Annotated in this window: 151 protein-coding genes, 2 tRNA genes, 1 rRNA gene, 1 riboswitch and 1 other annotated feature; of the genes, 35 read left to right on the top strand and 119 right to left on the bottom strand. The window is 54.9% G+C overall.

What is annotated here, in order from left to right; genetic code table 11:
* On the bottom strand, positions 1-1,848 hold a 1,848-nt coding region (locus tag GT003_RS23270), incomplete at its 3' end, for an S-layer homology domain-containing protein (RefSeq protein ID WP_161702375.1).
* Between the two features lie 272 nt (positions 1,849-2,120).
* A complete protein-coding gene (locus GT003_RS23265; RefSeq protein WP_161702373.1) occupies positions 2,121-2,972 on the bottom strand; it encodes a phytanoyl-CoA dioxygenase family protein in 852 nt (283 codons plus the stop codon).
* Between the two features lie 329 nt (positions 2,973-3,301).
* On the opposite strand from GT003_RS23265, the gene GT003_RS23260 reads away from it, so the two are divergent.
* Together GT003_RS23260 and GT003_RS23255 are read left to right on the top strand one after the other, a co-directional pair.
* Positions 3,302-4,489, top strand: coding sequence for an NAD(P)/FAD-dependent oxidoreductase (locus GT003_RS23260; protein WP_161702371.1), 1,188 nt, complete (start codon positions 3,302-3,304; stop codon positions 4,487-4,489).
* A gap of 538 nt (positions 4,490-5,027) precedes the next feature.
* Positions 5,028-6,050, top strand: coding sequence for an ROK family transcriptional regulator (locus GT003_RS23255; RefSeq protein ID WP_161702369.1), 1,023 nt, complete (start codon positions 5,028-5,030; stop codon positions 6,048-6,050).
* A gap of 108 nt (positions 6,051-6,158) precedes the next feature.
* Here the strand turns inward: GT003_RS23255 and GT003_RS23250 are convergent, their stop codons facing one another.
* Positions 6,159-7,154, bottom strand: coding sequence for a Gfo/Idh/MocA family protein (locus GT003_RS23250; protein ID WP_161702367.1), 996 nt, complete (start codon positions 7,152-7,154; stop codon positions 6,159-6,161).
* A gap of 162 nt (positions 7,155-7,316) precedes the next feature.
* On the opposite strand from GT003_RS23250, the gene GT003_RS23245 reads away from it, so the two are divergent.
* The 3 genes from GT003_RS23245 (at position 7,317) to GT003_RS23235 (ending at position 8,856) form a co-directional block, all read left to right on the top strand.
* A complete protein-coding gene (locus GT003_RS23245; RefSeq protein ID WP_161702365.1) occupies positions 7,317-7,760 on the top strand; it encodes a MarR family winged helix-turn-helix transcriptional regulator in 444 nt (147 codons plus the stop codon).
* Between the two features lie 83 nt (positions 7,761-7,843).
* Positions 7,844-8,143, top strand: a complete 300-nt coding sequence (locus GT003_RS23240) for a winged helix-turn-helix transcriptional regulator (protein WP_161702363.1) — start codon at positions 7,844-7,846, stop codon at positions 8,141-8,143.
* Positions 8,144-8,259: 116 nt separating this feature from the next.
* The gene (locus tag GT003_RS23235) at positions 8,260-8,856 is read left to right on the top strand and encodes a nitroreductase family protein (RefSeq protein ID WP_161702361.1); all 597 of its coding nucleotides are present in this window, start codon (positions 8,260-8,262) and stop codon (positions 8,854-8,856) included.
* Positions 8,857-9,004: 148 nt separating this feature from the next.
* Here the strand turns inward: GT003_RS23235 and GT003_RS23230 are convergent, their stop codons facing one another.
* Both GT003_RS23230 and GT003_RS23225 read right to left on the bottom strand, forming a co-directional pair.
* Complete coding sequence (locus GT003_RS23230; RefSeq protein WP_161702359.1) at positions 9,005-10,003, bottom strand: cation diffusion facilitator family transporter; 999 nt, start codon at positions 10,001-10,003, stop codon at positions 9,005-9,007.
* Positions 10,004-10,226: 223 nt separating this feature from the next.
* Positions 10,227-11,126 carry a putative RNA methyltransferase gene (locus tag GT003_RS23225; RefSeq protein WP_161702357.1) on the bottom strand — a complete coding sequence of 300 codons (900 nt, stop codon included), beginning with the start codon at positions 11,124-11,126 and terminating at the stop codon, positions 10,227-10,229.
* A 409-nt stretch (positions 11,127-11,535) separates the two neighbouring features.
* On the opposite strand from GT003_RS23225, the gene GT003_RS23220 reads away from it, so the two are divergent.
* Complete coding sequence (locus GT003_RS23220) at positions 11,536-11,748, top strand: hypothetical protein (RefSeq protein ID WP_161702355.1); 213 nt, start codon at positions 11,536-11,538, stop codon at positions 11,746-11,748.
* Here GT003_RS23220 and GT003_RS23215 read toward each other — a convergent pair.
* The gene (locus GT003_RS23215) at positions 11,729-11,989 is read right to left on the bottom strand and encodes a CBM96 family carbohydrate-binding protein (RefSeq protein WP_161702353.1); all 261 of its coding nucleotides are present in this window, start codon (positions 11,987-11,989) and stop codon (positions 11,729-11,731) included. The two genes, GT003_RS23220 and GT003_RS23215, sit on opposite strands and share 20 nt — an antisense overlap.
* On the opposite strand from GT003_RS23215, the gene GT003_RS23210 reads away from it, so the two are divergent.
* Complete coding sequence (locus GT003_RS23210; RefSeq protein ID WP_161702351.1) at positions 11,970-13,652, top strand: CBM96 family carbohydrate-binding protein; 1,683 nt, start codon at positions 11,970-11,972, stop codon at positions 13,650-13,652. The two genes, GT003_RS23215 and GT003_RS23210, sit on opposite strands and share 20 nt — an antisense overlap.
* A 128-nt stretch (positions 13,653-13,780) precedes the next feature.
* On the opposite strand, the gene GT003_RS32890 is transcribed toward GT003_RS23210, so the two are convergent.
* Together GT003_RS32890 and GT003_RS32885 are read right to left on the bottom strand one after the other, a co-directional pair.
* Positions 13,781-14,278, bottom strand: a complete 498-nt coding sequence (locus tag GT003_RS32890) for an aldo/keto reductase (protein WP_161702349.1) — start codon at positions 14,276-14,278, stop codon at positions 13,781-13,783.
* A complete protein-coding gene (locus GT003_RS32885) occupies positions 14,220-14,660 on the bottom strand; it encodes an aldo/keto reductase (RefSeq protein WP_161702347.1) in 441 nt (146 codons plus the stop codon). The genes GT003_RS32890 and GT003_RS32885 overlap by 59 nt, the downstream gene beginning before the upstream one ends.
* A 178-nt stretch (positions 14,661-14,838) precedes the next feature.
* Between GT003_RS32885 and GT003_RS23195 the strand changes: the two genes are divergently transcribed.
* The 3 genes from GT003_RS23195 (at position 14,839) to hisC (ending at position 17,537) form a co-directional block, all read left to right on the top strand.
* A complete protein-coding gene (locus tag GT003_RS23195) occupies positions 14,839-15,291 on the top strand; it encodes a MarR family winged helix-turn-helix transcriptional regulator (RefSeq protein ID WP_161702345.1) in 453 nt (150 codons plus the stop codon).
* 131 nt (positions 15,292-15,422) lie between these two features.
* On the top strand, positions 15,423-16,247 hold the full coding sequence (locus GT003_RS23190) for an NAD(P)H-binding protein (protein ID WP_161702342.1): 825 nt from the start codon (positions 15,423-15,425) through the stop codon (positions 16,245-16,247).
* 165 nt (positions 16,248-16,412) lie between these two features.
* Positions 16,413-17,537 (top strand): histidinol-phosphate transaminase, encoded by a 1,125-nt coding sequence (gene hisC / locus GT003_RS23185; protein WP_161702340.1) that lies wholly within the window; start codon positions 16,413-16,415, stop codon positions 17,535-17,537.
* 98 nt (positions 17,538-17,635) lie between these two features.
* On the opposite strand, the gene GT003_RS23180 is transcribed toward hisC, so the two are convergent.
* Entirely contained in the window at positions 17,636-18,205 is a 570-nt protein-coding gene (locus GT003_RS23180) for a dihydrofolate reductase family protein (protein WP_161702339.1), read from the bottom strand.
* A gap of 300 nt (positions 18,206-18,505) precedes the next feature.
* Between GT003_RS23180 and GT003_RS23175 the strand changes: the two genes are divergently transcribed.
* Entirely contained in the window at positions 18,506-18,910 is a 405-nt protein-coding gene (locus GT003_RS23175; RefSeq protein WP_161702336.1) for a CBS domain-containing protein, read from the top strand.
* A 79-nt stretch (positions 18,911-18,989) separates the two neighbouring features.
* On the opposite strand, the gene GT003_RS23170 is transcribed toward GT003_RS23175, so the two are convergent.
* The 4 genes from GT003_RS23170 to GT003_RS23155 all read right to left on the bottom strand — a co-directional run bounded on the left by GT003_RS23170 (position 18,990) and on the right by GT003_RS23155 (position 21,692).
* Positions 18,990-19,598: a chloramphenicol phosphotransferase CPT family protein gene (locus tag GT003_RS23170; protein ID WP_161702334.1), complete on the bottom strand. Its 609-nt coding sequence runs from the start codon at positions 19,596-19,598 to the stop codon at positions 18,990-18,992.
* A gap of 71 nt (positions 19,599-19,669) precedes the next feature.
* Entirely contained in the window at positions 19,670-20,101 is a 432-nt protein-coding gene (locus GT003_RS32600; protein WP_338046046.1) for a dihydrofolate reductase family protein, read from the bottom strand.
* 424 nt (positions 20,102-20,525) lie between these two features.
* The gene (locus GT003_RS33160; RefSeq protein ID WP_428842604.1) at positions 20,526-20,708 is read right to left on the bottom strand and encodes a S41 family peptidase; all 183 of its coding nucleotides are present in this window, start codon (positions 20,706-20,708) and stop codon (positions 20,526-20,528) included.
* Positions 20,709-21,149: 441 nt separating this feature from the next.
* Positions 21,150-21,692 (bottom strand): dihydrofolate reductase family protein, encoded by a 543-nt coding sequence (locus tag GT003_RS23155; RefSeq protein WP_161702332.1) that lies wholly within the window; start codon positions 21,690-21,692, stop codon positions 21,150-21,152.
* Positions 21,693-21,783: 91 nt separating this feature from the next.
* Here GT003_RS23155 and GT003_RS33210 point away from each other — a divergent pair, with 91 nt between their 5' ends.
* Entirely contained in the window at positions 21,784-22,323 is a 540-nt protein-coding gene (locus GT003_RS33210; protein ID WP_476703932.1) for a DUF6199 family natural product biosynthesis protein, read from the top strand.
* 72 nt (positions 22,324-22,395) lie between these two features.
* On the opposite strand, the gene GT003_RS23150 is transcribed toward GT003_RS33210, so the two are convergent.
* From GT003_RS23150 to GT003_RS23070, 17 genes are all read right to left on the bottom strand, one after another.
* Positions 22,396-22,800 (bottom strand): DUF4267 domain-containing protein, encoded by a 405-nt coding sequence (locus GT003_RS23150; protein ID WP_161702330.1) that lies wholly within the window; start codon positions 22,798-22,800, stop codon positions 22,396-22,398.
* A gap of 93 nt (positions 22,801-22,893) precedes the next feature.
* The gene (locus GT003_RS23145; protein ID WP_161702328.1) at positions 22,894-23,481 is read right to left on the bottom strand and encodes a TetR/AcrR family transcriptional regulator; all 588 of its coding nucleotides are present in this window, start codon (positions 23,479-23,481) and stop codon (positions 22,894-22,896) included.
* A gap of 46 nt (positions 23,482-23,527) precedes the next feature.
* Positions 23,528-24,427 carry an SDR family oxidoreductase gene (locus tag GT003_RS23140; RefSeq protein ID WP_161702326.1) on the bottom strand — a complete coding sequence of 300 codons (900 nt, stop codon included), beginning with the start codon at positions 24,425-24,427 and terminating at the stop codon, positions 23,528-23,530.
* A 333-nt stretch (positions 24,428-24,760) separates the two neighbouring features.
* Positions 24,761-25,894, bottom strand: a complete 1,134-nt coding sequence (locus GT003_RS23135; protein ID WP_161702324.1) for a hypothetical protein — start codon at positions 25,892-25,894, stop codon at positions 24,761-24,763.
* Between the two features lie 524 nt (positions 25,895-26,418).
* Positions 26,419-29,016 carry an InlB B-repeat-containing protein gene (locus GT003_RS23130; protein ID WP_161702322.1) on the bottom strand — a complete coding sequence of 866 codons (2,598 nt, stop codon included), beginning with the start codon at positions 29,014-29,016 and terminating at the stop codon, positions 26,419-26,421.
* Positions 29,017-29,994: 978 nt separating this feature from the next.
* A complete protein-coding gene (locus GT003_RS23125; RefSeq protein WP_161702320.1) occupies positions 29,995-32,904 on the bottom strand; it encodes a winged helix-turn-helix domain-containing protein in 2,910 nt (969 codons plus the stop codon).
* Entirely contained in the window at positions 32,859-34,667 is a 1,809-nt protein-coding gene (locus GT003_RS23120) for a cache domain-containing sensor histidine kinase (RefSeq protein ID WP_161702318.1), read from the bottom strand. Before GT003_RS23120 ends, GT003_RS23125 begins: the two co-directional genes overlap by 46 nt.
* Positions 34,668-34,694: 27 nt before the next feature.
* Positions 34,695-36,131 carry a response regulator gene (locus GT003_RS23115; RefSeq protein ID WP_161702316.1) on the bottom strand — a complete coding sequence of 479 codons (1,437 nt, stop codon included), beginning with the start codon at positions 36,129-36,131 and terminating at the stop codon, positions 34,695-34,697.
* 114 nt (positions 36,132-36,245) lie between these two features.
* Complete coding sequence (locus tag GT003_RS23110; protein WP_161702314.1) at positions 36,246-37,832, bottom strand: extracellular solute-binding protein; 1,587 nt, start codon at positions 37,830-37,832, stop codon at positions 36,246-36,248.
* Between the two features lie 44 nt (positions 37,833-37,876).
* The gene (locus tag GT003_RS23105) at positions 37,877-38,755 is read right to left on the bottom strand and encodes a carbohydrate ABC transporter permease (RefSeq protein ID WP_420831473.1); all 879 of its coding nucleotides are present in this window, start codon (positions 38,753-38,755) and stop codon (positions 37,877-37,879) included.
* 5 nt (positions 38,756-38,760) lie between these two features.
* Entirely contained in the window at positions 38,761-39,711 is a 951-nt protein-coding gene (locus GT003_RS23100; protein ID WP_420831474.1) for an ABC transporter permease, read from the bottom strand.
* A gap of 288 nt (positions 39,712-39,999) precedes the next feature.
* On the bottom strand, positions 40,000-41,427 hold the full coding sequence (gene glgA / locus GT003_RS23095; protein WP_161702312.1) for a glycogen synthase GlgA: 1,428 nt from the start codon (positions 41,425-41,427) through the stop codon (positions 40,000-40,002).
* Positions 41,428-41,454: 27 nt separating this feature from the next.
* Complete coding sequence (gene glgD, locus GT003_RS23090) at positions 41,455-42,567, bottom strand: glucose-1-phosphate adenylyltransferase subunit GlgD (RefSeq protein WP_161702310.1); 1,113 nt, start codon at positions 42,565-42,567, stop codon at positions 41,455-41,457.
* Positions 42,564-43,736, bottom strand: a complete 1,173-nt coding sequence (locus tag GT003_RS23085) for a glucose-1-phosphate adenylyltransferase (RefSeq protein ID WP_275589193.1) — start codon at positions 43,734-43,736, stop codon at positions 42,564-42,566. The genes glgD and GT003_RS23085 overlap by 4 nt, the downstream gene beginning before the upstream one ends.
* A 74-nt stretch (positions 43,737-43,810) precedes the next feature.
* Complete coding sequence (glgB, locus tag GT003_RS23080) at positions 43,811-45,694, bottom strand: 1,4-alpha-glucan branching protein GlgB (protein WP_161702306.1); 1,884 nt, start codon at positions 45,692-45,694, stop codon at positions 43,811-43,813.
* 640 nt (positions 45,695-46,334) lie between these two features.
* A complete protein-coding gene (locus tag GT003_RS23075; protein ID WP_161702304.1) occupies positions 46,335-46,535 on the bottom strand; it encodes a cold-shock protein in 201 nt (66 codons plus the stop codon).
* A 506-nt stretch (positions 46,536-47,041) separates the two neighbouring features.
* Entirely contained in the window at positions 47,042-47,761 is a 720-nt protein-coding gene (locus GT003_RS23070) for a YwaF family protein (RefSeq protein WP_161702302.1), read from the bottom strand.
* Between the two features lie 360 nt (positions 47,762-48,121).
* Between GT003_RS23070 and GT003_RS23065 the strand changes: the two genes are divergently transcribed.
* Positions 48,122-48,832 (top strand): imm11 family protein, encoded by a 711-nt coding sequence (locus tag GT003_RS23065; RefSeq protein WP_338046010.1) that lies wholly within the window; start codon positions 48,122-48,124, stop codon positions 48,830-48,832.
* Between the two features lie 133 nt (positions 48,833-48,965).
* A complete protein-coding gene (locus tag GT003_RS23060) occupies positions 48,966-49,382 on the top strand; it encodes a VOC family protein (RefSeq protein ID WP_161702298.1) in 417 nt (138 codons plus the stop codon).
* A 78-nt stretch (positions 49,383-49,460) separates the two neighbouring features.
* On the opposite strand, the gene GT003_RS23055 is transcribed toward GT003_RS23060, so the two are convergent.
* The 11 genes from GT003_RS23055 to GT003_RS23005 all read right to left on the bottom strand — a co-directional run bounded on the left by GT003_RS23055 (position 49,461) and on the right by GT003_RS23005 (position 62,745).
* Entirely contained in the window at positions 49,461-49,886 is a 426-nt protein-coding gene (locus tag GT003_RS23055) for an SRPBCC family protein (protein WP_161702296.1), read from the bottom strand.
* 73 nt (positions 49,887-49,959) lie between these two features.
* Positions 49,960-50,961, bottom strand: a complete 1,002-nt coding sequence (locus tag GT003_RS23050) for a sigma-70 family RNA polymerase sigma factor (RefSeq protein WP_420831475.1) — start codon at positions 50,959-50,961, stop codon at positions 49,960-49,962.
* A gap of 83 nt (positions 50,962-51,044) precedes the next feature.
* The gene (locus GT003_RS23045) at positions 51,045-52,022 is read right to left on the bottom strand and encodes a phosphotransferase enzyme family protein (protein WP_161702291.1); all 978 of its coding nucleotides are present in this window, start codon (positions 52,020-52,022) and stop codon (positions 51,045-51,047) included.
* Between the two features lie 161 nt (positions 52,023-52,183).
* Positions 52,184-52,696, bottom strand: coding sequence for an AAA family ATPase (locus GT003_RS23040; protein WP_161702289.1), 513 nt, complete (start codon positions 52,694-52,696; stop codon positions 52,184-52,186).
* Between the two features lie 89 nt (positions 52,697-52,785).
* Positions 52,786-55,011 (bottom strand): FtsX-like permease family protein, encoded by a 2,226-nt coding sequence (locus GT003_RS33060; protein WP_161702287.1) that lies wholly within the window; start codon positions 55,009-55,011, stop codon positions 52,786-52,788.
* A gap of 14 nt (positions 55,012-55,025) precedes the next feature.
* Complete coding sequence (locus tag GT003_RS23030; protein ID WP_161702285.1) at positions 55,026-56,798, bottom strand: hypothetical protein; 1,773 nt, start codon at positions 56,796-56,798, stop codon at positions 55,026-55,028.
* A complete protein-coding gene (locus tag GT003_RS23025) occupies positions 56,792-57,499 on the bottom strand; it encodes an ABC transporter ATP-binding protein (RefSeq protein ID WP_161702283.1) in 708 nt (235 codons plus the stop codon). Before GT003_RS23025 ends, GT003_RS23030 begins: the two co-directional genes overlap by 7 nt.
* 226 nt (positions 57,500-57,725) lie before the next feature.
* Complete coding sequence (locus tag GT003_RS23020) at positions 57,726-58,814, bottom strand: ATP-binding protein (protein WP_161702281.1); 1,089 nt, start codon at positions 58,812-58,814, stop codon at positions 57,726-57,728.
* A gap of 375 nt (positions 58,815-59,189) precedes the next feature.
* Positions 59,190-60,113 (bottom strand): helix-turn-helix transcriptional regulator, encoded by a 924-nt coding sequence (locus GT003_RS23015; protein WP_161702279.1) that lies wholly within the window; start codon positions 60,111-60,113, stop codon positions 59,190-59,192.
* Positions 60,114-60,442: 329 nt separating this feature from the next.
* Positions 60,443-60,589, bottom strand: a complete 147-nt coding sequence (locus GT003_RS23010) for a hypothetical protein (protein ID WP_161702277.1) — start codon at positions 60,587-60,589, stop codon at positions 60,443-60,445.
* A gap of 146 nt (positions 60,590-60,735) precedes the next feature.
* Positions 60,736-62,745 (bottom strand): alpha-L-arabinofuranosidase C-terminal domain-containing protein, encoded by a 2,010-nt coding sequence (locus tag GT003_RS23005; RefSeq protein WP_161702275.1) that lies wholly within the window; start codon positions 62,743-62,745, stop codon positions 60,736-60,738.
* Positions 62,746-62,864: 119 nt separating this feature from the next.
* Here GT003_RS23005 and GT003_RS23000 point away from each other — a divergent pair, with 119 nt between their 5' ends.
* Positions 62,865-63,761, top strand: a complete 897-nt coding sequence (locus GT003_RS23000; protein ID WP_346266596.1) for an AraC family transcriptional regulator — start codon at positions 62,865-62,867, stop codon at positions 63,759-63,761.
* A gap of 141 nt (positions 63,762-63,902) precedes the next feature.
* Here the strand turns inward: GT003_RS23000 and GT003_RS22995 are convergent, their stop codons facing one another.
* The 11 genes from GT003_RS22995 to GT003_RS22945 all read right to left on the bottom strand — a co-directional run bounded on the left by GT003_RS22995 (position 63,903) and on the right by GT003_RS22945 (position 74,917).
* Entirely contained in the window at positions 63,903-64,637 is a 735-nt protein-coding gene (locus tag GT003_RS22995; RefSeq protein ID WP_161702271.1) for an SDR family NAD(P)-dependent oxidoreductase, read from the bottom strand.
* 68 nt (positions 64,638-64,705) lie between these two features.
* Positions 64,706-65,338, bottom strand: coding sequence for a DsbA family oxidoreductase (locus tag GT003_RS22990; protein WP_161702269.1), 633 nt, complete (start codon positions 65,336-65,338; stop codon positions 64,706-64,708).
* Complete coding sequence (locus tag GT003_RS22985; protein WP_161702267.1) at positions 65,335-65,877, bottom strand: NAD(P)H-dependent oxidoreductase; 543 nt, start codon at positions 65,875-65,877, stop codon at positions 65,335-65,337. The genes GT003_RS22990 and GT003_RS22985 overlap by 4 nt, the downstream gene beginning before the upstream one ends.
* Positions 65,878-65,923: 46 nt before the next feature.
* The gene (locus tag GT003_RS22980) at positions 65,924-66,247 is read right to left on the bottom strand and encodes an NIPSNAP family protein (RefSeq protein WP_161702265.1); all 324 of its coding nucleotides are present in this window, start codon (positions 66,245-66,247) and stop codon (positions 65,924-65,926) included.
* A 663-nt stretch (positions 66,248-66,910) separates the two neighbouring features.
* Positions 66,911-68,245 (bottom strand): alpha-galactosidase, encoded by a 1,335-nt coding sequence (gene melA / locus GT003_RS22975; RefSeq protein WP_161702263.1) that lies wholly within the window; start codon positions 68,243-68,245, stop codon positions 66,911-66,913.
* A 298-nt stretch (positions 68,246-68,543) separates the two neighbouring features.
* A complete protein-coding gene (locus GT003_RS22970; protein WP_161702261.1) occupies positions 68,544-69,779 on the bottom strand; it encodes a serine hydrolase domain-containing protein in 1,236 nt (411 codons plus the stop codon).
* 51 nt (positions 69,780-69,830) lie between these two features.
* Positions 69,831-70,511, bottom strand: a complete 681-nt coding sequence (locus tag GT003_RS22965) for a pentapeptide repeat-containing protein (protein WP_161702259.1) — start codon at positions 70,509-70,511, stop codon at positions 69,831-69,833.
* Between the two features lie 118 nt (positions 70,512-70,629).
* Positions 70,630-71,295 carry a TetR/AcrR family transcriptional regulator gene (locus tag GT003_RS22960; protein WP_161702257.1) on the bottom strand — a complete coding sequence of 222 codons (666 nt, stop codon included), beginning with the start codon at positions 71,293-71,295 and terminating at the stop codon, positions 70,630-70,632.
* A gap of 272 nt (positions 71,296-71,567) precedes the next feature.
* Entirely contained in the window at positions 71,568-72,689 is a 1,122-nt protein-coding gene (locus tag GT003_RS22955; protein ID WP_161702255.1) for a TolB-like translocation protein, read from the bottom strand.
* Between the two features lie 79 nt (positions 72,690-72,768).
* On the bottom strand, positions 72,769-74,232 hold the full coding sequence (locus tag GT003_RS22950; RefSeq protein ID WP_161702253.1) for an ATP-binding protein: 1,464 nt from the start codon (positions 74,230-74,232) through the stop codon (positions 72,769-72,771).
* Positions 74,222-74,917, bottom strand: coding sequence for a response regulator transcription factor (locus tag GT003_RS22945; RefSeq protein WP_161702250.1), 696 nt, complete (start codon positions 74,915-74,917; stop codon positions 74,222-74,224). The genes GT003_RS22950 and GT003_RS22945 overlap by 11 nt, the downstream gene beginning before the upstream one ends.
* Between GT003_RS22945 and GT003_RS22940 the strand changes: the two genes are divergently transcribed.
* Entirely contained in the window at positions 74,916-75,434 is a 519-nt protein-coding gene (locus GT003_RS22940; protein WP_239566059.1) for a carbohydrate ABC transporter permease, read from the top strand. The two genes, GT003_RS22945 and GT003_RS22940, sit on opposite strands and share 2 nt — an antisense overlap.
* Positions 75,435-76,024: 590 nt before the next feature.
* On the opposite strand, the gene GT003_RS22935 is transcribed toward GT003_RS22940, so the two are convergent.
* Genes GT003_RS22935 through GT003_RS22925 form a run of 3 tightly spaced genes read right to left on the bottom strand, consistent with a single transcriptional unit; the run spans position 76,025 to position 79,624 of the window.
* A complete protein-coding gene (locus GT003_RS22935) occupies positions 76,025-77,164 on the bottom strand; it encodes a toxic anion resistance protein (RefSeq protein ID WP_161702246.1) in 1,140 nt (379 codons plus the stop codon).
* A gap of 21 nt (positions 77,165-77,185) precedes the next feature.
* Positions 77,186-78,874, bottom strand: a complete 1,689-nt coding sequence (locus GT003_RS22930; protein ID WP_161702244.1) for a vWA domain-containing protein — start codon at positions 78,872-78,874, stop codon at positions 77,186-77,188.
* Positions 78,875-78,886: 12 nt separating this feature from the next.
* Entirely contained in the window at positions 78,887-79,624 is a 738-nt protein-coding gene (locus tag GT003_RS22925; protein ID WP_161702241.1) for a hypothetical protein, read from the bottom strand.
* Between the two features lie 340 nt (positions 79,625-79,964).
* Between GT003_RS22925 and GT003_RS22920 the strand changes: the two genes are divergently transcribed.
* Positions 79,965-81,554 carry a phytoene desaturase family protein gene (locus GT003_RS22920; protein ID WP_161702239.1) on the top strand — a complete coding sequence of 530 codons (1,590 nt, stop codon included), beginning with the start codon at positions 79,965-79,967 and terminating at the stop codon, positions 81,552-81,554.
* 69 nt (positions 81,555-81,623) lie between these two features.
* Here the strand turns inward: GT003_RS22920 and GT003_RS22915 are convergent, their stop codons facing one another.
* Entirely contained in the window at positions 81,624-82,538 is a 915-nt protein-coding gene (locus tag GT003_RS22915) for an oxidoreductase (RefSeq protein ID WP_161702237.1), read from the bottom strand.
* Positions 82,539-82,675: 137 nt separating this feature from the next.
* Positions 82,676-83,803, bottom strand: a complete 1,128-nt coding sequence (locus GT003_RS22910) for a family 43 glycosylhydrolase (protein ID WP_239566060.1) — start codon at positions 83,801-83,803, stop codon at positions 82,676-82,678.
* Between the two features lie 289 nt (positions 83,804-84,092).
* On the opposite strand from GT003_RS22910, the gene GT003_RS22905 reads away from it, so the two are divergent.
* Positions 84,093-85,067 (top strand): tRNA dihydrouridine synthase, encoded by a 975-nt coding sequence (locus GT003_RS22905; protein ID WP_161702235.1) that lies wholly within the window; start codon positions 84,093-84,095, stop codon positions 85,065-85,067.
* A 146-nt stretch (positions 85,068-85,213) separates the two neighbouring features.
* On the opposite strand, the gene GT003_RS22900 is transcribed toward GT003_RS22905, so the two are convergent.
* Complete coding sequence (locus GT003_RS22900; protein ID WP_161702233.1) at positions 85,214-86,062, bottom strand: alpha/beta fold hydrolase; 849 nt, start codon at positions 86,060-86,062, stop codon at positions 85,214-85,216.
* A 192-nt stretch (positions 86,063-86,254) separates the two neighbouring features.
* Between GT003_RS22900 and GT003_RS22895 the strand changes: the two genes are divergently transcribed.
* Both GT003_RS22895 and GT003_RS22890 read left to right on the top strand, forming a co-directional pair.
* Positions 86,255-87,127 (top strand): SPFH domain-containing protein, encoded by an 873-nt coding sequence (locus tag GT003_RS22895; protein ID WP_161702231.1) that lies wholly within the window; start codon positions 86,255-86,257, stop codon positions 87,125-87,127.
* Between the two features lie 7 nt (positions 87,128-87,134).
* Positions 87,135-87,338, top strand: a complete 204-nt coding sequence (locus GT003_RS22890; protein ID WP_161702229.1) for a type II toxin-antitoxin system antitoxin — start codon at positions 87,135-87,137, stop codon at positions 87,336-87,338.
* 134 nt (positions 87,339-87,472) lie between these two features.
* Here the strand turns inward: GT003_RS22890 and GT003_RS22885 are convergent, their stop codons facing one another.
* From GT003_RS22885 to GT003_RS22860, 6 genes are all read right to left on the bottom strand, one after another.
* Positions 87,473-88,249: a squalene/phytoene synthase family protein gene (locus GT003_RS22885; RefSeq protein WP_204798957.1), complete on the bottom strand. Its 777-nt coding sequence runs from the start codon at positions 88,247-88,249 to the stop codon at positions 87,473-87,475.
* A 255-nt stretch (positions 88,250-88,504) separates the two neighbouring features.
* The gene (locus GT003_RS22880; RefSeq protein ID WP_161702225.1) at positions 88,505-88,852 is read right to left on the bottom strand and encodes a VOC family protein; all 348 of its coding nucleotides are present in this window, start codon (positions 88,850-88,852) and stop codon (positions 88,505-88,507) included.
* Positions 88,853-89,338: 486 nt separating this feature from the next.
* Positions 89,339-90,403 (bottom strand): DUF4037 domain-containing protein, encoded by a 1,065-nt coding sequence (locus tag GT003_RS22875; protein ID WP_161702223.1) that lies wholly within the window; start codon positions 90,401-90,403, stop codon positions 89,339-89,341.
* Positions 90,404-90,406: 3 nt separating this feature from the next.
* Positions 90,407-91,525, bottom strand: coding sequence for a phosphotransferase family protein (locus tag GT003_RS22870; protein ID WP_161702221.1), 1,119 nt, complete (start codon positions 91,523-91,525; stop codon positions 90,407-90,409).
* Between the two features lie 481 nt (positions 91,526-92,006).
* Positions 92,007-92,858, bottom strand: a complete 852-nt coding sequence (locus GT003_RS22865; RefSeq protein ID WP_161702219.1) for a DMT family transporter — start codon at positions 92,856-92,858, stop codon at positions 92,007-92,009.
* Positions 92,859-93,311: 453 nt separating this feature from the next.
* Positions 93,312-95,684: a glycoside hydrolase family 95 protein gene (locus GT003_RS22860; RefSeq protein ID WP_161702217.1), complete on the bottom strand. Its 2,373-nt coding sequence runs from the start codon at positions 95,682-95,684 to the stop codon at positions 93,312-93,314.
* A 204-nt stretch (positions 95,685-95,888) separates the two neighbouring features.
* Between GT003_RS22860 and GT003_RS22855 the strand changes: the two genes are divergently transcribed.
* Positions 95,889-96,452, top strand: a complete 564-nt coding sequence (locus GT003_RS22855) for a DMP19 family protein (protein WP_161702215.1) — start codon at positions 95,889-95,891, stop codon at positions 96,450-96,452.
* 149 nt (positions 96,453-96,601) lie between these two features.
* Positions 96,602-97,021, top strand: coding sequence for a DUF6526 family protein (locus tag GT003_RS22850; RefSeq protein WP_161702213.1), 420 nt, complete (start codon positions 96,602-96,604; stop codon positions 97,019-97,021).
* 86 nt (positions 97,022-97,107) lie between these two features.
* Here GT003_RS22850 and GT003_RS22845 read toward each other — a convergent pair whose 3' ends face one another.
* The 5 genes from GT003_RS22845 to GT003_RS22825 form a co-directional block, all read right to left on the bottom strand.
* On the bottom strand, positions 97,108-111,033 hold the full coding sequence (locus GT003_RS22845) for an S-layer homology domain-containing protein (RefSeq protein ID WP_161702211.1): 13,926 nt from the start codon (positions 111,031-111,033) through the stop codon (positions 97,108-97,110).
* Positions 111,034-111,424: 391 nt separating this feature from the next.
* The gene (locus tag GT003_RS22840; protein WP_161702209.1) at positions 111,425-112,576 is read right to left on the bottom strand and encodes a response regulator; all 1,152 of its coding nucleotides are present in this window, start codon (positions 112,574-112,576) and stop codon (positions 111,425-111,427) included.
* Positions 112,557-114,350, bottom strand: coding sequence for a sensor histidine kinase (locus GT003_RS22835; protein ID WP_161702208.1), 1,794 nt, complete (start codon positions 114,348-114,350; stop codon positions 112,557-112,559). Before GT003_RS22835 ends, GT003_RS22840 begins: the two co-directional genes overlap by 20 nt.
* A 139-nt stretch (positions 114,351-114,489) precedes the next feature.
* The gene (locus GT003_RS22830; RefSeq protein WP_338046011.1) at positions 114,490-115,029 is read right to left on the bottom strand and encodes a chromate transporter; all 540 of its coding nucleotides are present in this window, start codon (positions 115,027-115,029) and stop codon (positions 114,490-114,492) included.
* Positions 115,030-115,047: 18 nt separating this feature from the next.
* Positions 115,048-115,683: a chromate transporter gene (locus GT003_RS22825; protein WP_161702206.1), complete on the bottom strand. Its 636-nt coding sequence runs from the start codon at positions 115,681-115,683 to the stop codon at positions 115,048-115,050.
* 293 nt (positions 115,684-115,976) lie between these two features.
* On the opposite strand from GT003_RS22825, the gene GT003_RS22820 reads away from it, so the two are divergent.
* Positions 115,977-117,179, top strand: a complete 1,203-nt coding sequence (locus GT003_RS22820; protein WP_161702204.1) for an ROK family protein — start codon at positions 115,977-115,979, stop codon at positions 117,177-117,179.
* Between the two features lie 178 nt (positions 117,180-117,357).
* On the opposite strand, the gene GT003_RS22815 is transcribed toward GT003_RS22820, so the two are convergent.
* The 3 genes from GT003_RS22815 to GT003_RS22805 form a co-directional block, all read right to left on the bottom strand.
* The gene (locus GT003_RS22815) at positions 117,358-119,058 is read right to left on the bottom strand and encodes a glycerol-3-phosphate dehydrogenase/oxidase (protein WP_161702202.1); all 1,701 of its coding nucleotides are present in this window, start codon (positions 119,056-119,058) and stop codon (positions 117,358-117,360) included.
* Positions 119,059-119,229: 171 nt separating this feature from the next.
* Positions 119,230-119,427 carry a hypothetical protein gene (locus GT003_RS22810; RefSeq protein WP_161702200.1) on the bottom strand — a complete coding sequence of 66 codons (198 nt, stop codon included), beginning with the start codon at positions 119,425-119,427 and terminating at the stop codon, positions 119,230-119,232.
* The gene (locus tag GT003_RS22805; protein ID WP_161702198.1) at positions 119,427-119,969 is read right to left on the bottom strand and encodes a glycerol-3-phosphate responsive antiterminator; all 543 of its coding nucleotides are present in this window, start codon (positions 119,967-119,969) and stop codon (positions 119,427-119,429) included. The genes GT003_RS22810 and GT003_RS22805 overlap by 1 nt, the downstream gene beginning before the upstream one ends.
* 229 nt (positions 119,970-120,198) lie before the next feature.
* Here GT003_RS22805 and GT003_RS22800 point away from each other — a divergent pair, with 229 nt between their 5' ends.
* Positions 120,199-121,116 (top strand): S-layer homology domain-containing protein, encoded by a 918-nt coding sequence (locus GT003_RS22800; protein ID WP_161702196.1) that lies wholly within the window; start codon positions 120,199-120,201, stop codon positions 121,114-121,116.
* A 240-nt stretch (positions 121,117-121,356) separates the two neighbouring features.
* Here the strand turns inward: GT003_RS22800 and GT003_RS22795 are convergent, their stop codons facing one another.
* The 6 genes from GT003_RS22795 to GT003_RS22770 form a co-directional block, all read right to left on the bottom strand.
* Positions 121,357-122,109 (bottom strand): SDR family oxidoreductase, encoded by a 753-nt coding sequence (locus tag GT003_RS22795; RefSeq protein ID WP_161702194.1) that lies wholly within the window; start codon positions 122,107-122,109, stop codon positions 121,357-121,359.
* 103 nt (positions 122,110-122,212) lie between these two features.
* Positions 122,213-123,289: a Ger(x)C family spore germination protein gene (locus GT003_RS22790; protein WP_161702192.1), complete on the bottom strand. Its 1,077-nt coding sequence runs from the start codon at positions 123,287-123,289 to the stop codon at positions 122,213-122,215.
* Complete coding sequence (locus GT003_RS22785; protein ID WP_161702190.1) at positions 123,286-124,380, bottom strand: GerAB/ArcD/ProY family transporter; 1,095 nt, start codon at positions 124,378-124,380, stop codon at positions 123,286-123,288. Before GT003_RS22785 ends, GT003_RS22790 begins: the two co-directional genes overlap by 4 nt.
* Before the next feature lie 24 nt (positions 124,381-124,404).
* Positions 124,405-125,856: a spore germination protein gene (locus GT003_RS22780; protein WP_161702188.1), complete on the bottom strand. Its 1,452-nt coding sequence runs from the start codon at positions 125,854-125,856 to the stop codon at positions 124,405-124,407.
* A 215-nt stretch (positions 125,857-126,071) separates the two neighbouring features.
* Entirely contained in the window at positions 126,072-126,500 is a 429-nt protein-coding gene (locus GT003_RS22775; RefSeq protein WP_161702186.1) for an organic hydroperoxide resistance protein, read from the bottom strand.
* Between the two features lie 716 nt (positions 126,501-127,216).
* Positions 127,217-128,593 (bottom strand): sulfatase family protein, encoded by a 1,377-nt coding sequence (locus GT003_RS22770; RefSeq protein ID WP_161702184.1) that lies wholly within the window; start codon positions 128,591-128,593, stop codon positions 127,217-127,219.
* Between the two features lie 140 nt (positions 128,594-128,733).
* On the opposite strand from GT003_RS22770, the gene GT003_RS22765 reads away from it, so the two are divergent.
* The 6 genes from GT003_RS22765 to GT003_RS32165 all read left to right on the top strand — a co-directional run bounded on the left by GT003_RS22765 (position 128,734) and on the right by GT003_RS32165 (position 132,898).
* On the top strand, positions 128,734-129,621 hold the full coding sequence (locus GT003_RS22765) for an AraC family transcriptional regulator (RefSeq protein ID WP_161702182.1): 888 nt from the start codon (positions 128,734-128,736) through the stop codon (positions 129,619-129,621).
* 283 nt (positions 129,622-129,904) lie between these two features.
* Positions 129,905-130,039, top strand: coding sequence for a hypothetical protein (locus GT003_RS32880; RefSeq protein WP_275589194.1), 135 nt, complete (start codon positions 129,905-129,907; stop codon positions 130,037-130,039).
* A 55-nt stretch (positions 130,040-130,094) separates the two neighbouring features.
* Positions 130,095-131,450, top strand: coding sequence for a cytochrome ubiquinol oxidase subunit I (locus GT003_RS22760; protein WP_161702180.1), 1,356 nt, complete (start codon positions 130,095-130,097; stop codon positions 131,448-131,450).
* A complete protein-coding gene (locus GT003_RS22755; RefSeq protein WP_161702178.1) occupies positions 131,447-132,472 on the top strand; it encodes a cytochrome d ubiquinol oxidase subunit II in 1,026 nt (341 codons plus the stop codon). The genes GT003_RS22760 and GT003_RS22755 overlap by 4 nt, the downstream gene beginning before the upstream one ends.
* Positions 132,473-132,535: 63 nt before the next feature.
* On the top strand, positions 132,536-132,643 hold the full coding sequence (gene cydS / locus GT003_RS33150; RefSeq protein ID WP_420831476.1) for a cytochrome bd oxidase small subunit CydS family protein: 108 nt from the start codon (positions 132,536-132,538) through the stop codon (positions 132,641-132,643).
* A gap of 102 nt (positions 132,644-132,745) precedes the next feature.
* Positions 132,746-132,898, top strand: a complete 153-nt coding sequence (locus tag GT003_RS32165; protein ID WP_170312313.1) for a DUF6254 family protein — start codon at positions 132,746-132,748, stop codon at positions 132,896-132,898.
* 336 nt (positions 132,899-133,234) lie between these two features.
* On the opposite strand, the gene thiO is transcribed toward GT003_RS32165, so the two are convergent.
* The 18 genes from thiO to GT003_RS22665 all read right to left on the bottom strand — a co-directional run bounded on the left by thiO (position 133,235) and on the right by GT003_RS22665 (position 153,506).
* Positions 133,235-134,350 carry a glycine oxidase ThiO gene (thiO, locus tag GT003_RS22750; RefSeq protein ID WP_161702176.1) on the bottom strand — a complete coding sequence of 372 codons (1,116 nt, stop codon included), beginning with the start codon at positions 134,348-134,350 and terminating at the stop codon, positions 133,235-133,237.
* Positions 134,351-134,419: 69 nt separating this feature from the next.
* Positions 134,420-135,196 carry a thiazole synthase gene (locus GT003_RS22745; RefSeq protein ID WP_161702174.1) on the bottom strand — a complete coding sequence of 259 codons (777 nt, stop codon included), beginning with the start codon at positions 135,194-135,196 and terminating at the stop codon, positions 134,420-134,422.
* A gap of 5 nt (positions 135,197-135,201) precedes the next feature.
* The gene (thiS, locus tag GT003_RS22740) at positions 135,202-135,399 is read right to left on the bottom strand and encodes a sulfur carrier protein ThiS (protein ID WP_161702172.1); all 198 of its coding nucleotides are present in this window, start codon (positions 135,397-135,399) and stop codon (positions 135,202-135,204) included.
* A 4-nt stretch (positions 135,400-135,403) separates the two neighbouring features.
* Positions 135,404-136,027, bottom strand: a complete 624-nt coding sequence (gene thiE, locus GT003_RS22735) for a thiamine phosphate synthase (protein WP_161702170.1) — start codon at positions 136,025-136,027, stop codon at positions 135,404-135,406.
* Between the two features lie 60 nt (positions 136,028-136,087).
* Positions 136,088-137,101 (bottom strand): ThiF family adenylyltransferase, encoded by a 1,014-nt coding sequence (locus tag GT003_RS22730; RefSeq protein ID WP_338046012.1) that lies wholly within the window; start codon positions 137,099-137,101, stop codon positions 136,088-136,090.
* A 19-nt stretch (positions 137,102-137,120) separates the two neighbouring features.
* Positions 137,121-138,089 (bottom strand): ABC transporter substrate-binding protein, encoded by a 969-nt coding sequence (locus GT003_RS22725; protein ID WP_161702387.1) that lies wholly within the window; start codon positions 138,087-138,089, stop codon positions 137,121-137,123.
* Positions 138,090-138,159: 70 nt separating this feature from the next.
* Complete coding sequence (locus GT003_RS22720; RefSeq protein ID WP_204798958.1) at positions 138,160-138,936, bottom strand: ABC transporter permease; 777 nt, start codon at positions 138,934-138,936, stop codon at positions 138,160-138,162.
* The gene (locus GT003_RS22715) at positions 138,933-139,673 is read right to left on the bottom strand and encodes an ABC transporter ATP-binding protein (RefSeq protein WP_239566062.1); all 741 of its coding nucleotides are present in this window, start codon (positions 139,671-139,673) and stop codon (positions 138,933-138,935) included. Before GT003_RS22715 ends, GT003_RS22720 begins: the two co-directional genes overlap by 4 nt.
* A 182-nt stretch (positions 139,674-139,855) precedes the next feature.
* Positions 139,856-140,527, bottom strand: coding sequence for a thiaminase II (tenA, locus tag GT003_RS22710; RefSeq protein WP_161702166.1), 672 nt, complete (start codon positions 140,525-140,527; stop codon positions 139,856-139,858).
* Entirely contained in the window at positions 140,524-141,858 is a 1,335-nt protein-coding gene (locus tag GT003_RS22705) for an acetylornithine deacetylase (RefSeq protein WP_161702164.1), read from the bottom strand. Before GT003_RS22705 ends, tenA begins: the two co-directional genes overlap by 4 nt.
* A 68-nt stretch (positions 141,859-141,926) precedes the next feature.
* Positions 141,927-142,037, bottom strand: a riboswitch (TPP riboswitch).
* Positions 142,038-142,159: 122 nt separating this feature from the next.
* Entirely contained in the window at positions 142,160-144,421 is a 2,262-nt protein-coding gene (locus tag GT003_RS22700; protein ID WP_161702161.1) for a glycoside hydrolase family 3 N-terminal domain-containing protein, read from the bottom strand.
* Positions 144,422-144,705: 284 nt separating this feature from the next.
* The gene (locus GT003_RS22695) at positions 144,706-144,972 is read right to left on the bottom strand and encodes a hypothetical protein (RefSeq protein WP_161702159.1); all 267 of its coding nucleotides are present in this window, start codon (positions 144,970-144,972) and stop codon (positions 144,706-144,708) included.
* Positions 144,972-146,399, bottom strand: a complete 1,428-nt coding sequence (gene hydA / locus GT003_RS22690) for a dihydropyrimidinase (RefSeq protein ID WP_161702157.1) — start codon at positions 146,397-146,399, stop codon at positions 144,972-144,974. Before hydA ends, GT003_RS22695 begins: the two co-directional genes overlap by 1 nt.
* Before the next feature lie 3 nt (positions 146,400-146,402).
* Positions 146,403-147,707, bottom strand: coding sequence for an NAD-dependent dihydropyrimidine dehydrogenase subunit PreA (gene preA / locus GT003_RS22685; protein ID WP_161702155.1), 1,305 nt, complete (start codon positions 147,705-147,707; stop codon positions 146,403-146,405).
* 106 nt (positions 147,708-147,813) lie between these two features.
* Positions 147,814-149,196, bottom strand: coding sequence for an NAD(P)-dependent oxidoreductase (locus tag GT003_RS22680; RefSeq protein WP_239566063.1), 1,383 nt, complete (start codon positions 149,194-149,196; stop codon positions 147,814-147,816).
* Positions 149,186-150,508 carry a M20 family metallo-hydrolase gene (locus GT003_RS22675; protein WP_161702153.1) on the bottom strand — a complete coding sequence of 441 codons (1,323 nt, stop codon included), beginning with the start codon at positions 150,506-150,508 and terminating at the stop codon, positions 149,186-149,188. The genes GT003_RS22680 and GT003_RS22675 overlap by 11 nt, the downstream gene beginning before the upstream one ends.
* Before the next feature lie 40 nt (positions 150,509-150,548).
* Positions 150,549-151,859, bottom strand: coding sequence for an aspartate aminotransferase family protein (locus tag GT003_RS22670; protein ID WP_239566071.1), 1,311 nt, complete (start codon positions 151,857-151,859; stop codon positions 150,549-150,551).
* 567 nt (positions 151,860-152,426) lie between these two features.
* The gene (locus tag GT003_RS22665; RefSeq protein ID WP_161702151.1) at positions 152,427-153,506 is read right to left on the bottom strand and encodes a Gfo/Idh/MocA family protein; all 1,080 of its coding nucleotides are present in this window, start codon (positions 153,504-153,506) and stop codon (positions 152,427-152,429) included.
* Between the two features lie 278 nt (positions 153,507-153,784).
* Between GT003_RS22665 and GT003_RS22660 the strand changes: the two genes are divergently transcribed.
* Positions 153,785-154,588, top strand: a complete 804-nt coding sequence (locus GT003_RS22660) for an AraC family transcriptional regulator (RefSeq protein WP_170312312.1) — start codon at positions 153,785-153,787, stop codon at positions 154,586-154,588.
* Positions 154,589-154,679: 91 nt separating this feature from the next.
* Here the strand turns inward: GT003_RS22660 and GT003_RS22655 are convergent, their stop codons facing one another.
* From GT003_RS22655 to GT003_RS22635, 5 genes are all read right to left on the bottom strand, one after another.
* Positions 154,680-155,444, bottom strand: a complete 765-nt coding sequence (locus tag GT003_RS22655; protein ID WP_161702147.1) for a sugar phosphate isomerase/epimerase family protein — start codon at positions 155,442-155,444, stop codon at positions 154,680-154,682.
* Positions 155,445-155,526: 82 nt separating this feature from the next.
* A complete protein-coding gene (locus GT003_RS22650; RefSeq protein ID WP_161702145.1) occupies positions 155,527-156,249 on the bottom strand; it encodes a response regulator transcription factor in 723 nt (240 codons plus the stop codon).
* Positions 156,250-156,393: 144 nt separating this feature from the next.
* Complete coding sequence (gene pnpS / locus GT003_RS22645; protein ID WP_161702143.1) at positions 156,394-158,205, bottom strand: two-component system histidine kinase PnpS; 1,812 nt, start codon at positions 158,203-158,205, stop codon at positions 156,394-156,396.
* A 51-nt stretch (positions 158,206-158,256) separates the two neighbouring features.
* Positions 158,257-159,219: a bile acid:sodium symporter family protein gene (locus GT003_RS22640; protein WP_161702141.1), complete on the bottom strand. Its 963-nt coding sequence runs from the start codon at positions 159,217-159,219 to the stop codon at positions 158,257-158,259.
* Between the two features lie 33 nt (positions 159,220-159,252).
* The gene (locus tag GT003_RS22635; RefSeq protein WP_161702139.1) at positions 159,253-160,797 is read right to left on the bottom strand and encodes a fumarate hydratase; all 1,545 of its coding nucleotides are present in this window, start codon (positions 160,795-160,797) and stop codon (positions 159,253-159,255) included.
* 164 nt (positions 160,798-160,961) lie between these two features.
* Between GT003_RS22635 and yfbR the strand changes: the two genes are divergently transcribed.
* A complete protein-coding gene (yfbR, locus tag GT003_RS22630; RefSeq protein ID WP_161702137.1) occupies positions 160,962-161,555 on the top strand; it encodes a 5'-deoxynucleotidase in 594 nt (197 codons plus the stop codon).
* A gap of 749 nt (positions 161,556-162,304) precedes the next feature.
* On the opposite strand, the gene GT003_RS22625 is transcribed toward yfbR, so the two are convergent.
* Positions 162,305-162,832, bottom strand: coding sequence for a YfiT family bacillithiol transferase (locus tag GT003_RS22625; protein ID WP_161702379.1), 528 nt, complete (start codon positions 162,830-162,832; stop codon positions 162,305-162,307).
* Between the two features lie 182 nt (positions 162,833-163,014).
* On the opposite strand from GT003_RS22625, the gene GT003_RS22620 reads away from it, so the two are divergent.
* Positions 163,015-163,746, top strand: coding sequence for an alpha/beta hydrolase (locus tag GT003_RS22620; protein ID WP_161702135.1), 732 nt, complete (start codon positions 163,015-163,017; stop codon positions 163,744-163,746).
* Here GT003_RS22620 and GT003_RS22615 read toward each other — a convergent pair.
* Positions 163,743-165,572 (bottom strand): ABC transporter substrate-binding protein, encoded by a 1,830-nt coding sequence (locus GT003_RS22615; protein WP_161702133.1) that lies wholly within the window; start codon positions 165,570-165,572, stop codon positions 163,743-163,745. The genes GT003_RS22620 and GT003_RS22615 overlap by 4 nt on opposite strands.
* A gap of 127 nt (positions 165,573-165,699) precedes the next feature.
* Between GT003_RS22615 and GT003_RS22610 the strand changes: the two genes are divergently transcribed.
* A complete protein-coding gene (locus GT003_RS22610) occupies positions 165,700-165,912 on the top strand; it encodes a hypothetical protein (RefSeq protein ID WP_161702131.1) in 213 nt (70 codons plus the stop codon).
* Between the two features lie 273 nt (positions 165,913-166,185).
* Here GT003_RS22610 and GT003_RS22605 read toward each other — a convergent pair whose 3' ends face one another.
* A complete protein-coding gene (locus GT003_RS22605) occupies positions 166,186-167,232 on the bottom strand; it encodes a Leu/Phe/Val dehydrogenase (RefSeq protein WP_161702129.1) in 1,047 nt (348 codons plus the stop codon).
* 101 nt (positions 167,233-167,333) lie between these two features.
* A complete protein-coding gene (locus GT003_RS22600; protein ID WP_161702127.1) occupies positions 167,334-168,563 on the bottom strand; it encodes an MFS transporter in 1,230 nt (409 codons plus the stop codon).
* A 319-nt stretch (positions 168,564-168,882) separates the two neighbouring features.
* Between GT003_RS22600 and GT003_RS22595 the strand changes: the two genes are divergently transcribed.
* Entirely contained in the window at positions 168,883-171,798 is a 2,916-nt protein-coding gene (locus GT003_RS22595; RefSeq protein ID WP_239566064.1) for a family 78 glycoside hydrolase catalytic domain, read from the top strand.
* A 108-nt stretch (positions 171,799-171,906) separates the two neighbouring features.
* Here the strand turns inward: GT003_RS22595 and asd are convergent, their stop codons facing one another.
* The 14 genes from asd to GT003_RS22525 all read right to left on the bottom strand — a co-directional run.
* Entirely contained in the window at positions 171,907-172,992 is a 1,086-nt protein-coding gene (asd, locus tag GT003_RS22590; protein WP_161702123.1) for an aspartate-semialdehyde dehydrogenase, read from the bottom strand.
* Positions 172,993-173,141: 149 nt separating this feature from the next.
* Positions 173,142-173,399: a binding site (T-box leader), on the bottom strand.
* Positions 173,400-173,766: 367 nt separating this feature from the next.
* Complete coding sequence (locus tag GT003_RS22585; protein WP_161702121.1) at positions 173,767-174,603, bottom strand: carbohydrate ABC transporter permease; 837 nt, start codon at positions 174,601-174,603, stop codon at positions 173,767-173,769.
* 12 nt (positions 174,604-174,615) lie between these two features.
* Positions 174,616-175,500: a carbohydrate ABC transporter permease gene (locus GT003_RS22580; protein ID WP_161702119.1), complete on the bottom strand. Its 885-nt coding sequence runs from the start codon at positions 175,498-175,500 to the stop codon at positions 174,616-174,618.
* Between the two features lie 61 nt (positions 175,501-175,561).
* The gene (locus GT003_RS22575) at positions 175,562-176,935 is read right to left on the bottom strand and encodes an ABC transporter substrate-binding protein (RefSeq protein ID WP_161702117.1); all 1,374 of its coding nucleotides are present in this window, start codon (positions 176,933-176,935) and stop codon (positions 175,562-175,564) included.
* A gap of 273 nt (positions 176,936-177,208) precedes the next feature.
* Entirely contained in the window at positions 177,209-179,695 is a 2,487-nt protein-coding gene (locus tag GT003_RS22570) for an alpha-mannosidase (RefSeq protein WP_161702115.1), read from the bottom strand.
* On the bottom strand, positions 179,692-180,687 hold the full coding sequence (locus GT003_RS22565) for an ROK family protein (protein ID WP_239566065.1): 996 nt from the start codon (positions 180,685-180,687) through the stop codon (positions 179,692-179,694). Before GT003_RS22565 ends, GT003_RS22570 begins: the two co-directional genes overlap by 4 nt.
* Positions 180,684-181,319, bottom strand: coding sequence for a D-sedoheptulose-7-phosphate isomerase (locus GT003_RS22560; protein WP_161702113.1), 636 nt, complete (start codon positions 181,317-181,319; stop codon positions 180,684-180,686). Before GT003_RS22560 ends, GT003_RS22565 begins: the two co-directional genes overlap by 4 nt.
* A 98-nt stretch (positions 181,320-181,417) precedes the next feature.
* Positions 181,418-182,308, bottom strand: coding sequence for a helix-turn-helix transcriptional regulator (locus GT003_RS22555; protein ID WP_161702111.1), 891 nt, complete (start codon positions 182,306-182,308; stop codon positions 181,418-181,420).
* A gap of 107 nt (positions 182,309-182,415) precedes the next feature.
* Positions 182,416-183,750, bottom strand: a complete 1,335-nt coding sequence (locus tag GT003_RS22550) for an ABC transporter substrate-binding protein (RefSeq protein WP_161702109.1) — start codon at positions 183,748-183,750, stop codon at positions 182,416-182,418.
* 25 nt (positions 183,751-183,775) lie between these two features.
* A complete protein-coding gene (locus GT003_RS22545) occupies positions 183,776-185,566 on the bottom strand; it encodes a histidine kinase (RefSeq protein ID WP_161702107.1) in 1,791 nt (596 codons plus the stop codon).
* 60 nt (positions 185,567-185,626) lie between these two features.
* Positions 185,627-187,252 (bottom strand): response regulator transcription factor, encoded by a 1,626-nt coding sequence (locus GT003_RS22540; protein WP_161702105.1) that lies wholly within the window; start codon positions 187,250-187,252, stop codon positions 185,627-185,629.
* Positions 187,253-187,416: 164 nt separating this feature from the next.
* Positions 187,417-187,491 (bottom strand) — tRNA-Gly (locus GT003_RS22535).
* 23 nt (positions 187,492-187,514) lie between these two features.
* Positions 187,515-187,590, bottom strand: a tRNA-His gene (locus GT003_RS22530).
* 105 nt (positions 187,591-187,695) lie between these two features.
* Positions 187,696-187,781, bottom strand: a 23S ribosomal RNA gene (locus tag GT003_RS22525); the annotation flags it as partial.

The raw sequence follows: 187,781 nt of genomic DNA, 5'->3' as shown, positions 1-187,781 counted from the left end.
TTCAACTGTGAATCCGTCTACGCTGAAGGAAGCGTTCGTTACGGAAGTCTCATCGATATTGGCATCGAATTTCAGACGAACGGTCTCGACCTTGCCGTCCGTGGAGCTTACTCCGTCCTTGCCGTCCAGCGCGACCGCTTCGACCAGTCGGCTGGCTGCCACAGTTACCGCCGTTGCTAAACTGGCCGGTATATTACCGTTCGGAGCGATGCGCACTTCATAGCTTCCGGGTGCCAAACCCGTAATGGCCGTCGATTCGACAGGTACATCCGTCCATGTTGTTGCTGTCGCCTGTTTGTACTGATAGACTTTCGCTTCGTCCAAGCCCGTGATTTGCCCATCGGCCGTCGTGGATAACGATGGCGCAACGCCCTGCACGCCCGTCGGGGCTGACGGAGCCTGAGGTACATTCGACCCGCTGTTGTTGGAAACCGGCGTCGTATCCGGGTTTTTGGAGCCGTTAACGAGTTCGATGTTGCCTTTGACAGCCTCATAGTTCACGATGACATCGGACGGCTTCGTTCCGGCCGGAAGGACCAAATCGCCTATTTTCATTCCGGCTCCGAGCGTGATTTTGACGCCTGCATGCGTAATTTGCAAGGTCCCTACTTGAGAGATGCCGGTTGAATCCGAGAGGAAAATAACATCTGCTTCCTTATCGATACTTACATGGCCCAGTTGGAATTTACTGAATACGACTCTTCCTCGAACCGATTCTTGATTGGCGTCCGCTTGCAAATAAGGAGCGCCCGCAGTCCTGTAAGCAAATGTTCGGTAAGCCCGACGTTTCGTATCCGCGCCGGACAAGGAATCGTCGATCGTCGTTTTCCCTTCTACCTTTGTCGCTTCCGAGAAGAAGGAGTGTTCAACGTTCTTCCCAACATGGAGATCGCCGGCAATCGTCATGTTCTTCAAGGTGACATAGTCGCCGTTCACCGTAATATCGGCTTCTACTTTCGCGCCATGCCCGTCGATTACCACATGATTCGCATACGGATTGGAAGAATCCGCGCTCGCCGAACCCTTGGCCGTCAATTCGATTCGATCCATCTTTTCAATTCGATTCCCTGTTGCGGTTAAGATAATCACGGCGCCTTGCAATGCCGCAAGATTGCTTGGATTGATCCATTTCTTCTGTTCATCCGTCAAGCTATAGGTCCCTTCGGAGGTCACCAGGGCATCGTCGGTAATCGTCGAAATGGTTGTCGTGCGGGACTCGGTTCTCTCTTCGCTGCGGAAGACGAGCGCCGCCATCTGTCCGCGCGTAATGCTGTCGTTCGGAGAGAAGGCAGTCGGCGTTGTGCCGGTCGTTATATCATTCTCGGTCAATGCGCCTACGTATTTCGCAAACCAATCGCCCTGCTTCACGTCCGCGAACGACGGTTGCTGCGTATCGGACTGCTGAAGCTTATAAGCCAAGGCAATGACTTTCGCCATTTGCGCGCGGGTCAGCGTATCATTCGGGCTGAATTTATTGCCGAAGCCTTCGATGATTCCTCGATTGGCCAGTGCGCTGATGTACTTATAATAGAAATTCCCCTTCGATACATCTTTGAAGCCCGGGTCCGTGATTTTCTCGGTATCCAAACCTAACGCAGAGACGATGATCTTGGCCGCTTGCGCTCGGGTCAGCTTGTCGTACGGCTTGAATGTTCCGTCCGAATAGCCCTCGATGACATGCCTGGCTTGTAAACTCGTCACGGCTTCGTAAAAGTAATCGCTTGGCGATACATCCTTAAAGCCGGATTGCGCCGCGCCTGCACTAGGGGAAAGAATCAGTAACGAGCTTGTTGCCACGGCTGTAGCGGTTGCTACGATTTTGTAACGCTTCTTGTACGTTTTAGACAATTGCATAACCTCTTATCTAGGTGTATTTGCAAAATCCCAGTTGAACTTGTACGACTTCCAGCTGCGAATCGGAATTTATGCTAGATAGATTATCGGTTTTCTAGTCAAAAAGGATTAGTGCTTATGATGCATGTTTTGCAATAAACCGCCCTATTCAACAAAAAACCCACGCCTATTGATGGAGTGGGATCTTGAACAGAGTCTATGATATTCGATGGCTCCACGGCCTCTGACGCTTGCGCGCTCTGGTTCGTACCAGAGAAAGCCGCCTATTAAGGAGATACCGTATAGGAGCCGTCATCGTTCATGAGCAGCACGTTCCGCCCCCCGTTGCCGCCGTGATTGTCCCATGGCCATACGTCGCGGAAATACCAACGCGCTTCGGGTCCCAACGATTCGACCACCTCGGGCGAAACGTTGTTGTACCGGTGCCACCGCATGCCAAGGCTGCAGAAAGCGAACAAAATGGCGACTCGCGGATGGTTCGGATTGGTCCAAACCGGTCCTGCATGACAGGTGTTCTCGCTAAAGAACACGACCGACCCCGGTGTCGCCTCGTAGCCTTCGAACGGTTCGGCATAGGTGTCGTGTTTGGTCAGCAGATTCGGCGGCACCGGCAAATTCGCTTTGTGGCTTCCCGGCAGGAATACGGTTCCCCCGTCGTTCTTGCCGACCGGATTCAGCTCGATGACCATCCGTGTCAAACCTGCATAGCTTTGCCCCTGCGAAAAATAATAGTGAAAATGCGGGTTGCGCATCGGCCCGCCATGATGCGGCGGAAGATAATCCCCCTGTCCGAGCTCGCGCCAAACGGAGAAGACGTGATCGAGCCGGAACTCGCTGCCGATCAGATGCTTCAATGTCCCCTTCACGACGGGACTGCGCAGAATGTCTTCCGCGGCGCCGCCCGGCAGGGAAGAGCCTTGAACGATGCCGGCTTTGATTTCGTTTTCGCTGCGCGCCTGCTTGGCTTCGGTAATCAAGCGGACTTGTTCTTTAATGGCCGCAACCTGCCGTTCGTCGAAGACATCCTTGATGACAAGATAACCTTTCAGATCAAACATAAACTTCTGTTCATCCGACAACTCAAACTGCGAGAAATCCATTTTGAATTCGGTCGCCATCTCTTTGCACGCTCCTTTGTGTAATCGCTTCCAAGTGTGCGAATGTTGGAAACAATCCCTTCGGAAGATATTCGGGAGACGATGAACCTTTCCTCCCGCCGGCGTAAAAAAATAGAGAGAATGTCATCTATCTCTTGCTGCTTGCTCCTGCCTCTCGCAGCTAACAAAAAAGAACGACCCGAATCTCCTTCGGATCAACCTTCATGCAGCCGTCCGATGAACGCGCGCGTCGTATCGAGAGGATATTTTTGTTGATTGCCGGATCTGCGTCACAGCCTGCGTCTCTATCTCGTCTTGTTAACAAGAAGAAACAGGAAGGATGAACCTATATGAATACGAAGACTTGCGTCGTCATCGGCGCCGGATACGCGGGCATTCACGCCGTGAAGGAAATTCGCAGCCTGTTCGGGAATCATGCGGGCAGCCATCCCATGCGTCTCGTCCTGATTGACCGAAACCCCTACCATCTGCGCAAGGTGCTTCTATTTCGGCCGGCCGTCACCGACGAGGACATCCGCATCCCCTTGACTACGCTCTTTCCCGACGGGGTGAAATTGGTGCAGGCGACCGTCACGCGGATCCGTTCGGAGGAGCGGAAGCTTGTGTACGAGGATGCTTCGGGGGCGGAGCGGGAGATCGATTACGACCTGCTCGTCGTGGCGGCGGGCAGCGTCGTCCGGGAACCGGCTCCCGCGCAGGGCGGCATCGCACTCGCTTCCCTGGCGCATGCGCGTCAAATTCGGAGCGCATGGCTGGCTAATCTGGAGCGCGCCGCAACGGAAAACGACCCGAACGAACGCGCGCGTCTGATGCGCGTGGCGATCGCGGGGGCGGGCATCAGCGGCATCGAGACCGCGGCGGAATTGGCGCATCATGGCCGCAAAGACGCAGAACGGCTCGGTCTCGATCCGAGCTCCGTCTCGGTCGAGCTGTACAATGCGCACTGGCGGCTGTTTCTGGACGGTCCGGCCAAAGTCGGTCATAAACTGGAACATTACCTTCGGGAGCTGGGGGTCGACGTGAAGCATGAGAAACGCGTCGTCAAGGAGATCGACGGCGCGTTGACGCTGTCGGATGGCGAAGAACGCTGCGTCGGCCTCTGCATCTGGACCCTCGGGCTGAAGCCCAATCCGATGCTGCGCGCAATCGGCATGCCGGTCACGGCGGAAGGCGCCGCTATCGTGGATGCGAGCTACCGGGTCAAGGATATGCCGGGCGTCTACGCCATCGGCGACTGCGCCCGAATCGTAGCTCCCGGCAGCGGGCAGGCCGACGGCATGACGTGCAAGGAGGCGATTCCCCAAGCGGCCAGAATCGCCAAAGTGCTGCTTGCGGATCTCGAAGACCGCCAAGCGCCGGTGCACGAAAGCTACATGAAAACGTTCTGCATCGGGCTCGGTCCCGACAAGGGACTGGCTTGGGTGAACAAATGGGGACTCGATCTCGTAATTACGGGTAAATTGGGCTGGAAAATCAAAACCTATACGTGGCAAATGGCAAGCATGCTCCCCCAATGATAAACGGCATGAACAGGGACGGAGTTGACTCGCACGGAGGAACCGTTCAAGGCGTATAACGGACTGCTGCTCACGTTGGCTTACCAGATGACCGGCTCGTGGTCCGACGCGGAGGATGCGGTGCAGGCATTCGTTTCGAATTCGGCGGCGTCAACGGCCAGACCGGGATTGTCGTCTATTTGGGGGCGCGTCGTGCTGATGCATGCTGAGGGTCCTCGGTGCAAAGCATTTATATCATCCGCAATCCCGATAAACTGACACTCTTCCACCCTCGTCCCGTATCAAATTCGACGTCGTCGCGACCGCTCTGACGAGTAATTGATTCCAACCCCGCCAGTTGTATGAACGACATGCAAAATGCCTTCGGTTCCGCTCTTCTGGAATCGAAGGCATTTTTCGTTCCCTGCCGCTTTCAGTGACCGATTCATGTACGCCTCATTCAATGTTGTGCTTTACAACGATTTTTGTTACGATAGTCGCAACTTATTAAACTGAATTAATAAGTCGCATGTAACCGTGAATGAAAGGTTGAATTCCAATGACGAACGTCTTCAAAATTCCGGAAGAGAAACGAGAGCCGATAATTCACCGTATACGTGCCGGACTTATCTTATTGGGAAGCGCCACCAAAGCGGAGCTTTCCCAACGGTTGGGGCTTAGCTTTCCGACGATCAGCAAATTCATCGCCCAGATGGAGAAGGATGGAGAAATCCGCTATTCCAGCGAGGACGATTCCAGCGGAGGCCGAAGAGCGAAACGGTACGCCTACGATCCGGAGTATATGCTGGGTCTCGCCGTATTTGTCGAGAAGGACGAAACGAACTATTCCGTGTTCAACTGCATGGGCGACGTCAAAGAGCAGGGGACCCGGCCAAGCGTGCTGCAGCGCGACATCCACGCGCTCGCGGATCTGATTGAATCGTTGATCGAGAAGTATCCGAAATTACGTTCCATCGCGATCGGAGTTCCCGGTGCGGTCGACAACGGGAAAATTATTTTGATCCCGCCTTATCCGCAATTTCTCGACTATGACCTCAAGGGCGAATTCGAATCCAAATTTCTAATTCCGGTCGTGGTTGAAAACGATATGAATGCATCCGTGCTCGGTTTCGCATCCAACTTCCAGATCGAGAACGAATCCTTGGCGTACCTGTATTTCGGCCAGAACGGTCCGGGTTCCGGCATATTGATCAATGGCGACGTCGTTCGGGGCAGCACGTTCTTCACGGGCGAGATCTCGTTCGTGCCTCAGTACGACGATCAATCGTTCGTGCAGGCGCTGCGGTATGAACAGTCCACCGGAGGCAAATTATTAGCCCGTTCCAGCCAAATCGACGCCGTCGCACGGCTAATCGCCACCTTCGCCGCGATCATCAATCCAAAGGCGATCATCTTCAACGAGGATGAAGCGGACGAACAACTGTTGGCTGCGATCGCCGATCGAAGTGCGGCTTACATCCCCAAGCAACATGTTCCACAGCTATTGATGAGCAACTGGAGACAAGATTACCTATTCGGTTTGCAGCATTTGGCCCTGACTCTCATGATCTCGGAACGTTAATCCAACCCAAGGACTCGATTAAATTCGCTTCAATTTGAGTATAAAAAAGACGACGAGAGAGGCCGCCCTCCGCTCATCGTCTTTACCTGTACTAATTAGTCCAACCGATCACGCCTCGCTCGGATACTTGAGTCCCCAAGGCTCCCGGATCCGGTCCAGCGTCTCCATGATGCGCACCGTCTCGTCCACGGTCAAGACGTCGCTTTGCTTGCGACCCTCTCGAAGGCACTCCATCGCTTCGATCGCCTGGTAGAAGTGCCCGGACGGTTCGAGCTCTTGCTTGAAGGCGACCGGCTCCTCTCCGTTCACGTGCAGCGTCGCGGCCTTGGCGAACAGGAATGCCGGCACCTCGATTCGCCCCTTCGTGCCGTAGATGACGGCCTCGTTGGTCATGGATAGCCGCACGGAACTGTGCAGGGAGGCCGTGCGGCCGCCGCCGTATTCAAACAGCAGCGAGAACTGCTCGTCCACGCCTGTTTCGCCGATCCGGACGGAGCTTGCGATCTTCGCAGGCTGCTCTCCGCCGTAGACCATCGATGCGAACGACACCGGGTAGATCCCGGCGTCGAGCAGCGTGCCGCCGCCCTTTTCCTTGTTCAACAGCCGGCCTTCGGGATTCCAGCCTGCGTCGAAGCCGAACTCGGCCTTCACGATGCGGACGTCTCCGATCGCGCCGCTGTCCAGCCACTCCCTTACCTTGACGATCGCGGGGAGGTAGCGCGTCCACATCGCTTCCATCAGGAACAACCCCTTCTCCTCGGCCAGTTCCGCGATCTCCCTGGCCTCGGCAGCGTTGATCGTGAACGGCTTCTCGCAGAGCACGGACTTGCCGCCGCGCAGCAGCGTCAGCGCGTTCTCCTTGTGGATCGGATGCAGCGTGCCGATGTACACGATCTCGACGTCCGGATCGGCCGCGAGCTCCTCGCAGCTGCCATAAGCGCGCGGGATGCCGAATTTCTCGGCAAAAGCCTTCGCTTTATCGATCGAGCGTCCCGCGACGGCGACGAGCTCCGCGCCCGGCGCGTGCGGCAGCTCCGTCGCGAAGTTGTCCGAGATGCCTCCCGGTCCCATAATGCCCCATTTTACGATGCGTTGTTCCGCCATGATCTATTCTCCTTTAGCCCTCGGATAGCTTTACCTTAACCGATTTGAAGACGTTTGCAAAGCGAAAACGCGCGGATGAATGGCAGCAGACCGATCGTCGTTGACAGGATCGTTCTCAAGTCCTATAATAAAGTCAACTTCTTGACTATCGGAGTTGATTCCATGACGGAGAACAAAAATGAACGTCTCGACATTATCGATAACGTCTTCCGGGCCAACGTGTTATTAGAGCGTATCGGCCATAACTTGTCCTCGCAAGCCGGCTTGAGCAGCCTGCACCAATGGTTTATTCTTATCGCTCTTGCGCGAGTCGGCGATCAATCCTTCAAGGATCTCGGGAACAACATGCTCGTCACCAAACAAAATATGACAGGCATGGTGCAGCGTTTGAAACAAAACGGATTCGTCGCGACGTACGAGTCCCCGCATGACAGACGCGTTACCAAAGTCAGCATTACCGCAGAAGGACAAGAAGCGCTGGCCAATGTCAATGCGTATTCCGTGGCGAAGATCGAACGTGCATTTGAAGGATTTTCCTCAGATGAAGTGGCATCGTTCGGGGGTTATCTTGAACGAATGATCGAAAACATGAAAAAAGAGGAGTAGAAAAATTTTAAGCAATTAGTCAATATATTGACTGTCAATACATTTATTAATAAGGGAATTCCCGCGATAAACGGAGAGCCGACATGGACCCATTCAAATTCCAAGCCGATAACCGGCTGCTATTCGGAAGATGGAATTACATCATTATGAAGGAATTATTAAGCGGTCCGAAACGTTATTCGGATATCAAGAGAACCTTGCCCATTACCGGCACGGCCTTGACGGATCGTCTGCGTTTATTTGAAGCCGAGAACTTGATCATGCGGCGTCTATACCCCGAGATGCCGATTCGCGTGGAATATGCATTGACGGATAAAGGGGAAGCGCTGCGGCCAATCGTCGAAGCATTCGAACGGTGGATAAGTCACTATAATGAAGGTTAGCGGGTGAACGATATAACGCCACTCGGCGGACTATTTACCCGGTTGACATGTATCTCAAAGTAATGTATCTTAAATTTAAGATTCACTATATTAAATTTTCCGAAGGAGTGTACAGCATGAGCAAATCGTTTTTGGACGCCGTCAAAGCTAGACGCACATTTTACGGGCTGAGCAAAGAAATCGTCGTATCCGCAGACAAGGTCAAGGAAATCGTAGGCGAAGCCGTCAACCATACCCCTTCCGCATTCAATTCCCAGAGCTCGCGCGTAGTCGTTCTTTTCGGAGAACAATCGGACAAACTGTGGAGCATTACGAAAGAAGCGCTCAGAAAAATCGTTCCGGCCGAGAACTTCGCGGCAACCGAAGAAAGAATCAACGGCTTTGCGAACGGCTACGGCACGATCTTGTTCTTCGAAGACCAAACGGTCGTGAAAGGCCTGCAAGAGAAATTCACGTCGTATGCCGACAATTTCCCGATCTGGTCGAACCAGTCCTCGGGCATGCTGCAGCATGTCATTTGGACGGCGCTTGTCGAACAAGGTCTCGGCGCTTCCCTGCAGCATTACAACGAGCTCATCGAGGCCGAAGTCGCGCAAACATGGCAGCTTTCGGGCGACTGGAAGCTGATTGCACAAATGCCGTTCGGAAAACCGACATTCGCTCCGGGCGAGAAGGAATTCATGCCGCTGTCGGATCGCGTGAAATTTTTCTAAATCGAGGCATCGGTTTTAAACGGATTTAATAAAAACAGCGGCTGACTAGGACGCAAGATCATGTCCTAGATTGGCCGCTGTTTTTATTTCACCTGCAGCTGTCGCGCCCCGTTCAATGATCGGACAGGCTCCCTAATGAGCATCCCGATTATTTGATTTCCGCGGTCGGCTTGACCGGCTTCCAGTTCGTAACGCCGTTATCTTCAATGATGCCCAGCGTCACGTCCGTAATATCGGCATCGTCCAATAGGCTGCTTCTGACTTTGAATTTAATGTCATCCGCGTCGGCGAGAGATAAACCAGGTGTTAGCTCAATCAGTCCTTCAACGTGATAATACCGGCCTTCTTGCAGGATGCGCATCTGATAAATATCCGTCACGTAGCGATTCGAGAAGATAATCCGAGCCACTTTCTCCTCTACTTCAGGCGGGGCGGCTACGCCGATGAGGCCCACCATATTGTCATAACCGACTCGAAACGCTACCCCCACCATAAGCAGCCCGATGAGGATCGTCGAAATGCCATCCAGCAGCGTAAAGCTCGTTAACGAAGTGACCACGACGGCGATTAAAGCAAGGAAGGCTCCTGTCGTCCCGACCAAATCCTCGTAAAAAACCAATCGGGTCGGCGGCGCTGCTCGCCCCACATTGCGGAAAGCCGCTTTCGCTATTTTCAGTCCTTTGGCCTCGACGCGTGCTTCATGGACGATTTCTTTCATGGCTTTTATCAGAACATAACCGTCAACGGCTATCGATACGAACAGAACGACGAGATTCAGCCAGAACCCGTGCGACTCCGAAGGATGGGATAAAAAATGGAATCCTTCCCTGATGGTCTCATAGGCCATCACGGTAACGACGATCACCGCCACCATGCAAAAAAGGTTGATGACGCGGCCGAATCCGGATGGAAATCGCGGCGTGGGTTTCTTCTCCGCAAGCACGCTTCCGGCAAATACGAACGCTTGGTTAATGGTGTCGGCAACGGAATGCATCGTAGAGGCAAACATTGCGCCGCTGCCGGTTAAACCCGCCGCGACTCCCTTGATGATCGCGATCCCCGCATTGCCGATGGCCGCGCTTGCCGATGAGGTATTGCCTTTTTTCAATAGTTTCCAAAAGCTGTTTTGACTGTCGCCTTCTTGCATTTCAAGTGTTTCCTCCTATGGGTTACGGTATGTATAGTGGCTTGCATAAAAATGTATACGATCTTTACGCAACAATGTTTCACCGCGAAGAAAAAGCCAGCGATGCTCTGGCAGCGGCGAGCGCGTAACCTGGCCGTCAGCAAACTAAAAAAAATGAAGCAGCCGCCGCCGGCAAGCTGCTCCAAGCAGGCATCGGAGGATCGGTTCCCTTCAGCCCGACGAATTAATCCCAGCGTTCATCTCTTGCCGATCCGATCAGAATGTCGAAGTCCATCGTGACTTTGTTCAGACCCGGCCGAAGAACTTGTTCGATGCGCTCCCGGGAAGTCCCCCACGATAATGGCGTCATACCGAGCAATGGTTCGATTAAGCCTTCACGCAAATCAACTTGATAGCGAAGGCTTACGACGTCCAAAGGATGGAATTGCTTATTGAAGCGGCTTCTGGTACGAGAATTGGAATACGTCTGTTTGCCGGACCCTTGATACAGGATTTCTCTTATTTCTTGCAGATAGCCCTGACCGGGGACGACTTTGATCACCAAGCCTTTATCGGCTGCTAATCTCCCGAACTCCGAATAATTGGCTGGCGAAAGAATATTCAAAATGAATTGGAATTGCCGACTTGAAAAAGGGCAATTCGCAATGTCGGCCACGCACCAGATCGCATCGGAATATCCTGCTGCAGCATAGCTTATGGCCTCCTTTGAAATATCGACTCCAACAGCCACTACCGCCTGCGGTTTTATTCGATTTATTCGGTTTTGCAGGTTCGATAAGTGCGATCCTTCTCCGCAACCAGCATCCAGTATGCGTATAGGTTCGTCATGCGGGTGCCGACTCCATATGATCCCACTTATCGCCGCATACAGGGGATCAAACAATCCGCTTTTGCAGATTAATCTTCTGTGCGCAAAGATGGTTTGATCGTATTTCGTACGGCTGCCATTGGATAATAAATGTACATAACCGTGCTTTGCGATATCGAAGCAGTGCCCGTTGCCGCAGACTAAACTTTGAAAATGGATGATTGCCATCGTTTTGTAACACAACGGGCATCTAAACATCGCTTGATGTTTCTCGAAGAACTCCGCGCTCACTGCTCTTTTACTTTTCCGAAACACAAATAGCACCCTCTCATTCGTAATAAGTGAATGAAAAAAGGCACAGTCAAATAAACCCCGGCCATGATAAAAAAATGCAGGGTTACGTGAGCTGTACCTATCATTACCTATAGCGAATGAATTGGATGATCATGATCGAACTCTCCTTCATGAATATATGAACGCCCTGTTAGTTTAACATGTTTGGCTGGCATGACCAAGAATTGCGCAGCAGCTCGCGTCTTAGGCAGACGTCGTTACAGAATTCACTCAAGTCATTACGCTTTCCCCTTGGTCCGTCGTTACGGAATGTAATACAGTAGGAGCGGAGGTGATGCGAGTGGGTACAACCTAAATTGGAAGCGTTATCAAATCAGAGCTTGCCGCATGGAAAGAAGGCTAGAACTACCATCCCAAGGAGGCTGAATTGATGAAAAAGCTCTTCTCCCTCATTCTCGTCATTGCGCTTGCGAGCGGAATATTCGGATTGCTGCAGCCGAAGCCCGTCTCCGCGGCGACGACGGTACTGAATCCGGTCGCCGATACCGACACGCAAAGCGACGTGGCAGCGGGAACGAACGCTACGGTGAACGTAAGCCAATGGAACAACCTGTTCACGAAATTCAGCTTGTCCGGCATGTGAACGACGATTGTCCCCCGCTGATTTTGGCTTGAACCGCAGCCGTCACGTCGATTTCCACGTATCCGTTGGCGGAGACCGAAGCGCTGCCGAGCTGCGAACCGAGCGTCGGCTTGACTCCGCCCTCGTTCCAATTTTCCGTCGAAGCGCTGTTCGCGATTAAGGTGTGCGCGTTCGCATGTGCCGTGTGGTAAATACGCACTTTGGCGTTCGTGACGTTCGCGGTGGGCTTTAGTACGAACATAGGCAGCTGGGAAGCGTATTTTGCCCGGGAAAACGCCACGAACAAACCCGAGCTGGTCATCACGACGTCCGGCGGAAGCACCGGCGGCACGCTGCAGCCGATCGCGGACACGGACACGCAGAGCGACGTTGCGGCGGGAACGAACGCTACGCTGTACGCGAGCCAATGGAGCACCATTTTCGCTAAATTCAGTTTGTCCGGCGTTTCCGGCGTTACGGGCGCCAAGGTCCGAATCTACCACTCCGCGCACGTGACGAACCACACGTTGACGGTTAGCGGCGCATCGACGGAGAGCTGGAGCGAGGGCGGAGCCAAGCCGACGCTCGGCACCGCCATTGCGAGCAAAGCCGTCAGCGCGGCCGGCTACGTCGAACTGGACGTCACCTCGGCCGTACAGAGCAAGCTGAGCGGCGGACAAAGCTCCATCACGCTCGGCTTCTCAACGAACGTCGGCGGCTGGGAAGCCTATCTGTCCCGCGAAAGCGCGACGAACAAGCCGGAGCTCATCCTGACGACCGGAGGAGGATCGACGAATCCGCCGCCAAGCGGCACGATGAAGATGGGAACGAACTTCTGGTTCCTCGCGCCTTCCTGGTCCGGCGAAACTCCGTTCGTCTCCGGCATCAATTGGGCGACGGCCTATAGTACAGGAACGAACATTTGGAACCCAACGTTCATCGCGGAGCTCTCGCCTTACACGACGCTGCGATTTATGGACTGGGGCTTAACCAACAACTCCAAAATCCAAACCTGGTCGCAGCGCAGGCTGCCGGCCGACGCAGGCAACGCCGAGGTCGGTTTGATCGATTCCGGTTCCCCGGTGACGGCGGGACTCGCCTACGAATGGATGATCGACCTTTGCAACCGAACGAACAAGGACTTGTGGATCAACCTGCCCCATATGGCCGACGATAATTACGCGAATCAGCTGGCCGCGCTTATCAAGTCCAAGCTGAACGGCAATTTGAAGGTGTACGTGGAATACTCGAACGAGACGTGGAACGGCGGCTTCGCGCAGTTCCAGTATACGCTGGACCAGGGAATCGCCCTCGGCTTGCCGGGTTCTAACCAGTGGTACCAAGGCGGCGCCTTCAGCCTGTACAAATCGGTACGCATCTGGAACCAATTCGCGACCGTGTTCGGCACGCAAATGTCCTCGCGCGTCGTACGCGTAGGCGCGTTCAGCGGCAACTATGATATTTTCGACCAAGGGTACAACGCCGTCATCAACAGCTCGACTTGGAATCCGACCGGTCAAAAGGCGGACCTGTTCGCAATCGCTCCGTACGTGGGCGCCGAACTTGACGGCTCCAGCGCCACGATTCAAAGCCAATTCCATGCCGCCATCGATCAGGTATTCACGGACCGCGTCTTGACCGCCTATGCGATCGCGCAAAAATACAACGTGAAGCTCGGGACGTACGAAGGCGGACAGCATCTGCTGACGAACGCTCAAGCGTGGAGCGGCAATCAGCAGATTTATACCGAATACATCTACATGCTAAACAAGTTCGCTCCTTATTTCACCTTATTCAATCATTACACGAACGCAGGCTCTTGGGGCTCGGGTGGAGCTTGGGGCGCCAAGGCCTTCACGGGACAATCGAATGCCGCCGCTCCGAAATACCGGGCGCTGCTCGATTGGGTCGCTGCTCATCCGTAACCAAACGAAAGCGGCTGTTCGGAATCAACTTCCGAACAGCCGCTTTTTTCATTTCCGAGCTTGTCTTCAACCCTTCTCTCGTTCATACGAAACCGATCAGCTTGCAAGACGCTTCCGGCACCAAGCGATTATTCGCCCGGACTTGTCCGATCGACCGGGAAGTTCGCTTCGATCTGCGCGATATCATCGCTGTCGAGCTCCCAGCCCAAAGACCGAATATTAGCCTCGATGTGCGCCAGGCTGGCGGCTTTCGGAATCGTGATCAAATTGTCCTGCCTCAACACCCAGTTTAACGCGACTTGGAAGGCATTTTTCCCGTACTTGGCGCCGATGTCGTCCAAGACCTGGCGCTGCTCCGAACCGGCGGCGGGAAAGCCCCTATCCCCGAATACCTGCGGCGCATAACCAAAAGGCGAATACCCCATGACGGTGATGCCCGCTTCCGCGCAGTATGGCACATTGTCCCGTTCGATGCGCCGATCGTTCAAATGATAGGGCACCTGGTTGCAGACAAGCGGAATATCGCCGAGACAGCGCTGCGCTTCCCGCAAGAGCGCGATCGAGAAATTACTCACGCCGACATGCTTGATCATCCCACGCTTGACCAACTCGGCCATGCCCGCCATCGTTTCCCGCTACCTCGTGCTGCTCGCTCGGCCAGTGCTGCAGATACAAGTCGATGTGATCGGTTTTCAATCGCGCCAGGCTCGCTTCCGCTGCATCCAGAACGCCTTGGTACGAACAATTGCGCGCCGCTACCTTCGTGACGAGGAACACGTCATCGCGCATGCCTGCGATCGCTTGGCCGACGACCCGTTCGGAACCGCCGGCGGCGTAATCCTCGGCTGTATCGATCAGCGTAAGCCCTTGCTCGATTCCGAAAAGCAGCGCCTCGATCTCTTGTTTCGCGTTCCGTTCCTCTTCACCAAACTTCCATGTCCCCTGTCCGATTGCCGGGACGCGGACATCCGTGCTGCCTAATTTACGCTGGAGCATTTGGTTATTCATGACTGCTGCCACCTCGTTCTATCGTTATCGTAGGCTTACGTATTCGATATTTCCGAAGGAAATCCCTGTTCTTGCATAAAATATCCATTAAACCTGAGACGGTATGGATTGACAGATTGGCACGATTCCCGTATTTTAAAATTAGTTAAGCATTTAACTAGATGAGGTGACTGCACCGATGACGGATATACAGGACTATGTAAAGGAGCAGCCGCTTGAAGTACGGACGTTCTTCGCGCTCGTGGAGACGACGGCCGCGCTTGTTGGCGCTTCGGAGAAATACTGGTCCGCCAACGGAACGAACGGTGCGCGCATCCGCATTCTCGTTGAAATCGCCAAAGCGGGAGGTTCGATTCTTCCATCGGAGCTTGCCGCCCGGATCGGCGTGACGAAGGCGAATATCAGCGTCATGCTCATCCCGCTGGAGGAGCTCGGTTATGTTCGCAGCTCGAGCCATCCCGAGGACGGCCGGAAGAGGACGGTTGCACTGTCTCCGGACGGCGAGCGGCTCCTGTCGGACCTCCTGCCCGGGAATCGGGCGACGATCGTCAGCCGCATGAAAGGGTTAGAGGAAGCGGAGATGATACAGTTCCTGGCTCTCCTCACCAAGCTGCAACGATACGAAGAATGATTACGTCCCGACAGCGCAGTCGCACATAGGCGCAGCCATACGGCCGTTGAACCGCGTCGTTCAATGAAGCCGTTTTTATTCGCGCAACTAGTTAAATATTTAACTAATTCGAGTGAAAGGATGAAACAATCATGAAAATCGTGCTCACTGGAGCAACCGGGCATTTAGGCGGACTTGTTCTCCGGCAGCTGCTTTATCGGGTACCCGCATCAACCTTGGCCGTCAGCATTCGGAACCCGGAGTCGGCACCGGAATGGGAGCGCCAAGGCATTGAAGCCCGATACGGCGACTACGACGTTCCCGATTCTCTGGACGCTGCATTCCAAGGCGCGACGAATCTGTTGTTCGTCTCGTCGCCTCATCCCGACGATGCCGTCCGTCTCCGCCAACATGCGGCAGTCGTCGAGGCCGCCAAGAGATCCGGCGTTCGGCGCCTGGTTTACACGAGCATCGTCCGGCCGGAACGGGGCCGGCTGCCGCTGCATGCGCTTCACTTGCAAACCGAACGGCTGATTCGGGAATCGAACATTCCGTATACGATCTTGCGGAACGCCTATTACATGGATATCGTAAAATTTCTTGGCGTCCGTGAAGCGGCGGCGAGCGGGGAATTATGGAGCCCGCCGGGAGACTGGACGTTCAACGCCGCCGCGAGGGAAGATTTGGCTGCAGCCGCCGCGGAGGTGCTGACGGAGGAGAGCCATGCCGGGCAGACCTACGAGTTGACCGCATCGCGCGTTTGGAATCCGGACGATCTGGCGCGGGCAATCGCGGAGTCGGCCGGACGCCGGGTCGTGCACCGCACGAATCCGGATATGGCGCATCCAATCTACCGCATGCTGGCGCTCGCGGATATGCGTTACACGTCCAAAGACTTGGAGCGCCTAGTCGGGCGGCCATTACGCACCATGCAGGATGAGGTTCGAGCGATGTTCGATCCGAATGTCAGGCCGTAAGCGTAACTAAAACATGTGCGGCTGCCGGCGGGTATCCTCAGCCAGGGATGTAATTATGGGCTGCGAAAAAACACTTTACTATATTAACGCGTTATTGTATTATTGCGTTAATGCAACAGATGTTTGCGATGCAAAAATCAACCGTAAAGCGAAGGTGAACCCATCATGTCCTTAACGACGCCTGACATTCGATCACGCAATGTACTGAAACGCATGAAGCCTTATTCCCCGGGCAAACCGATCTGGGAGGTGCAGCGGGAACTGGGACTGGAACGCGTAGTGAAGCTTGCCTCCAACGAGAATCCACTCGGTCCTTCACCGAAAGCGGTGGAGGCGATAAGCGAGCTGCTCATGGATATCCATCGCTATCCTGACGCGCAGGCCGTGGATTTACGTGCGGCCATTGCCGGGAGATATGAACTTGAATCCGAGCAAATTATCATCACCAATGGCGGGGATGAATTAATCACGCTCGTCTCCGAGGCCTTCATCGAAGCGGGGGACGAGATCATCGTGCCGAGCCCGTCATTCAGTGAATACGAGTTCGGAGGCCAGTTGATGGGAGCGGCCATCCGGACAATCGCTTTGACGGAAGACTACCAATATGATGTTTCCGCTATCCTTGAGGCCGTCAGCGAACGCACGAAGATTCTCTATTTATGCTCCCCTAATAATCCGACCGGCACGATCCTGACCCAATCGGCCCTGACGGAGTTGTTGAATGCATTGCCTCCAACCGTGTTGGTTATGCTCGATTCCGCCTACTGCCATTATGTAACGGAAGACGATTATTCAGACGGTATCGAGTTTGTGAAAGCAGGTTATCCCGTCATCGTGCTGCAAACCTTCTCCAAGGTTTATGGTCTGGCGGGCCTCCGAGTGGGCTTCGGGGCTGCTTCGCAATCGATTATTAGAGCGATTCTTCAGGTGAAGGAGCCATTCAACGTGAATGCCCTTGCCCTGGCGGCAGCTGCGGCAGCGATTGCGGATGTTGATCACGTCCAGAGGTCCAGCCAGCTGGTGAAGGAAGAACGTCTGCGATTGTACCTGGAATTCGAAGAACTCGGCCTGCCTTATACGCCGAGCATGAGCAACTTTATTCTCGTCGAGCTTGATGAGGATGCGGAACATCATTACGTGGAGCTCATGCGGAAAGGGGTTATCGTTCGCTATGGAGCCGCGTGGGGGCTGCCGCGCCATGTACGAATCTCCATCGGCACGCCGGAGGAGAATACGACGCTGCTTCATGCGCTCCGGGCGATTCTGCAGGAAAACCCCGAACTATCCTAATCATCGTTTGAATGACAACGGCAGCCGATCGTGTGACCGGCTGCCGCTGCGTCTTCTACACCCTATCGTTCTCCGTTAGAGCGGCAGCTCCTGTCGGACTATTTCTCCACCTCGTAGCGTGCCGCGATTATGCCAGAGTTAAACGTTCGGCTGGACAGCAGCTTGAGCCTGATTTTCTCGCCGCCGCCGTCGAATACCGATTTCCCCCCGCCCAGGACGACTGGGCAAATCGTCAGCAGGAATTCGTCGATCAGGCCAAGCTCGAGCAGCGTCTTCGCGGCTCCCGGGCTTCCGAAGATCACGAGGTTTTTGCCAGGCTGTTCTTTGAGCGCCTTGATTTCCTCTGCGATATTGTCCTTGATCAGCATCGTATTGTTCCATTCCGCCTTGTCCATCGTACTGGAAATGACGATCTTCTTCACATCCTGTATCCACTTCGCATGCTCGATACTGTGTTTCGATTCATTCGGATCATCGAGCACCGTCGGCCAGTAGCTCTCCATTAACTGGTACGTCGTACGTCCGTATACGGGAGAGCCGACTTCCGCCACGACCTCCTCGGCGTATTTCTCTAATTCCTCGTTGTACGGAATCCAGCCCAAACCTCCGTTCGAATCCGACGCATACCCATCCAGCGATACATGCATGAACAATACGAGTTTTCTCATGTTCGTTTCTCCTCCGATTTTTCGCATTTCATCTTATTTGATTTCTCGAACCGTTACCAATGTTTTGTCCTGCGGCTACGTTTACTATAAATCATTACGTTACGTAAGGTTCAAGAGGGAATCCGAATTATTTCGTCGATTTAATTAACTGAAGCTTATCGAATGCTTGTTCGGCTTGTCCCTTTGTTTAAATACATCCTAATGCCGTATGCGACCTGTATGAATGATCGCCCCGCAATATCTACCAGCATGCATTCCGCCGGAAAATATGTTTAAATAGACCAAAGGAGCGTGAATACTGTGGACATCCAGTCGTTTCTCTTCCCCAAGCAAGAAGTTTCGTACCTCACGACATCTGCCACCATGAAGGACGCCTTAGATAAACTTGAAGTTTGCCATTATACGGCCATTCCGATTCTAAACGAAGAAGGCCTCTATTACGGAACGCTGTCCGAAGGCGATCTATTATGGAAGATGCGCGCCACACCGGGTCTCGGCTTCGATACCATGCACGAAATTCCCATCGTCTCCATCAAGAAACGTATGAAAGTCGAATGCGTAGCGATCGGTGCCGAACTGGACGATATGCTGGCTCTCGCTGCCGATCAGAACTTCGTGCCGGTCGTGGACGACGATCGCGTCTTCCTCGGCATTATTCGCCGCAAAGATATTATCGAATATTATACCCGGAACATTACCGACTAGCGGAAAGTCCCTTCGAATTCCGACAGCCTGCCCTCGCCGGCAGGCTATCACCCGTTAGAATCCCCACGGGATACGGCTCCTATGAAACGCCAACGCTTCTATGGCTTAGCTTCTGAAATGCAGTGTATTCGCGATTGGATCTCAGAAAATCCACGATCAAATTCGCGCATTCGTCCGATCTCAAGGTTTCGGTATTGAGCTCCAGGTCATATTCATGTAGACGATACACGTTATCATACTGCGAGATTGCCAAGCCGATCTCTCGATCTCCCCTTAGCTTCTCTCTCCTCATAAGCTCCTCTTTCGAGCAAGTTACGCCTACGAACAGTACCGGATGATCGCTTAATAAACGGAGACAGGCATTCAAGCGCTCGTCGCTGTCATTTACGGTATCGACAACGACATTCATCCCCTTTGCCGACATGAATTTAACGGTTGAAAAAAACAACTCGACCAAGGGATCAATAAGTATATCGTTCGGCACCTGCTCCGCTTTTCGATCGGCCGATTCGGCGCTTGCGCATGTCGTGTTAATAAAATCAATGTAGTCGCCAAACAATCGTTTAAAAAAATCATCAATGGATACATGATGGAACGCGAATTCATTGTGATTCAACAGCTCATTCGAGATGGAAGTCTTTCCGGAACTTGAAGTGCCATTTAAAAATACGATTGTCCCCTGCTTCAATTTGAATCCCCCTTCAAAAATAATCATGACGCAATAAGGTCTGTCTCTAAACATCGTAAAATCCGTCGTTTCTAAACTATTCGTGCAGGGAATAGGCAATCCTGCCAGTTACTGCCTCCGTCGATCAGAACGATGGCCCGCACCTCTTCCGGATGTCGCTGAGTGCGACGATAAGCGCGATGGCAAGTGACAAGAGCTTGCTTCCAGAAAGTAAAAAAGCCGCGATTTACGCGACTTCTAAGGAGACTGACATCGGTTTCAGGCCAACCAGTCAACGAACGGGCGTGTAGCGCTGCGACGCCAGAACCGAAGACATGGCTCCCGCTCAGCTTCAGATTCAATCGATCACGAACTCCCCCCAATAATTGCGGGCCATGTCCGGCAACGATTGGCTGTATCAGGATGTGATACTCATCCGCCAAGCCGAGTTGTGCCAAGGTGGAACCAAGGCCGGGACCCCCGTTAACGAGCAGGGTCTTCCCTGCTGTCGCAAGTCTCTGCACCTCCTCGGAAACTGGCCCCTTCAGCAAGAAAGAGTTCTGCCACGACAGATGATTCAACGTCCGCGAGAAGACGTACTTGGGTTTATACGTTCATCATCAGGATTATGCGTCCCATATGCAGCCTCCTTCTATCTATGTTTTAACATCCAAATCCGGCCCGTTCTCTTGCTGCTAGGAGGATTTCCTCGTTAGACCTCGTACTTGGCCCTCATTTTTCGATTCCATATAGGTTGGTACTTCGGGGTATCCTAAGATCCTAAGTGTGCCATCAGTTCTTGTTTGAGTAATTCTAGCGCTTTCTCTAGTACGACATCTCGTTGTCGGTAGAAATCCTCTCTCTTCATTTTCACTTCAACGTGCGGCACAATGCCGATCCCTTCAAACAAAGCTCCGCTAGGTAAAAAAGAACGAATAGCACCAACCATCACAATGATATTGTTGTCATCAAAGTTTCGAAACACTGGTTGGCCCTACGTTCTCCGATAATCACTGCCCTGGCGTTATCCATGAAAGGCAGGACGAAGTCCTCAGCAGCTGATCCAGTAAAAGAATCCACTAGTATAGTGACTTTTCCTGCATATGGTATGTTCTCGCCAGTGGGATCGATGTAATCACTTTTATATTCCGCATAACTGCAATCCGCTGGGAATCGTATCTCCGCTTGCTGATGCCGTTGACTTAAGAATTCAGGATGGCAGCAACTAAATATCGATATTCATAAGTAACAGTCTCATTGGATGCCATGAATTTGTAGAAACGAATGAATTGAGTACCGTTCGCTTCAATGGCCACGCCGCTCCCCACTTGTTTTTGTACAATAGTCAGAGCCGACCGTACATCGAACACTTTTTCACTTAAAGCACACTGCGCCGGAAGAACTGATTGAAGCCATTCGGGCAGCAAGCTGCCCGCTCGTTGAAAAAAGGCAGCTCAACATGTTTGAGCTGCCGTGCTTTCTTTTTTGAGCTAAAGTTTCAAGGCCCCTCGGAATAGGAGGCTCCTACTTATAGGATCTAGGCACTTGAATATATTTTCCGAATCAATCTTATCATTCCGGATGATAAGTCAGAATAACGACACCTGAACCGAATGTCTTTGTTTCCGCCAGTTTCAGCACTTTCTTATCGACCCCTTCTCCAAAGAGACGTTTTCCGTTTCCAAGCACGACTGGGAAAACCATGAGCCGAAATTCGTCGATGAGGTCATTCTGCATCAGCGTTTGAACGAGCGAGCAGCTGCCAAATACCAAAATATCCTTACCAGGCTGCTGCTTCAGCTTGGATATTTCCTCCATGATATTGCCCTTGATCAGCGATGAATTGTTCCATTCCACTTTTTCCAGGGATGTTGAAATCACGTGCTTGGGGTAACCATTCATCATCTGGCCATATTCCCCTTCTTGCTCGATCATATTAGGCCAAGCCGCTGCAAAATTAACATACGTTTCACGTCCAAGCAGAAGAGCGTCGCTTGCTTTTAGTTCATTGAACTTGAATTGCTTTGTTTCCTCACTACGAAATTGAACTGTCCACTGCGGATTCTCCATAACTCCATCCAGCGATACAAACTCGGAGACGACTATTTTCCTCATTTTCGTTCTCCTCGTATAGTTTCCATTTTACATGACCTCACTCGATTATTATTTTTTATTCACATTTGTTTAGACGAAACTCGATTGCAAAATTCATCGTTATACTTGCTCAGGACGTGGCGGCAAGGTTAGCACGAGCGAAGCGTATGCGTGGTATCGATCGCCCGGTTGGGGCATCAAGGTTGCCGAACCGAATGAAGCGGCTCTCTTTACGAACCGCGCGGTCGGCGTTATCGCGGCCATTGTCGGGCTCATCATCCTGATTTCGAGTTTTTCGCTTGGAGGCGGTTGGAGCTCAGGCAATGTATCTGCGCTTCTGAAACGGCTGCTCGCCGGAGAGGTACAAGATTTTAAGGTAGCCGAGCAATGGACAAGAAAAAGAGACGTCCCGGAAGCCGTGCTCCATTCGGATCAAGGTTTCCTATACACGTCTCAGGCGTACAACACACGATTAGAAGCATTCGGCGTTAAAGGCAGCCAATCTCGCAAATCAACCTGCATGCATCGAAACCTTCTTCTCGCATCTCAGATCAGAGAAGCTGTACCTCATTCTGGAGCGGAATTTCAGCAAGCGGTGGAGGCGTATATTTATTACTACAACCACCACCGCTTTCAAGCCAAACTAAAATAACGTAACGAAAACCGGGGTAGTTACCTCCGCAATCGCTGGGACACGATCGCACGAATTTCGTTATGAATTCCTTCATGTATGAGCTCGATGTTCTTCTCGGTATAATAGACAACCAACAACTACTCCATATACAGCGGAGACAATATGGATCCAAGAAGGCGTTTTATCTGTTGCATTTGTAATGACCAATATAGCATCAACGGTTGGCATTAGAATGGAAGTAAACATCGCAACAAGTAATGCTTTTCGCATACGAAGTATCATCAAGACGAGTAGAAAGAACCCAATAAAAAGGTCACGATTTGCTTTGATGTAAACGAGATCGTTATCCGCGGCGTCGTGAAGCGGTAAACCGTACTCTCGTATCGCAGCTTCTGGCTGGACAAAACCTCTTATTCCTAAATACAGCATTAACAACGTGACAACGCCAACGAGCCAAAATGTGACTGACTTGGGTCCCCAATAAAGTTTACTCATTCTCTACCTCCATTAATTCATTGTCGATATCGGTTCAGGGCTCAGAGTTAATATCGGGAGATGAAGTGCGGACATCATGAACAGGCGCGATCTTCATGTCGTCAAAATGCCCAGCAGACGGTCAACCTCCTGTGTCCAGTCGATTCCGATTGCCTTTGCATCTTGAAGCATCAGACCGGTTACGACCGAAAGAAACAAAATCAATCTCCTATAGGGATCGCCCTCCGCGAATTGCCCTTCCTGCTGCCCCCGGACTAAGATAGGTATCATCGACTCGACTGTTTCCCGGGGGGAATATCGCTCGATTGCTTCCTTAGCCCTTTGTGGTACTCCTTCCGACTTTTGCGCTTGCTGAATAAGCAAGAAATAAAGCTTGTGGTTCTCGTCTAGCAGCCGAAGCGTGAAGACCCTTAGCTGATCAAGCGGCGAACCTGCTAATTGCCCGATATTCCTAATGGCATCCTGGGATTCTTCGATTGCCTCCTCCACAAGAAGCGAGAAAATTTCGTCTTTGGAATCGAAATATTTATACGTTAAACCTTGGCTGATACCGGCTTCCTCGGCGATCGCGATCATCTTCGTTCCAGCGAGCCCCTTCTCTGCGAAAACTTTTAGCGCGGCTCTTTTGATCTGATCCTTGCGCTCATCGAGTGCTTGTTCGGATTGCGCTTTTCTTGCCATAGTCTTCTTTCTTCCCTTCTATGTGTTGCTGCGACGATTATGCTTCCTATACGCGAATTTGCGATTCGCTTACGTCCCAAAGTTGTCTCGCTGCTGCCATGCTCCCAGCTTGTGGGGACTGCTTCCCGAATTGCTTATCCGCGTAATAACGTCCGCTTTCCAGTTTCTTCGCGTCGGTATCCGCCAGCCATACTAGCGTCTCCGCACCTTTCTCGGGCGTTCGGGCGAATCTCATCATGACGGCAGTCGTCATCCTGGCCATCCATCCGTTGTCCCGATTGAAGTTGGTCGCGACGAGTCCGGGATCAAAGCAGTAAGCGGCCACATTGGTGTCTTTCATACGCTGCGCCAGCTCTGCGGTAAACAAGATGTTCGCCAGCTTTGTCTCGCCGTATCGAAAATTAGGACCGCCCTTCAGTTTTCCCAAAAATCCAAAATAACGCTTACCGCTCAAGTCTTCGAAATCGATGCCTTTCATGGCCATCTTATGGCCGTGGGACGACGTCGTAATAACGCGGGCATGATTACTCATCGTAAGTCTATCAAGGAGCAGCGTCGTGAACAAGAATGGCGCGATATGGTTGACCGCCAGCGTCATCTCGATTCCGTCCTCCGTGAGTTTATGATCAACGAACATAGCACCTGCATTATTGATTAGAATATCAATCCTTGGGCATTTCGCTAAAATTTCGTTTGCCGCATGGCGGATCGACCGCTGGGACGACATGTCGGCGATGAACACGTCTACCGTGATCTGATTGCCGTAGGAAGCCCGGATCTTATTCGCCACCTCTTTCGCTTTGGCTGCATTACGTGCAACAATACCCAAATTCGCTCCTCTTGCAGCTAACTCTTGTGCGGCCGCCAATCCAATTCCGCTCGTCGCGCCGGTAATCACTACGTATTTCCCTCTTAGGTTGCCATTCGCCTGTAGAAATCCGCTCATTTGAATGCCTCCAATTAATTAATTGAACAGTTCATTTAATTAAATTATATAATTCATTCATTCATCTGTCAACAGGAAGGCTGCTTGCAGCTGAACACCAAGCCTAGTATCTCCTCGCGCGCGCCGGCTCCCCTGCATCCATCAGCTGCAGAAGCCGACCAAGGAATAGCAGCAGTTTAAAGACGCCGGTTTCGTTTTGAACGAAAGGCGCCCCCAATTTAAAAAGTCCGTTTACGTGAGAAAGCCGCCGTATATGCCGGCAGCTTCGTCGTGAGTGTATATTGAGCTATGGTGTCCCTTTAGCGTAACGTGCAACATACGGACTTGTATGTACTATCTTAGTTCACTTCTAAGTTTCCAAGACTCCTCTGCCAATTCAAGGAGTGCCTGAGCGACTAATAAGAGATGTCTTGATTTTTCTTTCTGGTTTTTTCTATCGTCTTCTTCTAAGTTACTTATCAGCTTATCCATTACCATGATAAACCTAAGTGATGCACTCGCAATAAACCCGAATCGAACAAGTTTGGAATTACCGTCCCACCCTTGATCTCTAAGTCCTTGTAAATAGTTTTGGAACAACTCTTCCTTATATTCTTCTACCTTGTTAACTGGAATTTTATTCTTTATTAATGCATATCCAAACATTCGACCGAGCTCTTCTCCTACACCTGAGATGCTTGCAAACTGCCAATCGATTGCTAATAATGTATCGATGCCATTCACTTGCTCTATAAAAATGTTATCCCAGTGTACGTCTTGATGGGCGAATACACGGGGTAATAATTCTATTGTTTCCAGTAAGCTATTTACTCGGTTTCTATTGATATGATAAAGCCCCCACATAGAGCTATTAGCATTAAAATCCTCCAAACAAGAATTCCAAATATTTTTTTGCTCCTCAATAGGTTTAGCATAAGCAGCACAAACCTCTACCCACGAACGAATCCAAGAGCGGCATAAAAATGACTCATTAGGGAGATGAGTTCCTGTTATGTAAACGCCATTGTATTTTCCAAGTAAGTAGGAAATTTTACACATGTGTGCGAATGACCAGTCACATTGAATTGCTTCAATTGCTATATCCTCGAGCCAAATCCATAGGCTTTCATCAGGATGCTCTTCTACTGCATGGCATAATGGCGCCCTTATACTAAGTGGTAACTGACTCAGTATCCCTGAATGATAAACTAAAGCCTCACGTTTCCAGTAGTAGTAGTGATCGACATGGTTTCGTAAATAATCGGGTTTTAATATTTTGATTATTAATGCATAATTCTGCTCTACATCATTATCTAGAATTGTACAAGATACCCTATAGACCGAACTCTCTCCCTTGTTTTTTCCAAGTAGACTGCAACTCCACGATAATAACTGTAAACATTTAGAAGAAACAATTCGTCGTAATAGTGACTGTAAATAAGCAGGATCAACTTTAAATTCATCTACCGTATTGTTGGTTATCGTCATTATTTGACCTCTGTTTCTTCAAAATAGCAGTCGAATCGTACATGTCAGTTGTCACGGTTAATACAGCATCAAGATTTTCATCGTCTGAAGGCCAGCTGCACCACCATAAGTCCGATAAAATGCTTGGGCACTATACGCCCCATTGCTCATTTGGTATCCTACATCGTCATTAGAGCTTATCGGTCCATACATTGGTGCGTTCGCTGCTACAATTTCAACCCTTGCCTGTGGCTGTTGTTTTTGATTGATGAGAATACTTCAATGACCATCACGGAAATTTCAATAATTTCATCGACTCCTATCCGTTTCCTTTTATCTCATTTAGATCTAATAATACTTCAAAAATCAGCCTTTAGTTTCGGTTTTTAAAAAAGGGAGCAGATGCTGTCTTGTTGCGTAAAACTGCCCGTCGAGACTTCCTATTTGAAATAAGACAAGGGCTATCGCCCAAGCAGTTAATTTTACCGCTTGAAGGATAACCCTTGTTATTTACATCTACAATCAGTTTGGGTTGACGATTTTCTTTACTTACTCTTTTGAGCCAGCATGTTCAGCAGAACCGTTACGGCCTCTGCTCTTGTTGCATGGTCCCCAGGGGCAAATTGGTTGTCGCCTTTCCCTTGCACGATGCTTGCTTGCTTTATATAAGCAACCGCAGCTTTTGCCCACGCTGGAATGTCCTTGTCGTCTGCGAAGCTAGTTGCCGTGGTGGCATTCGCTTCGCTATATTTACCCAGAGCACCCGCAATCATCGATGCCATCTCTGCACGCGTAATTTCTCCAGCTGGACGGAACGTACCGTCCTCATAGCCATGAATAATGCCCGCTTGCACCGCTTGCGCGACCGCTTTCTGCGACCAGCTTCCGATCTTCGCTGCATCCGTGAACGTCAGCGCCGCTCCCGCTCCTTGCGTCTTCAACGCATTCATCAGCATGACGGCAAATTCCGCACGAGTCACGGTTTTGTCCGGCTTGAACGTGCCGTCCTCATAACCAGTGACGATTCCGCTGCTTACCGCTTGCTTGATGCTTGCCTTCGCCCAGTGTTCGGAGATATCGCTAAAATTAATCGTTGGTTTTTGCCCTACAACCATTACTGCATATTTTGTAAAGTGGGTTACTTCTACGGTAATCTCATTACCCTTAACAACACCGCCAACTTCCACCCATTTCTTCTGCGCTTCATCATAATAGAACACGGCTGCTCTTTGATCACCGCTCAATTTTGTCGGATCAAACTTAAACGTCAATGTTACCGGTTTACTGAAGTTCTCCGAGAAATTTTTGAGAATCTCGAAGATCGGACTAGCCAGAACGTCTTCATCCGTTAGAAGAACCTGAGTGCCCGTAATTTTTTCAATCGTTAATTTCAGTTCTTTGTCCGTTGCATTTGCCGGAATATCTACTGTGATTGCATCTCCCAAACTAACCTTACCCGTTTTGCCTGCGGGAAGCGATAATTCACCATTTTCTGAGATTACTTTGCTGTCATCTGGTGGTGTTGGGTGGCCGCCGCTGCTGCCTCCAGAGCTGGCCGTCCACTGCGCGTACAGCGTCACATTCGCCGCTGCCATGGTGAACGTAGCGCCCTCCACATAGCTCGTGCCACTTCCGTTGGCCGCCGTGTTCCATCCTGCGAACGTGCTGCCCGTCTTCACCAAGCCTCCCGTGTCTCCCAATACGGTTACCGTTGCATGGTGCGCATACGGATTACTATCCGTTGGCACGATTCCTCCCGTACTGCCATTGCCGTTATACGTTACGGTGTATGTCGGGTCGGCCGTCCACTGCGCGTACAGCGTCACATTCGCCGCTGCCATGGTGAACGTAGCGCCCTCCACATAGCTCGTGCCGCTTCCGTTGGCCGCCGTGTTCCATCCTGCGAACGTGCTGCCCGTCTTCGCCAAGCTTCCCGTGTCTCCTAATACGGTTACCGTTGCATGTTGCACGTACGAATGGCTATCCGTTGGCACGGTTCCTCCCGTACTGCCATTGCCGTTGTACGTTACGGTGTATGTCGGGTCGGCCGTCCACTGCGCGTACAGCGTCACATTCGCCGCTGCCATGGTGAACGTAGCGCCCTCCACATAGCTCGTGCCACTTCCGTTAGCCGACGTGTTCCATCCCGCGAACGTGCTGCCCGTCTTCACCAAGCTTCCCGAGTTTCCTAATACGGTAACCGTTGCATGTTGCGCATACGGATTGCTATCCGTTGGCACGGTTCCTCCCGTGCTGCCATTGCCGTTATACGTTACGGTGTATGTCGGGTCGGCCGTCCACTGCGCGTACAGCGTCACATTCGCCGCTGCCATGGTGAACGTAGCGCCCTCCACATAGCTCGTGCCGCTTCCGTTAGCCACCGTGTTCCATCCTGCGAACGTGCTGCCCGTCTTCACCAAGCTTCCCGTGTTTCCTAATACGGTAACCGTTGCATGTTGCGCATACGGATTGCTATCCGTCGGCACGGTTCCTCCCGTACTGCCATTGCCGTTATACGTTACGGTGTATGTCGGGTCGGCCGTCCACTGCGCGTAAAGCGTCACATTCGCCGCTGCCATGGCGAACGTAGCGCCACCCACATAGCTCGTGCCGCTTCCGTTAGCCGCCGTGTTCCATCCTGCGAACGTGCTGCCCGTCTTCGCCAAGCTTCCCGGGTCTCCTAATACGGTTACCGTTGCATTGTGCGCATACGTCTTACTATCCGTCGGCACGGTTCCTCCCGTACTGCCATTGCCGTTATACGTTACGGTGTATGTCGGGTCGGCCGTCCACTGCGCGTACAGCGTCACATTCGCCGCTGCCATGGTGAACGTAGCGCCCTCCACATAGCTCGTGCCACTTCCGTTGGCCGCCGTGTTCCATCCCGCGAACGTGCTGCCCGTCTTCACCAAGCCCCCCGTGTCTCCTAATACGGTTACCGTTGCATTGTGCGCATACGAGTGGCTATCCGTTGGCACGGTTCCTCCCGTGCTGCCATTGCCGTTATAAGTAATCGTATACGTCGGGGGATCAATGTTTTGAAATAGGTCTCCATTGTTACCTACTACGATAAACGTGTCGTTGCCGTAAGTGACGCCATTAAGTGACCCGTGCGTACCCGCATAGCTTTTCGTCCAATTCACTAAGTCACTGGAGGTATAGATAGAATTAACCGGTCCCACCCCCACATACGTACCATTGCCGTAAGAGACACTATTAAGGACGCCAGAATTTGTCGACTCACATGCCACGCAGATAATGCCCGACGTGGTGATCATACTCCAGCTCACTCCGTCCACGGAGGTCAATATCGTTTTTCCGTCTCGTGTCCAGGACACGAACTTACCATTTAGGTATTTGACGCCTTTAAGATCTGCCGCAATGCCCGAATTTTGGCTCGACCAGCTCACTCCGTCACTGGAGGTCAGTATTGTTCCATATTGCCCCACCGCCACAAACTTTTCGTTGCCGTAGGTGACACCCGTAAGTATTGACGTGGTGTTTATATTGCGATCCGTCCATAAGTCCGGCGTCTCACTCGTCGTGGAGGTGTATATGGCTCCTACTCTATTAACAACAATTTTGCTCCCCACTGCCACATACAGGCCTTTGCCGTAGCTAACGCCCCAAAGTTGTACATAAGTACCTGCGGTATAACCAGTTTTCCAGTTCACTCCGTCACTAGAGGACGATGCATCTCCAGCTCTACTCACAACCACAAACTTGCCATTATCGCAACTGATACTAGAAAGATTGAATGTAGTTGCCGGTTTGTAAGTCGTCCAACTTGTTCCGTCAATCGAGGTTAAGATAGCTCCCTCATCGGTCACCGCCATAAACTTGCCGTTACCATAGCAGACGCCCTGATTACTGGTAATAAGGTTATCAGGTTTCCGATTAACCCAATTATCCGTAGAAGCGGCACTAGCAAAAGCAGGGATCATCCCCAATAGAATAATTAATGCCATCAATATAGAAGTCCCACGTTTGTTCATAAAGTGTTTCACTCACCTTTGTCTAGATTCGGCATTCTTCTGTACTATAAATTAAAATAAACAAAAAAGAACCTACCCGCCCGGGGTAGGTTTTTAAAAAACAGGATAGGCATTTTAGCCAAGATTCTATACTTGCTTTGCAAGTTGCAGCGCTTGTTTACGATTGTTTACTCCAAGCTTTTTGTAGATGTTTTTAATATGAAATTTCACGGTATCTACCGTAATATTCAGACGCTCGGCAATTTCCTTGTTCATCAATCTATCCGCGATGAGCAGCAAAATTTTATATTCCTGCCCTGTCAGTATTCCTTTCGGCGACCGATCAACCTCTGGTGTGTCATTCATCGCACGCAACAGTTGCTTTACATAGGAACCCGAAGAGGAATTGCTATCCTGCCGAACCTTTGAATAAGCGTTAAGCATCTCCGCCATTACAAAACCCTCGTCAATAAAACTGCGAATATATCCATCTGGCTTGGCCAAATCCAAAGCAGTGCCCAGTGGAATGAGCGCAGCCTCCGTTTGACCCGAATGCCATAGCATCACGCTTTGCACAATTAATACTTTCGTGCGATCACGGACACAGTCTCCCTCGCACACCAAGAGATATAATCTTTCCAACAGGCACAGCGCCTCTTCTATTCGTTCGCACGCCGCAAGCACTCTAGCCAAAATCAGATGCTCTGCCATAAGATTCAATGAAACCTCATCCGTGTGCGCAAGACCGCATCTTTGCAACCAATCAAGCGCATCTTGAGGCGAGCCTTGCCGCAAAGATAAATAGGCTTGTTCGGTTTCGATTTTCATAATAAATAAAGCATAATCGGGTGAATCGATTTTCGACTTCAATTGCACCAATCGTTCGGACGCTCGCTTTGGATTTCCTTTGGCTTGCTCAATCCGCGATGCAGCGATGCCCAATTGGATCATAATTCGTGCAAAAGGCTGATGGTCTTTGCGCCCCAATGACTGACCTAAGTAAAATTCCGCCTCCTCCAACCGATTCCACTCATACAGCAAATGGATATATGCCAAGTAGAAGTATCCAATAAAGGGATAATTTTCTTTATGCTCCCATGCTTTAATCCATTTCAAAATGAAGTCTTCCGCCGCATACAGATCTTTCATTAAAGTTAATTGATCATAATTCCTACTATACCCGTCATACCGGTTTACCCCCATTACCTGAAAGTAGCTGCCTTCCGGCATATATCGTTCTGTAAGGGCCAAATAATCAGATGCTCGCACAAAGTCATTTTGGAGATAACAGGCCATACCGCAATAGAAATAGATATTTCCCATAACCTTGTTCCGGTCTATATCGGGTAATTGCCCTTGCAGCGCTTCAAACCGGACCTTGGTTTGCTCCATTCGCTGAAAAGCGGCTTCCCACTTGCCTCCTAGCATCATTACGGCTATATAAAACATTTCGATCATTGGCTTCTCGGCAAAGGAGCTTTCAGGTAAAACAGTTACCCACCTCATTAACGCAGCACTCTTCGATTGCATCAAGGCAGGGGGATTTTTCTCGATCAACCGAATAACATCCGCAAACTGTTGGCCTTCTAAATAATGCTCCACCGCTTCTTCATCGAACCCGTGTTTTTCCAACCAATTCGCCGCGCGAATGTGCGCTTGAATCCATTTGTCCGAATCCGTTCTGGACCCTAGCTGTCGCAAGAAATCGGAAAGCAAATGGTGATATCGGTACCAATTCCGCCCCTCGTCCAAGGGTATGATGAATAAATTCAGCTGCTCCAGTCTCTCCAATTGCTCTTGACTGTTCATTTGACCCGTTACTGCTTGGCATAAAGAATGGTTCATTCTACTTAAAATGGACGTCTCCAATAAAAAGGACCGCATGGTTTCCGATTGATGCTGAAACACTTCTTCCAACAAGTAATCGGATATATGATGCTGTTGACCCGTAAATTGCTGGATGGACTGGTTTATATTCGTACTGCGTTTCAGAGAGATTGCCGCCAGCTGCAACCCACTGACCCAGCCTTCGGTTTGCTGGAACAGCTCGGTTATTTGCCCTTTCGTTAGCGATAAATCCGTCGTATCTCGAAAAAATACAACCCCCTCTTCCAGTTCAAAGCGCAAATCCTGCATTTGGATAGCATGTAATTCACCCTTCGCCAGAAGTCTGGCAGTAGGAATCGGCAAATCGGTACGGCTAGCGATATAAAGATGAATATGTGGAGGAAAATGTTCCAGTAGGTAGCTCAAGGATTGGTGAATATCGGGGAGTTCAATGAAATGATAATCGTCGAGTATGATGACCAGTTCACCGGTTAGTTGATTCAATTCATTCAAAAGTTCCTTAATCATTGGCTCTGAAGATTCCGAAGGTCCTTTCTCAAGAAGACGCCCCATCGTTTGGCCAAAGCCAGGGATTCTCTCCTGAATGGAGGCCGTTACGCAACTCCAAAATGAAATCCACTCATTATCATGCTGATCCAACGAGACCCACGCAGCAACCGCGCCGCATTGTTTCACCCATTCACATAAAGCGGTTGACTTTCCATAACCGGCCTGAGCGGAAACAAGCGTCAGCTTGGTTTCCATCCCCTCATTAAGCTTGCGCATCAGCTTCGGACGGGATACCACAGTATTTCGTATATGGGGGATCTGAAATTTTGTACTTACAATCACTGTTGATTCCTCCACAAAAATAGCTCTAAATGAATACCTCAGCTTTTGCAACGCGAAATTAGCTTGAATCCCTTGTGGCTGCGGGGATAAATCGTGTTTTTCTTTCTCTAGACAAAAAAGTACCTTCTTCGTTTGGTATGGGAGTGACCAGCAACCATGTAAACAAAGAAAGGTGTGTAATTTATGGTACACCATCGTTCCCTGTCTGGCCAGTCTCGTTTTTCGACAGTTTTTACTTCTTTGAAAGTCGGCAAACTGCTTCGGGCGGCTGGCATTCACAAGTCTTTTGGCCTGGGCGGTAATAAGGAAAGCGAATACTCCATTCAAACTTCCTATTGTTCCATTGCCGGAATGTTGACGGTTACGGTAGTTCCACATCCCATTTTGCTAATGATTTCTACCACCCCATAGTTATCACCGAACAACAGCTTGATTCGTTTATTTATATTCGAAAGACCGATGTTCTTCCCGGACGGCCGGTGATCTTGATTCGAATATTCCATATTCAGCCTCGCCCTTATGCTCCCGAGCTGTTCCTCATTCATTCCTCTTCCCGAATCCATGATCATAAAGCATATATCTCCATTGGCATCGACATGACCGCTGACCTTAAGCTCTCCTCCTGCATCTACTCTCTCCAGCCCGTGATAAACGGCGTTCTCCACAATAGGCTGCAAAATCATTTTAGGCGTCTGCAGGTTCAGCAGTTTCTCGTCTATCTGCACGGTCATTGAAAACTTGTTCGCATAGCGAATAGAAATAATTTGCAGATAAGCTTTAATGCATTCCATTTCATCGCCGATCCGCACAAGTTCATCTTCTTTCACGCTATATCGAAAAATCCTTGACATGCAAGAGGTAATTTGAGCGATTTCCTTGCTGCCATATTCCAGCCCGATGCTGCTAATGCAATTTAACGTATTATAGAGGAAATGGGGGTTAATTTGACTTTGCAGAGCAGCAAATTCCGCCTGCTTCTTGCTAAGCTCCGATTCATATAATCGTGCCTGCGTGTTCAGGACATGACTGGACATATCCTCCATTTTATCGATCATCCGATTGATATCGTAGGCGAGCACCCCAACTTCATTCGTTGAACGCACCTTCACTCTAAATCCGGTCTCCCGTTTACCGATCTTCCTCATATCCGCAACAAGACCCATAACCGGCCGCGTCAAATTGTTCAAGAAGAAATAGCCCAAAATAAGCAAGCTCAGAATAATGCCGATTCCGGCTATAATGCTGTTATGTTTAATTGGGTTCATGTCTGCAGTCAACTCATGAACCGGAATGATACTGACAATGCTCCACCCGTCCGCCTGCTCCAACCCTGTTTCCTGAACGATTACCTTCTCCCCGTTAATCTTCGTTTTCACTCCGCTTGTCAGACTGCCCCGGTCTGCCGACAAAATATCGTTGAACAGGACTCCACGAAAGCTAGTATTGTTGGAAACTATGACTTCGTTACTGCTGTTCAGAATATACAAGGCGGAATGAGGGGTCAGTTCCGTATGCTCAATTAACTCCTGCAGCTTTCTTATATTCACCATAATGGAACAAAAGCCGGTTCGTTCGGAAAAATGAACGCCGCCTAACGATTCGATGATAGGTGCCACATAGAAGAAATATTCATTTCCTACTTTCTCGTCTTTTAATAAATCCGTAAACCTTCCCTTTCCTAAGGCCTTGCTGTCATTCTTATACTTCGTAATAAACTCGTTATATGTATGTAGGAAAAAGATGTCTCCCGTTTTCGTATCAATGCTGTACACTTTTCTGCCTTCATTATCATTAATGACAATGCCGTCGACATAGGAATTAAAGGATCTCATATACTCCATCAGATCAATGACGTAATTGCCTACGTCAATATCTCTCGTGTAATCATCCTCTGCCGTCGTAAACTCCTGAATCTTTCGGTTATCCACGGCTATATTGGTACTGATTTTAATATCGCTAAATACCGAATCAATCTTTTGACGCGTCTGCTCAATGATTTTGTTGCCATAATTAGCAGCCCTTGTCTGGGTCAAATTATAAAAGCTGAAATAGAAATAAGCCTCCATACAGGTAAAGATGATGACTGTAAATACCACAATAAGGAAGATCTGATGCTTAAGCTTCAGTCTGCTAATCTTCAAGTAGCCCACTCCGATTCGGTATTTTAGTCAGCTTTTTCTATATTTCGCGGGTGTGATTCCGATTTGTTTCTTGAACACTTTATTGAAATAGTAATAATCGGTAATCCCTACCTTTAAGGCTACTTCCTCAACCGACATTTCCGAGTGCTTCAACAGCTCGCAGGCTTTGTTTATCCGCAATTCCGTGACATATTCCGAGAATGTTTTTCCCATATTTTTTTTGAACAACTGACAGCAGTACACTTGATTAAGGAAAAACTTTGCAGCCAAATCTTTCAGGTACAGTTTGTTCGGATAGTGATGATCGATATAGTTTACCATCTGGGCAAAATAGGAGTTGATATCGCCCTCATTCGCGGATTGACGGTTCAGTAGTTTAATATATAGTAAGACATCATATAAAAACCCGCATAAGGACTCGAAGTTTTCAAAGCGTTCCTTGAGCTCGGAGTAATTGTGGAAGCTCAGCTCCATGTCTTTCAGCTCTTCGTAAAAGGAAGCCAGCAATACGCTGACCACCTGATTCCATAAATAAACAACCTCCCCCATGCCGGCATCTGTTGCGCTGAAGTCGTTTTTAAGCCTGCAAAAGGTATCCTCCAATGCTTCAAACTGCTTCTCTTTGAAAATGGACGAAATGCTATCGATAAAAGGCTTTACTTTATCCAGCTTTTGTTCGTATTCGAATAGGCCCTTTTCATCCTCATTCAAAAAAACCTTCGATGCTGCCAGGTCGGATTCCTTGATCAGCTTGGCAATATCCTTGCAATGATTCGAAATACTGCTGATTCCTGCCGCTTTCACATCTGCTCCTGCCAACTCTGAAAAAAGAAGGCTTTCCTTCAAATCCGCTATTTGGCTGCTTTTTAGGATGTATAATGTTTTTCTTGATCCCAGTTCTATTTCCAATGTTTGTTTGACATCATAACGCTTGCCGCTGCCGATTCTATCGCGATTAGAATAAAGAATGAGTGCGCGATAATAGTCATTTTCGGATGAATGGCTAAAAAATGGAGTTAATCGGCACAGCTCGCCGTGATCCGCCGAATTTAAAGCTTCTAAAATCAGGTTATTAAGATTCCCTTTCTTGCCGGCGAAATGAGCAGCCAGCTTTTGTATCAAAGAATCCGCAAGCTCAATATCAATGGGCTTCAAGAAATAATCGAGTGCTCCGCATCGGATAGCCTCTTGAGCATAGGCGAATTCGGCGAAACCGCTTACAACCACAAAGTCGGCATCCTTGCCCCTTTCTCTCGTCATCCTCATCAGTTCAAGCCCGGAAATTTCGGGCATGCGAATGTCCGTAACGATCAGATCGGGATTTGACTCGCCTATATATTCTAATGCCTTATGAACGCTCGTGAATTGACCCGTTATTTCAAATCCATATTTACTCCAGTCAAAGGCATTCCTGATTCCCTTAATTGCCCACGGCTCATCATCAACAATAATGACACTATACATAAGTACCTCCCGATAGGTTCTTCTCGTCATAATGATCGCAGCATTACGGGTTATATAGAGAAAGGCCTATGGACCCTTACGTCCATAGGCTTGTCAGCCAGCCAGCCCGTTATATCACTTCTTGTTTGCCTGCATAGCTTCATAGATTTTCATGTTTTCTTCCATAACAGCCTTGCCGCCGGCATCCATATATTCTTTAACAAGCTTGTCATACATGCCGTCGAATTCCGAAGGCTTGCATACAATTAGCTTATCGGTCATTTGCTTGTTCATATCTCCAAGCGTCTTGCCGAATTTGATGTTGGCTTCATTAGGCGTATCATAGAAGAAGCCGGTGTAGCCGTCCGTCGTGTTGATTTTGTAGGATTGCTCCGCGGTCGTTTCCAATCCGGAATACGAAGCGGAGAGCGCTTTAATATTTTTTTCCTGATCGCCCAGCTCGACGCCGTTTACCACCAGCGTATAATCGAGATTTTGGGGGCTGGTTTGCATATTGTCACCCGTTTGCGCAATCATCTGCGGAATGCCATTAACCATTTGGTGGTTAACCCCTTCTTCCCCATATTGCAGGAAGAACAATACGTCAGGGTTTGCCATCCAGTTCAAGTACTTGATGGCCAGCTCCGCGTTTTTGCTGGATTTCGGAATAAAGACATTGATGCCATTTTCGTTATAAATCATTTTTTTGTACTTGCCTTCATCGTTTTTAAACGTATCGACTGGCACAAAATTAGCGTCCGGCACATTGGCCTTTAGCGGTTCGCTTATATTTTGTCTGAACGCATAATCCCAGTTCGCGCTGAAAAATCCGACCTTGCCATTAGTCACGTCCGCGTCCGCCTGCTTCGCTGTTTTGTCCAGCGCAAAATCAGGACTGATCAATTTCTCATTATACAGCTTGTTGAGGAATTTCAGCGATTCCTTGTTTCCGGGCTTTAACCAGTTGGGAGAGGTCACGAAATCCTCGTCCGACTGTTCGCCCCAGTAAGATTCAGCCAAATTGCCTGTACCATAATTCATGCCGGTTGCCGCCAATCCCCAAGGAATAACGCCATCTACGCCTCCGGGATTCTGATCTCGGAATGCAACAAGGGTAGTATATAATTCATCTCTATTCGTCGGAACGGGCAGTCCTAATTTATCCAGCCAATCCTTCCGGATAAAACTGCCGATCCATGCAAGCGATGTTCGTTTTGCCGGGATCGCCATCTGCTTCCCGCTAAATTGTCCGTAAGTCAGAACGGTATCGCCTAAATATTTTTTCAAATCCTGGCCATACTTCTCAAGCAAATCCTCCAATAACATAATTCCGTTAATTTTGGCATACCGGGATACGGTTGCACTGTCGTATGTGAAGGAGATATCCGGTGCCTCGCCTGCTGCCATCATGACGTTCAGCTTATCGATCTCTTGCGATCGTGGAACCGGGACAAATTTCACGACCGCGTTGTTCGGCTTGCCGAAATGCTCATTGATATACCTGGTCCACGTGTTGTTATTCAGATCCGGCTGTCCCTGAATGCCTCTGTCAAATACCTCAACGGTCAATGTAACCGGTGAGCCTGAAGGCGCTTTGGTCTCTGCCGAAGCGTTTGACGTTTCCGCGGGCGCGTTCCCATTATTATTATCGCCGCCGCAGCCTGCCAATCCGCTGGCTAACAGAGTAAGAACGGGTAGTAAAACCAACATTTTTTTGTTCATGTTTTCAACCTCACCTTTTTCTATTAGTGTTTTGCAGCCTTTCTTTATCCTTTAATTGCCCCGGTCATTACGCCATCAACAAAATATTTCTGAAGTTTAGGGTAGACCAGCAATATAGGAACGGTAGCGAACATAACGCTTGCGGCCTTCAGGGATTCAGGAACGATAAAGGCACCCGTGCTGCCTTCCCCTTGCTGCGTATCCAACTGCTGATTAGCCGAAATAATCTGATAGAGCTTTAATTGTATGGGATATAGATTCTTGTCCGTAATATAAAACAACGCATCCTGAAAGCCGTTCCACCTCTCGACTGCATAAAAGAGGCTTAATGTAGCAATAGAGGGCATAGACAACGGCAGAACGACCTTAACCAGAATTCCCCACTCGTTGCAGCCGTCGATCGCCGCCGCCTCCTCCAGGCTTTCCGGAAGAGAGGAGAAGAAGGTTTTCAGGATAATCATATTAAAAACGCTTAAAGCTCCGGGTAAAATAAGACTGCTCATCGTATTCATCATGTCCAGGTTCTTCACGAGAATATAGCTCGGAATTAATCCGCCGCTGAAATACATCGTAAACACCATCGTGCTGAGGAAGAAATTTCTGCCCATTAATCTTTTCTTCGTAAGGGGATAGGCAGCACAAATGGTAAAAAACATGCTGCATACCGTAAACAAAATCGTAAGTACGATCGTATAGCCAAGCGAGTAAATCATGTCGAAATCGCTAAGAATCGTTTTATAGGTTTCAAGAGTGAACCCTACCGGCAACAAGGATACCTTCTGCGAAATAATAGCATTATTCGAGCTAAGAGAAAGCGCTATCATATATAAGAAAGGAACGAGACAGGTTACGGAAACGGCCGTAATGAATACTAGAATCAGAATGTCTGCGAGATTCGTTTTTGATTTGTTCAGTCCACTCACGCCCTTTACCAGATTCCTTGCTCGCCTATTTTTTTGGAGATATAATTGGCCGACACGAGAAACAGCAGCCCGACAACCGATTGGAACAATCCAACAGCGGTAGCCTGCGAGAAATCGCCTGAGCTGATCCCGATCCGGTAAACATAAGTACTGATAACATCGGAGTTGTCGCTGACAAGCGAATTTCCCATAACGAATGGCCGGTCGAATCCGATCGAGACCATTCTCCCGATCTGCAGAATAAGAAGGATAATGATGGTGGGCTTGATTCCAGGCAAAGTGATATGCCGGATTTTGCGAAGCCTGCTGCATCCGTCCATGTCCGCTGCCTCGTACAAATCGTTATTTATTCCAACCATGGCAGCCAGATAAAGAATGGTTCCCCAACCAGCGCTTTGCCATACCCCAACAGCCACATACATGATCAGCCAGTTTGTTGTGTCGGAGAGAAACTCGATTTTGCCAAGACCAAGGCCGGACAAGATCGTATTGGCCATGCCTCCCGACGAGAACATTAAATACACCATGCCTCCGATAATGACCCAAGACAAAAAATGCGGCAGGTACAGAACGGTTTGCGTTAATTTTTTGAATCGTGTAAATCTGAGCTCATTTAACAGAACCGCCAAAATAATAGGTGCCGGGAAGCCTGCGGCCAAGTCGAGAAGATTCAGAATGAGCGTATTTTTCAAAGCCCGGTAGAAGCTGTCCTGCTGGAAGATAAACTGGAAGACGTCTAATCCGACCCACTCGCTTCCGCTGATGCCTTGAAAAATATTGTAATCCTGGAAAGCCATCAATACCCCATAGATTGGCGCATATCTGAAAATCAAGATATAGGCCATTGGAAGCATCAAGAGAGCATATAGCAAGTAATCTCTTTTTAAGTTCTGTACGATCCGGTTCGTTCTCCTGATTTTGATGCGCCGGCTGTCGCTGCTTAAAACCGCTTTCAATACTATCAATCCCTCTTTCCCGTAAGGTGGGCTCTTGTAAAAATTATACCTGCTGGAACTTTTAATAAAATGTAATTTATTAAGTAGGGATTGGTAATAAATTAAAAATCGTTCGGCGTTCCCCCTCTCACTGGCATACAAAACAAAGAAGCACGCGACTAATGGCGTGCTTCTCTTGTCAGCTTAGGTGATCGCGAACATTAAGGATGCGAAAGTCATTGCACAGCTGGCAAAGACGGGAGATACGCCGTACCAAGCCATCCTCAGGGCATTTATGCAGAGCGGCCGTCAGCCGACCAGCACGCGATACAACTTATGATATTCGCGTGCCGATGTGCTCCAGCCGTAATCTATTTTCGCGCTGTTGGTCAATATTCGCGACCAAACTGCCTCATCTTGATAAAGTGCTAAAGCGCGGCGAATCGTATACAGCATGTCGTGGGTGCTCGCAGGCCCGAACGTGAAACCATTTCCTTCGCCGGTGTACTCGTTGTACGACGTTACCGTGTCGCGAAGCCCGCCGCTTTCCCGAACGATCGGCACGGTCCGGTAGCGGAGCGCGATGAGCTGGCTGAGGCCGCAAGGCTCGAAGCGCGACGGCATTAAATACATGTCGGACGACGCATAGATCCTTCTGGCGAGCCCTTCGTTAAATCCGAACCAAACGGAGATCCGGTCCGGATAGCGGTCCCGCGCCGCGCGCAGCATCGACTCCAGCTGCTGCTCGCCCGCACCGAGCACGACAAGCTGCAACCGCTCGTTCATCAATTCCGGGATCGCCTCTCCGATCATGTCGATCCCTTTTTGCCAGACGAACCGGGATACAATGCCGAGCATCGGCACCGTATCGTCCTCCGGCAACCCGAGCTCGCGCTGCAGCGCCAGCTTGTTCCGCCGCTTCTTCGTGACCGAGTCGCGATAGCGGACGGTCAGATACTCGTCGCGCATCGGATCATACGCATCCGTATCAACGCCGTTCACGATGCCGGTCAAATCGCCCGCCCGCTGCCGGAGCACGCCATCCATTTTCTCGCCGTAGGTCTCCGTCAAAATTTCCTGCGCGTAGGTCGGACTGACCGTTGTCAGCTTATCCGCGAACCTGAGACCGGCTTTCATGAAGCTGGCAGCTCCGTAAAACTCAAGCGCGTCCGGCGAGAACGAATCGTCGCCGACCGCCAGCAAATCTTGCAGCATGTCGCGCGAGAAGACGCCTTGGTATTGCAGGTTATGAATCGTAAATACTGTTTTGATGCGGCTCAGGCCGGGGTGATTGGCATATCGCGTACGAAGCAGGAACGGGACAAGCCCGGTCTGCCAGTCGTGACAGTGCAGCACGTCCGGCACCTCCTCCGTCGCTTTCAGCGCTTCGATGACCGCGGAGCTGAAAAACACGAATCGCTCCGCCTCGTCCCCGTATCCGTACAAATGGCCGCGTTTGAAATAGTACTCATTGTCGATAAGCAGATACTGCACGCCATCCACGTTCACTTCGTATAAGCCGCAGTACTGGCTGCGCCAGCCCATCTGCACCCATACGATCTGCCGCAACTCCGCTCGGCTCGCGATCTCGTGCGGGATTTCGCCGTACTTGGGAAGCACGACCGTCACGTCCACGCTCTGCTTCGCGAGCGCCTTCGGCAGCGCGCCAACGACGTCTGCCAGCCCGCCCGTCTTGGCGAGCGGCATAGCTTCCGATGCTGCGAACCATACTTTCATACACCTTTCGCCCTCCATTTCATTGGATCAAATGACTTTGCGCTTAAGCGCGAGAAACGGCATATCGGGAACGCCGCGCAATTGCTGAAACGGCTGGATTTCCACTTCCTTGTCGAGGATGCAGCTTTCGAGCGAGCCGTCTTCCCCGATGACGCTGTTCTGCATCACGATGCTGTTGCGAACGACCGCGCCCTTCTTCACCTTGACACCGCGGAACAAAATGCTGTTTTCGACGATACCGTCGATTTCGCAGCCATTCGCCACAAGCGAATGGTTCACATCCGCACCGGTCAAAAAACGAGTCGGGGGTTCACCATGGCCTTTCGAATATATCGGCCCCGGACGGAAAAACAGCTCGCGCCCAATTTCGGGCTGCAGTAGTTCCATGCTGTGGCGGAAGTACGAGGCGATGTTATTAACGATGCCAAGAACCCCGTCGTACATGTAGGCGCTCACCTTGAGCTGGTCGAGGCGCGAGAAAACCGCATGGCGCACGAAGTGGTCGCGCCCTTGCGCCAGCGACGTTTCGATCAGGTCGATCAGCAAATCTTTGCGGAGTATGTACATCTCCATCGATACGACATCATCGGACAATCGGCCGTAATGGTCTTGAATGTCCTTGATCCGGCCCGTTTCGTCTACCCTTACCTTGCGCGCCAAGCCGACGATGCTCCCCGGGTTCGCTTTGCAAACGACCGTGATGTCTGCTTCATGATCGCGATGGTGGCGCAGTACATCCTCGAAATCGACATTGCATACCATATGGCTGCGGCAAATCGCGACGTACTCGTGTGGACTTCGAGCGAAGTAGTCCCGGTTCCGATAAAAATGATAGAGGTCGCCCCGTGCGAAATCGTTCTGGTCTTCAATGGCCGGAGGGAGCACGAACAGCCCGTTTTGTTTGCGATGCAAATCCCAGTTCGTCCCGGTGCCGAGGTGCTCCATGAGTGAGCGGTATTTCGTGTGCGCGAACACCGCGACCTCCTGCATGCCGGAATTGACCATCGAGGACAGGACGAAATCGATCAGTCGGTACCGGCCGCCGAATGGTACGGTCGCGAGGCACCTTCCTTGCGTGAGCGTCCCCATTTCGTCCGTTTCATGAATGAGATTGATGATGCCAAGCATCGGCAGTTTCATACGGTCTCCACCTCCTTCAATTGTTGCCCGGACACCCGCACGCCGCTGCCGACGACCGCGATTTCATCCGAGTTGATCCTCCCGACTCGCATGCCGTCTTCAATCACCGCGTTGTCACCTACGATCGCACGGATGACGCGCGCGCCGCGCCCGACGACCGCTCCGGGCATGAGCACCGAATCTTCGACGATGCTGCCTTCGCCGACGTGCACGCCGTGGGACAGCACGCTGCGGTGCACTTCGCCTTCGATGGTGCAGCCTTCGTTGATCATCGAACTTTGCACTTTGGCCGCAGGTGATATATACTGCGTCGGCTGGTTCGGGCAGACGGAATAGATGCGCCATGAATGATCGTTTAAATCCAGCCCCGGCTTGTCGCCGAGCAAATCCATATTCGCCTGCCACAAGCTCTCGATCGTTCCGACATCTTTCCAATAGCCGTTGAATCGATGCGTGAATAGGCGGGCGCCCTCTTCCAGCATCTTCGGAAGGATGTCCTTGCCGAAATCGTTGGACGACCCGCTGTCGGCTTCATCCCGAATGAGCCTATCCCTCAGCACCGGCCAAGAAAACATGTATACCCCCATCGAAGCAAGGTTGCTCGACGGCTTCTTCGGTTTTTCTGCGAATTCGGTCACGCGGGCCTTATCGTCGACGTTCAGAATGCCGAAGCGGCTCGCTTCCGCCCAGGGCACCGTAATGACGGCGATCGTCGCGTCGGCGCGGTTGCGCTTGTGCGTTTCGAGCAGCAAATCGTAATCCATTTTGTAAATATGATCGCCTGAGATGATAAGTACGTACTCGGGATCGTAACGCTCGATAAACCCAAGATTTTGGTAGATCGCGTTCGCGGTCCCTTTGTACCACGTGCCCCCTTTGGATCTAACGTACGGTGGAAGCACATGCATGCCGCCTTCGCGACGGTCCAATCCCCACGAGCTGCCGATCCCGAGATATTGATTAAGAACGAGCGGCTGGTACTGCGTGAGCACCCCGACCGTGTCGACTCCGGAATTGACGCAATTGCTGAGCGTAAAGTCGATAATCCGGTATTTTCCTCCGAATGGCACGGCCGGTTTGGCTAAATCTTTAGTGAGCACGCCTAAACGGCGTCCTTCCCCTCCTGCAAGCAGCATCGCGATACATTCTTTGTTTTCTTTGCGGCTCAAGTTCCAACACTCCTCTCTCCTCATGAAAATAGCGCGGCAGCAATTGCTGCCGAAATGAACGGGCGTTCGACGAACTAGGCATTCGTCCAAATTTGAACCGTCAAGGCTGGAATGGAGATCTCGATGCTGTATGGTTTGCCATGCATTGCTCTGGCCGCGGAGCGCGCCGTCATGAAAGCCGGTTGGCCGCTGCCGCCGAATTCCGCGTCATCGCTGTTCAAGAGCAGCCGGTACCTGCCCCGCGAAGGTACTCCGACCCGATAAGACAGGTACGATTCTCGCGACAAGTTGCAGACTATGATGACGGAAGGCGTGCCGTCCCATCCTTTGCGAATGAAAGAGATTATGCATTGCTTGGCGTTATTAACGTCAATCCATTCAAAGCCTCCTGCGTCGTGATCCCGTACCCATAAGGCGGATTGCTCGCAGTAGAGACGATTCAGCTTGCGAACGTACCGCTGCATGGCCGCATGGGAAGGATAGTCCATCAGCATCCAATCAAGCTGGTCGTAATCTTTCCACTCGTCGAACTGGCCGAACTCGCCGCCCATGAACAGCAGCTTTTTCCCGGGGTGGGTGATCCAGTAGCCGTAAAACAAGCGGAGATTCGCAAATTTCTCGGGGTATGACCCCGGCATTTTGTGCAGCAGCGAGCGTTTGCCGTGCACGACTTCGTCGTGAGAAAGCGGGAGTACGTAGTTTTCAGCGAACGCATAGATGAGCGAGAACGTGAGATGTGAGTGTATGGAAGAACGCTGGTCGGGGTCGGTTTCAAAGTAGCGGAGCGTATCGTTCATCCAGCCCATGTTCCATTTGTAGTTGAAGCCAAGTCCTCCGAGATAAGTCGGGGAGGTGACCGCGGGATAGGCGGAGGAATCTTCGGCGATCATGATGCTTTCTGGAAACGCACGGAAGACCGTTTCGTTCAATTTCCTTAAGAAATCGAGCGCCTCGAGATGCTCGGTCGTGCCGCAGCGGTTGAGCGTCTTCATCCCTTCGGGTTTGTCGAAGTGCAGGTCGATCATGCTCGCGACAGCGTCGACGCGGATGCCGTCGATGTGGTAGACGTCCATCCAGAACAGCGCGTTCGATAGGAGGAAACTGTGGATTTCCGGCTTGCCGAAATCGAACGCGAGCGTCCCCCAGATTGGCTTTTCCGCGCGCCTCGGATCGGCATCCTCGTACAGCGGCGTTCCATCAAACAAGCGCAAACCGTGATCATCTTTGCAGAAGTGCCCGGGCACCCAATCAAGCAAGACGCTGATCCCTTGCTGATGACAGCGGTCGACGAGTTTTTTGAGCCCATCCGGCGGTCCATACCTCGTTGTCGCGGCGTAATACCCGGTCGTTTGATAACCCCAGGACTGGTCAAAAGGATGCTCGGTCAGCGGCAGCAGCTCGAGGTGGGTGTAGTTCATCGAAACGAGATAATCGACTAATTCATCCGCGAGTTGTTCGTATGACCGGAACATCTCTGGACCATCGGTACGCCATGTGCCCAAATGCGTCTCATACGTAAGCATCGGCCTCGCGTATGGCGGATGATGACGTTTGTCTTCCATCCAGGCTTCGTCCTGCCACTCGTAACCGTCCAAACGGGTCACGATTGATGCCGTGTTCGGCCTAAGCTCGCTTTGGAAGCCGAACGGATCTGCTTTGAGCCTCCGGTCGCCATTCGCGTCCAGCACCTCATATTTGTAGCGGTCGCCCGTCCGCATGCCGGGAATAAATCCGATCCAGACACCGGTCGTTCCGGCGCGTCCCAGCGTATGCGAGCCTCCCATCCAGTCGTTGAAATCTCCGACGACGGACACCGCACGGGCGTTCGGCGCCCAAACCGCGAACCGTACGCCGGCACGGCCGTTGTCGACGGCAGGGTGCGAGCCGAACGTGCGGTAGGCCTGAAATAATTGGCCCGTGTTGAACAAATACAAATCTTCCGCAAAAACGTTTTTCATCAAAGTTTCCAGTCGGCTTTACCTCCTACAAATGGGGCACTGAAATGAGCGTGAACAAGCTGTGACAGGGGAGTGGGCTGCATTGAGGGGAGTTTAATGATCTGTTTACTGTTTTTTTACAGACCGATCTTATCAATTACACATAACTCTCACGCCAAGTACAACGGTTTTCATGAAAAATTTCATCCTGTTTTCAAAAATGTCACACGAAAGCCCCGTCGGCCTGTTTGGACGGCGTTTTCCAGTGCCTGCGATTTGGTTGTTAAACCATATGATGATTTGCTGCAGATTATGATATGGAAAACATTTACTATTTTGTAAGCCTGTCCAGTTGAACACGACCGACTCATTGTACGATTCCATTCGATCAGTGCACAATGAGCCTTCAGGACCGTCTTGTCGCCATTTTTCGCACGCAGGGGTAGTCCATAAGTTGGTATGGTTGACATATATTATAAGGTTTTTATGGACAAGCAATGACTTGGAGTTTGGCTGCAACGAGGGGGGGGTCAAAAAATATCCACTTTTGGAGCGTTATATAAATACATGGGACTTTACCCAAGTATCGGGAGACGTTAGAGCGATTAATAAAAAAAAGCCTGTTCCTGACATTTCGTCAAGTCCAGGCTTTATTTATATATTACAGTTTTACAACATTCTCAGCTTGAGGTCCACGTTGGCCCGTAACAACATTGAACTCAACACGTTGCCCTTCGTCCAAAGATTTGTATCCTTCGCCTTGGATGGCAGAAAAATGCACGAATACATCGTCGCCGTTTTCCCTTTGAATAAAGCCAAACCCTTTTTCTGCATTAAACCATTTGACTGTACCTGTTTCCATTAATTTAAAACCTCCAAAGTTTAAACATTATGTCCCAACAAAGCGGACTACTCACAAGTATATCCCAAAGAAAATGAAAAAACTGTTGAAATTTGTCTTAAAAATCATTTCTTTAAGAAATTTTTGAACATGTCATTGCCGGCAGTCTTGTCATTGTATTATTGTTCCCTGATTCTCTGATGATTGCTGCGGAAAACAACTCTGCTTCAACTTCTCGACTCTTGCGTCGTAATCCTGCTCCGCCTCGGCAGGCGAGAGAATCTTGTCGAGGTGTACAAAAATAAATCGCATAACTACCGACAAACATCTACGCATGTGGTCCACAATCGGTTTGGCTGCTATGATCTCGATCGGCACGCTGGCTAACGCACTTCCTGCTCATGCGGCAAATACGACGATGACTGCTTCACAAACAGCTGCGACAATGGATAATGGAGTTATTAAAACTATCCTAACGCAAGTACATAAAATTTCTGTCATGAGCATAGCACTGTGACGTAGAAGAATTAGTCCTGTTCTCTTTTCCATCGGATAAAGGGCAGGTACATGATCGTGAATATTACAAGAGCTATGATTTCTTCCACTACCAAATAATATGGGTACGGCCCCAATAAATCTAATAGGGATGCGCCAGTTGGCTTATGTTTGAGGAACATGTAATTGGCACCCAACCAGTAATCCGTTCCACCGACGACTACGAGAAGAATGTTTAGAAATATCATCGTAATCCAAATGGATTTCCGGGTCGGACGGAAGTTTTCGATCCAGGTCATATAGAGAGGGGCAAGGATAATCGCGATATGTACGATGAAGAAGTGAAAAAATCGGAAATGCGGAAATGGATAATCTAAATCCGGCGTAAACATCGCTTGCATCGCACCGCCAATACCGGCGAAAAATACGACCTGATACAGCAAGCGGCTTCGCGAAAACAGCATGATTATGGCGAGTAACTGCGATATGCTGCAGAGCTCGAGCGGAAGCGTATATTTAACGTCCCACAATCCTTGGATGACATACCAAGAATAGAGGACGATCTGAGGTGCTAGGAGGCCGAGGAGGATACTATACCGAATAATCTTTTTTATAGGAGCATGGTTGCGGATCCCAGATCGAAAGCAATATAGAAGAAGCGAAAACACAACCATAGCGGCAATCATAACCGTATGTGAAGCTGAATAGGGGATGAAATTTTCCGTAACATATCGAGCAAAAAACGAAGGCAAGTCAACGCCCCTCTCTCTTTTAAAATAAACCCGGTAACTGATTCTAAGAGTCTATTCTCCGGCCCTTGGCTTTCGAACTGCACTACTGCCAATTCAATTTACATATTAACACATATTGTTTAATTCCCTTGTGGTTCCTTCATCATTAGTAAAAACCAAAATCATATCGTAGGACAACAAATTTTTCTTAGCATCCTTAGTTTTGTATGAATGGCTTCTGCAGTAATATTTTCTTTCTCTCTGAGCTGCTTGAAGCGGTACATAAATGGTTTTAGTTAAAGATGTTATCAATTCTTAGGTGATCGCGCAATTCTTATTTAAAAATCCAATATAGAAGTAACCAATGTTATACTGAAATGGATGGTTGCCAGTAAAATAACTAAAATTGAGGTGCCGGCCGATTTTCTTCGAGAACTTAGCGGTGCGCTAGTGGTAAGCAACCGAGCAAGAGAAATTATGGAACAGGTTCCACGCTTGAATGTGGAGTTTCTGCCGCTGAAAAGCAAGGACGGAGAGTTTAGCATTCTAAACGTACTCAACGTGTTGGACTGTATCGACATGTCGGCGTCCAAAGTAAAAGACACGATAAGTACTATTTATGATATTGAGGGACTTGCTCTGAAAGCGGACATCGTTCAAGGACAGGATATCTATAAAGTTAAGCTTCCCGAAGGTAATCGGATTCTCCCGCAGATCTTCGTATCGGACAAGTTAAAGTTGATAATCGAGAGTCAGCTTGAAGGCTTTCAACTCATTGATCTGTGGGATTCCGAGTTCTCCTGGCAGGAACAAGAGGCCAAGTTTGCTTCGATGTGCCAAGAGGTCGATGCATCTTTGCAGACGACATTCAACTTCGACAAAGCAGCAAAGCACGTAAAAAAGAATAGCGGCGTAATCGCCTATAGCGGCAAATGGGCAATCAGGGCGGATGAGAATCAAGATATTTGGTTAGGCGATCTTATGCTGGACGGAACGTATTCGTGGATGAACCCCATCTACTATCCACCAATCATTCTGGGACTTACTTGGGGTATTAAAGAGAAGAAGAGATCTTTATTCATGCGGCGATAAACAAAGAATAGCACCCTAATCGGGTTGATATGCTTCCGAATCCAGGAGACCGATGAATTCCCGGATCGGCTGTCGTCTATATTGTCGAAGGCATAAATGAACTCAAACTAATTGACGAAGAGGGGTTTTGAAAATGGCATTAACGTCCGCATTCACGAGCTTCAACCTGCCTGTAAAAAACGTAGAACAATCGAAAGCGTTCTTCACCGGGCTCGGATTCGAGCTCAACCCGCAATACCCCGATAACGAAACTTCGGTAGCCATCGTAATCGGCGACAACCTGCAGGTCATGCTGATCAAGCAAGCATTTTTCAATACGCTCACGGAGAAGGAATCCGTCGATACGAGCAAGTATGCGCAGATGACGATCGCATTGGCCTTCGAGAGCCGGGAAAAGGTCGATGAAATCGTGAATGCCGCAGTCTCCTTGGGCGGGAAATTGCATGCTGAGCCTGAAGATCATGGGTTCATGTATCATTGGGGCTTCGTGGACTTGGACGGCCATCTGTGGGCCATTAACTACATGAACATGGATGCGGCACAAGATTAAGGCTAACGGAGCGCACGCCCGTACTGGGGTTCAAAAAGAAAGACGCCGGGATCTTCCCCGGCGTCTTCTTTGCGATGATTAGTTTTGTTCGGTATAAGCTTTGAAATTGTCCATGATCGCTTGCCAGCCTGCTTGCTGGAATTCGACGGGATTGGAGCTTTCCGCGTCGAACGTTTCAATGACCTTCGTCTCATTCCCTTGATCGACGAAGGCAATATCCACTCTTCTTCCGTCTTCCATGGCGTAGCCGATCGCCTCATGCCGATTCACGACATCGTAGACGCCGCCAAAATCAAAGCCCATGCTGCCATCCTTCGCTTCCATCCGTGTCAGAAACTTGCCGCCGACCCGCAGATCGTTTTCGGCTCTCGGCGAATGCCAGTCCTCGGACGCTTGATTCCATTTCGTGATGTGTTCCGGCTCGGTCCAACAGCGCCATACCTGCTCGATAGGGGCTTGAATGACGGCTTGCACGGTTACTTTCGTAGGTTGACTCGTTTCCATTTTTAATAGACACCTCTCTCATGATATTCGTCGTTTGGTTCTCAATAATATAGACGTAAGCCAATGACGAAATTCATCGGTCCATTCGCTCCGGCAGCCCAAATCGCGAAAATAATGGCGTATGAATGAAGTTTTGAACGTGCAGGATTCGATTTTCTTTGGTTTCGATGACGTGGATGCCCCAGGGTACCAGGCCAGGGCCTTCTTTGCCCGGCATGTACTGGGCCAACGCCGGATAACCGCCATTCACCGTAATGGGCACAAATCGCGAACCTTCGCAATGCCAGCGAGTAAGCGAATAGAAGGCGGACAAATCTTCCTTGCCGCGGATCCACATCTCGAAGGGCGGCATCGACATGCAGCCTTCCTCGTGGAACAACGCGACGAGCGCAGCAATATCGAATCGCTCGAAGGCCTCCACATACCGGGACAGCAGCTGCTGCTCCGGTTGAACGTTCATGCTGCTGAGCTCATCCGAGCGAAGCTGCGCCCGGTCCATCGTCTCCCGGGCTCTTTGCAAGGCGCTGTTCACCGCTGCCGGCGACATCGCCAACGTTTCCGCGATCTGCTTGGAGGACCATTCAAATACATCCTTCAAAATGAGGACCGCGCGCTGCCGCGGAGGCAAGGTCTGCAGGAGCGCGATGAAGCACAGCTGAAGGGTATCTCTGCGGACGAGCCGATCCTCCGGATTGCCCCCAAAGTCGGGAGACGGCCAGATCCAGGCAGAGTCCGGCAGCGTGTCGCGCGGCTCGACGATGGCGGCGGCCGGATCGAACAGGTCTACGGGAAGCGCGCGGCGTTTGGATTGTCTCAGCTTGTCCAAGCACAGGTTGGAGGCAATCCGATAGACCCAAGTTTTGAACGAGGAATCCTCTCTGAACGTGCTCCAGCTCTGCCAGACCCGGATGCTCGTCTCCTGAACGGCATCGTCCGCATCGTCCATGGAGCCCAGCATTCGGTAACAGAACGAGGTTAAACCCGGCCTCAAGCTTGAAAATAATGGTTCGTCAAATGCGCTCTCGTTCATCGCGGCCTCCCTTAACGATTTCCCCCGAGGGGCGGTACCTTCAATCCCCTCGTTCGCAGAAAACTATGGTTCTTCGTTAGCGAAATAATCAAAAAATGCAGTACGGCTTTTCACTCATGGGAGCAGCTTCAATGTATAGAATGAACCTCGCACCAGTTTCGTAAGAACCGCAGGTTGGTGTCAAAATAATGTTCATTTTGCCACCCGCCGCCCCAAACATGCGAGTTACCGGTGTGAAGACCCATCAGCCATATTTCTCTGATTGCTACAAACAAAGGGATTGCTTTAAGATCGTATTCAGATAGCACTTTATGTTTTTGATAGGACGCTAGGAATACACTCCACGGCTCGTTGTTAAAATGTTCCCTTTCTTTTCCCCTTACCCTTGCCCATAAGAACACGGAAATATCATAAGCTCTCCAACCAAAACCTCCGCAGTCAAAATCAAAATGGGTCAAGGAATTCTCGTGGAAATGGACGTTGCCTCCATGAAGGTCACCGTGACACACTCCCCATTCCAACGCTGAAGAGATTTCATCTATGCGGTTCGATAATAATTTCGACAAAGAATCCAGGTAGTCCATGTCTTCAGGCCTATGAGATAATGAATTTCGTATCGCTTGAATAGGCTGTTCAAGAAGATGGGTCAAATCAATCGTAAACCTTTTCTGACAGCATTTGAAATCATTCATAGCCAAATGCATCTTTGCGACTTGTTCGCCATATAAATCAGCGCTCTCTTTTTTATCGGAATGTTCGCCTTCCGCATAAGTAAACAGAACCGCGAAGCGTTGTCCCTCAGTCGCATCAAACGCTATAACATAGTCGCCATCCCTTCCGATCAATGGTCCCGATACGGGAATTTCTTTCTTGACTAAATGATTCAGTAACTCGACTTCGAAATCGATGTCATTTTTATTTCGCCAATTCGCTTTATAGATCCGAAGTATATAAGGGCCGGTAGAGGTCTTCAGCGCGTAGGTATCATTAAGTCCGTTCGATAGAAAACGGCATTCGATAATATCCCCGATATCATACCGGTCCTTTAACGCAGGTACTAAGGCATCGGATGAAATAACAGAATGATAAACCGGCAGTTTTAGCATATAATTCCCCTTTCAAGGTTTGCTTTAGACCCACAGACAAATTATGTCACAGGCCCATAACGGTTGTAAATATATTACAACGACCCTGCCCGTTCGTTCAAAACGGCACACTACCAGGTGCATGGATGTGTCGAGCTGTCCTGAGCGCCCGTAAGTGACCGTCATTGGCGTTGGTTTGCTTCGATTTGATGGAGGATATCGTCAACTACGCGCGAGATCGGCGCGGTTGCGTCGATTATCATCCCGTTTTTGGGAACGCCTTCTTTCGTTTGATGCAAGCGCCGAATGATTTCCCGTTCCTCTGGTCTGCCGCCCCAATCGGTTGGGTCCAGTGCCACTCGCTCATCAATTCGCCGGAGAGAGGTTTCCAGGTCGACCTCAAGGACAAACACGTTGTCGAAGAGATCAATGAATGAAGTGAAATTCCGCGAACCACCGCAGAAAAACGTTACCGCCTCATCTTGATTGGCGACCAAAGCTTTTACTTTATCTACCTGCCAAATGTGGTGTTCGGGTTTAAAGCCATCCGTCGGGATACCGGTTTCCGGGTCGCCTTGATAAGCCAATTCACGGTCACCATGAATGGCGTGGTAGCCGCGCCGCTGCAATTCGTCGCAGACCGTAGTTTTGCCGGCGCCGGAAACGCCTTCAATCAGATAATTCCTAATGCCCATAGATGACCCTCCATTCAACTGGATAAGTACAATAAATTGTCGCTAACTGACCGTTTGTTCAAAACGTTCGTTGACTTACAGAAATCAAATCATTCGAGTTCGATCCAGCCCTTAAAGAAATCATCGTCCTTCATGCCGTAGTAAGCTTTTACGAATTTCACGAACCCCGCGGTGTCCACTTGCCTGTAAGCGTGACGTTGGTAATACGCATGGAGGAACGCAATGCCATTATTCAATCCGCCGTAATGTTCGAACAAGGCTTTGAATTTCAAAACTGGCTGGGCATATAGGGCCGCCACAATGTCTTTGGATTCGAAGTCTGATAACGGCAAATTGGAGATCGTCGAACCTGATCGGCGAAACCTTTCCGAGAAAGAAAAATCGTTCAAATACAACGAGGCGCTCAGCTCGGTCATTCCTTCATCCAACCATCCGTCGGTATACGGATCGTTGCTTACGACTCCGTAGAACCATTGATGCGCCATTTCATGGATTAACGTATGCTTAGTCTGATCCGAGATGCCCGCCGTAACGATGCCCGGGTATTCCATGGACATCAAGTCCCCTAGAACCAGATCAAGCTGCACATAAGGGTATGTTCCAATCTTCGCATTAAAATAATGAAAAGCATCGGCTGCGTCCCGCAATGCTTCTTGCGCCTGCTTCGCGTTCTTAGCGGTGTTCCAAACGCGAATGTCCACGCCGTCTACGCGTTTCGTCACTGGGACGAGGTCAGGCGTTACCACGACCGTAAACTCTTTGGCTCGCTTCAAATGCAGGGTCCCCGCTGAAGCCGCATCGGCTGAATCCTCGTCCGACGAACTGATAACTCTATAGCCCTGAGGAAGCTGATATGCCAAGTCGAAATCGGCGAAGCCCGTATCATACGACTCACTGATTGGGGTAAACGGCCGTTTATCCCATCCTTTCGCATACGTTGCGAGCATCGGGTACCACTCCGACAAATAATAGCTTCCCTCGGATTTCGTATAGCGAATGCCGTCCTCCGGTACCGTGAACCCGTAAGCCACCTGTACTTTCGCTACGCTCTTGGGAGCGAGCGGCATCGCAAGCCGTATCGATAACGTATCCCCTTCGAGGGTAAATGCCGCGTTCCTGCCGTCGACCTTGACTGCCTGAATTGAGAATCGCGCTGAGATTCTGTACGTCTTCTCATCCTCCTTCTCGGTAAACTGATTGGGAATCATATAGAAAACAAGCTTATCCCACGCTTCCGTGGAACGGTTGGTCACATCGATTCCCGCCTGAGCCGTGAAGTCCCCGCGCTCGCTCATTCGCAGCTGCAAATGATAGGCGGCTTCGCTCCCATCCGCCACGGATTCCGGGTCATAGTCCGTTAATGGACCTGCTTCATGCACTGCGGCTTGAATCGGCACCGAGGCAGCGCCAGCTTTCTTCGGTCCGCCTTCTTGATTCGCGGCCAACATTCGGCCAATCGCGATAAACGCGATTATCGCCACAACCGATACGCCGACCAGCAGACTTCTCTTCAAGCGGTCTTCCGTTTGCTTCGCCGACGAATAGCCGCCGCTCATTCCTTGAACGGGCGACATCGCGACGGCCATCTCAGCCGGCAGCACGGACCCCAGCGCGCCCGTAAGCACGGGGACGACGCCAATAGGCAAGAGATACCACATCTCATGAACGGGCAACTGCTGGTAGAGAATGCTTATAAAAGCGATACCCAGCACGAACGCCAGCAAGCCGGCGATACATCCTGCCAAGATGCCTTCCGCCAGAACGAGCTGCCGAACGGCGCGATTCCGCCACCCGAGCGCCTTCTGCAGCGCGATCTCAGGCTTACGCTCCGAAACGTTCTGCCACATGATCTCCGCTGTCGTCAGCATGGAAATCAGTAAGCAGACACCGACGGCAATATAATGCAAGGTGCCGATCTCTGCTGCTGCATATTGACCGACCCATGACGTATAGAACATTCCTTTCAATCGAATCGTGACGAACACGAAGAATATCAGCAACGAGGTAGGTACGGTCATAGTAATCACCGATAACAGATTGCGTTTCAGCTTCCCGTAGAAATGGGCTGCCGCCAATTGAACCAGATTGCGGACCGGCAGCATTCTGCGAACGGCGGATTGGTGCTCGCCGGTTCGCAGCGTCTCCATCGGCTTGATTTTGCCTACCTGAACGATAGGAGCGATAGAACCCAGCAAGAAGATGACGAAGCCGCTGGCACCCATCGCAAGAAATCGCGGCAAAGACAATTCCGAACCGTTCGCGAACAGGAAGCCCGCTTCCAATGCCCAACTCACGAGCGCGACGAAGACGCTCACGAAAATGGCTTCGATCAGGAGCATCGGCGAATTCGGGAGACGCGCCAGCCAATGGACAACATGATAGCGAATTCCCTCTTCCGCACGAGGAATGACACCATGTTCGTCGCGAGGACGTACAGGACGGCGATAAGAATAACCAACAGCAGCATGCCCGAGAAACCCAACTTCACCTCGTTCACGAGCGTCAGTGCAATCCCGAGCTTAATCCATTGCTGCTCCATCCAGCCGATCGCCGTCTGCGAGCCGCTCTTCGGCACTTGAATGAGCACCGGCTGCGGGGAAGAACCGAGCATAATGTCCGCAGCCAGTCCGGTCTGCGCCCGTATTGCTTCGGCGATCTCCTCCAGCTTGGCCTGGTTGGCATCGGATACTTCATCGACGCCTGCGACCTTAATTCGAATCACGGAGATTGGTCTATCACCCGCAATCAATGCCGCGGCCTCCATCGTCGTCAGCATCGTCGGCGGGCTCGTCAGCAATCCGAGCGGATTATTAATCGGCTTTATCGTCGCTTGCGGATTGGCCGGACGACCTTCGGAATCGAATATCGCCTTCGCGGATGGCGCCCGATACGTGTCCATCGGGAATAGCGAATCGATATCTTTGGAGACTTGGAGTTTAGCAGGGTCGTAATTGCCGATGTAAGTGACTTTTAAGCCGACACCATAATAGGCGTACGGGTAGTTACGGTCAACGATTTTATCCATTGGCCGATAGAACTCAGGAAACTTGTCTCTGGCTGCAGCGTCTGAAGTATCATAGGACTTCAATCGATAAGCGATTGGCCAACGATCGGGATAGGGGCTTTGAGCAGTTTCATAAGAAAGCGCTTTTGCTCGCTGTGAAAACAAAAGAAGAGCAGGATCTGCCTGAGACTTCATCATTACCTCTTCCTGAGCAACCGCAGCCTGCGCAGGTGTGACATTTACGGTGACGGTGTTGCTCGATACCGACTGAATTTTGTCTAGATAGTTAACACCGCCGCCGGCCTTCACCTTCGCGATCAACTCCGCTTCCTGCTCAGGCGTGCCGTAAGGAATGTCCAGCTTCTCATATTGGAAGGTATAGGATTTATTCACCGAATTCTGATTGCTGATTAAGATCGGCGCATCGACGAACTTGCTAATACCCGCCATTTTCTGATCAAACACTTGAACCCGGCTTGTGTCCGTCGAAGTGAAATAATGAGAAATCAGCGACGGCACAACCGCCTGGTCCAACCCGACCAGCTTGGCTTCCTCCACGGGATCGATGCCGACCAGTAGCGCTGGATCATTAGTAGACAGCAAGGATTCCGAATCATCGGAAGGCCCATAAGAATCATAATAAGTGCTGGGAGTCGAGGTTTGGTTCTGAACGCCGTTGCTTACGGTTACTTGTTGTTTCAACCGGTACACGCCGAAATCTTTGAACGTGATGGATCGGTTCAAGGGCGTACTGAACTCCGTATAGCCGATGACCGCGAGCGGCGCCGCGATGCTGACGCCTGGAATTTGCTTGATCTGTCGCAGCTGTTCCATAGAAATGCCGCCGGTTATGCCATCCTGGAAGTTAGGCTCCATCAGTCCGGCCGCCTCATCTCCGAAGCTCGTCCCCGGAGGACGAACCGCAATGTCGTAGGACACCTTCCACTTATTCTGCAGCGTGTCCATGACGGTACCTTTGTTCGATTCCGATAAGCCGTACAGGAAGCTGAGTCCGCCGCTAATAATGAAGACGCCAAGCAACAGGAGGATAAACCGTTCCTTATGGCGCCACCAGTTGGACCAAATCATGCTCAGCATAGGCTCTCATCCGTTACTTGACTGCTGTCCCCGACGATCAGGCCATCCTTAATTTCGATGATGCGATCCGCCTTTCGCGCCAACTGCAGATCATGCGTAACCAGAATAATCCCGCATCCTAATTCTCGCTTCAGCTCCTGCAACAGCTCGTAGAACAGCTCGGCATTGCGGGAGTCCAAATTCCCCGTCGGCTCATCGGCGAGCAGCCAATCGGGATCGTTAACCAACGCCCGCGCGATCGCCACACGCTGCTGCTCGCCGCCGGAGAGCTGCGACGGCAGCGAATGGTACTTGCCTGCGAGGCCCAAGCGGTCCAGCAGCCGCTTCGCCTTCGCTCTATGGTCCAACGCTCTCCTGCGACGGCCGAAGAAAGGCGACATTACGTTCTCGATCGCCGTCAAAGCGGGCAGCAGATGAAAATGTTGAAAGACAAGGCCGATCCGTTCGAAGCGAAAATCCGCCAGCTGATTGGCATTCAGCTTCGATGTGTCCAAATCACCGTACAGCACTCGTCCGGAGGACGGCTGATCCAAAGTACCGACCAAGCTTAGAAGCGTCGATTTGCCCGAGCCGGAGGATCCGATGATCGCCGTAAATTCGTCTCGGCGGAAGGTTCGGTGAATCTCATGCAGCGCAGCCGTCTCGACATGCTCCCCTGCATACAGCTTCTTGATTCCGATCAGTTGAATGTGGTCCGCCATTCTCTGCCCCCTAAATGTTAGTTGCCTCTCTGTAATCTCTATCATTTATTGAAATAATTAAACTTTATCAGCGCTTGAGGTCACGATGAATAGGACAAAGGTCACAATTTTCAAAATGTTGGAAATACAAAGACCCCTTGTTGAACAAAAAAGCTGCCGTTCATGCCGGCAGCTTTGATTGGGTTAATATTCACCTATCGTTCCGAGTTCGCTTAACGCATCTATGCTACAGAATCCTCTTATTGACTATAGGCAAAACAACTTCCACCGTAGTCCCTTTCCCAACTTCGCTTTCGATTCGAATAGTCCCCTTATGATCCTGAATGATCCTCATGGAGACCATTAAACCCAACCCTGTTCCAATGTCTTTTGTAGTGAAAAATGGATTTCCAATCTTATTCAATTCTTCGTGCGGAATTCCATACCCCGTGTCTTTAATTCGAATGTTTAGGTGATCGTTTATTTGCCTGGCTTGTATGATCACATCACCGCCTTCAGGCATGGATTCAATGGAGTTCTTTATAATATTGATAAATACTTGCTTGATACTGCATTGACACTGGATGAACGGTAACGGGTCATCGAACTCTTTCTTTATTTGTACGTTATAAAGGTTTGCTTGTCCTTCAAATAATCTGGTAACGTGATCTAATATTTGCAGCATGTCTCTTCGCTCATATGCATCAGTTGAAGGTTTTGCTAGCATTAAAAGCTCGCTGACAATGCCATTGATTCGATCGATTTCCGATATCATGGTATCATTACGCAATTTCCTTGTACCATCAATATCCTCTTTCATATACATTTGTATAAATCCACGCAAGCTAGTCAATGGATTTCTGATTTCATGGGCGATACCAGCCGCAAGTTCACCAACTAAGGAGAGTTTATCTGATCTGCGGATTAATTCTTCGGAATGTATTCGTTCGGTTATATCACGACCGATACAAATCACATGTTGAATATCTCCGGAAGGATTCCTTATTTTTTTCGAGTGTGTTTCATGCCATATATAATGACCGTTTTTATGCCGAAGACGATAAACGATTATTCTGCTATCCGAATTACTCTCCTTTATCCAGTTACCGTTCAAATCCTCTGGATGCCAATAATCATAGACATATTTCCCGATAAGCTCATCTGGCTCGAATCCGATTTGGTTACGGATAGCCGGTGATACATAGGAGATAATTCCGCCTGGAGTTAAACGTAAAATAGCGTCCTGGGAATGCTCAGAAATAAGCTTGTGCAGCTCTTCAATCTTCTTGAACTCTTCTTCCTTCTTTTTTTGTTCTGGATTATCTGGCATTTCCATCCCCCTGGGTTCCTTTCTGTTATAACGTTCAGAAGACCGCACGTAATGGTCTCAGATTTATGAATATATCTATTTTCTATTTGATAGCCGTCCCTTATCCCCTGTTCAATAAGGCAATTATACCAGCAATTCCAATTATAAATACGGCTGGTTTTTCAACCGTTAAGTGCAGTAATCTGTCCGTTAGGAATCCGGTAGAGCGGAATATCTTATTTACTTCAATACGATACTATATTTCCATTTTATTCTCTATTGGGGAATTATACCCTTCACCTCAATAAAAACGGCAGCTAGTCGTTAGACTGGCTGCCGCATATCTTACATGCACTATTGTTCCCCTTTAAATCACCAATTTCCGGTTTCCGATACACATGCCTACTTTGCTTTATTTAATAAATTTGTCACCATTCTGCTCAATGTCCCTTGATCGACGAAAGGAGCAAGACTTGCCAACACGTCCGGACTAAGATGTTCAGCTTCAACGCCACCGATCAACTTCGTGAGAGACTCCCTATCCAGAAAAGGTGCGAGGCTTACGATCTGGTCCCCATCGGCGGTGCCGTCTGCAACCCGGTCTACCAAACGACTTAATGTTTCTCTGCTAATAAAGGGTACCAGCCCTTGAACGGAATGCCAGCTCAAACTGCCCTCTTCGGCTTTTTGTACCAACCGATCTACATGTTCTCTTCCAAGAAACGGGGCAATTTCAACGAGATGGTGCAGTTCTAAGGAACCGTCAATCAATCTATCTACCAGTCGGCTTAATATGTCGCTGCTGACGAACGGAGCGAGTCCAGTTATGGCATCCCACGCAATTTCGCCCTCTTCGGCCTGACAAACCAGTTCATCCAATGTATCTTTTCCAAGGAACGGAGCCAGCCGCATAATTACGTCTAACTTAAGGACGCTGCTGTCTAATCGTTCTGTAACCTTATGCAAAGCGCTTGCCTTTACAAACGGCGCTACTTCTACAAGCGCTTCCATCTTCACTTCTCCGGTATTGACCATCTCTGCAACTTGTATCGGCCTATTATCCGCAATTTCCTTAACGATCGTTCCCAGGTGCCGATGCTCCCGATTTTCTGCGTTGTCTCCCGCATTTAAAATGTCGTCTACCGTTTTGCCGAATAACCTCGCAAACTGCGGAAGCGTTCCGATATCCGGCAGGGATTCGCCTCGTTCCCATTTCGATACCGCTTGATGGCTTACATTCAGTTGATCGGCGAGTTCCAATTGGGTCAGATCCTGATCTTTGCGAAGCTTCGAAATATAAGCTCCAATTTTACGCAAGTCGAGCATCGTATACCTCCGATAAAACAAAATGTACAGTGCGCACTGTCGAAAACAGCATAGCATTTCCGCAATCGCATTCCTATCAAGCGTTGGTTGAATGGTCACATCCGCTTTATTCAACTGCCGGTAGAATTCGCCTCGAAAACTTCAAAATCACTGCCGCTTGGTTGATACGCCAAGTTTAACTATTATTGTATTCGCGAAACGGTAGGATTTCCCTCTATGACTTTGGCATGCTCGTTCTGCAGCCGTTAGCGACACGCGGCGCCGTCATGCAAAAAAAGCGATGGATCGATTCCATCGCTTTTTGCGCTCTTGCCCGGTGAATTCACGGATTACTGCTCCTTCTTCTGTTTCTGGACCAATTCATCTTGGTCGCTGCCCCAGATATAGTCGATTCCGGCTTCGTTCATCTCCTGAGCGTTTTTCTTCTCACCTTGGTAATCAGGTTGTTTTGGATCCGTTATTTCGTTCTTGTTCATCTGAGATCATCCCTTCTGCAAATGATGGAACCCCAAACGTATCCTTTCCAATATCGGATAACTTATGTAATGGTTACTAACTAAAAACCGCGCAATTGCGCGGGTTATAACCATAGAGAACGATTTAGCATGCGACTGTCCGCTTGTCATTTGCTTACTTCAACGATAGACACGGAATGCGGCTTCATTGCCAAAACAGGCTGACTGCTGCCGAATTCAAGCTGGCGTTCCCGCACGATCACGGCTTCCGGATGAAAGACATCGTTAATCGTCTCGTAATCGTCTCCCGTGAGCTCCCATACCTTGGCGTTCCCTGCGCCGACGAACGAACCGATGGCCAGCTCCGCTTCAACCGGCGCAAGGCCCCGGTTAACGACAAACAGCGTCAGCTTATGGCCCGATTCGTCCAGCGCCGCCGTAACATCAAGCACTGGCAGCGGTCCCGGAGCAAGATCAAAACGCTTCGAGCCCGAAGGCCAGTCGAACGTCGCGCAGTCCGTGCAAGCCGGCAACACGCTGAAGATGCTGCGGTTGGCATACGCCTCCATAACGTGGAAGGTCGGCGTCCCATAGACGACTCGGCTACGTTCGCTCCAACCCGCTTCCTTGCCTCGGTACTGATCGGCATAGCCGTCTCCGACGCGGATGCAGCCGCCTAACCAACCATTGACAAGATCGGAATAGCTGCCGATCTCGATCAGATGGGATTGCCGGATGAACTCGTTGAGGTTCGCGGCATTGGCGACTGCGGCCTCCAGCGTATGTTCCATCGGACGTCCTTCCCGGATCGTGTTCGGATAATACATCGTGTTGTACTCCGTAATGGCCAGCTTGACATGCGAATAGGCCGGGTTGCCCGTGATGATCTCTTCCGTCATCCGAATTACGGCGCGACTTATCTCCGGGAATGACATAACGGCCGGATACCGTTCCTCCTTCGGCGTGCCGGGCAGGATGCCGACCGTGCCGAAGCCGTGATAAATATGCAGGGTCAGCATGTCCATCTTCTCCGCGGAGATGCCAAGCACCGTCTTGTTCCACTCGGGATCGCAGTCGCCGCAGGCAAGAAGCACGATATCCGAATCCACGGCCTTCATCGCGTCGGCAAACCGATTATACCGATGCGCGAATTGCTCTGCCGTGCAATGGCCATGCTGCCAAGAACCGTAAATTTCATTGCCGATCTCCCAATACCGGACGCCGTATGGCTCGGGATGGCCATTGCGAGCCCGCAGTGCGCCATACTTCGTATCGACGCCCCCGTTGCAATATTCGAGCCAAGCCGCCGCTTCCTCCGGCGTACCTGTACCGGCATTGACGCAAATGAGCGGCTCTGTATCCGTATCGCGGCAAAATTGCAGGAATTCGTCCGTCCCAAAATATTTGTTCGTCCAGCCGCCCCAGGCTTCGTTGATCATATTGGGACGCTCCAGTACGGGACCGATCGCATCTTCGAAGTGATACGCGCTGATGTAATTGCCCGCGATGCGCATCATTCCGGGCTTCAACCGCCGCGTCAACTCAACGACCTCGCGCTTCACATACCCCATGCTGGTCGAGGGAAGCATCGACGCATGATCCAGCCAGAGCATGCCGGAGCCCATTCCGTCACGCCATGTCTCTTCCTCCGAGGAGAGCAGAATGCGAAACTCGGCACGCTCGCAGGAACGAGCTGGCGTAAGCTCGAGTTCATACTCGCCCCACCGATGTCCGCGCAGCTGAAGCTCGGCCCGGTCGAGCCGCTCGCCGGACTCGCGGTCAACCAGCTCGCACACGGCTGCCCGAAGATCCATGGCAGCGCGCGCAACGATCGTCACCCGGTACGGCACGCCGCCCTCCACGCTGACGCGCTGCCCGATTCCCCCATAGCAACGATCCGCGCTAAATATACGGATACGCTGACTATGGCCGGAATGCCGCGGGGCTGCCGGCTCCAAGGCATATTCGGTGTTTTTCCCATTCGTGACGGCATGCCAGCCGGAAGATACGCCGCGCGCATCGGCTTCATCTTCAAAGTCCATGTCCTTCAGCGCGAAGGCCAGCATCGCGTCCATATGATCCCGGATATCCTCGACGAAATGCCCGAAGATATACGGGTTCAGGCGGTGCTTGGATGGCGCATCCGTATGGACGGTAATAGTCGCTCTCTGGCTCATTGGATAGTTCTCCCTCCTGTCGGTCGCTGCCTCATCCGCTTCCGGTGCGGGTCGATTCAACTCGTCTCATGTGGAATCTGGACGAGACTTCCTATCCATGATAGTATCTTCACGAACGGATGAACATAGAGGAAAACGAAGGTTGGGTGAGGAAAATGGACATTTCTCAAATAGAAGAAATCCACGGCGCCAACCATCATAAGCGCAGCGACATACATACGCTCCCGCACTCTCCTGATTTACCTGTATATGTACCTATGGTTGGCATCAACTACTGCGCGCCGACTTATAAGAACATTCGGGAGAAAGCCGCTATTACCGTGCTTGGATATGTGATAAACGGACATGGGGAAATCCAGGTGAACGCGGAGAAGCAACGCCTAGGGAAGGGCGATGCTTTTATACTGAGGAAAGACAGCAGGCATGAGGTGACCGCCCTTTCGGATTCGAACGAGCCTTGGACTTATTATTGGTACAATGTCCATGGCAATAGCCTTCCGCTTCTGGAAACCTTTCATCTGCTGCATACCTCTTTTATTCCGAACTGCGGGATCGGCCATTTGTTTCTCGAAGGCTTCGAGGCGGCTAAGCTTAGAAGCGAAGGGCTTCATGAACAGACGACGTTCATACTGAGCTGCGCGGAAATCATGCTGGCTCTTCAACATCGACTGAGGCAGGATTCCGACTATTTCTCGCCCGTGATGAGCCGAATGAAGCTCTATCTGGACCGGCTGGTGGGAGAGGATTTTCGATCGGATGATTTCTCGAGGCATATGGGCCTTTCCTTCAAGCAATTAAGCCGCATCTTCAAGCAGCATGCGGGCAGCACGATCTATCAATACGTCTTGACGAGAAAAATAGACATGGCCAAAATGATGCTCTCGGATACCGAGATGGCAGTTGGCGATATTGCCGTACACCTCGGTTACGATGACCCGCAGTACTTCTCGAATCTCTTCAAGCACAAGACGGGCATGTCCCCGACCGCTTACCGGCAGAATGCCAAAAGCATGTAATCCATTCGAGCAAACGCGGCAACGAAAAAGGAAGCGGTCGCCGAGCTGGCGACCGCTTCCTTGCTATTGATAGCGTTGGCACCGTTAGATGCAGATGCCCAGTCTTGTTCATACTGCGATACGGCACCAATGCGGCTTCGTTTAGCCCGCGCTTTGGCCTCCGTCTACGTGTAGAATTTCTCCCGTTACGAACTTCGCCGAATCCAAGTAAAGCACCGCTTCGACGATCTCCTGCTCCTCCCCCATGCGTCCCATCGGGTGGAGCTGTGCCAGAAATTCATGCGTTTCAGGCGCATGCATCGGCGTTTTGATAACGCCAGGCGACACGGCGTTCACGCGGATGCCGCGTTTCGCATACTCGATCGCCAGCGCTTTTGTGGTGGAGTTCAGGCCGCCCTTCGTCAAGTTGGCAAGCGCGGAAGGCACTTGCTCCGTCGGCGAATCCGTCAGGCTTGTCGTGATGCTGACGACATGGCCCGTGCCTTGTTTCAGCATTTGCACAAGCGCGCGCTGCGTCAGATGGAAGAAGCCGACCACGTTCGTGCCCATGTATCTCGCGAAATCTTCTTCGGTGTACTCCGTGAACGGCTTCGCGATGAAGATGCCCGCATTGTTGATCAGCGTATCGATGCGGCCGAATTTGGCCAATGCTTCGTCGACCAGGCGCTGCGCGACTGAAGGCTCCGCGACATCGCCCGCTACGGTATGCACGTGCTGGCCTGTCGGATCGATATCCTTCGCCGCATCCGCCAACGCTTGTTCGCGGCGTCCGTTGATGACGACATTTCCGCCGCGCTTCACGATTTCTGCCGCCATGGCTTTGCCAAGACCGCTGCTGCCGCCCGTGATGACATATGCTTTCCCTTGAATGCTCATTTTATAATCGCTCCTTGGTGGTATGATTATTGTTCGAAACCGCTATTCGATAGTATTCCGGCAGCCTCTTATTGCCGCTTGAATGCGCTGATCAGATCGGCAGGCGACTGCAGGCCCGTCAATGCATCCTTATCGTTGACGATATAGTAAGGCACGCCCCGGATGCCAAGCTTCTGCGCGTCTCGCTGCCCCTCATCCACTTTATCAAGTCCTTCTCCTTGGAGAAGCCGCTGCTTGGTTGCCTCGGGATCGTTCGTAACCCCGCTCGCTTGCGCGATTTTCACGAGTTCGTCCACATCGCCGAGATTCGCGCCTTCTTCGAAATAAGCCGTATATAAACGCTCGAGGAGCTGCGATTGCAGATGCTTCGGCGTAATCGCGATCAGTTGGTGCGACAACACGGAATTGGGAGTATACTTCACCAGATCCATATTGTAATTCAATCCGAACTGCGAACCGGTCTGATTATATTGTTTCATTCTGGCTTGAAATTGCGCCTCTCCGCCCAAACGCCCGATCATGACCTTCCGATAGTCCTCGCCTTCCTTGCGGATGCCGGGATTCAGCTGATACGCATGATAGCGAATAACGGCGTTCGTGCCTTCCGGCAGTTCCTTCAGCGCGGCTCTCAGGCTCGCATCGCCCATTCGGCACCAAGGACATACCGTATCCATATAAACGTCGATCGTTACGTCCTTCATTTTGCCTCCACCGCCGGTTTAACCGACAAGATATGATTGACGTACGCTTTGCTGCTCTGCGCCAAACGCTCGGGCGTCACGTCGGACGTGTCGTTGACCGAGAAGTGCGGCAGGTACACGGCGCTGATGAAGCGCGCGCTGGCTTGAACCGGCGCCAAAATTTGTTCCAGCGTCAGACGGTTGGATCCCGTCGGCTGGTAGGACTCCGCAGTGCCGTACGTCGAGATGGCAACTCCGATTTCTTTGCCCGTCGTCGCCGTCGCTTCGGGACCGTATGCCCAATTGTACAGCAGCACGTCGTCGAACCATTGTTTCAGCAGCGGCGGCATGTTGTACCAGTAGAGCGGATATTGGAAAATAATGCGGTCATGCGCTTCGACGAGCTGTTGTTCGCGCTTCACGTCGATGTTCTTGCTTGGATATTCCTTGTACAATTCATGGATGGTAATGTCGCCGTTCTTCTTCAATTCTTCGACCCATGCTTTGTTCCAATTGGATGATTCCAGGTTCGGGTGTGCTACGATGACGAGTGTTTTCATTGTTGATTCGCTCCATTCGCATGTTAATTTCGTTGGTATAGTTGGTTTAGCTCGTTTTGAAAAAGTCCGCGTTACGCATGAAAATACTTTCCTGTTTCTGCGTCAGAGGGCCGTTCAGCTCCGAGATCCGTTTGACTTCGATCCATTCAGCGTCGGCGCGGAATCGTTCATAGTTCAAATTCCGGGCTTCCATGTCGCGATGCTCGACAACATAATATAAGCGATTGTTGGCGTCATCCGCATCCACCCAGAACTGCTTGATCGGCATCCCGTGCTTCGCGAATAAGGCGACGACATGGTTGTCGAAGCGTTCGATAATCGCCTCCATTTTGCCCGGGCTGACATCGTAAATCCTCAATTCGTATATCATCTGTTCACCTCCACTTCGGAATTACCTTTAGTTACGTTCTTCATGGTTGCGCACCGGGCGAGCGATTAAGGCCCGATTACCCGCCATTCCGGCGACTTGTCTTTCGACCATCCGAGCTGACCTCCGACTACGGCGAAACCTTCGAATTATGGTGTACGGATATCCAGATCGTATCCGTTTCCTATTCGTCTACCTATCAAAAGATAGATATAAAAGCGAAGATGAATCCCTGATTTTCCTCCAAGGTGAACTGAATGCCTCCCGCAGCCAAGTTGCATCGATCGGCAGCGAGAACGTTCTTGCAAGGATCGGCGTTCGCTTCCTGTTCAGATTCTACCTTCTAGTAGGTAGAATGTCAAACATTCTTTTGCTGCCAAAATTCGTATGCGGACGGTTTGCTATTTCACCAGTCAGGATCAAGTCGAGTGCTTCATCACCTCGGCAGCAGTCGTTGAAACTTCGAACCGAGGAGCGGATAAAGTGCATGAAATCGGCGCGTTATCCGCAAGCTATAAGCAAGATTGGTCATTTCGCAAGCGTAGGTGTCAAGTGAACGATAGCTGTATTGTGCGTAAAGCGGGATTGCCAAAATAGGGCTGCCCTTTGGGTCAGCCCTACTTTGGAGTGATTATAACGAATTTCTCGGCGCTTTGCCTGCACGCTTCAAGCGTTTATCCCCTTATCGAACTGAGGGAGCCATTCGCGATTCGCTTCAAACATCTCGTTCACCATGTTGTTGATTTCCTCCAGGCTAAGCACGGCGGAGGTCAGCGGATCGAACGCGACCGCGTGCAGGATTTTGCGGCGATCTCCGGATAACGCGCCTTCGACTGCGAGCTCCTCGCATCTGGCGCTCGTATTCACGAGAATGGCCAAATGGTCGGGCAGCTTGCCGACGTGGATCGGCGACAATCCCTTTCTTGATGCCAGAACCGGCACCTCGACGCAGGCGCCCTCCGGCAAGTTGTCGATCAACCCGGCATTGCGCACGTTGCCATTGAACGCAAACAATGTTCCGTCGCCGAACGCCGCATTGAAGATATACGAAGCATATTCGCCTCCCCGCGCCAGATCGACCGGAGCGTCGCGCCACGCTTCCATCTGCTTCTGCCAATTGTTCTTCATGCGCTCGCCATACTTGATGATGGCGCCGTATTCGCCCGGATTCCAGCCTGTGCCGTGCGTGCAGTACCGCTCGATCAAATCCGGCCGCTTGCGGAACCACGCGTTGTACTCGGAATTATGCCCGCTTGATTCCGTAACATAATAGTCCAAGTAGAGGAACATCTCGTTTCTGACGATCTCTTCGTTATAGATGGCCGCATCGTTCTCGACTGCGCGGCGAATGAGCGGGTAGGCATCTTTCCCCTTCCATTTGAAATCCAGGTAGAAGGCCTGATGATTGATGCCCGCGCAGGTATACGTCACTTCATCCATCGGCGCGCCGATCCAGCCCGCCAGCATGGCGGCCGTTCCTTGTACGCTGTGGCACAGACCGGTTACCTGCGCCTTCGTTTCGCTTTGCAGCGCTCTGCAGAGCATCGCCATCGGATTCGTGTAATTAAGAACGATCGCATCCGGACAGATCCGCTCGACGTCGCGGCATATTTCCAGCATCGGCGGAAGCGTTCTCAAGAAACGGAAAATGCCGGCAGGTCCGCGCGTGTCTCCGATATTGATGTCGACGCCGTACTTTTTCGGAATTTCGACATCGTTTCGATACACGTCGAAGCCGCCTGCCAGAATCGTGACAACGACGCCGTTCGCTCCGGTAAGCGCCTCTTCGCGGCTGGTCGTTGCCTCCAAGACCGTATTCCGGTACTCTCCCGCGGCAATGATGTTCTGAACCGCGGCCTTGGCGAAGGCCAGCCGTTCCGAGTCGATATCCATCAGCGCAATCGTACAGTCTTGGAAAGCGGGAAATGTAAGCAGGTCGCGCACCAGATTTTTCGTGAATACCAGACTTCCCGCGCCAATAAACGCGATTTTCGCTGCCATTGTTTCGGCCTCCTTTGGGATCGTTGACGCTTCGTGCAATGCATATGCAGGCTTGTCTTTACTAGCCTTATTAGCGCTCCGCGTAGTTTATACCTGTTAACGCCGAAGCATCGGGAAATTCGCCCGTACGACGAACAAAGAAGTCCCTGCGTCTAAACCGGACGCAAGGACCTTTCTATCCGAACTTATGGCTTCCTTACTAGATTGTCTTCTACGGCGCGATATAAGCGAAGGCACCATTGTAATCGAAGCGGTGCAGCCGATAGTCGTCCAATGAAATAGGGCAGCTTCCCCGTAATTAGTCTTCGATCGCCTGATAGGCCATGGTCCAGAAATCATGGATAAGATGCGCCGAGTCCTGGGTGGACATTCCGACTTGAGTGAGCAGGACTCCGGTAAGCCGTTTGTCCGGGTCCGCATACGCCGAGGTGCCGGTTCCGCCATCCCAGCCGAACTGACCGATGGGCGCGTAGTCGCCGCGATAGGTGCGGACCGCCATCCCGAAGCCCCAGCCGCCGTGCTGCCCTTGACCATGCGACAAATGGACGTTGTTTTTGGCCAAGTCGTCCCGGAACGATTGTTGCTCGGGCGTAAGCCGGTTGGTGGTCATCAACTGGACGGCCGGCCGCGACAGGATCCGTTCGGTTCCGTGCATCCCTTGATTCAGCAGCATCCCCAGAAAAGCATGATAGTCGTCGACGGTCGAGAGCAGCCCGCCTCCGCCTGCTTGAAACGCCGGGGGCGCCGTGTAGCGTCCGCCTTCGGCTTCATCCCATACGATGAACTGCCCGGTCTGCGGATCGGGGATGTAGGCGGGCGGCAGGCGGTCGATCTTGCCCGCGGGCACGTGGAAGCCGGTATCCTTCATCCCGAGCGGATCCAGAATCCGCTCGCGCAGGAACGTCTCGAACGTTTGACCCGATACCCTGGCAACGAGCACGCCGAGCACTTCGTTGCTGACGTGGTACTGCCACCGTTCCCCAGGCTGGTAGCAGAGCGGGAGCGTGCCTAAGCGGCGCATCCACTCATCGGGCTCGGGCAGCTCCTGCCCCGGCGTATCGAATAATCCATTCTCGAAGATCGCATTTTGGACCGGGGAGCCCATCAGCGTGATATCCACGCCGAGCCCGAACGTAGAAGTCAACAGATCCCGCACGGTGATCGGCCGCCGCGCCGGCACGGTTTCGTCCAGCGGGCCATCGGGTCGTTTCAACACCTCCCGGTTGGCGAGTTCGGGCAGCCATGTATCTACCGGATCATCCAGATGCAGCTTGCACTCGTCGAGCAGGACCATCACCGGCGCGGCCCCGACCATCTTGGAAGTGGACGCCATCCGGAAGATCGTGTCCCGGCGCATCGGCGAACCGCCATCATGGCGCATCGTGCCGATGGCTTCGACATGCGTCTCGCCGTTCCGGCTGATTAAGGCGACCAGTCCGGGAATCTTCCCGGACTCGACATGCCGCGAGAGCATGCCGCGTATTTTTCGCAGGCCTGTTTCGGAGAAGCCGCTTTGTTCTATCGTCTTATTCATTTCGTATCCCTCGCTTTGTTTTCATTTTTGTGCAAAGGTTAACGGGCTCCGTTATATGACCGTGACGTTCGACAGGTTAGCATCCATGCCTTTGAGCATCGCAAAGGTCAGTTTATCCATCGTCGCGCCGTCAAAGCAGATGGTCTTGATCATGCGGTAGTACTTTTTAGTCAACGTAAATCCCGGATGGAAAGAAACATTCTTCAATATGGCGCCCTTGAACGATACGTCGGTTAATCCGGCTTTCTCGAACTTGACGCCGATAAACGTCAGTCCGTCCAGACGCTTCCCGCTCAAATCGGAGCTTTTGAAATCAACGCCATCGAACACGCAATTTTCGAATTTTGTTTTTCTCAGATCGGTCATCGTTAACGCGACGTCGGTCAATCTGACTCCGGTGAATTTGGCTCCTTCAAGCAGAGAGCTGCCGATATGGGTTCGCACAAGAATCGTCTTATTGAAGCTTGCGTTCGTCAGGTCAAGCGCGGTTAGCCTGCAGTCCGTCAGATTCGCGCCGTCGAAATTGGCTGCGCGCACATCGCTGCCCTTGAACGTGCTGCCGGTCAAGTTCGCGCCCGCAAAGTCGGAACCGGAGAGCGCGCTGCCTTTAAACTGTCCTTTATGGGCGGTAACGCCGGCAAAGTCGCCTCTGGTCAGGTTGCTTGCGCTAAAGTTTGTCACTGCGTTGCGTTCCTGCGAGCGGGAGCTCATTGTCGGTTGTTGATTCATCATCTTCACATCTCCTTAGAATAAGTTTCCTGTATGATTTTGAAGCCAAGTTTCTTTCATCTCTCGTTCATACCGACCGACGGTATGTATGACTCCAAAAATAAGCTGCCTTAGCGGCAGTTTACTTTTCGCTGTGCACTTCTCTAGCCGACCTACGGAACAGTTCCTCATAGCGTTGGAACATTTGCTCATCGAACAGATCCAGCCCCAAGCCCTTCAACAGTTCATCGAAAACCTTTACCTTGTTCAGCATCGTCTCGGGCGAAGCCGGGATAACCGCCGGGTTCAGCCACAGATTGGTGAGGATCAGCAGCACTTCGCTAAGCTCCCTCGGATACTCGGTTCGGATCGAGCCGTCCTGCATCCCTTGTTCGATGATGGGCTGGATATAGACGGGAATGGCTTTTTCGAGCATATGCTCGATCTGGGCCGCCAGCAGCTTCGGATTGCGTAACAGGTTCGGCGCAGCAGCCGCCATCTCGTCTTGGGCAGGATTGCTGAGCGAGACGCGGGAAATCTTGCGCAGCTTCTCCAGACCGTTTAACTCCTTATCGTCCCGGACGCCGGAGAGCATCTCGTCGACGTCTTTGAACAGATGGTCGATGACGGCCTGCATGATCTCCTCCTTCGACTTGAAGTGATGGTAGATCGCTCCTTTTGTCAGCCCGCCCAGCCCGTTGATGATGTCCTGGATGGAGGTCTGCTCGTAGCCTTTTTGAATAAACAGATTCAGTGCCACGGTTAGGATTTGGTTGGTCGTTTCCTCCGGGAATTTATTTCTTGCCATTTGCAATCTCCTTACATACATTCGGTTGGTATGTAAACAATATATGCGATCTCCCTTTAAATGTCAACACCTCCGAATCAACATTTTATTTAGCGCTTGGGCATGCAGCTTAACGAAAAAATGGAACAGCCGCCGACGGCGAACTGCTCCAAGATGCGTTAACTATCGTTTCTTTCTCGACCTCATTTCCCAGTTACTCCTTTGAACGCCTTGGCTGGAGGTAATATCATCTCCATGCTTTCCCCCCGTTATATCAGATCTTTGACAAAACGTCACTTCAGGGAAGTACGAATCTCGACGACCCTGCTGTCGTAGCTGCTTCCGTTCCATACCGAGTAAGAGAGCTTGTCGCCTGAGGGACTCCACGAGGAACTTACGGCGTTCTCGACATCGGCTGCGATACGGGTCGCGTTATCGGCCAGCAGATCGTGGACGTATAAGCCTTTGACCGTCGTGCCGTTTACCTCCGCTTGCATGCTGTACGCGATCAACCGCTGATCCGCTGACCAGGAAATTCCGCCAAGCTCCGCTCCCTCCGCAATCGTCTTCGCATTCCCTCCATCTTGATCGCACAGGACAAGCTTGACTTTAGAGCCATCGTACTGCTTCACCAGCAGCTGCTTGCCGTCAGGCGAAGGAATGACGCTGCCCACGGACCCTAACCCCATATCCTTGGTCTCGTTGGTATCCAGGCGAAGCACTTTCAGAGTCTCATCCGCATTGGTATTGTAATAAATATTGCTGCCGAGCTTGACGACGATAATTAACGCGCCTTGGTTCAATGCCTTAATCGCGGCGATATCGCCTTCCGTGGTTGCCGTGAAAGCTCCGCCCGCATAAGAAGTCCCGATAATGCTATTATCGTCCGCCCATCTGGCGCTTGCGGCTCCTCCGATGGGATCGCCGGCCAGGCGAAACGACTTTAGCGTTTCCATGTTCAACACATGATAAGTAGGGTCGCCTAGCGTGTACTCCGAGTAGAGGAGATGCTTTTTGTCCGGCGACAAACTGGCCCCGCCCAGGAATACGTTCTCTTGCTCCTTCAGCGGCACGAGCTCTCCCGTCTTCAGCTTCAAGAGGTACAAGCTGCGCGGGTAAGAATCTGCCAGCTCCTCCAGCTTCATCTTCGCTAAAGCGTCGTTCTCCTTGGATACAAGGACCGTATCCTCGTCCAGCCAACCGGATATTTCCGCCTTATCGTACCGCTGGATGCCGGTCACCGTAATGGCCGGTCCCGCCGTAGGCGCCTTGCTTTCGTTATCGATAACTGTAAAGGTGCCGCCTCCCGGTTCCTTTATAACCTCGCGACTTCCTCCGCCGTTTCCGCTGCACGCGGTGATGGTAAGCAGCAATGCAGGCACGCAAGCCATGATGGCTAATTTTGTTCGATTCAATGTGATCGCCTCCTGATGCTTACAATAACAACCGAATATTTCGAATAAACGAAGCGTTGTTTCCGAGTTGTAAACAATCTTATCGAGATTGAATCGGGAACGTGATTCGGAACGTCGTGCCGTCGCCATCCGACTTCACGATGGAGATGCTGCCGCCCTGCGTCTCGGCATAGCGCTTCGCCAGCGACAGCCCTAGTCCGGCACCGCCATGCTCCCTGGATCGATTCCTGTCCACCGTGTAGAACGCTTCGAAGATTTGATCTCCGAGCCCGCCCGGAATGCCGATTCCCGTGTCGGCTATTTCGATGACCATCTCATCGGCACCGGCAACGTTGCTTACGCGGATGCTGCCGTTCGTTTTGTTGTATTTGATCGCATTGTCAAGCAGGTTCGCGAGCACGATATTCATGTAATCCTTATCGGCCTCCATATAGGCTTCATGCAGATCCGTTTCCAGCGCGAGGCCGAACTTATCCATTTTCCCCTTCAAGCCGCCCAGCACCGACTCGATCGTCGCCCGTACCTCGATCCTTTCCTTGTTATATTCAAAGTCGTATTTCTCCATCGCGGACAATTGCAGCACCTTCTCCACCATATCGTAGAGCCGCTGCGTCTCTGCGGCGATATGCGTTTGGGCGGTGGCCGGCAGTTCCTCGTCATCCGGATACATCTCGAGCAGATCGAGGTAGGCTTTAATCGAAGTCAGCGGCGTCTTGAACTCATGCGTGACATTGCCGATAAACGCCTTCTGCTGCCGATCCAGATCCGACAGCTTGCGTACCGCAAGCGCCAGCTTCTCCCGTTCATCGTCCTTGTCGCGCATCGTGGTCATGAGGCGCTCGCTCATGGCGGCGATACCCGAGCCGAGTTCCCCGATCTCGTCCCTCCGCTTCATGACCGGAACCGAGAACCGTCCCTCGCGGATACGGCCTACCGTGTCGTTCAGCCGAATGATACTGCGAGCGAACGAGCTAAAGAACAAATAACCCAAGAGGAAGCAAAGCACGAACACGCCCGCTCCGATATAGAGGAACAATCGCTTAATCTCTTTATAAAAGGCTTGGTGGTCATGGAGGGAGTAATAGAACTGGATCACGCCGATCTGCTGGCCGCCCGTACCCGTACGCAGGGGGGTTAAATAATACATGCCCTCCCCTTCCACCGAATACGCGGTTTTGTTCGCCAGCGCATAAGGCAGCATTTGTTTAATGCTGCCGGATGGAGAAGACGAATCCCCCTTCCCTACGACGGCGCCGCTCCCATCGTACAGAACGACGGGCTGCCCGCTAATCTGCTCCAAGTTCTCGACGAACGACGCTCCCATGGTCTCCAGAAAGGTCTGGGGAACTTTATTGGATTGCTCCAGGATGGATTGTTCGAAATAGACGTTCGCCGTATCGGCTTGCTGCGCGAGGAACCTCTCCGCCTGCGCGCGTTGATTCCGCTCGATTCCTTGGAGCACCAGCAGGCTGAGCACGAATACCGTAAGCAGCAGTAGACCGGCGAGGAACAGGCTGAATTTCAGCTTGATGCTAATTCTCACCGTGTCCTCCGGACGCCCTGTAGCCGATGCCGTGGACAGTTTGGATGATGTCGCCGTAGCCGGGCCCTAACTTTTTGCGCAGGCGCTGCACATGGATGTCTACCGTACGCGTGCCTCCGTAATAATCCATCCCCCACACCAGGTCCAGCAGCTGCTCCCTTTCGTACACCCTGTCGGGATTGGCTGCCAGCAGCGCCAACAAGTCGAATTCCTTGGGCGTCAGCTCCAGCTTGCGTTCCCCCGCCATAACCGTTCTTCTAGCGACGTGCAGCTTCACGCCGCCTAATTGAAGCGCAATCGGCTCCTTCTTCTCCTGGGCGGCCTGTATCCGCCGGAGCAGGGATTTGAGCCTCGCAAGCAGCTCCCGCATATCGAAGGGCTTCGTCATATAGTCGTCGGCCCCAAGTTCCAGCCCCAGCACCTTATTCACGATGTCTTCCTTCGCCGTCAGCATGATGACGCCAATGCCGCCTTTGTCCTGCAGCTTCTTTAGCACGTCGTAGCCGTCCATACCGGGCAGCATGACATCGAGAATGATCGCGTCGGGCCGGGTCTCGCCCAACCGCTTCGCGGCGATATCCCCGCGGTCGACGACCTCCACCTCATAGCCTTCGCGCTTCAGGGCATAAGCGATTGCATCCGCGATCGCTTTCTCGTCTTCGATGACCATGACCTTTGCTTGCATGACAATACACCTGCCCCATGTCGTTATCGTGTGCTCTTATTATAAGGGTTTGCCTTGCTGGAACCAAAATCCGAAGCTGCTGCCTTCGTCGCTGCAGTGGGATAATTATTCAAAAGCCTGGGACATTGCGCCCTGGGGCCGTTATTTTCTGAATACGGTGCTGTATACCGTCTGCACGGTGCTCGGCGTGCTCGCGACCTCCTTCATGAGCGGTTACGCATTCGCCAAGCTGGATTTTAAAGGGCGCGATTCGCTCTTCATGGGTTACGTGGGCACGATGATGATTCCCGCGCAAGTCACGATCATTCCGGTCTTCGTGATTCTATCCAAGCTGCATTGGGTCGACACGTATGCCGGGTTGATCATACCCGGTCTGACGGGCGCGTTCGGCTGCTTCTTCATGCGGCAGTTCATCGCGACGATTCCCAGCGAAATCATCGAGTCCGGCTTGATCGACGGGGCGGGGCAGTGTTCCATGGCGGGGCGGAACCCTCTTGTTGGGAAAACCCGATTGTGATGCCTTCAACAATGCCGTACAATGGACGTACGTTTCTCGCACAATACATGGAAAGGAACTGATCTCCCTTTGCATCCGAACGCGCTTGTCATCACGCTCAGCCTGTAGCAGATCGATAGATCCTTGGCGTCTTCTGCAGGCTGAGCCTCTAACCAAGGGGACGTGATGATTTGAAACCGACTTGTAAAAATCGACATCAAGCTTTTGTTCGCCGCCAACGACAAGCAGCAATTGCCCGCAAGAAGAAAATCGCTCGTATACGCTGGTATGTACCTAATGAGCAGTACGGACGGTTATATAAAAACAAAGTCCATTGTTCTTGTCAAATGTGCAGCGAGAAGACGGTTCGAATCGGATTTCCGAAATCCGAACGAGCACGCTTGCAAAGCCAAGCGGAACAAATAAGAGAGCTCCAAAATGGGCAGCCATAATCTCTTCTTGCCTAGCCGGCTTATTCCTCATCATGTCTTCGGACACTCCGAACTGCCCGTTACTTCAACGATAAAGAGCAGCTGCCTCAGCAGCTGCTCTTTCCCGTCGAACAATCCGTTCCCCGTTGCCAGACATGCCTATGGAATCCGAACGCTTCTTTACAGCCCCAACGCGTTGCCCTTCTCGAGCCGCGAAATATGCTTCTCGCCATCGTCGGCCAATGCCCTGAACTGGTTGATGGTTTCCCTCATCTTCGGAAGTGCTTGCTGTTTATACGAGCTGATGGAATCGAACGCGGACAGGACGTCCGAGAACGCTTGTTTCAAGGTATCGACCGAGACCGTCGCTTCCATAGCCTGCTGATGAATGGCGACCCCTTGGTCCTTCAGCATCCGGGACGTGCCGGCGATCAGGTTCGTGGTGGTCTGGTTCAGCAGCTCGATCTTTTTGAGCACGACCCCTTGGTTGTACAAGGCGCTCGCCACCGTAACGGCGATCTTCAGGGCGGAGATCGTGACGGTCTTCGCTCGGTCGACGCCGCGGATGAGCTCCTTATTATTACGGATGACGACCTCGTAAGCCAAGATTCCTTGCTGATTGACGACCAGCATTTGCTGCAAATCCATGACGCGCTGGCGCATCGGGAACAGGATTTCTTCGGTTATGAACCGAACCTTCTCGGGGTCTTCGCCGCGATTCTTGGCTGCTTCGATCTGGGCTTCGATGGATTCGTCCATGAGCATTCCGAGCTGAATTTCCTTCTTGAGCGTCTTGGTCAGCTTTCGGATCTCGTGCTGCTCGAGCTCCAGCGTCGTGTTGTCGTTCCTGAGCGTGGCGCCGCCTTTATCCAACGACACGACGATATCGGCTATGACGTCGTCGGCCTTCTCGAACTTGATGAAGTACGACCGCAGCGGATGGAACAGCTTTCCGAGAAATCCCTTCTTGGCAAAATCGATCATGCTCGGATCCAGATCCTTCAGCTGCGCGTGCAGATCGGCCAGTCCCTTCGCGACCGTGCCGCCTTCATCGCCCGATTTCGCCAGATTGCCGACCGAGACCTGCAGCAGGGTGTTTTTATCGGACGATCGTTTCATGGTGTTCAGACCGTAAACGTCGATCGATTGAAGAATCTCCTTGCGTTGGTCCAGGGACTCGACATCCAGTGCCATGATCATCGCGACGTTCGAATCCGCTTCCTGCTTCAGCTTGGCTTCTTCCTCCGGTAACGGCCGTATCGTAGGCTCGATCTCCGCCGTCAGCTCTTCCGGACTGGATACATTCATCGAAAATGCCATTGCAATTCCCCCTCGGAATGGTTACATTTGCACATTGAACAGATTGCCGATCTTGTACACGACATCGTCCGTATCCGCGTTGATGCTGGCCGCTTCGTTAATGCTGGAGATGTTCTGGAGCGCTTGAATATTGGCATTGTAGCCGATCGTGTAGATCGGAATCTTATATGTCTCGATGAGTCCCTTGATGTCTTCCAGCGAGTAGCCCTGATTCGTCTCGCCGTCGCTGAGGACGAAGATAATGGGCTTGGTGTTCGGGTCGATCGCCAATTGATCTTCGAGCAGCTTGAGCGCCACGACGATTCCGTTGAAGGTGGCCGTTCCGCCGCCGGACTGCAGGCTGTTCACCGCTCCGACGAACATGGACTGCTGATTCGTATCGTACTTCGCGATCGGCAGCTTGATGGTGACGCCGTCCGAGTAGGAGACGAGGCCGATGCTGTTGTCCCTGCCCAGGTACTTCTGCCCTTTCAAGAGCGACTCCTTCAAGCGGTTGATCGGCTCCCCGTCCATGCTCCCGGAGACGTCGGTGACGAAGACCGCGGTGATCGGCTTGCTGCCGTTCTTCTTCTCTTTCCATACTTTCTGCGCGGACGTCAGCAGGTCGCCATCCACCGGGGCAATCTCCGACTTGTAGGTTTCCAGGCCGTTGAAGCCTTTCTCCTCCGCCGTCTTCCTATACTTCTCTTGCGTCACGAACTCGGCGAATTTCTTGAGGATATCCAGCTTCGCCTGCGGCAGATCGCCCAAGGCGTAGAGCGGACTATCGTGTCTGAACCCGAACGGCGTAAAGACGTACCCGCTCTTCAAATCCGCCGCATTGACGTACGTCTGGTATTCCAGAACGAAACCGTCCAGGGCGCCGGACTTGGCCGCATCGCGCATCTGAATGGTCGTGGAGGCGATGAAAGGCACGTTGGACTGGAACGTTTCGAATTCCTGCACGGCCTTGTCGCTCAGCATATTGCCGCTATCGAAGGTATGAAGCGCCGTTACGAGAAAATTCAAGCCCGTGGAGCTCGCGAAGGGATCGGTATACCCCATGGAGAGCTCGTTGTTGGCGATGGCTTCCGTGACGGTCTTGACATTGACGGAGCCGTACTTGTCGATCATGGCGTCGTACTTTGCTTTGGCGATGACGATTCCGGGGACGTTGCCGACCAAGCGTTTGGTCACGAGCTGCGTCTTCACGCCGCTTGCCTGAACCATCTCGCCCCATAATTCATTCGAAGGGGTGAACGCATCGGGGACGTATTTACCGGATTTGATATAGTCCGTGGCCGTGCCCGAGGCGATATTGCGAATCTTGACCGACGCGGGGTTGCCGTCCACGATCACGTTCGCTTTGTTAAATTCGGTCGCCGCGTCCGTCAGCCAACCGTCGACGCCCGTTCCCGATTTTTCCGTGGACGAGAAAATCTCGACGAAATTGTCGTTGGTGTTGTTCACCGTGACGGGAAACTTGCCGATGTCGGGCAAGGACGCGGCGACGTCGACGGGGTCCAGGTCGATTTGGCCCTTCACGGGCGTCTCGTTGGCCGGGGAAATAGCCTTGAACAGTTTGTTCAACCGTTCGCCGGCATTCTCGGCCGTCACCTCCGCTTTCGATTTGCCCAGATTGGAGGTCAAAGTTACTCCGGCATAAACAAGACCGAAGACGACCGCCAGCAGAACGACGGAGATCAGAATGAATTTACTCTTTCTTTGCATCCAGGCCACCTCTTAATTCTTGTAGTATGGGGTTTGCTTGATCAACGCGTCGATTTCCTGCATGCAAGGCATGCCGTCGATGTCGCCCGGCTCCAAGCTGTCCAAGCGGGAGATCTCCAGCAGAAGCTGGTCCAGCTTCAACAGAATTTCCTCGTTCGTGGCGAGCGATTGCTTGGTGAAGGAAAGGTATTCGCCGTACAGGCTTTTGCGGGCTTGCAGCAGCTCCTGCGATAAGGTCGACGGCTTCCGTCCCGAGACGCTCTCGAATTCCGACTCGTCGAACGTGCGCAGCCGGTTGAGGATGCTTCTGACATTCAGGTAGAAGAGCTTCTCCACCTCTTGAATAACGGCAGCGAACTTCTTATAGCTCAATTCCGCGGGATCGAACCGCTGCTTCAGAATGTCCAGCAGCGTGTTTTTCTTCTTCCGCATGCGTTCCAGTTGATGCAAGGCCAGACTCATATCGTCTTCTAATACCTTAATACGCCTGAATAGGGATAATGCCTCAACATAATCTTCATGCGTCTTGATCTCCTTGACCGGCAGAGCCGCAGGGCTCTTGAACAGGAGGGCATAACACCCGTAGGTCAGGGCGATGCCGCTGGCGGCGAGGATGGTCGCGCCGATTGCCGAGGAGAGCGCGCTGCCGCCAAGCTCGATTCCGATGAATCCGGGGGAGAACACGACGGTATTCAACGCTGCGACGCCGAGGATCAAACCAAGCAGCTTTATGGTTCTGGTTACGCTCAATCGAACACTCCCCTGCCGAAAGAATCTTCTAGTCTCACTATCATTGTACAACAATGTTAAATCCTGGGGCACACATTTATGGATAACTCTTTATTTCTTGATCTTGGCGGTTGTCCGCGAAATGCTCTCCTATTCGAAAGACCAGTCGGGTTAGTTCAACATCACGATCTCCTATTCTATCTGCCTAAACTTCCAAACCGTTACTTGAGCTAAACAACATGTTTCAATTTGCGGTTTAAATCCCTGGCATTTTATGAAATGGTCGACAGCAAGCGCCATTCCTCGCCGCTTCATTATATTAAACTAAATATGTTTTATAGCCGCGGGGGAGGTAGTGTTATTGAACACGTACGACGTAATTATGATTGGCAGCGGGCACAACGCGCTGATCGCGGCCGCTTATTTGACGCGAGCCGGGAGAAGCGTTCTTATGCTGGAGAAGAATGACCGCCCCGGCGGATTCCTGCGAACGGAAGAACTGACGCTGCCCGGATTCAAGCATGACGTCTACGCGGCAGCCCACCCGCTGTTCGTGACAGGCCCTGCTTATGCGGACTTTAGGGAAGCGCTCGAAGCCCGCGGGCTGCGTTACGTGAATACGGATCTGCCGACCGGCGTTTCGATGGAGAACGGCGAGACAGCCGTTTTATCCCGCTCGGGCGAGGACTTCGCCGCCGAAGCTGAGCGTCTCGCCTCCGGAGACGGTGCCGTGTTGGGACGCATGTTCGAGGAATTTGCACCGTATGCGGGAAACGTATTCGAATTGTTCACCCAGGACTTATCGGATCCGAGAGCTTCCGCTATGATTCAGGATTTAATGTATGACCAACGAACCGGAGGCAAAAGCTACACGGCATTCGCCGCCTCCCTTTTTTCCACCGCTCGCAATGCGGTTAGAGATTTCCGGTCCCCAACCATGCGCGCGATGCTGGCTTCATGGGTCACTCACCTGGGCCGGACGCCGGACGAAGTCGGCAGCGGCATATGGGTGCCTCTTACGACGATGGCGCTAATGGGCGGCGGGATGCCTATTCCCGAGGGAGGCAGCGAAAAGCTTGCTCTGGCATTGGCTCAGTTAGTGCAGGACCAAGGCGGGTCGATCAAGACGGGTACAAGCGCTGCGCGGATTATCGTTAATAACGGCAAGGCTGTCGCCGTGCGTACGGCACAAGACGAGGAATACCGCGCAAAACACGCTATTGTCGCCTCCACCGGTCCGGACCAGTTGTATCTGTCGCTCCTAGCGGATGCGCCAGTCAGCTCCGACATTCGCAGCCAAGCAAAGCGCTACCGCTATGGAAGAGGATGCTTTCAGGTCCATCTGGCGTTGAAAGAAGCGCCGAAATGGCCCGATCCGAGGTTTGCCGGCGTCGGTCAGCCCCATCTGACCGACGGTCTCGACGGCTTCACCCTCGCCATTGCGCAAGGGATGGCAGATCTTCTCCCGGCTAAGCCGACGTTTACGGTCGATTGTTCTACCAATCTCGATCCGAGCCGAGCGCCAGCCGGCAAAGCGATCATGCGGCTCCAGGTTCTAGAGGTTCCCTGTCGTCCACGCGGTGATGCCGCTAATCGGATTGACGTCGGAGACGGTACGTGGACGAATGAGTTGACCGAACGATTCGCCGAACGCGTTATCGCCATCGCAAGCAAGCATATTCCAAACATTCCGGACGCTATTATCGGCAAGTCGGTCGTCACGCCAGACACGATTGCCCGCTTCAACCCGAATTCCGGCCCAGGCGATCCGTATGGCGGATCACACGACTTGATGCAAAGTTATTTGTTCCGTCCGCTTCCCTCACAACCAGGCCACCGGTCGGAAATCGCGAATCTTTACATGCTTGGCGCTGCCACATGGCCAGGTCACGGCATCAACGGGGGATCGGGCTACATCGTGGCGCAGCAGCTCCTGTCCCACGATCGGTAACTTGTCGCATAACGAAAAATGGAGCAGCTGCCGGCGGCAAGCTGCTCCATCATGCGTTCAATAACGCAATCAAAATGAATAACGATGCCCCGTCAATCGTTCGGAAACTTCCCATAAGCGTTTCGCGACCTTCGGATCGTAGATCTTGTCAATCGACGTATCGAACGTCGGATACCCTTTCTTGGCGCCTTTGCCATCGGGTCCGATATATTCGCCGCCATGGAGCGAAGGAACGGTAGTCGCGTACAGGCTCGGCAGCGCTCCCATCTCCGCGCTTTGGAACAATCGCTTCATGAGGAATAGGAGCAAGCCGGATTTATTTCCCGATCCGCGCGAGGTAATGTTCGTCGCCGCTATACCGGGATGGCAGGCGACGCTAATCGTTTCCGCACCGGCTTCCGCGAGTCGGCGCTGCAGCTCTTTGGCAAAAAGCACGTTCGCGAGTTTACTCTGCCGGTAAAAAGCAAAGCCCCGATAGCCTCTCGAACCGTCCAGGTTATCGAAATCGATTCGGCCGCTTCTCGCGGCCAAACTGCCGACGGTGACGATGCGTGACTTTGACGTTTGGAGCAATAGGGGGAGCAGCTGGCCCGTCAAAGCGTAGTGTCCCAAATGGTTCGTTCCGAATTGAAGCTCGAAGCCGTCCGCTGTCTTCCGATAGGGCGGCATCATCACGCCAGCGTTGTTGATCAAGACGGATAGGTTAGTAAATCGCTCCCTGTACGCTGCTGCAAATGAGCGAATGCTAGCCTGACTACCCAGATCCAGCTTCATGACCTTGACATTCGCGTTCGTATGCCGCCGTTTGATTTGATCCGCCGCAGCATTTCCTTTCTGGATATCGCGAACGGCAAGGATCACTTCCGCTCCCTTTCCCGCGAGTACCATTGCCGTGCTTAGTCCAAGTCCGCTGCTCGAGCCGGTGATGACGATCGTTTTTCCGGATTGATCGGGAATCATTGCTTCATCCCAGTGCTTCGCCATGCGATCGGCTCCTTTTTATTCGAACAATTGCCCTGCCCCATGCTTCGTACAACGCTCGTGCCCGTTACTTCGGGTTTCCCGTTCCGTATGCCTTTGTGAATCAATTCCCGCAAGGTTTCGAACGAACTTCGCTAAACTCACTTCTTCCAAATCGGCCCGCTGCGCTTCGTCTTGCTCGGAATTCCATCTTTGATCGTCGGCCAGCCATCTACCCATTTGATTGGATCGATCATCAGCGGCCGACGGGTCGCTTCGTTCGGCAGCAGCGGGTTGGATGCATCGATGGCGTGATAGACGATCCAATCCGTGCCCGCGTCGTCTTGGATGATGGCGTTGTGCCCGGGACCGACGAATCGCTTCTCTTTTTGCCCATTTGCATTCCCATTCCCATTCCCATTTCCATCTCCTTCTCCATCCTCCTTGGAAGCGCCCTCTCCGCGCAAGATCACCGTGCCGGGGCCATCCATGATATCTCTGCCTTCGGCATTGAGATAAGGCCCCTTCAACGATTCCGAACGTCCTGCGCTAACCAAGTATATGCTGTCCTTGCCGGCGCAGCAGGAGCCCATCGAACCGAAGAAATAGTAGTAAGACCCGCGCTTAATAAGGTACGGACCCTCGAAGTCCTTGCCCGCGATCTGAAATTTCTCGCCCACGACGGACAACCCGTCCGCGCTGAGCTGAATGCCATAGATGCCGTTGAAGCTGCCCCAGAACAGATAAGGCGTGCCGTCCTCGTCGACGAACATCATCGGATCGATGGAGTTTCTCACCCCGCTGTCGAAGCTGTCGAGCAGCTTGCCTTTGTCTTCGAATGGACCCGCAGGGCTATCCGAGACGGCGATCCCGATGCCCGGATTCGCATCGCCCCATTCGGAGATCGAATAATAGAGATAATACTGATCGTTGAACCGGTGGATATCGAGCGCCCAGATGCCGCCGTCCTTCTTCCAAGCGGGACGCGTCGCGAACGCATCTCCGACATAATCCCAATGCACGAGATCCGCCGACTTCACGATCGGTCCGAGCTTGACCTTCTCCCCAGGTTTCCATTCGTCTTCCGTCCCGTAAGCATAGAAGTAACCGTCCTCTGCCCGAATGACGGAAGGATCCGCCAGGACAGGTTCGAATACGGGATTGACGTAAGCATTCTTGTATTGGTGAAGAACATGCCGCGAAATGAAATTCCACTGGCTCGTCATGCCGACAAGCAGCAGGAGCACGATCGCGATTAGAGCGATGATTCTGTAGCGAGAAATCGTCAAAGGGGTTCACATATCCTTTTCCTGTGGTTTAGGCACGCGTAATCCGCCTATTTTCTATTATAGAACGTCGATCGTATGCCTAATAGGTTGAAAAATACAGGTAGGCAGTGCCTTTGTTATCGGAAATACAGGTTTTCGGTTTTACGTTTCCACTATTTTATATGCCTGATTTTAAACGTTCCCTCCGTTGACTCTGTGAAAGAAACGAAAAAAAATGATATTATGTATGATGGGCAAACGACTTTTCGAATTGCCTCATCATTTTAAAGCTGCGCCAGAAGGAGATTATATGAGCAACGACAATTTTTGGCTCGATTTACCGAAGCCTTTTTTTATATTAGCGCCAATGGAAGACGTCACGGACGTTGTGTTTCGTCACGTCGTTAGTACGGCCGCAAAACCCGACGTGTTTTTCACGGAATTTACAAGTACGGATAGTTATTGCAACCCTGCAGGAATAGAAAGTACTCGCGGTCGATTAACGTTCACGGAAGACGAGCAGCCGATCGTCGCCCATCTTTGGGGCAATAAGCCGGCATTATTTGCGCAAATGAGCATGGATATGAAAAAGCTTGGTTTTCGCGGTATCGATATCAACATGGGATGTCCCGTACAAAACGTCGCCTCCAATGGAAAGGGCGCTGGTTTAATACGGCACCCCGAAGTCGCGGCGGAAATTATTCAAGCAGCCAGGACAGGCGGATTACCCGTTAGCGTTAAAACAAGATTGGGTTACTCGGAGGTCAAGGAGTGGCGCGGTTGGTTAACGCATATCTTGAAGCAAAATATTGCAAATCTATCGATTCATCTTCGCACAAAGATGGAAATGAGCAAAGTAGATGCGCACTGGGAACTCATCCCCGAAATAAAAAAATTACGGGATGAAATAGCTCCGAACACGTTATTAACGATTAACGGAGATATTCCCGACCGTGCAACAGGATTAAAGTTAGTGGAACGATACGGCGTTGATGGCGTCATGATCGGCCGCGGTATCTTCACCAATCCGTTTGCTTTTGAAAAAGAACCCCAAGAACATAGCGCGAAGGATTTTCTCCGTTTGCTTCTATTGCAGTTGGATCTGCACGATCAATATTCAACCGAAATCCCGCAACGTTCTTTTAAACCGCTTCTTCGCTTTTTTAAAATCTATGTGCGGGGATTTAGAGGCGCAAACGAACTGAGGATCCAATTAATGGATACCAAATCAACGGATGAAGTTCGTCGTTTAGTGCATGCTGTTTTAGAACAAGAATTGGATTGAGGCATCCGTCTCAGGAATCTGAATATTTCAATTTCTCGCGCCGAATCGAATACGAATCCAGTTGAAGAGACCTCTCAAAAGTTCAATGAACTCTTGAGAGGTCTCTCCTGTTTGTACCGCTGGCTGACCCATTTTAGGCATTAGAGTTAGGCACGGAAGAATCGTCGCAGCTCCTCCGCTACGATCGCTGGCTTCCCGCCGTCGTCGGGTCCGGAATGATCCAATCCTGCAAACTCCATGGATCGAGCGCCGGGCATGATGGCCGCCAGTTTCCCGATAATGACTTTGAAGTAGTCCGGACTCTTGCTGCCGCCCATGATCAGCGATTTCGCACTGACATTTTCGAAGGTCTGAAACGTTTCCGCCGTTTCTCGTATGAGGAAATCGTCATCTTGAAACGTAGGGATAAGCTCATGCAGAGGCACGTCGCCCTCGGGCTCCTTGCCGTATCGCGTGGCCAGCTTCAAGAACGGCAGCATGATGAACCGCGGCATGAGATTTAGAAGCGGAGATATGCCGAGCCCTTTAATAATCGTGATGAATGCCGAGACGATCTTCCCCTCCGCGATTTCCCGCTCATAGCGAGGCATGAACTTGTTTAACACGGGAGTGATCGAGAGCGGGGGTTCGTAGAGTGCGATCTTGCGAATGGAAGGCAGGTGGAGGGCCGAATGCAAGGTGATCAACGCTCCCGAGCTCAGCCCGAACACGTCTTGAGCACCGGTCTTATCCAAGAGGGCGCCCAGATCTTCACATTCCCTTCGAATGCTGTAGTTCTCGCCAAGCGGCCCGCTTAAACCTCGTCCGCGGCGGTCGGGTACATACACCGTATATTCATCCGACATCGCCGTGGCAAGCAGCATCAAGCTCTGCGAAGCTTGCAGGCCGCCATGCATGAGAACAAGACTCGGACCGCGGCCAAGCTGCCGATAGCCAATCTTAGTCCCATCCGTAGATACGATATATCCGGTGGCGTATGCTTTCTCGATGTTCATTTTAAGACACCTCTTTTCAGATTCGTATCGATTTATGATCTATCCATACGAATAAGGTACCTTAGATTTTTGAATGGATGATGAACAAGGCACGATCAAATAAAAAACGGGCAAAGATCCCCTCCTCGATTGCCATCAACTCCCAAAAGTGATATCATACTCATATTAAAACCATATCGAGGTGGATGGAACATGAAAGAGAATCGCGCATGGCATATGAATGGATTCCTCGCCTTGCTCGTAGGCCTGGTCTCACTGGCGGGCGGTATCGGCTTGCTCATTATCGGGGGCAATCGGGAGGAGCCCTCCGGCCTGCTGATCGCCCTGGGCATCCTGCTTATTCTGCTGTTCTTCGTGGCCATCTCGTCGCTGACGATCGTTCAGCCGAACCAGGCGAAGGTCATTACGTTCTTCGGCCGCTACATCGGCACGGTCTCCGCCGCCGGCCTTTGGATGGTGCTTCCCTTTACCTCCAAGAAGCGGGTATCGCTGAAGGTACGCAATTTCAACAGCAAGACGCTGAAGGTCAACGATCTGGAGGGCAATCCGATCGAGATCGGAGCGGTCGTCGTCTTCAAGGTGACGGATTCGGCGAAGGCGGTGTTCGACGTCGACAATTACGAGCGGTTCGTGGAGATCACGAGCGAGACGTCGATACGCCATACCGCGGCGAGATACGCCTACGACACGTTTACCGACGAGCCGGGCTTGTCCCTCAGAGGGAACGCCGACGAGGTTGCCGCCGAGCTGTCGGCCGAGCTGCAGAAACGGCTGCTGGTCGCCGGGGTGGAAGTGGTCGAGACGCGTCTGACCCATCTCGCTTACGCGCCCGAGATCGCCAGCGCCATGCTGCAGCGCCAGCAGGCGATCGCCATTATCGCCGCGCGGGCGAAGATCGTCGAGGGCGCCGTCTTCATGGTCGACGCCGCGCTGCAGCAGCTGATCAAGAACGGGATCGAACTGGATTCGGAGCGGCGCGCCGCCATGATCAACAATCTGATGGTCGCGATCGTATCCGACCGGGCTGCAACCCCGGTCATCAATACGGGCACGCTGTACGGCTAAGCTTGCCATGCCCTCCAAGGATAAGAAAGCATTCCCGCTGCGACTTGATCCCGATCTGCACCGGGCGTTAGAGAAGTGGGCCGAAGACGAATTCCGAAGCGTCAACGGCCATATCGAATTTCTGCTTCGCGAGGCGCTTCGCAAGGCTGGCCGGTTGAAGCCGGCGATGCCCCCCGCAGCCGGCGAAGAAGATGATCTTGAACAACCTTGACCGTTATCGGACGATCGCCAACGCATCCAAAAAGCGATATAGGCTGATCTTCCCCGTCAAGCATAATTGCACAACAAAAAGAAGCCGCTGCTTATCAACGGCTTCTTTTTATTATCCGAATAAACTCGATTCCATTAACCGGACACGCGGCTCACGATTTTCAGCACGGTATCTCTGGTTAATTTGTTCCCGCCGACGGAGATCAGGTTGACCGTCGCATGCGCCAATGCCAGCGGCACCTTGCAGAACTTCAACGCAGGTCCCTCTTTCAAGTCGGCGATATAAGAGTCGGCTTGCTGCAGATTCCGGCGCGTATACTGCTGCATCTCCTTGAAACCCCAACCATCCGGGAAGAAGTCGACGCCGCGTTTCATATCCTCGTTTCGATTGCGGAGAATATTGACGGCCTGCAGTCCTCTTCCGAAAGCAATCGCTTTCGTCAAATCGGATTGCGTTCCGTCATGCCATAGCCAGAGCTCGGACAGCATCTCGCCGACCATGCCGGCCACGCTGTACGTATAGCGATCCAAATCCTCTTCCGTATGGATATGCCACCCGTTTTGAACCCATTCGGACATTTGCAACGCCATCTTCGCGATGTAACGATTGACGATCGGGGCTGCCGAGGACGGACAAAGATCCACCCACTCGTCGAGCTGCAACGTAACCGCCGGCAGTACCGCCTGATATGGCGACAGTAATTTTTGTAAGGCTTCCGTAACTTGCGCGGCTTGGAAGGCATCGTGTATCCCGAGCAATAGTTCCACTTTCAACTCGTCCGAGAGTTGTTCGTGATCCTCTATTTCATCGATTGCCCGCATGCACAGATAGGCGGATGTTACAGCCTCTTTCAATCCTATAACCAACTGGCTGATCGGAATATAAAAAGTGCGGCTTGTTTTTTTCAACATAATTAAAGCATCGTTCAGGACCTCGTTATTAATTTTGATTCCCTCCAAGCATCAGCGAAGCAGTTTACTATCATGATAACATACGATAAGACTAGCAATCCAATAAGCTAGCCATTTCCTCGGAACATTGTATCTATTTATACCGCGAAATTCAACAATCCGCCCTTTATTTCATAAAAAAGGAGCAGCTGCCATCGGCGGCCTGCTCCCAGAGGTATTAATTTCCTTATCCCGCTATCTCGGTACATTCATTCGTTATCTTTCCCACAGCTCGACCAGTCGACCGTCAGGGTCTTCAATCCACACAAACTTCCCGAATTCACTATCCTCCCGCGCCTTCGCAAGCGGGACGCCGAGTTGTTCAAGATGCGCAATCGTCTCGCTCAGATTATAGACCTCGAAATTCAACATCACCTGTTGTTCGGCCGGAAAATAGCTGTCGCTCTCGGTAAAGAACGATAAGACCGTCTCATTGCCTGATTGGGGTTTGATCACCGTTCCGTTCCAATCGTTGATTTCGATCTTCAACACGTCGCTGTACCATTTTTTCACCGCATCCAGATTCCCGGTTCTCCAGAAGACGCCTCCGAAACCCTTGATCATTACAGCCAACTCCTGTCAGTCTTCAAATTTTCGCGATCGGATTACAATCTATATTCGAGATTTACCTGCAAGTTCCTTTGCGACTGTGCTGGCCATTGGAATGGTTAAGTTCATGTATGAAATCGCCGTTATATCGCTATAATTAGTGAATTCCTGCTGCAAAACTACTCCAACAACTATGAGCCGCTCCTTCAAACTTTGTTCGACGCTTGGGTAACTGCAGTTGCAGGCCAAATACCTGAGGCGGGCACAAAACACCGCAACTAAAAATCATGCAATGGAGCAAAATAACGGAAAGGCTCTTTCTCATCCTATGTGAAAGACGCCAATCACTGTCTCACCTTCATAGTCAAACAGAGGAATATCGCGGCCACCTTGTGGTCTGCCGTTCTGTGTTGCTATCGCTTCTTTGGGTGAATGAGGCATTTCACCGTCACAATAGGCCGCGATTGACGCAGCCAAGATGAAGCGATTTCTTCGTTTTGCTTAGATCGGACGGTCAGGCTGGAATAGATTTTTCAACGCTTGCCTTGTACTTCTTCCTTCTCCGTCCGCCCCCTTCATTGTTCTGAAATCCGTGTTGTCCGTCATCTGGTCGATGCTGCCGATCAAACGCGTTCGGGATAGCTGCCGCAGCTCTGCATCCACGATCCGATTGGCAATTAGGCTTGCAATCTTTTCACCGTTCATGACGTTAAAGGGCCGATCATAGAAAGCGGAAACCTCATCCGGGATTTTCTCGGTGAGCGCAAGCCCGTTATGCATCGTCGATAAATGCTTGTAAGCATGATTCAACGCACGCTCTCGTTCTCTCCATGTGACGGCCGTTTGAGCCGTCCACAGTGGAGACAGGAGTGCCTCTGCGCTTTGCAAACGTTTAAACGCGGTACCGAACCATTTTGGGTAAGGCGCATACCGACGCTCCATGAGAAAGCAGAGATTCATGATATCGCGGACAAGACGCGAAGCGATGATAGCGGAACCCAGTTCGTCGCCGGCATAGCCCGCACGAAGCATCAGATGTTCCTCCTGCCCGATTCGCTGCCAACCGGATGCCAATAGATACAGCCAAATATCGTGAGGATAATACCCGAATCGTTCGCGCAGGGCGGAAAGCTGACCGCGATCGTCCCTGTAAACTTCCCCCTGCGTGACTTCGAGCAGCGATTGCGAAGGAAACGTTAGCCAATCCAGAAGCTCTATCCGTTCGGCTTTGCTAACGGCAAAATAACGCTCGATGAACCTCGGCACCGTAGTAATGACGCACTTCCTTATATCGACGGGGAATCCATAGAACCGTTCCGGCGCTTGCTCTTGCAGCGTTGATCGTATTTGTTCCGCATGCCCGATATCTGGTTGGTCAAGAAAAAGATAGACCCGAGGCACCCAATCGTGGTCCGTCGACATTTCCGTATCATATCCGAGCACCTCGCTGCCCGGACCAATGAGCGCCGATGAATAGGACAAGAAAGCGGCATGCTGCGCCATGACGGGTTCAACGATCTCCAGATGAAAGCGACGGCATAATTCGATCCCTTTCATAAAAGACATTTTCTATTCCTCCAATCGCCTTAGCGCTTTGCGCAGGTAGAATGTCGGTGGTCCCAACTCGCCTCGAGACCTGTCCTCGGTGTGACGCAGGATGGATTGATAGCTTACCGCGTGGTGCATCGCATGCACAACCTCGCAGAGCGACCACAGCTCCAGTAATCGATCCATCGGTTCGAAATCGCTCCACAATTCCAAATAAGCGTCTCGCAATTGCGTCCGGAGCGGTAGATCGCTTTCGTCGAAGATAACGAACATGTCCATGAATGGATGGGCTACGCAAGCATCCGTCCAATCCAAATAGGCAATTCTTCCTTCACGGATTGCGGCGTTCCCCATATGCAGGTCACCATGGACGAGCGTAGGCGGCACCGCATAGTCGGAGATTCGTTCGCACATTGCTATTATTCGAGGCAGGTATCGTCGAAGCTCGCCGAGCTCTTCAGGCGCAAGTTCCGAAACGACGAGCTTATCCGCTAACAACGGCTCAACAAAGGGGACGAGCTTCTCGGGCCTTCGGTCCGCGCAGCCCAGCTCGATTAGCGCTTCGGTACGGTTTACCATGTCGAGTTGAACCTCGCCGAACGTACGCAGCAGCGCTACTTTATTCTCCACGGTGTCCCGGCTTAATTTGTCCCCGGCATCGGCAAGGAGCATCCAGCCTTCAGCAGGTACAGATGCCAGCACGATCGGCACGCGACCTGGAAATAGGTCCGCCAAGTAAGTCAAAATCGCCGGTTCCTGAGCGAACATCGGCTGCTTGGCATTGGTTTTGAAGTATACGATTCCCCGCGCGGTGACCAGTCGAAGCACGCAAGACAGGCTCCACCACTTGAGCGGTGCCGGAGGTTCAGTAAGATGGAATCCCAGCGTTCGAAGGGAATTTTCGATCCAGTGCATTGCTTTCGTATACCAGCCGGCACGTTCCCAAGGCTGTCGGAGCTCCGGTATATTCCCGCTTTCCGCTTCAAGCAAGTAATCACGAACGATCTCGCAGTGATTCGGAGTTAGTACTAATGCCTCTGCGCCGCTCCATTGTTCACGATGCTTAAGCGCGCCGAATGTGGACGCTGCGCTTTCCAGCTCGAAGAATGCGTCATGCCCGCCGCCGCTGTTCGACTGCATCCATACCCTACGAAACGCGATGACAGGCCTTCCGAGAAGCCGGGACATCTCTCGCGTTGCCATTTCATGGGATAACTCTGCTTGCCCCTTAACGATTGTAGCAGGCAGCTGACAAACTGCGTTTGTATGAGGCTTAACCGTCAAAAGTTGACCGGAGGAGGGGTTACGGAGCAGACCGTAAATAACGGATTCAGCTTCATGTCCATGGGTATCGTTCATCATTAACCTCCCTGTATTCTCTTCTGATAGGCTAACCGAAATTGAAAATAATGCAATGTCTTATTTTGTATGCAGCACACACAGTTCATCCATCCGGTATCCTGCCGATTCGATCAATTGCAAAAAAGAGACCCGCAGCAACGGGCTGCGGGTCTAAAGTGTATATTTTAAAAGGGGGTCGAGTTCTATTATAAGCCGGCTTCATTAAGACAAGATGAAGCTCGTATTTCAATTCGATTACATTTGCCATACGCCGGTTTCGCTAGCCGAGCACGCTGATGACGATAATGCCGAATGCGATCACGATCGACGATACAATACGCGCTTTTCCTTGTTTTTCTTTCAAGACGGCGATGCCGAGGAACGTCGCAAACACGATCCCCACTTCCCGAATCGGCGAGATCTGCGCGATCGGCGCGAATTGCATGGCGACCAAGAATAAGAGATAGGAGCCCGGATTCAGCACCGACCCCAGGATGAGGACCGGCCAATTGCTTCTCCACTCTCCAACCAGCTGCCTGGACCTGAGCACGGCAGGCGTCAACGCCGCCATAAACCCGAGATTCGCAACCTCGAGCAGCGCAAGCGGAGAGATATAGTCCAGATTGAATTTATCGATGAAGACATACCCCGTCGTGCAAAGTCCGACCGAGAACGCGAGCAGAATCGACTTGCGCAGCGCGGGATCCATCGAGCGTCGGATCGAAAGGCCGCTAAGCTTATAAAAGCCGGCAAGAATGCACACTAACCCTGCCCATCTCCACGCGGACAAAGACTCCTGAAGGAAGACGACGCCGATGACCGGAATGAGCAGCGTCCCCGTCCCGCGCATGATCGGGTAGACTTGCGACAAATCGGACGAATCATAGGTCTTGGATAATAAAATCGCATACATGCCCTGGAAGAAGAACGACAGCAGGAGCAAGCCGTATCCTTTCGGCGGAATGGAGGCCGTCGCGAGCTCCCAAACCGTCGACGGCAGCAGAACGGCGCAGGATAGGGCCATGATTAACCACAAGAACTCGTTTTTATTGCGACTTTGCTTGGTAAAGAGATTCCATACGGCGTGCGTAAGTCCGGACGCCAGTACGAGCAGGCTTGCGATGACGTACATCGGTTCAACTCCATATATTCGCTTATCGTGTATCGGGATGATGCTCGTTGGGTTGAGTCGATTCCGTACCTCATCGTACCGCAGGCCCCTGGAGCGTAAAAAAAGAGAAGTAATCTGCGCTCCTCTTAACACGATAACAAGCTATCGGATTCTATTCAATAGCCTTCTAATCGATTGCAGCCGTTCTCTCTCTCTCTCTCTCTCTCTTTCTCTTTCTCTTTCTCTTTCTCTTTCTCTTTCTCTTTCTCTTTCTCTTGCTCTCCAGCAGCGTTACCGGCCGGCGGCCCGCAACGAGGCGGCCCTGCGGGTCCTTGCAATCGACCATCATTCCGAACGCAGCACCGCTTGCTCGGCCAGCAAAAGAACCCCGAACGCCGCTTATACAAAGCGGGATTCAGGGTTCTTCGCGCTGCTTCCTTACCTATTGTTCATGCTCTGCGCTGCCCGCTATGCTCATCGAAACGAAATCACGTACCGCTTCCCTTGTTCGACCGGAATGCTGCCGAACCCGTCATCCGTTGCCGTCCATGCGATGGTCTCTCCATCCGAGGTGACCTCGCGAATCGGCTGCGAACGCAGCAAGCAATTCTGAGCGTTGTTCGATACGATGACCGCTTCGACCAGCACGCCATTCTCCCAGCTCAGATCGACCTCGCAGCCCCCGCGGCCTCGGAGGCCTTTAACGTAACCGGTCCTCCACGCCGACGGCAGCGCCGGAAGAAGCGCAAGATGGTCTTGGTGCGACTGCAGCAGCAGTTCGGCGATTCCCGCGGTCGCCGCGAAATTCCCATCGATCTGGAATGGCGGATGCGCATCGAACAGATTGGCGTACACGCCGCCGCCGTCGTATTCGAGCGGTTCGTTTTCCTTGATCAGGTTCAGCAAATTCGAGATTAACCGCTCGGCACGATCGCCATCCTTGAAGCGCGCCCACAAGCCGATTTTCCAGCCCAGGCTCCAGCCCGTTCCGCCGTCCCCTCTGCGTTCCAGCGAAGTTCTCGCCGCATCGAAGAGCGCCGGCGCCGATTCTTCCGTCAGCTTCCTGCCCGGGTAGATACCGACGAGATGCGAGACATGCCGGTGATGGACGTCGCCGTCCTCGAAGTCCTTGTCCCATTCCTGCAAATGACCGTGGCTGCCGATTTGGAGCGGATGGAGCTTGCTAAGCGCGGCAGTCAATTCGGCTCGGAACGTTTCGTCGAGCTCCAGCACTTCGGACGCTTCGATGCAGTTGTCGAAGAGCTCGCCGATCAAGGTCAAATCCATCGTCGACGCGGCGCTTACGGCACTATGACGGTCTCCGTATCTGAAATGATGCTCCGGCGACGTCGAAGGCGCGGTAATCAAATAACCGTCTTCGTCCTCATGCAGCCAGCTCAAGCAGAACAACGCCGCTTCCTTCATGACCGGATAAGCCCGCTCCCGGAGAAACGCTTCGTCCCGCCCAAACGCATAGTGCTCCCATAGATGCTGGGTCAGCCATACCCCGCCCATCGGCCAAAACGCCCATGAAGCATCGCCTTCGCCGTAAGCGCCCACCGGTGCCGTCTGCGCCCACAAATCCGCATTATGATGCGCGACCCAGCCCTTCGCGCCGTAATTGATCTCGGCGGTCTTGCTGCCGTTGGCGGCCAGCCGATCGATAAAATCGAACAAAGGCGCATGCATTTCCGCCAAGTTGCAGCTTTCGGCCGGCCAATAATTCATCTGGGTGTTAATGTTCAGCGTATAATTGCTGCTCCACGGCGCCCGGGTATGCTCGTTCCAGATCCCCTGCAGATTGGCCGGCTGCGTGCCCGGCCGCGAGCTTGCGATCATGAGATAACGCCCGTAGTGGAACAGCAGCTCGACCAGTCCGGGATCCCGGCTTCCGAATTCGGCGATTCGCTGATCGGTCGGCATGTCCGCCGGCGCCAAGCTGTCTCCGAGATGCAAGTCTACCCGCTCCATCCACGGGATGTGATCGGCAAGGTGATCGGCAAGAACGGCAGCATAATCCTTCTTCAATACCGCTTCGACTACGCCGGCAGTAAGCTGTCCCGGCATGCGCTGCGCGCTGGGTGCACCTTGCTGGGGATCGAAGCTGGTCGCCGCGCTGAAATACAATACCGCGCTGGTCGCTCCAGCAATGTGAATTCCGCCGCGGTCGACGCTCATCGTGCCGCCCTCGCGTACCGCGGCAAGTCGGCCATGGAACCGCAGCGCTTTCGAAGTATCCGGATCGCCGTATCGGATCGGATGATCCTGCTGTTGATAATTAGGCGCGACATGCTCGGGCGCCGTGCCGGCAATGACGTAATGCTCGCCGTCGGTTGAAGCGGAATAACGAAGCAAGCTGTCCGCCTTGGCATGGAAGCTCAGCTGCCCCGGCTTGCTGGCTGTCAGACGAACGACCAGCGTCCGATCGGGGTGAGACGCGAATATTTCTCTCGTATAACGGATGTCGCCGATCGTATACGCCACCGACGCGATCCCTTGCCTCAAGTCCAGCTTTCTGTCGTACTGCTTATAATGATCGCCATGCTCCATGACGAGCTGCAGATCCCCGAGCGGCAAGTAGGACTGCGTATAAGGACCCATCATGCCTTTGCAGAGCCGGTCGGCTTCCTCGTACAAGCCTTCGCTGACGAGTTTTCTGACTTGCGGCAGGACGCTGGCGGCCTCGCTATTATTCCAATCCTTCGGATAACCGGACCACAGCGTGTCCTCGTTCAAGGCGATGCGTTCGCGTTCGACGCCTCCGAACACCATCGCGCCCAGATTGCCGTTCCCGACTGGAAGCGCTTCCGTCCAAAAGATGGCCGGCTTATGGAATTGAATGTTCATTCCTATTATTCCTCCTAGTAAAAAATGACAGGTCAGACTAAGTATAAATGAAACGAAGACAATCATGGAAGAAATTATTAGGATGACTACTCACAACAATACCATAGGGAGCACAGGATGGAATGATCGATTTCTTCGAAAGCTACCGCTAATCGATGAACTTTAATGGTATATTTGAACAAATAAATAGTGACAGGGTGACCCATGGATACGATTAAGGATACTGTAAATAACTTGCTGCAACAGATTAACCTGCGCACTTCTAATCCAGAAGCTATCCTCGCGCATATTGCAATGAATATATATGAAAGTGATTATAAAAAACTCCGTGAAAAGGAAAGTTTCGGTCTGCTTCCTGTACTATTGCAAGACATCATACTGCTAATAAATTTTGATATCGAACTGCAAATGAACGGCATTATCGGTTTTTTGGAAAATTCATCCGGCGAATTTTTCGAAGAGACGATTCAAGCTCTTTACAGGATCCATGCATCCGAGGACTTTAAGATTATGAGCGGCATCAAAGACTTGTTACTCTTGAATCATATTGACCTACGGAAAATTAGAGAAGATATGAATAGTCTGTACTTGTATCAGGTTTCAACGTCTTCTGATCTTCATGGCAGGAATATGAACGAATTACTGGATGTAATCGCCACTCAAGCTGATGGTTTGTACCTGTACCGCAAACATGCCAATATTTTTGATGATCATGTGTATCGTTACGTGGAAGCAAACAAAGAAAGTTTAATGGTCTATCTACGCTAATACTTCTTCATCCAAAGCAAATGCTTTATAACCGTTCCGCGCCAGATTTCATTGCAGGTAACTTTAAAGCCGTGTACCTATTCTTCCCGCAGGAACTCTGATACGATGAATATCATGGACGTAAATAGATCCTATGGGAGACATTGACCTTGACCAAACAAAACTATCAGAACCACGTGAGAATGCATCCGTTGTTCCATTATGTGGGAGCGCCATTGATTCTCGTAAGCTTCCTTGGTGCGATCGTTTTTCTCTGCTCCGAGCGTACTTGGTTTTCCTTGCTTTTCCTTGTTTGTACCGCGGGCATTTTAATTACCTTCTTATTAGTTCGTTCCTACGCCACGAAACTTCAAGACCGCATTATCCGGACCGAAGAGAATTTCAGGCATTTCGTGCTGACCGGCGCTCCGCTTGATCCTCAGCTTACCGGGAGTCAAATTATCGCCCTGCGTTTTGCAAGCGATCAGGAGTTTCCAAACCTTTGCCGTCTGGCCGTGCAGCAGAAGCTGACATCCGTTCAAATCAAGCAAGCCGTTCAGGACTGGAAAAATGACGAGCATCGCGTGTAACTGGGAGTTCTCGCCCGAAGTAACATAGCTGATAATCAGAAAAAAGCGGCGCGCGGGAATTCTCCCTGCGTGCCGCTTTTTGTGTATTACGCGTACCTTTTCACGATTTTCGTCACGATCTTGATCAGCCTGATGTAGTTCTTGAATTCGGCGAAATAATTGCCGATGACTTTCTCGATCATCTTCTGGATGATCATGATGCCGATCTCGTCGCGATACACGTCCCATACCGTCGAGAGGATGTCGCCGACGTTGAATCCGCCTAGGCCCATCAGCTTGGCTCCGTCCTGGAAGCCGATGACTTCGGTATTCCGGAGCTGCAGGGCAACGTTCGTAATGCTGATACCGGCTTCCCGGAACGTGGAGATCGCGACCAATACCGCGACTTCGTTGTCGTCGATCAAGGCTCTCTCCGGCGTGCTCAGCTCGTCGTAGAAGGCTTGTCTTTCCTTCGCCGAGATGGCTTTGATGATCAAGTACGTATCCTTCAAGTTGTTGCCGTTCGCCATCTGAAGCGCGCTGACCAGCTCGACCAGCGAGATCAAGCCCGAATCGAGCATCCCTTGCGCGACTTCCTGCAGCGTCCAGCCGCCGATCTCGTCCAAATACATCGGAATCCAAACGACGCGGCTGCGACCGGCGATCAATGCCCGGGTAAGATCGGGAACGTTCGTAAAGCCGCCGTGATATAGCGCGTCCGCGATGGCGAAGAAATCCGTGTTCATATTCCCGAGCAGCGTGCCGAGCTGCTCCGCTGTATATCCGTTCTCCTTGAGAATCGCGATCGTGTTATCGGACCGGATGTTCATGTACCGCAGGTACTCGGAAGGCGAATATCCGTCGCGAATCAGCCAGCGAAGCTGATCGTCGCTTGAACGGTCGCGCAAGTAAAGCAGCGCATCCTGTACCGATAAACCGAACGTCCTGAGCAGCGCCGCGACGCCGTCTCCGTGCTCGCCGTAGAAACTCAGGGCGCCCATAAGCGCGCGTATCTCGTACCCCGCTTTGTACATGGCCCGGGCGATCGCCGTCATGTCGGCGTTCGGCAAGCCGGCTCGCACGATCGCGATCGTATCGATCGGAGACGCGCTCGCCGTACGGATGAACGCGACGATCGCTTCCGGCGTATTCACGTCGAGGCGGACCAATTGCGCCCCCTGCTCCTCGTTCGTTCCCGCGTTCTGGCGGGAGCGGTTGAAGTAGTTGTACCTCATCTTCAAAATGCTGGCGTTATCGAAGCCGAGGCTAGCCAGCGTGTCGATCAGATAGCTCGCGCCGGCCGTCTCCAGTACGCCCCGGCGATCCAATTCCGCCGCGACGTCATTCGCGTTGCCGCCCTTGTCCTTGATCCGCTTCAAGTACGCGTACAAGGGATCCGCGCCGAACACTTCGGCCACGGCCGCGCGAACTTTGTCCGCAGGGATGACTTCGTTCCGAATGGCGTCGGTAACCCCTAATGCATCCAGTCCGAAAATGACCTTCAGCGCAAGTACGATATCCGTCGCACTGAACTTGTCGCTCATATAGACCGCGACGCTGTTCGGCGTGGACGTTTTGTCCGGCGGAATCATTTTGGTCAAATAGCCGATGTTCTTATCGCCGTAGTAAATCGCGACGACCGCGAGACCCAGCTCCGTTTTGCCGTAATAAGGCGAGAGCATCGCCGTCGTCTGGTCGGCTCCGAGCGCGTACGCATCCTTCAGGTATTGCACGACGTCGTTGACCGGGGCATTCTGCTGGCGAAGGAATGCCGCGGCGCCGTCCGCCGTCTTAATACCGAATAGATCAAGCGCTTCCTGCAGCGTGCCGGATGTCGCATCCGATCCGTACGCCTGGTCGACGGTCGATTGAATCGCGGCCGCGCTGTATTGGCCGAGTGCCGTCAACATCGCTTTGGTCTCCGCGTTCGTCTTGCCGTAGTTCGACTTTAACGACTGGGCGATGTAAGCGACCCGATAACCGCTTTCGTTCATCAACGATACGAATCGTTCCGAGGTCAGAGCGCCGTCCGTCTTCAACGCCTCCACGAACGCCGAATCGTACGTCGTTCCGTATGCGGCGCCGATTCCGCCGACGATCGCCGCCGGCTCGAACGAACCTCCGGCCAGGAACAGCTTCGCCGCGGCTGCCGCGGATTGACCGAAGTCGGTCTTGAGCAGACCCGCGATGTCATAGAACGAGAAGCCCGCATTCCATAGATGCGCGATCGCCGCTGCCGCGTCCGTAATGCCGGCCGTTTGCAAGGAATCCCGCGCAGCCTGCGCGGCCGAGGATTGCCCGCCTTCGCCGTATTGCTGATGCACGGCCCACTCGATCACGCTGTCGCTGTCCGGATAGGCGGCGATCAGCGCTTCGATCGTGACGTCCGCCCCGTTGCCGTAGTACGAACGGGAAGCTTCGATTACGTCTTGCATCGCGTAACCCAGGGAGCGCAGGAAAGGCGCGGCCTCCCCGATCGTTGCCAGTCCGCTCTCGTCGAGCAGATCCTCGAGGCTTTGGTCGATCGGCTGCCCGTAGAGCTCGGCGATCTCGTTCAAGACATCCGATGCGCCGAGATGCCCGTCATGGAGCAAATCGTAAGCCGTCTTGCCGGCCGACAGCCCGTAATACGTCTTGGCCGCCAATACGATGTCCCGCAGGGCGAAATCGAGCGCACGCAGCCGCGGAATCGCATCCGCGAAGCTCGCGACGCCCATCCCGGTCAACGTGCTCAGCTGCGTCTGCTGCAGCGTTTGCCCATAGACGTTCTGGACGGCGGCGTCGATCTCCGGAGAGGAATACTCGGTCGTCACGGCAAGCACGCCGATCGTCTCCCCGCTCGTCAAGCCGTAATGTTCTTTGCCGACACGCGCGAGCGCGCTCAGTCCGAAGTACATTTTCTTCAAATACGGCACTGCTTGTTCGAACGTATTCAAGCCGTTAGCGGCCAGCGATTCGACGATCGTCTCGCTCTGACCGCTTCCGTACACGTCTGCAACGGTGCCGACGACGTTCGTTTGCGGATACAAGCCCGAGGCGACCAACGCCTGCAGCGCATTTCCCGACGAGAGGTCGTATTCGTTCTTCGCCAGCTTCACGATGCTCGCCAGGCTGAAATTCGCCCGGTTCATGAACGTAATCGCTGCCGCGTACGAAGTCGATCCCTGCGCCTCCAGCAAGTCGTGAACGACGGACTCGACGGATTGGCCGAATAGCGAAGCCAGCGTCGTTGCGACCGCATTCGTATCGACCGTATGGTTCGCGGCGAACAAGGCGGCGATCTGTCCGGCGCCGCGGGCGAAGCGTTCCTTGGCCACGGCCGCGATATCGCGGAATCCGAAGCCGGCGTTCCGCAAGTAATCGACGGCCGCTTCTACTGTCGTGATGCCTTGGGCATCCAGCGCCTCCGCCATCGTCGTCTCGATCGTCTGTCCATACACGGACGATAGCGCCATTAATACCTCGTTCACGTTATTCGGGTATCTCTTCGAAAGCGCGTAAGCGGCTTCGCCGGCATTCAACCCGTAGAATTCTTTCAAACTTCCGGCCATGTCGGACAGCTTGTAGCCGCCCAGCGCCAAGAAATCGATGCCGCTCTCGGGCGTTACGCTGCCGGACGCGGTCAGCAGCTGCGCGATCGTGATTTGCTGCTGCGCGTACAAGGACTGAATCAGCTTGATCGTGCCCTGCAAATTACTGCCGTACGAGAAGCGAACGATTAAGCCTTGGATGACTTCGTCGCGGCTGAAGCCGCCTTTGATGAGCGCCGGACCGAGCGCGTCGTACGTCCGGTAGGCCGGATAACGGGCAGCCAGCGTGTTGATGACGGACGTCGCCGTAGCTCCTTGCGCGCGAAGCGTCTGGATCCAAAGCATGATCGGGTCGCTGCCGTACGCCCAGGCGATGGCCGCGGCGATGTCGTCCGACGGTTCGCCCGTACCGGCGATCATGGCCGTCGATGCGTCCACGTCCGATAGACCGTAATTTTCGCGAAGCACGAGCGCGATATCGCGAAGCGAATACGGCGACAGCTTGCGAATCACTTGATCCATCGTCTCCTGCTTGCCGATCAGGTAAGCCGCGACGTCGCTCGCCGCGATGCCGTACCGGCTGAAGGCCAGAATCCATTCGGACCAGCCCCTGCGGTCGAACGATGCGGCGACGTCCTCGAAGGCGTAGCCGGCGTTCTTCAGCGCCGAAGTCAAGTAGGGCAGCGCTTGTCCCGCGCCGGAGTACCCGTAAGCGCCGATCGTCCCGTCGATCAGTTCGTCGAGGGTGAATTGCCCGGATAAGCTCATCGCGACGGTCAAATCCTCCAGCGTCGTTCCGCTGTACAAATATTGCGCGTCCTGACGAATCGTGGTCACGCTGCAAGGGCAGCCCGGCATCGCGTTCGTCCGTTCCAGCGCGATCCATTGCTGCAGGTTCATGCCCATTACGCTCTTCAAAGCGACCGCGATGTCGTACTTGTCCCACAAGCGAGTCGGGTAAACGGCAGCCGCCACGGCATTCATGTCGAGCGCCGTTCCGGAATCGCCGGCAAAAGCGGCCAGCAGTCCGGCAATCGCATCGGCAGCCGTATATCGGTTGGCGTAATCGCCGCTCAGTATTTGCAGCGCGTCATTGAGGCCGAACGCCGCTCCGTCTTGCATAATAGCGTCATGCAGCGTCTTGAGCGCCTGCGAAGTCGTTAATCCCGCCAGCTTCAGCTCGTTCAGGACGGAGCTTCGGCCGGTGCCCCGGACGTTGCGCAGGAAGTATGAAGCCGTCGCGACGGGATCGTAACCGCCCTTCACCAAATAACGCAGCAGATGATTGCGTTCCTCGTTCGTCGCGCCATCGTAAAGCGCGCCGACGGCCGCCGGTATGTCCGCTTCGTAGGCGAGAAGCAGCAAGCCTGCACGGTTCGCCAAGTCGTAGCCGTTCGCGCCGAACGCCTTCATGGCATCGCTCGCCGCCGAACCGGTCATCCCCCATGCTTCCTTGATCGTTATGGCGATCATTTGATCATCCGCGCGAACCGTCTTCATCGCTTGGATGACGACAGCCGGGCCGTCGCCTGCTTCCAAGACGGCTTGGGCCACTGCTCTGGAGGAGATGCTTGCTTCCAGCATCGCCTTGGCCGTGTCGGCCTGCGGGAACGACCCGCGAACGATGCCGTACGTATCCGATGCGGAGAAGCCGGCTTGGACGAATACCGCTGCGGCCGTACCGGCGTCGTCGAACGCGTACGCCTGCGCGACCGCGCCGCCGATCGCGGCAGCCGCATAACCCGCTTCGGCCAATGCTTTCGCCATCGCCGCAGCTCCTTCGGACAGCTGCGCCTTCATCGCGGCGGCAGCTTCCGCCGCTTGCCAGCCCGCGGCTTTCAAGGCGCGGATCGCGCTCGCGCCGCTTAGCTCGTATGCGGATTGAACGGCGGCCGCGGCTTCTTGCAGCCCATAACCGGCAGCTTTCAAAATCGAAGCCGCGCTTTCGGCCGTCTCCGCGTACGCCGACCGCAGCATGGATGCGACGTCGGACGCGGAGGCGCCGGCGGCTTTCAACTGGCCCGCCGCTTGCTTGCCCGTCTTGCCATGCTTGCGAAGGAACGGTCCGAACTCGGACGGCGCGTAGCCCGCCGCGATCATATCTTTTTCATAGAAAGGGTAGCTGGGGTCAAACATGGCATCCTGTCCTTGCAGCATCGTCGTCGCGTCGGCTTCCATCTCGCCGAACAGCCCGATAATCGCCGCCTTGGACAATTCGTATACGGCATAGACGGCTCTCGTATACGAGGCGACGGTGAAGCCGCCATCTCTGAGCGCTTTGATCGCTTCCATTGCCGTCATCCCGTATTGACCGCGAAGCACCTGCGCCGGATATACGGCGGAGGAATCGTTGACCGCGCTGCTCGACACGAAGCCTTGAACCGTGGCGGCATTCGCGACCGGCGTCTCGCCGAATGTCGGCAGGAACAGCAGGTTCACCGCCTGCACGCGGTTGACGCCGGCATAAGCGACCAACGCCGTATTCGCAGCGCCGATCACCCTGCCCGTCCCGCTCCACGTCAAGATGATCGTGGTCGGATCGGATCCGAGCGCGGATCTCACGTTGCTCTGCCACTGGTTGTCGATCTTCACCGAGAACGAAGCGGAATCCGTCGGCTTCATCGGTTTGTCGAAGGTCAGAATCACGTTCTTCCCGCTCTCGTCGGACGTCGCAGCGACGAGCTTCGGCGCGGAGCTGATGTTGTTAACGATGCGATCGCCGCCGATATCATAGCCGGTCTTGCTCAGCTTGAGCGTGAAATCGCGATTATAGCCGAGGTTGACGGCGACTTTGTAGCCGAGACCTTCGTCGGAAGCCGTGACCGTTACCGGCGTAACGTTATTGCCGAGGCTGTCGATCAGCGTGACGGACAGGCCGGGAACCGGCGCGTTCAGCGTAATCGTAAAGCCGCTTTCGTTTACGGACTGCACGGCCGCGACGGCCATGATCGGCACATACGCGGTTAGGACCGAAGCGAACGCGTAGCCTTTTTTCGCAAAGGCCAGCTTGTACGTACTGCCTTCCGAGAGCGGGGCTTGCACGATGAATTGACCTGCCGCCGTCCCCGGCACGACGGCCGAGACGGGAATGCGCTCGCCCGCTGCCGTCTCGATCGTCACATCCGCCGGGAGCAAGGCGACCTGCGCAGGAGTAATCGATATTGTAATGCCGTTCGCGTTAGCCCGAGCGACGCTGCTTTGAACCCGGATCGGCAAGATGACTTCGGACGATCCCGTCGTCGGATGCGCCGGATCCAGCACTTCGATGGTATAGACGACGCCCGCCGTTATCGGCACGAGCACCGCGTACGATTTGCCCTTGTTCGGCGAACTCGGATTCTCGTCGAAGAAGGTGCTCGCGTTCAAAGCGATCGCGTTGCCGCTGCCGTCCTTCAGTCGGACGAGCGACGGGCTCAGATTCGGTACGGCCGCGCTAAAGCCGAGCTTGAAGCCGGAAGCCGTCACGTTAGATACCGCAGCGGTTCGAACGTCAATTGCGACCGGCGCCGAGAACGCGTAACCGGAAGCCGTGACCGTTAGGGTATAATGCTTGCCATCCACGAGATCGGCAGCGATCTCATAGGTCATGCCGTCATCGGAAGTCGTCGCCGATCGCAGACCGATGGCGTTCCCCTCTGCGTCCAGCAATGCGAAGCTGCCCTTCGTCAGTCCGGCAACCGCGCTCTGGAACCCAATCGCGATCCCGGCAGCGCTGGCCGATTTCAACGTCGCCGCGACGGACACCGGAACGAACCATTGCCGTCCGATGCCGAAATCATAGCCGCCGCGCGTTAACGCCAGCGTATAGGCCTTGCCTTCCGTCAGCGCTGCATCCACATGATACCGTTCGCCGCCATTAACCGCGGTGACGGATTGAACCGTGACCGAAGCGCCTTGATCGTCCGTAAGCTCGAAGCTGCCGGCCAGTAAGCCTGCAACGGCTTGATCAAGCATGACGTCGAATCCATTGACCCGAAGATCGGCAACGTTCATGCCAACGGTGATCGGCACGTTCACCGGCAACGCGCTTCCGAAGTCATAGCCGTCCGCGCGGATCGTAAGCGCGTACGTCTCGCCTTCGGTCAACGAGCCCTGCAGCGCGTAAGCCAGACCGCCGTTCAACTCGTCGACCGATTCGATCGGAACGAGCCCGCCGCCGGAATTCCGGAGCGAGAAGGCGCTTGCCGGCAAGCCGCCGACGGCGGGGGACAATCTCACGCTCAATTGGCCTGCGTTCACTCCGGCTTGTTCGACCGCGATGACGGTCGGGAAGAATACGGATGTCTCCACGCCGAAGTCGTAGCCTCGCTTGACCGGCTGGACCGTGTACGTCCTGCCGCCGACGAATGCCGCGGTGATGCGGTACGTCGCCCCGTCATCGGTCGAAACGGCTGCGGTTGCGCTAAGCGCACTGCCGTTATCGTCCTTCAATACGAAATTCGAGGCGTTTAAGCCCGGAACTGCCGGATTCAAACCGACGTCTATATACGTCGCACCCGATCGAAGCACGGCCGCGCTCGCCGCAACGGGAACGTCCATGGCGACCGGCGCCCCGAAGTCGTAGCCGTCCTTCTTCGGAAGAACGGTGTAATGCGCCGCGCCCCAGAACGTCGTCTCGATCAGATACGTGGAACCGCCGTCTTCCGTCGTTGCTTGCTGTACGGGAATCGGCTGGCCCCACCCTTCGCGCATGATGACGAAGTCGCTCGCGCGCAATCCCGGTACGGGCTGATCGAAGCTCAGCGTAAAGGCGTTTACGTTCCCCGCTTCGGTGCCCCCGAACGTCGGAACGACCGCTTGGAGCGAGAACGGCAGCGGCGCGCCGAAATCGTAGCCCATCTTGTTGATCGACAGCGAGTATGGAACGCCTGCCGCCAGCTCGGCGTCGACTTGGTACGTCAGCCCGCCGTCCCACGAGACGAAGGTCGCCTTCACCGGAAGGCCTTGCCCGTTCGTCAACGCCAGGTCGGTATCGAGCAGCGCAGTCGGCGACGTGAAGTTCAGCTTGAATCCGTGAACGGACACGCGATCGATCGACGCTTTCTTGGACGTAAGCGAGAACGGATCCGACGTGACGACCGCGTAGCCGGCCTTCGTCGTCGACACGGTATACGTTTTGCCGGCCGTCAATGCGGCTTGGATTTGATACGACAGCCCATCGTCCGACGTCGCGGCGGACGTGATCGCCACCGTATTGCCTCCAGCGTCCGAGAGACGGAAATCGCTCGCGGTCAGCCCCGGAAGCGCCGGTCTCAGATTCAACGTGAAGCCCGATTGATTTTGCCGAAGCACGATCGCATCGACTTTCACGACGTACGCGACGGGTATCGGATCGCCGAACGCATAGCCGGGTACGGTCGTTTTCAGCGTGTACGTCAGGTTCGGATCGAAGACGCCCGTCAGGTGGTAGATCGCGCCTCCCTGATAAGCGGCGGCAATCGCGACCGTACGCCCCGTCCCGTCCACCAGCGTGAAGTTGGCGGCCGTGAGATTCGGCATGTCCGGGAACACTTGGACGGCGATCAAGTTCGGCTGCGTGCCGAGCAGCCGCGTCTGCGCCGTTACCGGCACGTTGAACGATACCGGGGATGCGAGCTTATAATCGTCTCTCGCCAAGTCGACCGTATATCCTTCGCCCGCTTGAACCATGGACATCGTGACCTTATAGGATAATCCCTGGTCCGCGGTCGCGAGCGTATATTGGTTCACGGCGATTCGGCTGCCGTCCGGATTTCGCAGGACGAGCTGGCCAGGCAGCAAGTTCGCGATTCGCGCATTGAATTGCAGCTTAAAGCTCGAAGCCGTCGGATTCGATACCGCTGCCGTAACGAGCTTCGTGATGACGAACGGAACCGGTTCGTTCACTTGCGACGCGGCATCCGGCTTGTATTGAACCGTATACGCCTTGCCGGAAGCGAGCGTGCCCGCGATCGTATACGTCGAACCGCCGTCGCTGGTCGCCGCGGACGTCATGGCAATGATCTCGCCTTGCGCTCCGCGAATAACGAAATTGCGAAGCAGCAGGCCAGCGATCGGAGCTGCGAAAGCGACGGTTACGCCGGAGACCGACGCGCTTGATACCGTCATCGACGGCGGCACGACGAACGCGACGGGCTTCATTTCGAAGCCGTCCAGTTCGAGCGCATACGTATAATTGCCGCCAGGGTGGAATCCGCCCGGGACGGCTACTCGGTAGCTGGCCCCGTTATCGGAAGACTCGAACCCGTTCGGATACACGGTTTGCCCGTTCTCGTCCTTCAGGATCAAGCCGAGATAGTTCTCGATCTCCGGGAATGCGGGCGAGAATCTCAGAATCAAATGTCCGCCTGTCGTGACGTCCGTCACGCTGCCCGTAATGAAGCGATTGACGTGGAACGCGACCGGCGATTGGAATACGGCGAACGCTTTCGTCAACGTCACCGTATAGTCTTGGTTCGATACCAGCTGGACGCGAACGCGGTAAGTCGCGCCGTTATCGTCGGTTGCCAGCGTGACCCCGCTGAGCCGACCGTTGGCCGCGTCCCGGATATCCACGTTCGCCGGCAGCAAACCCGGAATCGCGTTCGCGAAGGAAAGGTCGAAGCCCGCGTTCGTAATCCGCGAGATCGTCGTCGAACCCGCGTCGACGGTATCTGCCACTTGGAACGAGACGCCGGCTTCCGGCAAATGCCCGAGCAGCTTCAGGTTATAGGCGCCTCCCGGCAATTCGGCGTTCAACCGGTACGAATGGCCGTCGTCCGACGTCGCGGCCGACGTAATCGTCACCGGATCTCCGGTCGACGTATTCGACAGCTGGAAGCTGCCCGTCCATAAGCCGCTATTCGGGCGATCCAGCGTGACCGTCAAGCCGTCGCTGCCGATCGCATCGACCGCGATCGTCGAGAGGATCGGGATGTTGATATAGAACTGATTCGGATCGGCATCGGCGTCCATGCTCAGCATGTACTCCCCGCCTGCCAGGCTCGCCGAAATCCGGTACGTAGCCCCGCCATCGTCGGTCGTAACCGAGCCGATCGGGACGGTGACGCCGTCAAGCGTCTTCAGCGTGAACGCGCTGGACGTATCCAGCGTCAGCGGCGGGTTCAGGCTGAGCGTCACGCCCGTCGCCGACACCGCCGCGAGCTGGTTGCGCGCCGCGACCCGAATCGGCTTCGGAGCACCGAAGTCGTAGCCTTCGGCATGGGCCGATAACGTATACGTATGCCCGTTCGAGCCGGCGAACTTGCCGATGTAGAGATGCATTTGCGCATCCCAGACGACTTCGACGACCTCGACGTCGGCTCCCGTTTCGTCAACGACCCGGAAGTTGTCCTTCGTCATATTCGGAACGGCCGGATTAAACCCGGCCATGAACTGCGGCGGGCGCTGGCTCGCGTTCCAAGGATTCAGCGTCGCGCTGACGATGATCGCCGGCGGACCGAAATCGTAGCCGGGCGCGGTTACGCCGAGCGTGAAGGGTCCGCCTGCATTGATTTCCGTCGTCTGCAGCGTGTAGGTCAAGCCGTTGTCCGCCGTAGTCACCGCTGTCGCGACGATCGGATCCCCGTTCGCATTAACGAGCGAGAAACGGGAAGCGTCCAGTCCCGGAACCGCCCGGTCCAAATGAACCGTATACCCGGTATACTGCGGGCTGTACGGTCCGATCATCGTGGCGTACCTGCCGACCGCGATCGTCTCCGGAACGACGACGTCGCCTTCGGCATACTTGCCGTCCGGCGTCTCCACGCGGAAGGCGTAGGTACCCGCCGCTGTCATATCGGCATCGATGCTCCAGGCTGCGCCTCCGTCCTCCGTTCGGATGCCGGAGATCGCAATAGGTTGCCCGCTCGCATCCTTAAGGGCGATCTGTTCGACGGTTAAGCCGCTGAGCGGCGTTTCGAACGTTAATCGGAACGAACCGTGGGACACTTGGCTCACCGACGCGTTCATTCGCTCGGGGACCACCTCGATGGCGACAGGCGCATCGAATGCATATCCTTCCTTGTTCAACGTCAGTGTGTACGTCTCGTTCATGTCCAGCGAAGCCCATACTTCATACTGCGATCCCGCGACGACCGCGCTCAGCATGTCGATGCCGACCGGATCGTTATCGCCGTTCCTCAGCTCCAAGCTGAGCGGCTCCATGTCGGGTACGGTTCGGTCCATCGACAACAGGAAGCCAGCCATCGTAATGCCGCTCGCGGACGGCGACACGACGACGGTGCCGGGCACGCCGGGCACGACGACCGCAAGCGCCGCGCCGAAGCCGTAACCGGACTTGGTTATGGCCAGCGCGTAAGACGATCCGGCTGCAAGCATCGCGGCTATGGCGTACGTCGCGCCTCCGTCGGCCGTCGCTGCCGTCAAACCGATCGGCGCGCCGAGCGCGTCCGTCAAGCTGAAGTCGCCGGCGGACAAGCCGTCGACCGCGCCGCTCAGCGACAAGGTAAACCCGGTTTCGGAGACGGCGCTAACCGAAGCCGTCACCGGAACGGTTTCCGGCGTCGTGACCGGCACGTATACGGATTTGGGAGTGCCGAAATCATAGCCTGGTTTGGCAACGGCGAGGGTATACGTGCCATCCTCGGCCAAAGCAGCCGCGAGCGTATACGAACGTCCGTTATCCGAAGCGACTGCGTCCGCGATCCCGACCGGATTGCCGGCCTGCTTTAACGTAAACGCAGGATCGGTTACCGCTTGGTCGAATACGACCTTGAAACCGACAACCGAGATATCCATGACATTCGCGTTCACATGTATCGTCTGCGGAGGCGCTGCCTGCACCGAGAAGGTGACGGCGCTGCCGAAATCGTAGCCGGTTTTGGCCAATGCGACCGTATAGGTCTCGCCTTGCACTAACGCGGCGACGACTCCGTACGATAAACCGCCGTCCAAAGTCGCCACGGATCCCACCGTGACGGACTGCCCGCCGATGTCTTGCAATGTGACCGCGGACGACGTCAAGCCCGTCACCGCCGTGCTGAAATTCAATTTGAAGCCGGAGACGCCCGCTTGATTCGCGGTTACCGCCACGTTCACCGTCGTCGGTCCCGTCGGGTCCGGCGGAATGATGATGCCCCCGCCGCCTCCGCCGATCGGCGCGCCGGCATCCTTGCCGCCGCGCTCCGTCTTGTCCACTTGGAGCGGCTCGGTCTCGAACACGACGCCGGGCGCATCCACGAGCGCTTGGGCGATCTCGCCCGCGCCTCGCACGCTCGTCGTGCCGTGCAGCTCCGCATGCGCGACTTTGACGCCGCCGTTCAATGTCACCGTCGTCCCGCCGACGGTCTCGTTCACGACCAATCGGTCGATCGAACCCGCTTCGACGATCAATTTCACGTCGCTCTTGATTTCGACGAACGCGAATTTGCCGGTTAACGAGACTTCCCCGTCAGCGGTAATCGAGATGCCCTCGATGCCGGCAGCCGGCGCCGTCCCATTCGATTCGATCCGCGCATCCGTCCGAACGTCCATCTGCTCGATGACCGTGGAGCCGTCGACGACGACGCGGATGCGTCCGTCCTTCTTCTCCACGACCACGGTACCAAGCTTGGAGTCGTCGATATGCACGCTGTGCTCGCCGCCTCCGTTAATGGCCGTCGTGCCGTTCACGGTGACGCCTTCCAAGAAGACGTCCCCGTCCCCGACCGCCGGACCGATCGTCAAGCTGCCCTCGACGATCACGTTGCGAAGCGTGACGCCGGGAACATCGATCGTTAGATCTCCCGCAACGGCGAACGTGCCGGATGAAGGTCCATACGTACCAGCCTCCCGCAGCTGCTTCGCGGGAACGACGATGCCTCCCGCTGCGTTCGGAACCGACTGCTTCAAGATCCGATCCAGCACGACGACCGCTTCGGCCCGCGACATGCTGGCCCCAGGACGCAGCGTATGGTCCGGATAGCCGGTCACGAGCCCCGCATCGAGCGCGGCACCGAGCGCATAACGGCCGAAAGCCGGCACGCTGCCTTGGTCCTTGAACGCGGCAAGCGGGTCCGTGTCCTCGCGAACGAGTGCCGGCACCAGCTTCGCCAGCATCGATGCCGCTTCGACGCGGGTCAGCGTCCGGTTCGGACGAAACGTTCCGTCCGGAAATCCGGAGACGTAACCCTCCCCGGCGGCCGCGGCCGCGTCGGATGCGTACCACGCGCTTGCGGACACGTCTTTGAACGACGAGCCCGCTCCGCCTTTATACGCGAACAACCGGTTTGCGAGCGCGACGAATTCGATCCGCGAGATGCTCGCATCCGGACGGACCATGCCGTCGTCGAACCCTTCGATGTATCCCTTTCCCAGCCATTCGGTCAGCGTGCGCTCCGCCCAATGGCCTCGTATGTCCGTAGGCGCGGACGAAACGCCTTCCGTCTCCGCCGCATTCGCATATCCGGTCCCCGGCTCAATCAAGCCGCAGACGAGACTCACGATGACGAGCCAATGAATGAAGCGCTTCGACCGCTTTCCGTACCCGATGACACCCATAACGTATTCCCCTCTCGTCGATCCCTCCGTCGATGACGGATTCATAGCCTTTATGCTCCGATTCTACTATCCGTCACTAAAAGAATAATGAAAGATTTAGACAAAAAAAGACAAAAACCGCGCCCGGACTGGGTTTCGCGAACTTTTGCCTTTGAATTCGGACTTGTATTTGCTTTCTAGTTGGGCTTTGCTTGGTCTCTATGAGCACTTCTACTCGTGCTCTTTTTAAGCTCTATCGTGCTCCATTTGCTTTCTGATCACCTTTTTATCCGCCTCTTTATTCGCCTTTCGATTTGTCTCTCTTTATTCTTTTTATATGTCTTTCTTCTCGCCTTTCCTTCTTCTCTCTTTTCGCCGATCCTTCTTCATTCCTTCTTCATTCCTTCGTGTTTCTTCCGTCATCTATCTTCCGTATCTAAGCCTACCTCGAAGACGGCTATTTCTTATCGGAGAAATTCGCGATCAACCCGTCGTAGTAACCGCTCAGCTCCGCGGACGGACGTATGCCCAGCTCCCGGCTGAGCAGGCGAACATAGCCGTTATAGAGGGCGATAAGCCCTTTGCGGTCATCCGTCGTCCCGCGAATCGCCATCAGCAGCCGCATCACATTCTCGTCGAGCGGATTGCGTTCGTTCAACTTCGATAACAGCTTCGACGCGGACGCCGAATCGTTCATGGCCATTAACGCGTCCGCGATGCGGATGACGAACGCCCCGTACAGATCGGCATAACGTTCCGTTTCATGGATAGCCCAGACGTACGCTTTGTCCCCGAACAAGTCGCCCGTATACAGCCTCTCGACTTGGAGCGCCTGCTCCAGATTGCCTGGACCGATGTTCTGGAGCGCCCGCGCTTGCCGCTCGAACTCCGCGCAGTCGATGAACGCTTGCGGCAGCTCGAGCGAGTAGCCGTCGTTCTCCGAGCGGACCGATTCCCTCAGTCCCAGCGGTTCCAGAGATTTGCGAAGCTGGTAGACCGTCGTATTCAAATAGTTTTCCGCATTCTCCTGGTACATGCCCCCGAAGATGTCCGCCACCAGCCTGGAACGGGGAATCCGCTTGCCCCGGTGGAGCAGCAAGTACGCGAACAGCTCGGCGCATTTGCGCGAGATCCATTTCACTCGCTGTGATTCGCTGCCTATCGACACGTCGCCAAGCGTCGTCACCACGAGCCTTGGCGCGGCCGAGACGGCCGGCGGCTGCGAAGCAGCATGCGCTCCGAGTGCCGTGCGGGTCGCCAGCGCTCGGTTGACCGTCCGCTCCAGCCGCTCCTGCGACACCGGCTTGACCAAATAATCGGTGACCGACAGCTCGTACGCATCCAGCGCGAATTCCTTATGGGACGTGACGAAGACGATCTGCACCTGCGAGCGCGCCTGCTCCATCTTCGCGGCGAAATCCATACCCGTCTCGTCCGGCATCGAAATATCGACGAAGGCAAGTCCGATGTCATCGTGCTCGTTCAGGAAAGCCGCAGCCTGCTTCGTATTCGCGAAAGCGCCCGCCACCTCGACGCCCGGCAGCTTGTCCAGCATCTTGCCCATGATCAGGTGCATCATCGGCTCGTCGTCAACCAATATGACTTTCATCGTCGTGCTCCTCCCCTTCGCCGAATCGGCGCCTCGCGTCTGCACGCGGCAGCGTGAACGTAAACGTCGTGCCGGTACCAGGCTCGCTCTCGAAGCGCAGCGCGCCGCCGTGAATGCGGACGAATTCGCGGGCCAGCGCCAAGCCGAACCTCGTATCGCCGGAATCGCCGCCTACCGGCGCCCTCGAGAACGGCTCTTCGAGCCGGAGCATTTCCGACGTTTTGTCGTCGATGCCCGCGCCGTTGTCGCGCACGAATACCGCGATCCGATCGCCTTCCGTCGCGGCGCCAATCTCGATCTCGCCGCCGATGCCCGTGAACTTGATCGCGTTCGAGAGCAGGTTGCGCAGAATGAGATCCAGCATTTCCTTGTCCGCGTCTACCGCGAGGCTCGCATCGATCCGTTCCGTTATCCGAATCGATTTCATGCCCGCCTTGGAGCTCGCGAGCGACATCGCCTGCAGCACGACCTGCCTCGCGTTCCAGCCGGACGGCCGGAACGCGACCGCGCCTTTCTGGCTGCGATACCAATCCAGCAAATTATCGACGAGATGGTAGGTGCTCTGCACTTGGCCCTGAAGCTCGACGAATACGTCGGCATGCTCGATGTCGGCGGCGGTCAGCTCGTCCCCGAGCAGGTCGGTCAAGCTGACGAGCAGCGCGATCGGATCGCGGATATCGTGCGCGACGACGGTGAACAGCTTGTCCTTGAACGCGTTCAGCTCGGACAACTGCCTCGCGTTCTCGCGCAGGCGCGCCTCGTTCTCGATCAGCTCCGTGATGTCGTTGAACATGATCATTTTACCGACAGGCATCGTTCCCGCATCGTAGATGATCGACAAACTGCAGCTGTAATGCTGGGTTCGACCGTCCAGCTGCCGACGGAACGGGAATCGTTCGTCGTCGACGCTGTCGGCCGCGATGAGCCGCAGCAGGCTCGGATGTCCGGTCAGAATGCCGCCGGCTGGCGCGGGATACTTCGGCACGGACCCGAGCTCGGGAAAAATCCGCGCGGCCGCGCCGTTGTAGCTAACGATTCGTCCCTCGCCATCCAGCAATAAGACGCCCTCGCGGATCGTCTCGAATACCTTGGCAAGCGCGAGCGGCGTAAGCCGCAGCAGGTTAAACCGGAGAATGCCCCAGGCATACGCGATTCCCGAGACCGCGAATCCGAAGGGAGTAAAATCGATTTCGACGCCGAACCAGAACAATAGGTTGAACGCCATCGGCGCGAACGCGCCCAGCAGGAGAATCAAAATCTGCTTCCGAATGGCGGGCAGCGCCCGAACGTACATCGCGACGAACAAACCGATTCCCCCTGCCAGCACGAGGTAACTATATAGGGCATGCAGGTTGTATCCGATGCCTTTGACCGTCGTGTACAGCGGGACGGAGCCGTCGCCGTTGAACGAATAGCTCGCATAGACAAGATGATGCCAGTCGTTGGTGAAGTGGAGAACGAACAGCAAGGTAGGAAATAGGAACAGCAGGAACGCGAGCTTGCGGCGGGACCGCTCGGCCGTCCCCGTAAATTGAATGGCCTGGTAGAGCCATAACGTCGTCACGAAGGGAATGCCTATGTATTCGATTTGAAGCGCCAGCTTCACCTGCTCCAAGCTGCGGGCGAGCACTTCCATGCCATAGCCCAGCGCGTAGAAGGCGCCGGCCAGCATCATCAGCACCATCGTCCGGGCTACGGGCAAATGCCGCCTGCGGTATGACAAGAGCGCCACGAACGCCATCAGCGCCGCCGCGATAAACAATAACGTCGACATCCCGATTCGAGTGTCCAGGACGGCACCTGCTTTCTTTTTTCGACAACAACGTCCATCTATTGGCATCATACCATCTTGTTCGCGGACGCGGGCAAATAAAAATCCCGCTTCGCGAGAAGGCGGGATTGCGGTGCTTGAATCAGAACAAAACAATGCCCGCCAAGCCGGATGCGAGCACGATCATGACGGGATGCAGCTTGAACCGAACGATTCCGATCAACGCGCCCGCGCAGATCATCAGCGTTGCGATCGTCTGCCATGTGAAGAAGGACGTCCGATGCGACAAGAAACCGAAGTGCAGCGCCGAATAAGCGATGATCCCCGTGACGACCGCACGCAAGCCGTACAGGGAAGATTTGACGAGCTTTTTGTCGAATAACCGCAAACACACCGAAGCGAGGAGGATCATGATGAGCAGCGAAGGCAGCACGATGCCGGCTGTTGCCGCAATCGCCCCGCCGATGCCGGCTGCGTCGTAGCCGATGAGCGTAGCCGCATTCGTCGCGATCGGTCCGGGCGCGGTACCCGCAACGGAAACAAGCTCCTGGAATTGCCCTTCCGCGAGCCAGCTGCGGGAGATCGCCTCCCGTTCCATTAGTGCGATCACGGAATAACCGCCTCCGAACGAGACCAACCCGATCTTCATAAACACGATAAACAATGCCGACAGGGATGCCACGGCGACCCCCTCCAGTACTCAAATATAATATTCGGGATACACGAGCGCCTGAGCCTGACGCGGCGGGCTTTCCTTCTCGGTCCTCGCCCGGATGCCCAGCTTTTCTTTGACCGCGACGGCAATCATCCCGATTCCGATTCCCCCGATAATGACCGCCAGCTGATTCACGGAGGTGAACGACAGCAGGCCGAGCGCCGCTGCGGCCACGAGCTTCGTCGTCCGGTCGAACAAGGCCGTCTTCGCCATCTTGAAGACGGCAATAAAGATCAACGCGATGACGGCGCCGTGTATTCCCTTGAGCGCCGCGGCCAGCTTCGCCTGATGGGCGAACAGGGAATAGAAAAGACTCAGCAAGCAAACGATGATGAACGTCGGCATCGTCATGCCGGCAACGGCGGCGACGGCGCCCGGCATGCCGGCAACCCGGTAACCGATAAACGCGGCCGCATTGATGCCGACGCCGCCCGGCGCCGATCCCGCGATGGAGATCGCGTTTCCCATTTCTTCCGGGGTCAGCCAGCCGCGTTTCACGATGATCTCCTTCTCCATGATCGGAATCATGGCGTAACCGCCGCCGAATGTAGAAGGCCCGATTCGAAAGAAGACCGAGAATAAACGATAGAACAAGACGACTTTCTCACGCATTCGAACCATTTCGAATCCCCCTAACCCAGACGCAGGATAAGCATCCTAACGTTTACGGACTTATTATACTATCTTTTTTCCATTTTGGAATAAAGTTTGCCTAATCTCTATCATCAAACGTTCTTATACCGGATATAGATGCAGCTTATTTTTACGTCACCGACTATTCCGACCGAATTTTGCGATCTTTTTATTCATTTGGTTTTTTCCAAAATGCTATTTCAGTTGAACCTGCCTATTGCTTGCGCTAAGATACATCTATGAACCGCAATCAAATCCAATCCGATAAGTTGGGATAAACGATGGAAACGCCTCATGCGAAGCTGAACGCGAAACGAATGCTTTACCAACATATTGCCGACCAGGGCATCGTCTCGAAAGCCGGTCTGCTGTCCGCCTTCACGATCGCGACCAGCACCATGAACCGGCTTCTGGACGAACTGGTCTCGGAAGGACGAATAAGGGAATCCGGGCTTGGCTCTTCGACGGGCGGAAGAAAGCCGATTCTGTACGAAATCAATCCCGATTACGGATTTACGATCGGGCTGGAGATTTCGCGGTTTTACTCCTCCCTCGGGTTATTCGACATGCAGATGAACGCCAAGTCTTTCGTCAGATGGCGAATGGACGAAGACATGACGCCCGAACGGTTCGTGCAGCATACCGCCCGGCAAATCAACGCTTTATTGAAGGACCACGGTCTGTCGCGGCAAGCAGTCATCGGCATTGGAATCGGTGCCGTCGGGCCTCTGGACCGTTCGAGCGGAATCATCCTGCACCCGCTGCATTTCCGGGCCTCAGGCTGGTCCAACGTCCCCATCTGCCGCATGATTCAGGAGGCGTGCGGGATTCCGGCCTGCCTGGATAACGGCGCGAACACCGCGCTCATCGGCGAGCACTGGGCGCTGCGTCGCGACAAGGTCCAGCATATGCTTTACGTGCATGCAGGCGTCAGCCTTCGCTCCGCCATGATGTCGCACGGCCGGATCATTCACGGCTCCGTTGACATGGAAGGGTCGATCGGACAGATGATCATCCAGACGGATGGCCCGAGGCTGCAGGAGCATGGGAATTACGGTGCATTGGAGGCGTTCGTATCCGTGCTCGCGCTTGAGAAACAGGCGCAGGCCGACGCGAAACTGAAAGGCGATACGTTCGGATCCGCCTATCGCGCACAACCGGACCGCATCCGATATGATGCCTTGCTAAGAGAACTCGAGCTCGGCAATCCAGGCGTGCTTGAACTGTTCTTGCGGGCCGCCAGACATCTCGGCATCGGCCTGGCCAATCTGATCAACGTCTTCCATCCCGAAACGATCATTCTCGGCGGAACGTTGATCGGCTCGCACGAACGCTTTTATCAGACCGCCATCGAGGTTGCGCTCCGCAGCACCTACTACTATCCCGAATACACGCCGGTCTTCTCGAAGGGTTCGCTCAAAGAAGACGCGGTCGCGACCGGCGCAGCGCTTGCCGCAAGGGAGCGATTCACGTTCGCGGGATGAACGAAAGAACCGCCCTCGCTCGATGTGGCAAGCGGGGCGGTTCTTGACCTGCGGATGATGCTCCAGACTCGTTACACAATTATGCTTCTGCGTTTTTCACTTTTATCTTCCGCGTTTATCACTTTTATTCTTCTTCGTTTGTCATTTCTTCGCTTCTATAACTCTACGCTTTACGCATTTACGCGTTCGCCGTTTCAGGCGCTTCCACCGCTTCCGAAGCTTCGCTGATCTTCTCTTCAAGCTCGTGGGCATAACGGGCCTGCTGCTCCTCGGTCCAGCCCAACCGTTCGGCCATCGCCGATATGACGTCGTTCTTCCAGCGGCGTACTTCCGCGATGGAGAAGAACAGGGTGCCCGTACGGCGGATGAAGAAATCGACCGGTCGTACCGTCATCTCGGATGCTATCGCATAACGCAGCTGCACGGCGAGGGAAAGCGGCAGCCCGTGCTTATCCGCCCACGCCTTCGTTTCCGCCGCCAGCCCGAATACCTTGCCCGCATTGGAACCGTACCGGCTCGCGATGAATCGGGCATCCGCTTCCCCGAATCCATTCCTTATGCCTTCAACCGTCTGTTGACCTGCGTACGCTTCGAAATTCGCCGATCCTCCGACATCGCCGCCCGACATCTTCATCGTCTGCGTCCGGCTGACGCCGATTTTTTGCCCCTTGCCCTCCGCTTTCAGCAGCGCGACCGTTTTGTCGACGACCGCTTCCGCCATCTTGCGGTAGCCGGTCAGCTTGCCTCCGGCAATGGAGATCAGCCCGGAGCGCGAGACGAAAATTTCATCCCGTCGGGAAATTTCCGAGGGAGATTTCCCTTCTTGTTGGATGAGCGGGCGCAGCCCTGCCCAGCTCGACTCCACGTCTTCCTTGCCCAGCTTCAGCCCAGGGAACATGGCATTCACGGCTTCGAGCAGATAGGTTCGATCCGCTGCCGTTACTTGGGGATTGGCAATATCGCTCGCATAGTTCGTGTCCGTCGTCCCGAAGTAGGTCTTGCCCGCGCGCGGAATCGCGAACACCATCCGTCCGTCCGGCGTATCGAAATAAACGGCCTGCCGCAGCGGGAACCGCCCGGCATCGAATACGAGATGGACGCCTTTCGTCAGCCGAAGCGTCTTGCCCTCCTTGGACTGATCCATCTCGCGGACTTGATCGACCCACGGTCCCGTCGCATTGATGACTTTCGCTGCCGTCAGGTCGTATCTTCCTCCGCCGACCTCGTCGTGCACGACCGCGCCTATGATGCTGCCATTCTCGTAGCGGAGCGTCTCCACCTTGGCATAATTAACTGCCAGCGCGCCTTCTTCTACCGCTTGCTTCATGACTTCGATGGTTAGACGGGCATCGTCCGTCCGGTACTCGACATAGTACCCGCCGCCTCGCAAGCCGTCCTTCTTGAGAAGCGGCTCCTTGGCGAGCGTCTCCTTGCCGTTCAGCATTTTCCGTCTCTCGCCCCGCTTGACCCCCGCCAGAAAATCATACACGCGCAGCCCGATGCTGGTGGAAAAGGGGCCGAACGTCCCGCCTTTGTACAACGGCAGCAGCATCCATTCCGGGGTCGTCACATGCGGCCCGTTCTCGTATACGATGGCGCGTTCCTTGCCGACCTCCGCTACGACGCCGATCTCGAACTGCTTCAAGTAACGCAGTCCGCCGTGCACGAGCTTCGTCGAACGGCTGGACGTTCCTGCCGCAAAATCCTGCATCTCCACAAGTCCCGTCCGCAATCCGCGGGAAGCCGCGTCCAGCGCGATGCCCGCTCCCGTGATGCCTCCGCCGATAATCAAGAGGTCGAGCGGCTCCCGCTGCATCTCGGCCAGTAGGGGCAGTCGGCCTTGCGCCGAAAATGATGTCGTTCGTTGCTGTATCGTCATATGAATAGCTCCTTTTCCATGCAGCGATTCTCCGCTTAAATCAAGCTAACAGAAAAAGACCACGAAAAAAGTCGTCTCCAGCATGCCCTAAGGCTTGCCGGATCGGCTTCTTCGTGGTCTCTCCGTGTCTCCAACCGTTATTAACTTATCGTTAGGATAGCATAATCCGTCTTATTTCACAAATGCCAATGCCGCGCGCACCGCGCTCTGCCAGCCCTCGTACAGCTCGTCCCGAATATACGCCGCCATCTCCGGCGCGAATCGCCGCTCGACCCGCCGCAAGGAACGTAGACCGCTTCGCTTGCCGAGAGGGCTTGTTTTCGATTGCCATGCGATTCTTCCTTTGGCCGACTCCCTGACTCCGTTCATCAACCCAATTTCCACAGCTCGCGCCGAGACGTCGTCACGGCGGCGGCGCCGGCGGTGAGCGCCGCGTCCACCTGCTCGGCCGACCGAATCAAGCCGCCCGCGATGACCGGTACGCCGGTCCGCGCCTTCACTTCTTGAATAAGCTCCGGTATGACGCCGGGCATGACCTCGATGTAGTCCGGACGCGTCTTCTCGATTAGCGCATAGCTTCGCTCGAGCGCGTCGCTGTCGAGGAGAAACAAACGCTGAATGGCGAGGACTTTGTTCATCTTCGTCCGCTGGATCACGCTCGTCCGCGTGGAGATCAACCCCAGCGGCCGAACCGTCTGACAGAGAAATTCCGCCGCGTATTCATCGTTCTTCAAGCCGTCGATCAAGTCGGCATGAAGAATGACTCCTTTCCCGCGGGCGCGGGCCAAATCCACGATCGGCTTGATCTGGCCCAGATGGCCGCCCAGCAAAACAAACGTCGAGAAGGCCGAGTTCACGAGCGACTCGACCTCCTTTATTTTCCGCACCGCGGGCAGTACTACCGGAAACATAACGTTCAGCCCCTTTCAACTGCTATCATACGCTTCCGGGAGCATGCTGGCTAGCTAGCCGGTCTTCCACTATTGCCCTTTGACGGCCGACCCGACGGTGAGCGCGTTCTCCGCCTGCTCGCTGAACAAATTCCAATTTCAGGATAATCTTAATTTTAAGAAACCTTTTTGGAGAAAGGCACGTCTAGGGTTCATGACAGCAAGACAATACTCCAAGAGGTGAATGAAAATGAAAAAACCGTTTAAAATGATCGCCCTGTCTACTACCGCCGCCGCTATGCTGTTCGGATTCGCCGGCCCGCAAATCACGTCCGCCGCATCCCTGGACCAAGCTGCCGCACAAGGCAATAACCCTATGGCCGCTCTGCTCCAGAGCAATCTGGACGCAGGACTCTCGACTTGGTATACCCAGTACGCGCACAATTTCGCTTGGTACGTGCATCTGACCGCCGGGCTCAACAATCCGAATCACCAAATCACGCGCGAACAATTCACTTCCCGGCTCGTCGGCGAGATGGAAGCACGCGGCAATCTGCCGATGGTCAAGCCCGTCGTCGTCGAGATCAAGGATCTGGAAAGCATCTCGCCCGAATACGCCGCGGCGATTCAACGCGCCTTGTCCTATGGCATCGTGAAATTGGATGCGGACGGGAAATTCAATCCGAAGACCGTCATTGCAAGAGCCGACGCAGATTCGGAAATCCGCAATGCGCAGCAGTACTTGAAAGCCCACTCTTCCCCTGTCGAAGAGGGCAAGACGATCTCGGCGGAACAGGCCGTCCAGCTGATCAAGCAAGTCGTCGGACCGGAGGCGTCCCTGCAAATCAAGATTGATCCTGCTGCCGTCGTCACTCGCGAGTCGTTCGTCTACCTGCTGGTGCATACGCTCCAAACGAGCGGTCGGCTGCCGATGATCAACGTCGTTCCGGTCGACGTGAAAGATGCATCCGAGATGGATATCTCGAAATCCGGCGCCGTTCAAACGGCACTGGCTCTTGGTTTCATTGCCTTGGACCAAGCCGGCAATTTCAATCCGACGGACGAGCTGACCCTTGTCGATGGCACCGATATCGCAGCCAAAGCGACTGCCTTCTTGAAGGGTCACCCGGCACCGCCAGTCGACAACGCGACGATCGCCGCCGAGTAACTTGATTCTGTTTCGGTAAACGAAGCGAGATTATGAAAAGCCCTTCCTCCGACGTAGGAAGGGCTTTTTGACGGTTTAATCGGATAAGGAACGCCATTTTTTTCGTTCCTTCCTAGTTAAGTACCCTTTTGGGGTCAAACAGCACGCAAACAAAGAGGCTGCCCCTCAGCCTCACGGCATCGGAACAGCCCCTTGTATTGTTCGCTTCTCGCTCATTCCTCGCGATTGTTACTTCCCGGCTTACTTCGAATTCGCAAGCCAGTCCGCGAAGCGCGTCGGCGCGATGCGCGGCTTGGAATCGCCGTCCGGTACAAGCGATTTCTCTTCCAGCACGGACCCGTAGTAACGCGCGCCGTTATCCGTAACGACCTCGCGCGGATCGCCCTTGGATGCCAAGAACAGGCGGACGAGCTCGTCGAAGCGCATCCGATCCGGACCGGCTACCTCGAGAATCCCGTTGGCCGGCGCTTCTACCGCGCAATCGGCCAGCGCGGCCGAGACGTCGTCCGAGACGATCGGCTGGAACGAGACGGCTGGCACGCGGACCGCGTTATCTACCATGAACGAATCGGCGATGCCGCCGACGAATTCGAAGAACTGCGTCGCGCGGAGAATCGTATACGGAATGCCGGAAGCGGCGATCAAGCGTTCTTGCGCCAGCTTCGCGCGGAAATACCCGTTCTCCGGCAGACGGTCGGTGCCCACGATGGACAAGGCTACGTGATGCTTCACGCCGGCCGCCGCTTCGGCAGCCAGCAGATTGCGGCTCGACGTCTCGAAGAATTCAAGCACTGCTTGGTCCTCCCAAGACGGCGCGTTCGCCACGTCGACGACAACCTGCGCGCCGCGCAGCGCTTCGGCCAATCCTTCTCCCGTAACGGCGTTGACGCCTCTCGACGGCGATGCCGCCACGGCTTCATGTCCAAGCCCGCTAAGAAGTTGGACGAGTTTGGATCCGATCAATCCGGTTCCGCCGATCACTACGATTTTCATTTCCATTTCCTCCCTTATATGTGCCTCTTGCGAGGCTTTTCGTTGTTGGAAGCGCGCTTCGAACATAGAACGATGAAGGGACCGTTATTGTGACATCGCGCGGTTATTTCCGGATTCCGCTGTCCAGGATGTCCACATGAACCTTCAGGCTCACGTTTACCGCCGGGTATTGTTTCTTCCATGCCGCTTCGTTCCAGTTCCGCGTTTTGCTTCTCACGATATCCCCTAGCCCGAGCGGATCGATGCCTTCGTTTTTGAATTGCTGGATAAGCGCCGTGCCCGTTGCGGCCAGCTCCTTCTCCAAAGCTTCTTTTATTCGCTGCTTCTCGTCGCGGGTCAGCTGAAATCCTTGCGTATCCATGACTTCCCCTTTAAACCGGAGTGCGATCGCCACTTTCGGACGGTTCTGATCCCGGCTCACGCGATACTTCACGTTGGATCCCACATTCCTGACGGCGGCATAAGTTCCGTTATCCAGCCGCGCTTCTAGCGTTCCGTGCTTCGTGCGTTCGCGAAGCAGCTTCACCATTCGCATCTGCTGCTCGTTCAACGACGAGACGTACCGGTCGTCCTTGAACAACGCCAATCCCGAGATCACGACATGCCCGTTACGCAGGGCGAGAATCGGCAAGAAAGGATCCATCCCTTTGCCCAAATAAGCGTATTCGAAGTCGTTCAGATTTTGCCTGGGCACGAAGCCGGTCCTGACGTTCGATTGCAGCAAATCGAACAAGTACATGCCCTTTTCCACGTCCGAGCTGAAATCGGCATGCAGGAGATTCTTGGCTTTGCCGTCGACAACGGCCACGAATAGTTTGCGCGACGAGAGCGCGTCCCGCAGAAATACGTCCAGCTCGTCCGCCAATCCCTTTTGCGCCATGGCTTTCTCGAATAAAACCACCGAAATCTTGCCCGTTTTAATGGTCCGGTTTAACTTCATGTCCATGATTTGCACGATGCTTTTACTGGTATGGCCGATGTTGGAGATGAGATTATTGGAGACGGAAATGGATTTCCCCGAGTGAAATCTTGGCGGCGCCAGCGTCATTTCGATCTGGTCGTCCGCCGCCTCGTCGAAAGCGCCGACGAACGAGATCGTGGATTTCTCCAGAATCTCTTGTTTGACGCAGCCGGTTAACAGCACGCAGAGCAGATAAACCACGATGAAGGCACGTTTCATGCGGCCGTTCTCGCTTTCACTCTGACCAGGACGACGAGATACACCAACGGTATGTAGGCATAGGTCAGGCAAAACCCGAATCCGTCTAACCAGGCCTGAAGGCGTTCCACGCCAGGACGGTCGGGAATCAGGCAAACGGCCGCAAATACGATGAGCGACAAGAACGGCAGCACCGCAGTTTGTCTCACGCCGAGCATGATTTTGCCGATTCGGCTGGACGCCCACAGGCAGAAGCAGATGATCGGAATCACCCATAAGATCTGCGCGGTGGCGCCGATATATTCGAACCGGTCGATAAACGGGAATTGAATGAATTTGTATTTGGTCAATTGGGGCCATACTTCGAACGATAACTGCTCGGGTTTGAACAATAACAAGGAAAAGAACAGGATCAACAGAAAAGAGAAGGTCGTAAGCGCGTTCGCCCAATGCGCCCATTTTTGCGATTTTTCCGGCGACTTGATAAAGGTATAGCAAAATAGAAGCGACTCTGCGCCCAGATAAGGAAAGGTCATGGCCTTGCTTGCTTGCAGGATCTCGCTTGGCGAATGATCGAATGCCGGCGTCAAGTTGTTGAAATGAAAATAAATCGCCGGAAAAAACATGGCGAATATGGTGACGTAGCGGATCAAGCTGAACATGCAGATGCCCACGACTACCCGAAAGCCTCCGGAAACGATGTAATACGCAAGCACCAGCAGGACCAATGCCAACGGCCAGGTGGCTAAGTCCGCGAACAACCAGACTTGGATCACTTCGATGAACAGCCGGAGCTGGAAACAGGCAAGGAGCAGAAAGTAAACGATAAAAACAAGGTTAAGCCCGCTTCCAGCCCATCTTCCGAACAAACGACGATGGATATGGATAAGGTCCGTCCCGCACCGATCGAGGATTTGATACATCAACCAAATAACGGCGGAGATGCTGAGGCCGGACAGGATAGCCGAGATCCAGACGTCTTGGCCGGCCCACCGAATCGGTTTGATCGACATGGACACATATTCGGGGCCGAACTGCATCGCGTGAATCAAGACGAATACAAGAAAGGCCGATACGGTTAAACGCGGATGCTCCGTTGCAGGCAACTTCAAACTTTTCTCCCTCCCAAAGCATGCTCATTCGTCGATGTCTTTTTTGGCCGCTGCCTTTTTCCTGTCGAACCTTACGGGGGAAGGCGATCTGAAGAAGCTGAACCGATGATGGAATTTCGAATAAGGCGGACGAATCACCGTGTCGTATAAATCGCTTTTGCGGAACGGATACACCGGAACGAGGTAAGGCATGCCGAGCGACGTCAATCGCAGCAGGTGGGCGACCAACGCCAAGGTGCAGATGACGATGCCTAGCAGCCCCCATATCTGAGCGGCGAAAATAAAAGGAAACCGAAGGACGCGTATGGTGGCGCTCATGCGAAAAACCGGCGTCGTGAACGAAGCCAAGGCCGACAAAGCAACGATAATCAGCAAGAAATTGCTGGTCAGGGCGGCTTCGACGGCAGCCGTGCCGAGCACGATACCTCCGACGATACCGATCGTCTGCCCGATCTTCGTAGGCAGCCGGGCGCCCGCTTCCCGCAAGAGTTCAATGACCAGCTCCATGATCAGCACTTCCACGACGGGCGGAAACGGCACGTTGATCCGAGAAGAGACGATCGTAGGCAAGAAGACGTTGGATATGCCTTGGCCATGATAGGTAATGACGGCAACGTATAAAGGCGATGCATAGACGGAAAACAACACGGAGCACATTCGGATCATCCGCAGCACCGAGGCGATAATCCAAGGCAAGTAATAGTCCTCGTACGTAATAAAAAACAACCACAGATTGACCGGTACAAAAACGGCTGTCGGGGAACCGTCCTTCAAGATGCAGATTTGTCCGGAGCTCACGGCCCAAGCCACGTAATCGGGCCTTTCGGTGCCGATCGTCTGCGGGAAAATGGAATTGGAATTGTCTTCGATCATTTGCTGCAGCAGCGTGCTGTCCGTAATCTGATCGAACCGGACATCCTCGATCCGCTGAATGCATGTATTCAGATATTGTTCGTTGGTAATTCCCTTGATGTACACGACCGCGATTCTGGACTTGGAGATGCTGCCGACCGTAAGCTCTTTGATCCGCAAGTCGGGGTAAGGCACCCGCTGGCGAATCAGGTTCAGATTGGTGTCCAACGATTCCACGAAGCCTTCTTTCGGGCCCTCCACGGTGAACTCGACTTCCGGAATCGCGACGCTGCGGCCCTTTGTCGCTGCAGCATTGATCAGCAGCCACTGTTGGCTATCTTGACCATACTGAATCGCGACATACCCGCGATAAACCTTGTCCTGCGTCCGTTTCCAATCCTCGCATATTTCTTTTTCCGCCACGGGGATCAGCTGGAACAATTCCTCGAAGCTTGCATTCGGATTGTCGCTCAAACAGCCAAGAATAGAACGCTCCAGCACATCCGTTTCCGTGAGGGTTTTGATGTAGCCGACGAAGATCGGAAAGGCGCCCAGGCGGTTTTCGTAGCATACAAAATCCGCGGATTCACAAAGCTCCTTCCATAGGCGGGGGGCTGCATTCACGTCTGATCACTCTTCCCGGTTCCTAATTCTTCCGTACATTGTCCCCAGAAATCATGAAAACATGCAAGGAGGCGTTCCTCCAGGATACGATTGAAATTGGCAGATCAACGAAAAATGATTACACGCCCGACGAAACGCAGAAAAAACCTAAATATCCCGTGTACGCCAACGGGATATTTAGGTCTTCGAATACCGTATAGGGGGAGGTTAAACCCTTAATCGACGACGTTCGAGATGACCTCGATATTGCCGCGAGTCGCTCTCGCGTAAGGACAAACATGATGCGCTTCGTCGACGATTTCTTGAGCGACGCTGCGTTCAACGCCTTTGATCGTAATGTCGAACTTCACCGCCAACACGAAGCCGTCGTTGGCATCCTTGCCGAGCGTTACGTTGGAAACAATGGAGACCCCGTCCGATTTGATCTTCTTCATTCGCATGACCGTGCCCATAGCGCCTTCGAAACAAGCCGCGAAGCCCGCCGCGAACAATTGCTCCGGATTGGTTCCTTCCCCGTTGCCGCCTAATTCCTTGGGATAGCGCAAATCCACGTTCAACTTGTCATCGTTGGATACCGCTTTGCCTTCTCTTCCGCCTACAACGTTAACCGTGGCCGTGTACAGCGTTTTTTCGATTTTATCCATTTTGCATGCTCTCCTCTTCGTCAGTTCGAATCACATTGCGGACATAACAATTATAAGGATTTCCTTCGCGTTGGTTCATATACTCGGGACGCGGAATAAGGCTCGAGTCCGATCGGCTTCAAATCGACTTACAGTTGAATACCAGGGACTACCGTCAGCAGTCCCAGTAATAATCATTTTCTCCAACCCATTTTCCATACGACTCCATCAATCTGTTTAGCCGGGCGTATGAACTCGTCAAACTATTCTTCAATAAGGTGCGCAGCATGTGCTCATATCCTCTCTGAATAAGATGGGCTTCTGGAAGAAACGCCATGGGTGCCGAGTTCGTTCAGAAACCTTTGTCCACGTTGTCCGACATGCAAGGCTTCATGCACGGGCCGGAAGGTCTCACCCGATCCTGCACCTTCATCTTAACAAGGAGAACGGCGCGCCGAATCTGTTAAACGTCATGAAATTGGCCGACATCACGCAACGCCTTCGGGCATTTCGCACGGCCGTTTTCATGCGCCATGCCAAAAATAATGCTTCCTTGCACGAATCGGATTTGCATGACGGACCGGTTTACGCGCAAGCACCTCGCTGTTTCTCGTTGAGACTGCCCAATTAGTTTGTCCATGGCCGTTGAAGATCATCGTGTTTCGATCGTTTAAAAGGGAAATGCTAGAAGAACCGCCACTCCGCCAAATCTTCACTGGCAGAGGGACGGTTAAATGCTACTTTGTCTTTCGTATTTTTATTCGTAATTCTTGGACAGAAACCCGGCGAGCGCCGCTCTGGCGCGATTCAGCATTATCGATGATTGGCGCGTCTTCTCCTGCTTCGATCATGCGGGAAATGAGACGCTGCTTCAAATCGTCTGCAATCGGACGGAAGGCGTCGATGCCTGCGAGGTTAGTTAGCTCATGGGGGTCCGCTTCCAGATCATACAGTAAATCCTCTACGTAGCGATCGGAACCCGCTTCCTCCCAAGCATTGGCTTGCGGAGCGCGCACGCTGTATTTCCAGCGGTTCGTACGAATCGCCCTTCCGACTTGAGATTCACTGATTTGCAGGAACACTTCCTCCGGCCAGTCGACGGGTTCGCGCCGGACAAGCGGCAGTACGGATCGCCCCTGCATGCGCGAAGGCACGTCGATACCGGCGGCGCCTAACAGTGTCGGCGGAATATCAATCAGACTAACTAATTCGCGAATCTGCCCGCCATGCTCGAAGCCGGGTCCATATACCGCCGTTGGCACGCGAATCGAGCTGTCATGGGCGCTGCGCTTGTACTCGCCGTTGCGCGTTTTGAAATGGCAGGCGTGGTCGGATGTGAACAGAATGATCGTCCTTTTGGTTAAATCCAGGCTTTTCAGTGCGTCACGCAGGCGGCCAAGCGCTTCGTCCAGCCGCTTGACCATGCCATAGTAGCCGCCGAGGTGCTGCGGAGCCGTTCCGACGAGTGCCTTGAGATCGGGCGGCGTCCAGCGGTCGGTATATATCTCCTCATAGCCAAGGGGAGCCGGATAGTTATCCGAATGGTTCTGATGATGCGGTTCGATATAGGACAAGAACAGAAAAAACGGATCGTTCTTGTGACTGTGAATATAGCGAATCGCCGCGTCCGTCTGGGCATCTGCACGATAGCCGGGCAATTCGACCTCATCGCAATCATTGTCGTACATGACAGTATCGTAGGCATCTGAGGAAAATTCCAGCGCATTCGAAGCCAACCAATACTCATAGCCGCCGCGTGCCTCCGGTCGGACCGGCTCATGATCAGCGAGATGCCATTTGCCGATATAGCCGGTTTCGTAACCGGCTTCCTTAAAGTAATGCGCTAACGTGCGCGTATTCGCAGGCAGCGGAATGCCGTTGCGATAACAGCCATTTTCGGTCGCGTAGCTGCCTGTTTGAAGACAGGACCGGGCCGGACCGCAGACCGGCTGGCAAGTAAACGAATGATAGAAATGCGTCCCTTCCCTAGCCATTCTATCGAAATTCGGCGTCAGTCCAAGCGGATTTCCATGAACGCCCGTCGTATCCCAGCGTTGCTGGTCTGTAAAAAACACGATGACATTCGGACGCTCCGACGCAGTGCGGGCATGCATGCAGTTTCCTCCTAATCAACTATCGTTTTTCGAAGATTGAATGTAACTAAGGGAAATTATATTCTGTTTATGGCCGCTTATTTAGATGATAAACGCTGATATAATAGTAAAAAACGAAGAAGTTTCAGGAGGACGGTTCCTTGAACGACCATCAACTGTACCGGCTGGCAACCGAAGAATATGATGTATCCTTTTATTTTCTATATGACTGGCTTCGTGAAGCCAGCTGGAACTTCAATGAATATCGGATTCCTGCATTAACTTTTTGGTTTATTCGGGAAGGCAGCAGGAAGCTTATAGTCGCCGGAGAGGAATATTTGGCAGAGCCGGGCGATCTTATCGTGCTGCCGCTTGGCTTGGCTGTTACGACGGCTCATACCGGCGGAGAACAAGAGCCTCTTCGTTACTTGTCTATGGGCATTCGGGCGATTATCGGCGGGATGAATTGGAACGAATTGTTCGGAATTCCGATTCGTCTGCCTCTCGAAGCCGGCGGCGAGCTAACGGAGCTCGTATTATTATGGAAACAGCTTATTCATGATGAGAAGGCGGTGCGCAGTTTGTCGACCGTATCGGACGACGCCCTGTTCTCGGCTCGTGCATCGGTGGCAGCGCTTGCCTGGGAAGCCAGGTTCAAGTTATGGATGTCGCTGATGACCAAAATCGCGATTCCGTTTATGTCCGCCCCGGAACCCGCATTGGATAAGAGAGTCAGAGACCTATGTGCATACATCCGAACCCATTACGAACGTCCCTTCAGCGCAAGTGAACTCGCCCGCGCGGCGTGTTTGAGCGAAGGTCATATGCGCGCGACGTTTCGTCAAGCTATGGGCATTACCCCTCATCAATATACCATTCAAGTTCGAATGGAGAAGGCGAAGGAACTGCTGGCTCTTACCGACCTTCCGCTTGCGGAGATTGCGGAGCGAGTCGGCCTGGAGGACGTCAGTTATTTTATTAACGGCTTTCGCAAGCGCGAAGGCATGACGCCTGCCGTTTATCGCAAGCGAACTTTTCCATGGATATAAATTTATACCAGGGCACCAATCTAACCGGCCGGCCGGAGAGAAGAAACATGCTTGTTTGCCCCGCCAAAACCTAACGCTCACGTAAGGATTGTGAAAACAATCACAAATGTTCAATCTCTCGTCATAAATATTGTGAAATAAATCACAACAGTCGTTTATAATAACGGTATAACGGTGAACGTAAGGTATGGACAACGCCGGCCAACCGCTTTAAGCACTTGCATCCATCGCTTCGTCCGCTGCCGAGAACACCGCATTCCATGCAGAAAGAAGGGATTCCCCTATGGCCCGTGAACCCCGTTCCGGGAAGGATATCAGCCCCGGCCGTGTCGCCAAGCAAGAGAAACGACTCATCGTTCTATGTATCGTCGTCGCAGTCATCATGCTGCTGTCCTTGTCCCGCTATCTGTTCGAATGAGGAGTAAGGCGTCCGGTAACGTTCAATACTATACCAAGCTTTGGGAGGGATCAAGATGCTGCTAAGCGGTTACGATCCGGTCATGTACAGCCGGATTCTTACGGGAGTCACGCTCGCTTTTCATATTATATTCGCCACGATCGGCGTCGGCGTTCCCCTGATGATCGCGCTCGCCGAATGGATCGGCATCAAGCGGGGCGACGATCATTATCTGCTCATGGCGCGCCGTTGGGCGCGGGGCTTCGTCATCACGGTCGCCGTCGGCGTCGTCACGGGCACGGCCATCGGCCTGCAGCTCAGCCTGCTGTGGCCGACCTTCATGCGGGTCGCGGGCCAATCGATCGCCCTGCCGCTCTTCATGGAGACATTCGCTTTCTTCTTCGAAGCTATTTTTCTCGGCATTTATCTCTACACATGGGAGCGATTCAAGAAGAAGACGACGCATCTGCTGCTCCTGATTCCGGTCGTTCTCGGTTCGTCGGCTTCGGCCTGCTTCATTACGATCGTCAACGCGTTCATGAATTCGCCTGCAGGGGTAACGGTGAAGGACGGCAAAATCGTCGATATCTCCCCGTTCGGCGCGATGCTCAGCCCGGCCATGCCGACCAAAGTATCGCATGTGCTCGTCACGGCTTACTTGACCTGCGCGTTCGTGCTCGCAGCGATCTCAGCCTGGTCGCTCTTGAAGGGCCGCAACCATGTTTACTATAAGAAGGCATTGAAGCTGACGATGATGTCCGCCTTCGTCTTCATTATCGCAAGCGCCGTGATCGGCGATCTGTCGGGCAAATACTTGGCCAAATATCAGCCGGAGAAGCTGGCGGCGATGGAATGGCATTTCGATACGTCGAAGCAAGCGCCGCTCGTGCTAGGCGGAATCTTGACGGACGACAACGAGATCAAATACGGCTTCAAAATCCCGTTCGCGCTCAGCATTCTCGCCCATGGCCTGCCGAACGCGGAAGTGACCGGCTTGAACGACATTCCGAAGGATGAACATCCGCCGCTCTATATTCACTATCTGTTCGACTTGAAAATGGGCTTCGTCGCGATGATGGTCGTCATCGCAGGCGCATTCATGCTGCTCCTGTACCGCAAGCGAAGCGCCGCCTTCGGCAACAAATGGATGCTGCGCGGCATCATACTCGCCGCCCCGCTCGCCATGATGACGATCGAGCACGGCTGGATCTTCTCCGAGGTCGGCCGCCAGCCTTGGCTGCTCCGCGGCATCATGCGCACGTCGGAAGGCGCGACGACTTCGGATCACGTGGATACGATGCTTATCGTATTCGTCCTGCTCTACGTCGTGCTCGGCGTATCGGCGGTCACGGTGCTGATCCGCATGTTCCGCAGCAACCGGGCCGAGGACGAGATCGCGGCCAAGGGCTTCAAAGGAGGCGATGAGCTGTGAGCTACGAAGTGCTCGGCATTACCGTGCTCTGGATTTTCCTATTCGGCTACCTGATCGTCGCTTCGATCGATTTCGGCGCGGGCTTCTTCAGCTACTACAGCGCGGTCACCGGTCAGCGGCATCTGATCAACAATATCATCGAGCGCTATTTGTCGCCCGTCTGGGAAGTGACGAACGTGTTTCTCGTCTTCTTCTTCGTCGGCATCGTCGGCTTCTTCCCGGATACCGCCTTCTATTACGGTACCGCCTTGCTCGTGCCGGGCAGCGTCGCGATCGTCCTGCTAGCCATCCGCGGCTCGTATTATGCGTTCAATACTTACGGCACGAACAAGAACAACCGCTTCTACATGCTGCTCTACGGCGCTAGCGGCCTGCTTATTCCCGCTTCGCTCTCCACGGTCATGACGATCTCGGAAGGCGGCTATATCGAAGTCGATCCAAGCGGAGGCGTGACCTTCCTGTACGGCAAATTGTTCGGCTCGACGTATTCGTGGACGGTCGTGCTGCTCGCGCTCGTGAGCGTGCTGTATATATCGGCGATGTTCCTCAGCTACTACGCCGACCGCGCCAATGACCGCGGCGCCTTCGAAGTGGTCCGCAAATACGCGCTCGCCTGGAGCGGACCTACGATTCTGTGCAGCCTGCTCGTATTCTTCGCGATCCGCGGGCATAACCCGGTCCATTTCGATCAAATGAAGCATTACGCTTGGATGTTCGTGCTCTCGTTCGCCTGCTTCCTCGTGGCGATCTACTTCTTATGGACGCGCAGGCGCCTCGGCGTCGCCTTCGTCTTCGTCATGCTGCAGTTCGGTTTCGCCTTCTTCGGCTACGGCGCGGGCCATATGCCGTACGTACTGTATCCATATCTGACGATTCACGACAACTTCACGAGCGAACCGATGGCCATCGCGCTTATCGCGGTCTTCATTCTCGGTCTGCTGCTGCTCATTCCGTCGCTGTACCTGCTCATGCGGCTGTTCTTGTTCGACACGAAATACGTACAGGGCAAGCGTGCCAAATAGATACCGGAAAGCCGATAACGCATCGTTTCGGCAACCGTCAAAAACGGAGGTTGTTCACCCATGATCGAGAAATTCCTCATCTTCGTCGCGCCGTTCCTCGTCGTCCTGCTGTGCGTCGGTTTCCTGTTCTGGTGGGGCGCGCGCAAGCCGAAACCGGGTCAGCCGTTATAGAAACGGCCGTTAACGCGCACGCTAAGAACGCGCCAAGAACTGCGACCCACAGGCAGCGGCGGCGCGAATCACAGCATGCCACCCAAAAGGAGCCTCCTTACCATGACATCATCCAAGAACCGCCGCGAGAACGCATGGAAGAGCCGCAAACAGAACCAGAAGCCCCACGGCGAGGTCAAATCGCTGGCCGAAATTTCGGACGAAGGCTCTTCCGGCGTCGCCGGCTACGAGAACGCCCGCAATAACGGCGACTAGTCCAGCGCCGGCAAACGAACAAGGAGCAGATCGCCTAAGCGCATCTGCTCCTTGTTTATTCGTTATCGAGCTTACCGTTCATCGGTCATTGGCGCGAGCGCCGGGCACGCCTTAATCGCCGCGATGGCAACCGGAGGAGTAGTCGAGCATCGGCATATCCTGCTTCGATTCTCCCTTCCGTCGAAGGCGAAGACAGGCATCGGCCCCTAGCGGCATCCGCCCTCTTGAAGAAGTCGAACACAAGACAATCTCCCCCGACACCATGCCGAAAACACGGCGCCAGCTTACGACTGCACGAACTTCTCGCTGCTGCGCGCCTGCAGCTAGCCTGCAATCTCAGCCGCTGCCGAACCGTTCCGGCGAGAACGCCTGCGCATATTCGGCCGGCGCCCTTCCTTCCAAGCAATCCGCGGCAAGCATGGCCGTAGCCGGACTAAGCAGGATGCCGTTGCGATAATGCCCTGCCGCGAATACGACCCGCTTAGCGCCGCCGAGCGCTCCGATCAGCGGATAGCCATCCTGGGTAGCGGGACGCAAGCCTGCCCAGCGATGAAACGGCGTCTTGTCCGCCAGGAACGGAAACGCGTTTTTGTTCCATTTTCGCAGACGCTCGATTCCTTTCTCCGTGACCGACGTGTCGAAGCCGGCAACGTCCTCCGAGGCGCCGCACACGAGCGAGCCGTTTTCTTTGCCCACCAGATAACCCTGATTGCCGAACACCATATGCTGCACGGGCTTCCCGTCCACCTCATACGCGCAAATCTGCCCGCGAATCGGATAGACGGGAATGCGGATGCCGAACGTGGCCGAGAGCTCCTGTGCCCATGCCCCGGAACAGACCAGCAGCCGGTCAGCGCCGAACACGCGTCCATCCGCCGATTGAATCGCAATTTCGTTCTGCCAGTCCGCGACGGACAGCCTCTCCAAGTTCTCATGAATGCGTACGCCCGTTACCCGGCAGGCTTGCTCAAGCGCGGCTACGTAATGCGGCGCATAGAGATGGCTCTCTTCCGGCGTATGCAGCGCCGCCCGGACGTCCCTCGACAGCTGCGGCTCCAAACGGAATAAAGCTTCTCCTTCCACGATGCTCCCAGAGGAACCATACTCCCGCTGCCATAAGAGCCTGCCTTCCAGCGCTAGCATATCCGCCTCGTGATAGGCAACGTAGAGGCTGCCCGAATGGGTATATTCGAATGTCCGGCCGGAAATGCGCTTCACGTCTGCCTGCCACTCAGGGTAGAGGCGCAGGCTTTCGAGGCAAAATCGGAAAAACGCGTCGGGTCCCTCCACGTTCTCCGAATACGGAGCCAGCATGCCGGCCGCCGCGCCGGAAGCCTGTCCCCCGCAGCGCGTGAGCTCCAGCACGGTGACTTGATGACCCCGTCTCCGTAATTCGAATGCACAGGACAGTCCGATGACGCCCCCGCCCATGATCACAACGCTCTCTCTCATCTGCAGACCATCTTTCCTAAGTAATGGCGTCTATTCGTCAGCAATGCGGCAGGATTTCGCTCTAGTCGACTAATGCAGTTTGAACGCGTCCAACCCGCTGCTTGCCGACGCATAGCGCTTCTTATCGATTCGTCCGGCTAGATAAGCAAGCCGCCCTGCTTCGATCCCCATCCGCATCGCTTGCGCCATCCCGATCGGGTCTCTGGCCTTGGCCACGGGCGTATTCATCAACACGCCGGATACGCCGAGCTCCATCGCTTGGGCGACGTCGCTCACGGAACCGAGGCCTGCGTCCACGATGATCGGCACCTGCGCGTCTTCGACGATCAGCCCCAGGTTGTAAGGATTGAGAATGCCGAGTCCCGTACCGATCGGTGCCGCTCCAGGCATGACGGCCGCTGCTCCGGCCTCTTCCAAGCGCTTGCATAGTATCGGATCGTCCGACGTATACGGCAGCACCGTGAAACCTTCCTTCGTCAGGATTTCCGTAGCCTTCAAGGTTTCGATCGGATCCGGCAGCAGCGTGCGTTCATTCGCGCTGATCTCGACCTTGATCCACTCGCTGAGGCCGGAAGCGCGCGCCAGCCGGGCGATTCGTACCGCTTCGTCGGCCGTTCTCGCGCCGGACGTGTTCGGCAGGTACGTATATTGTCCGTTCTGCACATGCTGCAGGATCGAATCGTCTTCCGTGGATTCCAGGTTGATCCGCCGGATGGCGAAGGTCAGCACCTGCGCTCCTGAAGCCCGGATGGCTTCCATCTGAACGTAAGGATTGGGATAAAGTCCGGTACCGATAAAGAAACGGGAAGATAATTCTATATTGCCGATGCGCAAACCGTCTGCCATCGTCTTCAACCTCCTCCGACAAAGTGTACGAGCTCGATTTTCATTGCGGCATGAACCGATGTAGCTGCCCACTGTTCAGCTTGAAGAACGACGCCGTCCGCCTCGACGACGACCGGCTTCCCCGTCAAACCGTAATGGTCGACGACCTCTTGGATCGTAAGAACGCCGAGCTCCTGCTCCAACCCGTTAATGATCAGTTTCACGCGCTCACCCCTGTTTGTCCAGCTTGCTCAGGAACGCTTCGCAGGTCCCTTTCACATCGCTGCTTCCGACGATTTCGCTGACCGCGCAGATCCGCGTCGCGCCCGCTTCGATCACTTCATCCACGTTGGACAGCTTGATTCCGCCGATCGCGACGAACGGGATCTTGATGTGCTGCGCCACTTCGCGAACGTACGATACGCCGACCGGATCGACGACGTCCGCTTTGGTCGCCGTGCGGTATACGGGACCGACCCCGATATAATCCGCGCCCTGCTCCTCTGCCAGCAGAGCCTCTTCCAGCGCATGCGTGGAGATGCCGATGATTTTATCGCCGACGATTCTTCTGGCTTCGAGCAGCGATAGATCGCCTTGCCCCAAATGAATCCCGTCCGCATCGACTTCCATCGCGACATCGACGTGATCGTTGACGATGAAGGTGACGCCATACCGGCGGGTTAAGTCCCGAAGCGCTCTGGCTTTTCGCAGCAGCTCTTCCCGGCCGCTCGTCTTGTCCCGCAGCTGGATGATATCCGCGCCGCCATGAATCGCTTCTTCCATCACCTCAAGCAGCTCCCGGTCCGGATGGAAATTCTCTCCCGTAATCGCATATAAACGGAAATCCTTCATGTTTCTCCCCCTCCTGTCACGCTGTTGTGCTTCTTGTGCTTCTTCCATTCCTTTCAAACCTTAAGATCCGATATAACGGGCATATAAGGTTTTGGCCCTCACCAAATCATCCGTGCCTTGAACGAACACGCGCCCGTCGGGGAACAAGACCAGCTTCTCGCCATCCGGAAGCTCCGCCCGCAGCAAGTAGGCATTCAGCGTCACCTTCGCGACCGCGGGCTCCAGCCGCTCCCGCCAAACGGCCAGATCCAGCGGCCCGCTGCCGGAGATTTGCACCGTTTCCCGGCCGCACAGCGAAATCGCGTCGTCCTGCTGGCTCGTATCCAGGGCAGGATATTGCTTTAACTGACAGCAGGGGCAGTCTTTCGTCGGCGCTCCGAGCTTCATTTCGTAATACTGGTTATTCCACGCGTCGAACGTGACCAGGCTGTTTCTTCGCTTGTCATGGGCACCGGCCAAATGCTTCAGCGCTTCTACCGCCTGATAGGAAGCCACGATATCGACCACGGGCGCGATCACGCCGATCGTATCGCAGGTTTGCCCGCTGGAATCCGAGGATTGAATGAAGCAGCGCAGGCAAGGCGTCTGGCCCGGAACCAGAATCGCGCTCATGCCGCGCGAGCTGACTGCCCCGCCGTACGTAAACGGGATGCCCATGCGGAAGCAGGCGTCGTTCAATAGGAATCTCGTTTGAAAATTATCCGTCCCGTCCAGCACCAGATCCATGCCCGAGAGCAGCGATTCGATATTATGGGCCGTGACGTCGGCCACGATCGCTTCGATCCGGATATCCGAATTGACCTTCTTCAGCTTCTTCTCGGCCGCGATGGCCTTCGGATACCCGCTTCGCACATCCTCTTCGTCATATAACATCTGCCGCTGCAAATTGCTTCGTTCCACGTAATCCCGGTCGACCATCCGCACCAAGCCTACGCCGGCCCTCACCATGTGATTGGCCAGCACGGTGCCCAATGCGCCCATGCCCACAATGCATACCGCGCTGCTCCCCAGCTTGCGCTGTCCGGCTTCGCCGATGGGCGCAAACAGCATTTGCCGTGAATATCGTTCGTCCACGCCTCAGACTCCCTTCGCTTTATAAATTGCGGAATGCTTCCGCCGGATCGACGTCCTTCGTCAATTGACCTTGTTCCTTCAACCAATCGATAATGGAGCGCCAAGATTGTTCGGACTGGCTGCCGAACGGCTCCGTCCCTGCATCCATCAGCGGAAGCAGGATCGCCAAGCTTTGTTTTTCGATGTCGGCATCCAGCGGAAACTCTTTGTTTTGCTGATCCAATAACAGCTGGAGCGCTTCGTCCGGATGACTCGCCGTATAAGCTTGTCCTCGGGCGGCTGCCTCCATAAACTTCTTGATCGCGGCGCCGTTCTTCTTCAAACCATCCTCGCTGGCTGTCAGTACGAGCTCGTAGTAATCCGGGACGCCGTACTTGGAAGGGTCGAGGGCAATCAGCTTCTCGCCTTCCTTCTCCAATAACAGCTTCTCGTGGTTCACGTAGCCCCCGATGATCGCATCCACCTTCTTGGTCGACATGGCCGGAATCAGATCCCAGCCGACGTCGACGTAATCGAGCTTGGAAGGATCTCCGCCATCCGTCTTCACCATCGTATTGACGATGGCTTCATCGAGCGGAATCGACGGGTAACCGATTTTTTTGCCGATCAGATCCTTCGGGCTATGAATCGCTTGCGAGTCCAGGACGAGCAATTGATTCAGCGGATGGCGCACGATCGCGCCGACGGATACGATCGGAATGCCCTCGGCGCGCGAGATGGCCACCTGCATTTGGTAGCTGAGCGCTAGATCGGCCTTGCCGGTCGCGACCAGCTTCAGCGCATCGTTCGTGTCCGCAGGCGTCTGCAGCTTCACCTTGAGGCCCGCTTCCTTGAAATAGCCCTGCTCCTCCGCCGCATACAAGAACGTATGCACCGCGTTCGGATACCAGTCCAGCAGCACCGTCAGTTCCGTTTCCGCGGAATCCGCTCCCTTATTGGAGCCGTTTGAGCCGCAGCCGACGACGGCGAATACCGTCAGCAGCAGCATGATAGATAACCAAGCTGGTTTTCTCCATTGACGCACGATTACAGTTACCCCCCAAGTATAAACGATTGATTCATTCATTTTTGTTTCTGCGATGAGCAAGAGCCGCTCGCTCCACCGCCAGTACCACGAGGAACAACAGAACGCCCATGGCCGACAGCAGCAGCACGCCAGAGAAAACCGCTTCTCCGCGCAGCATATTGGATGCCCGCTTCGTATACATGCCGAGACCGTTTTCCCCGCCGAGCCATTCTCCCAGCGTTGCGCCCCCGACGCTGATCGCCGCGGCCATCTTAAGACCGGTGAAGAAACCGGGCAGCGCCGATGGAATCTTCCACTTGCGGAAGCGATCGAATCGGCCCGCGCCCATCGTCCGCAGCAGCTCTCCGATATCGGGGTCCGCGGAACGAAAGCCGTCAGCCGTATTCACGGCGATGGGAAAAAACGTAAATAGGATGACGACGGCAACCTTGCTCCATATCTCATAACCGAACCACATCACCATAATCGGCGATAACGCGATAATCGGAATCGTCTGGGACGTGACGATAAGCGGATAGATCGTCTTCTTCGCCAAGCCCGAGCTCTCGATCCATACGGCAGCCAATACGCCGAATACGGCGGAGATTCCGAGGCCGAGCACAGCCTCGCCCAGCGTGATGGCAAAATGCTTGCTCAGCAGCCGCCAATTGTCCCCCATGGAGACAAGCACATCCGACAGCTTCGGAATAATGTAATGCGGGATCTCGAACATTCTTGCGCCTGCTTCCCACGCGGCGGCGAGCAGCAGAATGAATAGGACCACGGGCATATGCGCCGCTAGTTTGCCGCTTCGTTTGCGTTCGTTCATGGCAGCCTCCCCGCTTCTTCCGAAGAGCCGCGAGCACCCCGCCCGATCAGCCCGAGCAGTCGGCGCTTCAAATCGATGAACGCTTCGTCCATGGCGAATTCGTAGCTGCGCGGACGCGGCAGATCAACAGCCAGCTCGTTCAGCGACGTAATCGGCGATTGCGCCGCCACGAGCACGCGGTCGGACAAGAGCAGCGCTTCGTCGACGTCGTGGGTGATGAACAATACGGTCGTGCGGTGCTGCTCCCACACTTGCAGCAGCCATTCCTGCATGCCGACGCGGGTCATCGCATCCAAGGCGCTGAACGGCTCGTCCAGCAGCAGCAGCTCTCCGCCTCCCAGAAGCGATCGCAGGAACGAGACGCGCTGGCGCATGCCGCCGGACAGCTCATGCGGGTACTTGTTCGCCGTGCCATCCAGCCCTAGACCGGGGAGCAGCTTCAGTACCTGACGGCGAGCTTCCCGCTTTGGCATTCCTCCGAGCTCCAAGCCAAGCACGGCATTATCCAGCACGGTTCGCCACGGCATGAGGCAATCCTTCTGGGGCATGTAGCCAATCTTGCCGAGCTTGCTGGCCGCTGCCGGCGCGTCTCCCGCTTCGCCGATGGCAATCGTTCCGGCTTGGGGAACGAGCAGTCCGGAGAGCAGCCGGAACAGCGTGGTCTTGCCGATCCCGCTCGCTGCCAGAACGCTGACGAACTCGCCTTGTTTAAGGCTGAAATCCAGCTTTTCGAACAAGGGCGTTTCGCCGGCGAAACCGAAACCTAGGCCGCGAACCGATAGCACGGCCGGCTGCTCTGGAGTTCGGGGAGCTGAGGTCTTAGGTAGATCAGCCCCAGGCGGTTCAGTCTCATGAGATTCGATCATAGGCGGTTCAGCCTTGCGAGATTCGGTCTTTATTGCGTCAGTCTTAGGCGCGCTCACACCGGCCACTCCTCTAGTCGATACGCCATATCCCAGAACATATATTCCAGCCTGGATGCAACGAGGAAGCGTTCCTCCAACTGCGCAAGCTCCTGCTCCGGCAAACCTTCCGCCAGCCGATCCAAGAGCCCGACGCACCAGTCGGCAAGCGCTCCGAATTCCTCGGAACCGTACATCAAGATCCATTCCCTGTACAGCGGATGCTCCAGCGCGCCGGGAACCCGCATGTAAGCGGCCCCGATCTCCCGGTAACTCCACATGCAGGGGAGCAGAGCGGCTACTGCTTCAGACAGCGGGCCTTGCGACGCGGTATCCAGCAAATACTTGGTGTATGCCACCGTGGTCGGCGAAGGACGCGTTTGCTCCAGCTCTTCGCGCGAGATGCCGAAGCGCGCCGCATATTGCCGATGAAGCTCCATTTCCACGTTGAGCGTCGAATGAAGCAGCTCGGCGAATTTGCCCATCGTATCCAGATCCCTGGCCTTCATGCTGCCGATGGCGAACATCTTGGCGTAATCGATCAGATAGACATAATCCTGTTTGAGATAATAGATGAAACGTTCGGGATCCAGCGTCCCTTCCCTTAACTCCGTCAAGAACGGATGGTTGTGGCTCTTGGTCCATATCTCTTGCGCGGAACGGTACAACCTATCGCTGAAACGGTTCACGGCGCTTCACCGACTCTCGCACTAGGTTTCTCTGCAGGACGTTCATGCTCCGACTCCGGTTTAATCCGGTTGCACCAATCCGCGATGAAGGCGATCATGATTTTGGCGTAATCGACCAACTCTCTCGGATCCGCGCTTTCATCCACGGCGTGCGCGTTGGCAAGTTCGCCCGGACCGTAGATCAGCGTCGGAATGCCTGCCCGCCCGATCCAGCCCGCATCCGTAACGGACGGACTCATGCTTATGGCAGGCGAAGTACCCCGCACTTGCTTGTGACGTTCGGCCAGCGCTTGGAGACCCTCCCCGTTCGGATCCAGCTCCAGCGACGGGAAGATTTCCCCGCGCTCCTCGATCATCGACCGGCCACCCCAGCGGAAGGTCGGCGGATGGTTCCTCAGCCATGGATCGCCATGGGCAACCGCCAGCAGATGAGCCTCGATCTCGGCGGTAACCGTCTCGTAATCCTCGTTCGGATAGAAGTGAACCGTGATCCACAGCGCGCATCGGTCCGCTATGAACGCCGCATGGCGGCCGCCCTCGATGACCGCGGGATTGATCGTATTCGAGCCCGGCGGGAAGCCCGGGTACGATTTGGTTACGGCCCAATGACGCTCCAGTTCTTGAAGGCCGGCAATCAGCTTGGCCATCTTCTCGATCGCGCTGGCGCCCTGGACGCCGCCGCCCGCATGGATCATCCGCGAACGCATCCCGTCATGATACGTAACCGGACTTTGCACCGTCACCCAGCCGGTGATCACGCCGCCTTGTCCTTGGATGGCCAGTCCGCTCGTATCCGCGACGACGGCAAGGTCTGCCTGGCATCCCCGCTCCATGCAGGCGCGGGTCCCTGCTTCGCCGGCTTCTTCGCCGATGACGGATTGGAAGAGCAGATCTCCTTTCAGTTCGGCGCCTGCATCCGCAAGAAGCTTCGCCGCGAACAGCAGCGCGGCGAGTCCGCCCTTCATATCCGCGGTACCTCTGCCGTACGCACGGCCGTTCTCCAGCGTCAATGCGAACGGATCGTGCAGCCATTCGCTCGTATCCCCGACTTCGGCGACGTCCATGTGGCCGTTCAGCAGCAGGCTTCGATACTTGTCCCCCTGCGTTCCCCGCTTCACCGCAGTCACGTTCGGATCGCCGGGATACACCTCCCACAACTCCGTCTCGAACCCGCTCGCTTGGAGCTGTCTCTCTAGAAACCGCTGCGCATCCATCGTGTTTCGCGCCGGCGGACTGACGGTCGGGTGCGCGATCAATTCCGCCAGAAGAGCGAACAGTTCCTCCTGCCTCTCCTCCGCTTGATGCTGCAAACTCGCAATGAAATCATCCATCCTTTGTTCTCCTTCGCTAAGGCAGCGGGCATGAACAATAGAAAAAAACCATTCGAGAATATACGAATGGTTTGAATTCGATACGTTCTCTACGCCAGCATTACCTGGTTCAGATTAACGGTCAGGGAAATGCGTTCCCTATCTCAGCCGGACTTCATCCAGCACCCGTAGTCTATTAAATTAGTTTCACTATAGCTCATAGAAATGGAATTTACAAGGATAGTCACACCGGCTGCTTAGCAGCACCCATTCAAGAACGCCGCGGCCGCGGAAAAATCGGTTGGTCATCCTTCGGCTTCCGTTACGAAGCGACGGGCAGTACGCCGAGCGGATCCATCCGTCCAAGCAGCGTTCGCACGGCCGCCTCCGTGTTGGGTTCTTCCTTGCCGTAAGCGGCAAGGCCCGATTTCACATTGCGCACGTACAGCATTTCGTAAGGGTTGCCCAGCGAGAGCAAGGCGTACCGCGTGTTCGTTCTGTTCAGCTCGTCGATGACCGCTTGGGTGCCGGACCAGTCAAACTGACTCGCCACGTTGCGGAACTGATAGGACGCGACGATGACGTAGTCCGCTCCGTCGATCGCCGCTATCGCTTCTTTCGGTTGATTCAACGTCGCGACCCGCGTCTTCAATTGCTCCGGTTCGCCCTCCAACGCCAGCTGGTTCTCCAGCTGCTTCGCCTGCGCTTCGTCCGCGGCCGCGATGACGATGCGATCTCCATGACGGATAAGATCCGGGTGCTTCCCGTCACGGCCGGCCAGCAGCGTAACCGCGCGTTCCGCGATCGTTCTCTCCACCTGCCGGTGCGCATCGGAACCGATTATTCCCTTCAAGGACGCAAGCTTGGCCGGCAGGCTCGGTCCTTGATCGAACAGACCGTACCGGGACTTGAGATCCAAAATCCGTTTTACCGCGTCGTGAATATGATCCAGCGGAACGGAGCCGTTCCGGACTGCTTGTACCAGCGTCCGCTGCGCGGTCGACGGGTCCTGCGGCATGAGAATGATATCCACGCCAGCGGATACGGCCCGCACGACCGCTTGCGCCTCGCCGAAGTGCGCCGCGATGCCGTTCATCGTGAAAGCATCCGAGACGATGACGCCTTTAAAGCCCAATTCTTCCCTTAGCAGCCCGGTAAGCACCTTCTTCGACATCGTCGCGGGAATCGGCACGCTGCTGCCGTCCTTCAAGGAAACGACATGCTCGTCGTCCACGGCCGGGAAAGCGATATGCGCGGTCATGATCATATCCACCCCGCTCGCGATGGCGGCCCGGAACGGTTTCAATTCCACCGCCTCCAGCCGATCGCGGTCATGCATCAGCACCGGCAGGCCGAGATGGGAATCCACCGTCGTGTCCCCGTGCCCCGGAAAATGCTTCACCGCCGCGATGACGCCCGCTTCCTTCAGTCCCTTCATGGCCGCCAGACCGAGGCGCGACACCAAGTCGGGATCGGAGCCGAACGACCGCATGCCGATGATCGGATTCTCCGGATTGCTGTTCACGTCCAGATCGGGCGCGAAGTTCAGCTGCAGACCTAGCGCCTTGAGCTCCTCGCCCGTCAGCTTCCCGGCTGCTTCGGTCAACGCCGCATCGCCAGCTGCGCCGAGCGCCATTTGTCCCGGCAGGTTCGTTCCCCCGGGAATGCGCTTGATGACCCCGCCTTCTTGGTCGACGCCGAGAAAGAGCGGAATATCTCCCGCCTCTGCTTGCAGTCGGTCGGTGAGCGTAGCCACCTGCTGCGCGTTGACGATATTTTTATCGAACAGGATAAATCCTCCCGGCGCCTGCGTATGGATTATATCCTTCAGTCCGTCATTAACCGTCGTCGTCGGCTGCCCGTTCCACATGCGAATATCCGGCATCAGCATTTGGCCGACTTGTTCGTTTAACGTCATGTACGACAGCAGCTTGTCCCAATCCTTCGCCTGGATGGCCGTCTCCCGTTCGAAACGGATCACCCGCGTCAAGAAGACCGCGAACTCGGCCCGCGTTACGGTCCGATCCGGGCGATACGTGCCGTCTGCGTAGCCCCCTATCAAGCCGTTGGAGCTCATGATGCCGATCGGAGCCGCCGCCCATGACGACGACGTGTCCGCCAGCTTCGAGGAACCATCGCCGGCTTCGAGCGCGTACGCCCGGGTGAGCAAGGCCGCCGTTTCGGCGCGGGTAACCGGCGCATCCGGATGGAAGGAACCGTCCGGGAATCCGCCGGCAAGCCCCGCCGCCGCCGCCGCGGCGATTTCCAGACGGAAGGGATGCGATCGAGGCACATCCGTAAAAGAAGCCTCTCCCTTGGGCAGCCCTTGCGAATAGAGCTCGCGCATGATGAAGGTTACCGCCTGGCCCCGCGTAACCGCTCCGTCCGGTTGAAATCGTCCGTTACCCAAGCCGGCCACCGTCCCCCGGTTCGACAGATACTGGATACTGTCTTCCGCCCACCGCGCATGCGCCAGGTCGGAAAACTTCCCGTCCGCGGCAGCGACTCCCGCCCACAGGCAGAACGAGCCGAATAGCCCGGCAGCTAGTCCGAGCGTCGTTGATTTGAATGTCTTGTACAGCACTTCTTCCACCTCGTTGCAAATTGAATTACAGCTTATACGCAAGAAGGCGCCGAATGTTGCTCGAAAGGGTGCAAAAATCGCAAGCGATCGGGGATTCTTGGCAGCAATGACGCACCATGTGCAGCGTTTCGTCACGGTGAACGAATTTGCAAAGCTTGGCGGATTATCGTTTCTCTTGCCTCCATCAACCTCAAAAACAAGCCGAGCGCATCCCTCGGGACGCGCTCGGCTTGCCTCGACGATCGGGCTGCGCAGAGATACAGCCGCTTCGTAGTCACCCGTAATCAACCGGTCTCTTCGGACGCGGGCGTCTCCCGCTGCGCCATAAACAACAGCGTCCCCACATACTTCCGCGCATCCGCGTTTCGAATCCTTACGATTTGCTCGACGTCCGGCACCCGGCCTTCACGGGGCTCATCCGCGGAAGGCGGCATTTTGAATCGCACGGCCATACCGTCCAGCCCCTCCGTCACGCCGGCAATGGCATACCCTTCCGCCAACAGCCGCTCGACCGCCTGCTTCTCGCTTACGAACTCCGCATACGCCGACATCAGGACGAGCCTCCGATCGGCAGCTTCTTGACGGCCGGCTTATCGGCTTCGCCGAACCGTTTGCGGTGCGTGTATCGGCCCGAGCCCGGCTTGCCGGCGAAGGTCCGGTCGCGGATGACGAATTCGCCGCGCACGAGCACCGATACCGGCTCGCCGAACACCTGCATCCCTTCGAACGCGTTATAATCCACTTTCATATGATGCGTCTCCGCCGACAGCGTCCGTTCGACCGACGGGTCAAAGATGACGATATCGGCGTCGCTGCCGACCGCGATCGTTCCTTTCCGCGGAAACAAGCCGAACAGCTTCGCCGCCGACGTCGCGATAATATCGACGAACTTGTTGATGGACAGCCTGCCCTTGTGGACGCCCTCCGAGTAGAGCAGGCTGAACCGGTCCTCGATCGTCGGACCGCCGTTCGGAATCTTCGAGAAATCCGCGATGCCGAGCTCCTTCTGTCCTTTAAAATCAAAAGAGCATTGATCCGATCCTATCGCCTGCAGCTGGCCGTTCCACAGCGCGTCCCACAGTACCGCTTGGTTCCGTTTCTCGCGCAGCGGCGGCGACCAGACGTACTTCGCCCCTTCGAAATTCGGCTTTTCCAAATACGTCTGATCCAGTACGAGGTATTGCGGACAGGTCTCGCCATAGACGCGAAGTCCTCTCCGGCGAGCTTCGGCGATCTTTTCCACCGCATCCGCACACGTGACATGCACGACGTACAGCTGCGAGTCGGCCAGCTCCGTCAGACCAGCCGCCCGTCCCGTCGCCTCGCCCTCCAATTGCGGCGGCCGCGTCAGCGCATGGTAGATCGGCTCCGTATGCCCCGCCTCCAGCGCCTCGCGGACGAGATAATCGATGACGTCGCCGTTCTCGGCATGCACCATGACGAGCGCGCCCTGCTCCTTCGCCACCTGAAGCGTCCGATAGAGCGTGCCGTCGTCCGCCTGCAGCACGTTTTTGTACGCCATGAACACCTTGAGGGACGTGATGCCTTCCTCTTCGATGATGCGGGGCAGCTCGAGCAGCACCTCGTCCGTTACCTCGGACACCATCAGATGAAAGCCATAATCGATGACCGCTTTGCCAGCCGACTTGGCATGCCACGCCTGCACCGCTTCCGCGAGCGGCTTGCCCTTGGACGTCAGGCAAAAGTCGATGATCGTCGTCGTTCCGCCGAACGCCGCCGCGATCGTGCCGGACTCGAAATCGTCGACGGTGACCGTACCGCCAAATGGCATATCCAGATGCGTATGCGGATCGACGCCGCCCGGAAACACGAAGCAGCCCGAGGCATCCACGATTTCCGCGCCTTCCGCATCCAGGTCCGCGCCGATCCTCGCGATTATGCCGTCATGGATCAAAATATCCCCGACATACGTGTCCGCAGCCGTGACGATCGTCCCGTTCTTGATCAATTTGCGCATCGGTCACACCGCCTCCTTCCCGGTAGTCGAAGCCGTATCGTCGCCCGCGTTCGCCCGAACGATCGCCTGCTGCATCTCATTCCATGACATCGACGCCTGCCCGCCGCTGACCTCGACCATGTCGATGGCGCCATCGACCGGGCAGACGATCGAGCAGAGGTTGCAGCCGACGCAATCCTCCTCGCGCACTTTCAGATACCGCCTGCCGCCCTCGTCCGTGAGCATGTCGATGCATTGATGGGACGTATCTTCGCATGCGATATGGCATTTGTTGCACGCGATGCACGTCTCGTCGTTGATGCGGGCGACGACCCGATAGTTCAGATCCAGCTCGCCCCAGGTCGAATACCGGCTGACCGCCTGGCCAGTCAATTCCATGACGGACGCGATGCCCTTCTCGTCGAGGTAGTTATTCAGCCCGTCGATCATCTCTTCCACGATCCGGAAGCCGTGATGCATGGCCGCCGTGCAGATCTGCACGCCCGACGCGCCCATCAGCATGAACTCGACCGCGTCCTGCCAGGAGGAGATCCCTCCGATGCCGGAGATCGGAACGCCGATCGCCCGATCCTTCGCGCATTCCGCGACCATGCTAAGCGCGATCGGCTTGACGGCCGGCCCGCAATAGCCGCCGTGAGCGCCTTTGCCGCCGACATGCGGAACCGTGTTCCACGTATGGATATCCACGCCGGCCAAGCTGTTGATCGTATTGATGAGGCTGATCGCGTCCGCTCCGCCCATGACGGCATGGCGCGCGACGACCGTGATGTCCGTGATGTTCGGCGTCAGCTTCACGATAACCGGCGTCTGCGCGGCTTCCTTCGCCCACATCGTCTGCTTCTCGACCAGATCGGGCTGCTGGCCCGAAGCCGAGCCCATCCCCCGCTCAGCCATGCCGTGCGGACAGCCGAAATTCAGCTCCAGGCCGTCGACGCCGACCGCTTCGACCCGCTTTACGATCTCATGCCATTTCTCCCGCTTCGGCTCTACCATTAGAGAGACGACGAGCGCATGATTCGGGAATCGCTTCTTCGTCTCGTAGATTTCCTTCAAATTCACCTCGAGCGGCCGGTCGGTAATCAGCTCGATGTTGTTGAAGCCCGCGACGCGCTGCCCGTTGAAATGCACGGCGGCGAAACGGGACGACGTATTGATGATGGGATCCCCCAGCGTCTTCCACACCGCGCCGCCCCAGCCGGCCTCGAAGGCGCGCTGCACCTGGTAGCCGGTGTTCGTCGGCGGCGCGGATGCCAGCCAGAACGGATTCGGAGCCGGAATCCCCGCGAGATTGATGCGCAAATCAGCCATATCATACAGCCTCCCCTCGACTGTGATTCATCGTAACCCACGACCCGAGCGCTTCAACCAAATCTGCGCTGAAACGCCATCGTCAGACCTAAGCTCGAAGCCCTCGTCAGATTGCCTCCGAACGCGGCTTTGCGGCAAAATGCCGCTCGATCGCGCGCGCCGCCCGTTTCCCCTGCTCCGCGGCCGATACGACCATCGCTTCGCCCTGCCCGGCTCCGAATGCGACATCGCCGGCCGCGTAGATCATCGGATGCGACGTTCGCCGCGTCTCCTCGTCGACGATGACGACGCCGCGGTTATGCGTGATGCCGAGCTGCTCGATCAGCTCGAGGCGCCGGGACTGACCGATCGCGAGGATGACGGCATCGACGGGCAGCAGAAACTCGGAGCCCTCGACAGGCATCGTCAATGCCCGGCCGTCCTTTCCGACGTCGCCTGTCAGCGCCATGCGGACGCATTCCAGATGCGTCACTTTACCGTCGGCGTTGCCTACGATGCGAACGGGAGCGGTCAGCCAGCTGAATTCCACGCCGTCCCGCTTGGCGAATTCGTATTCGAACGCGTACGCCGTCATTTCGTCCTTCGTTCGCCGGTACACCATCTTTACGTTATCCGCGCCGAGGCGCACCGAGCAGGTCGCCGCATCGATTGCCGTATTGCCCGCTCCGATTACCGCCACCCGCGCGCCCTTTAACGGCAGAGGCAGCTCGCCGGTCTTCGTCGCTTCCACGAACCGAATCGCATCGTATACGCCCTCGAGCGCTTCGCCTTCGATGCCGAGGCTCGGAACTTGACCCATGCCGACAGCCAGCACGACGGCGTCGTATTGCTCGATCAGCTCCGAGACGGCGATATCGCTGCCGACGCTGACTCCCGTTCGGATATCGACGCCGAGCTTCCGAACCTGCTCGACCTCCCACAGCGATACATGCTGCGGCAGCCGAAACGAGACGATGCCGTACGTATCGAGCCCGCCGGCGAGCGGTTTCGCTTCGAAGACCGTCACCGCAAATCCCGACCTTGCCAGCTCCCGCGCGGCCGATAGACCAGCCGGGCCGCCGCCGATGACCGCCGTTCTCCGCCCGTTCGATACGCCTGCTTGAAACAGCGTGGCGCCGCCGTTGATCGCCCAGTCCGTCGCGTAGCGCTGCAGCAAGCCGATCCGGATCGGCTCGGAGGCATCGTTCAATACGCAGGCGCCTTCGCACAATTCTTCCGTCGGACAGACGCGCGAGCAGCTGGCGCCAACGGGATTCGCGTCCATGATCGCGGCGGCCGCGCCCTTCAAGTTATCCGTGGCGATCCGCTTGATGAAGGACGGCACGTTAATGCCGGTCGGACAGGCTTTGATGCAGGGCGCATCGTAGCAATACAGGCACCGGTTGGACTCCTCCATGGCGGACCGCCGGGTCAAGCCCTGTTCCGTCTCCGCGAAATTCGCCGCGAATGCCTCGCGCGTCAGCCTCATGGTCGTTCGTTCATGGTCCATCCTGCTGTCCGCCTCCCGCCTGAAACGATAATGGCGCTGCCTTTGAATCCGTTGCCGATGAGGATGCCCCGCACAATTTCAGCGCCGTCCGATACAGGAGCTCCGTTCCGAGCGCGATATCTTCCGGGCTCGAGTACTCCTTCGGATTATGGCTGATGCCTTCCTTGCAGCGGACGAAAATCATCCCGTAATCGCAATAATAGGACATCGCGAGCGCATCATGGAACGGCCCGCTCATCAGCTCGGGGACGTCCAGGGACATCTCCTTCGCCGCCCCGCGAATCGTTTCCACGATCGTTTCGGCGCAATACCGCGGCTCGCTGTTGGTATCTTCCCGGATCTCCGCGGTGAGACCGTTCGCCTCGGCAGCCGAAACGATCAGCGCGCGAAGCTTCGCCTCCAGCGCGTCCCTGCGCGCCAGGTCGATATCGCGCAGGTCGACCGTGAACTGCACCTGCTCCGGAATGATGTTCCGCGAATCGGGAAAGACGCGCAGCGAACCGACCGTCCCCACCGTCGGCGCTCCCGGCTCGCCGGACGCCAGCTCCTGCAAGCCGACGATGATGCGCGCCGCCCCGGCCAAGGCATCCCGGCGCATCGGCATCGGCACGGAGCCGGCATGTCCGGCGAAGCCGTACAGGTCGACCGTCCACCATAGAGGACCGGATATGCCCGTTACGATGCCGACGGGCCGCCCCAGCGATTCCAGCACCGGTCCCTGCTCGATGTGCAGCTCCAGGAAAGCGCCGACGCGTCCCGGCGGATATTGCGATTCCGCGAACCGCTCCGGATCGCCGCCGAACGCCAACAATGCCTCCCTGCGCGTCACGCCGTTCTTGTCGGCCCGTTCCAGCTCGCCCGCTTCCAGCCGGCCGATCAGGCCTCGCGAACCGAACAAGCCCTTATTGAACCGGCAGCCTTCCTCGTCGCAGAACGCGGCCGCCTCGACAGGCACGGCCGGCACAAGGCCGCGCTCGGCGAACGTCTGGACCACTTCGATCGCGCCGAGCACGCCGATAATCCCGTCGAAGCGGCCGGCGTACGGCTGCGTATCGATATGGGAGCCGAGCATCAAGGACGGAGCGTCGGCATCCTCGCCTTCGATGCGGCCGATCAGGTTGCCGAAGGCGTCGATGCGGACCGCCATCCCCGCTTCCTCCATCCAGCCCTTCACGAGCTCTGCCGCTTCGCGGTCTTCCGGCGACAGCGCCAGCCGGCAGACGCCCGTTTCGCTGATCTTGCCGATCGCGGCAAGCTGCGCGATTCTATGATCCATCCGCTTCTCGTTAATCGTCAGTGCATGCTGCTGCATCGTTCTTGCCTCCTCCCGACTGAACTCGCCCCGGATACGGCTATGCCACAGGCGTTCCTTCCAGCTGATTGTTCATCACTTCCTTGAACGTCTCGCAGATAAACGTCACATCCTCGTCCGTGGAAGACAAAGGCGGGCAGAAAGTAAGCACGTTGTTGAAGCCTGCGACGGTATCGCCGTTGCGCCCGATAATCAAGCCGCGGCTTTTGCATTGCCCGATAATGCCTTTCACCGTCTCCGCGGATGCCGGCTGCTTCGTCGCCTTATCCGCGACGAGCTCGATGCCGAGCAGGAAGCCGAAGCTGCGGATATCGCCGACCAGCGGATGCGCGAGCAGGGTGCGCATCTCCGCATGCAGCCGCTCGCCGAGTATGCGGGCGCGCTCCACCAGACCTTCGCGCTCGATGATCTCCAGGTTCTTCAGCGCCAGCGCGCAAGCCGCCGGGTTGCCGCCGAACGTGTTCACATGGCGGAAATGACCGTAATCGCCCTGGCTTCCGAACCGTTCGTAGATCGACCTGCGCACGGCCGTCGCCGATAAGGGCAGATAGCCGCTGGTCAGCCCTTTGGCCATCGTGACGATGTCGGGCTTTAACCCGAAGTTGTGATGACCGAATTTGCGGCCGGAACGTCCAAAGCCGCAGATGACTTCGTCGATGATCAAGAGCACGCCATGACGGGCGCAGATTTCCTGCACGCGGTCAAGGTAACGCTGCTGCGGCACGAGAATCCCGCCGCCCGTAATGACCGGCTCCATAATGACCGCGGCGACCGACTCGGCAGCCTCCCATATGATCGCGTCCTCCAGATCCTGCGCGCACAGCAGATTGAACTGCTCCTCCGTCATTCCGTCCGGTCGACGGTAGCTGTCCGGCGGACGCACGTGCAGGAAGCCGCCGCCAAGCGGCTCGTATTTCAGCTTCCGCTGCGCCTGCCCCGTCGCCGACAGCGCGCCGGCGGATCCGCCATGGTACGCGCGATACCTGGAGACGAGCTTGTGCCTGCCCGGCTCGCCGTGCTGCTGCTGATACTGCCGGGCGATCTTGAAGGCGGCCTCGTTTGCCTCGGAACCGCTGTTCGAGAAGAAGACGACGTATTCGTCTTCCAGCCACTCGCTCAATTTCTCCGCGAGCCGGATCCCCGGCACGTGGCTTTGGGACAGCGGATAATACGGAAGCGCGAGCAGCTGCGCATACGCCGCTTCCGCAAGCTCTTTCCGGCCGTAGCCGGCATTCACGCACCATAGTCCCGACATCCCGTCGAGATATCGGTTGCCGTCGATGTCCGTGATCCATGATCCGGCACCTTCCGTGACGATCATCGGCGGGCTGGCCGCGTTATACGGCAGCATGCTGTGCCACAGATGCCGTCTGTCCTTATCCAGCAGGTCGCTGCGCTCCGGAGTGAAGTCCAACAAACGATCAGCCCCTTTTAAGAGTCTTTCAATTATTCAATGATCCTGGCACATGCGCCGCCTCCATGAAGGTTACCGCCGAAACGGGCTCCGATCCGTTCGGTTTCGAGCGCCCTCACTCCTTCGGTAAAATACCGTTCATACTAGATGTATACGTCGGCATCGGCTTCAGCAGTATCGAATACGGAATTGGCCATCATAATTCGCTTCGTGCATGACCGCCCGAAATATTCGCGCCTCCCGCACGTCCAATGATGTCAGCCTTCTTAACAGCATGGAATAAATTAATTCAATTTTCTGACTATTAAACTCATGTCTCCATGTTACCTCGTCCACAATCCCTCCGCAAGCGTTAAATCAGCTAACATTGCGCTTCTCGTTCGACTCCCTGCTCATGTAATCGCAGGTCGATGTCAGGAAAGCTGCGCTGCATCTATCCATCAAGGCGACAAAAAGCCCAAGGCGCTAACGCCTTGGGCTCTTGAGCGGCTATGCCGCGATGTTCTATTCGAAGTAAACCGCTTTGCCCGTGCTGGACGATTCGTAGATCGCTTCAAGAATTTCGGAAACGACGAGCGCTTGCTCCGGTTTCACGAACGTTTCTTTGTCGTTCAGTACGGCATCGATCCACCATGCTGCTTCAAGTACTTCGGCAGTCTCGCTAGCGCCTTCGTAGAAGGCAACGCCGCCGCTGTTCAGCTCGACGTTCTTCACGTACAGACGGCTGTTTTGCTCGCCGTTGATGCGAAGGCCGTCTTTCATGTCGGCGCCGGCTTTCGTACCGCTCAGGGATACTTTAGCTTCGTCGACTTCAAGGGAGTTCAGCGCCCAGCTGGATTCGAGGATAACGGTTGCGCCGTTTTTCATCGTGATCATCGCGAACGCGGAATCTTCGACCGTGAATTTCGCCGGATCCCAAGGACCCCATGCGTTTGCTGCATTCTCGGTTTGGGACAGCTTGTGGTATGCGCGGCCAAGCACGACAGCCGGCTCGTAGTTGTCCATCATCCACAGAACGAGGTCAAGCGCGTGCGTGCCGATATCGATAAGCGGGCCGCCGCCTTGTTTTTCTTCGTCCAGGAATACGCCCCAAGTCGGAACGGCGCGACGACGGATGGCGTGCGCTTTCGCGAAATAGATTTCGCCAAGCTCGCCGGATTGGCAAACTTCTTTCAGGTAGCGGCTGTCAGCGCGGTAACGGTTGTTGTAGCCGATGCTGAGTTTTTTGCCCGTGCGTTTTGCGACTTCAAGCATTTTGCGAGCGTCTGCGGCCGTTTTAGCCATTGGCTTCTCGCAAAGTACGTGTTTGCCGGCTTCCAGCGCGTCGATGGAAATAACCGCGTGGGAATCGTTTGGCGTGCAAACGTGGATCACGTCGATCGTTTTGTCTTGGAGAAGTTCTTTATAGTCAGCGTATACTTTCGCTTCTTCAGTGCCGTATTTCGCTTTCGCTTGCTCTGCTTTCTCGACGATGATATCGCAGAATGCTACGATTTCAGCTTCTTTCACTTGGGACAAGCTTGGAAGATGTTTGCCGTTCGCGATACCGCCGCAGCCGATAATACCTACGCGTGCCTTTGCCATTAAATTTCTACCTCCATAAGTCGGGAAATGATATAATTTGTAGTACGCGCATTCACGTCGGACTGGCCGGACATTCGAAACATGTCGAAAGCCGCATGCCAAGACTTCAATGAGCTGCACACTAGAACTAAGTATAGTGCAAGCCCTACCGAAAAATATAGGCGCTTTAATGGCCTGCTTTTATGTGATTTTGCTGTCGAAGGGATGATCCCGTGGAATTTTACAACGAGAAGGTCGTTTATGAAAACCCTCTATTGTCAATCAAAGTGAATCAGTCCATGCGTAACAACGACTTGTTCATCAATTGGCACTATCATCGGGAAATCGAATTGCTGCTCGTCCTGCACGGCGAGCTTGACGTAAATATCGAGGACGAAGTCGTTCGTCTCCAAAGCGGCGACATCGCCCTCATCGGATCCAGGCAGTTGCATCGCGACCGCAGTCTGAGCAGCCCGCTGAATTACATCGTGCTGCAGTTCGACCTGGAACACTTTATCGACCAAAGCTCCATGCCGTACATGCGGTTCTTCTCGGAGACCAAGAACCCGCTTAGCCGCGCGAACTATATCTTCCAAGAGAACGAGGCGGCGCGCGCCGATGCCGCGGCTTGCATCCAGTCCGTCCTCGAAGAGGTCACCGTCAAGCAGAACGGCTACGAGCTCGCCGTCAGCATGCTGATCAAGAAGCTGCTTCTCCTGCTCATCCGCAACGACGAGAAGCGCGTCCTGGCCGATCACGAGGACTTCGACCGCGCGCGCCTGCGCGGCGTCATCGATTACGTGGAGGAGCATCTAACCGACCGTATCCAAGTCGAAGAAGTGTCGAAGCTCGCCAATATGAGCTACTACTACTTCGTGAAATTTTTCAAAAAAGCGATCGGCCTGTCCTTCACCGAATACGTCAATTACCGCAAAATCAAATGGGCGGAACGGATCCTGCTCACGAAGGATCTCAGCATCTCCGAGGTCGGCGACCGGATCGGCATGCCGAACATGGCGCATTTCTACAAAATGTTCAAGAAATACAACGATTGTTCGCCCAAGCAGTTCCAGAAGAAAATGCTGGAGTGGAACCGGGCTTAGCACGGCGGCCTCAGCGGGGTTCTCTCAGCTCCCTGCCAGTCCCTGCCTGCTCTTGCCAGCCATTCCTGCGCATGCCTGGCTATCCGTATGTCTAACCGAACGTCCGCTTCATGAACGCCAGGCTTTCCGTCAGCTCTTTCTCGACATCGCCCACGCCGCATTCAGCCGAGATCATGCCTTGGTAACCGGCCGCCTTCAATCGAGCGGCGAATTCCGCGTAAGGATACGAACCCGTACCAGGCGCCAATCTTCCCGTGTCCGCGAGATGGATGTGCGCGAGCCAGTCCTTGTTTCTCGTCAGCGTATCCAGCGCTTCGTTTTCTTCTTCCATGTGATAGAAATCGGCCAACACGCGGACGGCGGGATGGTTAATCTGCTTCGCGATCGCGACGGCATCGTCGACGCTGTTGATGAAGTTGCATTCCTTCTTGTTCAGCGGCTCGATGGCCAGCGTCAGCCCTGCCCCGCCGAAATCCCCCGCGATCCATTCCAGCGTATGCAGCATCTCTTCCTCGCCTCTTGCGCGCTCCCAGCCCTCCGGCACGTTCCGCGAACGTCCGCTGCCAAGCACCACGGTCTTCGCTCCGATCCGGTGCATCGCTTCCGCGGCGGCGTGAATGTACCTTCTCGTGCGCTCTGTGTCCCTCTCGGGTCCGATCAGTTTAATATCGCCGGGGAAGAAAACGCTGAATGCGCTTACAGGCAGCGGACTCTCCAAGTAGATGGACAGCGCTTCGCGATGAGCATCGGCATTCTCCACTTGCAGCGAGACCACCGTGCATTCCATATAGTCGTATCCCAGCCGTTTCAATAATTCCGCGTCTTCGATGCCTCTGCACCATCCATAGGTAATCATGTCCAAAACACCTCCGTTAATATGTACATAGAAAAATGTACCATTTCCAGCTGTCGCGTCAAGCAAAACAAAAAAGCCCGAATCATCCGTTCGATGATCCGAGCTTCTTGGGCATGACGAGCTTGTAGCCGACGCCGCGTATCGATTCGATCTCGACCGACTGCTGTCCGAGCTCCAGCTTTTTTCGCAGCGAGCTGACATGCACGTCGACCGTCCGTTGGCCGCCGATGTAATCGAAGCCCCAGACGACGTTCATGAGATCGTCGCGCGTGATAACCATGCCTGGACGCTGCACGAGGTACAGCAGCACTTCGAACTCCTTCGGTCGCAACGGCACCGTCTCGCCGTTCAGAATAACCTCGTACCGCTCCGGATAGATCGAGAGATCCCCGGCCGTTATGACCTTGTCCGTCGATTCCGTCAGCTTGCCGTCATCTTGACCCGTGCGGCGCAGCACGGCCGATACGCGGGCGAGCAGTTCGGCTACGCCGAACGGCTTCGTCATGTAATCGTCCGCTCCCCGTTTCAGTCCCTGCACGACTTCCTCTTCGGCATTGCGGGCCGTCAGCACGATGACGGGCGTCCGGTTGCCGTTCTGGCGCAGACGGGACAAAATTTCAAACCCGTTCATTCCGGGCAGCATAATATCGAGAATAATTAGGTCAAACGAGCGCTGCAGCGCCACTTGCAGCCCCTCGGCGCCGTGATCGATCACGGTCGTGTCGTACCCTTCCTGAGACAGGTTGTACGAAAGCAATCTTGCCAATGTCGGCTCGTCCTCAATGACCAACACTTTTTGCGTCATGTTGACCCCCCGGCTGCCACGCTGTTTTCTTGCAGCATGGTCTTCACGTTTCTTTACACTATCATAGCATTGTTTCCGGCAAAGGGTAACCCCCTGCCGGACGGCTTCGGACGAGGGCAGCGCCTGCCGGATCGGCTTCCTCCGCTATTGAAGAACGGGAAGCTCGATCATGAAGGTCGACCCGACGCCCAACTTGCTTTCAACGGTAATCGTGCCTTTGTGCAGCTCGACCAAATGCTTGACGATGGAGAGACCAAGTCCCGTCCCGCCGGAGCTCCGGGATCTCGCCTTATCGACACGGTAGAAGCGTTCGAAGATGCGCGGCAGGTCCTTCTTAGGAATGCCCATACCCGTATCGGAAATATAAATGCGAATATGTTCATAATTCTCTAAGCCGTCTTCGTCCAGCACCGCGTTCGGTTCATGCACGGGCTCCACGGCGATCGACACGCTGCCGCCTTCCGACGTATAGGCGATGCCGTTTCCCAGCAAATTCATGATAATCTGACGCAGACGATCCTCGTCGGCCTCCACGTAGAGACCCGGCTCCACCTTCGCCGATATGCGAATCTGCTTGCGCACGGCTTCCGCGCTCATGAGCTCCAGCGTCTTGCCCACGAACGACGAGAGCTCGATCGGCGAAAACTGCAGCGGCACTCTGCGCGACTCGATCTTCGACAGTTCGAGGATATCGCCGATGAGTCGGTTCAGCCGGTCGCTTTCATCATAAATGATTTGCAGGAATGAACGGGCCGTCTCCGGATCGTCGACCGCGCCGCCGAGCAAGGTCTCGGCGAAGCCTTTCACCGCCGTGATCGGCGTCTTTAATTCATGCGAGACGTTCGCGACGAACTCGCTTCGCATCCGTTCCAGCCTGCGGATCGCCGTTACGTCCTGCAGGACGAGCAGGACGCCGCCGAATTCGTCGTTATCCTCGATAATCGGGACGAGATTGAGGTCCAGCAGACGCTCCTCCGGAAAATAAAACGTCACCTCGTCGCGCAGATGCTCCCTGCGCTCCATGGCCTCCTGGATGATTTTGGACAGCTCGTACTGCTGCTTCGCCGAAGCGTAATGATGGCCGACCAACTCGCGCGCGGAGAAGCCAAGCACTTCCTCGGCCATCCGGTTAAGCAGGACGATCGTTCCTTTCGCATCGATCATGACGACGCCGTTGATCATATTATCGAGCACGGACGCCAGCTGGCTTTCGTTCTGATGTATGCGGGCCATTTGGTCCTGCAGGCTATCCGCCATCGCATTGATCGCCAAGCCGAGCTCGCCGATCTCGTCGTTGCTCTTCACGGCGACCCTGGCGCGATAATCCAGATTTTTGATCCGTTTGGAAACCCGCGTGATTTGCTCCAGCGGCCGCGTCAAGCCAAGCGCGACCCGATAACTGATCAGCGCCGCGACCGCGAACAGCACGACCAGTCCCATGAGGAGCGCCGCCCAAATCCGCTGCACGCTCTCGTCCGCCTTCTTCAGGCTGAGCGCCAGCCGGATGATGTCCGAATTCGGATCGGAAGGATGGACGAGCATGGCGACGTACAGCAGGTTTTGCTTGATCGTGTCGCTGTAGCGGGTCGTCCGGCCGACGCCTTCCTTCTTCGCCTGGACGATTTCCTTCCGGGTGGAATGATTGTCCATCGTAACAGGATCGTGATCGGAATCGCCAAGTACGACCCCGTCGCCGCGGACGAACGTCACTCGGGTATCCGTAATCGACTTCAGATGCTTCGCTTCCTCCGTGTAGTAGCCGAACAGCTCGTTCGGATCGCCCTGCTTCCAGTCCATGCCGTCCAGGATGACCTTCATCTCCCGCACCATGTTGTCCTGAAGAGCTTCCAGATGGTTGTCCCTGTATGTCTTGCCCATGAATAATCCGGCGGCCAGCACCGCGAGTCCGATCATCCCGATCAGAATCAGCGTGAGCCGCACGCGAAAGCTGCTCATCGTTCTTCTCAACCTCCAGGCCTTTTCCGTCAATGACCATCGTATATCCACTTAGCCTTCTGCGCCAGCCGTCGAATTATGAAGCTTTTGTAAAACATAATGGTGCACCGTTGCCAGCGGCTGTTGAATCAGGATGGACAGCACGACCGGAACCGCCGTCAGCGGGCTGAAATACGCCATGGCGATTACGATCCCGAGCGATATGTTGCGCATCCCCGTCGCATACGACACCGTCACCTGCAGTTCCCGGTCCCGGTAACGCATGGTACCGAAGTAGCCGACCGCGTAGCAAAGGCCCACCATGACGAGCGAAAGCGGGATCAGCTTCAGCAGATCGCCCTGCAGCTGCTCCGTGTAAGGCGCGATGGCCGCCGCGTTCAGCATGACGACGCCCACGAAGCAGAGCTTCGAGAGAGGCGCCGCAAACGGCTTAACCGCCGCTTGTATGCGCCCTTTGGACAGCTCGTACAAGACGACGCCGATTATCGTCGGGACCACGATGATGAGCAGCAGATCGTTGATCATTTGTCCCGTATTCGTCTGAATCTCCTGATGGAACAGCAGGTGGACCCCTCCGGGAACGACGATCGGACTGAGCGCGGAATCGATGACGACCATCGCAAGCATGAGCGGAATGCTGCCGCCCGACATGCCGACCCACAGCACCGTGGAGACGCCGAGCGGAATAATCGTGAACAGGACAAGGCCGACGACGTAAGGCGAGTCCGCGCCGAAGAACAGCGTGCCGATGCCGTAGGCAATAATTGGCGACAGCACGTGCGCGATAACAAAGGTCAGGACCAGGACGCCCGGCCTGCGCAATACCTCGCGCAGTTGGGCGAGTCCGCAGCCGATGGCCATCGTCAGCGTCACGTAAGCGAACAGATAGGGCACGGCGGGCACCAGGCTCTGCAGCCGCGAAGAAAAAAAGAATCCCAGGACGAGTGATCCGGGGATAATAAGAAACATCCATTGTTCAAATCTGGCGTTAAAGGCAAGTCCGAAGCTGCGCATAAGACATCCTTTCCGCATCTGTTTCTACATGGGCTATTTAAACACCGGCGCTTTGAACTGCTCGAGCTTCGCGAAGGAATCCTTGTCGACGTCCGCATGGAGACTGTTGCCGTGCGAATCCATCGTCACGACGGCGGCGAAGCCTTCCGTCTTCAGATGCCACATCGCTTCGGGAATGCCGAATTCCATGAAGTCGACGCCGTTGACGTTCTTGAAGCATTCCGCGTAATATTGCGCGGCGCCGCCGATCGCATTCAGGTAGACCGCGCCATGATCCTGCAGCGCGGCCAGCGTCTTGGCCCCCATGCCGCCTTTGCCGATGACGGCGCGGATGCCGAATTTCTTGATGATGTCGCCTTGGTAAGGCTCTTCCCGGGCGCTTGTCGTCGGTCCGGCCGCTTTGACATGCCAGCCCGCTTCGTCCTTGAGCATGACCGGTCCGCAGTGGTAGATGACGGAGCCGTTCAGATCGATCGGCGCGTCGTGATCCATCAGATGGTGGTGGATCGCGTCGCGGCCCGTATGCATTTCGCCGTTGATGATGACGATGTCGCCGACCTTCAGGCTGCGTACGTCAGCTTCGGACAGCGGCGTGTTCAGGACAACCTCGCGGCGCTCCGCGCGCTCTGTCACCGCTTCAGCCGCTTCGTCCGCCGCATTGTTCTTCATCGGCGTGTCGGAACCGCCCGGATAAATCCACGATCGGATCTCGCCGCTCTCCGCGTTCAACAGCACGCCTTGACGGCGGTACGCCCAGCAGTTGTAAGCGACCGAGACGAAGTAGCTCGCAGGGAGACGGTTCATGACGCCGATTTTACAGCCGAGCAGCGTGACCGCGCCGCCGAAGCCCATCGTTCCGATGCCGAGCTTGTTGGCATTCTCCATGACGTACTCTTCGAGCTGCTGCAGCTCCGGAATGGCGTTCGCGTCATCCGTGTGCCGGAACAGCTGCTGCTTCGCCAGCTCGTAACCCGTCGTCCGGTCGCCGCCGATGCCGACGCCGATGAAGCCGGCGCTGCAGCCTTGGCCTTGGGCCTGGTAGACGGCATGCATGATGCATTTGCGGATGCCGTCGAGATCGCGGCCGGCTTTGCCGAGTCCCGGAATTTCCATCGGCAGGCTGTATTGAATGTTTTTGTTCTCGCAGCCGCCGCCTTTGAGAATCAGGCGAACGTCGATGTCGTCCTTCTCCCATTGCTCGAAATGAATGACCGGCGTTCCCGGTCCGAGGTTATCGCCCGTGTTGGCGCCCGTCAACGAATCGACGGAGTTCGTGCGCAGCTTGCCGTCCTTGGTCGCGCGCGCGATCGCGGAGCGAATCTGCTGTTTCATGACGATTTGGTTCGCGCCTACGGGCGTATGCACGACGAAGGTCGGCATGCCCGTATCCTGACAGATCGGAGACACGTTGTTCTCCGCCATTTCGATATTCGTGGCGATCGTCGAGAGCGACATGCCCGCGCGCGTCGCGCGGTCTTCCGCCTCCTGCGCCGCTTGAATAACCTTCCGGACATCACCTGGAAGGTTGGTTGAAGTTTCAACAATGAGGTCGTATACGCTTTGTTCAAAATGCTGCATGAGTCAGACATGGCTCCTCTCTCTAGTAGATCTTCGGCATTCCCTATATAATCTTATATGATAATCACTATAATATATCATACCACATCGGAACTGGGCGGGCACGCTGCTTTTGCGGTCCGCGGCCGCCTCCTGTTTCCTGCAGGAAAGGAACATCGCGCCATATGGACAGTCATTTCACGGCTTATATGTACCGCCTGCGCTACATCGAGCGCTGGAGCCTCATGCGCAATACGACCCGCGAATCGGTCGCCGAGCATTCCTATCATGTCGCGCTGCTCGCGCATATGCTGTGCGAGATCGGCAACCGCCTATTCGGACGGTCGCTCGATGCCGACCGCGCGGCGTCGATGGCCTTGTTCCACGACGCCGCCGAGGTATTCACCGGCGACATCCCGACGCCGGTCAAGCATCACAATCCCAAGATGCTCGCGAATTTCCGCGAGATCGAAGCGATGGCAGCGGAGCGGCTGCTCGGCATGGTGCCGGAGCCGCTGCGCGACGCCTACGAGCCGCTCATCATCGGCTCGGGGACGGACGCCGAACAGGACGAGCTGCTCAAGATGGTGAAGGCGGCCGACCTGCTCGATGCGTATATGAAATGTTTATCCGAGCTGTCCTCCGGCAACCGCGAGTTCGCCGTGGCCAAAGGACAGACGGAGCTCAAGCTCGCCGCCCTCGGCATGCAGGAGGTCGACTGGTTTCTGACCGAGATGGCGCCGAGCTTCAGCAAAACGCTCGACGAATTGTCGGAATAGCTGCGACTCGCACGGCAGGGGCTGCTAGCAGGGGCTGCAAGCTGCCGGCATGACTGCTGGCCTGGCGTGACGTGAGCGTTTTTGCGCCCGGAACGAGCGCATCGGGCTCTTGAGTTGTTCTCGGGATTTCCATCATGCCAGCAAAAACAGCCAGTCCCGATACGGGACTGGCGTGAGTGTTTGGCAGCCGGAAGGAAACCGCGCATTTTTCTCGGGAGTTGTTCTCGGCATTTCAATCGTGTCAGTAAAAACAGCCAGTCCCGATACGGGACTGGCTGTTTTTAAGTTGAACGTTCGCAAGCTGCTCATCCGCCGAAGCTGCGACTCATACGCGCAGCTGACCGCTACGAGTGTCACGCACCTGAACAAGCTTCCGCACGAAATAGTGCGTAGCTGCACTTATTTTCGACGATTACCTTCGGAAAAATGGAAATAGATGCAAATCTGCAACTAATTGACCGATTTCCAATCATTTTCGCCGACAACCGTCCGAATAAGTGCACTTTTGCATTTATTTCGAGGGCAGCATGCTGTTCTTCGATAATTAGGTGCAGATATGCACTTATTCGAGAGTACGCGAGAGAATGAATGCTGGATTTCCAGTCTCATGACGGGAAGCAGGCGTAGGCGGCATAAACACCTTTTCCATGCCGCGACGCAGACGGATGCCGGACTCGTTCGCTTGGAACTCCGCGTCATGCGTCGCGCAACTTATTCACCCACCTCAAAAAAGGCAGGCGCTTCCGAGCTTACCAGCCCATCCGCTTCTTCAGCTCCGTAATATGCGCCAGGTGATGCTTACCGTGCCACGCATAAATGCCGAGATTGCGGTCGAGCGGCGTCTCTCTGCCGGATTCCGGGTGCACGAAGGCACGCTTGTATTCCGTCTCGCTCAGACTGGCCAGCAGCTTGACCCATCGCGCATGCAGGCTTTCCACGAGATCGAGGGACAGCTCTACCGGCGTGCCGACCGAATCGGGCAGCTCCGCCCAGCGTTCTTCATCATAAGGCTTGATGGTCGGTTTCTCTTCCGTCAATGCCAGCTTGAACCGCATATAACTGTTGATATGGCTGTCCGCGAGATGGTGCACGACCTGACGGACCGTCCAGCCGCCGTCTCTGTACGGCGTGTCCAGCTGCGCCTCGGACAAGCCGCTTACAGCGTCCTTCAGAAGAGCCGGCAGCGCTGCGATTTCCTCGATCCACCGCGCGCGAACCGCATCGGTCATTTCGGCCGGAGCCGCGAACCGTCCGATCGGGTATTTTAATACTTCCATGTCCACTGTCATCGCACAAGCACCTCATCCTCGTCGTTTATCGTCTTCCATAGTATAACAGGCTTCGGCTTCCCGTGAGCATCGCCGCCATTCGAAACCGCAGGCCAAATCGAGTATACTGCTAGTCAAGACTACCCTTGCATCATGTTTGACCATCGGCATGACATAGGAGATGTGAACATTTGAATACACACGAACAGCGAGGCGAAATTAGCGGCATGCCCTGCCTTGCCTTTTCTGCGGCGACAGCGCCAGTAGGCCAAATCGTGCTGCTGCACGGCTGGGGATCCACGATGGACAGCTACGCCTTCTTCGCATCCCAAATCGCAGGCTGGGGCCGCAAAGTAATCGTTCCCGAGCTGCCCTGGCATGGCGAGCGGGGCACCCTTGATTATTGGAAAACCGAGACCTTGCAGACCCGCTTCTGGGAAGTCGTCCTGCAGGGCGTTCGAGAAGTGGACGCGATCGCCGCGGAGCTCTCCAGCGAATCGGAGCTTCCCGTCACGGTCATCGGGCATTCCGCCGGCGGCTTTATCGCCGCGGGCGTGCACGCTGGATCGCCTCATATCGCTTCCTCGGTCGTCATCAACGGTTCATGCGCCTGGATTCGGTTCGAAGAGCTCCTGCGCGAGTCGAGTGGCCTGCCCCCGATGGAGCCGGGAGATCGCGCCGCCATGTCCCCGCATGACCCGATGAACCGCATTCTCTCCGGCCCGGCGAAGCCGCTTCTGCTGCTGCACGGCCTGGAGGATACGATCGTTCCGATCGGCAGCCAGCAATATTTCGCCGATGAGCTCGCGAAGCGGCCCGGCTCTGCAGACTTCGTTCAATTCCATACGTTCGAGAGGCTTAATCACGTGATAACGCTCGGCATGCTGCAGCGGATTCACGCGTTTCTCGGCGGCGCTTCCTAAGCGCCCTCCGGAGGCGCTTCCCCCTCCCCGGATTGCACCCATACGTCCTTGAAATCGATCCAGCCGAGCGGCGACAGCGCGATTCCGCGCAAGCTCGGCTTGTAGGCTTTGTGGCTCTTCTTGTGCAGCAGGAACAGCACCTGCGTCTCCTCCCGGACCCGCTCCTCGATCTCGTCCAGCAGAAACCGCCGTTGTTCCGTCGTTGGCGACGCGACCGCCAGATCGATCCGTTCCTTGGCCCAATCCAACAGCTGCGGATCCATATGGGCGTTCAGGAAGCTTCCCCGCTGCTCGTACGTCTCGATCTCGCACACCTCGTCCTCGGCGAACACGAGGCTGTACAAAATGGCATCCGCTTCCCGCAGCACCTCTTCATCGCGATGGTCATGTCCGTCCAATAGCCGAATCTCCACCGGAACCCCGAATTCCGCGCAGCGCGCCTGCATCCATGTCGCGTCGAGCATATGCACGGGCCTCGTGAGGATCGTGAAGGGCTCGCCGCCATAGGCTGCATCGCGCAGAAGCCCGCGTGCCTGTTCTCCGTCGCAGCGCACGTGGCGGAGCGGCGTATGCGCGCCGGGGCGAAACCCGCGCGCGGCGTAGATGCGCTCCTCGCCCAGCTCCTCGACCATGCGAGACCGATCGAGCAGCAGGTCGATTGCCTTGCGGAAGAGCGGCGAACGCTGCGGTCCGTCCATCCGCCGGTTCCAGGTCAGCAGCATGCAGCCCTGCAGCAGCGATTCCACTTCGGCCCAGCTGTCGCCGCTGTCTCCCTTTCTCTCCTTGTCGTCATGGTCGAATGCCAGCCGCTCCCAGCAGTGCGCCGACTGCGCCGCTTGATCGGCCGGCACGAAAGCGATGACGACGCCGTCCAGATGCGCGCGTCCTTGATAGTAGTCGGCGTTCGCTTTCAGCGTGAATCGATCCTCGTTCCACTCCGCGAAACGAAATGGCCCCGTGCCGGACGGCTGCCGCCAGAACGCCTCCTCGTCGAGCAGGATGGCATCCTTGGGCAGTATGGAAGCGGCCGTCGAGCAAAGGAAGCGATGGAAGATCCGGTTCGGCTTGGCCAGCTCGATCGCGACGGAACGGCCGGCGGTCTCGATGGCGACGACATTGCGAAGCAGCCAGCTGTTCGAACGGTCATCCCGCAGCCGCTCCAGCGTGAAGCGCACGTCCTCCGCGTCCAGCTCATGCCCGTGATGGAAGAATACGCCCCGCCGCAAATGAAACTGCCACCGCTTCGCGTCAGCCGAGCACTCCCAAGCATGCGCCAGCGCAGGGCTTACCCGATCCGCAGCCGGATCGAACCGCACGAGCCGATCGAACAGCTGGCGGATGATATGGGCGTCGAACGCATAATACACCTCTGCGGGATCCAGCGTGACGAGCGGCACGTGAACGGGCAGCCGGAGCGTGTCCACCTGACGCTCGCCGCCGTCCCCTTCAGAGCGGTAGCCGAAGTGCCGCGTCAGCCATTCGTTGAAGCGATCCTTGGCAAGCGTCCCTTCGCCATGGTTGAGGATAAGCTCGAACGCCTGCTTGTAGCTCTCCTTGCCCGCAAACGCCTTGGCGGCGTCCAGAAGCACGGTCTCCCGCTCCGCCCGGAACACGATATGCGACCGGTTGCCTCTTCCCAGGCCGGGCCGCCAATGAATCCAGCCCTCCTCCTCCATCCGGCGCAGAATCAGCTTGGCGTTGCGAGCCGTACAGTACAGCGCCTGCGCGAGCTCGCCCAGCGTCGCTTCGATCGGCGCCCCGAAGACCCCGCGCTCCGCGAAGCGCGAATACAGCTCCAAGTAACGTTCCGCATGTACTCCCTGCATGGTCCGGCCTCCTTCTCCATCTCCCTTGTTCGTTAAAAGGGGAAATCCATTTCTTACATTCTACACTTTTTATCCCCTTTTCGCTCCCCCATAATGAAGGTAGAACAAAACCAGGGAGGAAACAGCGATGAATGGATATTTGGTACCGTACACGGAAGCAAAACTGAGGCAGTACCGGCAGGTGGAGAAGGAGCTGGAGACGCTCATGCCGGGCAGCCAGATGGAGAATAGGGGAAAAAGGCGGAAGCCGGCGCTCGGCTTCGTGGCGACGACATGGTTTCCGTTCACGACGGCGCGCAAACGGCAAACCGAAAGACGGCTCGACTCTTCCGAAGAGTGACGAGCCGTCTTTTTCTGTCTATATAGGCTGTTCAACTCGTTTCATTTCATGTTCCTTGCTCGGTCCTTACTCTGTTCCTTGCTTGTTCCATTCACTGTTTCTTGCTCCGGTCTATTCACTCATTCATGTTCTGCTCCAAATCACTATTCCTTCTACTGTTCTTATCACTACTCATTGCAATGTTCCTTAATCCTTGCCTATTCCATTCACTATTCCTTGCTCTGCTTACACGCTTCCATTACGTGCCCAAGCCCGTTCACGTCCGCACCGCCCTCAAGGCGCGGCCAGCTTCTCCTCCGCCATCAGCTTCGCGGCCTGACCTGTCGGCACGGTCTCGGCTCGCGCGCGGCGATAGACCGCCAGCAGCATACCGTATATGCGCTCCACGCCGCGCTTCAGTTCCTGCACGGACTGCCCTTGCAGCTCCCCGGCCGTGATGATGAGTCCGCCCGCGTTGATGACGAAATCCGGTGCATACAGAATTCCTCGCTGCTCCAGCTCTTCGCCGTGACGCGCCTCCTCCAGCAGCTGATTGTTGGCCGAACCCGCGACGATGGCGCACCGCAGCTTCGGTATCGTGTCGTCGTTCAGAATGCCGCCGAGCGCGCATGGAGCGAAAATATCGCAGCTCTCGCCGTAGATGGCGTCCGTCGCCACCGCGCGTGCATGGCACGACTTCACCGCCCGGTCCACGAGCAGCTGATCGATGTCCGTGACGATCAGGCTCGCCCCCGCGTCGCGGAGCAACCCGCATAACAGAAACCCGACCTTTCCAAGCCCTTGCACCGCGACGGTCCGCCCGCTCAGATCGCCGCTGCCCAGCAAGTAATCGGCCGATGCCTTCATGCCGAGGAACACGCCGTAAGCCGTCATTTCCGCCGTAAAATCGCCTGTCGCCATCAAAGTGCCCGTCGTATCGGTCACATGAGCCGTTTCCAGCCGAATCCAATCCATATCCCGCACCGTCGTACCGAGATCGACACCCGACAAATAGCGTCCCTGCAGCCGATCGATGAACCGGCCCAAGGCGCGGAATTTCGCTTCGCTCTTATCCGTGGACGGATTGCCCACGATAACCGCCTTGCCTCCGCCGTAGGGCAGTCCGAAGAAGGCGGCTTTATACGTCATGCCTCGCGCCAGCCGGACCGCATCCGCGACGGCATCGTTCTCCGAATCGTAGACCCACATCCGGCAGCCGCCCAGCGCGGGACCCATCTTCGTGCTATGAATGGCGATGACCGCCTGCAGCCCGGACCGCTCCTCCTGGCAGAACACGACCTGCTCCACCTGCAGGCGTTTCATTTCCTTCCAAACGTCCATGCCGCGCACCCCCTTCGTACGAGACTACATCGTATGAGGCGAACGGATGAAATATGTATGGCAAGCGATGGAAGCCGTTCAGGATGCAAGCCCCGCAGCAGCTACTCCCGGATCAGCCAGAACAGCGCAAACTGCATAACCGCCATGAAGACCAGAACGACAGGGAGCCAATAGGACGTCAGGTCGCCGGACAACACGAGCAGCAGCAGAATCGAGACGACCCGTCCCGTATTCAGGAACGCCTCGCGCATGACGACCGATTCGACCCGAAGCTGGCCTTTGAGCGGCAGCTTGCCGATCAAGCCATAATAGTAGGAGGTGAGCGTATTGACCGCCAGCGGGTTGCAGATCGAGAACGCGATCATAAACACGACCACGGTCCATGTCGTCACGTCGTACAGCAGAAAAACGGACCCGAGCACGATGCCGCCGGATGAGTACAGCACGAATTTGCGCACCGGCTCTTTGCCGACCCGCCTGGATATCATGTAGCCCATACCGACGGTAAGCCCAGAGAAGAACACGCCCAAATAACCGACGAGATCCTCGCGGCCGACGGTTTGGAAGAGCAGAATATTGGGCAGGAAAAGCATGATGCCCTGAAACAAGCCGAGAACGAGGAAAGCGGCGAGTCCTCTGACCCAAAGCGAGTTGCGCCGCATGACCAGTCCCATCAGCTTCAAGTAATACGCCTTATGGTGCGACACGAGCATCGGAATGCGGAAGCTGATGACCGACGCCGCGACGAACATGAGAAAGGCGATCAAGAACACGAAAATATAGCCGCTGAGCCCGCCGCTCAGATGAATGATAAATCCGGCCAGCGCCGGCCCGATCAATCCCGCCGAGTTGAATACGACCATGTTGACCGCCAGAAAACGAACCCGGTTCTGCTCCGTCGATACGTCGTACATCAGCACCAGGTATCCGGTCCAGTACAACCCGCCCGCGATGCCGCTAAAGACGGCAAACGGGATGTACCAAGAAGCGACGTGCTCCTGCGCGAGCACCACGAACAGGTAGAAAACCGCGATTGCCATGATGCCGAGGCGGTAGGTGACCATCCGGTCCTTGCGCTTCGTAAGCTTGCCTCCGATCGCGAATGCCGCCGGCGTAACCAAGAATACGATGAGGTTATAGACGCCGTTGACGTACAAATCCTGCGTAAGCCGCCATAAATACAAATTCAGAAACAATCCCGACATGGAGGCTCCGAACTGAAAGCAGCCATGAATCAGAAGCGCGGTCACCGCCTCTTTTCCGAGCCGTCTTTCCGGCGCCGCAGCAGCCGTTCTTCTCGCTTGCCATCGAAGCCCGATTCCAGCCTTCATTCACCCATGTCCCCTTAGACCGCATAGCCGTTGTCGGCTTGGTGTCATTGTAAGACACGGGCCGCGTTCGAGGAAAGCGTTCTCAACCGAATGGCAGGCCGAATTCGGCGGTCTGCTGCCCTGCTCATTCGTTATGGCAACAAAATAACCCTTTCTGACCCGTATCGTCCGCATGGGTGTTCCAATTGCCGCTTGACTGAAACCGCATCGATTAGCATGTCGGGATTGAATGCCATTCACGTCGGGATCGCGCCCTATCCAAACGCATCAACTCCCTTACAATGGAGCTATGAAGACGATTTCAAGGAGGAACTATACAATGTGGCAAGCATCTTGGATTTGGGCGCAAGGCGAAGCCAGCCCGCGCAACGAATGGCGTTGTTTCCGTAAAACGTTTCATTACGAGGACGAAGGAACGGCCGGCGCCGAGACGAAGCTCAAGCTCACGGCGGATTCCCGCTACGTCCTCTATGTCAATGGAACGCAGGTCGGACGGGGACCGGTACGAGCTTTCCCTGCCAACCTGCCTTATGACGAATACGAGATCGGCCACCTGTTGAACGGCGGTACGGCCAACACGATCGCGGTCATCGTCCTGCACTACGGCCTGGCGACCTTTCAATACCTGCGCGGACGCGGCGGCCTGCTGCTCCAAGTGGATCGCTGCGATGCCGGCGGCACGGAGACGCTGCTTGCAACGGATGCTTCTTGGCAGACCGCGCTGCACGCCGCTTACGACGCAACGTCGCAGCGCATCTCCTGCCAACTGCCATTCACCGAGCGCTTCGACAGCCGCGGCTGGGACGAAGGCTGGAAGCAATCCGGCTTCGACGCTTCCGGCTGGTCGAATGCGGAAGTCATCGGCGCGGCCGGCATGGCGCCGTGGACGACGCTTTCGCCGCGGCCGATTCCTTATTTGACCGAAGAACCGATGTACCCCGCGCGCGTGGAAGAAATGAACTTCGTGAAGCCGGTCACTTGGAGCGCGGCGTTCGACGTACGTACCCTGTTGGTCCCGGAGAGCGTCAACCATGCGAATCCCATCTCGTTCGTCGGCTTGCTGGCCGCGGTCGTTACGATGGCGGAAGAAGGCGTGCTCACGATCGGCAGCGTCGACAACGGGCGTATTCCGCTGCGCGTCAGCCTCGGCGGCAAGTGGTGCGCGGAAGCGGACTATTACGGCGAAGCGCCGCAGCAGTTCGTACAGGCGCGCCTCGCAGCCGGCGAGCATTTGATGCTTCTCGATCTGAACAGGGGCTCGCATGGACATGCCTACCACCTGGGCTTGCACAGCGACGTGTCGTTCGACGTACGTTCGCCGCTCGAGGAGGGCAGCGGCTCAGCCTCGCATGGGACGCCGGAAGCGACGGTACCGTTCGCCGTCATCGGTCCTTTCGGCTTCGCGGAGCATATCGATCACCAGCCGGAGCAAACGATCGACCGGGAGCCCGCCATATATATGGAGCTGAAGCAAGCCGCCACGCAGCAGCAGCTTCTCGACGATTATCGGGATTTGGTGCGGGAGATCGATCCGCGGCTGTACCATACGTCCGATGTTTACAGCCAGACCGCTTGGCGCGTCGTCGATCGGCCTCAGCCGATGCCGGCTTCCTTGCAGCGTGCCGTTCTGCCGAGCTCCGACGCCGGGATCATCCCGCTCCATGCGGAGCTGGATACGGAGATCCTAATCGATTTTGGCCGCGAGTTGACGGGGTATATCGCCTTTGAGCTCGATGCCGGCGAAGGCACGATCGTCGATTTTTACGGATTCGAATACATGCGCGACGGCTGGCGTCAGTATACGTACGAGCTGGACAACACGCTGCGCTATACGTGCCGGGAAGGCAGACAGTCGTATACGTCGCTCGTCCGCCGCGGGCTTCGTTACATGGCGGTGACCGTGCGCGGGGCGTCACGTCCGGTGAAGCTGTTCGACGTCAAGCTGCTGCAGAGCAATTTTCCGGTATCCAACGCCGGTACGTTCCAATCCAGCGATGCGATGCTGAACGAAATCTGGTGCATCAGCCGGGACACGACGCGGATGTGCATGGAGGATACGTTCGTCGACTGCCCGGCCTACGAGCAGACCTTCTGGGTCGGGGACGCGCGCAATGCTTCGCTCATCAATTATTACGCGTTCGGCTCGACCGAGATCGTCGAGCGCATCCTGCGTCTCGTCCCGGAGTCGGCCTTCCAAACGCCGCTCTACGGCGATCAGGTTCCGAGCGGCTGGAGCAGCGCCATTCCGAACTGGACGTTCTTCTGGGTGACGGCCTGCCTCGAGCATTACGAGTATACCGGCAACGCCGCGTTCGCCCGCGAGCTGTGGCCGCATGTCCGCTTCACGCTGGAGCATTACCTCGAGAAGATCGACGAGCGCGGCCTGCTGCGGATCAAAGGCTGGAACCTGCTCGATTGGGCAGCGTTCGAGCAGCCGGAAGATGGCGTCGTCTCGCCGCAGAACATGTTCCTCGTGAAGGCGCTGCGCGACGCGGCACTGCTCGCGGCGGCAGCCGAAGACGAAGCTGAACAAGGCAAGTTCGAGGACGCGGCGGACCGCCTCCGCTCCGCGATTAACGCTCATTTATGGGATGAGCGGCGGCAAGCTTATATCGACTGCATTCATGTCGACGGAAGCCCCTCGTCGACGCTCAGCATGCAGACCCAGGTCGTCGCGAGCCTCTGCGGCATTGCGGACGGCGAACGCGCCGAAACGCTGAAAGGTTATATCATGAATCCGCCGGCTGCTTTCGTCCAAATCGGCAGCCCGTTCATGTCGTTCTTCTATCATGAAGCGCTGGCGAAGCTTGGCTTGCACGAGGTCATGACGAAGGACATGTTGAGCGGATACGGCGCCATGGTCGATAAGGGCGCCACGACCGTGTGGGAAGTGTACCCGACAAGCAATATCTCGTACAACGAGAACATGCTGACTCGCAGCCACTGCCATGCCTGGTCGGCCGGCCCGGCCTTCTTCCTCGGTTCCGAGGTGCTCGGCATCCGCGGCGTTACGCCCGGCTGGACGAAGGTCGGCATTACGCCGCAGCCGTCAGGCCTGACATGGGCGCGCGGCTCGGTTCCGCTTCCGGGCAGCGGCCGCATCGACGTCTCCTGGCAGCTCGACGAGGCTTCGAAAATCATGAAGCTGCGCGTCGCGGCCCCGGCATCGGTCGAGCTGGACATTGCCGGTCCGGAAGGCTATGAACTGGCAGCCGAAGTGATCGCAATCGGATAATCTTTCGTTCCATCTACAACGATAACAAAGAGCCCCGCGGACAGCCGCGGGGCTCTTTGGTTGACATAGGAACGTCGCGCTCGCTACGTGGAGCCGACGCCGTCTTAACTATTTGGCTTGAATGTAGCCTTCCGCTTTCAGCAGCTCGGCAATCAGGACAGCGCCGCCCGCAGCGCCGCGCAGCGTGTTATGCGACAGTCCGACGAATTTATAATCGAACAGGGAGTCCTCGCGCAAGCGGCCTGCCGATACGCCCATGCCGCCTTCGATGTCGCGGTCCAGCTTCGTCTGCGGGCGGTTCTCTTCTTCGAAGTACGTGATAAACTGCTTCGGCGCGCTCGGCAGTTCAAGCTCCTGCGGCCGTCCTTTGAACTGCTGCCAGCGCTCGAGAATTTCTTCCTTCGAAGGTTTGTTCTCGAACGAGACGAATACGGTGGCCATGTGGCCATCCAACACGGGCACGCGAATGCACTGCGTCGTGATCAGCGGCGCGCTTGCTTTCACGATTTGGCCGTTCTCGACGCTGCCCCAGATGCGGAGCGGCTCCTGCTCGCTTTTCTCTTCTTCGCCCCCGATATACGGGATAACGTTATCCAACATATCCGGCCAATCGGCAAAGGTTTTGCCGGCCCCGGAGATCGCTTGGTACGTCGAGGCCACCACCGTGCTAGGCTTGAATTCACGCAGCGCGTGCAATGCCGGCACATAGCTCTGAATGGAGCAGTTCGGCTTCACGGCAATGAAGCCCGTCTCGGTACCTAACCGCTTGCGCTGAGCCGCGATGACTTCCAGGTGTCCATCATTGATTTCCGGGATGACCATCGGGACGTCCGCCGTCCAACGATGAGCCGAGTTATTGGACACGACGGGCGTGCCCGTCTTGGCGTAAGCCTCTTCCAACGCTTGAATCTCGGCTTTTTTCATATCCACCGCGCAGAAAATAAAATCGACCGGTCCAGCGACTTCCTCCACCTTCGAGGCATCCTGCACGACGATTCCTTTGACCCCTTCCGGAATCGGGCCGGACAGCTTCCATCTTCCTTGCACGGACTGCTCGTATGTCTTGCCGGCCGAGCCTGCGCTAGCCGCAATGGCCGTGACTTCGAACCACGGATGATCCTCTAACAATTGAACGAACCGCTGACCCACCATGCCCGTTCCGCCTACAATACCAACCTTCAATTTTGCCGTCATCGATTATTCCATTCCCTTCAACTATTTATCATTAATCATTCATCGTCTTCTAAATTACTATGCAAACCGCCGGAATTGGTGTATCTTCCGTCCATCCAAACCAACTTTCCTGCGTACAAAAAAATCCCACCCCCAAGACTATAATCAGTCTTGAGGACGAGATTATTATACTCGCGGTACCACCCCAAATTCGCTCATATGTCGCCATATCAGCCTCTTCGAGTACGGCATTACGCTGTAATGCTTATACTCTAGCTCTGTAACAGGAGCTCCTGTCGCGCCATCCCCGCTCGGGTTCCGGCGCGCGGCTCTGAGTCTTTGTTCGATAAACAACGCTTGCTCCCTTTCAGCTGACGGAGCTCTCTGTGAAGCATTGATTTATTTACTCGTCTCATCATCGCATTTGAAATATTGCGATAATAGTAACAAAAATCTTCCCCGAGGTAAACAAAAACTTTGAGAAAGCGAAGATATCGCGCGAAGTCGCCTCCAATATAAAGCCACCTCTAGGCTAGATTTAAGGTTGATGTTATGCTTTGCGTTCTATCTTTGTGTTCGCTTTAAAATAAGCGCGACTTCAAATCGACAAAGTCGATATGAAGTCGGCTGATCCTCGCTTCATCATTAAATCGCCAAGAAGGCGAATCCTAGGCCGCCTTCCTAAACCCGTTCCCAAAAAAGTTCTTCGAAGCGATTCGGGTCGGAGGTCAATCAGAACTACAACAGCGAGCGGAAACCCATACCGACCGGAGCCCCCCTCCCGCGGGTCGTGCTTTACCCCTTGATGCCCGTAAACGTAATCCCCTCCATAAACCTCTTCTGCATGAAGAAGAACAACACCACGATCGGCATCGAGATAAGAAACGCCGCAGCCATCATCGAAGGCCAGTCGGTCCCGTGCGCAAGCTTGAACTGCTGCAGGCCGATCTGCAGCGTGTACTTGGACGACTCCTGCAGGTAGATCAGCGGCCCCATGAAATCGTTCCAGGAGTTGATCAATTGGAAAATGATGATCGTAAGCAGCGCCGGCTTCGTCAGCGGCAGGAAGATCTTGGCGTAGATATCCAGCTCGCTGCAGCCGTCGACGCGCGCCGCATCCTCGAGATCCCGCGGCATGCCCTTGAAGAACTGCCGCAGCAGGAAGATGAAGAACGGAGAACCGAAGAAAGCGGGCAGGATCAGCGGCCAATACGAGCCGATCATATGCGCTTTCGTGAATATCATATAAACCGGCACCATCGTCGAGGCATACGGAATCATCATCACGCCGAGCGTGACGTAGAAGATGAATTCCCGGCCTTTCCACTGCAGCCTGGCGAGCGCGTAGGCGGCCAGCGGACAGCTGAACAAGACGCCGACAATATTCATCACCGAGATAAAGGTCGTATTGAAGAAATACCGTCCGAACGGAATCAGCGTGAAGACGTTGGAATAATTGCTGAACTTCCAGCTCTCGGGAATCAGCTGGATCGGAAAGATCAACGTTTCGGCCTGCGTCTTAAGCGAAGTGGACAGCATGATATAGATCGGTATTAGGAAAAAGAGGCTGAACACGATCAGAATGACGTGAACGCTCAAATGGGTCATGCGTTGCTTTCGGTCTCGTTTCATCGCGGCACCTTCCTATTCGCCCATGTAATGGACCCAGCGTTTGGAGGTCCAGTTCAAGAATATCGTCAGCGCCATGACGGCCGCGAACATCATCCAAGCCATCGCGTTGGCCTGCCCCATCTTGAACAAGGCGAATGCGTTTTTGTACAGCAGCATGTTGTAGAACAGCGTCGAGTTGGCGGGGCCGCCGGTTCCGTTGGAGACGATGAACGGGAGCACGAATTGCTGCAGCGCGCCGATCATGGCCATGATGACCGAATACAGGATGACGGGCGACATCAGCGGAAGCGTGATATAACGGAATTTGCGGAACGGTCCGCTGCCGTCGATCGTCGCCGCTTCGTAATAATCGTTCGGAATGTCCTGCAAGCCCGCCAGGAAGACCAGGATGTCGGAGCCGACGCACCATTGCGCGATAAACACGATCGAGGGCTTCGACCACAGCTCGTCGCCGAACCAGGACGGCTGCGGCAGATGCAGCTCGTAAAGCACGTAATTGACCAGACCGAACTGCGAGTTGAGCAGCCACTGCCAGAGGACGCCGGTCGCGACGATCGGAAACAGCGTCGGAATGAAGAAGATAACGCGATAGATGCCCTGTGCTTTGATCTTCATATTCAGCATCACGGACAGGAAAATGCCCAGCACCAGTCCGATCGGCACCGCCAGGGCGGCATAGACGAAGGTGTTTTTGACCGAGATCCAGAAGAGCTCGTCGCGGATCAGTTCCGCATAGTTGTCGAAGCCGACGAACCTGCTGACGTGGAAGCCGTTGAATTCGGTAAAACTATAGTAGAACGAAGACATCAGCGGATAGAAATAAAAGATCAGGATGCCCAGCAGCCAGGGCAGGATGAACAGCCAGCCGTATTTTTGACGGCGAATCGCATTCATCATCGTCGCTGCACCTCCTTGTAAAGTAGAAGGGCGGGGATCGTGATCGCCGCCCTGTCCGTTGCTATTTTTTCTCAAGCTCCGCGTTCGTCTTGTTGGTCACGTCGTCCAGCAGCTTCTGCGCGTCGCCCTTGCTGTTCAGCGCCTTGTCCTGCGCCGCGTTCAATTGGTCAAAGAAGAACTGGCCTTTCTTGATGATCGGACGCGCGTACGCCGTCGGGAACATGTCGATGAACGTTTTGTAGCGCGGTTCGCTTTGTACCCAAGAGAGCTGCGCGTTCATGTCCTTCTGGCAGATGAACCAGCCGGTTTTCTCCGCGTAGTTCTTGGCGCCGTCTTCCATCGTCATGAATTTGGCGAATTCGAACGCCGCGTCTTTGTTCTTCGCGCCCTTCGGCACGATGAACGACCAGCCGCCGGCCCATGTCGTCGGATCCGTTCCCGTCTGCGACGGCAGCGGCGCTACCCCGTAGTCCAGTCCTTTGACGTCCTTGTACTGGCCGATCTCCCACGAACCGCCGACGATCATGCCCACTTTGCCCGCCGCGAACGGATTGATGTCGCCGCCTACGGCCGTAGCGAAGTCTCCGACTTTCTTGGCGTCGTATTTCGCCGCGTAGCCTTGCTCCCATTGAAGCGCCTTGACGATCGCCGGATCGTTCGCCGTGATTTTGCCCGTAGCGGGATCCTGGTATTTGCCTCCGAACGCCCAGCCCCATGTCAGCACGCCGCCTTGGCCCATCCATGGAATGAAACCGAGCGTGTCATAGCGGCTGCCGTTCTTCTTAGTCAGCTTCTCCGCATACTCGTCAAGCTCCGCGATCGTGGTCGGCGGCTTCTCCGGATCGAGACCCGCTTCCTTGAACAGCGTCTTGTTGTAAAAGAGCGCCCGGTCGTCCGTCGTGAACGGCATGGCGTACAGCTTGTCGCCCACCGACGCTTCCTTCCAGGAGAAGTCGTAAAATTGATCCGCGGTCACGCCGTTCGCCTGCGCGTTCTCGGTCAACTCTTCGAACAGGCCTTCGCTTGCCCACTGCTGCACCATGAACCGGTCGAACACGACGACGTCCGGCGGGTTGCTTCCGTTGATCGCCACGGTCAGCTTGTCGGTGATGCCGTTGCCTTGGCCGCTGCCGCCGATGAACTCGGCCTTGACTTGAATGTCCTTATGCGTCTCGTTGAACATCTTCACGCCTTCGTCCATGGCCGCTTTCTCTGTCGCGCCGCCGAATGGATGCCAGAACGTAATCTTCGTCACTTTGCCGGAGGATTCCCCGGAATTCGATGCGCCCGCGTTGCCGGACGTATTGCCCGAAGCGTTGCTTGCCCCGTTATTCGATGCATTGTCGTTCGTGGAGCCGCAGCCGGTAAGTACTAAGGATGCCGCGCATGTCAGCACGACCACGGATGCCATAAGCTGGCGTTTCTTACGTGCCATGAATGCTTCCCCTGCCTTTTTCGTTATAGTTGCTTGCAAGGTCAATTCTACGCGGACTTGGAAAGGCTTCCCACGCGGGCGGTTTTGTTTTTTGTGTGCAAATTTTGTTTGTTCGGCCGCGGGACCGGAATCGGTCCGAAAAGTAAAAAATCCCCATATCCGGCCTTCGGCCGGACAAGGGGATCGCTCATGGGTGCTAGGTTGGCTTGCAAATGCAAACGTACATGCTCGGGAGTCTAATTTGGCAGCAACCGCGCTTCAACGCTCGCAGCCTTACTCGGCCGTTTCGAATTCGATCAGATTTACTTCGCGGACGGGAAGCCCGGCGTCGCTCGGAATGTGGAACGTCTTGATTTCGCATTTCCCGAACGAGCTGGACCACCGGCGGTTCAGCATCGGCACCTCGAGAGCCGTTTCCGCCGGACGCCCCGCGGTTTCATAGCAGCGCAGGATCCAGCCGTCGCCGTCCTCCGCCTGCTTGAGGGCCGTCGCGGCGACATCCGCGGAGGAGACCCGGATGCCGGTTTGCTGCTGCGGCAGCGATCCTTCATGGTACGTTTCCCATACGCCGACGGGCGACACGTTCAATTCATAGGCTTTGCGCACGATGCCCGCATCCTGCCAGACGCCTTGATGCGGCGCGAGCACGTAAGCGAATTCCTGCTGCCCTTGGTCCATGTACTCCACCCGGTCATCGCGTTCGCCGTAATGATCGGCGTAGATCGGGCTCCGCACGATCGTCATCCGCGCTTCGCCGCCCAGCACGTCGTAGGCGTATTTGCCGTTGTTCAGAATCGCCAAGCCGCGAACGTTTTCCGTTCCCGGCGCATGACCGGCCACGTCGATCCATTGCTGGCCCGGCATTTCCTTGCCGTCCGTGTCCCGGCGGATGAAGCCGTACGGGATCTCCGAATACGACTCCGGCCGCTCCACGGCGACCGGGAACGACAGCTTCAGCATCTTGTGCTTCTCCCGCCAGTCGAGCTTCGCGTTCACCCGCAATTCCGCCGAATGGGCGTGCAGCGTGAATTCCTGACGCAGCACGGAATCGTTGTACCGGCTGGTGACGCGAATCGTCGCGCGCAGCGGTCCGTTCTCCAGTACCTTCACCTCGGCATCCGCGAAGTACCCGATCAGATCGCGGTAGCTGTGCAGGCCGTGTCCCCACGTATCGCTGTGATGCTCGTCGATGACGACCGGCACCGCGCCGGGTCCGCCAAGCACCTCCGTATTCGTCCGTTTATCCAGCAGGCTCGCGACCGCGCCGCTATGCCGATTGAATTCGACGCGCAGGAACGCATTCTCGAGCACGCTGCCTTCGGCCGTCGCCGGCGTCTCGAGCGTCGCAGCGGGAGCAGGCTCCTTGCTCAGATAGCACCAGTACACGCGGTAGCCCATTGCCGGCACTTCGGCCAGGAACAGTGTATCCCAATTGTCCTGCCCGTTCGTCCGCGAAGCGCGGACCGTTTGGAACGGCACCGCAGTGCCCCGGTCGTCCTCGACGCCCGTCATCTTGCGGTTGGCATGGACCGGCACCTCGACATCCCAAGACAGCGGATTGAAGACGACGAACGGCGTGCCGAGATCGCCCTGCTCCCAGGACAGCCAGTTCTTGTCCTTGCTGAGCGTCTTGACCTCCGGCTTCATCGTATCGATCGACCACGAGATCCGCTGCGTCGCCGCATTAAGCGCCTTTGCCGCGAGATGGAGCGCTTCGCCGTACGATTCGCGGGCGTCCTGAAACGCCTCGCGGATGCTGCAGCCGCCCATGATGTCGTGAAACTGGTTGAACAGCACGTTCTCCCACGCTGTTTTCAGCTGCGCCGACGGGTAAGGCAGGCCGAGCAGCACGGTCGCGGCCGACGAGAATTTCTCCGCCGTGAGCAGGCGATGTTCCGCTCGGCGGTTGTTCTCCTTGGACTCCGAGTGCGTGGAGTAGCAGCCGACGGCATGCATTTGCAGCTCGTCCTTCAGGACCGGAAGCTCCGGTCTCGCGGCTTCGATTTCGGCGAAATAGCGGTTCGGCGTGCTGATAACGAACGCTTCTTTGCCGTATTCGGCTTGGAGTTCCTTGATCGCTTCCAAGTTGCCGATCGTCGGACCGCCGCCGTGGTTGCCGACGCCGTAGAACGTCATGTGCGCATGTCCGTCCGCATCCGCCATGTTCGCGTGCTTGCGAACCTTGTCCGCGAACGGCGTGCCCCAGCTGCTCGAGTAATTGTCCGACAAGCGGAACGTCAACACGCGGCTGCCGTCCTCGGACTCCCACCAGAACAAGTTGCTCTCAAGCTCCTTCTCGTGCTTCTCCGGCCGCATGAACACGTAATAGTCCATGCCGCTCTTCTTCAAGAGCTGAGGCAGCATGCCGTTATGCCCGAACGAATCGACGTTATAGCCGACCTTCGCCATGACGCCGAACTTCTCCTGAAAATAACGCTGACCGTATAATCCATGCCGGGCAAAGGACTCGCCGGAAGGCAGGTTGCAGTCCGGCTGAATCCACCAGCCGCCGACGATGACCCAGCGGCCTTCGGCCACGCGCGCCTTGATCTCCTCGAACATGTCCGGCGCGTTCTCCTCGATCCAGGCATAATACGCCGCGCAGGAACGGGTGAAGACGAACTCCGGATATTCCTTCAGGCGGTCCAGCGCGGAACGGAACGTCGCCTTGATCTCGGCGTAGCCCTCCTGCCATTGCCACAGCCATACGGGGTCTAGATGCGCGTTGCCGATCAGATGAATGCTCGCTTGCTTCGTCATTCGATGACTTCCCCTCTCTCGATTAGATGGTTCAATGCGACGGACAAGCTGGCGTAATCGCCGATTCCCTCGCCCAGTCCCGCCTGCATGATTTCGCAGACGGATACGGACAGCGGCAGCGATTCCCGGTGCAGCTCCTCCAGCACGATCGGTTCCATGATCGCCTTCTGCCTGCCGTAGATGCTGCCGATGACGATGCGCTCGGGATTCAGCACGTCCACGAGCACGGCCAGCGCGCGGCCGAGCTTCCGGGCGGAGAGCCGATAGATCTCCTGTGCGAGCGCGTCGCCCTGCTCCGCCGCACGGCCGACGATCTCGGCCGTCAACGCGGGAAGCTCCTTGCGCGTCCTGCAGAAGCCGGGCGCATCGCCCGCATCGATTCGCTCCGCGATGATGCGCCGCGCGAGCTGCGCGATGCCGCCCCCGCTGCAGAAGCCCTCGAAGGAACCGGCCTTGCCGTAGCCGACCGGACCTTCCGGCTCGAGCCGCACATGGCCGACCTCGCCCGCCATGTCGTTCGTTCCCGCATAGAGCGCGCCGTTCAGAATCAGGCCCGCCCCCATGCCCGTGCCGAAGGTCAGGAAGATCATATTGCGGCAGCCCCGGCCGGCGCCCCACTTCCATTCCGCCAGCGCGCAGGCATTGGCGTCGTTCTGCAGCGCCACAGGGACGCCGTACCGCTCCGCGAACGGCGTTATGAGGTCGACCGCGTCCCAGCCCGGCAGATTCGGTGGCGATAATACGAGCCCCCGCCGGCTGTCCAGCGGACCGCCGCAGCTGATGCCGATCGCGGCGAGCCTGCCGTCCGGATGCTTCTCCAGTTCCGCATGAAGCGCTTCCATGATTTGCGCAATCGCAGCCTCGGGGCTTGCCGGCGTGGCGATCCGCGTTTTGCCGACGATGCGGATGCCGTCTTCACCGTCCAGCATGCCAAGACTTGCGGCGCATTTGGTTCCTCCGATATCGATACCTGCCAGCAGATTCATGCTCATGCCCCGAAGAATGCCTCCTCCACGACCATGCAGAGCGCATGGTAGATCGGCAGATGCCGCTCTTGAATGTCCGGCGTGCTGTCATGCGGCACGCGAATCGTCACGTCGCACAGCTCCTTCATGCGCCCTCCGCTCCGTCCGGTCAGCCCGATCGTCCGCACGCCAAGTGCCTTCGCCACCTGCATGGCCCGCACGACGTTCAGCGAATTGCCGGAAGTGCTAAGGCCGATCAAGACGTCGCCTTCCCGGCCGTACCCGTACACCTGCTGGGCAAACACCGTTTCAGCCGAGACGTCGTTCATGAACGCGGTCATCAGCGCCGAATGGCTGACGAGAGAGATCGCAGGCAGCGCTCCCTGCAGCAGGTCGGCGACCGAGCCGCCCTCTGCCGGGAACAGCTCCCCAAGCTTCGCCCTGAATGCGTCCGGCACCGGCCGTTTCGACATAAAACCTTTCATCAGCTCGCCAACGATATGTTCGCTGTCCGCCGCGCTTCCGCCGTTGCCGCAGACGAGCACCTTGCCTCGGCTCCGATAAGCATCAACGAGCAGTCCGCAGGCAAGCTCCGTATCCTGCGCGCATGCGTTCAGCTCCGGGTATTTATTGATCATGGTTTGCACGATCCGATGCATTCCGATTGCCCCTCTCCCTTATCAGCCTGCTTGCTTACTTCCTTGCTTCCCTGTTTGCCTGTTTGCCTGTTTGCCTGTTTGCCTGTTTGCCTATTTGCCTAGACCTGCGGCACCTTGTGCAGGCCTCGAAAATCCGATGGCGTCGTCATTGCGACCCGGCTGAACAAATTCGAAAAATAAAACTCGTTCTTCAAACCCACCGCGAACGCGATTTGCTTCATCGGCAGGTCGGTCTCGATCAGCAGTTTCTTCGCTTGCCGGATTCGAATGTCGTTCAGCTTCTCCACGACCGTCAGCCCCGTCTGCTGCCGGAACAGCCTTGCAAGCGTGCGATAGCTGACATGCAGCGCGTTCGCGATCTCCTGCACGCGCAGCTCGGTCGCATAGTAGGCTTGCAGGAAAAGCAGCGTCTGCCGGACGATGACGTCCGCATGGTCCTGCGCCTGCACCGGATGCTCCGCCGCCCTGGCACGCCAATCCTCGAACAGCCCCGTCATCCAGCCCGCGAAGGCCGTCTCCAGCGTCAGCAGGCTCATATCCGTCCGAAGCGCCAACAACGGCGCGGCCGACTCCGCCTTCAGCGCGTAGGGCCGTACCTGGGAGAAGCAGCGGATAAACTCAGCTTCCTCGCTCATTCCGTCCGCCGGCCGGCCGTCCTCCAGCATGATCTGCCAGCGGAGGCAGAAGCCGTCATCCGACTCTCCGCGCCCATGCCGATGTGCATGGACGGCTCCGGGGGGAATCAAATAAGACTGGCCTGCCTCGATCCGAAATTCCTCGCCGGCCGAAGTCGTGAACAATCCGCCTCGCGACACGTAGTTGAATTCATACCAGGGATGCCGGTGAGGCGGGTGCGCCCAATCCGCATCGTGCTCTGCCGACAGCGCATCCAACAGGATGACCGACAGCCCCCCGATGCGGATCGGATGCAGCATCAGCCGCTGCAGCAGACGCAGCGGGATCGCATACGCAGCAGCGTTTTCCCGCATGCCGTCTTCCTCCTGTCGCTCCGGTTCTTGATTGTAATTATAGTGCAACGCCCATCGCCCCCGTCTGCCAAAAAGAAAGAATCCTTTATAAAATCATGCCAACCTTCCTACTCCTCGAGCTTCTTGATTTCCTTATCCACGTTCTTTTTCAGCTCGTCCAGCAGCTGCTTCGGTTCTCCCTTGCCGTGGATGACCAGCTCCTGGATGCGCTGCGTCTCGTTCCAAAGCAGGGAGCCGACAGGCGTGACCGGCCGCGTATACGCATTCGGCATCATGTCGAGGAAGATTTTCAGCCGCGGATTATCCGCCAGCTTCAGCTCGTCATTGACGGCGGGCATCGCCGTTATATCGTTGCCGGCATTCTGCCTCCGAGCCCACAGCAGCGTGCCTTCCTTGTGTGCCACGAAGCGAATGAATTCCCATGCCTCCTTCGGATGCTGCGCGCCCTTGGGCATGACGTACGACCAGCCGCCCGACCACGTAATGCGGGGTTTGCCCTCGGCCGAAGGCATTGGCGCAACGCCCCATTCGAAGCTCGGCTTGACGGCAGCAAGATCATCGAGAATCCAATTGCCATCGTAGACGAAGCCGACCTTGTTGGTCCAAAACAAATTGACGCCCGTTTGTCCCAGTCCTTCCGCGAAGCTGGTCAATCTGGCGACGTCGTATTTCTTGGCGTAGCCGGCCATCCATTGCAGCGCCTTGACGTTTGCGGGCGCGTTCGGCGTCAGCTCGCCGGCGGAGTTCTGCAGGCTGCCGCCCATATTCCATGCGTTGACATAGAAGAATGCCTGGTTCATCCAAGGAACGAAGCCGACCTGCTCGTATTGCCCGTCTTCGTTCTGGCGAAACATTTTTTCGGCCATGCGGTCAAGCTCGTCCAGCGTCTTCGGCGGCCGGTCGGGATCGAGACCAGCGGCTTGCATCATGGTCTTGTTATAATACATGGCGCGGTCATCGACTCTCCACGGCAGGCCGTAAACCTTGCCATCGTAGACGACTTCCTTCCACGCGGGTGCGTAATAATCGGAGGGAAGAATGCCCGACGTGCCGACGTACGAGGATAAATCCTCCAGATAGCCCCGCGCCGCCCACGAGCCGACCAGGAAACGGTCGAATAAGGCCACGTCCGGCGGAGTGCCGCCGGCAATGGCGGTCAGCAGCTTATCCGAGGCTTGCGTACTGCCGGTGTTCTCCACGTACGTCATCTTGACCTTAATGTTCGGATGCTCCCGCTCGAAAACGTCGATGACGTTCTTCTTGAACTCGCTCGGATAGGCGTCTCCCCATGGGTACCAAAAATCGATCGTCACCTGCTCATCCGCTGACGACCCCGAATTTATCCCCGCGTTCGCCGCCTTCGGCCGTGCCGAATCGCAGCCGGAAATCAATAGAACCGCAGCGAGGCCGGCCGTTAACGGTAAAGTCTTAAGCTTATTCATTGCCGCATCTCCTCTCCGGCTGACTTCATCGCAGTGGGATGGTCAACCTCACTGTCGTGCCTGCGCCTACTTCGCTTTCGATATATAGCCCGTATTCTTTGCCGTACGTCAGCTTGATCTGGCTGTTGATATTCTTCAGCGCGAAATTCCGCTCGACCTGCAGCTCCTCGCTGCCGAGCATCTCGTGCAGCTCCGCCAGCTTGTCCGCCGGAATGCCGACACCGTCGTCCTTCACCTCGAAGATCAACAAGCCGTCTCGGCTGTGCCAGTTGATATCGAGGCGTCCTTCGTCCAGCTTGCTCTCGAGTCCGTGGTAAATCGCGTTCTCCACAAGCGGCTGAAAGACGAATTTGAGCGCCCTCCGCTCCAACAGCTCGGGGTCCGTCGACATCCGAACCGTGAACTTGTCCTCGTACCGAATCTGTTGGATGGACAAATAGCTCTCGAGCAAGTCGACGCACTCCTTGACCGTGACGAATTCCTTGCCTTCGTTCAAGCTAAGACGCAGGTAGCGCGACAGGCCGAAGATCATCGTGCTAATCTCGTCGACCTTGTAGATGCGGGAAATCCAATGGATGGAATCGAGCGTGTTGTACAGGAAATGCGCGTTGATCTGCGACCCCATCATCTTCAACTGCATTTCGGTCTTGATGAGCTTCTGAATGTACAGCTCGTCGATCAGCTGCTTGATTCGGGCGACCATGACATTGAACGTGGAGAATAACGCCCCGAATTCATCCCGGCGGGCCGTCGTGATTCGCGCGTCGAAATCCCCATCGCTGGCCTTGCGCATCGAGCGAAGCAGCGTAATGACCGGCCGATGCATCTGCCTGGCGGCCACGAGCGCCAGCACGATCGAGATCAGCGTGAACCCGGCGACCAGCAGGAGCGTATAGACGCCGATCTGGCTGGAATCGCCCTCCAGCTTCTTGAGCGGAGCCATCCCGACCAGCTTCCAGTCGTTAACGGCGCTCTCGTCGAAGACGGTAATCATCTTCTCGCCTTGAAGCTCATTATAGAGCGTCCCGCTTTGGGAGACCGGAAGTTCGATGCCGGAAGGCGCCATAATGCGGCTTCCGTCCGAATCCGCTACGACCCGGTTTCCGCTGTCCACGATCATCAGGCTGCCCCCCGCATGAAAATCCACCTCCGACAGCAGCTGCCGGATGCTTGCAGGATCGAATTCCATGACCAGCACCCCGATGATGGAGCCTTTGCCGTCCAAGTCCTTAATGGCTCGTCCGATGCAGAAAACCGGTTCCTCCGTGCTTTGCCCCGCGTATGAGGTCGGAAGCAAGGAAGGGCGGATGCCGTACCAGACGATTTTACCGTCCGCCGCCTTGATCGCCTTGTACCAATCCTGCTCCTGCTGCTCTCGGCTGGCCGGCGGCAGCTCCGCGAAAGGATTGATCGTATTGCGGTAGCGGTAGGAGGTGTGCTTCTCTCCCAGTATGAATATATTAAGCGTATCGTTCTTCGCGTTCACCATATTGGAGAGAAAGCTCCAAATTTGCTGCATCGTCGACGTCTGGTCGTAGCTGTCCTGAAATTCGCCGAGCATGCCCTTCTGAATTTTCTTGTCCCCGAAAATCAAATCGGACCGACTCGCATACTCGTCCAGCATCAGCTCCAACCGCTTGTTCGTTTGTGTAACCGTTTGCAAAGCGATCTGTGATACATTATCGCGGATGATGCCGTTAGCCTTGGTGTAGGACAGATAGCCGACAGCCGTAATCGAAACGGACATGCTGACGAAAAACAGGATAAACAGCTTGAAGCCGATGGACCGCCAATGAAAATACGTATGAAGGTTCACTGCCCCTTCTCCCCCCGATTGCGGTAATAGCAGCACTTGCCGTGCATTGGTTGCGGTAATTTACGAGATGCCTACGTCCCGGTACTGCCCTGGCGTGATTCCCTCCTGCTCCTTGAACACCTTGGTGAAATGGCGGAAATCCTGATACCCGACTTTCTCGGCGACTTCGTAGACCTTCAGCTTCGTATCCTTCAATAGGAGCTTGGCTCTGTCGATTCGAAACCGTGCCAGGCATTTGCTGAACGTTTCGCCGGTCTCCTCATGGAAGAGCTTGCTGAAATACGAAGGGTTCAGGTAAAAATGCTCGGCGACCCCGTTCATCGTAACGGCATCCGCGGCATGCGCTTCTAAATAATCCAGTGCCAGTTCGATCACTCTTTTGCGATTTCCGAGCGTACCCGTCACCTGGAGCAGCTGCTGAAACAATGCCGGAAGCTCGGACTGCAGCTCATCGACGCTGCACCAAGGAAGCCGGAGACGAATTTGAATGCCAGGGTTGTCATGATCGGCAGCCTTGCCCGACTGGTAACCGGCTTCCAACTTTTGCTCGACTTCCTGCAGCAGATTCTCCACGCCTTTCCGAAGCGTAAGCGGAGCGTATTTGGCAGCCGACGCCCGAATGTGCTGGAACAGCTCTTCCGCCAGATCGTTAACCATCGCATCTTTATTCAGCTTGATGGCATGAACGAGCCGGCTGTCCCAGCCCGGTGGACCGATTTGGCCCGGATGCAGGCTAGGCAGCGCCGACGAAGCTGGGCGGCGGGCCGCCTCATATACCTTGCCATACCCTTCATAGAAGGCATAGGCACAGGCAGAGACTGCCTCCCGGAAGGAGGCTGGCAGTTCGCTCATCGTCCTTTCCCGACTTACTCCGATCGTTATGCCCATATTCAAATATTGGGAAGCTGACTTCATGAGCGCATTCATCGCATCCGTTATGGCAGCATCATGACTCCTCGAAGAAGATAGCAGGATGGCTAGATCGGCTTCCTCGCGTTCATCGAGCGGGCAAGCCATGACTTCTCCGGCGAGCGCCCCGATCTCCTCGGCCATATTCCCCAAGCCGTAACGAAGCAAAGAGCGGCTGCCGGGATCATCCGCATTCGCTCCCCACGCGTAGACGTGAACGGCAATCACCTGAAGCCGATCCGGATTCAGCCGAATATCCAGCGCTTCCCGGGTCGTATCCCGGCTGTGGCCGAACCCGTTCTCTCCCAGCAGCAGATCTTCAAGAAAGCGCTGTCTTGCAAGCGGTAGGCTTTCCCTCATGCAGCCTGTAATTTGCTCCAAATGCCGGTGGTTGTCCTGCTCTTGCTTTAATTCATCTACGCATTTACGAATGACGCCTAGTATCTGTGTCTCTTCGATCGGCTTCAGTACGTAATCGACTACCCCGCATTTCAATGCTTTCTGCGCGTAGCTGAAGTCGCTGTAGCCGCTGATCATGATCATCTTCGTCGGAAGCCTGCGTGCCTTCACCGCTTCGAGGAGGGCTAATCCGTCCATGCGCGGCATCTTGATATCCGAAATAATAAAATCCGGCGTTCGTTCCTCGATCATCCGGAGCGCCTCTTCCCCATCCCGCGCCTCGCCCAGCACCTCGATGCCTTCCGCTTCCCAATCGATCGTTAAACGAAGTCCCTTCCGAACCCATTTCTCGTCGTCTACGATTAATAACGCGTACATGTTGACTCCCCCAACTCCATCATGTGACTCCTTGTCTCAAATCTTGATGTAATCATACATGATGGCCTTTAAAAAATCTTCAGCCGCAGCGCGTTTTCTGTCAGAAAACACAAAAAAACGCCTCTACTTGCGCAGAACGCAAATAAAAAGACGTGATTGTTGGATGGAGCGGAAGACGGGAATCGAACCCGCGACCCTCGCCTTGGCAAGGCGATGCTCTACCGCTGAGCCACTTCCGCATGATGATGTTCATAGGAGTCAATGGGGCGACCGATGGGACTTGAACCCACGAATGCCGGATCCACAAACCGGTGCGTTAACCCCTTCGCCACGACCGCCGCAATCCTATGTAGAGATGTAAAAGCCTGAGGCATTACACTCTGAAAACTGGATACGAACCTTTGCGAAAGGTGTCTTGCTTAGCTGAACAACGGGATAACTTCTAGGATAAGCCCTCGACCGATTAGTATTCGTCAGCTCCACGCATTGCTGCGCTTCCACCTCGAACCTATCAACCTCGTCGTCTTCA

It is taken from the genome of Paenibacillus sacheonensis, from assembly GCF_009909195.1.
GTDB lineage: Bacteria > Bacillota > Bacilli > Paenibacillales > Paenibacillaceae > Paenibacillus_Z > Paenibacillus_Z sacheonensis.
The sequence above is the reverse complement of the archived record's forward strand: the minus strand, read 5'-3'. Positions and strand labels throughout refer to the sequence as shown.

Bases quoted from the DNA above. Each gene is read 5' to 3' on its own strand.
- GT003_RS32880 (WP_275589194.1), top strand. From the start codon at position 129,905: ATGGCCCGTGAACCCCGTTCCGGGAAGGATATCAGCCCCGGCCGTGTC.
- yfbR (WP_161702137.1), top strand. From the start codon at position 160,962: ATGGACAGTCATTTCACGGCTTATATGTACCGCCTGCGCTACATCGAG.
- GT003_RS22540 (WP_161702105.1), bottom strand. From the start codon at position 187,252: ATGTACGCGTTATTAATCGTAGACGACGAGAAATGGGTTCGGAAGGGA.
- GT003_RS22565 (WP_239566065.1), bottom strand. From the start codon at position 180,687: ATGAGCATGAATCTGCTGGCAGGTATCGATATCGGAGGAACCAAATGC.
- GT003_RS22605 (WP_161702129.1), bottom strand. From the start codon at position 167,232: ATGGACGTTTGGAAGGAAATGAAACGCCTGCAGGTGGAGCAGGTCGTG.
- GT003_RS23110 (WP_161702314.1), bottom strand. From the start codon at position 37,832: ATGAACAAAAAAATGTTGGTTTTACTACCCGTTCTTACTCTGTTAGCC.
- GT003_RS23240 (WP_161702363.1), top strand. From the start codon at position 7,844: ATGGACCCATTCAAATTCCAAGCCGATAACCGGCTGCTATTCGGAAGA.
- GT003_RS22770 (WP_161702184.1), bottom strand. From the start codon at position 128,593: ATGCATGCCCGCACTGCGTCGGAGCGTCCGAATGTCATCGTGTTTTTT.
- GT003_RS23195 (WP_161702345.1), top strand. From the start codon at position 14,839: ATGACGGATATACAGGACTATGTAAAGGAGCAGCCGCTTGAAGTACGG.
- GT003_RS22980 (WP_161702265.1), bottom strand. From the start codon at position 66,247: ATGATATACGAATTGAGGATTTACGATGTCAGCCCGGGCAAAATGGAG.
- GT003_RS23260 (WP_161702371.1), top strand. From the start codon at position 3,302: ATGAATACGAAGACTTGCGTCGTCATCGGCGCCGGATACGCGGGCATT.
- GT003_RS23015 (WP_161702279.1), bottom strand. From the start codon at position 60,113: ATGCTCGACTTGCGTAAAATTGGAGCTTATATTTCGAAGCTTCGCAAA.
- GT003_RS22635 (WP_161702139.1), bottom strand. From the start codon at position 160,797: ATGCAGCATTTTGAACAAAGCGTATACGACCTCATTGTTGAAACTTCA.
- GT003_RS22680 (WP_239566063.1), bottom strand. From the start codon at position 149,196: ATGGACCATGAACGAACGACCATGAGGCTGACGCGCGAGGCATTCGCG.
- GT003_RS22555 (WP_161702111.1), bottom strand. From the start codon at position 182,308: ATGCGGGAAAACGCTGCTGCGTATGCGATCCCGCTGCGTCTGCTGCAG.
- GT003_RS23250 (WP_161702367.1), bottom strand. From the start codon at position 7,154: ATGGCGGAACAACGCATCGTAAAATGGGGCATTATGGGACCGGGAGGC.
- GT003_RS32165 (WP_170312313.1), top strand. From the start codon at position 132,746: ATGACATCATCCAAGAACCGCCGCGAGAACGCATGGAAGAGCCGCAAA.
- GT003_RS22855 (WP_161702215.1), top strand. From the start codon at position 95,889: ATGGATACGATTAAGGATACTGTAAATAACTTGCTGCAACAGATTAAC.
- GT003_RS22880 (WP_161702225.1), bottom strand. From the start codon at position 88,852: ATGATCAAGGGTTTCGGAGGCGTCTTCTGGAGAACCGGGAATCTGGAT.
- GT003_RS23065 (WP_338046010.1), top strand. From the start codon at position 48,122: ATGGTTGCCAGTAAAATAACTAAAATTGAGGTGCCGGCCGATTTTCTT.
- GT003_RS23045 (WP_161702291.1), bottom strand. From the start codon at position 52,022: ATGCTAAAACTGCCGGTTTATCATTCTGTTATTTCATCCGATGCCTTA.
- GT003_RS22840 (WP_161702209.1), bottom strand. From the start codon at position 112,576: ATGAAAGTCATATTGGTTGACGACGAGCCGATGATGCACCTGATCATG.
- GT003_RS23235 (WP_161702361.1), top strand. From the start codon at position 8,260: ATGAGCAAATCGTTTTTGGACGCCGTCAAAGCTAGACGCACATTTTAC.
- GT003_RS23115 (WP_161702316.1), bottom strand. From the start codon at position 36,131: ATGTATAGTGTCATTATTGTTGATGATGAGCCGTGGGCAATTAAGGGA.
- GT003_RS22580 (WP_161702119.1), bottom strand. From the start codon at position 175,500: ATGATGAATGCGATTCGCCGTCAAAAATACGGCTGGCTGTTCATCCTG.
- GT003_RS22835 (WP_161702208.1), bottom strand. From the start codon at position 114,350: ATGTCGACGTTATTGTTTATCGCGGCGGCGCTGATGGCGTTCGTGGCG.
- GT003_RS22550 (WP_161702109.1), bottom strand. From the start codon at position 183,750: ATGAATAAGCTTAAGACTTTACCGTTAACGGCCGGCCTCGCTGCGGTT.
- GT003_RS22885 (WP_204798957.1), bottom strand. From the start codon at position 88,249: ATGTTGAAAAAAACAAGCCGCACTTTTTATATTCCGATCAGCCAGTTG.
- GT003_RS22585 (WP_161702121.1), bottom strand. From the start codon at position 174,603: ATGAAACGAGACCGAAAGCAACGCATGACCCATTTGAGCGTTCACGTC.
- GT003_RS22610 (WP_161702131.1), top strand. From the start codon at position 165,700: ATGAATGGATATTTGGTACCGTACACGGAAGCAAAACTGAGGCAGTAC.
- glgB (WP_161702306.1), bottom strand. From the start codon at position 45,694: ATGAAAAACGTTTTTGCGGAAGATTTGTATTTGTTCAACACGGGCCAA.
- hydA (WP_161702157.1), bottom strand. From the start codon at position 146,399: ATGCGCAAATTGATCAAGAACGGGACGATCGTCACGGCTGCGGACACG.
- GT003_RS22870 (WP_161702221.1), bottom strand. From the start codon at position 91,525: ATGCAGTCGAACAGCGGCGGCGGGCATGACGCATTCTTCGAGCTGGAA.
- GT003_RS23135 (WP_161702324.1), bottom strand. From the start codon at position 25,894: ATGACGATAACCAACAATACGGTAGATGAATTTAAAGTTGATCCTGCT.
- GT003_RS23025 (WP_161702283.1), bottom strand. From the start codon at position 57,499: ATGGCGGACCACATTCAACTGATCGGAATCAAGAAGCTGTATGCAGGG.
- GT003_RS23245 (WP_161702365.1), top strand. From the start codon at position 7,317: ATGACGGAGAACAAAAATGAACGTCTCGACATTATCGATAACGTCTTC.
- GT003_RS23145 (WP_161702328.1), bottom strand. From the start codon at position 23,481: ATGGCAAGAAAAGCGCAATCCGAACAAGCACTCGATGAGCGCAAGGAT.
- GT003_RS23020 (WP_161702281.1), bottom strand. From the start codon at position 58,814: ATGGAAATGCCAGATAATCCAGAACAAAAAAAGAAGGAAGAAGAGTTC.
- GT003_RS22625 (WP_161702379.1), bottom strand. From the start codon at position 162,832: ATGGAAGTATTAAAATACCCGATCGGACGGTTCGCGGCTCCGGCCGAA.
- GT003_RS23030 (WP_161702285.1), bottom strand. From the start codon at position 56,798: ATGCTGAGCATGATTTGGTCCAACTGGTGGCGCCATAAGGAACGGTTT.
- GT003_RS22600 (WP_161702127.1), bottom strand. From the start codon at position 168,563: ATGAAGGCTGGAATCGGGCTTCGATGGCAAGCGAGAAGAACGGCTGCT.
- GT003_RS22575 (WP_161702117.1), bottom strand. From the start codon at position 176,935: ATGGCACGTAAGAAACGCCAGCTTATGGCATCCGTGGTCGTGCTGACA.
- GT003_RS22905 (WP_161702235.1), top strand. From the start codon at position 84,093: ATGAGCAACGACAATTTTTGGCTCGATTTACCGAAGCCTTTTTTTATA.
- GT003_RS22660 (WP_170312312.1), top strand. From the start codon at position 153,785: ATGCGTAACAACGACTTGTTCATCAATTGGCACTATCATCGGGAAATC.
- GT003_RS22665 (WP_161702151.1), bottom strand. From the start codon at position 153,506: ATGGCAAAGGCACGCGTAGGTATTATCGGCTGCGGCGGTATCGCGAAC.
- GT003_RS22940 (WP_239566059.1), top strand. From the start codon at position 74,916: ATGACAATACACCTGCCCCATGTCGTTATCGTGTGCTCTTATTATAAG.
- GT003_RS22935 (WP_161702246.1), bottom strand. From the start codon at position 77,164: ATGGCATTTTCGATGAATGTATCCAGTCCGGAAGAGCTGACGGCGGAG.
- asd (WP_161702123.1), bottom strand. From the start codon at position 172,992: ATGACGGCAAAATTGAAGGTTGGTATTGTAGGCGGAACGGGCATGGTG.
- GT003_RS23125 (WP_161702320.1), bottom strand. From the start codon at position 32,904: ATGTGGAACTACCGTAACCGTCAACATTCCGGCAATGGAACAATAGGA.
- GT003_RS22845 (WP_161702211.1), bottom strand. From the start codon at position 111,033: ATGAATCCGTCATCGACGGAGGGATCGACGAGAGGGGAATACGTTATG.
- GT003_RS22705 (WP_161702164.1), bottom strand. From the start codon at position 141,858: ATGGATGATTTCATTGCGAGTTTGCAGCATCAAGCGGAGGAGAGGCAG.
- GT003_RS23155 (WP_161702332.1), bottom strand. From the start codon at position 21,692: ATGAGGAAAATAGTCGTCTCCGAGTTTGTATCGCTGGATGGAGTTATG.
- GT003_RS22650 (WP_161702145.1), bottom strand. From the start codon at position 156,249: ATGACGCAAAAAGTGTTGGTCATTGAGGACGAGCCGACATTGGCAAGA.
- GT003_RS22670 (WP_239566071.1), bottom strand. From the start codon at position 151,859: ATGCTGCCGTATAACGCGGCCAGCCCGCCGATGATCGTCACGGAAGGT.
- GT003_RS22815 (WP_161702202.1), bottom strand. From the start codon at position 119,058: ATGACGATACAGCAACGAACGACATCATTTTCGGCGCAAGGCCGACTG.
- GT003_RS22655 (WP_161702147.1), bottom strand. From the start codon at position 155,444: ATGATTACCTATGGATGGTGCAGAGGCATCGAAGACGCGGAATTATTG.
- GT003_RS22595 (WP_239566064.1), top strand. From the start codon at position 168,883: ATGTGGCAAGCATCTTGGATTTGGGCGCAAGGCGAAGCCAGCCCGCGC.
- GT003_RS22795 (WP_161702194.1), bottom strand. From the start codon at position 122,109: ATGAAAATCGTAGTGATCGGCGGAACCGGATTGATCGGATCCAAACTC.
- GT003_RS22675 (WP_161702153.1), bottom strand. From the start codon at position 150,508: ATGCAGCAGCATGCACTGACGATTAACGAGAAGCGGATGGATCATAGA.
- GT003_RS22965 (WP_161702259.1), bottom strand. From the start codon at position 70,511: ATGATGAATCAACAACCGACAATGAGCTCCCGCTCGCAGGAACGCAAC.
- GT003_RS22990 (WP_161702269.1), bottom strand. From the start codon at position 65,338: ATGAAGGACGTAACGATCGACGTTTATATGGATACGGTATGTCCTTGG.
- GT003_RS32890 (WP_161702349.1), bottom strand. From the start codon at position 14,278: ATGGCGGGCATGGCCGAGTTGGTCAAGCGTGGGATGATCAAGCATGTC.
- GT003_RS22985 (WP_161702267.1), bottom strand. From the start codon at position 65,877: ATGAAAACACTCGTCATCGTAGCACACCCGAACCTGGAATCATCCAAT.
- GT003_RS22615 (WP_161702133.1), bottom strand. From the start codon at position 165,572: ATGCAGGGAGTACATGCGGAACGTTACTTGGAGCTGTATTCGCGCTTC.
- GT003_RS22865 (WP_161702219.1), bottom strand. From the start codon at position 92,858: ATGTACGTCATCGCAAGCCTGCTCGTACTGGCGTCCGGACTTACGCAC.
- GT003_RS22825 (WP_161702206.1), bottom strand. From the start codon at position 115,683: ATGGTTCGAATGCGTGAGAAAGTCGTCTTGTTCTATCGTTTATTCTCG.
- GT003_RS22970 (WP_161702261.1), bottom strand. From the start codon at position 69,779: ATGAATAAGACGATAGAACAAAGCGGCTTCTCCGAAACAGGCCTGCGA.
- GT003_RS22810 (WP_161702200.1), bottom strand. From the start codon at position 119,427: ATGAACGGAGTCAGGGAGTCGGCCAAAGGAAGAATCGCATGGCAATCG.
- GT003_RS23255 (WP_161702369.1), top strand. From the start codon at position 5,028: ATGACGAACGTCTTCAAAATTCCGGAAGAGAAACGAGAGCCGATAATT.
- GT003_RS22800 (WP_161702196.1), top strand. From the start codon at position 120,199: ATGAAAAAACCGTTTAAAATGATCGCCCTGTCTACTACCGCCGCCGCT.
- GT003_RS23060 (WP_161702298.1), top strand. From the start codon at position 48,966: ATGGCATTAACGTCCGCATTCACGAGCTTCAACCTGCCTGTAAAAAAC.
- GT003_RS22895 (WP_161702231.1), top strand. From the start codon at position 86,255: ATGAAAGAGAATCGCGCATGGCATATGAATGGATTCCTCGCCTTGCTC.
- GT003_RS23010 (WP_161702277.1), bottom strand. From the start codon at position 60,589: ATGAACAAGAACGAAATAACGGATCCAAAACAACCTGATTACCAAGGT.
- GT003_RS23265 (WP_161702373.1), bottom strand. From the start codon at position 2,972: ATGGCGACCGAATTCAAAATGGATTTCTCGCAGTTTGAGTTGTCGGAT.
- GT003_RS23140 (WP_161702326.1), bottom strand. From the start codon at position 24,427: ATGAGCGGATTTCTACAGGCGAATGGCAACCTAAGAGGGAAATACGTA.
- GT003_RS23005 (WP_161702275.1), bottom strand. From the start codon at position 62,745: ATGAGCCAGAGAGCGACTATTACCGTCCATACGGATGCGCCATCCAAG.
- GT003_RS23215 (WP_161702353.1), bottom strand. From the start codon at position 11,989: ATGTTCGTACTAAAGCCCACCGCGAACGTCACGAACGCCAAAGTGCGT.
- GT003_RS22875 (WP_161702223.1), bottom strand. From the start codon at position 90,403: ATGTCTTTTATGAAAGGGATCGAATTATGCCGTCGCTTTCATCTGGAG.
- melA (WP_161702263.1), bottom strand. From the start codon at position 68,245: ATGGCAGCGAAAATCGCGTTTATTGGCGCGGGAAGTCTGGTATTCACG.
- glgA (WP_161702312.1), bottom strand. From the start codon at position 41,427: ATGAAAGTATGGTTCGCAGCATCGGAAGCTATGCCGCTCGCCAAGACG.
- pnpS (WP_161702143.1), bottom strand. From the start codon at position 158,205: ATGAGCAGCTTTCGCGTGCGGCTCACGCTGATTCTGATCGGGATGATC.
- GT003_RS22745 (WP_161702174.1), bottom strand. From the start codon at position 135,196: ATGGCAGACGGTTTGCGCATCGGCAATATAGAATTATCTTCCCGTTTC.
- GT003_RS23075 (WP_161702304.1), bottom strand. From the start codon at position 46,535: ATGGAAACAGGTACAGTCAAATGGTTTAATGCAGAAAAAGGGTTTGGC.
- preA (WP_161702155.1), bottom strand. From the start codon at position 147,707: ATGGCTGATTTGCGCATCAATCTCGCGGGGATTCCGGCTCCGAATCCG.
- GT003_RS23000 (WP_346266596.1), top strand. From the start codon at position 62,865: ATGAACATAGAGGAAAACGAAGGTTGGGTGAGGAAAATGGACATTTCT.
- GT003_RS22930 (WP_161702244.1), bottom strand. From the start codon at position 78,874: ATGCAAAGAAAGAGTAAATTCATTCTGATCTCCGTCGTTCTGCTGGCG.
- GT003_RS22995 (WP_161702271.1), bottom strand. From the start codon at position 64,637: ATGAGCATTCAAGGGAAAGCATATGTCATCACGGGCGGCAGCAGCGGT.
- GT003_RS23220 (WP_161702355.1), top strand. From the start codon at position 11,536: ATGAAAAAGCTCTTCTCCCTCATTCTCGTCATTGCGCTTGCGAGCGGA.
- GT003_RS22960 (WP_161702257.1), bottom strand. From the start codon at position 71,295: ATGGCAAGAAATAAATTCCCGGAGGAAACGACCAACCAAATCCTAACC.
- GT003_RS22640 (WP_161702141.1), bottom strand. From the start codon at position 159,219: ATGCGCAGCTTCGGACTTGCCTTTAACGCCAGATTTGAACAATGGATG.
- thiE (WP_161702170.1), bottom strand. From the start codon at position 136,027: ATGAAGGATTTCCGTTTATATGCGATTACGGGAGAGAATTTCCATCCG.
- GT003_RS22890 (WP_161702229.1), top strand. From the start codon at position 87,135: ATGCCCTCCAAGGATAAGAAAGCATTCCCGCTGCGACTTGATCCCGAT.
- GT003_RS23230 (WP_161702359.1), bottom strand. From the start codon at position 10,003: ATGCAAGAAGGCGACAGTCAAAACAGCTTTTGGAAACTATTGAAAAAA.
- glgD (WP_161702310.1), bottom strand. From the start codon at position 42,567: ATGAAACTGCCGATGCTTGGCATCATCAATCTCATTCATGAAACGGAC.
- GT003_RS22695 (WP_161702159.1), bottom strand. From the start codon at position 144,972: ATGTCGGCGTATGCGGAGTTCGTAAGCGAGAAGCAGGCGGTCGAGCGG.
- hisC (WP_161702340.1), top strand. From the start codon at position 16,413: ATGTCCTTAACGACGCCTGACATTCGATCACGCAATGTACTGAAACGC.
- GT003_RS22560 (WP_161702113.1), bottom strand. From the start codon at position 181,319: ATGCATCGGATCGTGCAAACCATGATCAATAAATACCCGGAGCTGAAC.
- GT003_RS23190 (WP_161702342.1), top strand. From the start codon at position 15,423: ATGAAAATCGTGCTCACTGGAGCAACCGGGCATTTAGGCGGACTTGTT.
- GT003_RS22900 (WP_161702233.1), bottom strand. From the start codon at position 86,062: ATGAACATCGAGAAAGCATACGCCACCGGATATATCGTATCTACGGAT.
- GT003_RS22570 (WP_161702115.1), bottom strand. From the start codon at position 179,695: ATGACGAAGCAAGCGAGCATTCATCTGATCGGCAACGCGCATCTAGAC.
- GT003_RS22820 (WP_161702204.1), top strand. From the start codon at position 115,977: ATGGAAACGCCTCATGCGAAGCTGAACGCGAAACGAATGCTTTACCAA.
- GT003_RS23150 (WP_161702330.1), bottom strand. From the start codon at position 22,800: ATGAGTAAACTTTATTGGGGACCCAAGTCAGTCACATTTTGGCTCGTT.
- GT003_RS23180 (WP_161702339.1), bottom strand. From the start codon at position 18,205: ATGAGAAAACTCGTATTGTTCATGCATGTATCGCTGGATGGGTATGCG.
- GT003_RS22860 (WP_161702217.1), bottom strand. From the start codon at position 95,684: ATGAACATTCAATTCCATAAGCCGGCCATCTTTTGGACGGAAGCGCTT.
- GT003_RS22760 (WP_161702180.1), top strand. From the start codon at position 130,095: ATGCTGCTAAGCGGTTACGATCCGGTCATGTACAGCCGGATTCTTACG.
- GT003_RS22805 (WP_161702198.1), bottom strand. From the start codon at position 119,969: ATGTTTCCGGTAGTACTGCCCGCGGTGCGGAAAATAAAGGAGGTCGAG.
- GT003_RS22775 (WP_161702186.1), bottom strand. From the start codon at position 126,500: ATGGATAAAATCGAAAAAACGCTGTACACGGCCACGGTTAACGTTGTA.
- thiO (WP_161702176.1), bottom strand. From the start codon at position 134,350: ATGAGAGAGAGCGTTGTGATCATGGGCGGGGGCGTCATCGGACTGTCC.
- GT003_RS23040 (WP_161702289.1), bottom strand. From the start codon at position 52,696: ATGGGCATTAGGAATTATCTGATTGAAGGCGTTTCCGGCGCCGGCAAA.
- GT003_RS22725 (WP_161702387.1), bottom strand. From the start codon at position 138,089: ATGCTGCTGCTGACGGTATTCGCCGTCGTCGGCTGCGGCTCAAACGGC.
- GT003_RS32885 (WP_161702347.1), bottom strand. From the start codon at position 14,660: ATGAATAACCAAATGCTCCAGCGTAAATTAGGCAGCACGGATGTCCGC.
- GT003_RS22945 (WP_161702250.1), bottom strand. From the start codon at position 74,917: ATGCAAGCAAAGGTCATGGTCATCGAAGACGAGAAAGCGATCGCGGAT.
- GT003_RS23055 (WP_161702296.1), bottom strand. From the start codon at position 49,886: ATGGAAACGAGTCAACCTACGAAAGTAACCGTGCAAGCCGTCATTCAA.
- GT003_RS22720 (WP_204798958.1), bottom strand. From the start codon at position 138,936: ATGAACGAACGCAAACGAAGCGGCAAACTAGCGGCGCATATGCCCGTG.
- GT003_RS22790 (WP_161702192.1), bottom strand. From the start codon at position 123,289: ATGAAACGTGCCTTCATCGTGGTTTATCTGCTCTGCGTGCTGTTAACC.
- GT003_RS22915 (WP_161702237.1), bottom strand. From the start codon at position 82,538: ATGGCGAAGCACTGGGATGAAGCAATGATTCCCGATCAATCCGGAAAA.